The sequence below is a fragment of the Arthrobacter sp. N1 genome (assembly GCF_048288285.1).
Lineage (GTDB): Bacteria > Actinomycetota > Actinomycetes > Actinomycetales > Micrococcaceae > Arthrobacter_D.
Map to the genome: position 1 here is coordinate 1,252,020 of NZ_CP102608.1, position 230,686 is coordinate 1,482,705.

At 69.4% G+C, this 230,686-nt stretch carries 174 protein-coding genes, 2 tRNA genes, 6 rRNA genes, 4 pseudogenes and 2 riboswitches (2 of these 188 only partly in view); of the genes and pseudogenes, 132 read left to right on the forward strand and 54 right to left on the reverse strand.

Annotated elements, in window-relative coordinates; translation table 11 throughout:
• The 5 genes from argF to NVV32_RS05710 form a co-directional block, all read left to right on the forward strand.
• Positions 1–830 carry the 3' portion of an ornithine carbamoyltransferase gene (gene argF, locus NVV32_RS05690; protein WP_422391663.1) on the forward strand. It extends 118 nt beyond the left edge of the window, so only the last 830 of its 948 coding nucleotides appear in the window; the start codon falls outside the window, past its left edge; it ends in the stop codon at positions 828–830.
• 2 nt (positions 831–832) lie between these two features.
• Positions 833–1,366 carry an arginine repressor gene (locus NVV32_RS05695; protein WP_235498989.1) on the forward strand — a complete coding sequence of 178 codons (534 nt, stop codon included), beginning with the start codon at positions 833–835 and terminating at the stop codon, positions 1,364–1,366.
• 104 nt (positions 1,367–1,470) lie between these two features.
• Positions 1,471–2,673, forward strand: coding sequence for an argininosuccinate synthase (locus NVV32_RS05700; protein WP_191932010.1), 1,203 nt, complete (start codon positions 1,471–1,473; stop codon positions 2,671–2,673).
• Positions 2,673–4,187, forward strand: coding sequence for an argininosuccinate lyase (gene argH / locus NVV32_RS05705; RefSeq protein ID WP_422391664.1), 1,515 nt, complete (start codon positions 2,673–2,675; stop codon positions 4,185–4,187). Before NVV32_RS05700 ends, argH begins: the two co-directional genes overlap by 1 nt.
• Positions 4,188–4,312: 125 nt before the next feature.
• The gene (locus NVV32_RS05710) at positions 4,313–6,208 is read left to right on the forward strand and encodes an ABC transporter ATP-binding protein (protein ID WP_422391665.1); all 1,896 of its coding nucleotides are present in this window, start codon (positions 4,313–4,315) and stop codon (positions 6,206–6,208) included.
• Between the two features lie 170 nt (positions 6,209–6,378).
• On the opposite strand, the gene NVV32_RS05715 is transcribed toward NVV32_RS05710, so the two are convergent.
• Together NVV32_RS05715 and NVV32_RS05720 are read right to left on the reverse strand one after the other, a co-directional pair.
• Positions 6,379–6,972 (reverse strand): methylated-DNA--[protein]-cysteine S-methyltransferase, encoded by a 594-nt coding sequence (locus NVV32_RS05715; protein WP_422391666.1) that lies wholly within the window; start codon positions 6,970–6,972, stop codon positions 6,379–6,381.
• Positions 6,969–8,549 carry an Ada metal-binding domain-containing protein gene (locus tag NVV32_RS05720; RefSeq protein ID WP_422392009.1) on the reverse strand — a complete coding sequence of 527 codons (1,581 nt, stop codon included), beginning with the start codon at positions 8,547–8,549 and terminating at the stop codon, positions 6,969–6,971. The genes NVV32_RS05715 and NVV32_RS05720 overlap by 4 nt, the downstream gene beginning before the upstream one ends.
• A 97-nt stretch (positions 8,550–8,646) precedes the next feature.
• Here NVV32_RS05720 and NVV32_RS05725 point away from each other — a divergent pair, with 97 nt between their 5' ends.
• From NVV32_RS05725 to NVV32_RS05785, 13 genes are all read left to right on the forward strand, one after another.
• Entirely contained in the window at positions 8,647–9,288 is a 642-nt protein-coding gene (locus tag NVV32_RS05725) for a DNA-3-methyladenine glycosylase (protein WP_422392010.1), read from the forward strand.
• 71 nt (positions 9,289–9,359) lie between these two features.
• Positions 9,360–9,899 carry an adenine phosphoribosyltransferase gene (locus tag NVV32_RS05730; protein ID WP_422392011.1) on the forward strand — a complete coding sequence of 180 codons (540 nt, stop codon included), beginning with the start codon at positions 9,360–9,362 and terminating at the stop codon, positions 9,897–9,899.
• 38 nt (positions 9,900–9,937) lie between these two features.
• A complete protein-coding gene (locus NVV32_RS05735; RefSeq protein ID WP_422391667.1) occupies positions 9,938–12,190 on the forward strand; it encodes a HelD family protein in 2,253 nt (750 codons plus the stop codon).
• Positions 12,191–12,202: 12 nt separating this feature from the next.
• Positions 12,203–13,525 (forward strand): tyrosine--tRNA ligase, encoded by a 1,323-nt coding sequence (gene tyrS, locus NVV32_RS05740; RefSeq protein WP_422391668.1) that lies wholly within the window; start codon positions 12,203–12,205, stop codon positions 13,523–13,525.
• A 1,312-nt stretch (positions 13,526–14,837) separates the two neighbouring features.
• Positions 14,838–16,372, forward strand: a 16S ribosomal RNA gene (locus tag NVV32_RS05745).
• 656 nt (positions 16,373–17,028) lie between these two features.
• Positions 17,029–20,185: ribosomal RNA gene (locus tag NVV32_RS05750) — 23S ribosomal RNA — on the forward strand.
• Positions 20,186–20,454: 269 nt separating this feature from the next.
• Positions 20,455–20,571, forward strand: a 5S ribosomal RNA gene (gene rrf / locus NVV32_RS05755).
• The 16S, 23S and 5S rRNA genes sit together here, the layout of an rRNA operon.
• 589 nt (positions 20,572–21,160) lie before the next feature.
• Positions 21,161–21,382, forward strand: coding sequence for a thiocillin family RiPP (locus NVV32_RS05760; RefSeq protein ID WP_422391669.1), 222 nt, complete (start codon positions 21,161–21,163; stop codon positions 21,380–21,382).
• 1,958 nt (positions 21,383–23,340) lie between these two features.
• Positions 23,341–24,875, forward strand: a 16S ribosomal RNA gene (locus NVV32_RS05765).
• Between the two features lie 657 nt (positions 24,876–25,532).
• Positions 25,533–28,690: ribosomal RNA gene (locus tag NVV32_RS05770) — 23S ribosomal RNA — on the forward strand.
• A gap of 269 nt (positions 28,691–28,959) precedes the next feature.
• Positions 28,960–29,076: ribosomal RNA gene (rrf, locus tag NVV32_RS05775) — 5S ribosomal RNA — on the forward strand.
• A gap of 1,466 nt (positions 29,077–30,542) precedes the next feature.
• Positions 30,543–32,108: a hypothetical protein gene (locus NVV32_RS05780; RefSeq protein WP_422391670.1), complete on the forward strand. Its 1,566-nt coding sequence runs from the start codon at positions 30,543–30,545 to the stop codon at positions 32,106–32,108.
• Complete coding sequence (locus tag NVV32_RS05785; protein WP_055773586.1) at positions 32,101–33,090, forward strand: HAD-IIA family hydrolase; 990 nt, start codon at positions 32,101–32,103, stop codon at positions 33,088–33,090. The genes NVV32_RS05780 and NVV32_RS05785 overlap by 8 nt, the downstream gene beginning before the upstream one ends.
• On the opposite strand, the gene NVV32_RS05790 is transcribed toward NVV32_RS05785, so the two are convergent.
• Entirely contained in the window at positions 33,087–33,374 is a 288-nt protein-coding gene (locus tag NVV32_RS05790) for a hypothetical protein (RefSeq protein ID WP_422391671.1), read from the reverse strand. The two genes, NVV32_RS05785 and NVV32_RS05790, sit on opposite strands and share 4 nt — an antisense overlap.
• Here NVV32_RS05790 and NVV32_RS05795 point away from each other — a divergent pair.
• From NVV32_RS05795 to NVV32_RS05825, 7 genes are read left to right on the forward strand one after another with little or no spacing between them, the layout of a single operon-like run.
• Positions 33,373–34,224, forward strand: coding sequence for a TlyA family RNA methyltransferase (locus NVV32_RS05795; protein ID WP_082471661.1), 852 nt, complete (start codon positions 33,373–33,375; stop codon positions 34,222–34,224). The two genes, NVV32_RS05790 and NVV32_RS05795, sit on opposite strands and share 2 nt — an antisense overlap.
• Positions 34,217–35,143, forward strand: a complete 927-nt coding sequence (locus NVV32_RS05800; RefSeq protein ID WP_055773583.1) for an NAD kinase — start codon at positions 34,217–34,219, stop codon at positions 35,141–35,143. Before NVV32_RS05795 ends, NVV32_RS05800 begins: the two co-directional genes overlap by 8 nt.
• The gene (gene recN, locus NVV32_RS05805) at positions 35,140–36,867 is read left to right on the forward strand and encodes a DNA repair protein RecN (protein ID WP_422391672.1); all 1,728 of its coding nucleotides are present in this window, start codon (positions 35,140–35,142) and stop codon (positions 36,865–36,867) included. The genes NVV32_RS05800 and recN overlap by 4 nt, the downstream gene beginning before the upstream one ends.
• Positions 36,864–38,564 carry a CTP synthase gene (locus NVV32_RS05810; RefSeq protein ID WP_422391673.1) on the forward strand — a complete coding sequence of 567 codons (1,701 nt, stop codon included), beginning with the start codon at positions 36,864–36,866 and terminating at the stop codon, positions 38,562–38,564. Before recN ends, NVV32_RS05810 begins: the two co-directional genes overlap by 4 nt.
• A gap of 2 nt (positions 38,565–38,566) precedes the next feature.
• Complete coding sequence (locus tag NVV32_RS05815) at positions 38,567–39,253, forward strand: NUDIX domain-containing protein (RefSeq protein ID WP_422391674.1); 687 nt, start codon at positions 38,567–38,569, stop codon at positions 39,251–39,253.
• Positions 39,254–39,258: 5 nt separating this feature from the next.
• Positions 39,259–40,221, forward strand: coding sequence for a site-specific tyrosine recombinase XerD (gene xerD / locus NVV32_RS05820; RefSeq protein WP_055773595.1), 963 nt, complete (start codon positions 39,259–39,261; stop codon positions 40,219–40,221).
• Positions 40,214–40,822 (forward strand): 8-oxo-dGTP diphosphatase, encoded by a 609-nt coding sequence (locus NVV32_RS05825; RefSeq protein WP_422391675.1) that lies wholly within the window; start codon positions 40,214–40,216, stop codon positions 40,820–40,822. The genes xerD and NVV32_RS05825 overlap by 8 nt, the downstream gene beginning before the upstream one ends.
• Before the next feature lie 147 nt (positions 40,823–40,969).
• Here NVV32_RS05825 and NVV32_RS05830 read toward each other — a convergent pair whose 3' ends face one another.
• The 4 genes from NVV32_RS05830 to NVV32_RS05845 are packed head-to-tail and all read right to left on the reverse strand — an operon-like array spanning position 40,970 to position 45,272.
• Positions 40,970–42,109: a bifunctional 2-methylcitrate synthase/citrate synthase gene (locus tag NVV32_RS05830; protein ID WP_422391676.1), complete on the reverse strand. Its 1,140-nt coding sequence runs from the start codon at positions 42,107–42,109 to the stop codon at positions 40,970–40,972.
• Complete coding sequence (prpB, locus tag NVV32_RS05835) at positions 42,106–43,062, reverse strand: methylisocitrate lyase (RefSeq protein ID WP_422391677.1); 957 nt, start codon at positions 43,060–43,062, stop codon at positions 42,106–42,108. Before prpB ends, NVV32_RS05830 begins: the two co-directional genes overlap by 4 nt.
• A 10-nt stretch (positions 43,063–43,072) precedes the next feature.
• Positions 43,073–44,593: an MmgE/PrpD family protein gene (locus NVV32_RS05840; RefSeq protein ID WP_422391678.1), complete on the reverse strand. Its 1,521-nt coding sequence runs from the start codon at positions 44,591–44,593 to the stop codon at positions 43,073–43,075.
• Positions 44,586–45,272: a GntR family transcriptional regulator gene (locus NVV32_RS05845; protein ID WP_055773593.1), complete on the reverse strand. Its 687-nt coding sequence runs from the start codon at positions 45,270–45,272 to the stop codon at positions 44,586–44,588. The genes NVV32_RS05840 and NVV32_RS05845 overlap by 8 nt, the downstream gene beginning before the upstream one ends.
• A 189-nt stretch (positions 45,273–45,461) precedes the next feature.
• Here NVV32_RS05845 and NVV32_RS05850 point away from each other — a divergent pair, with 189 nt between their 5' ends.
• On the forward strand, positions 45,462–47,456 hold the full coding sequence (locus NVV32_RS05850) for an AMP-binding protein (RefSeq protein ID WP_422391679.1): 1,995 nt from the start codon (positions 45,462–45,464) through the stop codon (positions 47,454–47,456).
• Between the two features lie 44 nt (positions 47,457–47,500).
• Here the strand turns inward: NVV32_RS05850 and NVV32_RS05855 are convergent, their stop codons facing one another.
• Positions 47,501–48,223: a response regulator gene (locus tag NVV32_RS05855; RefSeq protein ID WP_055773570.1), complete on the reverse strand. Its 723-nt coding sequence runs from the start codon at positions 48,221–48,223 to the stop codon at positions 47,501–47,503.
• Positions 48,220–50,058: an ATP-binding protein gene (locus tag NVV32_RS05860; protein ID WP_422391680.1), complete on the reverse strand. Its 1,839-nt coding sequence runs from the start codon at positions 50,056–50,058 to the stop codon at positions 48,220–48,222. The genes NVV32_RS05855 and NVV32_RS05860 overlap by 4 nt, the downstream gene beginning before the upstream one ends.
• A 223-nt stretch (positions 50,059–50,281) precedes the next feature.
• On the opposite strand from NVV32_RS05860, the gene NVV32_RS05865 reads away from it, so the two are divergent.
• The 14 genes from NVV32_RS05865 (at position 50,282) to NVV32_RS05930 (ending at position 62,918) form a co-directional block, all read left to right on the forward strand.
• Positions 50,282–51,685: a cation:dicarboxylate symporter family transporter gene (locus NVV32_RS05865; protein ID WP_055773568.1), complete on the forward strand. Its 1,404-nt coding sequence runs from the start codon at positions 50,282–50,284 to the stop codon at positions 51,683–51,685.
• A gap of 361 nt (positions 51,686–52,046) precedes the next feature.
• The gene (locus NVV32_RS05870) at positions 52,047–52,931 is read left to right on the forward strand and encodes a ParA family protein (protein WP_055773566.1); all 885 of its coding nucleotides are present in this window, start codon (positions 52,047–52,049) and stop codon (positions 52,929–52,931) included.
• Positions 52,932–52,975: 44 nt separating this feature from the next.
• Complete coding sequence (locus NVV32_RS05875) at positions 52,976–53,914, forward strand: segregation and condensation protein A (RefSeq protein ID WP_422391681.1); 939 nt, start codon at positions 52,976–52,978, stop codon at positions 53,912–53,914.
• Complete coding sequence (gene scpB, locus NVV32_RS05880) at positions 53,907–54,548, forward strand: SMC-Scp complex subunit ScpB (protein ID WP_422391682.1); 642 nt, start codon at positions 53,907–53,909, stop codon at positions 54,546–54,548. Before NVV32_RS05875 ends, scpB begins: the two co-directional genes overlap by 8 nt.
• A gap of 97 nt (positions 54,549–54,645) precedes the next feature.
• The gene (locus tag NVV32_RS05885) at positions 54,646–56,046 is read left to right on the forward strand and encodes a pseudouridine synthase (RefSeq protein WP_422391683.1); all 1,401 of its coding nucleotides are present in this window, start codon (positions 54,646–54,648) and stop codon (positions 56,044–56,046) included.
• A gap of 3 nt (positions 56,047–56,049) precedes the next feature.
• On the forward strand, positions 56,050–57,171 hold the full coding sequence (locus NVV32_RS05890) for a prephenate dehydrogenase (RefSeq protein ID WP_422391684.1): 1,122 nt from the start codon (positions 56,050–56,052) through the stop codon (positions 57,169–57,171).
• A 113-nt stretch (positions 57,172–57,284) separates the two neighbouring features.
• A complete protein-coding gene (cmk, locus tag NVV32_RS05895; protein WP_055773590.1) occupies positions 57,285–57,935 on the forward strand; it encodes a (d)CMP kinase in 651 nt (216 codons plus the stop codon).
• A 79-nt stretch (positions 57,936–58,014) separates the two neighbouring features.
• Positions 58,015–59,571, forward strand: a complete 1,557-nt coding sequence (gene der, locus NVV32_RS05900) for a ribosome biogenesis GTPase Der (RefSeq protein WP_055773560.1) — start codon at positions 58,015–58,017, stop codon at positions 59,569–59,571.
• Between the two features lie 87 nt (positions 59,572–59,658).
• A tRNA-Pro gene (locus tag NVV32_RS05905) sits at positions 59,659–59,732 on the forward strand.
• A 199-nt stretch (positions 59,733–59,931) separates the two neighbouring features.
• The gene (gene gcvH, locus NVV32_RS05910; RefSeq protein ID WP_055773558.1) at positions 59,932–60,318 is read left to right on the forward strand and encodes a glycine cleavage system protein GcvH; all 387 of its coding nucleotides are present in this window, start codon (positions 59,932–59,934) and stop codon (positions 60,316–60,318) included.
• A 122-nt stretch (positions 60,319–60,440) separates the two neighbouring features.
• On the forward strand, positions 60,441–60,887 hold the full coding sequence (locus NVV32_RS05915) for an FHA domain-containing protein (RefSeq protein WP_235499063.1): 447 nt from the start codon (positions 60,441–60,443) through the stop codon (positions 60,885–60,887).
• 8 nt (positions 60,888–60,895) lie between these two features.
• Entirely contained in the window at positions 60,896–61,636 is a 741-nt protein-coding gene (locus tag NVV32_RS05920; protein ID WP_422391685.1) for a MerR family transcriptional regulator, read from the forward strand.
• 11 nt (positions 61,637–61,647) lie between these two features.
• A complete protein-coding gene (locus NVV32_RS05925; RefSeq protein ID WP_422391686.1) occupies positions 61,648–62,151 on the forward strand; it encodes a bifunctional nuclease family protein in 504 nt (167 codons plus the stop codon).
• Positions 62,152–62,330: 179 nt separating this feature from the next.
• Positions 62,331–62,918 carry a MerR family transcriptional regulator gene (locus tag NVV32_RS05930; protein ID WP_055773550.1) on the forward strand — a complete coding sequence of 196 codons (588 nt, stop codon included), beginning with the start codon at positions 62,331–62,333 and terminating at the stop codon, positions 62,916–62,918.
• 80 nt (positions 62,919–62,998) lie between these two features.
• Here the strand turns inward: NVV32_RS05930 and NVV32_RS05935 are convergent, their stop codons facing one another.
• Entirely contained in the window at positions 62,999–63,823 is an 825-nt protein-coding gene (locus NVV32_RS05935) for a ParA family protein (RefSeq protein WP_422391687.1), read from the reverse strand.
• 221 nt (positions 63,824–64,044) lie between these two features.
• Between NVV32_RS05935 and NVV32_RS05940 the strand changes: the two genes are divergently transcribed.
• From NVV32_RS05940 to NVV32_RS05950, 3 genes are all read left to right on the forward strand, one after another.
• A complete protein-coding gene (locus NVV32_RS05940; RefSeq protein WP_422391688.1) occupies positions 64,045–67,539 on the forward strand; it encodes a pyruvate carboxylase in 3,495 nt (1,164 codons plus the stop codon).
• A gap of 141 nt (positions 67,540–67,680) precedes the next feature.
• The gene (locus NVV32_RS05945) at positions 67,681–69,420 is read left to right on the forward strand and encodes a hypothetical protein (RefSeq protein WP_422391689.1); all 1,740 of its coding nucleotides are present in this window, start codon (positions 67,681–67,683) and stop codon (positions 69,418–69,420) included.
• Between the two features lie 19 nt (positions 69,421–69,439).
• Positions 69,440–70,840, forward strand: a complete 1,401-nt coding sequence (locus tag NVV32_RS05950; RefSeq protein ID WP_422391690.1) for a mycothione reductase — start codon at positions 69,440–69,442, stop codon at positions 70,838–70,840.
• Positions 70,841–70,891: 51 nt separating this feature from the next.
• Here the strand turns inward: NVV32_RS05950 and NVV32_RS05955 are convergent, their stop codons facing one another.
• Positions 70,892–72,700, reverse strand: a complete 1,809-nt coding sequence (locus tag NVV32_RS05955; RefSeq protein ID WP_422391691.1) for an AMP-dependent synthetase/ligase — start codon at positions 72,698–72,700, stop codon at positions 70,892–70,894.
• A 132-nt stretch (positions 72,701–72,832) separates the two neighbouring features.
• Between NVV32_RS05955 and NVV32_RS05960 the strand changes: the two genes are divergently transcribed.
• Positions 72,833–73,930, forward strand: a complete 1,098-nt coding sequence (locus NVV32_RS05960) for an ROK family glucokinase (RefSeq protein ID WP_422391692.1) — start codon at positions 72,833–72,835, stop codon at positions 73,928–73,930.
• A 58-nt stretch (positions 73,931–73,988) separates the two neighbouring features.
• Here the strand turns inward: NVV32_RS05960 and NVV32_RS05965 are convergent, their stop codons facing one another.
• Positions 73,989–74,555, reverse strand: coding sequence for a hypothetical protein (locus tag NVV32_RS05965; RefSeq protein WP_422391693.1), 567 nt, complete (start codon positions 74,553–74,555; stop codon positions 73,989–73,991).
• A gap of 285 nt (positions 74,556–74,840) precedes the next feature.
• Between NVV32_RS05965 and NVV32_RS05970 the strand changes: the two genes are divergently transcribed.
• Positions 74,841–75,704: a lysophospholipid acyltransferase family protein gene (locus NVV32_RS05970; RefSeq protein WP_055773539.1), complete on the forward strand. Its 864-nt coding sequence runs from the start codon at positions 74,841–74,843 to the stop codon at positions 75,702–75,704.
• A gap of 96 nt (positions 75,705–75,800) precedes the next feature.
• On the forward strand, positions 75,801–77,183 hold the full coding sequence (locus tag NVV32_RS05975; protein WP_055773537.1) for a class II 3-deoxy-7-phosphoheptulonate synthase: 1,383 nt from the start codon (positions 75,801–75,803) through the stop codon (positions 77,181–77,183).
• Between the two features lie 71 nt (positions 77,184–77,254).
• On the opposite strand, the gene NVV32_RS05980 is transcribed toward NVV32_RS05975, so the two are convergent.
• A complete protein-coding gene (locus NVV32_RS05980; RefSeq protein WP_422391694.1) occupies positions 77,255–79,588 on the reverse strand; it encodes a protein kinase domain-containing protein in 2,334 nt (777 codons plus the stop codon).
• A 101-nt stretch (positions 79,589–79,689) separates the two neighbouring features.
• Positions 79,690–81,294, reverse strand: a complete 1,605-nt coding sequence (locus NVV32_RS05985; RefSeq protein WP_422391695.1) for a LysM peptidoglycan-binding domain-containing protein — start codon at positions 81,292–81,294, stop codon at positions 79,690–79,692.
• A gap of 306 nt (positions 81,295–81,600) precedes the next feature.
• On the opposite strand from NVV32_RS05985, the gene NVV32_RS05990 reads away from it, so the two are divergent.
• Entirely contained in the window at positions 81,601–81,954 is a 354-nt protein-coding gene (locus tag NVV32_RS05990; RefSeq protein ID WP_055772391.1) for an Rv2175c family DNA-binding protein, read from the forward strand.
• Positions 81,955–81,994: 40 nt separating this feature from the next.
• Here the strand turns inward: NVV32_RS05990 and NVV32_RS05995 are convergent, their stop codons facing one another.
• Positions 81,995–83,119 carry a polyprenyl synthetase family protein gene (locus NVV32_RS05995; RefSeq protein WP_422391696.1) on the reverse strand — a complete coding sequence of 375 codons (1,125 nt, stop codon included), beginning with the start codon at positions 83,117–83,119 and terminating at the stop codon, positions 81,995–81,997.
• 131 nt (positions 83,120–83,250) lie between these two features.
• On the opposite strand from NVV32_RS05995, the gene dinB reads away from it, so the two are divergent.
• The 23 genes and pseudogenes from dinB (at position 83,251) to dnaE (ending at position 111,234) form a co-directional block, all read left to right on the forward strand.
• Complete coding sequence (dinB, locus tag NVV32_RS06000; protein WP_422391697.1) at positions 83,251–84,720, forward strand: DNA polymerase IV; 1,470 nt, start codon at positions 83,251–83,253, stop codon at positions 84,718–84,720.
• 230 nt (positions 84,721–84,950) lie between these two features.
• Entirely contained in the window at positions 84,951–85,328 is a 378-nt protein-coding gene (locus NVV32_RS06005) for a DUF3040 domain-containing protein (RefSeq protein WP_055772293.1), read from the forward strand.
• Between the two features lie 403 nt (positions 85,329–85,731).
• Positions 85,732–86,163, forward strand: coding sequence for a division/cell wall cluster transcriptional repressor MraZ (gene mraZ, locus NVV32_RS06010; protein WP_055772290.1), 432 nt, complete (start codon positions 85,732–85,734; stop codon positions 86,161–86,163).
• A 253-nt stretch (positions 86,164–86,416) separates the two neighbouring features.
• Entirely contained in the window at positions 86,417–87,418 is a 1,002-nt protein-coding gene (rsmH, locus tag NVV32_RS06015; RefSeq protein WP_422391698.1) for a 16S rRNA (cytosine(1402)-N(4))-methyltransferase RsmH, read from the forward strand.
• Positions 87,415–88,101 carry a hypothetical protein gene (locus tag NVV32_RS06020; RefSeq protein WP_055772285.1) on the forward strand — a complete coding sequence of 229 codons (687 nt, stop codon included), beginning with the start codon at positions 87,415–87,417 and terminating at the stop codon, positions 88,099–88,101. The genes rsmH and NVV32_RS06020 overlap by 4 nt, the downstream gene beginning before the upstream one ends.
• Before the next feature lie 66 nt (positions 88,102–88,167).
• A complete protein-coding gene (locus NVV32_RS06025; protein ID WP_422391699.1) occupies positions 88,168–89,970 on the forward strand; it encodes a peptidoglycan D,D-transpeptidase FtsI family protein in 1,803 nt (600 codons plus the stop codon).
• A gap of 57 nt (positions 89,971–90,027) precedes the next feature.
• Positions 90,028–91,614: a UDP-N-acetylmuramoyl-L-alanyl-D-glutamate--2,6-diaminopimelate ligase gene (locus tag NVV32_RS06030; RefSeq protein WP_422391700.1), complete on the forward strand. Its 1,587-nt coding sequence runs from the start codon at positions 90,028–90,030 to the stop codon at positions 91,612–91,614.
• A gap of 6 nt (positions 91,615–91,620) precedes the next feature.
• Complete coding sequence (locus tag NVV32_RS06035; RefSeq protein WP_422391701.1) at positions 91,621–93,156, forward strand: UDP-N-acetylmuramoyl-tripeptide--D-alanyl-D-alanine ligase; 1,536 nt, start codon at positions 91,621–91,623, stop codon at positions 93,154–93,156.
• A complete protein-coding gene (mraY, locus tag NVV32_RS06040) occupies positions 93,153–94,253 on the forward strand; it encodes a phospho-N-acetylmuramoyl-pentapeptide-transferase (RefSeq protein WP_055772278.1) in 1,101 nt (366 codons plus the stop codon). Before NVV32_RS06035 ends, mraY begins: the two co-directional genes overlap by 4 nt.
• Positions 94,250–95,824 (forward strand): UDP-N-acetylmuramoyl-L-alanine--D-glutamate ligase, encoded by a 1,575-nt coding sequence (gene murD, locus NVV32_RS06045; protein WP_422391702.1) that lies wholly within the window; start codon positions 94,250–94,252, stop codon positions 95,822–95,824. Before mraY ends, murD begins: the two co-directional genes overlap by 4 nt.
• Positions 95,825–97,300 carry a putative lipid II flippase FtsW gene (ftsW, locus tag NVV32_RS06050; protein ID WP_422391703.1) on the forward strand — a complete coding sequence of 492 codons (1,476 nt, stop codon included), beginning with the start codon at positions 95,825–95,827 and terminating at the stop codon, positions 97,298–97,300.
• On the forward strand, positions 97,297–98,418 hold the full coding sequence (gene murG, locus NVV32_RS06055; RefSeq protein WP_422391704.1) for an undecaprenyldiphospho-muramoylpentapeptide beta-N-acetylglucosaminyltransferase: 1,122 nt from the start codon (positions 97,297–97,299) through the stop codon (positions 98,416–98,418). Before ftsW ends, murG begins: the two co-directional genes overlap by 4 nt.
• Before the next feature lie 257 nt (positions 98,419–98,675).
• On the forward strand, positions 98,676–100,040 hold the full coding sequence (gene murC / locus NVV32_RS06060) for a UDP-N-acetylmuramate--L-alanine ligase (RefSeq protein ID WP_422392012.1): 1,365 nt from the start codon (positions 98,676–98,678) through the stop codon (positions 100,038–100,040).
• Positions 100,041–100,108: 68 nt separating this feature from the next.
• On the forward strand, positions 100,109–100,867 hold the full coding sequence (locus NVV32_RS06065) for a cell division protein FtsQ/DivIB (RefSeq protein WP_055772269.1): 759 nt from the start codon (positions 100,109–100,111) through the stop codon (positions 100,865–100,867).
• Between the two features lie 238 nt (positions 100,868–101,105).
• Positions 101,106–102,305, forward strand: a complete 1,200-nt coding sequence (gene ftsZ / locus NVV32_RS06070) for a cell division protein FtsZ (RefSeq protein WP_422391705.1) — start codon at positions 101,106–101,108, stop codon at positions 102,303–102,305.
• Positions 102,306–102,308: 3 nt separating this feature from the next.
• Positions 102,309–103,067, forward strand: a complete 759-nt coding sequence (locus NVV32_RS06075) for a polyphenol oxidase family protein (RefSeq protein ID WP_082471560.1) — start codon at positions 102,309–102,311, stop codon at positions 103,065–103,067.
• Positions 103,064–103,825 (forward strand): YggS family pyridoxal phosphate-dependent enzyme, encoded by a 762-nt coding sequence (locus tag NVV32_RS06080; RefSeq protein WP_422391706.1) that lies wholly within the window; start codon positions 103,064–103,066, stop codon positions 103,823–103,825. Before NVV32_RS06075 ends, NVV32_RS06080 begins: the two co-directional genes overlap by 4 nt.
• Positions 103,826–103,919: 94 nt before the next feature.
• The gene (locus tag NVV32_RS06085) at positions 103,920–104,441 is read left to right on the forward strand and encodes a cell division protein SepF (RefSeq protein WP_055772257.1); all 522 of its coding nucleotides are present in this window, start codon (positions 103,920–103,922) and stop codon (positions 104,439–104,441) included.
• 60 nt (positions 104,442–104,501) lie between these two features.
• A complete protein-coding gene (locus NVV32_RS06090; protein WP_055772253.1) occupies positions 104,502–104,792 on the forward strand; it encodes a YggT family protein in 291 nt (96 codons plus the stop codon).
• A gap of 146 nt (positions 104,793–104,938) precedes the next feature.
• A complete protein-coding gene (locus tag NVV32_RS06095) occupies positions 104,939–105,610 on the forward strand; it encodes a DivIVA domain-containing protein (RefSeq protein ID WP_422391707.1) in 672 nt (223 codons plus the stop codon).
• Positions 105,611–105,878: 268 nt separating this feature from the next.
• A pseudogene (gene lspA / locus NVV32_RS06100) lies at positions 105,879–106,340 on the forward strand (signal peptidase II); the annotation flags it as partial.
• Positions 106,341–106,590: 250 nt separating this feature from the next.
• On the forward strand, positions 106,591–107,526 hold the full coding sequence (locus NVV32_RS06105; protein WP_055772248.1) for an RluA family pseudouridine synthase: 936 nt from the start codon (positions 106,591–106,593) through the stop codon (positions 107,524–107,526).
• Between the two features lie 222 nt (positions 107,527–107,748).
• Positions 107,749–111,234: a DNA polymerase III subunit alpha gene (dnaE, locus tag NVV32_RS06110; protein ID WP_422392013.1), complete on the forward strand. Its 3,486-nt coding sequence runs from the start codon at positions 107,749–107,751 to the stop codon at positions 111,232–111,234.
• Positions 111,235–111,246: 12 nt separating this feature from the next.
• On the opposite strand, the gene NVV32_RS06115 is transcribed toward dnaE, so the two are convergent.
• Positions 111,247–111,747 (reverse strand): flavin reductase family protein, encoded by a 501-nt coding sequence (locus NVV32_RS06115; RefSeq protein WP_055772380.1) that lies wholly within the window; start codon positions 111,745–111,747, stop codon positions 111,247–111,249.
• 161 nt (positions 111,748–111,908) lie between these two features.
• Here NVV32_RS06115 and NVV32_RS06120 point away from each other — a divergent pair, with 161 nt between their 5' ends.
• The 3 genes from NVV32_RS06120 (at position 111,909) to nrdR (ending at position 114,497) form a co-directional block, all read left to right on the forward strand.
• A complete protein-coding gene (locus NVV32_RS06120; protein ID WP_055772242.1) occupies positions 111,909–112,436 on the forward strand; it encodes a hypothetical protein in 528 nt (175 codons plus the stop codon).
• Between the two features lie 50 nt (positions 112,437–112,486).
• The gene (hisD, locus tag NVV32_RS06125; RefSeq protein WP_422391708.1) at positions 112,487–113,887 is read left to right on the forward strand and encodes a histidinol dehydrogenase; all 1,401 of its coding nucleotides are present in this window, start codon (positions 112,487–112,489) and stop codon (positions 113,885–113,887) included.
• A 112-nt stretch (positions 113,888–113,999) separates the two neighbouring features.
• Positions 114,000–114,497: a transcriptional regulator NrdR gene (gene nrdR, locus NVV32_RS06130; protein ID WP_055772236.1), complete on the forward strand. Its 498-nt coding sequence runs from the start codon at positions 114,000–114,002 to the stop codon at positions 114,495–114,497.
• 185 nt (positions 114,498–114,682) lie between these two features.
• Here nrdR and ppgK read toward each other — a convergent pair whose 3' ends face one another.
• Positions 114,683–115,495 carry a polyphosphate--glucose phosphotransferase gene (ppgK, locus tag NVV32_RS06135; protein WP_055772233.1) on the reverse strand — a complete coding sequence of 271 codons (813 nt, stop codon included), beginning with the start codon at positions 115,493–115,495 and terminating at the stop codon, positions 114,683–114,685.
• Between the two features lie 78 nt (positions 115,496–115,573).
• The gene (map, locus tag NVV32_RS06140; RefSeq protein WP_422391709.1) at positions 115,574–116,452 is read right to left on the reverse strand and encodes a type I methionyl aminopeptidase; all 879 of its coding nucleotides are present in this window, start codon (positions 116,450–116,452) and stop codon (positions 115,574–115,576) included.
• A gap of 140 nt (positions 116,453–116,592) precedes the next feature.
• On the opposite strand from map, the gene NVV32_RS06145 reads away from it, so the two are divergent.
• Positions 116,593–116,754 (forward strand): SPOR domain-containing protein, encoded by a 162-nt coding sequence (locus tag NVV32_RS06145; RefSeq protein WP_422391710.1) that lies wholly within the window; start codon positions 116,593–116,595, stop codon positions 116,752–116,754.
• Between the two features lie 15 nt (positions 116,755–116,769).
• Here NVV32_RS06145 and panB read toward each other — a convergent pair whose 3' ends face one another.
• Positions 116,770–117,660 carry a 3-methyl-2-oxobutanoate hydroxymethyltransferase gene (panB, locus tag NVV32_RS06150; protein WP_422391711.1) on the reverse strand — a complete coding sequence of 297 codons (891 nt, stop codon included), beginning with the start codon at positions 117,658–117,660 and terminating at the stop codon, positions 116,770–116,772.
• A gap of 252 nt (positions 117,661–117,912) precedes the next feature.
• Here panB and glnA (NVV32_RS06155) point away from each other — a divergent pair, with 252 nt between their 5' ends.
• Positions 117,913–119,253 carry a type I glutamate--ammonia ligase gene (gene glnA / locus NVV32_RS06155; protein ID WP_055772377.1) on the forward strand — a complete coding sequence of 447 codons (1,341 nt, stop codon included), beginning with the start codon at positions 117,913–117,915 and terminating at the stop codon, positions 119,251–119,253.
• A 38-nt stretch (positions 119,254–119,291) separates the two neighbouring features.
• Complete coding sequence (locus tag NVV32_RS06160) at positions 119,292–122,303, forward strand: bifunctional [glutamine synthetase] adenylyltransferase/[glutamine synthetase]-adenylyl-L-tyrosine phosphorylase (protein WP_422391712.1); 3,012 nt, start codon at positions 119,292–119,294, stop codon at positions 122,301–122,303.
• A gap of 78 nt (positions 122,304–122,381) precedes the next feature.
• Here the strand turns inward: NVV32_RS06160 and glnA (NVV32_RS06165) are convergent, their stop codons facing one another.
• Positions 122,382–123,806, reverse strand: a complete 1,425-nt coding sequence (glnA, locus tag NVV32_RS06165; protein WP_422391713.1) for a type I glutamate--ammonia ligase — start codon at positions 123,804–123,806, stop codon at positions 122,382–122,384.
• Between the two features lie 254 nt (positions 123,807–124,060).
• Here glnA (NVV32_RS06165) and NVV32_RS06170 point away from each other — a divergent pair, with 254 nt between their 5' ends.
• A complete protein-coding gene (locus NVV32_RS06170) occupies positions 124,061–124,498 on the forward strand; it encodes an RDD family protein (protein WP_422391714.1) in 438 nt (145 codons plus the stop codon).
• Between the two features lie 148 nt (positions 124,499–124,646).
• Here the strand turns inward: NVV32_RS06170 and NVV32_RS06175 are convergent, their stop codons facing one another.
• From NVV32_RS06175 to NVV32_RS06190, 4 genes are all read right to left on the reverse strand, one after another.
• Complete coding sequence (locus NVV32_RS06175; protein WP_422391715.1) at positions 124,647–125,399, reverse strand: DUF4191 domain-containing protein; 753 nt, start codon at positions 125,397–125,399, stop codon at positions 124,647–124,649.
• Positions 125,400–125,469: 70 nt separating this feature from the next.
• Entirely contained in the window at positions 125,470–126,471 is a 1,002-nt protein-coding gene (gene lipA / locus NVV32_RS06180) for a lipoyl synthase (protein ID WP_055772215.1), read from the reverse strand.
• A complete protein-coding gene (lipB, locus tag NVV32_RS06185; protein WP_422391716.1) occupies positions 126,468–127,232 on the reverse strand; it encodes a lipoyl(octanoyl) transferase LipB in 765 nt (254 codons plus the stop codon). Before lipB ends, lipA begins: the two co-directional genes overlap by 4 nt.
• 56 nt (positions 127,233–127,288) lie before the next feature.
• Positions 127,289–127,636, reverse strand: a complete 348-nt coding sequence (locus NVV32_RS06190) for a hypothetical protein (RefSeq protein WP_055772212.1) — start codon at positions 127,634–127,636, stop codon at positions 127,289–127,291.
• 137 nt (positions 127,637–127,773) lie between these two features.
• Between NVV32_RS06190 and NVV32_RS06195 the strand changes: the two genes are divergently transcribed.
• Positions 127,774–130,188: a serine/threonine protein kinase gene (locus NVV32_RS06195; protein WP_422391717.1), complete on the forward strand. Its 2,415-nt coding sequence runs from the start codon at positions 127,774–127,776 to the stop codon at positions 130,186–130,188.
• Positions 130,189–130,197: 9 nt separating this feature from the next.
• On the opposite strand, the gene NVV32_RS06200 is transcribed toward NVV32_RS06195, so the two are convergent.
• The 5 genes from NVV32_RS06200 to NVV32_RS06220 form a co-directional block, all read right to left on the reverse strand.
• Positions 130,198–131,100: a TIGR01777 family oxidoreductase gene (locus NVV32_RS06200; RefSeq protein ID WP_422391718.1), complete on the reverse strand. Its 903-nt coding sequence runs from the start codon at positions 131,098–131,100 to the stop codon at positions 130,198–130,200.
• A gap of 289 nt (positions 131,101–131,389) precedes the next feature.
• The gene (locus NVV32_RS06205; RefSeq protein ID WP_055772203.1) at positions 131,390–131,821 is read right to left on the reverse strand and encodes an OsmC family protein; all 432 of its coding nucleotides are present in this window, start codon (positions 131,819–131,821) and stop codon (positions 131,390–131,392) included.
• Positions 131,822–132,027: 206 nt separating this feature from the next.
• The gene (gene sucB, locus NVV32_RS06210) at positions 132,028–133,875 is read right to left on the reverse strand and encodes a 2-oxoglutarate dehydrogenase, E2 component, dihydrolipoamide succinyltransferase (protein WP_422391719.1); all 1,848 of its coding nucleotides are present in this window, start codon (positions 133,873–133,875) and stop codon (positions 132,028–132,030) included.
• 159 nt (positions 133,876–134,034) lie between these two features.
• On the reverse strand, positions 134,035–135,417 hold the full coding sequence (gene lpdA / locus NVV32_RS06215; protein ID WP_055772197.1) for a dihydrolipoyl dehydrogenase: 1,383 nt from the start codon (positions 135,415–135,417) through the stop codon (positions 134,035–134,037).
• Between the two features lie 224 nt (positions 135,418–135,641).
• Complete coding sequence (locus tag NVV32_RS06220; RefSeq protein WP_422391720.1) at positions 135,642–137,189, reverse strand: leucyl aminopeptidase; 1,548 nt, start codon at positions 137,187–137,189, stop codon at positions 135,642–135,644.
• A 203-nt stretch (positions 137,190–137,392) separates the two neighbouring features.
• On the opposite strand from NVV32_RS06220, the pseudogene NVV32_RS06225 reads away from it, so the two are divergent.
• The 4 genes and pseudogenes from NVV32_RS06225 to NVV32_RS06240 form a co-directional block, all read left to right on the forward strand.
• Positions 137,393–138,343 (forward strand): annotated as a pseudogene (locus NVV32_RS06225) (proteasome assembly chaperone family protein); the annotation flags it as partial.
• Positions 138,344–138,747: 404 nt separating this feature from the next.
• Positions 138,748–140,088 (forward strand): MFS transporter, encoded by a 1,341-nt coding sequence (locus NVV32_RS06230; RefSeq protein WP_422391721.1) that lies wholly within the window; start codon positions 138,748–138,750, stop codon positions 140,086–140,088.
• An 82-nt stretch (positions 140,089–140,170) separates the two neighbouring features.
• Positions 140,171–141,553, forward strand: a complete 1,383-nt coding sequence (locus NVV32_RS06235) for a DUF4192 domain-containing protein (RefSeq protein ID WP_422391722.1) — start codon at positions 140,171–140,173, stop codon at positions 141,551–141,553.
• A gap of 310 nt (positions 141,554–141,863) precedes the next feature.
• Positions 141,864–143,075, forward strand: coding sequence for an RNA polymerase sigma factor (locus NVV32_RS06240; protein WP_055772189.1), 1,212 nt, complete (start codon positions 141,864–141,866; stop codon positions 143,073–143,075).
• Between the two features lie 286 nt (positions 143,076–143,361).
• Here the strand turns inward: NVV32_RS06240 and NVV32_RS06245 are convergent, their stop codons facing one another.
• Entirely contained in the window at positions 143,362–143,583 is a 222-nt protein-coding gene (locus NVV32_RS06245) for a DUF7455 domain-containing protein (protein ID WP_055772186.1), read from the reverse strand.
• Positions 143,584–143,836: 253 nt separating this feature from the next.
• Between NVV32_RS06245 and NVV32_RS06250 the strand changes: the two genes are divergently transcribed.
• Positions 143,837–145,945, forward strand: a complete 2,109-nt coding sequence (locus NVV32_RS06250; RefSeq protein WP_055772183.1) for a DNA gyrase/topoisomerase IV subunit B — start codon at positions 143,837–143,839, stop codon at positions 145,943–145,945.
• 37 nt (positions 145,946–145,982) lie between these two features.
• Here the strand turns inward: NVV32_RS06250 and NVV32_RS06255 are convergent, their stop codons facing one another.
• Positions 145,983–146,975, reverse strand: coding sequence for a M56 family metallopeptidase (locus NVV32_RS06255; RefSeq protein WP_422391723.1), 993 nt, complete (start codon positions 146,973–146,975; stop codon positions 145,983–145,985).
• A gap of 7 nt (positions 146,976–146,982) precedes the next feature.
• On the reverse strand, positions 146,983–147,351 hold the full coding sequence (locus tag NVV32_RS06260; RefSeq protein WP_055772177.1) for a BlaI/MecI/CopY family transcriptional regulator: 369 nt from the start codon (positions 147,349–147,351) through the stop codon (positions 146,983–146,985).
• 222 nt (positions 147,352–147,573) lie between these two features.
• Here NVV32_RS06260 and NVV32_RS06265 point away from each other — a divergent pair, with 222 nt between their 5' ends.
• From NVV32_RS06265 to NVV32_RS06280, 4 genes are all read left to right on the forward strand, one after another.
• A complete protein-coding gene (locus tag NVV32_RS06265; RefSeq protein WP_422391724.1) occupies positions 147,574–149,148 on the forward strand; it encodes a cytochrome ubiquinol oxidase subunit I in 1,575 nt (524 codons plus the stop codon).
• A gap of 75 nt (positions 149,149–149,223) precedes the next feature.
• Positions 149,224–150,246 (forward strand): cytochrome d ubiquinol oxidase subunit II, encoded by a 1,023-nt coding sequence (gene cydB / locus NVV32_RS06270; RefSeq protein ID WP_422391725.1) that lies wholly within the window; start codon positions 149,224–149,226, stop codon positions 150,244–150,246.
• 20 nt (positions 150,247–150,266) lie between these two features.
• Positions 150,267–154,031 carry a thiol reductant ABC exporter subunit CydD gene (gene cydD, locus NVV32_RS06275; protein WP_422391726.1) on the forward strand — a complete coding sequence of 1,255 codons (3,765 nt, stop codon included), beginning with the start codon at positions 150,267–150,269 and terminating at the stop codon, positions 154,029–154,031.
• Between the two features lie 180 nt (positions 154,032–154,211).
• Complete coding sequence (locus NVV32_RS06280) at positions 154,212–155,261, forward strand: GNAT family N-acetyltransferase (protein ID WP_422391727.1); 1,050 nt, start codon at positions 154,212–154,214, stop codon at positions 155,259–155,261.
• Positions 155,262–155,333: 72 nt separating this feature from the next.
• On the opposite strand, the gene NVV32_RS06285 is transcribed toward NVV32_RS06280, so the two are convergent.
• Complete coding sequence (locus NVV32_RS06285) at positions 155,334–157,949, reverse strand: DNA gyrase/topoisomerase IV subunit A (RefSeq protein WP_422391728.1); 2,616 nt, start codon at positions 157,947–157,949, stop codon at positions 155,334–155,336.
• Positions 157,950–158,074: 125 nt separating this feature from the next.
• Between NVV32_RS06285 and NVV32_RS06290 the strand changes: the two genes are divergently transcribed.
• From NVV32_RS06290 to NVV32_RS06305, 4 genes are read left to right on the forward strand one after another with little or no spacing between them, the layout of a single operon-like run.
• Positions 158,075–160,930: a GNAT family N-acetyltransferase gene (locus tag NVV32_RS06290; protein WP_422391729.1), complete on the forward strand. Its 2,856-nt coding sequence runs from the start codon at positions 158,075–158,077 to the stop codon at positions 160,928–160,930.
• 47 nt (positions 160,931–160,977) lie between these two features.
• Complete coding sequence (locus NVV32_RS06295; RefSeq protein ID WP_157365917.1) at positions 160,978–161,655, forward strand: DUF5998 family protein; 678 nt, start codon at positions 160,978–160,980, stop codon at positions 161,653–161,655.
• Between the two features lie 6 nt (positions 161,656–161,661).
• Positions 161,662–162,864 carry an alkaline phosphatase family protein gene (locus tag NVV32_RS06300; protein ID WP_422391730.1) on the forward strand — a complete coding sequence of 401 codons (1,203 nt, stop codon included), beginning with the start codon at positions 161,662–161,664 and terminating at the stop codon, positions 162,862–162,864.
• The gene (locus NVV32_RS06305) at positions 162,857–163,678 is read left to right on the forward strand and encodes a thymidine kinase (RefSeq protein ID WP_422391731.1); all 822 of its coding nucleotides are present in this window, start codon (positions 162,857–162,859) and stop codon (positions 163,676–163,678) included. Before NVV32_RS06300 ends, NVV32_RS06305 begins: the two co-directional genes overlap by 8 nt.
• Positions 163,679–163,748: 70 nt before the next feature.
• Here NVV32_RS06305 and sepH read toward each other — a convergent pair whose 3' ends face one another.
• Positions 163,749–165,071, reverse strand: coding sequence for a septation protein SepH (gene sepH, locus NVV32_RS06310; protein ID WP_422391732.1), 1,323 nt, complete (start codon positions 165,069–165,071; stop codon positions 163,749–163,751).
• A 213-nt stretch (positions 165,072–165,284) separates the two neighbouring features.
• On the opposite strand from sepH, the gene NVV32_RS06315 reads away from it, so the two are divergent.
• Positions 165,285–165,602, forward strand: a complete 318-nt coding sequence (locus tag NVV32_RS06315; RefSeq protein ID WP_422391733.1) for a DUF4193 family protein — start codon at positions 165,285–165,287, stop codon at positions 165,600–165,602.
• Positions 165,603–165,616: 14 nt separating this feature from the next.
• On the opposite strand, the gene NVV32_RS06320 is transcribed toward NVV32_RS06315, so the two are convergent.
• Positions 165,617–166,093, reverse strand: a complete 477-nt coding sequence (locus NVV32_RS06320) for a DUF3093 domain-containing protein (RefSeq protein ID WP_422391734.1) — start codon at positions 166,091–166,093, stop codon at positions 165,617–165,619.
• A 243-nt stretch (positions 166,094–166,336) separates the two neighbouring features.
• On the opposite strand from NVV32_RS06320, the gene dut reads away from it, so the two are divergent.
• The 4 genes from dut to NVV32_RS06340 all read left to right on the forward strand — a co-directional run bounded on the left by dut (position 166,337) and on the right by NVV32_RS06340 (position 169,142).
• Positions 166,337–166,831: a dUTP diphosphatase gene (dut, locus tag NVV32_RS06325; RefSeq protein ID WP_422391735.1), complete on the forward strand. Its 495-nt coding sequence runs from the start codon at positions 166,337–166,339 to the stop codon at positions 166,829–166,831.
• Between the two features lie 150 nt (positions 166,832–166,981).
• On the forward strand, positions 166,982–167,884 hold the full coding sequence (locus NVV32_RS06330) for a DUF3710 domain-containing protein (protein ID WP_422391736.1): 903 nt from the start codon (positions 166,982–166,984) through the stop codon (positions 167,882–167,884).
• A gap of 5 nt (positions 167,885–167,889) precedes the next feature.
• A complete protein-coding gene (locus tag NVV32_RS06335) occupies positions 167,890–168,294 on the forward strand; it encodes a hypothetical protein (RefSeq protein WP_422391737.1) in 405 nt (134 codons plus the stop codon).
• A 23-nt stretch (positions 168,295–168,317) separates the two neighbouring features.
• Entirely contained in the window at positions 168,318–169,142 is an 825-nt protein-coding gene (locus NVV32_RS06340; protein ID WP_422391738.1) for a DUF3159 domain-containing protein, read from the forward strand.
• Here NVV32_RS06340 and NVV32_RS06345 read toward each other — a convergent pair.
• Positions 169,139–169,825 (reverse strand): potassium channel family protein, encoded by a 687-nt coding sequence (locus tag NVV32_RS06345; protein WP_422391739.1) that lies wholly within the window; start codon positions 169,823–169,825, stop codon positions 169,139–169,141. The two genes, NVV32_RS06340 and NVV32_RS06345, sit on opposite strands and share 4 nt — an antisense overlap.
• Positions 169,822–170,493 carry a potassium channel family protein gene (locus tag NVV32_RS06350; RefSeq protein WP_422391740.1) on the reverse strand — a complete coding sequence of 224 codons (672 nt, stop codon included), beginning with the start codon at positions 170,491–170,493 and terminating at the stop codon, positions 169,822–169,824. The genes NVV32_RS06345 and NVV32_RS06350 overlap by 4 nt, the downstream gene beginning before the upstream one ends.
• 113 nt (positions 170,494–170,606) lie before the next feature.
• Here NVV32_RS06350 and NVV32_RS06355 point away from each other — a divergent pair, with 113 nt between their 5' ends.
• The 16 genes from NVV32_RS06355 (at position 170,607) to NVV32_RS06430 (ending at position 190,929) form a co-directional block, all read left to right on the forward strand.
• Positions 170,607–172,583, forward strand: coding sequence for an APC family permease (locus tag NVV32_RS06355; protein ID WP_422391741.1), 1,977 nt, complete (start codon positions 170,607–170,609; stop codon positions 172,581–172,583).
• A 9-nt stretch (positions 172,584–172,592) separates the two neighbouring features.
• On the forward strand, positions 172,593–173,945 hold the full coding sequence (locus tag NVV32_RS06360) for a class I SAM-dependent RNA methyltransferase (protein ID WP_422391742.1): 1,353 nt from the start codon (positions 172,593–172,595) through the stop codon (positions 173,943–173,945).
• Between the two features lie 130 nt (positions 173,946–174,075).
• A complete protein-coding gene (gene dxs / locus NVV32_RS06365) occupies positions 174,076–176,049 on the forward strand; it encodes a 1-deoxy-D-xylulose-5-phosphate synthase (protein ID WP_422391743.1) in 1,974 nt (657 codons plus the stop codon).
• A gap of 413 nt (positions 176,050–176,462) precedes the next feature.
• Positions 176,463–180,002, forward strand: a complete 3,540-nt coding sequence (locus tag NVV32_RS06370) for an Rne/Rng family ribonuclease (RefSeq protein WP_422391744.1) — start codon at positions 176,463–176,465, stop codon at positions 180,000–180,002.
• Between the two features lie 176 nt (positions 180,003–180,178).
• Positions 180,179–180,292: riboswitch (TPP riboswitch) on the forward strand.
• Positions 180,284–181,864, forward strand: a complete 1,581-nt coding sequence (gene thiD, locus NVV32_RS06375) for a bifunctional hydroxymethylpyrimidine kinase/phosphomethylpyrimidine kinase (RefSeq protein WP_422391745.1) — start codon at positions 180,284–180,286, stop codon at positions 181,862–181,864. It overlaps the preceding riboswitch by 9 nt.
• Positions 181,865–182,076: 212 nt before the next feature.
• Positions 182,077–182,385, forward strand: a complete 309-nt coding sequence (gene rplU / locus NVV32_RS06380) for a 50S ribosomal protein L21 (protein WP_043444935.1) — start codon at positions 182,077–182,079, stop codon at positions 182,383–182,385.
• 55 nt (positions 182,386–182,440) lie between these two features.
• Complete coding sequence (gene rpmA / locus NVV32_RS06385; RefSeq protein WP_028280075.1) at positions 182,441–182,701, forward strand: 50S ribosomal protein L27; 261 nt, start codon at positions 182,441–182,443, stop codon at positions 182,699–182,701.
• Between the two features lie 126 nt (positions 182,702–182,827).
• Positions 182,828–184,411, forward strand: coding sequence for a GTPase ObgE (gene obgE / locus NVV32_RS06390; RefSeq protein ID WP_422391746.1), 1,584 nt, complete (start codon positions 182,828–182,830; stop codon positions 184,409–184,411).
• Positions 184,412–184,415: 4 nt separating this feature from the next.
• A complete protein-coding gene (gene proB, locus NVV32_RS06395; protein WP_055772128.1) occupies positions 184,416–185,579 on the forward strand; it encodes a glutamate 5-kinase in 1,164 nt (387 codons plus the stop codon).
• Between the two features lie 107 nt (positions 185,580–185,686).
• The gene (locus tag NVV32_RS06400; RefSeq protein ID WP_422391747.1) at positions 185,687–187,084 is read left to right on the forward strand and encodes a glutamate-5-semialdehyde dehydrogenase; all 1,398 of its coding nucleotides are present in this window, start codon (positions 185,687–185,689) and stop codon (positions 187,082–187,084) included.
• Positions 187,085–187,191: 107 nt separating this feature from the next.
• Positions 187,192–187,428, forward strand: coding sequence for a hypothetical protein (locus NVV32_RS06405; protein ID WP_055772123.1), 237 nt, complete (start codon positions 187,192–187,194; stop codon positions 187,426–187,428).
• Positions 187,429–187,519: 91 nt separating this feature from the next.
• A complete protein-coding gene (gene nadD / locus NVV32_RS06410) occupies positions 187,520–188,179 on the forward strand; it encodes a nicotinate-nucleotide adenylyltransferase (protein WP_422391748.1) in 660 nt (219 codons plus the stop codon).
• 82 nt (positions 188,180–188,261) lie between these two features.
• Complete coding sequence (locus tag NVV32_RS06415) at positions 188,262–189,644, forward strand: hypothetical protein (RefSeq protein WP_422391749.1); 1,383 nt, start codon at positions 188,262–188,264, stop codon at positions 189,642–189,644.
• A gap of 27 nt (positions 189,645–189,671) precedes the next feature.
• Positions 189,672–190,082 carry a ribosome silencing factor gene (gene rsfS, locus NVV32_RS06420; RefSeq protein WP_055772117.1) on the forward strand — a complete coding sequence of 137 codons (411 nt, stop codon included), beginning with the start codon at positions 189,672–189,674 and terminating at the stop codon, positions 190,080–190,082.
• Positions 190,079–190,759 (forward strand): histidine phosphatase family protein, encoded by a 681-nt coding sequence (locus tag NVV32_RS06425; protein ID WP_055772114.1) that lies wholly within the window; start codon positions 190,079–190,081, stop codon positions 190,757–190,759. The genes rsfS and NVV32_RS06425 overlap by 4 nt, the downstream gene beginning before the upstream one ends.
• A gap of 97 nt (positions 190,760–190,856) precedes the next feature.
• Positions 190,857–190,929: transfer RNA gene (locus tag NVV32_RS06430), tRNA-Ala, on the forward strand.
• 232 nt (positions 190,930–191,161) lie between these two features.
• Here the strand turns inward: NVV32_RS06430 and NVV32_RS06435 are convergent.
• From NVV32_RS06435 to NVV32_RS06450, 4 genes are all read right to left on the reverse strand, one after another.
• A complete protein-coding gene (locus NVV32_RS06435; RefSeq protein WP_422391750.1) occupies positions 191,162–192,016 on the reverse strand; it encodes an HNH endonuclease in 855 nt (284 codons plus the stop codon).
• A 92-nt stretch (positions 192,017–192,108) separates the two neighbouring features.
• Complete coding sequence (locus NVV32_RS06440; protein WP_422391751.1) at positions 192,109–193,920, reverse strand: hypothetical protein; 1,812 nt, start codon at positions 193,918–193,920, stop codon at positions 192,109–192,111.
• A gap of 139 nt (positions 193,921–194,059) precedes the next feature.
• Complete coding sequence (locus NVV32_RS06445; RefSeq protein WP_422391752.1) at positions 194,060–194,407, reverse strand: hypothetical protein; 348 nt, start codon at positions 194,405–194,407, stop codon at positions 194,060–194,062.
• 228 nt (positions 194,408–194,635) lie between these two features.
• Positions 194,636–194,989 (reverse strand): hypothetical protein, encoded by a 354-nt coding sequence (locus tag NVV32_RS06450; RefSeq protein WP_422391753.1) that lies wholly within the window; start codon positions 194,987–194,989, stop codon positions 194,636–194,638.
• A 159-nt stretch (positions 194,990–195,148) separates the two neighbouring features.
• Here NVV32_RS06450 and NVV32_RS06455 point away from each other — a divergent pair, with 159 nt between their 5' ends.
• The 3 genes from NVV32_RS06455 (at position 195,149) to metE (ending at position 199,881) form a co-directional block, all read left to right on the forward strand.
• A complete protein-coding gene (locus NVV32_RS06455; protein WP_422391754.1) occupies positions 195,149–196,333 on the forward strand; it encodes an App1 family protein in 1,185 nt (394 codons plus the stop codon).
• A gap of 238 nt (positions 196,334–196,571) precedes the next feature.
• Positions 196,572–197,474, forward strand: a complete 903-nt coding sequence (locus NVV32_RS06460) for a methylenetetrahydrofolate reductase (RefSeq protein ID WP_055771925.1) — start codon at positions 196,572–196,574, stop codon at positions 197,472–197,474.
• A gap of 85 nt (positions 197,475–197,559) precedes the next feature.
• Positions 197,560–199,881 carry a 5-methyltetrahydropteroyltriglutamate--homocysteine S-methyltransferase gene (gene metE, locus NVV32_RS06465; protein ID WP_422391755.1) on the forward strand — a complete coding sequence of 774 codons (2,322 nt, stop codon included), beginning with the start codon at positions 197,560–197,562 and terminating at the stop codon, positions 199,879–199,881.
• Here metE and NVV32_RS06470 read toward each other — a convergent pair.
• The 3 genes from NVV32_RS06470 to NVV32_RS06480 all read right to left on the reverse strand — a co-directional run bounded on the left by NVV32_RS06470 (position 199,878) and on the right by NVV32_RS06480 (position 202,735).
• Positions 199,878–200,501, reverse strand: coding sequence for a DUF1349 domain-containing protein (locus tag NVV32_RS06470; protein WP_422391756.1), 624 nt, complete (start codon positions 200,499–200,501; stop codon positions 199,878–199,880). The genes metE and NVV32_RS06470 overlap by 4 nt on opposite strands.
• A 154-nt stretch (positions 200,502–200,655) precedes the next feature.
• The gene (locus NVV32_RS06475; protein WP_422391757.1) at positions 200,656–201,699 is read right to left on the reverse strand and encodes an SDR family oxidoreductase; all 1,044 of its coding nucleotides are present in this window, start codon (positions 201,697–201,699) and stop codon (positions 200,656–200,658) included.
• Positions 201,700–201,781: 82 nt separating this feature from the next.
• Entirely contained in the window at positions 201,782–202,735 is a 954-nt protein-coding gene (locus tag NVV32_RS06480) for a LysR family transcriptional regulator (protein WP_055771916.1), read from the reverse strand.
• 220 nt (positions 202,736–202,955) lie between these two features.
• On the opposite strand from NVV32_RS06480, the gene NVV32_RS06485 reads away from it, so the two are divergent.
• The 8 genes from NVV32_RS06485 (at position 202,956) to nrdF (ending at position 212,172) form a co-directional block, all read left to right on the forward strand.
• Complete coding sequence (locus NVV32_RS06485) at positions 202,956–204,332, forward strand: NAD(P)/FAD-dependent oxidoreductase (protein WP_055771913.1); 1,377 nt, start codon at positions 202,956–202,958, stop codon at positions 204,330–204,332.
• Positions 204,329–205,054, forward strand: a complete 726-nt coding sequence (locus tag NVV32_RS06490; RefSeq protein WP_422391758.1) for a DUF1365 domain-containing protein — start codon at positions 204,329–204,331, stop codon at positions 205,052–205,054. The genes NVV32_RS06485 and NVV32_RS06490 overlap by 4 nt, the downstream gene beginning before the upstream one ends.
• A complete protein-coding gene (locus tag NVV32_RS06495) occupies positions 205,051–206,331 on the forward strand; it encodes a class I SAM-dependent methyltransferase (protein ID WP_422391759.1) in 1,281 nt (426 codons plus the stop codon). Before NVV32_RS06490 ends, NVV32_RS06495 begins: the two co-directional genes overlap by 4 nt.
• A gap of 132 nt (positions 206,332–206,463) precedes the next feature.
• Positions 206,464–207,726, forward strand: a complete 1,263-nt coding sequence (locus NVV32_RS06500; RefSeq protein WP_422392014.1) for a class I SAM-dependent methyltransferase — start codon at positions 206,464–206,466, stop codon at positions 207,724–207,726.
• A 472-nt stretch (positions 207,727–208,198) separates the two neighbouring features.
• Complete coding sequence (nrdH, locus tag NVV32_RS06505; RefSeq protein ID WP_087026260.1) at positions 208,199–208,444, forward strand: glutaredoxin-like protein NrdH; 246 nt, start codon at positions 208,199–208,201, stop codon at positions 208,442–208,444.
• A gap of 38 nt (positions 208,445–208,482) precedes the next feature.
• Positions 208,483–208,956: a class Ib ribonucleoside-diphosphate reductase assembly flavoprotein NrdI gene (nrdI, locus tag NVV32_RS06510; protein ID WP_152814744.1), complete on the forward strand. Its 474-nt coding sequence runs from the start codon at positions 208,483–208,485 to the stop codon at positions 208,954–208,956.
• A complete protein-coding gene (gene nrdE / locus NVV32_RS06515) occupies positions 208,953–211,112 on the forward strand; it encodes a class 1b ribonucleoside-diphosphate reductase subunit alpha (protein WP_055771897.1) in 2,160 nt (719 codons plus the stop codon). The genes nrdI and nrdE overlap by 4 nt, the downstream gene beginning before the upstream one ends.
• Positions 211,113–211,197: 85 nt before the next feature.
• A complete protein-coding gene (nrdF, locus tag NVV32_RS06520; protein WP_055771894.1) occupies positions 211,198–212,172 on the forward strand; it encodes a class 1b ribonucleoside-diphosphate reductase subunit beta in 975 nt (324 codons plus the stop codon).
• Positions 212,173–212,253: 81 nt separating this feature from the next.
• Here nrdF and NVV32_RS06525 read toward each other — a convergent pair whose 3' ends face one another.
• Both NVV32_RS06525 and NVV32_RS06530 read right to left on the reverse strand, forming a co-directional pair.
• Positions 212,254–213,294, reverse strand: a complete 1,041-nt coding sequence (locus tag NVV32_RS06525; RefSeq protein WP_422391760.1) for an AAA family ATPase — start codon at positions 213,292–213,294, stop codon at positions 212,254–212,256.
• A gap of 249 nt (positions 213,295–213,543) precedes the next feature.
• Positions 213,544–214,962, reverse strand: a pseudogene (locus NVV32_RS06530) (DUF222 domain-containing protein).
• 340 nt (positions 214,963–215,302) lie between these two features.
• Here NVV32_RS06530 and NVV32_RS06535 point away from each other — a divergent pair.
• On the forward strand, positions 215,303–215,872 hold the full coding sequence (locus tag NVV32_RS06535; RefSeq protein ID WP_422391761.1) for a hypothetical protein: 570 nt from the start codon (positions 215,303–215,305) through the stop codon (positions 215,870–215,872).
• On the opposite strand, the gene NVV32_RS06540 is transcribed toward NVV32_RS06535, so the two are convergent.
• The gene (locus NVV32_RS06540; RefSeq protein WP_422391762.1) at positions 215,865–216,797 is read right to left on the reverse strand and encodes a ribonuclease Z; all 933 of its coding nucleotides are present in this window, start codon (positions 216,795–216,797) and stop codon (positions 215,865–215,867) included. The two genes, NVV32_RS06535 and NVV32_RS06540, sit on opposite strands and share 8 nt — an antisense overlap.
• A gap of 143 nt (positions 216,798–216,940) precedes the next feature.
• Here NVV32_RS06540 and NVV32_RS06545 point away from each other — a divergent pair, with 143 nt between their 5' ends.
• Positions 216,941–217,822, forward strand: coding sequence for a CPBP family intramembrane glutamic endopeptidase (locus NVV32_RS06545; protein ID WP_422391763.1), 882 nt, complete (start codon positions 216,941–216,943; stop codon positions 217,820–217,822).
• 125 nt (positions 217,823–217,947) lie between these two features.
• Positions 217,948–218,445, forward strand: a pseudogene (locus NVV32_RS06550) (DNA alkylation repair protein); the annotation flags it as partial.
• Here the strand turns inward: NVV32_RS06550 and NVV32_RS06555 are convergent.
• From NVV32_RS06555 to NVV32_RS06575, 5 genes are all read right to left on the reverse strand, one after another.
• The gene (locus NVV32_RS06555) at positions 218,442–219,203 is read right to left on the reverse strand and encodes a glycosyltransferase (protein ID WP_422391764.1); all 762 of its coding nucleotides are present in this window, start codon (positions 219,201–219,203) and stop codon (positions 218,442–218,444) included. The pseudogene NVV32_RS06550 and the gene NVV32_RS06555 overlap by 4 nt on opposite strands.
• A gap of 55 nt (positions 219,204–219,258) precedes the next feature.
• Positions 219,259–220,161 carry a neutral zinc metallopeptidase gene (locus tag NVV32_RS06560; RefSeq protein WP_422391765.1) on the reverse strand — a complete coding sequence of 301 codons (903 nt, stop codon included), beginning with the start codon at positions 220,159–220,161 and terminating at the stop codon, positions 219,259–219,261.
• Between the two features lie 59 nt (positions 220,162–220,220).
• The gene (locus NVV32_RS06565) at positions 220,221–221,198 is read right to left on the reverse strand and encodes an SGNH/GDSL hydrolase family protein (protein ID WP_055771876.1); all 978 of its coding nucleotides are present in this window, start codon (positions 221,196–221,198) and stop codon (positions 220,221–220,223) included.
• A gap of 128 nt (positions 221,199–221,326) precedes the next feature.
• Positions 221,327–222,220 carry a pentapeptide repeat-containing protein gene (locus tag NVV32_RS06570; protein WP_082471546.1) on the reverse strand — a complete coding sequence of 298 codons (894 nt, stop codon included), beginning with the start codon at positions 222,218–222,220 and terminating at the stop codon, positions 221,327–221,329.
• A gap of 110 nt (positions 222,221–222,330) precedes the next feature.
• On the reverse strand, positions 222,331–223,941 hold the full coding sequence (locus NVV32_RS06575; protein WP_082471545.1) for an MDR family MFS transporter: 1,611 nt from the start codon (positions 223,939–223,941) through the stop codon (positions 222,331–222,333).
• Between the two features lie 306 nt (positions 223,942–224,247).
• Here NVV32_RS06575 and NVV32_RS06580 point away from each other — a divergent pair, with 306 nt between their 5' ends.
• From NVV32_RS06580 to NVV32_RS06605, 6 genes are all read left to right on the forward strand, one after another.
• Positions 224,248–225,024: a thioesterase family protein gene (locus NVV32_RS06580; protein ID WP_422391766.1), complete on the forward strand. Its 777-nt coding sequence runs from the start codon at positions 224,248–224,250 to the stop codon at positions 225,022–225,024.
• Between the two features lie 124 nt (positions 225,025–225,148).
• Positions 225,149–225,433, forward strand: a complete 285-nt coding sequence (locus tag NVV32_RS06585; protein ID WP_055771870.1) for a DUF427 domain-containing protein — start codon at positions 225,149–225,151, stop codon at positions 225,431–225,433.
• Positions 225,434–225,552: 119 nt separating this feature from the next.
• On the forward strand, positions 225,553–226,584 hold the full coding sequence (locus NVV32_RS06590; protein WP_422391767.1) for an aldo/keto reductase: 1,032 nt from the start codon (positions 225,553–225,555) through the stop codon (positions 226,582–226,584).
• Between the two features lie 38 nt (positions 226,585–226,622).
• Positions 226,623–226,721: riboswitch (TPP riboswitch) on the forward strand.
• 42 nt (positions 226,722–226,763) lie between these two features.
• Positions 226,764–227,609 (forward strand): hydroxyethylthiazole kinase, encoded by an 846-nt coding sequence (gene thiM, locus NVV32_RS06595; RefSeq protein WP_055771865.1) that lies wholly within the window; start codon positions 226,764–226,766, stop codon positions 227,607–227,609.
• Positions 227,609–228,295: a thiamine phosphate synthase gene (gene thiE / locus NVV32_RS06600; RefSeq protein WP_055771862.1), complete on the forward strand. Its 687-nt coding sequence runs from the start codon at positions 227,609–227,611 to the stop codon at positions 228,293–228,295. Before thiM ends, thiE begins: the two co-directional genes overlap by 1 nt.
• A gap of 269 nt (positions 228,296–228,564) precedes the next feature.
• Positions 228,565–229,194, forward strand: a complete 630-nt coding sequence (locus tag NVV32_RS06605) for a lipoate--protein ligase family protein (RefSeq protein ID WP_414826632.1) — start codon at positions 228,565–228,567, stop codon at positions 229,192–229,194.
• A gap of 86 nt (positions 229,195–229,280) precedes the next feature.
• Here NVV32_RS06605 and NVV32_RS06610 read toward each other — a convergent pair whose 3' ends face one another.
• Both NVV32_RS06610 and NVV32_RS06615 read right to left on the reverse strand, forming a co-directional pair.
• Positions 229,281–229,910, reverse strand: a complete 630-nt coding sequence (locus NVV32_RS06610; protein ID WP_055771859.1) for an MBL fold metallo-hydrolase — start codon at positions 229,908–229,910, stop codon at positions 229,281–229,283.
• Positions 229,910–230,686, reverse strand: partial view of an S-(hydroxymethyl)mycothiol dehydrogenase gene (locus tag NVV32_RS06615; protein WP_055771856.1) — the 3' portion only. Its footprint extends 309 nt past the window's final position; only the last 777 of its 1,086 coding nucleotides appear in the window; the start codon falls outside the window, past its right edge; its stop codon occupies positions 229,910–229,912. The genes NVV32_RS06610 and NVV32_RS06615 overlap by 1 nt, the downstream gene beginning before the upstream one ends.

Below are 230,686 nucleotides of genomic sequence, written 5' to 3' on the forward strand. Positions count from 1 at the left end.
GTGCGGGCCGGAAGACGGTCGCCGTCATCTTCGACAAGACGTCCACGCGTACCCGGGTGTCCTTCGCCTCCGGCATCGCCGACCTCGGCGGCGTCCCCCTCATCATCGGTGCGGGGGACTCCCAGCTCGGGCACAAGGAATCGATCACCGACACGGCGAAGGTCCTGGAACGGATGGTCGCGACCATCGTCTGGCGCACCTACGCGCAGTCCGGGCTCGAGGAGATGGCGGCCGCCTCCAGCGTCCCGGTCATCAACGCCCTGTCCGACGACTACCACCCGTGCCAGCTCCTCGCCGACCTGCTCACCATCCGCGAGCACAAGGGGAAGCTGACGGGGCTGACCATGACCTACCTCGGGGACGGCGCCAACAACATGGCGAACTCCTATCTCCTCGCCGGCGCCACGGCAGGGATGCACGTGCGCATCGCGGGGCCGGAGGGCTACCTTCCTGCGGCCGCTGTCGTCGCGGCCGCCGAGGAGCGGGCGCGTGAGACAGGCGGGTCCGTCCTCGTCACCACCGACGCCGCCGCCGCGCTCGCCGGGGCCGACGTCGTCGCGACCGACACCTGGGTGTCCATGGGCCAGGAGGACGAGAAGGCCGCCCGGCAGGAGCTGTTCCGGGCCTACGCCGTCGACGCCGCCGCGATGGCGCAGGCCGCGCCCGACGCCGTCGTGCTCCACTGCCTCCCCGCCTACCGCGGCTACGAGATCGCGGCGGACGTCATCGACGGCCCGCAGTCGCTCGTCTGGGACGAGGCGGAGAACCGGCTGCACGCGCAGAAGGCGCTCATGACCTGGCTCGTCGCCCGCTCGGCGGCCACACCGTGACCGTGCAGCGCGACTCCGCCCGGCCCGTCACGAAGACGGCCCGGCACGCCCGGATCACCGACCTGCTGACCGCGCACCCCGTCCGCTCCCAGGCCGAACTGGCCACGCTCCTCGCGGCCGACGGCGTCCAGGTGAACCAGGGCACGCTGTCGCGGGACCTCGTGGAACTCGGCGTGGTCCGGGTGCGCGGGGCCGACGGCGCCCTCGTGTACGCGGTGCCGGTCGAGGGTGGCGGGCGGCACGTCCAGAGCGGGGTCTCGCAGGAGATCCTCGACGCGCGGCTCGCGAAGCTGTGCAACGAACTGCTCGTGACGGCGGAGGCGAGCGGCAACATCGTGATCCTGCGGACGCCGCCGGGAGCCGCGAACTTCCTGGCCCTGGCGATCGACCACTCCGTCATCCCGTCCATCCTCGGCACCATCGCGGGCGATGACACCGTCATGCTCGTCAGCCGGGAGGTCGACGGCGGGGCCGCCGTCGCCGAACGCTTCCTGAACCTCGCGCAGGAGCCGCAGGGCAGCGCCGAGACCGCCTGACCCCGCCCCACCGATCACCCGCCGCTACGCTGGCAGCAGCGGCACAGACCACCCACACCAGGATCTTCCGGGCCCCGCCCGGACAACCGAAGGAGCACATCCCCGTGACCGAACGCATCGTCCTCGCCTACTCGGGCGGACTCGACACCTCCGTCGCCATCGGCTGGATCGCCGAAGCCACCGGAGCCGAGGTGATCGCCGTGGCGGTCGACGTCGGACAGGGCGGCGAGTCCCTCGAGACCATCCGCCAGCGCGCGCTCGGCTGCGGCGCCGTCGAGGCCTACGTGGCGGACGCCCGCGACGAGTTCGCGACCGAGTACTGCATGCCCGCGCTCAAGGCGAACGCCCTGTACATGGACGCGTATCCGCTGGTCTCCGCGGTGTCCCGTCCGGTCATCGTCAAGCACCTCGTGGCAGCCGCGCGGAAGTTCGGCGCCACCACCGTCTCCCACGGCTGCACCGGCAAGGGTAACGACCAGGTGCGCTTCGAGGTCGGCATCCAGACCCTCGGTCCGGACCTGAAGTGCATCGCCCCCGTACGTGACCTCGCACTCACCCGCGACAAGGCCATCGCCTTCGCCGAGGAGAAGGGCCTGCCCATCGAGACCACCAAGAAGAACCCCTTCTCGATCGACCAGAACGTCTGGGGCCGCGCCGTCGAGACCGGCTTCCTCGAGGACATCTGGAACGGCCCCACGAAGGACGTCTACGACTACACCGAGTCGCCCGAGTTCCCGCCCGCCGCGGACGAGGTCGTCATCTCCTTCAAGGAGGGCATCCCGGTGGCGATCGACGGCAACACCGTCACCCCGCTGCAGGCCATCGAGGAACTCAACCGCCGTGCGGGCGCCCAGGGCGTGGGGCGCATCGACATCGTCGAGGACCGCCTGGTCGGCATCAAGAGCCGCGAGATCTACGAGGCCCCCGGCGCCATGGCGCTCATCGCGGCCCACCGCGAACTGGAGAACGTCACCATCGAGCGCGAGCAGGCCCGCTTCAAGAAGACCGTGGGCCAGCGCTGGACCGAGCTGGTCTACGACGGCCAGTGGTTCTCGCCGCTGACGCGCTCGCTGAACGCGTTCATCGACGACACCCAGAAGTACGTGACGGGAGACATCCGCATGGACCTGCACGGTGGCCGCGCCACCGTGACGGGGCGCCGCTCCGACGTCGGCCTGTACGACTTCAACCTGGCCACCTACGACTCGGGGGACACTTTCGACCAGTCGATGGCCCGCGGCTTCATCGAACTCTTCGGGATGTCGTCCAAGGTGGCGTCGCGCCGGGACCAGCAGGCAGGCGCCTGATGGCGCCAGCGCGCGACGGCGGGACCGCCGGACCGCGGGGGCAGCGGGCGGAGCCACGAGCGCCGGGGTCCCCGGCCGAGCGAAGCGGGCGTGCGGGGCGTTCGGGAACGAACGAGGGTTCGCTGTGGGGCGGCCGGTTCGCCGGCGGTCCCGCCGACGCCCTCGCCGCGCTGAGCAAGTCGACGCACTTCGACTGGCGCCTGGCCACGTACGACATCGAGGGCTCCCGCGCCCATGCCCGCGTGCTGCACCGTGCCGGACTGCTCGACGACGTGGAGCTCGCCGGGATGCTCGATGCCCTCGACCGGCTCGACGCCGACGTCCGCTCGGGCGCCTACGTCCCGGCGGAGAGCGACGAGGACGTGCACGGCTCCCTGGAGCGCGGCCTGATCGAGCGTGCCGGTCCGGCGCTCGGTGGAAAGCTGCGTGCGGGGCGCTCGCGGAACGACCAGGTGGCGACGCTCGGCCGGATGTACCTGCGTGACCACGCCCGGATCATCGCGGGGGGCGTGCTCGCGACCATCACGGCGCTCGTCGACCAGGCGGAGGCGAATCTTGAGGCGCCCATGCCCGGACGCACCCACCTCCAGCACGCCCAGCCCGTCCTGCTCAGCCACCACCTGCTGGCCCACGCGTGGGCGCTGCTGCGCGACGTGCAGCGGCTCGCCGACTGGGACCGCCGCGCCGGTGTCTCGCCCTACGGGTCCGGGGCTCTCGCGGGATCCTCGCTGGGGCTCGACCCCGAAGCAGTGGCCGCCGACCTCGGGTTCTTCTCCGCCACGCACAACTCGATCGACGGCACCGCGTCGCGCGACGTCTACGCGGAATTCGCGTGGGTGTCGGCGATGGTCGGCGTCGACCTGTCGCGGGTGAGCGAGGAGATCATCATCTGGGCCACGAAGGAGTTCTCCTTCGTCACGCTCGACGACGCCTTCTCCACGGGGTCGTCGATCATGCCGCAGAAGAAGAACCCCGACGTCGCCGAACTGGCGCGCGGCAAGGCCGGACGCCTCATCGGGGACCTCACGGGTCTCCTGGCCACACTGAAGGGCATGCCCCTCGCCTACAACCGGGACCTGCAGGAGGACAAGGAGCCGGTGTTCGACGCCATCGACACCCTCGAGGTCCTGCTGCCCGCCGTCTCCGGGATGATCGCGACGCTCGTGTTCAACACCGAGCGCATGGCCTCCCTCGCACCGCAGGGGTTCGCGCTGGCGACGGACATCGCCGAGTGGCTGGTCCGCCAGGGGGTGCCGTTCCGCGAGGCGCACGAACTGTCCGGTGCGGCGGTGCGCGTGGCCGAGCAGCGCGGCGTCGAACTGTGGGATCTGACGGACGAGGAGTTCGCGGGGATCTCGGACCACCTCACCCCTGCGGTCCGCGAGGTGCTGACCGTCGAGGGATCGCTGGCCAGCCGCGACGTCCAGGGCGGAACCGCGCCGGCCGCGGTCCGGCGCCAGCTGACGGCGCTGAAGGCCGAGCTCGAGGACGTGCAGCCCTACGCTGCCGGGTGACAGCCCGGCTCCGGTGTGTGCCCCGCGGGGGACACACCGGAACCGGCCATCCCTCTGACCCGCGTCCTCCTACGCCCGTCGCGAAGTGCTTTGACTCGCCCGGCCGTCCGGCGCACTGTGTGGCTATGAACACCACCACCCAGCGCGCCACCCTCCGGGAGTTCTTCCCCTACCTGCGGGGCCACGTCCGTGTCCTCGTCCTGGTCGCCGTCGTCTCCCTCGTCTCGACCGGCCTCTCGATCGCCCAGCCGCTGATGGTGCAGCAGCTCGTGAATGCCGTCTCGGCGAGCGAGCCGGCCACGGTGTTCGTCTGGTTCCTCGTGGCCATCACGCTGGGCGGAGCGGTCTTCGGAGCGGCACAGTCCTACCTGCTGCAGCGGACCGCGGAGTCGGTGGTGCTGGGTGTGCGGCGCTCGCTCGTCGGTCAGCTCCTGGCACTGCCCATCCGGGAATTCGACCGGCGGCGCGTCGGCGACCTCATCTCCCGCGTCGGATCCGACACCACGCTGATGCGCAGCGTCATCACGTCCGGTCTCTTCGAGATCGTGTCCTCGATCCTCATGTTCTGCGCCGCCGTGGTCCTGATGGTGCTCATCGACCCGCTGCTCTTCGGTATCACCCTGACCGCCGTGCTGCTCGGCGCCGGCGGCGTCCTGTTCCTCGGGCGCCTGATCCGCACGCGCAGCCGCGCGGTGCAGGACGCCGTCGGCTCGATGACCGCCGCCGTCGAGCGCGGACTGTCCGGCATCCGCACCATCAAGGCCTCGGTCGCCGAGGAGCGCGAGGCCGCGGTCATCGACGTCGAGGCGACGAAGGCCTTCCGCGCCGGCATCGCCATGGCCCGCCTGCAGGCCGCCGTGCAGCCCATCATGTCCATCTGCATCCAGGGCGCCTTCATCGTGGTCCTCGCGGTCGGCGGCATCCGGGTTGCCGCGGGAGAGCTGCTGCTCGGGGACCTCATCGCCTTCATCCTGTACCTGTTCCTGCTCGTCATGCCCATCGGTTCGGCCATGGGCGCCTTCGTGCAGATCCAGTCGGGACTCGCGGCGCTCGACCGCATCCAGGAGATCGCCCGGCTCGAGCCCGAGCGTGCGGATGAGCAGTACCTGACCCAGGATTCAGCTGTCGGCGGTTCTGCTGCTGTCGGTTCTGCTGTCGTCGGGTCCACCGGTGCGCGGGCCGGTGGCACCATCGAGCTGCGCGACGTCAGCTTCCGCTATGCGGCGACCGAGGACGACGCCGCCGGCCCCTCCGCGAGCGGCAGTGCCGGCGGTGCGCCCGGTGCGGCGACGACCGGCGGCGCCGATCGGAGCGAGCTGCACGACGACGCCCAGCTCGTCCTCGACGGCGTGAGCTTCACGGTCCCTGCCGGGAGCCGGACCGCCCTCGTGGGCCCCTCGGGCGCCGGCAAGTCCACCGTGCTCGCCCTGCTCGAGCGGTTCTACGAGCCGGACGGTGGAGGCATCAGCCTCGACGGCGTCCCCATCCGCGACCTCGAGCGCTCCGAGCTGCGGGCGCGCATCGGCCTCGTGGAGCAGGAAGCTCCCGTACTCAGCGGCACGCTGGCGGACAACCTGCGTCTCGCAGCCCCGGACGCACCGGACACCGAGCTGCGCCGGGTGCTCGCCGCCGTCGGACTGGATGCGCTCGGTGACCGGTCCGAGGACGGGCTCGACCTGAACCTCGGCGAGGACGGCATCAGGCTATCCGGCGGCCAGCGCCAGCGTCTCGCCTGGGCACGGACGATCCTGGCGGATCGGCCCGTCCTCCTGATGGACGAGCCGACGTCGGCCGTGGACTCGCGGACGGAGCAGCTGCTGCAGCAGACGCTGGGGGAGGCCTCACGGGACCGCACGGTCGTCGTCGTCGCGCACCGCCTGTCCACGGTCGCGGATTTCGACCAGATCGTCGTGCTGGACCAGGGGCGGGTCTCCGCGGTGGGCACCCACGAGGAGCTGCTGGCGACGAGCGAGCTGTACCGGGACATGGCGGCCCGGCAGCGCCTCGTCGCCCACGCCTGACAGTGAGGCCTGACGCCTGACGCCCACGCCCGACGGTGACGCCTGACGGAATCGCTCAGGACCCGAGCCCGGGCCCACGGCCCGACGCCGTAGCCCACGCGCCGGTGCCCCCGCGCGGCGAGGTCCGCCGGGCACACCGGCTCGCCGGAGCATTCGCGGCGTGGCGGTGATCAGGGGAGCGGAAGCCGTCCCGCCTCGCGGTCGAGCAGCCGCTGCTTCACGGCGAGGCCCCACCGGAATCCACCGAGGGTGCCATCCGTCCGGATGACGCGGTGGCAGGGGACGAAGAGGGCCGCCGCGTTCTTCGCGCAGGCGCCCGCGGCGGCGCGGATGGCTGCCACGTTGCCGGCGCGCTCGGCGTACTGCAGATAGGTCACGGGCGCGCCCGGTTCCACCGTCCGCAGCACGTCCCAGGCGTGCACGCGGAACGGACCGGAGGCCTGACGCACCCGCACGGAGGTGATCGCTGCGAAGTCGCCGTCGTAGTACCGTGCCACCGCCTCGAGGATCGGGGCCGGCGCCGAGGCGGCCGGATCGAAGGCGGTGGCCCTGATCGTGGGATGGATCTGGCCCACGAGGTCCTCCGCGGTGTCCGTCCACCCCGAGGAGAGCACCGCGCCCTCGGCCTCGATGACGGTGAAGGCGCCGTCGGGGGTGTCGATGGTGGTCGTCGTCGTTCCCTGCAGCCGGAGGATGCCGGACGTCGGCGTCGGAGTGGGGGTTGTGCCCGTCGCGGTGGGTGCTGCAGGGGAGAGGGTGCTCATGGGGAGATCGTCCGTTCGGTGGGTGCCAACAGGGTACGTGGTGCAGCTGACGAGGTGCGGGGCGCCGCCGCTGCCCGGCCACGAGGTTCGGCAGCGACACGCCAGAGGTGGAGCGTCGCGTAGGAACGCCAGGGCCTGATCCCCAGCATCGCCTCCTCGAGGTGCGTGTCCGATCCCGCGGATGTCGCGTGCGACGCGAGGACCCGCGACCAGCCCGTGCGGAAGGCGGCGTCGTCGTGCAGATGGACGTCCGGGTCGCCCAGCACGCGCATCCCGACATAGTCCGCCGTCCAGGGCCCCACGCCGTCGAGTGCCAGGAGGTCCCTGCGGAGGTCTGCCGGATCGGAGCCCACGCCGAAGGACAGTGCTCCTGTCGCGAGCTTCACGACCGCGGCACGCAGGGCGTCGTTCCGGCGGCGTGGTCCCCGCAGCAGGGGTCCGGGGCGGTCCGCAAGGTCCTGGGCGGAGGGGAAGTACCGTGTCAGGGTCGTTCCCGGCGCGTGCACGGGCCGACCCGCCTCAGCGAGGCGCCCCAGGGCCGTCGTCGCTGCAGCGACCGTGACCTGCTGACCCGCGATCGCCCGGACCAGCGTCTCGTGGGGAGCCAGGGAGCCGGGCAGGCGCAGTCCCGGCGCCGCTGCGGCGAGGGAAGCGAAGGATCGGCTCCCTGCCAGCGCCGTGTCGATCGCCACAGGATCGGCGTCGAGGTCGAAGAGCCGCCGGATGCGCGCCAGGAGGGCGGGAAGGTCACCGAGACCGGTCACCGAGACCGTCACGGGGAGCAGGGCCCGGCCGTCCGTGCGGCACTCGACCCGTGCGGCACGGAACCAGGCCGGTCCGGTGGGGAGCCTCAGGAGCCGCTCGTAGGTGGATCCCGTCCCGAGCTCGACGCCGACCACGGCCCGCGCGGCGAGGAAGCGGAAGATGCCGTCGTCGTACGGCAGGCGGACCGGCAGTGCGAGGGACAGCCGGACCGGACCCCGGCCCGGCCCGTGTGGAGGCGGCACCTCGACCGGGAGTCCACGCGCGGCGTCGCGGAGTTGCCGGGGGGTGAGGTCGAAGACCTGCTGCACGGTGTCGTTGAACTGGCGGATGCTGCCGAAACCGGAGGCGAAGGCGACGTCGGCGAAACGGAGCGCGGACGAGGTGAGGAGCGTTCGGGCTGTCTGGGCGCGGTGTGCCCGGGCGAGGGCGAGGGCTCCGGCCCCGAGCTCCGCCGTCAGGATCCGGTTGAGATGCCGTGTGGAGTAGCCGAGGTGGGCCGCCAGGCCGGATACGCCGGTGCGGTCCACTTCCCCGTCCATGATCAGGCGCATGGCACGGGCCGCTGCGTCATTCCGCAGGTTCCATCCCGGATCGCCGGGAACCGCTTCGGGGAGGCATCGCTTGCAGGCGCGGTACCCGGCGTCGTGGGCAGCCGCCGAGGTGCGGTAGAACGTCACGTTCGCGGGCTTCGGCGTCCGGGCGGGACAGGACGGACGGCAGTAGATGCCCGTGCTCGAGACAGCAGTGACGAACTGCCCGTCGAAGCGCGCATCGCGGGCATCGATCGCCCGGTACTGCTGCCAGAAGTCCATACCCGCCATCCTGACAGTCGTCACGGTCAGGAACTAGCGGGATTCGGACATGGCGGCGGCGTTCGGGATGCGGGGACTTTGCTACGGTCGATGCGTGATCGAGGAGAGCGGCACCGGCCCGGCGACGCGGGCGGAACTTGCCCGCAGTGCGCTGGACGTCGCACCCAGGCTCCTGGGCTCCCGCCTCACCCACCAGTCGGAGGAGGGCGCCGTCACCGTCCGGATCACCGAGGTGGAGGCGTACCTGGGGGACGCCGATCCCGGTTCGCATGCCTTCCGCGGGATGACCGCCCGGAACGCGACCATGTTCGGACCTGCCGGCCACCTCTACGTGTACTTCACCTACGGAATGCACTACTGCGCCAACATCGTGTGCGGCACGGAGGGCTGGGCCACCGGACTCCTGCTGCGCGGGGGCGAGATCGAGGAGGGTATCGACCTCGCCCGCGAACGGCGATCCCGCCCCGCGTCGGATCTCGACCTCGCACGCGGGCCGGCACGCCTCGCCCAGGCCCTGGGACTGGACCGCCGGTTCGACGGCGCCGACGCGCTCGCGGAGCCGTTCAGCCTGGACCTGTCGCAGGAGCGTGCGGACAGGTTCGAGCGCGGCCCACGCGTCGGTGTCAGCGGCGTCGCGGGGACCGAGGAGTATCCCTGGCGATTCTGGCTGCCGGACGAGCCGACGGTCTCCCGGTACCGCCCGGGCAAGCCGCGCGCAGCCCGTAAGGTTGATCCGTGACGATCAGCGGAGCCGGGACCGGCGGAACCAGTGCACCCGGACCGGCAGCGGACCCCGGCAGCACGCACCTCCTGGACCGTGCGGTGGCGGCCATCGACCGCCTCACCGTCGTCGTCCCCGACTTCCCGTCTCCGGGCATCCTGTTCCGCGACCTCACTCCCGTGTTCGCGGACGCGGCGGGCTTCCGCGAAGTCGTCGATGCGATCGCCGCGTCCTTCGCCGGGACCTTCGACGCCGTCGCCGGGGTCGAGGCGCGCGGTTTCCTGCTGGCGGCCGCCGTCGGGTACGCGACGGGGACCGGCGTCGTCACCATCCGGAAGGCGGGCAAGCTGCCGCGAGCGGTGCACCGGGAGTCCTACGACCTCGAATACGGCCAGGCAGCGTTGGAGATCCACCAATCGGATCTTCCTGCAGGGTCCCGCGTGCTCGTGCTCGACGACGTCCTCGCCACGGGCGGAACGCTCGTCGCGGCGTGCACGTTGCTCGACAAGGCGGGAGCAACCGTCGTCGGCTGCGGAGTGGTCCTCGAACTCGGCGGCCTCGGCGGGCGCGAGAAGCTCGCCGGACGGACCGTTCACGCACTGGAGATCGTGGCGCCCGCCCCGCGCTAGACTTGACGGTCCGCCTGTGTGATGGAAGGAAGTTCCCGATGCCCGAGACGCCCCAGGTGAGAGTCGAACTCGACGCGGAGCGCGACTACGTCGATGGCCTGTACCGCCGGCTCGATCATCTCCGGGCGGAGAAGGCCCAGCAGCTCGCCGACGTGCGGCGCACCCAGGCGGCCGGCTCCCACCAGAACCGCTCGGAGCGAGACGCCTTCGCCACCATGTACGAGGACCGTCTCGCCCAGCTGAACGCCGTCGACGACCGCCTCGTGTTCGGCCGCCTGGACCTCGACAGCGGGGACAAGCGCTACATCGGCCGCATCGGCCTGTCCGACGACGACCTCCGGCAGCTCATGGTCGACTGGCGTGCACCCGAAGCGGGGACGTTCTACCAGGCCACGGCCTTCGAGCGGATGGGCGTCCGGCGTCGTCGGCACCTCATCCTCTCGCGGCGCGACGTCGTCGCGATCGAGGACGACGTCCTGGATGCGGACCTCCTCGGCGACGACGACTCGCTGCAGGGGGAGGGAGCCCTGCTCGCCGCCCTGAATTCCCGCCGCACAGGCCAGATGTCGGACATCGTGGGCACCATCCAGGCGGAGCAGGACCGCATCATCCGCGCCCCCCTGCCGGGCGTGACCGTGGTGCAGGGCGGGCCTGGTACCGGCAAGACCGCCGTCGCGCTCCACCGTGCCGCCTATCTCCTCTACACGCACCGCGAGCGGCTGAAGTCCGCCGGCGTCCTGCTGGTCGGACCCACCGACGCCTTCATGAAGTACATCGAGCGGGTCCTTCCGTCCCTCGGTGAGACCGGGGTCGTGATGGCCGGCATCGGCACCCTCATGCCGGGTGTCCACACCGTCCAGGAGACGAGCGAGGAGGCAGCAGCCATCAAGGGCCGCCTCGACATGGCCGCGGTGATCCGCAGCGCCGTCGCGAACCGCGAGCGGGTGCCCGCCGAGAACAAGCGCCTCAACGTCGAGGGGACCATGCTGACCCTCACCCCCCGGCAGGTGGGCCGTGCGCGTGAGCGTGCCCGTGCGACCGGGAAGCCGCACAACGAGGCCCGCGTGACCTTCGTGAAGATCCTGCTCCGGGAGCTCACCGAGCAGCTGCTGGACAAGCTCGAGGAGTCCTCGGGCGGCGGCAACAACGCGGACCGCTCCTACCTCGCGGAGGATGTCCGCAGTTCCAGGGATGTCCGGATCGCCCTGAACCTCGCGTGGATGCCGCTCACGCCGCAGAAGCTCGTGTCGGAACTCTTCGCGCGGCCGGAACTGCTGCGCGCCGCGGCGCCAGGGTTGACCGACGCCGAGCGGGCCGCCCTGGCGAGGCCCGTCGATGCTCCCTGGACCGAGGCAGACGTCCCGCTGCTCGACGAGGCCGCCGAACTGCTGGGGGATCTCGATGCCTCCGCCGGCCGCGACACCGCCGCCCGGGAGCAGGAGCAGAAGCGCGACCTCGCCAACGCCGAGCGTGCCCTCGAGAACGTCAACGCCTCCCTCGAGGACTCCGGCGTGGACGGGGTCCTGACGGCGGAGGACCTCGCGCAGCACAACGCGGTGTCCGCGACGCGCCTGTCCGCCGCGGATCGCGCCTCCACCGACCGCACCTGGGCGTACGGGCACATCGTCGTCGACGAGGCACAGGAGCTGTCCCCGATGCAGTGGCGCCTGCTCATGCGCCGATGCCCGCTGAAGTCCTTCACGATCGTCGGTGACATCGCCCAGACCAGCTCCGCCGCCGGTTCGCGTTCCTGGCAGCAGGCGCTCGAACCGTTCGTCGGGGAGCGGTGGCAGCTGGAGGAGCTCACGGTCAACTACCGGACCCCCTCCCAGATCGCCGAAGCCGCCGTGCGGATGGCCAACGCCGCCGGACTGGTGGTCTCGGCGCCGAAGGCCGTGCGTGAGGGCAGGTTCCCCCCGGTGCTCGACACGGTTCCCGAGGTGCTGCCCGCACTGGTGCGGGCCATGCCCGAGGAGCTCGCGGCGATCGACGGCGGCCTCCTGGCGGTCATCGCCCCCGAGGCCCTGGTACCCGGCGTCCGCGCTGCGCTCGCTCCCGGCTACGCGGATCGGGTGGGGACCGGCGCGGGTGGGCCCGGCCAGGACATCGTGGTCATCAGTCCCCGCGAATCGAAGGGCCTGGAGTTCGACGGCGTGGTCATCCTCGAGCCGCAGGAGATGCTCGACTCCGCCGGCGCGAGGGTGGGGGACCTGTACGTCGCGATGACGAGGCCCACGCAGCGCCTGCGCGTCATCTCCTCCGGCCGAATTCCCGCTGGTATGGCCGACTGATAATTTGGTGGGGTGTCCCAGCAAACAGATCCCCCGGTCAGTGGCCTCGCAGGCCAGCGCAACGATCCGTCCTTCGACGGCGTGTACGACGAGCTCGTCTGGCGGGGCCTGATCCATGTCTCCACGGACGAAGGCGAACTGAGGGAGTTGCTGGCCGGTCCGCCCATCACGTTCTACTGCGGGTTCGATCCCACGGCGCCCAGCCTGCACCTGGGCAATCTCGTCCAGTTGCTCACGATGCGCCGTCTGCAGCTGGCGGGGCACCGTCCCCTGGGCCTGGTCGGGGGATCCACGGGCCTCGTCGGTGACCCCCGGCCGACGGCGGAACGGACGATGAACACCAAGGAGACCGTCTCCGAGTGGGTCGGCTACCTTCAGGGGCAGGTGCAGCGCTTCCTCGACTTCGAGGGTGACAACGCCGCGCGGATGGTCAACAACCTCGACTGGACCGGGCCGATGTCCGTCATCGATTTCCTCCGCGACGTCGGGAAGTACTTCCGCGTCGGCACCATGATCAAGAAGGAGACGGTCGCCAAGCGACTGAACTCCGACGAGGGCATCAGCTACAGCGAGTTCAGCTACCAGATCCTGCAGGGCATGGACTACCTCCAGCTCTTCCGCGACTACGACTGCGTGCTGCAGACGGGTGGATCGGACCAGTGGGGCAATCTGACGAGCGGCACCGAGCTGGTCCGCAAGGTCGAGGGGAGAGGCGTGCATGCGATCGGCACGCCACTGATCACGAACTCGGACGGCACCAAGTTCGGGAAGAGCGAGGGGAACGCCATCTGGCTGGATCCCACGATGACCAGCCCGTACGCCATGTTCCAGTTCTGGCTGAACACCTCCGACGCCGATGTCGCGGAGCGGATCAGGATCTTCACGTTCCGCTCGCGTGCCGAGATCGAGGAGCTGGAGCGCGCGACGGCGGAGCGGCCGCATGCCCGGGAGGCGCAGCGGGCGCTGGCCTACGATGTCACGTCGCTGGTGCACGGCGTCGAGGCCACCGACAAGGTCATCGCGGCCTCGGCAGCCCTGTTCGGTCAGGGCGACCTCGCGTCGCTCGACCTCCCCACCCTGCAGGCCGCGACAGCCGAGCTCGAGTCGGTCACGGTCGGACGCGACGGCCTCGGCATCATCGAACTCCTCGTCGCCTCCGGGCTGTCGGCCAGCAATTCCGCTGCGCGCCGCACGGTCGCGGAGGGCGGCGCGTACGTCAACAACCAGAAGATCTCGGATGTGGATCATGTGGTGGGGGAGGAGTACCTACTCCACGGGCGCTACCTGCTCCTGCGCCGGGGCAAGCGCAACCTGGCGATGGTCGACGCGGGCTGACGCCCCACCGGTCAGGATGATCTGGTCGCGTCCGGCCGGACCCGCCGCACGTGGCACCGGCCGGCGGCGACGAGTAGGGCCGGCACCTCCCCGTGGGGAGGGTGCCGGCCTTCTTCGTCCGTGACGCCCAGCTTGTCCTCGCACTGTCCGCCGTCGTGTCGTCGGGTAGGTCGGGTAGGTCGGGCTCGTCTGGTTCGTCGGACTCATCTGGTTCGTCGGGTTCGTCTGGTTCGTCGGGTTCGTCGGGTTCGTCGGGTTCGTCGGGTTCGTCGGGTTCGTCTGGTTCGTCGGGTTCGTCGGGTTCGTCCGTTCGTCGGGCTTGCTGGGCTTGCCGGGTTCGTCGTGCTTGTCATGGCTGCGCTGTGTGGGCCGTACTGCCCGTCGTTGCAGCAGGGCGCTTTCGCGACCCTGCTCCGGCGACCCAGCTCGATGCCCACCTCCCCTTGCAGAGTAGATACCGGCTCCGACGAGGTGGCTCGGTGCTTGCGTGCTTGCGTGCTTCGGCACCGGCGGGCCGGCGCGAGCTGCGGCGAGTCAGCTCCCTGCTCACCTATCCCGACCGAGACTGCCCAGATCCGTGCCCGCCCGACGTGGCACTGCGCGGGCCGATGCGAGTCAGCTCCCTGCCCACGTATCCCGACCGAGACTGCTCAGGTCTGTGCCCGCCTGACGTGGCTCTGCGTGGGCCGATGCGGGCGAGGACGAGCCGGCTCCGCGCCAACCAGCACGTGCTCCGGTGGGACTGTGCGGTCTGCTGAAGCAGTCCGCACAGGGTCGGCCCGGTTGCCCTGCACCGGGTGGTTGTTTCGGGGCCTGGGGTTTGGGGGTGTGGGTGGATTTGGTGGTGGGGGTGGGGTGGTCGTATAGTTATGGAGTTGCCCCGGTGTGGGTGACGACCCCCCTTACAGAGTTGAAGTTGTTCCGGCGTGTGCTGTGCATGGCGTTGGGATGGGCTTCTTGTTTGTTGTCGGTTGTGTGGGTTTGTTCTGGTTGTGGTGCTGGTTCCTGGAGTGTTCTGGGGGTTGGTGGCGGGACTGGGGATGGATTTGCAGGATCGGGTTGGTGTGGGTAAGCTTGAAAAGTTGCTTCGGAGCGATAATGCAGCGGTTTGGTTGTGTTTGGTGCCGGTAGCTCCTGTTGTTTGAGAACTCAATAGTGTGCCAAGTTTGTTGATACCGATTGTTTTTTGATTGGTTGAATTTGCTGGTTGTCGCGCATTCCGTGTGTGGTGGCTGGTTTTTTTGGCTGGTTTCGAATTTTGTGCAGCGTGGTTCCTCGTTTTCCCGGGGTTCCGTGTTGTGTCTGTGAATCATTTACGGAGAGTTTGATCCTGGCTCAGGATGAACGCTGGCGGCGTGCTTAACACATGCAAGTCGAACGATGAACCTCACTTGTGGGGGGATTAGTGGCGAACGGGTGAGTAACACGTGAGTAACCTGCCCTTGACTCTGGGATAAGCCTGGGAAACCGGGTCTAATACTGGATACGACCTTCTGGCGCATGCCATGTTGGTGGAAAGCTTTTGTGGTTTTGGATGGACTCGCGGCCTATCAGCTTGTTGGTGGGGTAATGGCCTACCAAGGCGACGACGGGTAGCCGGCCTGAGAGGGTGACCGGCCACACTGGGACTGAGACACGGCCCAGACTCCTACGGGAGGCAGCAGTGGGGAATATTGCACAATGGGCGCAAGCCTGATGCAGCGACGCCGCGTGAGGGATGAAGGCCTTCGGGTTGTAAACCTCTTTCAGTAGGGAAGAAGCTGGCCTTTCGGGGTTGGTGACGGTACCTGCAGAAGAAGCGCCGGCTAACTACGTGCCAGCAGCCGCGGTAATACGTAGGGCGCAAGCGTTATCCGGAATTATTGGGCGTAAAGAGCTCGTAGGCGGTTTGTCGCGTCTGCCGTGAAAGTCCGGGGCTTAACTCCGGATCTGCGGTGGGTACGGGCAGACTAGAGTGCAGTAGGGGAGACTGGAATTCCTGGTGTAGCGGTGAAATGCGCAGATATCAGGAGGAACACCGATGGCGAAGGCAGGTCTCTGGGCTGTAACTGACGCTGAGGAGCGAAAGCATGGGGAGCGAACAGGATTAGATACCCTGGTAGTCCATGCCGTAAACGTTGGGCACTAGGTGTGGGGGACATTCCACGTTTTCCGCGCCGTAGCTAACGCATTAAGTGCCCCGCCTGGGGAGTACGGCCGCAAGGCTAAAACTCAAAGGAATTGACGGGGGCCCGCACAAGCGGCGGAGCATGCGGATTAATTCGATGCAACGCGAAGAACCTTACCAAGGCTTGACATGAACCGGAATGATGCAGAGATGTGTCAGCCACTTGTGGCCGGTTTACAGGTGGTGCATGGTTGTCGTCAGCTCGTGTCGTGAGATGTTGGGTTAAGTCCCGCAACGAGCGCAACCCTCGTTCCATGTTGCCAGCGGGTTATGCCGGGGACTCATGGGAGACTGCCGGGGTCAACTCGGAGGAAGGTGGGGACGACGTCAAATCATCATGCCCCTTATGTCTTGGGCTTCACGCATGCTACAATGGCCGGTACAAAGGGTTGCGATACTGTGAGGTGGAGCTAATCCCAAAAAGCCGGTCTCAGTTCGGATTGAGGTCTGCAACTCGACCTCATGAAGTTGGAGTCGCTAGTAATCGCAGATCAGCAACGTCGCGGTGAATACGTTCCCGGGCCTTGTACACACCGCCCGTCAAGTCACGAAAGTTGGTAACACCCGAAGCCGGTGGCCTAACCCCTTGTGGGAGGGAGCCGTCGAAGGTGGGACCGGCGATTGGGACTAAGTCGTAACAAGGTAGCCGTACCGGAAGGTGCGGCTGGATCACCTCCTTTCTAAGGAGCGCCTCGAATGTCCGTCCTCGTCCTGTGTGGTGGGGGTGGTGTTCGCAGGAGTCAGCCCATAGCGCGGGCGTTTGTTCCGCGGTGGGTGCTCATGGGTGGAATATCAACGGATAGGTGCCTGGTGGTGCCTGCTTAGCTGGTGAGTACGGATTGGTTCGTTCATGGTCTTGTTCTGGGGTTTCGGCTTCGGGGTGGGGTTCGTGGGTGTTCTGGTTGTGGAAAGCTCAGGTTGGTGGGTGGTATCGGGTTGATCGTTTGGCACACTGTTGGGTCCTGAGATAACAGGGCTCTTATCTGTCGTGGTGTTGTGTCCTTTGGTGGGCGTGGCCTTGGTGGTGGTTGTCTGTATGCGCTTCGGTGTGTGTGGGTGGCTGGTTGCTGGGGGTGTGTCTGGTGGGGGGTGTGGTGCCGGCGGGTGGGGGTTTGGTTGTTTCTGGTTTTCCTGCGCATGCCGTGCTTGTCCCTTGGTTGGGGTGGGTGTGGGTGTGTTGGGGTTGTTGGTTGAGAACTGCATAGTGGACGCGAGCATCTTAAAAGAAGCAATTTCTAAGATAAATCTGGTTTCGAGTGGATGCGTGGTCTTTCCTTTTGGGGGAGGGTGCGTGTGTGTTCGGGCCTGGTTTTCTCGATATGTTTTTGATCTTAGTGGTCAAGTTTTTAAAGGGCACACGGTGGATGCCTTGGCATCAGGAGCCGAAGAAGGACGTGGGAATCTGCGATAAGCCTGGGGGAGTTGATAACCGAACTTTGATCCCAGGATGTCCGAATGGGGAACCCCGCCCGGCGCGCGAGTGACCGGGTGACCCGTATCTGAACACATAGGGTACGTGGAGGGAACGTGGGGAAGTGAAACATCTCAGTACCCACAGGAAGAGAAAACAATAGTGATTCCGTTAGTAGTGGCGAGCGAACGCGGAACAGGCTAAACCAGTGGTGTGTGATAGCCGGCGGGCGTTGCATCACTGGGGTTGTGGGACTTTCCGTTCCAGTTCTGCCGGACTGGTGAAATGAGTGCATGCGTATAGGTGAACGGGTTTGAAAGCCCGGCCGGAGAGGGTGTTAGTCCCGTAACCGTAATGCGTGATGCCGTTTGGAGAGGATCCCAAGTAGCACGGGGCCCGAGAAATCCCGTGCGAATCTGCCAGGACCACCTGGTAAGCCTAAATACTCCCTGATGACCGATAGCGGACCAGTACCGTGAGGGAAAGGTGAAAAGTACCCCGGGAGGGGAGTGAAATAGTACCTGAAACCGTGTGCCTACAAACCGTCGGAGCAGACTTGTTTCTGTGACGGCGTGCCTTTTGAAGAATGAGCCTGCGAGTTAGTGTTACGTCGCGAGGTTAACCCGTGTGGGGAAGCCGTAGCGAAAGCGAGTCTGAATAGGGCGACCAGAGTGGCGTGATCTAGACCCGAAGCGAAGTGATCTACCCATGGCCAGGTTGAAGCGACGGTAAGACGTCGTGGAGGACCGAACCCACTTCAGTTGAAAATGGAGGGGATGAGCTGTGGGTAGGGGTGAAAGGCCAATCAAACTTCGTGATAGCTGGTTCTCCCCGAAATGCATTTAGGTGCAGCGTTGCGTGTTTCTTATCGGAGGTAGAGCTACTGGATGGCTAATGGGCCCTACAAGGTTACTGACGTCAGCCAAACTCCGAATGCCGGTAAGTGAGAGCGCAGCAGTGAGACTGTGGGGGATAAGCTTCATAGTCGAGAGGGAAACAGCCCAGACCACCAACTAAGGCCCCTAAGCGTGTGCTAAGTGGGAAAGGATGTGGAGTTGCCCAGACAACCAGGAGGTTGGCTTAGAAGCAGCCACCCTTGAAAGAGTGCGTAATAGCTCACTGGTCAAGTGATTCCGCGCCGACAATGTAGCGGGGCTCAAGTACACCGCCGAAGTTGTGGCATTCACATATATCCCAAGCCGGAGACTTGTTCTCTTGGTTCAAGGGTGTGGATGGGTAGGGGAGCGTCGTGTGGGCAGTGAAGTCGCGGTGTAAACCAGCGGTGGAGCCTACACGAGTGAGAATGCAGGCATGAGTAGCGAAAGACGGGTGAGAAACCCGTCCGCCGAATGATCAAGGGTTCCAGGGTCAAGCTAATCTGCCCTGGGTAAGTCGGGACCTAAGGCGAGGCCGACAGGCGTAGTCGATGGACAACGGGTTGATATTCCCGTACCGGCGAAGAACCGCCAATACTGATCGAGGGATACTAACCGCCAGAAGCATGACCGCCCACCCTTGTGGTGACGTGGTTTTTTGTGGATCGCGGGACCTGATCTCGGGAGGTAAGCGTATTAACAGGTGTGACGCAGGAAGGTAGCCGAGCCGGGCGATGGTAGTCCCGGTCTAAGGATGTAGGGCGAACCATAGGCAAATCCGTGGTTCTGGTTTAGATACCGTGCTTGAGATCTGATGGGACCCCCGTATGGGGGAATTCGGTGATCCTATGCTGCCTAGAAAAGCATCGGCGCGAGGTTCTAGCCGCCCGTACCCCAAACCGACACAGGTGATCAGGTAGAGAATACTAAGGCGATCGAGAGAATTATGGTTAAGGAACTCGGCAAAATGCCCCCGTAACTTCGGGAGAAGGGGGGCCCCAACTGTGATGGTGACTAGCTCACCGGAGCGGATCAGGGCCGCAGAGACCAGGGGGAAGCGACTGTTTACTAAAAACACAGGTCCGTGCGAAGTCGCAAGACGATGTATACGGACTGACTCCTGCCCGGTGCTGGAAGGTTAAGAGGACCGGTTAGTTTCACGCTTGCGTGGGACGAAGCTGGGAATTTAAAGCCCCAGTAAACGGCGGTGGTAACTATAACCATCCTAAGGTAGCGAAATTCCTTGTCGGGTAAGTTCCGACCTGCACGAATGGAGTAACGACTTCCCCGCTGTCTCAACCATAAACTCGGCGAAATTGCAGTACGAGTAAAGATGCTCGTTACGCGCAGCAGGACGGAAAGACCCCGAGACCTTCACTATAGTTTGGTATTGGTGTTCGGTGTGGCTTGTGTAGGATAGGTGGGAGACTGTGAAGCGTGGACGCCAGTTCACGTGGAGTCATCGTTGAAATACCACTCTGGTCACTCTGGATATCTAACTTCGGCCCGTAATCCGGGTCAGGGACAGTGCCTGATGGGTAGTTTAACTGGGGCGGTTGCCTCCTAAAAAGTAACGGAGGCGCCCAAAGGTTCCCTCAGCCTGGTTGGCAATCAGGTGGCGAGTGTAAGTGCACAAGGGAGCTTGACTGTGAGAGAGACATCTCGAGCAGGGACGAAAGTCGGGACTAGTGATCCGGCGGCACATTGTGGAATGGCCGTCGCTCAACGGATAAAAGGTACCTCGGGGATAACAGGCTGATCTTGCCCAAGAGTCCATATCGACGGCATGGTTTGGCACCTCGATGTCGGCTCGTCGCATCCTGGGGCTGGAGTAGGTCCCAAGGGTTGGGCTGTTCGCCCATTAAAGCGGTACGCGAGCTGGGTTTAGAACGTCGTGAGACAGTTCGGTCCCTATCCGCTGCGCGCGCAGGAAATTTGAGAAGGGCTGTCCTTAGTACGAGAGGACCGGGACGGACGAACCTCTGGTGTGTCAGTTGTACTGCCAAGTGCACCGCTGATTAGCTACGTTCGGATGGGATAACCGCTGAAAGCATCTAAGCGGGAAGCCTGCTTCAAGATGAGATTTCCATACACCTAGAGTGTGAGAGGCCCCCAGCCAGACCACTGGGTTGATAGGCCGGATGTGGAAGCAGGGACTACAGACCTGTGAAGCTGACCGGTACTAATAAGCCGATAACTTACACCACACACCCACCCCGCACCCCGTGATCAGCAATGATCACAGGATGACCAAGGGGGTGAGTGAAGATCAAACATGCTACGCGTCCACTATGCGGTTCCCAACCAACAACAGGAACCACCACCACAACTCCATACAGCACAGTTGTCACAGTTGTAACCACAGACTTACCACCACCAACACCACCCGGACCACACCACCCCACACCCCTCACGGGCACCAAAGGGGGTGACACGGACCCCGGACAGGACACTGGACGGACACGGTAAACAAAGTTACGGCGGTCATAGCGTGGGGGAAACGCCCGGTCCCATTCCGAACCCGGAAGCTAAGACCCACAGCGCCGATGGTACTGCACCCGAGAGAGTGTGGGAGAGTAGGACACCGCCGGACAACACTTCACAGGCTGAGGCCCCACACCACCAGGTGCGGGGCCTCACCCCATTAACCCCACACCCCCACGGCAAACACCCCCGGGCGAATTCGAACACTCAGCACCGAGGCCAGGCCAGGTTCGAAGGCCCACGGCCGGCCAGCAGCCCGAGCGAACCCGAACACGTAGCACCGAGGCCAGGCCACCCCCGGGCGTACCCGAAGACCTGCCGCCCGCCAGCACGCCAGTGCCCCGAGGGCACCCGGCCAGGCCCAAAGGCCCACGGCCGGCCGGCATCGCCCCGCACACAATGGCCGGCCAGCAGCGAAGACCCACGGCTGGCACAGACCCGGCCCGATGTGCCAACAAGGATGACAGGCCCACCACTTGGTCCGCGGGCCCGCACCATCGCTCGGCTGGCAGGAAGCCGACCCCACCGTCGGCGGACGAGGCTGGCAGCCTCGCTGCCCGGCCGGTTGGCACGATCACCTGCAATCAGGTGACCACCACGCCGACCTGACATTGCCCAGCACATTGACCGGAACTGCCGCTGGCCACACCGGCGAGTAGCCGGCGGACTGTCGACTTGCGCCGGCGACACATAGCCCCGTGCTCGAGGACTTGCGTGTCAACCGAACCAGAGCCGGTACAGCCGGTACAGCCGGTACAGCCGGTACAGCCGGTACAGCCAGCTCAGCCAGCTCAGCCAGCTCAGCCAGCACAGCCGGCCATCCGGCACCGGCCTGTCATTCGCGGGTCAGACCTGCGGGCGACTCAGTCAACAGCGCAGCACCTTGGCAGCAACGGGGACTTACCGGCGTGCATGCGTGACCCTGTTCAGCAGCCCAGAGTAGGGGGCACCGATGGCTGGCCGGTGTTGCTCTGCGAGCCAAACATGAGAGCTCGGGTTCTTTGGCCGCCGTCGAGATGCGCCGGATGGCGGACCCTGGAGCACCTGCAGGCATCGGTGTCGATCCGGCTGGTGAATCTGGCCCACGTCGGCAGGTGCGGTGTCGTGATCGTGATGAGGCGCCGTGGTCTTGGACAAGTGACCATTGCTCGACCGATAGAGTGCCGCTGAGTAGGAGCCGTTGGGCACGGCGATCGCACGGCACGCGATGAATTCGAAGCCGCTCTCACCGCCGGCCCAGGTCAGGACGTCGCGGTTCCACCAAAGGCTCGACAACTTGACCACCGGTCCGAATCTCGTCCCCGAAGCCGACACCAGTGTGTGACTGTGCGCGTGGGTTCTGTCTCATAGGCGGCTCGCAAGAGGGGACACCAAATTAAGGTCATGGCTGGCACCGGTAGGAGCCACAGTTCAGAGCCCCGCCAGGGCTCGGTATTGTGGTCGGAACACCGTGTGCAGCTGAGTAGTCAGTGACCAGTGACCAGTACCTTCTCTCCAATCCTCTTCTCCTTGTCAGCGTCCTCCCGTCACTTGTCTCCTCAGGGGCGCAGCCTCTATCCCGTGGTGTATGCCTTCAATTTGGGCGCGGTGCCGGAAAGCACGCCCCGGTGCTGGTACTGCTCTTCGCCAGCGGCTGGATTTCAGTCGTACTCGATCGTTTGCCACAGCGATGGCACCAGTCCCTGGTCCAGAGCATCACAGTCAGGCGATGGGGCCTTGGTTAGAGCTGTGGAAGGCGCGTCCTGGGGGAGGAGTCTCCGTATATGGCAGAGATGGGAAGACTCTGATGGGTCATCGATCGCGACGCTGGTTGTCACTCGCCTGCGGGCGAGCGACCCGGACGCAGGTCCAGCCCAGTTAGATGGGTGCTGTCCGCGCCAGATGGGTCGCAGTGCCCTTGTTGGGTAGGCGCCGACTGCTTGATGAAGCCAAGCGCCCTGCTCGAGGTCGGACATCAAGATTGTGCGTGCATCGTGGGGTACTACTTTCGGACAACACTTGTGGCGTACCCGCCGTCCCGGAGTAGGGCAGCACTCTGCCGGCAGGGATGCTTGCTGATTCGGGCAGCACAGGGTGCGGGCGAGTCCGGCTCGTGGTCGTAGCGTCCTGGAGCTCGGCTGTCAGCTATTCCTCGTCCGCCGGTACGGCGTGGCAGGCAGGTAGGAGAGAAAGTCGCTCGTGTCACCGCTGACGATCGACCTCTCATTCGGTACCAGTCGTCCCACGGTCGTCATTCGTCGGGCTGACCGGAGACGCGTACCTCGAACGGGGCGTCCCCGGCGGAGCGCGGCGGGGGTTGGAATTGGAGGGGCTGCCGGACCCGTGCATACAACGATCGATCGTGGCCGGCTCGCGGAGGCGAGATCATCGGTCCCCGGGTGTTGGGGGTTGGGGTGTGGGTGGATTTGGTGGTGGGGGTGGGGTGGTCGTATAGTTATGGAGTTGCCCCGGTGTGGGTGACGACCCCCCTTACAGAGTTGAAGTTGTTCCGGCGTGTGCTGTGCATGGCGTTGGGATGGGCTTCTTGTTTGTTGCCGGTTGTGTGGGTTTGTTCTGGTTGTGGTGCTGGTTCCTGGAGTGTTCTGGGGGTTGGTGGCGGGACTGGGGATGGATTTGCAGGATCGGGTTGGTGTGGGTAAGCTTGAAAAGTTGCTTCGGAGCGATAATGCAGCGGTTTGGTTGTGTTTGGTGCCGGTAGCTCCTGTTGTTTGAGAACTCAATAGTGTGCCAAGTTTGTTGATACCGATTGTTTTTGATTGGTTGAATTTGCTGGTTGTCGCGCATTCCGTGTGTGGTGGCTGGTTTTTTTGGCTGGTTTCGAATTTTGTGCAGCGTGGTTCCTCGTTTTCCCGGGGTTCCGTGTTGTGTCTGTGAATCATTTACGGAGAGTTTGATCCTGGCTCAGGATGAACGCTGGCGGCGTGCTTAACACATGCAAGTCGAACGATGAACCTCACTTGTGGGGGGATTAGTGGCGAACGGGTGAGTAACACGTGAGTAACCTGCCCTTGACTCTGGGATAAGCCTGGGAAACCGGGTCTAATACTGGATACGACCTTCTGGCGCATGCCATGTTGGTGGAAAGCTTTTGTGGTTTTGGATGGACTCGCGGCCTATCAGCTTGTTGGTGGGGTAATGGCCTACCAAGGCGACGACGGGTAGCCGGCCTGAGAGGGTGACCGGCCACACTGGGACTGAGACACGGCCCAGACTCCTACGGGAGGCGCGCAGTGGGGAATATTGCACAATGGGCGCAAGCCTGATGCGCCGACGCCGCGTGAGGGATGAAGGCCTTCGGGTTGTAAACCTCTTTCAGTAGGGAAGAAGCTGGCCTTTCGGGGTTGGTGACGGTACCTGCAGAAGAAGCGCCGGCTAACTACGTGCCAGCAGCCGCGGTAATACGTAGGGCGCAAGCGTTATCCGGAATTATTGGGCGTAAAGAGCTCGTAGGCGGTTTGTCGCGTCTGCCGTGAAAGTCCGGGGCTTAACTCCGGATCTGCGGTGGGTACGGGCAGACTAGAGTGCAGTAGGGGAGACTGGAATTCCTGGTGTAGCGGTGAAATGCGCAGATATCAGGAGGAACACCGATGGCGAAGGCAGGTCTCTGGGCTGTAACTGACGCTGAGGAGCGAAAGCATGGGGAGCGAACAGGATTAGATACCCTGGTAGTCCATGCCGTAAACGTTGGGCACTAGGTGTGGGGGACATTCCACGTTTTCCGCGCCGTAGCTAACGCATTAAGTGCCCCGCCTGGGGAGTACGGCCGCAAGGCTAAAACTCAAAGGAATTGACGGGGGCCCGCACAAGCGGCGGAGCATGCGGATTAATTCGATGCAACGCGAAGAACCTTACCAAGGCTTGACATGAACCGGAATGATGCAGAGATGTGTCAGCCACTTGTGGCCGGTTTACAGGTGGTGCATGGTTGTCGTCAGCTCGTGTCGTGAGATGTTGGGTTAAGTCCCGCAACGAGCGCAACCCTCGTTCCATGTTGCCAGCGGGTTATGCCGGGGACTCATGGGAGACTGCCGGGGTCAACTCGGAGGAAGGTGGGGACGACGTCAAATCATCATGCCCCTTATGTCTTGGGCTTCACGCATGCTACAATGGCCGGTACAAAGGGTTGCGATACTGTGAGGTGGAGCTAATCCCAAAAAGCCGGTCTCAGTTCGGATTGAGGTCTGCAACTCGACCTCATGAAGTTGGAGTCGCTAGTAATCGCAGATCAGCAACGCGCGGTGAATACGTTCCCGGGCCTTGTACACACCGCCCGTCAAGTCACGAAAGTTGGTAACACCCGAAGCCGGTGGCCTAACCCCTTGTGGGAGGGAGCCGTCGAAGGTGGGACCGGCGATTGGGACTAAGTCGTAACAAGGTAGCCGTACCGGAAGGTGCGGCTGGATCACCTCCTTTCTAAGGAGCGCCTCGAATGTCCGTCCTCGTCCTGTGTGGTGGGGGTGGTGTTCGCAGGAGTCAGCCCATAGCGCGGGCGTTTGTTCCGCGGTGGGTGCTCATGGGTGGAATATCAACGGATAGGTGCCTGGTGGTGCCTGCTTAGCTGGTGAGTACGGATTGGTTCGTTCATGGTCTTGTTCTGGGGTTTCGGCTTCGGGGTGGGGTTCGTGGGTGTTCTGGTTGTGGAAAGCTCAGGTTGGTGGGTGGTATCGGGTTGATCGTTTGGCACACTGTTGGGTCCTGAGATAACAGGGCTCTTATCTGTCGTGGTGTTGTGTCCTTTGGTGGGCGTGGCCTTGGTGGTGGTTGTCTGTATGCGCTTCGGTGTGTGTGGGTGGCTGGTTGCTGGGGGTGTGTCTGGTGGGGGGTGTGGTGCCGGCGGGTGGGGGTTTGGTTGTTTCTGGTTTTCCTGCGCATGCCGTGCTTGTCCCTTGGTTGGGGTGGGTGTGGGTGTGTTGGGGTTGTTGGTTGAGAACTGCATAGTGGACGCGAGCATCTTAAAAAGAAGCAATTTCTAAGATAAATCTGGTTTCGAGTGGATGCGTGGTCTTTCCTTTTGGGGGAGGGTGCGTGTGTGTTCGGGCCTGGTTTTCTCGATATGTTTTTGATCTTAGTGGTCAAGTTTTTAAGGGCACACGGTGGATGCCTTGGCATCAGGAGCCGAAGAAGGACGTGGGAATCTGCGATAAGCCTGGGGGAGTTGATAACCGAACTTTGATCCCAGGATGTCCGAATGGGGAAACCCCGCCCGGCGCGCGAGTGACCGGGTGACCCGTATCTGAACACATAGGGTACGTGGAGGGAACGTGGGGAAGTGAAACATCTCAGTACCCACAGGAAGAGAAAACAATAGTGATTCCGTTAGTAGTGGCGAGCGAACGCGGAACAGGCTAAACCAGTGGTGTGTGATAGCCGGCGGGCGTTGCATCACTGGGGTTGTGGGACTTTCCGTTCCAGTTCTGCCGGACTGGTGAAATGAGTGCATGCGTATAGGTGAACGGGTTTGAAAGCCCGGCCGGAGAGGGTGTTAGTCCCGTAACCGTAATGCGTGATGCCGTTTGGAGAGGATCCCAAGTAGCACGGGGCCCGAGAAATCCCGTGCGAATCTGCCAGGACCACCTGGTAAGCCTAAATACTCCCTGATGACCGATAGCGGACCAGTACCGTGAGGGAAAGGTGAAAAGTACCCCGGGAGGGGAGTGAAATAGTACCTGAAACCGTGTGCCTACAAACCGTCGGAGCAGACTTGTTTCTGTGACGGCGTGCCTTTTGAAGAATGAGCCTGCGAGTTAGTGTTACGTCGCGAGGTTAACCCGTGTGGGGAAGCCGTAGCGAAAGCGAGTCTGAATAGGGCGACCAGAGTGGCGTGATCTAGACCCGAAGCGAAGTGATCTACCCATGGCCAGGTTGAAGCGACGGTAAGACGTCGTGGAGGACCGAACCCACTTCAGTTGAAAATGGAGGGGATGAGCTGTGGGTAGGGGTGAAAGGCCAATCAAACTTCGTGATAGCTGGTTCTCCCCGAAATGCATTTAGGTGCGCTGTTGCGTGTTTCTTATCGGAGGTAGAGCTACTGGATGGCTAATGGGCCCTACAAGGTTACTGACGTCAGCCAAACTCCGAATGCCGGTAAGTGAGAGCGCGCAGTGAGACTGTGGGGGATAAGCTTCATAGTCGAGAGGGAAACAGCCCAGACCACCAACTAAGGCCCCTAAGCGTGTGCTAAGTGGGAAAGGATGTGGAGTTGCCCAGACAACCAGGAGGTTGGCTTAGAAGCGCCCACCCTTGAAAGAGTGCGTAATAGCTCACTGGTCAAGTGATTCCGCGCCGACAATGTAGCGGGGCTCAAGTACACCGCCGAAGTTGTGGCATTCACATATATCCCAAGCCGGAGACTTGTTCTCTTGGTTCAAGGGTGTGGATGGGTAGGGGAGCGTCGTGTGGGCAGTGAAGTCGCGGTGTAAACCAGCGGTGGAGCCTACACGAGTGAGAATGCAGGCATGAGTAGCGAAAGACGGGTGAGAAACCCGTCCGCCGAATGATCAAGGGTTCCAGGGTCAAGCTAATCTGCCCTGGGTAAGTCGGGACCTAAGGCGAGGCCGACAGGCGTAGTCGATGGACAACGGGTTGATATTCCCGTACCGGCGAAGAACCGCCAATACTGATCGAGGGATACTAACCGCCAGAAGCATGACCGCCCACCCTTGTGGTGACGTGGTTTTTTGTGGATCGCGGGACCTGATCTCGGGAGGTAAGCGTATTAACAGGTGTGACGCAGGAAGGTAGCCGAGCCGGGCGATGGTAGTCCCGGTCTAAGGATGTAGGGCGAACCATAGGCAAATCCGTGGTTCTGGTTTAGATACCGTGCTTGAGATCTGATGGGACCCCCGTATGGGGGATTCGGTGATCCTATCTTTTTTGCCTAGAAAAGCATCGGCGCGAGGTTCTAGCCGCCCGTACCCCAAACCGACACAGGTGATCAGGTAGAGAATACTAAGGCGATCGAGAGAATTATGGTTAAGGAACTCGGCAAAATGCCCCCGTAACTTCGGGAGAAGGGGGCCCCAACTGTGATGGTGACTAGCTCACCGGAGCGGATCAGGGCCGCAGAGACCAGGGGGAAGCGACTGTTTACTAAAAACACAGGTCCGTGCGAAGTCGCAAGACGATGTATACGGACTGACTCCTGCCCGGTGCTGGAAGGTTAAGAGGACCGGTTAGTTTCACGCTTGCGTGGGACGAAGCTGGGAATTTAAGCCCCAGTAAACGGCGGTGGTAACTATAACCATCCTAAGGTAGCGAAATTCCTTGTCGGGTAAGTTCCGACCTGCACGAATGGAGTAACGACTTCCCCGCTGTCTCAACCATAAACTCGGCGAAATTGCAGTACGAGTAAAGATGCTCGTTACGCGCAGCAGGACGGAAAGACCCCGAGACCTTCACTATAGTTTGGTATTGGTGTTCGGTGTGGCTTGTGTAGGATAGGTGGGAGACTGTGAAGCGTGGACGCCAGTTCACGTGGAGTCATCGTTGAAATACCACTCTGGTCACTCTGGATATCTAACTTCGGCCCGTAATCCGGGTCAGGGACAGTGCCTGATGGGTAGTTTAACTGGGGCGGTTGCCTCCTAAAAAGTAACGGAGGCGCCCAAAGGTTCCCTCAGCCTGGTTGGCAATCAGGTGGCGAGTGTAAGTGCACAAGGGAGCTTGACTGTGAGAGAGACATCTCGAGCAGGGACGAAAGTCGGGACTAGTGATCCGGCGGCACATTGTGGAATGGCCGTCGCTCAACGGATAAAAGGTACCTCGGGGATAACAGGCTGATCTTGCCCAAGAGTCCATATCGACGGCATGGTTTGGCACCTCGATGTCGGCTCGTCGCATCCTGGGGCTGGAGTAGGTCCCAAGGGTTGGGCTGTTCGCCCATTAAAGCGGTACGCGAGCTGGGTTTAGAACGTCGTGAGACAGTTCGGTCCCTATCCAGCCGCGCGCGCAGGAAATTTGAGAAGGGCTGTCCTTAGTACGAGAGGACCGGGACGGACGAACCTCTGGTGTGTCAGTTGTACTGCCAAGTGCACCGCTGATTAGCTACGTTCGGATGGGATAACCGCTGAAAGCATCTAAGCGGGAAGCCTGCTTCAAGATGAGATTTCCATACACCTAGAGTGTGAGAGGCCCCCAGCCAGACCACTGGGTTGATAGGCCGGATGTGGAAGCAGGGACTACAGACCTGTGAAGCTGACCGGTACTAATAAGCCGATAACTTACACCACACACCCACCCCGCACCCCGTGATCAGCAATGATCACAGGATGACCAAGGGGGTGAGTGAAGATCAAACATGCTACGCGTCCACTATGCGGTTCCCAACCAACAACAGGAACCACCACCACAACTCCATACAGCACAGTTGTCACAGTTGTAACCACAGACTTACCACCACCAACACCACCCGGACCACACCACCCCACACCCCTCACGGGCACCAAAGGGGGTGACACGGACCCCGGGCAGGACACTGGACGGACACGGTAAACAAAGTTACGGCGGTCATAGCGTGGGGGAAACGCCCGGTCCCATTCCGAACCCGGAAGCTAAGACCCACAGCGCCGATGGTACTGCACCCGAGAGAGTGTGGGAGAGTAGGACACCGCCGGACAACACTTCACAGGCTGAGGCCCCACACCACCAGGTGCGGGGCCTCACCCCATTAACCCCACACCCCCACACCCCCAACACCCAGCAGCCCGGCACCAGCCCGGCCAGCGCCCCACGGGCACCGGCTACGCCGCCGCAGCCGGCATCGCCCCGCACACAACGGCCGGCCAGCAGCGAAGACCCACGGCTGGCAAGCAGGCAGGGAGGCAAGTGAGCCGCACGGCAAACAACCGATGAGTGGTGAAGCGTGGCTTCGTGGTTCCATAGATAGGCAAGACCTACAGCAAAATAGAGATTCGCCGACGGTACACCGCCGGCACCTGATGAGAGGACCGCGCTGCCATGACTGAGCAGGAGCACACCGCTGGACACGATGCGGAGGCCCGCGGAGCGGACAGTCGAGACGGCGATCGTCAGGAAGGATCCACTCAGCGGGGACGCCACTCCTGGGGTTCCAAAGCGGGCAGGCAGTCGAGCCCTGGCAGGGCGCCTGCAACCGGTCGGTCCGCTGGCGATGAAGGGTCGGCCCCTGCTTCGCCGTCCGCCCGGTCCGACGACCGCGCACATTCAGCCCTGGACAACCCCCGCCGTGAAGCGACCGATGTCGACGGCGGGGAAGGACGCACGCTGTCCGTCGACCGCTCCGATCGGAGCCGCCCCTCACAGGCGTCGCGCCGCCCGGACCGTCCCGCGGACCGTCCCATGGACGCTCCGCCGCTGGGTGGGTCAGGCGACCGAGGCAATGGCGCACAGGGCGAGTCCCGTAGGCCCGCCTGGAAGAGTCAGTCGGACGCCCGGAACGCGAACCGTCGCGACAGCGGCTCCGCAGGTGGCGATCGTGATGATCGACCGAGGGGTGGTTCAGGCGATGGTCGGGCAAGGGCGCCGTACGGCGGGTCCGGCCAGGACAGGCGGCCGGGCTCACGAGACGGAGCGTCGGAGAGTCGGCGTACCGATCGCTTCACGAGTGGATCGGGTCAGGACCGGCGGTCGGATCAGGGAGACACCGGCGGGCGGGGTGCGCACTTGCGTGGCGCCGCGTCGCGCGGGGGCTCGGCCTCCGGTTCGGCTGCTGATCGGCAGGGCACGTACGGCAGCCGTGGCGGCACATCTTCGGGGAAGCCGTCGAACGGCGCGGAGCGTCCTTGGCAGTCGCGGACATCGCCCGCGGGCGATTCCTCCGGCAGGGCTCGTCGACCCTCCCAGGATGGCGGCAGTACCTTCCGTCGGCCCTCTGACAGGCAGGACCGCGGGTCTGCCGGCTATGGACGCAGCGACGACCGGACCGGCCGCAGAGCGGACGACGCCGCGGCGGCTCCGCGTACCCACAATGCCCGTGATCTGCGCAGCGCCAACAGGCCCGACAGGGAGCGTTCGCCCGAGATCGACGAGGACGTCAAGGGTGATGAGCTCGATCGTGTCACCCGCGCCCAGATTCGGAACCTCGAGGAGCGGAGCGCGCTCTGGGTGTCCAAGCACCTCGTGATGGCCGGACGGCTCCTCGATCTCGACCCTGAGCTGGCGTTCCAGCACGCTTTGGCAGCCAGCCGCCGAGGCGGGCGCCTTGCCGCGGTGCGCGAGGCCGTGGGCCTGACGGCATACGCGGCGGGACATTACGGCGAGGCGCTGCGCGAGTTCAGGACCTTCCGTCGCATCAGCGGTTCGAACGTGCACCTGCCGGTCATGGCCGACTGTGAGCGCGGGTTGGGGCGACCCGACCGGGCGCTCGACCTCGCGCGCTCGGAGGAAGCGGAATCCCTGGATGCAGCGGGCAAGGCAGAACTCGCGATGGTCGTGTCCGGCGCACGCTCCGATCTCGATCAGCTCGACGCTGCCGTCGCGGCCCTCGAGATCCCGCAGCTCGACCTGCACCGCGCGTTCGCTTTCAGTCCTCGTCTGTTCCGTGCGTACGCCGATGCTCTCGACGCCGTCGGACGGACGGGCGAGTCGGAGAAATGGCGCCGCCAGGCCCGTGTGGCCGAGAAGGCCCTGGGACTCGAGGATGACCTTGAACCGGACATCATCGACCTCGGTGAGGACGACGAGCCCACCCCTGACCGAGTCCCCAAGGTGGCGGAGGTACTCGCCGGTCCGGCTCGGAACGCTCACGGTTCGACGAACGACGAGGTGGGCCAGGCGCCCAACCAGCAGTTCGGAGGGGACACCGACGAGGGTGCGGGACCGTCGGCACGGAACGAGTCGACCGCCGCGCGGCAGGACGGCGACCAGGACGACGACGTGACGGACGGTCTTCTCGAACACCCGGACGAGGAGTTGGACACGGATCCCACCGAGATGCCGGACGGTGCCGCCGGACGTACGACACAGGACCCAGCCGCCACCACGGCGGCGGTGGACCAGGGCCTCGTGGGCGACGTCTCGCTCGATCTGGAGGCAGACCTCGCAGAACCGGGAACCGGCCGCACCATCGGAAGCGCATCGTCCGAGGAGCCTGTCCTGGAGAACAGCTCGCAGGAGACAACGCGGAACCAGGAGGCAGCGCAGGTCCAGGAGTCAGGGGATGACCCGGAGCCGGCAGAGATTCAGGAGCCAGCGGACCGCAGGGCGATGCCGGAGGAAGCAGCCGGCGACAGTCCCGGGAAGACAGGAGGGACGGACCTGGACGAGGTGCAGGGCGCGGACGACGTCGTTCCTGCAGCGGACGCGGTTCCCGCCGGCGAATCGGCACCACGGGTCGAACCGCTCCAGACCGAGATGCTGTTCAGCATGGACGCACTGGGCGGAACCCGGATCGAGCCGTCTACCGACGACGCCGACACCGCTTCGTCGGCCGGGACTCCCGCCGTCCGGTTCTCGGCCGGTGAGGCGCCGGACAGTTCGCTGAGCGACAGCTCCTCGGGAGCCACTGCACCGCAGGACTCAGAAGATGCAGCAACGGGCGCCGCAGTGCAGGACGGGCCGGCGCAGGACGCGCAAGACGTCCCGCCGGTGGCCGAAGCCCCGGCGACCAGTGCCAAAGCCAGGCGGACGCCGAAGACGACGGCGAAAACGGAGGACGCAGCGGATGAGTGAGCGGTTGATCGATGGTTTCGACGGGGTGCTGTCCGATCTCGACGGCGTCGTCTATGCGGGGCCCAACGCCATTCCCGGGGCCATCGAAGCGCTGGATCGGCTCGCGGGGGAGGGCAAGAGCCTCGCCTATGTCACCAACAACGCCTCCCGGTCCTCCGCGCAGGTTGCCCAGCACCTGCGCGAGATCGGTGCACCCGCAACCGCGGAGCAGGTCTTCGGCTCGGCACAGGCCGGCGCCGAGCTTCTCGCCGCGCAGGTCCCGCCGGGGTCGGCTGTGCTCGTCGTCGGCAGTCAGACGCTCGCGGACGCCGTGCGGGCGCAGGGGCTCTCCGTCGTCGGCTCCGCCGACGACGGGCCGGCCGCCGTCATCCAGGGATTCTCCCCGACCCTCGGCTGGAAGGACCTCGCCGAAGCAGCGTACGCGGTGACCGCGGGTGCCACCTGGGTGGCGACGAACACCGATATGTCGATCCCGCAGGAGCGGGGGATCGCGCCCGGCAACGGCACGCTCGTCGCCGCCGTCGCCGCGGCGACCGGCAAGCAGCCGCTCGTCGCAGGAAAGCCGGGCGCCGCCCTTTTCGAGACGGCCGCCCGGCATTCGGGGGTCGATCGTGCCCTCGTGGTCGGTGACCGCCTCGACACCGACATCCTCGGTGGGAACCGTGCCGGCATGGCCACGGCGCTCGTCCTGACCGGCGTCGACACCGTGCGGACGGCGCTCGGTGCGACGGTGGAGGAGCGCCCCACGTACCTTATCGCCTCGCTCGCCGACCTGTACGAGGAGTATCCCGCGGTCGCGCAGGACGGGGACATCTACTCGTGCGGGAGGTCCACGGCTCGCGTGGTCGGCGGTTCGGTCAGCATCAGTGGCAGCGAGGACGACGTCGACAGCTGGCGTGCCGCGTGCGCAGCCTGGTGGGCCGCCCACCCGGCTCACGACCCCGAGCAGCCTCCGGCGGTCGATGTCGTCGCTGCCCGCTAGGGTGGGGGACGGTTCGCCGGCGGACCGCTGCAGGACAGATGGATGAAGGACGAGTGGGAGCAGAACAGGAGGAGCCCGTGCACCATGACGGCGCCGACGCGCAGGCGGAGACCGGCTCCAGCACGTCGTCGACGGGGGATCTGCTGGTCGACGACGTACTGGGCTCCCTCGACCGGTTGGCAGAACTTCCCGTCGACGATCATGCCGCCGTCCTCCTCGAGGTCCACGATCGGCTCGGCGGCGTCCTCGCGCCCGAGCAGGCCCTCCGCCCGGGCGGAGTCCATGGCGCGCCTTGACCAGGAACTCGTGGTCCGCGGTCTCGCCCGCTCGCGGTCCCATGCAGCGCAACTCATCGCCGCCGGACGGATCACGCGGAACGGCGCCCTCGCGGCCAAGTCCTCCGTCTCCACCGGTCCGGCGGACGTCCTGCTCGTCCAGGGCGACGGCGACGACTTCGTCAGTCGGGCGGGGACGAAGCTCGACGGCGCCCTGCGGGCCTTCCCGGACGTGCTGGTCGAGGGTCGGCGCTGCCTCGACGCGGGGGCCTCGACAGGAGGATTCACCGACGTCCTCCTGAGGCGCGAGGCACGCGAGGTGGCGGCGGTCGACGTCGGACACGGCCAGCTCGTGCAGCATCTGCGCGACGACCCGCGCGTCCAGGTGTTCGAGGGCATGAATGTGCGTCACCTGCTTCCCGGTGACATCGGTGGCCCGGTACAGCTCACGGTCGCCGACCTGTCCTTCATCTCCCTGCGCCTGGTCATGGCGGCCCTCGCGGGTGCCACGGAGACAGGCGGAGACCTGCTGCTCATGGTCAAACCGCAGTTCGAGGTGGGCCGCGGGGGGCTGAACCGGCTCGGGGTGGTGACGGAGCCCGCCGCCCGCCGTCGCGCGGTGGCCGGAGTGCTCCGCAGCGCGCTCGGGTGCGGGCTCGACGTGGGCGGGGTGGCGCTGAGCCGTCTGCCCGGGCAGGACGGCAACCTGGAGTACTTCGTGTGGACAAAGGTGCCCCACGAGGGTTTGATGCCTAGGATCGAGGGGGAACTGGACCGGCTGACCGAACAGGCCCTCCCCGGCGGCGATCTGTTCGGACCACCCGACCGTTCCACCGATCAGACGGAGCTCGATGAGTAGACGAATCCTGGTGCTCGCGCATACCGGCCGCAGGAACGCGATGATCGCGGCGCAGGAGGCGTGCACACGCCTCCACAACCTGGGCCTGCAGCCGGTCATGCGTCCCGAGGAACTCGCCGACATCCAGCGCGAGTACGGCGAGCTCGCTGCGCCCGCCCAAGTGCTCGGTGACGACGTGGCCTTCGGCGACGTCGAGCTCGTGATGGTCCTCGGCGGGGACGGCACCATCCTGCGCGCGGCGGAGCTCGTCCGCGAAGCCGACATACCCCTGCTCGGGGTCAATCTCGGGCACGTCGGCTTCCTCGCCGAGAGCGAGCGTGCCGACCTCGAGGAGACCGTCCGCTGGGTCGCCGAACGCAGCTACACGGTCGAGGAGCGCACCACCATCGAGGTGCTGGTCTGGCACGGGGACACCCTGCTCGGCACGAACTGGGCGTTGAACGAGGCCGCCGTGGAGAAGGCGAACCGCGAACGCATGATCGAGGTCGTCATGGAGGTCGACGGGCGCCCGGTCAGCTCCTTCGGCTGCGACGGCGTCGTCCTTGCCACGCCCACGGGCTCCACGGCCTACGCGTTCTCCGCGAGCGGACCGATCGTGTGGCCGGAGGTCGAGGCGCTCCTGATGGTACCCATCAGCGCGCACGCCCTGTTCGCCAAGCCGCTCGTCGTCGCTCCCACCTCGGTGCTCGCCGTCGAACTGCTCGCCCGCACCGACGCCACCGGCATCCTCTGGTGCGACGGGCGGCGGAGCATCGACCTGCCGCCCGGCGCCCGGGTCGAGGTCCGGCGCTCCGAGCATCCCGTACGGCTCGCCCGAACACGGCACACACCCTTCTCGGAGCGGCTCGTGCGCAAGTTCGAGCTCCCCATCCAGGGCTGGCGCGGCCCGATCAGGCATCAGGACGGCGGGACGCCATGATCGAGGAGATGCGGATCCGCGACCTCGGCGTCATCACCGATGCCACCCTGAACCTCGGGCCCGGCCTGACCGTCGTGACCGGCGAGACCGGTGCGGGCAAGACCATGGTGATCACGGCCCTCGGGTTGCTGCGGGGCGCGAGATCCGACGCCGGCGCCGTCCGGCTGGGGGCAGCGTCCGCCTCCGCCGAGGCCGTCCTCCGGCTGGATCCAGCGAGCGGTGCCGCACGGCGGGCTGCCGAGGCAGGTGCTGCCCTCGAGGAGTACGACGGCGCCGCTGAACTGATCCTCGCGCGGACGGTGACGAGTGAGGGGCGCAGCCGAGCCTATGTCGGGGGCCGCGCGGCACCCGTGGGTGTCCTCGCAGAGCTGGGCGACCAGCTCGTCGTCGTCCACGGACAGTCCGACCAGTTGCGGCTGAAGAGCGCTCCGGCCCAGCGCCAGGCCCTCGACAAGTTCGGAGGCAGGCCGGTCGAGGACGCGATCCGTGACTACACGGCGACCTTCGGCCAGTGGCGGGACGCCCTCGCCGAACGCGACCGGCTGCGCAGCGAGGCCCGTGAGCGGTTGCGTGAAGCCGAAGGTCTCGAGGCAGCCCTGACGGAGATCGGCGACGCCGACCCGCAGCCGGGGGAGGACGCTGCCCTGAAGGCCGAGTCGATGCGGCTCGGCAACCTGGAGGAGCTGCGGACAGCTGCGCTGGTGGCCCATCAGGCGCTCGTCTCCGAGGACATCGGGGCGAGCGCCGATGCCGTGTCGCTGGTCGACGAGGCCAAGCGCCAGCTCGAGGCGGTCGCGGAGCACGACGCCGATCTCGGGAAGCTGGCGGAGCGGCTCGCCGAGGTCGGGTACCTGCTGGCGGACATCTCCGCCGAACTCGCCGGCTACGGGACGTCCCTCGACGGGGAGGGCGCCGGCAGGCTCGAGGAGGTGGAGTCGCGCCGGGCCGCCCTCTCGGTCCTGGTGCGGAAGTACGCACCGACGATCGACGAGGTGCTGGCGTGGCAGGAGGATGCCGTGAAGCGGCTCCTGGAGCTCGGCAGCGACTCCTCCCGCGTGGAGGAGCTCGATGACGAGATCGAGGACCTCGACCGCCGCGTCCACGACCTGGGCGAGGCACTGTCCGTGCTGCGGCGGACCGCTGCCGAGGATCTCGCCCACCGGGTCAGCGATGAGCTGACGGCCCTCGCGATGCCGGATGCGCAGCTGATCATCGACGTCACAGCGGCGGAGTCACTGACGATCCATGGTGCCGATGACATCTCCTTCATGCTCCAGCCCCATCCCGGATCGGCACCGCGGGCCCTCGGCAAGGGCGCCTCGGGCGGTGAGCTCTCACGCGTGATGCTGGCGATCGAGGTCGTCCTGGCCGCCGTCGATCCGGTGCCGACCTTCGTGTTCGACGAGGTGGACGCCGGTGTCGGCGGCAAGGCCGCCGTCGAGATCGGGCGTCGCCTCGCGATGCTGGCGGAGCACGTGCAGGTCATCGTGGTGACGCACCTGCCCCAGGTCGCGGCCTTCGCGGCGCGTCATATCCGCGTCACGAAGAACGTGTCCCGCGACGGCGAGGGGGGCGGCGTGACGGCCAGCGACGTCGAGGTGCTGCCCGACGACGAGCGGGTCCGCGAGCTGGCGAGGATGCTCGCCGGCCAGGAGGACTCGGCCTCCGCTCGGGCCCATGCCGAGGAACTCCTGGCCGATGCGGCCCGGACCGTCGCTCGGTGATAGCCTTGAACTCCGTGGCGCAGCAAACAAACTCCCGGTTCCTCAAGTCCGCAACGACCAAGCACATCTTCGTGACCGGCGGCGTGGCCTCCTCACTCGGCAAGGGACTGACGGCATCCAGCCTGGGTCACCTCCTCCGGGCGCGCGGCCTCTCCGTGACGATGCAGAAGCTTGATCCCTACCTCAATGTCGATCCCGGCACGATGAACCCCTTCCAGCACGGCGAGGTGTTCGTCACGGACGACGGCGCCGAGACGGATCTGGACATCGGTCACTACGAGCGGTTCCTCGACGAGAACCTCGACGGCTCGGCGAACGTGACGACGGGTCAGGTCTACTCGACGGTCATCGCGAAGGAGCGCCGGGGCGAGTACCTCGGTGACACCGTGCAGGTCATCCCGCACATCACCGACGAGATCAAGCGCCGCATGCGCCTGCCGGCCGAGGGTGCTCCCGGCAAGAAGGCCCCGGACGTGATCATCACGGAGATCGGCGGCACGGTCGGCGACATCGAATCGCAGCCTTTCCTCGAGTCCGCCCGACAGGTCCGGCAGGACGTCGGACGGAACAACGTCTTCTTCCTGCACGTGTCCCTGGTCCCGTACATCGGGCCGTCCCAGGAGCTGAAGACCAAGCCGACGCAGCACTCCGTGGCGATGCTGCGCTCCATCGGTATCCAGCCCGATGCCATCGTGATCCGCTCCGACCGCGAGGTCCCGGCGGCGATGCGCGAGAAGATCGGCCGCATGTGCGACGTCGACATCGACGCCGTCGTGAACGCGGCCGACGCCCCCAGCATCTACGACATCCCGAAGACCCTGCACGCGCAGGGGCTCGACGCGTACATCGTCCAGGCGCTCGGCCTGAAGTTCAAGGACGTCAACTGGACCAAGTGGAACAAGCTCCTCGAGGCCGTGCACAACCCCAAGCACCACGTCGAGGTGGCGCTCGTGGGCAAGTACATCGACCTCCCGGACGCCTACCTGTCCGTCACCGAGGCCCTGCGTGCGGGCGGTTTCGCGAACAAGGCGAAGGTGACCATCAAGTGGGTCCCGTCCGACGAGTGCCAGACCCCGGAGGGAGCCAGCAAGGCGCTCGACGGCGTCGACGCGGTCTGCATCCCCGGCGGGTTCGGCATCCGGGGCCTCGAGGGCAAACTCGGAGCGCTGACCTATGCCCGCGAGAACAGAATCCCGACCCTCGGCCTGTGCCTCGGGCTGCAGTGCATGGTCATCGAGTACGCGCGGAACGTCGTCGGGCTGGAGGGTGCCTCCTCGAGCGAGTTCGAACCCGATACCACGTACCCGGTCATCGCCACCATGGCGGAGCAGCTCGAGATCGTCGCCGGTGAAGGGGACATGGGTGGCACGATGCGCCTGGGTCGCTGGGAGGCCAAGCTGCAGGAGGGCTCCGTCATCGCCGGCACCTACGGGAAGACCACGGTCTTCGAGCGGCACCGGCACCGCTACGAGGTGAACAACGAGTACCGCGAACAGATCGCCGAGGCGGGCCTCGTGTTCTCGGGGACGACGACGGACGGAAAGCTCGTCGAGTTCGCCGAGCTGCCCAAGGACGTCCACCCGTACTACGTCTCCACCCAGGCCCACCCGGAGCTGAGCTCGCGGCCCACGCGTCCGCACCCCCTCTTCGCCGGCCTCGTGAAGGCGGCGCTCGAGCGCCGCGGCGCGAAGGTCTGACCGTGCAGGTGTCCGGGGACGACCGTGCGACCTTCAGCGACGAGCAGAGCCCCCGCCGGCTGATCGACGCGTCGACGGTCTACGAAGGGCGTGTGTGGGACGTCGTCAGCGAGCAGTTCAGCCTCACGGCGGACGGCGAGGCGATCACACGCGACTTCATCCGCCACCCCGGGGCCGTCGCCGTCCTGGTCCTGAACGACGACGGCCAGGTGCTGCTGATCCGTCAGTACCGGCACCCGGTGCGCATGGCGCTCTGGGAGATCCCGGCCGGCCTGCTCGACGAGGAGGGCGAGGACTTCGTGGACGCGGCGGCGCGTGAACTCGCCGAGGAGGCGGACCTCACCGCCCGCCAGTGGCATGTCCTGGTGGACCTCTTCCTGTCCCCGGGCTCGTCCTCCGAGGCGCTGCGCATCTACCTGGCCCGCGGGATCGGTGACGTGCCCGAGGCCGATCGTCACACGCGCACGCACGAGGAGGCGGAGATCGAACTCCGGTGGATGGATCTCGACGACGCCGTCAGCGCGGCCCTCGAGGGTCGGATCCACAGTCCGTCCGCCGTCGCGGCAGTTCTCGCGGCCCGCGTGGCACGGGAGAACGGGTTCATCGATCTGCGCCCGGCCATGACGCCGTGGCCGGAACACCCGAGCCAGCACTCCACGTGGCCGCGCGGCGCCGTGCTCGAGATCTGACCACCATGGCGGACCAGGCACCTGTCGACGAGGACGGGCCGCTGTCGACGCTGCTCCGGGACTACCTGCAGCACATGTCCGTGGAGCGGGGCCTGTCCGTCAACACGCTCGCGGCGTATCGCCGGGACCTCCGCCGCTATGCCGCGTTCCTCCGGACCAGGGACGTCGGTGATGCTACCGCCGTGACGCGGCACGACGTATCGGCCTTCGCCCAGGCTGTCGTCTCCGGCGACGACGGCTTCGCGGCACTCAGTCCACGGTCGGCGGCACGGACGATCGTCGCCGTCCGCGGGTTGCACCGGTTCTGGGCGCTCGAGGGTATCACCGAGGGAGATCCGGCCCGGGACGTCCACCCGCCGATGGCGGGGCAGCGGCTCCCGAAAGCCATCCCGGTGGCGGAGGTCGTCAGGATCCTCGAGTCCGTGGACACCTCGACCTCCACCGGTCAGCGGGACCGGGCGCTGCTGGAGTTCCTGTATTCCACCGGAGCCCGGATCAGCGAGGCCGTGGGGCTGGACGTCGACGATGTCTCCGTCAGCGACGCGCAGGACCTCCCGGCCGTCGTCCGGCTGACCGGCAAGGGCTCGAAGGAACGACTGGTCCCGGTCGGGTCCTACGCGGCTCGGGCGGTGGACGGCTACCTCGTCCGCGGCAGGCCCCTGCTCGCCTCGAAGGGCACGGGAAGTCCTGCCCTCTTCCTCAACATGCGCGGGGGGCGCCTGAGCCGCCAGAGCGCCTGGAGCATCCTGAAAGCGGCCACCGAACGCGCGGGTGTGACCCGCGACGTCTCCCCGCACACACTGCGCCACTCGTTCGCGACGCATCTGCTCGAGGGGGGCGCGGACGTCCGGGTGGTGCAGGAGCTGCTCGGTCACGCCTCCGTCACCACCACGCAGGTGTACACCCTGGTCACGGCCGATACGCTGCGCGAGGTGTACGCCGCGGCGCACCCGAGGGCCCGTGCCTGACGTCGACGCCCCGGACGACGATCCGGCGGCCGGCGTGCCCTCGTCCGGCGCTGTGATGCCAGACGGGAGGCTGCCTGGCCCCACCGCGTCCGGAGTGTCCCGCGAGTGGTCGACGATCGACGGCGCAGCCTACAGGCGTGTCGTCCTGTGCTTCCTGTTCCGCCCGTCGTCCACGGGTCGGGAGGTGCTGCTCGGCCTCAAGCGGACCGGTTTCGGGACGGGGAGGGTCGTGGCGCTCGGCGGCAAGGTCGACGGCGACGAGTCCGACCTCGACGCCGCGGTCCGCGAGGTCGAGGAGGAGAGCGGGATCGCCCTGCGGCCGTCGGACCTGCGGTATGCGGGCCGGATCAGCTGGTCCTTCCCTGCCCGGCCGGACTGGAACATGCAGTCCGCACTCTTCACGGCCGAGGCCGGACACAGCGTGCCCGCCCCGTGCGAGGAGATCGAGCCGCGCTGGTATCCGGTCGACGCGATCCCTTGGGCCGCCATGTGGAAGGACGCGCCGCATTGGCTTCCGGAGCTCCTGGCCGGAACCCGCGTCGAGGCGCACATCGAGATGGCGGCGGACAACGATGGGGTCGCGCGGGCGACGATCAGCTGACGCGACCCTCCACGGCGACGGGTCGGCTGACGCGACCTTCAGCGGGTGTCGAGCGCCCGGCCGGACCCTCCGCCGGCGCGACCCCGCGCCTGCCGAGCCTGACGGGCGGGCGCCGGCCCGTCGCCAGCCCGGCGACGGCCCCCGCGGTCAGCCGACGTGCCGCTCCTCGGGACCGTTGTACAGGCTGAGCGGCCGGATGAGCGAGTTCGAGGCCACCTGCTCCATGACGTGTGCAGTCCAGCCGGTGATGCGGGCCGCGATGAAGAGCGGGGTGAACATCTCCGTGTCGAAACCCATGAGGTGGTAGGTGGGCCCGGCTGGGTAGTCGAGGTTCGGCTTGATGCCCTTGGCTTCGTCCATCGCCGTCTCCAGCCCCGAGTAGAGGCCGAGGATCTCGCTGCGTCCGTAGTACTCGATCATCGCGTCGAGGGCGGACTTCATGGTCGGCACGCGGGAATCGCCGCTCTTGTAGACGCGGTGCCCGAAGCCCATCACCTTCTTCTTCGATGCGAGGGCGTCCTCCATCCATGCCTTGGCCCGGACGGCGGCGTCCTCGGCGCTCTCGTCCTCGCGGATGCCGATCTCCTCGAAGGTGTGCATGACGGCCTCGTTGGCTCCGCCGTGCAGGGCTCCCTTCAGGGCGCCGATCGCCCCGGTGACCGCGGAGTGCAGGTCCGCGAGGGTGGACGTGATGACCCGCGCGGTGAAGGTCGAGGCATTGAAGGAGTGTTCGGCGTAGAGCACCATCGAGACGTCGAAGGCGTGGACCACCTCCGTGGGTGCCTCCTCCCCGAACGTCATCCAGAGGAAGTTCGCCGAGTAGCCGAGGTCGTCGCGCGGCTCCACGAGCGCCTGTCCGCGCCGGCGCCGCTGGTCATAGGCGACGACGGCGGGGAAGGCCGCGAACAGCGTGGCGGCCTTCTCCATGTTCGCGTCGACCGAGTTGTCGCCGGCCAGGGGGTGGCTCGCCCCCATGACGGACACGGCGGTGCGTGCCACGTCCATCGGGTGCGCGGTCGCAGGAAGCAGGTCGATGGCGGCGATGACCTGCTCGGGCAGGGCGCGGTGGGCACGCTCGAAGGCGTCGAACTCCTGCCGTTGCGCGGCGTCCGGCAGCTCGCCGTTCCAGAGGAGATAGGCCACGTCCTCCATGTCCCGGTGGCCGGCCAGCTCCTGGACGGGGTAGCCCCGGTAGAGCAGGGAGTTGGATTCGGGATTCACCTTCGAGATCGCGGTGTGGTCGACGACCACTCCGGCAAGGCCCTTGTGGATCTCTGGTTCTGTCACGATTGCTCCTCCTGTGCATCGGATCCTGCGGGTGCGGGCGGGGCGGCGGATCTGCTGCCCGGTACCTCGAAGTCGAAGATGGACGAGTCGAACCGGTTGTAGCCCTCGTAGTCCACGAGGTCGTACAGCCGGCTGCGCGTCTGCATCCCCTCCACGGCGGGTTGCTGGGTGCCGTGGAGTCGGATCGTGTCCAGCGTACGCTCGGCGGCGCCCATCGCACTGCGCAGGAGTGTGACCGGGTAGATCACCATGCTCACCCCGACGTCCTGGAGCTGCTCCGCCGTGAAGAGATCGCTCTTCCCGAACTCCGTCATGTTCGCGAGGATCGGTACGTCCACGGCATCCCGGATGGCACGGAACTCGTCCAGGGTCCGCATCGCCTCCGGGAAGATCGCGTCCGCGCCGGCCTCGACCAGTGCACGGGACCGGTCCTGTGCCGCCCTGAGGCTGTCCGTGCCTCGGATGTCGGTCCGCGCCATGATGAGGAAGTCGGGGTCGCGGCGTGCGTCGGCGGCGGCCCGGATGCGCTTGACCGCGGTGTCGAGGTCGACGACGTTCTTGCCGTCGAGGTGACCGCACCGCTTGGGGTTGAACTGGTCCTCGATGTGGCAACCGGCCAGGCCTGCGTTCTCGAGTTCCTGTACGCTGCGGGCCACGTTCATGGGCTCGCCGAAGCCGGTGTCTGCGTCGACCAGGCAGGGCAGGTCCGTCATCCGGGCGATCTGTCCGGCCCGCTGCGCCACCTCGGTCAGCGTGGTGAGGCCGATGTCGGGGAGCCCGAGATCGGCGGCGATCACGGCGCCCGAGATGTAGACGCCGTCGAACCCCCTGTCGCCGATCAGCCGGGCCGAGAGGGGATTGAAGGCACCCGGGAACTGCTGGAGGCGGCCCGAGGCCAGCCCGTCGCGGAGGGCGCGTCGTTTCTGGGGCGCGGTGACGCTCGAATACAGCATCCCGGCCCTCCTACAGGAGTCCCTGCGGCATCGCGACCGCATCGAGGTGGCCTGGACGGGCGACGACGTTGAGTTGCCCGAGCGATCCTGCGGGCAGGTCCGGGAGCTGCTCGACGGCCGCGAGGAAGCGCTCGAGTTCCGCGTCCTCGACGATGCCCGCGGCGAGCATGCGCAGCTTCGCGATGTAGTCGGCACGGGCGAAGGGGCGGGCGCCGAGGGGATGCGCATCGGCGACGGCGATCTCGTCCGTGATGACCGTCCCGTCGGTCAGGGTGATCTCGACGCCGCCGCCGAAGGCTTTCTCGGCGATGTCGAGCGAGTGGTAGCGCCGCGTCCACTCCGGGTCCTCGACCGTGGTGACCTTGTGCCAGAGGGCCACTGTGTCGGGGCGGGCGGCGCGTTCGGGCGCGTATGAGTCCTCGTGGTGCCAGCGGCCGTCCTGCAGCGCCACGGTGAAGATGTAGGGGATGGAGTGGTCGAGAGTCTCACGCGAGGCGGTGGGCTCGTACTTCTGCGGGTCGTTGGCGCCGGACCCGATGACGTAGTGCGTGTGGTGGGAGGTGTGGATGACGACGGCCGCGACGTTGTCCGGGTCGGCCACCTCGGGGTGGGCACTGTGGAGGCGCCGTGCGAGGTCGATCCAGGCCTGCGCCTGGTACTCCGCCGAGTGCTCCTTGGTGTAGGTGTCGAGGATGGCCCGCTTCGCCTCGCCCCGGGTGGGGAGCGGCACCTCGTAGGCGGCGGTCGGGCCGTCGAGGAGCCAGGCGATCACGCCGTCCTCGCCCTCGTAGATGGGTGTGGGGGAGGTCTGTCCGCGCATCGCCCGGTCGACCGACTCGACGGCCATCTTGCCGGCGAAGGCCGGAGCGTGCGCCTTCCAGGTGGAGATCTCGCCCTTGCGGGACTGGCGGGTGGCTGTCGTCGTGTGCAGGGCCTGGCCGACGGCGTGGAAGATCACGTCGGCCTCGAGGCCGAGCAGGGTGCCGATGCCTGCTGCAGCAGAAGGGCCGAGGTGTGCCACGTGGTCGATCTTGTGCTCGTGCAGGCAGATCGCCTTCACGAGGTCCACCTGGATCTCGTAGCCCGTGGCGATCGCCCGGAGCAGGTCCCGGCCCGAGGCGCCGGCGTGCTGCGCCGTGGCGAGGATCGGCGGGATGTTGTCCCCGGGGTGGGAGTAGTCGGCGGCGAGGAAGGTGTCGTGGTAGTCGAGTTCACGCACGGCCACCCCGTTGGCCCAGGCGGCCCACTCCGCGGACACGGGCTCCGTGACGCCGAAGACGGCTGCGCCGCTGCCGTGGGCGGACACGGGATGACTGAGGGCCTGCGCACGCGCGGCGAGGACCGGCGCCCGGTTCAGGGAGGCGATGGCGACGGAGGCGTTGTCGATGATGCGGTTGATGACCATGTCCGCGACGTCGTCGGTGACCTCGACGGGGTCGGTGGCCACCTCGGCGATCTTCCAGGCGAGCTGGCCGGTCTTCGGGAGGTTCTCCTCGCTGCGGTGGACGCGGACGGGGTGCGATTCAACCATGGTGTACCTTTCGTGGATCTCGGAACGGGGTGGGAGGCGACGCCGGGGCGACGGGCGGATCGAGGAGGTGCTGCAGGCTGGTGTGGAGGTGGACGCGCATGGCGGCCTCGGCGAGGTCGGCGTTCCCGGCCGCGACGGCGAGAGCGATCTGCTCGTGTTCGCGGGCGGAGGCGAGCAGCCGCGCCGGATGGTCACGGGCGAGCCGCCGGACTCGGGCGAGGTGCGTCCGGATGGACTTCTGCGCCTGGTACAGGTAGGAGTTGGCGGCTGCTTCATCGATCGCCCGGTCGAGCCGGGCCGTGAGCGCGTAGTAGTCCTCGTGCCCGCCACCGTGCTCGAGGCTCTGCCCGGCGGAGCGGAACTCCGTGGCCAGGGCATCGAACACCGCCGCCGACCCCCGCACGGCTGCAAGGCGCACGGCCGCACATTCCAGCGGTAGCCGGACGTCGAAGAGATCGGCCACCGCGTCGAGCGAGATGGCGGAGACCACGACGCCGCGCCCGGCATGCGGCGTGGCCAGTCCTTCGGCGACGAGCCGCGAGAGGGCTTCGCGCAGTGGCGTCCGGGAGACGCCGAGGCGTGCGGACTGCTCGACCTCGGCCAGCACGTCGCCGGGAGCGAGCCGCCACTCGAGGATGTCCGAGCGGAGGAAGGCGTAGGCGCGGTCACTCGCTCTCACACCGACCTCCGCCTGTTCGTCGTCGCCGGGGCGCAGCCCGGCCTTTCGCTTGAATGTATACACGGAGCCCCCCAGAAGCAAGGGTCGCGAGCCCAGGTTCAGGACCGCGGGCGTGTCGTGTATACAGGAGCCGCTGAAGCAGCTCAGGGCCCGTGATACTCTCCTCTCCACGCGCAAGGGAGGGCGAGCATGGCTGCAGCAGGGATGGACACCGGAGGCGGTACCCCGGGGAACGAGTACACGGCGCTGCACGCCGAAAGCCTCGCCGATCCCGAGCGGTTCTGGCTCGCTGCCGCGGAAGCGGTCGACTGGTCGGCCGCACCCACCTCGGCACTCGACACCACGTCCGCGCCCCTCTACCGGTGGTTCCCCTCCGCCACGCTCAACACGAGTCACAACGCCCTCGATCGCCACGTCGACGCGGGACACGGCACGCGGACGGCACTCGTGTACGACTCCGCGATGCTGGGTCTGCGCCGCAGCTACACCTACGCCGAGCTGCGGGACGAGGTGGCGGTCTTCGCGGGCGTCCTCGCCGGGCTCGGCGTCGGCAAGGGTGACCGCGTCCTCGTGTACCTGCCGATGGTCCCCGAAGCCGTCATCGCCATGCTGGCGACGGCGCGCCTCGGGGCGGTGCACTCGGTGGTGTTCGGGGGATTCGCCCCCGCCGAACTCGCCGCGCGCATCCGGGACGCCGGACCAGCGGCGGTGGTCACCGCGACGGGCGGCTTCGAGCCGGGTCGCCGCGTCGAGTATCTGCCGGCCGTCCGGGAGGCACTCGCGCTCGCCGGCAGCGGGGGGACGCCCGTGGTCGTGAAGCATCGTGATGGCTTCGACAACAGGGCCGGGACGGATCCGGATGACGTGTCCGGAGACGGCCGTTCCTCCTCGACCGGCTCCTCGACCGCCGGTGGTGACGCGCCGTGGGTCGATTGGGACGACGCCGTCGGGCGGGCCGAGCCGGTCGCTCCCGTCGACGTGGCGGCGACCGATCCGCTCTACATCCTCTACACCTCCGGCACCACCGGCTCCCCGAAGGGCGTGGTGCGGGACAACGGCGGGCACGCCGTCGCGCTGGCCTGGTCCATGCGGAACATCTACGGCATCGGCCCGGGCGACGTCATCGTGACGGCGTCGGACGTCGGCTGGGTCGTGGGGCACTCCTACATCGTCTACGGGCCGCTCCTGGCGGGCGCGACGACGGTGCTCTACGAGGGCAAGCCGGTGGGGACGCCCGACGCGGGTGCCTTCGGCAGGCTCATCGAGGAGCACCGAGCAAAGGTGCTCTTCACCGCGCCGACCGCCCTGCGCGCGATCCGCCGGGCCGATCCCGAGGGCTCGGCGCTCCGCGGCCACGACCTGTCCTCCCTCGATTCGCTCTTCTCCGCCGGTGAACGCCTCGACACCGGGACTTCCGCCTGGATCGGTGGCGTCCTCGGTGTCCCGGTCGTGGACAACTGGTGGCAGACGGAGACCGGCTGGCCCATCTGTGCCAATCCGCGGGGGTTCGGTGGCGTCCCGCTGAAGCCGGGGTCGCCGTCGCTGCCGTCGCCCGGCTTCGACGTGGCCGTCCTGGACGAGAGCGGTGCGCCCCTTCCCGCGGGGCTCGAGGGCAGCATCGCCCTGCGCCTCCCGCTCCCGCCGGGCACCCTGACGACCCTCTGGGGCAGCGATCAGCGGTACCGCGAGTCCTACCTCGAGGCGTTCGACGGCTACTACTCCAGCGGGGATTCCGGCTACCTGGACGAGGACGGCTACGTGTTCGTCATGGGACGCACCGACGACGTCATCAACGTGGCCGGGCACAGGCTCTCCACCGGCGCCATCGAGCAGGTCATCGCGCAGCACCCCGCCGTCGCCGAGTGCGCGGTCCTCGGACTCCACGATCCGCTGAAAGGCCAGCGCGCCAGCGGCTACGTGGTCCTGAAGGCAGGCTCGACCATCGACGCCGAGACGCTCGAAGCGGACCTCGTACACCTGGTGCGCACGACCATCGGACCCGTTGCGGACTTCCGTTCGGCCGTGGTCGTCGATGCGCTGCCGAAGACGCGCTCGGGCAAGATCCTGCGCAAGACCATGCGCCAGATGGCCGCAGGGGAGCAGTACGCCGTCCCGTCCACGATCGAGGATCCTGCCGTGCTCGATGCGCTGGCCCCGCTGCTGCGGCCGACGTCCGCGGACTGACGGTCGCCCGGGCAGCCCGACCCGGTGGGGGAGCGGGACGGGCGTCAGCGCCCGGTGGTGGTCCGCGCCCAGCTGTACTCGAACTCAGGGCGTCCCCGCGTGCCGTAGCGCGGTGTCCTCAGGACGGACCGCTGATCGGCGAGGTGTTCGAGGTAGCGCCGCGCGGTCACCCGTGACATCGACAGCGCCTCCGAGACCTCGATGGCGGTGGTCGGGGCGGACTGCTCCTTCAGATGGGCCGACACGGCGCGCAACGTCTCACCGGAGAGTCCCTTGGGGAGCGCCGCGGACGCGACGGTGCGCAGTGAGGCGAAGGCCTGGTCCACCTCGGCCTGCGTGGTCGCCGTCGCCTGGTCGACGAGGCTCTGCCGGAACTCTTGGTAGGCACCCAGCTTCTCGCTGAACGCCGAGTAGGTGAACGGCTTGATGAGGTACTGGACGATCCCCGACGAAATGGCCGAGCGGACCACGTGCAGGTCGCGCACCGCAGTGATGGCGATGATGTCGATCGGGAGGCCCAGCCCGCGCACCCTGCGGATGATGTCGAGCCCGTGGACGTCCGGCAGGTTCATGTCGAGCAGCATGAGGTCGACGGGCGCGCCGGCCTGCCCCGCGGTGTCGCCCACGAGCTGCAGGAAGGCGGCGAGCTCCGCGCCGCTCCGGGCGACCCCGGCGAGCTCGAAACCGTCGAGGCGGCGCACGTACTCCGCGTGCGCGTCCGCGGCCACGGGATCGTCCTCGACGACGAGGACCCGGATGGCGGTCATGCCCGACCGCCACCGGACGCGGGGCGCGCGCCGGTACCGTCGGGTGCGGCCTCGAAGGCTCGTGAGGTGCTCAGCGGGCGAGCAGCGGCACCCGAGGGAGCCGAGGGACCTGTGGGAACCGGTCCGTCCGCCGGTTCGGCGGGTGCAGGGTAGGGGAGCCGGATCGTGAAGCGGGCACCGCCGTCGTCCGTGTCCGTCACCTCCACCACCCCGCCGAAGCGCCGGACGGCCTGGCGGACGAGCGCGAGGCCGATCCCGCGCCCGGCCCCCTGTACCCCCTGGCCGACGACCCCCGTCCGGCTGTGCATCCGGCCGGAGGTCACCCCACCCGTCCTGCCCCTCTGCGGGCCGCCGTCGTGCTTGGTGCTGTAGCCGAAATCGAAGATCTTCGCCTTCTCGGAATCGGGCAGGCCGTGACCGCTGTCCTCCACGACGATCTCGAGGTACGGCGCGGTCCCCTCCGGCGCGAGACGTGTCACGGAGAGGAGCACGCGTGGTTCCTCGGAGGCCGCAGCCTCGTCGAAGGCGTTGTCCAGCAGGTTGCCGATGATCGTGACGAGGTCCACGGGATTGAGGGCACCGGCCTGTGCGTCATGGCCGATCTCCGAGATCAGCTCGATGCCGCGCTCGTTCGCCTGAGCCGCCTTGCCGACCAGCAGCGCCGCGATGAACGGCTCGTCGACCGCCCGGACCACCTCGTCCGTGAGCCGCTGCGACTGCTGCAGGTCCCTCGTCGCGAAATCGAGCACGTCCGCACTCCTGCCGAGTTCCACGAGCGACACGATGGTGTGCAGGCGATTGGCGTGCTCGTGGGTCTGCGAGCGCAGGGCGTCGGTCAGCGTGCGCATCGTCTCGACTTGCCCGGTCAGTGCCTCGATCTCCGTGTGGTCCCGCAGGGTGGTCACCGTGCCCAGAACGGTCGGATGGTGTGAGGCGCGCCCCGCGGGAGCCGGTGGTACGGCGGGTTCCTGGTTCACCACGAGAACCCGGCTGTCGGTCAGGTGCACCTCGTCGTTCGCCCTCCGCCCCGACGCCAGGAGCTCGCGGAGCGACGGCGGCACGGCGAGGTGCGACGCCGGCACCGGCTCCTGCGTGCCGTCGAGCCCCAGCAGCCGCGCAGCCTGGTCGTTGTAGAGGACCAGTCGGCCCTCGGCATCGGTCAGCAGGAGGCCCTCCCGGACCGAGTGGAGGACGGAGTCGTAGAACACGAAGGTGCGCGACAGTTCCGCCGGTCCCATGCCCAGCGTCGCGTCGCTCAGGCGTCGGCTGAGGAGGAAGGAAGCGAGGGCGCCGACCGCGAGCGCACCGAGCGCGATCGACGCGACGAGCGGCAGCTGGGCGTTCCGGGCGATCGCCGCGCGGTCCACCGTGATACCGGCCGCGACCATGGCCCGGACGGTCCCGTCGCCGCCCACGATCGGCACGATCGACCGGATCGACGGCCCCAGGGTGCCGGCGTACGTCTCCGTGTGGGTCCCGCCGGCGAGGGCCTCCGCCACCGACCCGATGTACGGCTTGCCGATCTGGTCGGGGTTGCGGTGGGTGTAGCGGGTCCGGTCCGTCGCCATGATGGTGATGAAGTCCACGCCGAGCCGGTCCATGACGCCCACGGCGTAGGGCTGGAGGACGGACGAGGGATCCGGGCCCTCCACGGCCTCGAGGACGGCAGGATCCAGCGCGATCGTCGTGGAGACGGCGACCATGCGCTCGGCCGCCGCGTCGTCCACGCCCTGCGCCGCATCGACGTACAGGATCACGGACAGCGACGCGGACAGCACCAGGATGAAGACGAGCTGAACGAGGAAGTACTGCCGTGCGAGGCTCCATCGACTCACGCGGGGATCCAGCTCCTTCGGGGTTCGTGGGGCACCGGGCGGGTACCGGCGCACGCGGGTCCATGACCAGTATGAACTCAATCGTGATGCGCATCACGCGCGGTGCGATGATCAGGAGGAAGCACCCAACACTACGCTCCCCGGTAGGACCCCGCAGCCGAAGAACGACCTCCGGCGGCCGGCGCCGCCGGGCGGCCGGACACCCAGGGAGAACACCATGGCTATGGCGCCATCGCGGTCCGACAACGGACCCGCCAAGACCCGCAAACGGGTCGACAAGACCCATTTCCTCTACATCGCCGTGATCGCGGCGGTGATTCTCGGCGCGATCCTCGGCCTGGCGGCCCCGGAGTTCGCCAAGTCGCTCAAACCGCTCGGAACGGGCTTCATCAACCTGATCAAGATGATGATCGCACCGATCATCTTCTGCACGATCGTGCTCGGGGTCGGGTCCATCGCGAAGGCCGCGACGGTCGGCAAGGTGGGCGGGCTCGCACTCGGGTACTTCATGGTCATGTCGACCTTCGCCCTGGCGATCGGCCTCGTGGTCGGCAACCTCATCCAGCCCGGCGAGGGACTCGACATCTCGTCGTCGACCTATGAGCTGCCGGCGACTGCCGAGGGTGCACCCGAGGGGACGGTCGGCTTCCTGCTCAGCATCATCCCCACCACCCTGCTCTCCGCACTGACGGGTCCGAGCATCCTGCAGACCCTGTTCGTGGCGCTGCTCGTCGGGTTCGCCCTCCAGAAGATGGGCTCCGCCGGCAAGCCGGTCCTCCGCGGCATCGGCCACATCCAGGCACTCGTCTTCCGGATCCTCATCATGATCATGTGGCTCGCACCCATCGGTGCGTTCGGTGCCATCGCCGCCGTAGTCGGCGAGACCGGCGTCCAGGCCATCGTCAGCATGGCGACGCTCATGATCGCCTTCTACATCACCTGCGCCCTGTTCATCGTCGTCATCCTCGGCGGCCTGCTGAAGATGGTCACCGGGGTGAACATCTTCAAGCTCATGAAGTACCTGGGCCGTGAGTACCTGCTCATCTTCAGCACCTCGTCCTCCGAAGCGGCGCTTCCCCGCCTCATCGCCAAGATGGAGCACCTCGGGGTCTCCAAGCCCGTCGTCGGCGTCACCGTCCCCACGGGCTACTCCTTCAACCTGGACGGCACCGCGATCTACCTGACCATGGCGGCGCTCTTCGTCGCCGAGGCCCTCGGCAAGCCCCTGGCCCTCGGCGAGCAGATCTCGCTCCTGGTGTTCATGATCATCGCCTCCAAGGGAGCGGCCGGGGTCACCGGAGCGGGCCTCGCGACCCTCGCCGGTGGCCTGCAGTCGCACCGCCCGGACCTGGTGGACGGCGTCGGCCTGATCGTCGGGATCGACCGCTTCATGTCCGAGGCCCGCGCGCTCACCAACTTCACCGGGAACGCCGTGGCGACGGTCCTCATCGGGACCTGGACCAAGGAGATCGACCGGGCCCGCGTGGATGACGTGCTCGACGGTCGCGAGCCCTTCGACGAGAGCACGATGACCACGGACCACCGCTTCGACAACGACGAGAACGACGTCGAGGATGGCGCCGAGGCCCACACGGAGGCCGCCGTCCGCGGGACCACCGCTCGCTGACAGCGCGCCACCACGGGCCGTCCGCCCGACCACCCGACGACGGCGGTGCCCTGGAGCTCATCCAGGGCACCGCCGTCGTCGTTCCCGCGGGGAGCGGTGCATGATCCGGGTGCATCCGGGCCCCGTCCCGGGCGTCCGGTGTCCCGCTCGTCCTCCCACCGAGGACCCCCTGAGTGGTCGTCCCGGACGCGGCGGGGAAAGGAACGTTCGACCTCAGGTTGAGGATCAAGGCTCGTCACCCCGGGACCCCCACCTCCGCGGTGCCCCTCCCGGGCGTTGTACGGTTGACCAAGAGAAACGCCGCCCGGCCCCCCTTCCCGGCCGGCGTGCACCGGATTCGATGGAAGCGTGGATAAACAACGTGAGTACTGAACAGGGTTCCACTCTGCCCGGCGCAGCGGACACGGAGCTCGGTCCGACCGGCCGGCCCGTGACGGAGTTCCCTGAACCCCCCGTCCTCGAGTCCCACGGCCCGGCGCGGGTCATCGCGATGGTCAACCAGAAGGGCGGCGTCGGCAAGACGACGTCGACCATCAACCTCGGCGCGGCGCTCGCGGAAGCCGGCCGCAAGGTCCTGCTCGTCGACTTCGACCCGCAGGGCGCGCTCTCCGCAGGCCTCGGCACGAACCCGCACGAGCTGGACGTGACGGTTTACAACGTGCTGATGGACCGCAAGGTGACCATCCACGACGCCATCCAGCACACCGCGATCGAGAACATTGATCTCCTGCCGGCCAACATCGACCTCTCCGCCGCAGAAGTGCAGCTCGTGAACGAGGTGGCACGCGAGCAGGTGCTCGACCGCGCCCTGCGGAAGGTCGCGGACGACTACGACGTCATCCTCATCGACTGCCAGCCCTCGCTCGGCCTCCTGACCGTCAACGCGCTCACTGCGGCGCACGGCGTCATCATCCCGCTCATCTGCGAGTTCTTCGCCCTGCGCGCGGTGGCCCTGCTGGTCGAGACCATCGAGAAGGTCCAGGACCGGCTGAACCCGCGCCTGCAGATCGACGGGGTACTGGCCACCATGTACGACGCCAGGACGCTCCACAGCCGCGAGGTCATCGCCCGGCTGGTCGAGGCCTTCGGCGACAAGGTCTTCGAGACCGTGATCAAAAGGACCATCAAGTTCGCCGACGCGACCGTCGCAGCGGAGCCGATCACGTCCTACGCCGCCAACCACTCCGGCGCGGATGCCTACCGGCGGCTCGCGAAGGAGCTCATCAGCAGGGGCGGAGCACCCTAGTGCCGGCGCGCACCGGGTCCGCCCGGGCCCGGTAGGTGACCGGGATGGCACGCGCGCAGGCGGCCACCGCTCCGACGACGGCGGCTCCTGCCGCCGTGTTCGCGGTGCAGCTGACGAATTTCAGCGGACCCTTCGATCTGCTGCTGAACCTCATCTCGCGACGTGAGCTCGACATCACCGAGATTGCCCTCGCCCAGGTGACGGACGAATTCATCGCGCACATCCGCCGCATCCAGGCGGCCGAGGGCGAGTGGAAACTCGACGAGGCGAGCGAGTTCCTCGTGGTCGCAGCGACCCTGCTGGACCTCAAGGCGGCGCGGCTGCTGCCCTCCGGCGCGGTCGAGGACGAGGAGGACATCGCCCTGCTCGAGGCCCGCGATCTCCTGTTCGCCCGGCTGCTGCAGTACAGGGCCTTCAAGGAAGTGGCCCGTCACCTCGCGCAGCGGCTCGAGGAGGAGGACGCGAGGCATCCTCGCGACGTCCCCCTCGAACCGCACCTCACCCGGCTGCTGCCCGAGCTCATCTGGAAGCACACGCCCGCGGACTTCGCCGCCCTGGCCGCGAAGGTCCTCGCCCCACGGCAGGAGCTGCCGTCCGAGGTCGGGATCGAGCACCTGCACGCCCCGGCCGTCAGCGTCCGGGACCAGGCGGTCATCCTGCAGGATCTCCTCCTGACGAGGGGTCCGCTGTCCTTCCGGCAGCTCACCGAGGACGCCGGTTCACGGTTGGTGCTGGTGGTGCGCTTCCTCGCGCTCCTCGAACTCTTCCGCGACGGGGCGATCTCCTTCGACCAGGCAGCCCCGCTCGCCGAACTGCTGGTGCGGTGGAGTGCCGAGGACGGGCACTGGTCGGCGGAAGCGCTGACGAGCGACTTCGAGGCGGAAGGGTCCGAGGCGGAGGGGAACGCGGAGGGGAACAGCGACGCACCCGACGGTGGGCAGGTCCCGCGGTCCGCGGGGGAACGGGAGGCGCAGGATGACTGAGCCGGGACCCCCCGCAGGGGATGAACCCGTGCCCGACGTCGATGTCCTGCCCGGCGGGATCCGGGGCGCCGTCGAGGCGATCCTCATGGTCGCGGACCGTCCCGTGACCGACGAACAGGTGGCCGCGGTCCTCGGGCGGCCGACCGCCGAGGTGCACGGGGTCCTCGTGGACCTGCAGCGGGAGTACGACGGCTATACTGGATCAGGCCTCCAGAGCACCGAACCATCTGAACCGCGCGGTTTCGAACTCAGGAACATCGCCGGCGGGTGGCGGATCTTCTCCCGGACGCACTTCGCGTCCGTTGTCGCCGACTTCGTTCTCGATGGCCAGACTGCCCGGCTCTCACAGGCAGCACTCGAGACACTGGCGGTCATCGCGTACCGCCAACCCGTCTCCCGTGCCCGGGTGTCCGCCATCCGGGGCGTTAACGTCGATTCCGTGGTCCGTACGCTGCTGCAGCGGGGGCTGGTCGTCGAGCAGGAGACCGATCCCGAGACCGGAGCGGTCCTCTATGGGACCACCATCCTCTTTCTGGAAAGATTGGGACTCGCCAGCGTCGACGAACTGCCGCGGATCGCCCCCCACCTTCCGGGCCTCGAGAGCCTGGGGGAGTACGACGAGACGACGTACTGAGGTGCATCGGCCGGCATCGATCAGCGGTGATCAGGAGCGGGACGGACGGACCGCCCCGAGCAGTGACGAACAGAGCAGTACCTACACGAAGGACGACATGACACAGCAGCCAGGATCCGATTCCGGACGTAACGCGCCGCGCCGCGGCGGGTCCGCCGGTCGACCCGCCGACGCTGACCGTGCACGGACGTCCCCGTCCCGCGGCGAGCGCACCGGCCGCCCGAACACGGGCGGCCCAGGCGAGGGTCGCTCCTTCCCGTCCCGTGACGATCGCGGTGGTCGGGCCGGCGAGGGCCGCCCGAGCCGCTCCGCCGAGGGTCGGCCGGCGCGGTCCGGCCAGGGCCGCCCCGGCACAGGTCGCACCGGCGAGAGCCGCTCCTTCCCGTCCCGTGACGATCGCGGTGGTCGCACCGGCGAGAGCCGCTCCTTCCCGTCCCGTGACGATCGCGGTGGTCGCACCGGCGAGGGCCGCCCGAGCCGCTCCGCCGAGGGCAGGCCGCAGAGCGGCGAGCGGCGCGAGTCCGCCGACGGTCGAGCGCGTTCGGCCGCAGGCCGTCCCTCGGCCGGCACGCCGTCGGGCCGCTTCGCAGCGAAGCCAGGCAGCCGCGCCGGCAAGCCGGGACGTCCGGGCCAGGCAGGCCCGCGCCAGAAGCTGGCGGGCGCCAAGGCCTTCGGCAAGGAGCGTTTCGGCCAGAACCTCGGCCCCGTTCGGCAGGCCAGGCCGAAGCACTCGGGCCGACCCGCGGATGAGATCGACGTGCACAACCCCGAGGGCGTGCGCCTGCAGAAGGTGATGGCCCTCGCCGGCGTCGCGTCCCGCCGCGTCTGCGAGGAGATGATCCTCGACGGCCGGGTGGAGGTCGACGGCACGATCGTCACCGAACTCGGTGTGCGGGTGGATCCCGAACAGGTCGCCATCCACGTGGACGGCATCCGCCTGCAGCTCAACGAGCACCTGAAGTACTACGTCTTCAACAAGCCCCGCGGCGTCGTGTCCACCATGGAGGACCCCGAGGGCCGCCGCTGCATCAGCGACTTCCTCAAGAACAAGGACAAGAGCGAGCGGCTCTTCCACGTGGGCCGCCTGGACGCCGAGACCGAGGGCCTGCTGCTGCTCACCAACGACGGTGAGCTCACCAACCGCCTCACGCACCCGTCCTACGAAGTACCCAAGACTTATCTCGTCCAGGTCCGCGGCCCCATGGCCCAGGGCATCGGAGCCCAGATGAAGGAGGGGATCGAGCTCGAGGACGGCGTGGCGACGGTGGACTCCTTCAAGCTCGTCGACTCCACCCCCGGCCACATCCTCGTCGAGGTGGTCCTGCATTCGGGACGCAACCGTGTCGTCCGCCGGCTCTTCGACGCCGTCGGACACCCCGTGGAGCGCCTCGTCCGCACCCAGGTGGGTCCCATCCGCGTCGGTGACCAGCGCCAGGGCAGCATCCGCGTGCTCGGCCGCCAGGAGGTCGGACACCTCCTGGCTTCGGTGGGCCTCTAGTCGATGACCATCCGCACGGACCAGGGGACGCACCTCGCCGGTCCCGTCCTCATCGTTGGGGCGGGTCTGCTCGGCGCGAGCATCGGGCTCGGCCTCCGGGCGCGCGGGCTCGACGTCGTGCTGTCCGACAGCTCGCCGTCCACCGAGGCGGTGGCGCGGGACATCGGGGCCGGCAGGCTCCACTCCGAGCTCGACGGAGAATCGTTCGAGCCGGAACTCGTGGTCGTCGCCACGCCCCCTGACGTCACGGCCCGGGTCGTCGCGGACGCCCTCGTGGCGCACCCCGCCGCCGTCGTGCTGGACATCAGCAGCGTCAAGGAGTCCATCCTGCGGGAGCTCGAGGGCATGCCCGACGCCGCCGGCCACCTCCCGCGTTACGTCGGGACCCACCCGATGGCGGGCCGTGAGAAGTCGGGGCCCGTGGCGGCCCGCGCGGAGCTCTTCTCCGGTGCCCCGTGGGTGCTGTGCGCCCACGCGACGAGCAGGCCGGACGCGGTGCTCCGGGCCGAGTCACTCGCCGTCGACCTCGGCGCGGTCCCCACGCGGATGTCCGCCGGGGAGCACGACGGTGCCGTCGCCCTGATCTCGCACCTCCCGCAGGTCGTGTCCTCCCTGGTCGCGAGCCGGCTGCAGGACTCGCCCGTGCAGGCGCTGGCCCTCGCCGGGAACGGGCTCCGCGATGTCACCCGCATCGCCGCGAGTGATCCGCGCCTGTGGGTGCAGATCCTCTCGGCCAACGCCGGCCGCCTCGTGGACATCCTGTACGGCGTCCGGGAGGACCTCGACCGCCTCATCTCGACGCTCGAGGACCCGACTGCCGGGGGAGCGCGGCTCGACATGGCGCAACTCATGACGGAGGGCAACGCCGGCCAGGCGCGTGTCCCGGGCAAGCACGGCACCCCACCGAATTCGTTCGCGCGGCTGACCGTGCTGGTCGACGACGTTCCCGGGCAGATCGCGAAGCTCCTGACGGAGATCGGCCACACCGGCATCAACGTCGAGGACTTCCGCCTCGAACATTCACCCGGGCGGCAGGTGGGACTCGCGGAGCTCTCGGTCCTGCCCGGCAAGCGGCAAGAACTGACGGAGTCCCTGACCCAGCGGGGCTGGAAGGTAGTGCAGTGATCACCACATCGGCATCAGCAGCATCGGCAGCACCCGCGGCAGGGGATCCGGAGGCGACGGCGGAGCGGGACGCGAGCCCCCATTCGGGGTTCCGCCTCGGGAAGTCGCTCGTCGTGGCGATCGACGGACCCTCCGGTTCCGGGAAATCGAGCGTCAGCCGGGAGGTGGCGCGCCGCCTCCGCGCGGCGTACCTGGACACGGGCGCCATGTACCGCGCGGTGACGCTGCACTGCATCGCCACCGGCGTCGACCTGCAGGACGGCGTGGCCGTGGAGGCCGCCGCCCGCGGCATCGAGCTGTTCATCAGCACGAGTCCCGATCGGGAGTCGGTGACCATCGCCGGTGACGACGTCACGGCCGCGATCCGCGAGCCGGGGGTCTCCTCGGCCGTCAGCGCCGTCGCCACGACCATGGGTGCGCGCGCCGAACTGATCCGCAGGCAGCGTGCGCTGATCGCCGGAGCCGGACACCGCATCGTCGCCGAGGGACGCGACATCACCACCGTCGTCGCCCCCGATGCCGAGGTCCGCATCCTCCTCACCGCGAGCGAGGAGGCCCGCCTGCGGCGCCGTGGCGACCAGCTCGGCGGGACGCAGACGGACGCGCAGCTGAAGCAGCAGGTCATCGACCGTGACGCCAGGGACTCCACGGTCGTCAACTTCCGGCAGGCCGCCGACGGCGTGGTCACGCTCGACTCCTCCGACCTCGACTTCGAGCAGACCGTCGCCGCCGTGCTCGACGTCGTCCGCACCATCGCGCACTGAGCGCGCCTCAAGACTCCGGGCTCGCGCCCACCAGGATCGCCGTCGGGAGACGGCGTACACCAACCGAAGGAAACCAACGATGAGCGAGAACCTTTCGCCGAACGCGACCGGCCACGGGGCCGGGGCCGACGAGGACTACGAGCCGACCGGCGAGGACCAGGTCAGCGAGCTGCTCGAGACCCTCGACGACGCCGAGGCCGAGCAGCGTGCCGCCTCGCTGCGCGCGGGCCTCGAGGACTACGAACTCGACGACGAGGACGCCGCCCTCCTGGCCCGGCAGGACGAGGACTACGACGACGAGGCAGAGGGGCGGCTCAACCCGGTCCTCGCGATCGTCGGCCGCCCCAATGTCGGGAAGTCCACCCTCGTCAACCGCATCCTCGGACGCCGCGAGGCCGTCGTCGAGGACACGCCGGGCGTCACGCGTGACCGCGTGTCCTACCCGGCGCAGTGGACGGGCCACAACTTCACGCTCGTGGACACGGGCGGTTGGGAGCAGGACGCCAAGGGCATCAACGCCCGCGTGGCCGACCAGGCGGAGATCGCCGTCGACATGGCCGACGCCGTGCTGCTCGTGGTCGACGCCACCGTCGGAGCCACGGCGACGGACGAGGCCGTGGTCCGTATGCTGCGCCGCAAGAAGAAGCCCGTCATCCTCGTGGCCAACAAGGTGGACGACATCCAGAACGAGGCCGACGCCTCCGTGCTGTGGGGCCTCGGCTTCGGGCAGCCCTGGCCGGTCTCCGCGCTGCACGGCCGCGGCACCGCCGACATGCTGGACAAGGTCGTCGAGATCCTGCCGGAGTTCTCCGAGCACGGCGGGATCGAGCGGTCCGGAGGCCCCCGACGCGTGGCGCTGATCGGCCGCCCGAACGTGGGCAAGTCCTCGCTCCTGAACAAGCTCGCGGGTTCCGACCGCGTCGTCGTGGACCCCCTGGCGGGCACCACCCGCGATCCCGTGGACGAGATGATCGAACTCGGCGGCCGCACCTGGCGCTTCGTGGACACCGCCGGGATCCGGCGCCGTGTGCACATGCAGCAGGGCGCAGACTTCTACGCCTCCCTGCGCACGCAGTCCGCGCTCGAGAAGGCGGAGGTCGCCGTCGTGCTCCTCGCCGTCGACGAGATCCTCAGCGAGCAGGATGTCCGCATCCTCAACATGGCCATCGAATCGGGCCGCTCGATCGTGCTGGCCTTCAACAAGTGGGACCTGCTCGACGACGAACGCCGCCGGTACCTGGAACGCGAGATCGAGCAGGATCTCGCGCACGTGGACTGGGCTCCGCGGGTCAACATCTCCGCCCTCACCGGTTGGCACAAGGACCGGCTGGTCCCGGCCCTCGACGTCGCCCTCGAGTCGTGGGACCGGCGCATCCCGACCGGACGCCTCAACGCGTTCCTCGGCGAACTCGTCGCCGCGCACCCGCACCCCGTCCGCGGGGGCAAGCAGCCGCGCATCCTCTTCGGCACCCAGGCCTCGAGCCGGCCGCCGAAGTTCGTCCTCTTCACCACGGGGTTCCTGGACCCCGGCTACCGGCGTTTCATCACCCGCCGGCTGCGGGAGACGTTCGGTTTCGAGGGAACCCCCATCGAGGTCAGCATGCGCGTCCGGGAGAAGCGCAGCCGCAAGCGCTGACCCCCGGACGGCGCCGTCCGATGTGCCGATCCACCCGGGGAATGCTGTAGTGTTGTCTGAGTGGTTTGGCCCGCTGGACGGGCTGATCGGGATGTGGCGCAGCTTGGTAGCGCACTTGACTGGGGGTCAAGGGGTCGCAGGTTCAAATCCTGTCATCCCGACACTGCAGAGCCCGTCTCCACCGGTTGTGATGACCGGAGGAGGCGGGCTTTTCGCATGCCCGCGGGGGCGGTCCACGGGCGGTCCACAGGGCGTGAGAGGTGCGTCACGGGGCCCGGTGGATATGCCTATACTCGACCAGTACCCGTAGCGGACGGCGCCCGGCGCCGCCGATGAAGACCGCGCGTCCGAAAGGCAACCATGAGCAACATTCCCGATGGCCTGTACTACACCGCGGAGCACGAGTGGGTCAGTGAGCCGGCAGCCGACGGCACGGTTCGTGTGGGTATCACCGACTTCGCACAGGACGCCCTCGGCGACGTCGTCTACGTCCAGATGCCCGAGGCCGGCACGGCCGTCACGGGCGCCGAGGTCATCGGCGAGGTCGAGTCCACCAAGAGCGTCAGCGACATCTATGCCCCGATCACGGGGGAGATCGTCTCGCGCAACGAGGCGCTCGACGACGATCCCTCGCTCATCAACACCGATCCCTACGGTGAGGGCTGGCTCCTGGAGATCAAGGTCTCCGACAGCTCCGCGGTGACGGGCCTGCTGAGTTCAGCCGATTACTCCCAGCAGGTAGGCTAGATCCACCCCCGCGAGGGCGGCAGGACAGGGCAGCAGGGCAGGACGGACTGTTGCACGCAGTAGGGGAGGAACCACCGATGATGCCGAATGACGATCCAGCCGTGAATGGAGAAGAGCCGAACATGACGTCTCCGGAGACAACCACGATCGGTCTGCCCCCGCAGGCCGTGACGACGGAGCTCGAACGGCATCTCACCCGTGAGGAACAGGCTTCGGTCGCAGCGCTTCCCTCGGGTTCCGCACTCCTGATCGCCCATTCCGGACCGAATGCGGGTGCCCGCTTCCTGCTGGACGAGGACATCACGAAGGCCGGTCGTCACCCCAATGCCGACATCTTCCTGGACGACGTGACGGTGTCCCGGCAGCACGCTGAATTCCGGCGGACGGACAGCGGCTTCATGGTCGTCGACACCGGGAGCCTCAACGGGACCTACGTGAACAACGACCGCGTCGACAGCGTCGCCCTCCGCAACGGCAACGAGGTACAGATCGGCAAGTTCCGGCTGACGTTCTATGCTGCCCGTGCCGTCACGGCCCAGGCAGCGCAGCAGACGACAGCGCAGGCCTAGTCCGCTCCATGCCTTCCCAACCCGCCCGCCGGTCCGCCGGCGTCGCTCCAGGTACCTCGGGCGTCCTCACGATCGGCGAGGTGCTCCGCGAGCTCTCCGGCGAATTCCCCCAGGTCACGGCTTCGAAGATCAGGTTCCTCGAGGAGAAGGGCCTGATCACCCCGCAGCGCACCCGCGCCGGGTACCGCAAGTACACGGGGCACGATGTCGATCGCCTTCGGTTCGTCCTCGCCCTGCAGCGCGACCAGTACCTGCCGCTCAAGGTCATCAAGGACTACGTCGACGCGATCGACCGGGGTGAACGCCCCGAGTCGCTGCCGGGCGGCATGACGCTCGCGCCGCGCATCGTCTCCGAGCAGCTGTCACGGGAACTCAGCGCCCACGCCCGTCGGCTCACGGCCGAGACGCTCGCGGCCGAGGCCGGTGCCCCCCGGCGGCTCGTGGACGACCTCGTGAGCTTCGGTCTCATCTCTGCCGTCGACAACCGCTTCGACGAGTACGCCCTCAAGATCACGACGGCCTGCGTCCAGCTCGAGCTGCACGGCATCGAGCCCCGCCATCTCCGTCCCTTCCGGGCGGCCGCAGACCGCGAGCTGGGCCTCGTCGAGCGTGTCGTCGCTCCCGTCGCCTCGCGCAAGGACGTTGCGTCGAAGGCCCGTGCGGCCGAGACGGCACGGGAGATCAGCGAGCTCTGTCTCGGGCTGCACAGCGCCCTCGTGAACAGCCACATAGCCCGGATGGACAGTTAGGCGGCCACCCCGTGATCGAAGTAGAAGTCGTGGGAGTGCGGATCGAGTTGCCCTCGAACCAGCCCCTGGTCCTCCTCCGCGAGTCGTCGGGGGAACGGCACCTGCCCATCTGGATCGGCGCCCCGGAAGCCAGCGCCATCGCCTTCGTCCAGCAGGGGATCGTGCCGCCCCGGCCGATGACGCACGACCTGCTGGTCGACGTCGTCGCCGCCGCCGGCAAGGTGATCACCGAGGTGCGCATCACCTCGGTGGAGGACACCGTGTACCACGCCCAACTCGTCTTCAGTGATGGTGTGACGGTCGGTTCGCGCGCCTCGGATGCGTTGGCGGTGGCGCTGCGTGTGCCGTGCCCCATCTTCTGTGCCGACGAGGTCCTGGCGGTTGCCGGCGTGGGGATCGCCGACGCCGAAGCGGAGGACGGCGCGGACGGCGACACCGGGGAGACGGCGGAGAAGGAGGTCCTCCAGTTCAGGGAGTTCCTCGCCGATGTGGAGCCCGAGGATTTCGAGCGCTGAGGACGGCCTCCGACACGCCCATGCTTGTGGGGCTCGGTCTTTGACCTCAGCCCTCCCGCGATCTAACGTCGGAGCATACAGTTCCCATTGCGTGTGTGGTGGACTCGGGGCACACTTGGTGCACATCCTGAGGTTCCGTCCAGAGCATCTTCCCCGGGAACACTACGAGGAGGCAGCACGTGAGTCCGAAGGGTGACGCCGGCAAGGCAGCCAGCCCGGCAGGCGCTGGCGTCCCAGCAAGCGCCCAGGGCTTACTGTTCACGGAAGACCTCCCCGTCCTCGATGAAGATGCCGGGTATCGCGGTCCCACGGCCTGCAAGGCTGCGGGCATCACCTACCGCCAGCTCGACTATTGGGCGCGGACCGGCCTCGTCGAACCCGCCGTCCGCGGTGCCTCCGGGTCCGGCACGCAGCGGCTGTACGGCTTCCGGGACATCCTCGTGCTCAAGGTCGTCAAGCGGCTGCTCGACACCGGTGTCTCCCTGCAGCAGATCCGCACGGCCGTCGAGCACCTGCGCGAGCGCGGGGTCGAGGACCTCGCGCAGATCACCCTGATGAGCGACGGCGCGAGTGTGTACGAGTGCACCTCCGCCGACGAGGTGATCGACCTGGTGCAGGGCGGACAGGGTGTCTTCGGCATCGCCGTCGGCCGGGTCTGGCGTGAGGTCGAGGGAAGCCTCGCCGCGCTTCCGAGCGAGCATGCGCTGGAGCAGGAATTCCCGGGCGACGAGCTGAGCAAGCGCCGCGCCACCCGCAAGATCAGCTAGCTCCCCGCAGGAGTCGGGCGGGGTCGAACCGCATCCCCTCCAGCAACGCGGCGGTCGATCCCGGCAAGGCTCCGGAGCCGTCAACGGCGCCCGCTGCGGCTCCTCATCCTCCCGGTATCCAGAACGCCCCTGAGCAGCTCGTCGAAGTAGCCCGACGCCTGGCGGGCGGAATCGCCCGGCCAGTGGTGCACCGCGTGGGCAGCACCCTGGATCTGCTGCCAGTCGGCCTGATCGGGGATGGTCGGCGTCAGGAGGAGGTCACCGAACATCTGCCTCATCTCGGCAAGGCGGAACGCGTGCTCGTTGGAGGTGGCGCGGACCTTGTTCGCGACGATCCCGGCGGTGGTGAGGCCGGGGGCGAACTCGCGCCGGAACAGCTCGAGGGCGCGCATGGTCCGCTCGGTGCCGGCGACGGAGAAGAGGGCGGGCTCGGCCACCAGGACCACCTTGTTGCTCGCCGTCCAGGCGATGCGGGTGAGACCGTTGAGGGACGGCGGGCAGTCGATCAGCACGAGGCTGTACCCCGTGATCCTCGAGAGGAGCGTGGCCAGGCGTCGCTGGTCCCGCCGCCCGAGGTCCGGCCTGTCGTAGATGCCGGAGTACGCAGAGCCCATGGCGACGTCAAGGACCGAGGGGGACGACCCGGACCGCCCGGCCGCCGTCGCGACCCAGCCGGCCGGGACGGTGTTCGCTCCGAGGTCCGCGCGCCGGGCGTTCTTGAGCAGCCGCCCGATGTCCGTCCGGCCCAAGGGTCTGACGCCGAGACCGGTGGTCGCGTCAGCGTGGGGATCGAGGTCGATGACGAGGGTGGGGATCCCTGCTGCCAGTGCGGCGGACGCCAGCCCCAGGGTGACCGACGTCTTGCCCACGCCGCCTTTGAGGCTGCTGATACTGACTACCTGCACGTGGTGAACCCATACCTGTCTCTGGCCGCCGCCGGGGCATGCGGCTGTCCTTGACGCCCCGGTCAATCATAGGCGGAACCGCTCATCCGCCCTGATCTGCGCCCGTCCGGCGGCCGTGCGGAGGGCACGTCCGCGGCTGGGACGTCCGCTGGACCAGGCTGTGCCGGCGGGTAGGATCATGCCAGCGTGATGGACCCGACCGGCGATGATGCAGGAGTGCGATGTTCTCGAAGATTCTGGTGGCCAACCGCGGCGAGATCGCGATCCGGGCGTTCCGTGCCGGGCACGAGGTGGGCGCGAAGACCGTCGCCGTGTTCCCCCATGAGGACCGCACCTCGATCCACCGGCAGAAGGCCGATGAGGCGTACCTGATCGGCGAGGAGGGGCACCCTGTCCGGGCGTACCTGGACATCGCCGAGATCATCCGCGTCGCGACGGAGGCCGGGTGCGACGCCATCTACCCGGGCTACGGATTCCTCTCCGAGAACCCGGGGCTCGCGCGGGCCGCGGCCGAGGCAGGGATCACCTTCGTGGGGCCTCCCGCCGACGTCCTGGAGCTCGCCGGGAACAAGGTGAAGGCGCTGGACGCCGCCCGTAGCGCCGGCATCCCGGTCCTCGCCTCCTCCCGGCCGAGTGCGGACGTCGACGAGCTGATCGCCGCTGCCGAGGAGATCGGTTTCCCGGTCTTCGCGAAGGCCGTGGCGGGCGGCGGCGGCCGCGGGATGCGCAGGGTCGACACCCGGGAGGCACTGCCCGAGGCGCTGGAAGCGGCCATGAGGGAGGCGGAGTCCGCGTTCGGCGATCCGACGATGTTCCTGGAGCAGGCGGTCCTGCGTCCGCGGCACATCGAGGTGCAGATCCTCGCGGACGCACAGGGCAACGTCATGCACCTCTTCGAACGCGACTGTTCCCTGCAGCGTCGACACCAGAAGGTCATCGAGATCGCCCCCGCACCGAACCTCGACGAGGGCATCCGGCAGGCGCTCCACCGGGACGCCGTGAAGTTCGCGACGGCGCTCGGCTACGTGAACGCGGGGACCGTCGAGTTCCTGGTGGACACGGTCGGGGAGCGGGCAGGGCAGCACGTGTTCATCGAGATGAACCCGCGCATCCAGGTGGAGCACACCGTCACGGAGGAGGTCACCGACGTCGACCTCGTGCAGTCCCAGCTGCGGATCGCCGCGGGGGAGACCCTCGCCGATCTCGGCCTGAGCCAGGACACCGTGACCCTGCGCGGAGCCGCCCTGCAATCCCGGATCACCACGGAGGACCCGGCGAACGGGTTCCGTCCCGATGTCGGACGGATCTCGGCGTACCGGTCCGCCGGTGGAGCGGGCGTGCGGCTCGACGGCGGCACGGTCTATGCCGGCGCCGAGATCAGCCCGCACTTCGACTCGATGCTGGTCAAGCTCACCTGCCGTGGCCGCGACTACCCGTCCGCCGTCACGCGGGCCCGGCGGGCGCTGGCCGAGTTCCGGGTGCGGGGCGTCTCCACGAACATCAGCTTCCTGCAGGCGGTCCTCGACGATCCGGATTTCATCGCCGGGAACGTGGCGACCTCCTTCATCGACGAGCGTCCCGAACTGCTGACCGCCCGCGTCCCCGCGGACCGCGGCACGAAGCTCCTGACCTGGCTCGCCGACGTCACCGTCAACCAGCCCAACGGGCCGCGGCCGGCCCACCTGGACCCGCGCGAGAAGCTGCCGGCCCTCCCGGCCGCGTCGTCCGACCCCGGAGCGGCTCCTGCGGGATCCGACCGGGAACCTGCGGGCGCAGTGCCGGGCGCGGGATCCGCCCGTGCGGGCGAGAAGGATCCGGAAGCCCCGGCGGGTAGCCGTCAGCGGTTGCTGGAGCTGGGACCGGAGGGCTTCGCCCGGGCGTTGCGCGACCAGACGGCAGTGGCGGTCACGGACACCACCTTCCGCGATGCGCACCAGTCCCTGCTCGCCACGCGGGTCCGGACGAGGGACCTGGCGGCGGCCGGAGCGAGCGTGTCGCACCTGACGCCGGAGCTGCTGTCCGTCGAGGCGTGGGGCGGCGCGACGTACGATGTCGCGCTCCGCTTCCTCGGTGAGGACCCGTGGGAGCGGTTGGACGTCCTACGCCGCGAGGTGCCCAACATCTGCCTGCAGATGCTGCTGCGTGGACGCAACACCGTCGGCTACACGCCCTACCCCGAGGCGGTGACCATGGCCTTCGTCCAGGAGGCCGCGGCCTCCGGCATCGACATCTTCCGGATCTTCGACGCGCTCAACGACGTCTCGCAGATGGAACCGGCCATCCGGGCGGTGAGGGAGACGGGGACCGCGGTCGCCGAGGTGGCGCTGTGCTACACCTCCGACATGCTGGATCCCGACGAGAAGCTGTACACGCTGGAGTACTACCTCGACCTCGCCCAGCGCATGGTCGACGCCGGGGCGCACATCCTGGCGATCAAGGACATGGCGGGACTGCTCCGTCCGGCCGCGGCGGCGAAGCTGGTCGCCGCCCTGCGGGACCGCTTCGACCTGCCCGTCCACCTGCACACACATGACACCGCGGGCGGGCAACTCGCCACGCTGCTCGCCGCCGTGGAGGCGGGGGTCGACGCCGTCGACGTCGCCAGCGCGGCCCTGGCGGGGACGACCAGCCAGCCGTCCGCCTCCGCCCTCGTCGCCGCCCTCGCGCACACACCGCGGGACACCGGGCTGGATCTCGGGAACGTGTGCGCGTTAGAGCCCTACTGGGAAGCCGTCCGGCGCATGTACGCGCCGTTCGAATCCGGGCTGCCCGGTCCCACGGGCCGGGTCTACCGCCACGAGATCCCGGGTGGTCAGCTCTCCAACCTCAAGCAGCAGGCCATCGCGCTCGGACTGGGGGAGCGCTTCGAGGCCATCGAGGACATGTACACCGCCGCGGACCGTATCCTCGGCAGACTCGTGAAGGTCACCCCGTCCTCCAAGGTGGTCGGGGATCTCGCGCTGGCCCTGGTCGGGAGGAACGCGGACCCCGCCGAGTTCGAAGAGAACCCGCAGTCCTTCGACATCCCGGATTCCGTGATCGGTTTCCTGAACGGTGAACTCGGCACCCCGCCCGGAGGCTGGCCGGAACCCTTCCGGACCAAGGCGCTGGAAGGGCGCGAACTCAAGCCCCGCGACGTGCAGCTCAGCTCCGAGGACGAGGCGAAGCTCGCGGGCAGCTCGATGGAGCGACGTACCGCCCTGAACACGCTGCTGTTCGCCGGGCCGACCAAGGACTTCCGGTCCATCCGCGACACGTACGGCGACGTCTCGCTCCTCGGTACGGCCGACTACCTCTACGGCCTGCAGCCCGCCACCGAGCACGTGATCGAACTCGAGAAGGGCGTGCGGCTCATCGCGACCCTCGAAGCCGTGTCCGAGCCCGACGAGAGGGGCATGCGCACCGTCATGTGCACGCTCAACGGGCAGATGCGGCCGGTGAGCGTGCGTGACCGCAGCGTCGAGAGCGATGTGAAGGCGGCGGAGAAGGCTGACGTCGGCACACCCGGCCAGATCGCCGCACCGTTCGCCGGATCCGTCACGGTCACGCGGGCGGAGGGCGACACCGTCGCCGCCGGTGACACGGTCGCCACCATCGAGGCGATGAAGATGGAGGCCAGCATCACCACCCCGATCGGCGGCACGGTGCAGCGCGTCGCCTCCACGGGCGGACCGGCCCAGGGCGGGGACCTGCTGCTCGTCGTCACGCCCGGCTGACGCGCCCGCGGGGTGGTCCGACCGGACCGCCCCGCACCTCGGCGGACAGGACGGTCAGGCTAGAGTGGAGCGCTGGGAACATCCGAACGGTCCCGCTCGCGCAGGCGGGCGGGCCGGCCGCCCGACGATCTGTGAGGAACCATGGCACGCGAATCGACCGATCCCTCCACGCCCGGCGCCGATGCGAGCGCACCCCTCCCGGCCGCCGTCCGCCCGGACATGACGCAGGGCGTGCCGATCGTCCCCGGCGTTCCCCTGCTGCCCGACGGCGGTCCCACCGACGCTGCCCCGCCTGCGGTCGATTCCCCCGGGAGCCCGGTTCCCGCCACAGCAGGCGTGGGCCCGGATCCTGCCGATGCCGGTCCTGACGCAGTGTCTGCTGCCGGGAACGCCGATGAGCCCGCCGATACCGGAGCCGCGGACATCGGAGCAGCCGGTACGGATCGGGTGGCTGCTGATCCAGGCGACACCGACCCAGCCGGTACCGAACCGGCCGGTACGGACCCCGCCGGTACCGACCCAGCCGGTGCTGCGCCCGACGACGCCCGTGCCGTGGGTGTCGTGCCCGCCGACCCGGGCCCCGTCGGTCCCGCGGGCGCGGGTGGACCGGGGACCACCGGCCCGGTCCCGGCCACCGTGACCGCCCTTGCAGGAGAGGCAGCGACGGCCCCGAACGGGGTCCACCTCAACGCCTTCGCCGTCCCCGTCTCGACCGTCCCCCCATCGACGCTGCAGGGTCCGACGTTGAGCGTGCCCGCCCCCCTTCCCGCCGACGCCCTCACCACGTTCGGTCTCGTCACCGGAGGTGCAGCGGTGCCCACGACGACCGACGGATGGACGCCGTCCGGCACCCGATCGCCGAGAACGACCTCGACCGCGCGGGACGACCTGCCGCCGGCGCCAGGGCCGACGGCGGCCGCTGCCGAACGGACGAGCCGCCGTGAGAAGGACCTCGGTCCGGAGCCGGCATCAGCCCTGACGGCGGACCGACTCCTCGTGGGACCGGACCGGCCGCCGGTCTCGGGCTGGCGGCGCTGGCTCTACAGCGCCACGTTCGGACGCATCAATGTCGGCGACTCCGACGCCGTGCGCTCGCAGCGTGCGCTGGAGCACCGCATCTCCGCACGGCTGGGCGGACGGACACGCTATGTCCCGGTCCTGTCCCGCAAGGGCGGCGTCGGCAAGACCACGGTCACCACCCTCCTCGGGATGGCCCTGGCCGACATCCGGGAGGATCGCATCATCGCCATGGACGCCAACCCGGACCGTGGGACACTGTCCGACCGTTCGCCGGGGCGGGCGGACCACACGGCGCGGCAGCTCGTCCAGAACCGGTACACCATCGATTCGTTCGCGCAGCTCGCGGGCTATGTGACGCGTGACGGCTCCCGGCTCCACGTGCTCGCGTCGGACACCGATCCGGCAGTGGCCCAGGCGTTCGACGACTCCGACTACCGTGCCGTCACGGATCTGCTCAGCCGCTACTACTCGATCGTCCTGACCGACTCCGGTACCGGCATGGTGCACTCCGTGATGAAGGGGACGCTCGAGAAGGCCGACTCGGTGGTGCTGGTCTCCGGGGGCAGTGTCGACGAGGCGAGGCTCGCCTCGGAGACCCTCAGCTGGTTGGAGGCGCACGGTCGGCAGGACCTCGTGAAGAAGGCGATCGTCGTGATCAACCTTTCGTCCGGCAACGGGACGCAGGTGGACGTGGGTCAGATCGAGCAGCATTTCCGGTCGCGGGTGAGCACCGTGGTGCGTATCCCGTACGATCGCCACCTGGCGGAGGGTTCGCGGGTCGACCTGTCCCGGCTGAACCCGGCCACGCGGCGGGCGGTGACGGAGCTCGCGGCCCTCGTGGTCGACCAGCTCGCCGCGTGAGCGCGGCTAGACTGCGCAGGTGACCCACTACGACCTCGCGATCATCGGCTCCGGTTCAGGCAACACCCTCATCTCGCCGGAATGGGACGATCGGAGCGTCGTGCTCGTGGACGGGGGCAAGTTCGGCGGCACCTGCCTCAACGTCGGGTGCATCCCCACCAAGATGTTCGTCTATCCCGCAGAGCTGGCCTCGGCGCCGACGGTGTCCTCGCGGCTCGGGGTCGACCTCCGGTTCGAGGGCGTCCGGTGGACCGACATCCGGGACCGGATCTTCACCCGGATCGACGCCATCTCGCGGGGCGGTCGCACCTATCGGGCGGAGGAGCTCGAGAACGTGACGCTCATCGAGGAGTACGTGCGGCTCACGGGGGAGAAGTCCTTCGAGACGGCCTCCGGGGAGGTCGTCACGGCGGATCAGCTGGTGATTGCGACCGGATCACGCGCCGTCATCCCGGACATCCCCGGCATCACCCTCCCGCAGGTCCACACCTCGGACACCGTCATGCGCATCGATGAGCTGCCCGGACGGCTGCTGATCATCGGTGGCGGCTACATCGCAGCGGAGTTCGCCCACGTGTTCTCCTCCTTCGGCACGGAGGTGACCATCGCCGTGCGCTCCGGCGGGATGCTGCGGCATCTCGACGAGACGGTCGCCGACGCCTTCACGCAGCAGGCGGCCCAGCAGTGGGACCTCCGCCTCGGCACCGCCGTCACCGCGCTGACGGCCTCCGCCGGCGGCGTGACCGCATCGCTGGAGGGCCCCGACGGTCCGGTCGAGGTCGAGGTCGACGTCGTCCTGGTCGCGGTGGGGCGCACACCGAACACGGACACGCTCGGCGCAGCGGACGCCGGACTGGACCTGCACGACGACGGCCGTCTCGCCGTCGACGCCCAGCAGCGGGTGCTCCGCGATGGTGCACCCGTGGAGGGACTCTGGTCCCTGGGCGACGTCAGCAGCGAGTACCAGCTCAAGCACGTGGCGAACCACGAGGCGAGGATCGTCGCCCACAATCTGCTGAACCCCGGGGACCTCCGGTCGAGCGACCATCGCTTCGTGCCGGCCGCGGTGTTCTCCCACCCCCAAGCCGCGTCCGTGGGCATGACCGAGGAAGAGGCTCTCGTCCATGCGGACGCGACCGGCGCCACCGTCGTCACGGCAGTGCAGCACTACGGCTCGACCGCATACGGCTGGGCCATGGAGGACACCACCGGCTTCGCGAAGGTCATCGCGGACCGGTCCACGGGCAGGATCCTCGGGGCGCACGTCCTGGGTCACGAGGCGTCCATGATCATCCAGCCCGTCGTCCAGGCCATGTCCTTCGGTCTCGACGCCCACACCATGGCCAAGGGCCAGTACTGGATCCACCCGGCCCTCACCGAGGTCATCGAGAACGCGCTGCTCAACCTGAAGACGGACTGATCCGACCCTCCTCCCCGGACCGACCGTCCGGCCCGCGGGGGAGGAGCCGGCTCAGACCCGGGCCGAGGAGTAGATGGACTCGACGACGGCCGAGTAGTCCTTCAGCACCTGGTTCCGCTTGATCTTCAGCGACGGCGTCAGGTGCCCGGTGGTCTCCGTGAAGTCCGTCGGGACGATCCGGAAGACCTTGACGGCCTCCGCCCGGGAGACGGTGGTGTTGGCGGTGTCGACGAGTTCCTGGATCTCCGCGAGGACCTTCGGGTGCTCCGCCGCTTCCGCGATGGTGGTCGTGGCCGGGAGCTGGTGCCGCTCGAGCCACCCGGGAAGGGCTTCCTCGTCGAGGGTGATCAGCGCGGAGATGAAGGGGCGCTGGTCGCCCACCACGACGCACTGCGAGACGAGGGCATTGGAGCGGATGGCGTCCTCGAGGACCGCCGGGATCACGTTCTTGCCGCTGGCGGTCACGATGATCTCCTTCTTGCGGCCGGTGATGCGCAGGAACCCGTCGTCGTCGAGCTCACCGATGTCCCCGGTGCGGAACCAGCCGTCGGCGAAGGTGTCCTCGGTCAGGTCGGGACGGTTGAAGTACCCCTTCATCACGCAGACGCCCCGGGTGAGGATCTCGCCGTCGTCGGCGATCTTGACGGCGTTGCCGGGCAGCGGTGCGCCGACGGTGCCGATCTTGATCTTCTTGGGGGTGTTCACGGTGATGGGGGCCGTGGTCTCCGTCAGGCCGTAGCCTTCCAGGACCATTAGTCCGATGCCGTGGAAGAAGTGGCCGAGGCGGTCTCCGAGCGGTGCGCCGCCCGAGACCGCGTGCTGGACCCGCCCGCCCATGGCGGTGCGGATCTTGCCGTAGAGCAGCCGGTCGAAGACCGCGTGCTTGACCTTGAGGCTCAGGGGGATCCGGCCTGCCTGCTCGGCCTTCGACCAGGCGATGGCGACGTCGGCTCCGGCATGGAAGATCTTGCCCTTGCCGCCGTCCTCCGCCTTCAGCATCGAGTTGTTGTAGACCTTCTCGAAGACGCGCGGCACGGCGAGGATGAAGGTCGGCTTGTAGCTCTGGAGGTCCGGCAGCAGATTCTTGACGTCCGGTGTGTGCGCCACGGTGGCGCCGGCCGCGACGCACAGGACGGAGATGAAACGGGCGAACACGTGGGCGAGGGGCAGGAACATGATGGTCTGACCACCTTCACGTGCCACCTCGGGGAGGGCCGCAGCAGCGTTCTCCGACAGCTCCACGAAGTTCCCGTGGGTCAGCTCGCAGCCCTTGGGCTTCCCGGTGGTGCCCGAGGTGTAGATGATGGTCGCGACGTCGTCGAGTCCGGCGTAGGCGCGGCGGTCCGCCAGCATGGCGTCGTCGGTCCCGGCCCCCGCGCTGCGGAGCGTGTCGAGGCCGTTGCCGTCGAACGGCCAGACATGCTGCAGGGAGGTGATGCCCTCCAGTGCCACGGCCTCGCGCACCACCTGCTCATGGCGCGCAGCCTCGACGAAGGCCCCGACCGCGCCGGAATCGCTGAGGATCCAGGCCACCTGGGCGGGGGAGGAGGTCTCGTAGACCGGCACGGAGACGGCCCCGGCGAACCAGATCGCGAAGTCGGCCAGGGACCACTCGTACCGCGTGCGGGCCATGATGGCGACCCGGTCGCCGGGCTGGATACCGGAGGCGATCAGTCCCTTCGCGATGTCCTCGACCTGCCGGCGGAACTCCGTCGCGGGGATGTCCTCCCACTCACCGGAGGGCCGCTTGACCGCGAACAGTGCCGGATCGGACGGCTTGGCCGCCTGCCGGATGACGAGATCCGCGATGTTGGACCGGCGGGGAACGTCCACGAGGACGGGAACGCTGATGTCGCGCACGATAGCTCCTTTGGTATCACCTTGATCGTGGGTCGCCTCAGCCTATCGGTTCCCCTGCTGCACGGACCGTCCAGTAGTGTACAGATCGGTAACGGCGGCGCGTCGGCGCGGTCCGCGACGAGGAAGGACCGCATGGCGATCACGCCCGAGCCGACCACCCCGAGGGTCCGCCGGCCCCGCGGCGAGGCCCCGGCCGGGTGGCGGACGAACGGCCCCCTGGCGCAGCGCGCAGCACGGTCCTCCTTCCCCAACCCGGCACGGCGTGGACTCTCCGTCGGAGTGGACATCGGCGGGACGAAGGTCGCCGCAGGGGTGGTGGACGTGCACGGCCGCATCCTCGCCGAGGCCCGTAGGGCGACCCCGGGACAGGATCCCCGTGCGGTCGAAGCCGTCATCTCCGACCTGGTGCGCGAACTCTCCGGCGACTACCGCATCCGTTCCGTCGGCATCGGCGCCGCGGGGTGGATGGACCTGACCAACAGCACCGTCCTGTTCAGCCCCCACCTCGCGTGGCGCAACGAGCCGCTGCGGCGCAACCTCGAGAAGCTGCTGCGCCGACGCGTGACGGTGGTGAACGACGCCGATGCCGCAGCCTGGGCCGAGTGGCGTTTCGGGGCCGGCCGCGGCGAGAGCCGCCTGGTCTGCGTCACGCTCGGGACCGGCATCGGTGGCGCGATGATCTTGGGTGGGCGCGTGGAGCGTGGGCGCCACGGCGTCGCCGGGGAGTTCGGGCACCAGATCATCGTGCCGCAGGGCCATCGCTGCGAGTGCGGCAATCGCGGGTGCTGGGAGCAGTACGCCTCGGGCAACGCACTGGGCCGCGAGGCGAGGGAGCTCGCTGCAGCGAACTCCCCGGTCGCACGGGCCATCCTCGATGCGGCCGGCGCGGACGCGGGGAACGGCTCGGCCATCACCGGGGCCCTCGTCACCCGCCTGGCGATGCAGGGGGACCCGGCGTCGCGCGAACTCGTCGACGACGTCGGCCAGTGGCTGGGGCTCGGCCTCGCCAACCTCGCGGCCGCCCTGGATCCCGGGACCTTCGTGATCGGCGGCGGGCTCAGTGATGCGGGCGAGCTGCTCCTCGATCCCGCGCGTCGCGCCTTCGGTCGGAACCTGACCGGTCGGGGCTTCCGGCCCGCGGCGAGGATCGAGCGTGCCGCGCTGGGCCCCCAGGCGGGGCTGATCGGTGCCGCGGACCTGTCACGCCTGCTGTCCCGGAGCGCGACCTGACCTCCGCCGCCCGTGGCTGCCCGACCGGGCGGGGAACGGATTCAGAGGACGGACGCCGTCAGACCTCGGCGCCGTCATCCCCGATGTCCCGGTGTTTCGGCAGCTTCGTCACGAGGTAGCCCGCACCGGCGAGGAACAGGGCCAGCACGGCCAGTGTCGCGGCCAGGGGAGCATCCTGCCAGAACATGGCGAACAGGAGCAGCAGGACGGGCCCGCCGGCGGCTCCCACCCAGGCGAGAACGGTGAGGGGGTCGCCCGAGCCCAGGGGTGGCGGCTCGTCCGGGGTGAAACCGTCGTCCTCCTCCGGCTCCTCGGGGGCGACGTAGTCGCGTGGTCCTGCCGAGGCGAACGGCTGGTTGCGGAAGATGGCATCGGCCCGCTCGCGGTCCGTCAGGCCGTCCGGCTCGCCGCCGCCCCGCCCCGCAGGAGCGGCGCCGGCCGCATCGGTCCTGTGGACACCGCGACCGTCCGGGCGCGCTCCCGGTGCCCCGGCGGGCGGTTCCTGGGTACGGGGTGACGCCTCGGTGGCCAGGGGATCGGAGGCGGTGCCCTCCAGCCGCGCGACGAGATCCTGCCACACGGCGTCGTCGGTGGATTCGTTCGGTTCCTGACCTCGGGGGCCCATACTCTGCTACCTGCTGTCGCGTGCTGCGCCTGGGCCCGAGACGTCGGGCCGGCATCCTGCTGATGGGAGGGCGTGCTCGTCCCATCGTGGACACCACGCGGCGCTACGTCAACCGGCCGTCAGCGTGTCGGCAGTGCTCGACGCCGGGCGGGACCGGGTGCAGGGGTGGCGCCCCGCCCGGAAAGGACGGGCGTCCGCCGGGTCGGCCCCCTTAGAGTAGGCTTCCACAGGAAAAAGCGGGTGGCACGCCACATGCCGCACCGTCCATGCAGGGAGGCTGGCAGCGTGTTCTATTGGGTCATGAAACGGATCATCGTCGGTCCGATCCTGAACCTCCTCTTCCGGCCCTGGGTCAAGGGACTCGACAACATCCCGTCCACCGGACCCGCCGTGATCGTCAGCAACCACCTGTCCTTCTCCGACTCGATCTTCCTGCCGATCGTGGTACCCCGGCCCGTCGTGTTCCTCGCCAAATCGGAGTACTTCACCGGCAAGGGCATCAAGGGCAGACTCACCGCCCTCTTCTTCCGCCTCTCCAACCAGCTGCCCATGGACCGTTCCGGCGGCGCGGCGTCGTCGTCGTCGCTGACCGCAGGCATGGACATCCTCAACGACGGAGGCATCCTCGGCATCTACCCCGAGGGGACCCGCAGCCCCGACGGTCGCCTCTACCGCGGCAAGACCGGCGTCGCGAAGCTCGTGCTGGCCACCGGCGTACCGGTCATCCCGGTGGCGATGATCGGGACGGACAAGGTCCAGCCCATCGGCCGACGCATCCCGAACATCAGGCGCGTCGGAGTCATCATCGGGGAGCCCCTGGATTTCAGCCGCTACGGGGGACTCGAGGACGACCGCTTCGTCCAGCGCTCGGTGACGGACGAGATCATGTACGAACTCATGCGCCTCTCCGGCCAGGAGTACGTGGACGCCTATGCCAGCACCGTGAAGGAACGCCTCGCCGCGGAGAAGGCAGCCGGCCGTAAGACGCCGAAGCCCGGTGCGGACACGCGGAAGGCCGCCGTCCGGATCTCTCCCGACGCTCCCGCTCCCGGCGCCGTCACGGAGATCGGCAGGGCCGCGGGGAAACAGGCCGGAGCGGGCGAGACCGGTGCGTCCGAGGGTCACGAGTCCAGGCCGCAGGCAGGCTAGGCGCACTCCGCTCGAGGGCTCCCCTGTGTGACCTGTCGCGACGCGGCGATGACGGGCCGAATCGGGGGCCCGACGGCCAGCACGTAGAATCCCGGTGTGACCGATTCACTAGCTCCCGCCCTCCCGCGTACCGCGGAACCCACCCCGTCCACCACCGATGGCCTCGATGCCTGGCGCTCGATGGCCGCCGTGCAGCAGCCGTCGTGGCAGGACGCCGGGGTCTATTCGGCGTCGGTGAAGGAGCTCTCGAGCCTGCCGCCCCTGGTGTTCGCGGGCGAGGTGGATGTGCTGCGCGAGCGGCTCGCCGCTGCGGCACAGGGCAAGGCCTTCCTCCTCCAGGGCGGTGACTGCGCCGAGACCTTCGACGGTGCGACCGCCGACAAGATCAGCGCCCGGGTGCGCACCATCCTGCAGATGGCCGTCGTCCTCACCTACGGAGCGTCCCTGCCCGTCATCAAGATGGGCCGCATGGCGGGCCAGTTCGCCAAACCCCGCTCGTCGAACGACGAGACGCGCGACGGCGTGACCCTTCCCGCCTACCGCGGCGACATGGTCAACGGGTACGACTTCACGCCTGAGAGCCGCGGCCACGATGCCTCCCGCATGGTGAAGGCCTACCACACGTCCGCCTCGACGCTGAATCTCATCCGCGCCTTCACCCAGGGCGGGTTCGCGGACCTCCGCCTGGTGCACCACTGGAACAAGGGGTTCATGGCCAACCCCGCGCACTCCCGCTACGAGTCGCTGGCCCGCGAGATCGACCGGGCGGTGCGCTTCATGGACGCCTGTGGCACTGATTTCGAGGCGCTGAAGCGCGTCGAGTTCTTCGCGAGCCACGAGGCCCTGCTCCTCGACTACGAGCGGGCGCTCACACGCATCGATTCGCGCACCTCCCTGCCGTACGACACCTCGGCGCACTTCCTGTGGATCGGGGAGCGGACCCGCGACATCGACGGCGCCCACGTCGATTTCCTCTCGCGGGTGCGGAACCCCATCGGCGTCAAGCTCGGCCCGTCCACCTCGGCGGACGACGCCCTCGCCCTCATCGACAAGCTCGATCCGAACCGTGAACCGGGCCGCCTGACCTTCATCACCCGCATGGGGGCGTCGAACATCCGCGAGAAGCTGCCCTCCCTCGTCGAACGTGTCACGGCGTCCGGTGCGCAGGTGCTCTGGGTCACCGACCCCATGCACGGCAACACCGTCACCTCACCGAACGGGTACAAGACCCGCAACTTCGACGACGTCATCGACGAGGTCCGGGGTTTCTTCGAGGTGCACAACGCCCTGGGCACCTTCCCGGGTGGACTGCACGTGGAGATGACGGGCGACGACGTCGCCGAGTGCCTCGGGGGTGCCGATCCGATCGACCAGGAAGCCTTTCTGGAGCGCTACGAGTCGGTCTGCGACCCTCGCCTGAACCACATGCAGTCCCTGGAGATGGCCTTCCTCGTGGCAGGAGCGCTCTCCAAGAGCTGAGGACCGGCACCGGCTGGTCTCACCGCCCGCCGGCCTGCGGGCGGCCACCCGGGGGGGGCCGCCTGCAGATCTCAGGTGACGGTGATGCGGACGGTCGTCCCCTCGGGCTGCTCACCTGTCGGGCTCTGCCCTGCGACGAGTCCGAGGACCGAGCCACCGAAGGTGTAGTCGACCTCCACCACGAAGCCCGCCTCCTCGAGTGCGGCGACGGCCCGGTCCTCGGACAGCGAGAAGACGTTGGGCACCCTCACCAGGCGCGGTCCCCGGGAGAGGGTCAGCGTCACGGTCGTCCCGCGCTGCACCTCGGTACCGGTCGGGCTCTGGACCACGACCGCTCCGCGCGGCACCGTGCGGCTGAACTCCTCGACCTCGGCCACCGCCGGTACGAGGCCGGCCTGCTCGAGGGCTGCGGAGGCTTCCGCCGCCGTGAGTCCGGTGACCTCCGGAACGGCGACGGGCGCCGGACCGCGCGACACCACGAGGTCCACCGTGGAATTGCGGCGCCGCTCCGCGCCCGCATCCGGTGTCTGCCGGAGGACGTTCCCGGCGGGAACGGTCTCGCTGTACTCCTGCTCCAGCCCTCCCACGGCCAGACCCGCTGCACCGAGACGCGCCGCGGCGTCGACCTCGGCGCGTCCGAGGAGGTCGGGGACGGCGAACAGCTCCGGGCCCTTGGACACCATCAACTCGACACGCTCGAAGCGCCTGACCTCGGAGGTGGCGGCCGGGTCCGTGGCGACCACCAGCCCTTCGAGGACCTGCTCGTCGAACACCTCCTCGGTGGCGATGGTGGACAGGCCCTGGTCCGCGAGCGCCGCCCGGGCCTCCTCGAGGGGCGTGTTGCTGACGTCGGGCAGGGAGACGAGTCCGGCCGGTCCGGCGCCGAAGAACCAGCCCGCGGTGGCCACGAGGCCGGCGAGGAGGACGAGCAGGACGACGAGCGCGCGGACCCAGCGTCGACCCGCTGTGCCGTGCAGCGACTGCTGCGGGCGCTGGGCCTCGCGGGACTGCCGGCGTTTCGAGAGGGGACGGGCGGTGCTGCCCGCCGAGCGCGCGGGGTCGGCGGTGGGACCCGCAGCGGCGTCGGACGACGGGCGTCCCGCGGCGGCCGGGGCGGGCTCCTGACGGGACGACGCGGGTGCGGCGGTCGGCATGGCACCGATCACCCGCGTGGCGTTCCGGTCCGTGCCGATCACGCTCGTCCGGTTGGCGTCGTCGAGGGTGCGGAAGACCTCCGTCGCGCCGGCCGGAGCAGGAAAGGGATGCAGCGCACCGGTCGAGGGTCGTGGCAGTGCCTCGGTGTGGTCCCCGCGCCCGCCCGTCGGCTCCGTACCGATGCGGGCCGTCCGATCGGCCTGCCGCTCCCCCTGCCACGGACCGGTCCGTCCGTCCCGCAGGATTTCCGTGTCGGATACAGCATCGGATGACGACCGCGCGGCGGTGCCGTCGTCGCGCCGGGCGTCCGGCAGGCGGGGGACGACGGCGGCGGTGAGGCTCTCCTGCACCGCAGCAGCGCCCGCCGTCCCGACCGGGACGAAGTCGAGCTCCTCGTCGGTGAGGACGGTCCGGATGTGCCGGAGTTCACCGAGCAGCGCCGCGCCGTCGACCGGACGGTCCTCGGGATCCCGGGAGGTGCACCACTGGACGAGTTCGTCGATGTCCTCGGGAAGGCCCGGGAGGAGGACGGAGGGCGCGGGGACGTCCGACTGCGCGTGCTGGATCGCGACCTGGATCGGCGTCTCGCCCGTGAAGGGCTGCCTGCCGGTCAGCAGCTCGTAGAGCATGACGCCCGTGGAGTAGATGTCGCTCTGCGCCTCCGCCGGCCGGCCGAGCACCAGTTCGGGGGAGAGATATGCGACCGTCCCGACGAGGGTCGCGGTGCCGGTGGTCGCCGAGACCGCACGGGCGAGACCGAAGTCGGCGATCTTCACCTGCCCGCTGTCCGAGAGCAGCACGTTCTCCGGCTTGACGTCGCGGTGGATGAGCCCGGCGTCGTGCGCCGCGGCAAGGCCCTCGACGACGGAGTCGAGCAGCACCAGAGCATGCCTGGGGGTGAGGCGGCCTTGTTCGCGCAGGACCTCGCGCAGTGTGCGTCCCTGGACGAACTCCATGACGAGGTAGGCGATGGCCTGCCCCTCCACCTCGTCCACGCCCTGGTCGAGCACGCCGACGACGTGCGGGTGCGAGAGTCTGGCGGCGGACTTCGCCTCCTGCTCGAACCGGTCGATGAAGCCGGGCTCGTCGGCGAGGTGCGGATAGAGGACCTTCAGGGCCACGCGCCGGTCCAGCCTCCGGTCGGTGGCCAGGTACACGGTCGACATCCCGCCGCGGGCCAGGCGGGATTCGACGACGTACCGTCCGTCGACCGTCGCGCCCTCGAGCGGGTCCCTCCGTTGCTGGTGCACCCTCCGATACTAGGCGGGGACGACGGGAGGGGGCGGGACCACCACGCGATCCCACCCCCTCCCGTCCGTGGTCACGGTCCCGGAGGACGGACCTCCGCGGCCTACCGGAAGTTCTTCTGGTGGGCCTTGATGGCGGCGACGTACTGCTTGGTGTCCTGGAACATCCCGCGGGTCTGCACGGAGTACGCACCCTGGTAGTAGGAGGCGATGGCGATGTCGAGGGAAGGACTGGTCCGCACGAGCGACCGGATGATCGCAACACCCGCCGTCGCATTGTCGTACGGGTCCAGCAGGTTCAGCTTGCGCCCCACGAGGTCGCTCGCCCACTGCCCCGAGGAGGGGATGACCTGCATGGTGCCGATCGCGTTCGCGGGGGAGACGGACCGCTGGTTGAAGCCGGACTCCTGGTAGGCGAAGGCGAGCGCCAGGCTGGGGTCCACCCCCATGGAACGGGCGGTGTCGGCGACGATCTTCTGCATCTCGGCCTGAGACGGTGCCGGCAGGGAGTTCAGGAGGGCCTTGTTCGCATTGGCGTCCGCGACGACGCGGTCCGGGTACGTGTAGCCGAGGAAACTCGACGGCACGAGGTCGGAGGGTGCCGGAGCGGGCGCGGGAGCCGGTGCTGCGCCCTTGCCCGGGATCGTGAGTTTCTGGCCCGGGTAGATGATCGTGGTCATGCTCATCTTGTTGGCGGCCAGCAGGGCCTGCAGGGAGACACCGTGTCGGGAGGCGATGGCGCCGAGTGTGTCCCCGCCCTTCACGGTGTAGGACCCGGCCTGCGGCGCGGGGGCCGGAGCCGGTGCTGGCGCCGGTGCGGGCTTAACCGGTGCTGGAGCAGGTGCTGCGCCCTTGCCCGGGATCGTGAGTTTCTGGCCCGGGTAGATGATCGTGGTCATGCTCATCTTGTTGGCGGCCAGCAGGGCCTGCAGGGAGACACCGTGTCGGGAGGCGATGGCGCCGAGTGTGTCCCCGCCCTTCACGGTGTAGGACCCGGCCTGCGGCGCGGGGGCCGGAGCCGGCGCGGGAGCAGGTGCGGGCTTACCCGGCGCGGGAGCAGGTGCTGCCCCCTTCCCGCCGATCGTCAGTTTCTGGCCCGGGTAGATGATCGAGGTCATCGAGAGCTTGTTGTCCGTGAGGAGGCTCTGGAGGCTGACCCCGGCACGCGAGGCGATGGCGCCGAGGGTATCGCCGGGCTTCACCACGTAGGTCGAACCGGTGGTCTTCACCGCCGGGGCAGCGGGAGCGGAGGGTGTGGGCTTCTCCGCCCCGGCCTTACCGCCGAGCGTGATCTTCTGGCCCGGGTAGATGATGGTCCGCGCGTTCATCCGGTTCAGGGTGAGGAGGCTGTCCGTGGACAGCCCGTGACGCTTGGCGATCGCTCCGATGGTGTCGCCCGGCTTGACGGTGTATTCGGCGGGAACGGGCTGGGCGGCGATCGCGATCCTCTGCGCGGGTACCTGTACCGCCACCAGTGCGGCGGGCACGAGCGTGCGCGAGGGCAGGGAGACCGCAGGGGTGCCGAGGTGACGCATGGCAGGCGCGACCTGGGCAGGAGCCGCCGTCGCCGGTTGGGCGAGGGCGACCGAAGAGAGAATCACCGCGGGGAGGGCGGCGGTGGTCACGGCGACATTCAGGCCGCGCGCGCTGACGCCGGTGGCCTTCCTGCGGGTGCCGTTCAGCGGTGCGTTCGATCGCTGGGCAGTCATGTTTCGTTCCTCGTCTGTTGGCGGCTGAGTCCGCGCGGACGCACGCGCCCGTGGTGATTCTTCCTGATCGGGCGCGCGCAGTGCTGGTGATGCTGATGTGTCACCTGTGGTTACTGTTACTTCTGTGACCCATGTGAACTTACACGATGAGGGCAGTAGCACAAGAGGCATGAAGATCCCGTGAAGCTGTTGTCCGGCGTGTCGCAGGAGATCCGCATCGTGTCGCGTCCCTGCGGACCAGCCGGCGCCCTGTGCCGCAGGTCGTCCGAGTGGAGCCGGAATGCGTCGGCATGGCACCCTTGGACGGTGAATGAACTCCAACAGCTCGTCCCAGCCTGGCTGAATCTCCCCGAGGTGGCGCAGGCGCTCGACCTCCCCATCACCCGCGTGCATTCGCTCATCAGTGAGCGGGCGCTGGTCAGCGTCCGTATCGGTGAGCGAAACATCCGCAGCGTGCCCGCGGAATTCCTCGTGGACGGGGCGATCCTCGACAGCCTCAAGGGCACCGTCGTCGTCCTGGCGGACTCCGGCTACGGGGACGAGGACATCATCCGATGGCTCTACACGGAGGACGAGTCGCTTCCGGGTCGGCCGATCGATGCGCTGCGCGAGGGACGGAAGACGGAGATCCGCCGTCGGGCGCAGGCCGCTGCCTGGTAGGCCGATCCACCGCCGGGTGGGTCACGCACCCGGCCGCGCGTCAGGCAGTGCGAGTGACGGCGGCTTCGGCGAGGAGGCGCAGGGCCTCGAGCGACGTCGTATCGACATCGAGCTGGGCGAGGGCCCGGAAGGCCTCGGCTGATCGCTCCTCGATCAGGGTCTCGGTCTGGGCCAGCGCACCGCTCGCCACGATCAGCCCGCGGAGCGTGTGCACCGCGTCGTCGTCGAGCTCCGTGTCGCCGAGCATCGCGTTGATCCTCGCCCGGACGTCGCTGCCGCTCTCGCCGAGAGTGCGCGCGATCAGGAAGGTGCGCTTCCCCTCGCGCAGATCGTCGCCCGCCGGCTTACCGGTCACTCCCGGATCCCCGAACACACCGAGGACGTCGTCCCGGAGCTGGAAGGCCTCGCCCAGGGGGAGCGCAAAGGCAGAGAAGTCCGAGAGCAGCGCCTCATCGGCTCCGGCCAGTGCTCCGCCGAGCATGAGGGGCCGTTCCATCGAGTACTTCGCCGACTTGAAGCGCAGGATGTTGAGGGCACGGAGTTCGGCCTGCTCGGGCGTCTGGTCGGGCCCCACCGCCTCCTCGAGCAGGTCCAGGTACTGGCCGGCCATGACCTCGGTGCGCATGCGGTTGAAGATGGTGCGGGCAGCCTCACCCGCCTCGGCGGAGCAGGACGCCGTGAAGAGCTCCTCGCTGAACGCGAGGCACAGGTCCCCGGCCAGGATGGCTGCGGACACGCCGAAGCGCTCGGGGTCGAGATGCCAGCCCGCCTCCGTGTGGCGCGCGGAGAACTGCCGGTGCACGCTCGGCCCTCCGCGCCGGGTATCCGAGCGATCGATGATGTCGTCATGGATCAGGGCAGCGGCCTGGAAGAACTCCAGTGCCGTCCCGGCCGTCACCGGAGCCGCATCTCCGGGCGCGCCTCCCGCCGCGCGCCATCCCCAATAGCAGAGCAGGGCGCGCATCCGCTTACCGCCCCGGGTGAGTGTCGCGATGCTCGAGATGAGGGGCAGTGATTCCTCGGAGATGGCCGTCAGGACGTCCGCCTGGTCAGCCAGGAACTCGTCGATGGTCCTGGTGAGCGCGGACCGGAACAGGTCCTGCTCCGCCGTGATGACGTCAGGAGCGGGGCCGCCCGGATCAGGGGTGGCAGGTGCGGACAGCATGGATCTCCCGGGCGGTTCGACTGGGTCAGGTCCTCACACTCTATCGGGCGGCTCTGCCCCGGCCCGGCGGTACGGACGGGCCGTCGGATCCGCCGGGCCCGGCTGTCGGTGGCACTGCGTACGATGTGGGCGTGGTCAGGGATGAGGGTCGGACGCCGATCGAGCATGCGGAGTGCCGCATCCTGCACATCGACATGGATGCCTTCTTCGTCTCCGTCGAGCTGCTGGACCACCCTCATCTCCACGGCGTACCGGTAGTCGTGGGATCACCGTCCGGCCGGTCCGTCGTCCTGTCCGCGTCCTACGAGGCCCGCGCTTTGGGGGTGCGCTCGGCGATGCCGATGTCGGTCGCCATGCGCCAGTGCCCCACTGCGGTGATCCTCCCGCCGCACCATCGTCGGTACTCGGAGATCTCCGGACAGGTCATGCGGATCTTCCGGTCGGTGACGCCGCACGTGGAGCAGCTCAGCGTCGACGAGGCATTCCTCGACGTGGCCGGGTCCATGCGCCGGCTGGGCGGTCCGCGCGAGATCGGTGAGCAGGTGCGCGAGGAGATCAGTTCCACCCTCGGTATCACCGCGAGCGTCGGTGCCGCGACGACGAAGTTCGTGGCCAAGATCGCCTCCACGAGGGCGAAGCCGGATGGCCTCCTGCTGATCCCGGGTGACCGGACCGTCGCGTACCTGCACACGCTTCCCGTCTCCGCGCTCTGGGGGGTCGGCGCCAAGACACAGGAAGTCCTGGGCCGCATCGGCATCCGCACGGTGGAGGACGTGGCGCACACGCCGGTCACCACCCTGCGGCGCCTGCTCGGAAGCTCCGGCGAGCACGTGCACAACCTCGCCTGGGGGAGGGACCCGCGGCGCGTCGTCGTGGCCCGGCCCGAGAAGAGCATCGGAGCGGAGGAGACGTTCTCCAGGGACATCGACGACTCCGACGTCCTACGGCGGGAACTGCTGCGGCTGGCGCACCGCACGGCGACCCGGCTCCGCGCCTCGGGCAATCGGGCCGGTGGGGTGGCACTCAAACTGAGGTACGCCGACTTCTCCACCCTGACGCGGTCGAAGAAGTTCGATGAACCGGTCGACAGTGCCAACGCGCTGTACACGGCGGCGACGGCCCTGCTCGCCGCCCTCGGTGATCGGCCCATGGCCGTGCGGCTCATCGGCCTGCGTGCCGAATCGCTCGAGAGTGGCGGAGACGGCTCCACGCAGCTGACGATCGACCGGCGCGACGACAACTGGCGCCTCGCCGAGCGGGTGCTCGACGACGTGAACAGGAGATTCGGTGACGCCGGCGTCGTCCCGGCCGGGCTGCTCGCTTCCCGACGTGCGGACGAGCCCCGTAGGGGACGGGCGGGCGGGCCGCCGCCCGCCGCAGGTGACGCTGGTGCAGGTACCGCGGCGGGTGTGGGTGCTGGCGGAGGTGCTGGCGGAGGTGCTGGCGGACGCGCCGCTGGGCGGACTGGTGGAAGCGCGCTGGGCCGGGGCGGCGCGGTGCCGGAGGCGGAGTCCGGCAGGCGGGCCGGACACGACCAGGGGCCGGGCGCTGGCGGGTCCTCCCGGGGAGCCCCGCGGACCCACCGCGATCCGCGTGCCTGAGCGGTATACGGGGTCAGTATGCCTTCATGGAACCCCCCTCGGATTCCGCATTGTGACTTTGCGGGCACCACGTAGCAAACTAGTCTTGAAGCAGGTAGTCCAGCTGCCGTTCAGCGCGCTTTTGCAGCCTCCGGAGCCCGTGGTCATCGACCCCTCCACCGGGAACCTGGTGAGCGTGCGGGACGTTGGGTGGGTGGAGGAACGTTGGTACCCATATCAAGGAGGCGGTCATGGCACTCTCGGAACACGAGCAGAGGTTGCTTGATCAGCTTGAACAGCAGTTGCACGCCGACGATCCCAAGTTCGCGCACTCGATGGCGTCGGACACCCGCAAGTCGATGTCGACCAGGCGCCTGGTCATCGGTGCGCTCATCACGATCGCAGGCATCCTGGTCCTGCTCGCGGGCATCGTCAACCAGAACATCCTCATCGGAGTGGCCGGCTTCCTCGTCATGGGGGGCGGCGTCTACTTCGCGACGACCAAGTCGAAGCAGCTGGACCAGGGCCAGCCCGCGGGTAGGCCGACGAAGGCTCCGACCGGCGGGAAGAGCGGGTTCATGACGAGTCTGGAAGACAAGTGGGACGAGCGGAAGCGCGACCAGAGCTGATTCCCTGCCGGGCCACCGATGGTGACCCCGATACAGCCTCACTGCACCGGCGTGACCGGGCAGCCACGAACTGACGAGGACCCGCTACGGCGGGTCCTCGCTCGTTAACCGGTCATCCCCAGGCGTTCCACTGCCGCATGCACTGCTCTGCGCCGGGTCGGTGCCCCATGCCGACCGCCTCATACCGGCCGCCCCCTCCATCGCCCCCTCCACTTCGCTCCCCAGCGAGGCAGATAGCACCCGGCCGCGTGATCGCGGGGCGGACGGACGACGTCGGCGGAGCAATCCCGGGCGCGCCGCGCCCCGGATGCATTGACGGTGGAGAGTTGTGGAGTAAAGTGGGGAACATAAGAGCAAGGCAGCATCGAGCTGGGCTTGGCGGACTCAGAACAGGCGGTCAGGGATGTTCCTCGGAACTCATACCCCCCGTCTGGACGAGAAAGGCAGGCTCATCCTCCCGGCGAAGTTCCGCGACGAACTGAGCGAGGGGCTGGTCCTGACCCGGGGCCAGGAACGGTGCATCTATGTGTTCAGTGCGAGTGAGTTCGAGAGGGTTCACGAGCAGATGCGGGCCGCACCCATCTCGTCACGCCAGGCGAGGGACTACAACCGTATCTTCCTGTCGGGAGCCTCGGACGAGGTGCCCGACAAGCAGGGCAGGATCACCATCCCACCGGCCCTGCGGACGTATGCAGGGCTCGACCGCGACCTCGCGGTCATCGGAGCAGGAAGCCGCGCCGAGATCTGGGCGGCGGATGCCTGGGACTCGTACCTGACGGAGAAGGAGACCGCCTTCTCCGAGACGGACGAGGACGCTTTCCCGGGAATCATCTGATCCACGGCGCAGGACAGGCAGAACCAGCAGTACTAGCAGTACCAGCAGTACCAGCAGCACCCGACGCGAACGGATTCACCTCTTGGATGAGATCTCCAGCCGCCGGAGCAGGTACGACTCCTGGCTTCACTTCCCCGAAGCCAGGCGGAGACCGTCCGGCCGGATGGGGGTCTGATCCCAGAGATGGACCATCGCCCCACGCCTGCAGGGACACCGACATCACGAACGACGAACTGCAGGAGGGAGAGCGCGCATGGGGGAGAACCGGCCGACGGGCGAGCGACACGTCCCCGTCCTCCGGGACCGCTGCGTCTCCCTCCTTGCTCCCGCGGTCGAGGCAGCAGCAACAGCCGGACGCCGGCCGGTGGTCGTCGATGCGACCCTCGGCATGGGCGGCCATTCCGAGAGCATGCTCGAGCGCTTCCCCTCCGCGCACCTCGTCGGGATCGACCGCGACACCGAGGCGCTGGGCCTCGCCGGGGAACGCCTGACGCGCTTCTCCGACCGCACCGACCTGGTCCACGCCGTCTACGACGATCTGCCCGAGGTGCTCGAGGACCTCGGGATCGGGGGAGTGGACGGCGTCCTGTTCGATCTCGGCGTCTCCTCCCTGCAGCTCGATGAGCGTGACCGTGGCTTCGCCTACTCCTACGACGCCCCCCTCGACATGCGCATGGACACGACCACGGGCATCACGGCCGCGGAGGTCGTCAACACCTACGCCGAGGCGGATCTGCTGCGTATCATCCGGACCTGGGGCGAGGAGAAGTTCGCGGGTCGCATCGCGACGGCGATCGTCCAGGCCCGCACCGCGCGTCCGTTCGGCACCACGGCGGAGCTCGTCGAGGTCATCCGTGGGGTCGTCCCGGCCTCGGCGGCACGGACCGGGGGACATCCTGCCAAGCGGACGTTCCAGGCCCTGCGCATCGAGGTCAACGAGGAGCTGTCCGTCCTCGAGCGCGCCGTACCGGCCGCCGTCGCCTCGATCCATACGGGGGGTCGGGTGGTCGCGATGTCATACCACTCCCTCGAGGACAGGATCGTGAAGAGCTCCTTCGCGGCCGGCACGAAGTCCTCCGCGCCCCTCGGGTTCCCGGTCGAGCTCGAGGAACACAAGGCCTACCTCCGGTCCCTGACGCGTGGCACGGAAGCGCCCACGCCGGCGGAGATCGAGGAGAATCCCAGGGCGGCCTCGGCCAAACTGCGCGCTGTAGAACGAATCAAAGCCGGACCCGTCGACAGGACCAACGGATGAGCCAGACCCTGACTGTTGAGAAGCGGCACAGCGCCGCGGCCTTCGCCGGCAACGGAGCACTCGCCGTCGCGCCGCGCCGGCCGGCCGGTCTCTCCGACGGAGCGCCGGCGAGTGCGCGGCCGGAGGCCACGCAGAAAGTGCGGACGCCGCTCTCCGTGGTACCGGCGAGGCCCTCCCGCCGTCGCGTGCCGTTCGCCGTCTTCAGTCTCCTCGTCCTCGCCGGAGCCCTGGCCGCAGTCCTCATGCTCAACATCTCCGTGTCGGGGACGCAGTACGAGCTCGTGCAGCTGCGCAGCCAGCAGGTGGCACTCAGCCAGCAGAACGAGGCGCTCGTCCTCGAGATCGAGAACAAGGAGGCGCCGCAGAACCTCGCCGCCGCCGCGACGAAACTCGGCATGGTGTCCTCCCCGACGTTCGGGACCATTGAGCTAGATTCGAAGAAGGTGACGGGGACTCCGGAACCTGCGAAGGAAGGCCCGAAGCCCGAGGTCCTGATCGCCGCCCCGGACCTCGTCACCGAGCAGCCCGCTCCCGTAGTTGTCGAGGCGCCGGTAGCGGCCGATCCGGCACCCGCGGGCGCCGGTGCAGCGGACGAGGCGGCGGATGCGGCCGCGGACTCCGCGGCCGGCAGCACGGCCTCGGGGACCATCCCCGGTCCGGAGCAGGCCGCGTCCGACCGCTGACACGCGGGTCCTCCGCCGTCACCCGCTCCGCACGAACCGCCTGCACTGATCGACAAGGATTCCTCCGTGACCCCTGCACGCACCGGCAGCCCTGACAGCCTCCGACTGGTCCTCGGCTCGACCCGGCTCCGCGTGGGGCTTGCCTTCGTCCTCGTCCTCCTCATGGTGCTCGGTGTACGGCTCTTCCAGTTGCAGGGGCTCGATCTCGGCGGGATGGCCCAGGTGGGCCTGTCCAAGCGCCTGACGAACACCACTGTCGCCCCCGTCCGCGGCTCCATCGTCGACATGAACGGCAAGTACTTCGCCCGGAGTGTCGAGCGTTACGACATCGTCGTTGACCAGGGCCTCAGCGCCGTCGACGGATTCGACCGGACGGTCCAGGATCCCGACGACCCGGACAGCACCATCCGGGTCGACGTACCGATCGAGCAGGGGCTCGAGGAGCTCTCGGCGGTCCTCGGGATCGATGTGGAGACACTCCGGGGTTCGGTCCTGGGGGACAAGACCTTCAACTACGTCGCGAAGTCCGTCACGCCGGAGGTGAAGAACCAGGCGCTCGAGATCGGCATCCCCGGCGTCTACGCCGACAAGACGAGCGTCCGTACCTATCCGGCAGGATCGGTCGCCGGATCGGTCATCGGCTTCGTGTCCGACGACGGCACCCCGCAGGAAGGTCTCGAGTACTCGCTGAACGACCAACTCACGGGCACGGCGGGGAAGAGGACCTTCGAGATCGGCGGGGACGGTATCCGTATCCCCTACGCGACCAATGAGGACGTGCCCGCGGTGGACGGACAGAGTGTCCGCCTCACGATCGACCAGGATCTCCAGTGGTTCGCGCAGCAGACCATCGCGTCCCAGGTCAAGGACTACGACGCCGAGTGGGGCAACATCGTGGTCGTCGAGACCGGCACCGGCGCCATCCGTGCCATGGCGGAATCCACCACGCCCGATCCGAACGATCCCACGGCCACCCCTGCCGAGCAGCGGAGGCCGAACTCGGTCAGCGCCTCCTTCGAACCGGGGTCGACGACGAAGGTCATCACGCTCGCCGGCGCGCTCGAGGAAGGGCTGATCGAGCCGACGTCGAAGTTCACCCTCGACAACCGGTACACGGTGGGGGACCAGACGTTCAAGGACGCCTGGGAGCACGGCACCGAGAAGCGCACGGCCGCCGGCATCCTCGCGAAGTCGATGAACACGGGGACCGTGCAGATCGGCGAGAAGCTGACCAAGCAGGAGCGGTACGACTGGCTGAAGAAGTTCGGGATCGGCGAACCGCTCGGCACCGGCCTGAACGAGGAGAACCAGGGGCTTCTCAGCACGCCGGACAACTGGGACGATCGCCAGCAGTACACGGTGCTCTTCGGGCAGGGGCTCACGCAGACCGCGCTGCACACCGCGATGGTCTACCAGACGATCGCCAACGACGGCGTCCGGCTGAAGCCCCGCCTGATCGACGCCTACATCGACCCGGACGGCACGGAGCACCTGGTGCCGCAGGCCGAGGGGACCGAGGTGGTCTCGGAGAAGACGGCCGCAGAGATGCGGAAGATGCTCGAGACCGTCACCGAGGAGGGGTCCGGGAAGTCCGGCGAGCTCGAGCAGTACCGCGTGGGCGCCAAGACCGGCACGGCGGAGGCGCCGGGAGCCACCGGCGGGTACGACGGCTACACTCTGTCCTACGCCGGGATCGCCCCGATCGAGGACCCGAAGTACGTCGTCGTCATCACGCTCCAGCGCCCCCAGGGTGACCTGTACTACCTGATCCCCGGGGAGTCCTTCCAGAAGGTCATGCAGCAGGCCCTCAATTCCGACAACGTCCCGGCCTCGACGACGAAGCCGGACATCTACCCGGTCGAATACTGACCCGGAGGCCACAGCACCGTGCATTCCACCACTCCGCAGGGACGCGCCGCTTCCCTGATGCGTCCGCATGAGCCGCGGCCGATCGGCCTGGCAGCGGCCCTCGCTGCAGCCGGCCTGCCGGTCGGTCCCGGGACCGGGCACCTGCCCACCGTCTCGGGCCTCACCCTCGATTCCCGCGCCGTCCTGCCCGGCGACGTCTACGCCGCCTTGCCCGGCGCCGCCCGCCACGGCGCCGGTTTCGCCGACCAGGCAGTGCTGGCGGGTGCCGTCGCGGTCCTGACGGACGACGTCGGCCGGGAGCTGCTGGGCGACGGCGTCGCCGTGCCCGTCGTCGTCGTCCCCGACCCCCGGCGCGTCATCGGACCGCTGTCGCGCGTGATCTTCGGGGGCGGTGCCGCGGACGACGGTGGGGCGCCGACGCTGTACGGCGTCACGGGGACGAACGGGAAGACCACCACCACCTACTTCGTCAACGCCCTCCTGGAGGCACTCGGCCATTCGACCGGACTGATCGGCACGATCGAGATCCGGGCCGGCGGCGACGCCATCCCGAGCGCGCTCACCACGCCCGAGTCCCCGCAGGTGCACTCGCTCCTCGCCCTCATGCGGGAGCGTGGCATCGATGCGGCCTCGATGGAGGTCTCCTCGCACGCCCTGGAGTTCGGGCGTGTGGACGGCGTCCTCTTCGACGTCGCCGGGTTCACCAACCTGACGCAGGACCATCTGGACTTGCACGGCACGATGGAGGAGTACTTCGCCGTCAAGGCCGCCCTCTTCACGGCGGAGCGGTGCCGGACGGCGGTCGTCCTCGTCGACGACGCGTGGGGCCGGCGCCTCGCGAGGACCGCGGACGTGCCCCTCCTCACCGTGTGTACGGACGGCGGCGACGGGTCCGGGCCGGCGGCGGACGCCGACTGGACGGTCACCGACATCGAACGGAGCGGCCTCGGCCACGCCTTCGCCCTGGAGTCGCGTGACGGGCGCCGCCTGCGCGTCCGCAGCGGGCTCCCCGGGACCTTCAACATCTCCAACGCGGCCCTCGCGGCCGTCATGGTGCTGGCGTCCGGGGTGTCCGAGCACGACCTGCAGCACGCACTCGATGCCCACGACCCCTTCACCACCGAGGTACCCGGCCGCATGCAGCTCATCGCCGAGGAGCCGGCGTCGATCGTGGACTTCGCGCACAATCCCGACGCGCTCGAGCGGACGCTCGCCTCGGTGCGCCGCCCCGGGGGCCGGGTCATCGCGGTCTTCGGCGCCACGGGACAGCGCGACGAATCGAAGCGGCCCGTCATGGGCGCCGTGGGCGCGCGACTCTCGGACGTCCTCATCATCACGGACGACGATCCGCACGACGAGGACGAGGCCGTCATCCGCCGCGCCGTCCGGTCCGGCGCGGACGCAGCCGTCGCGGAGGAGGGTCTCGACTGCGAGGTCCTCGAGGTCTTCCCCCGTGCCGACGCCATCGACCGCGCCGTCGCCCTGGCCACGGCGGGGGACACCGTGATCATCGCCGGCCGCGGCCACGAGGTGTGGCAGGAAGTGAAGGGCATCAACCTGTCCCTCGACGACCGCGTCGAGCTGCGTTCCGCGTTGACAAGGCACGGATTCTCTGGGCTTTCCGCCGCCGGGATAGAGTCCTGAACCGTCATGATTGAATTCAGCGCAGCCGAGATCGCGGCACTCACGGGCGGGGTCCTGGTCGGTATCGACCAGCACGGGCCTGCCATCACCGTCACCTCCGCCGCCACCGATTCCCGCGAGTGCACGCCCGGTTCGCTCTTCGTGGCCAAGCCCGGGGAGGAGTCCGACGGCCACCTGTTCGTCGGAGCAGCCTTCGATCGCGGCGCCGTGCTGACCCTCGCCGAGCGGGAGGTCGCGGCGGCCGACGGCGCACCGTTCCCCTCCGTCGTCGTCCCCGACGCCGTCCTGGCCATGGGAGCCCTCACCGCCGAGTCGGTGCGGCGCCTCCGCACGGCCGGGGACATCACCGTCATCGGGATCACGGGTTCCGCCGGGAAGACGACCACCAAGGACCTGCTCGCGGGGATCCTCGCGACCATGGGCCCCACCGTGGCGCCCCGCGGCTCCTACAACGGGGAAGTGGGTGTTCCCCTCACCGTCTTCGAGGCGGACCTGGACACGCGTTTCCTCGTGATCGAGATGGGTGCCACGAAGCCGGGCCACATCGCCTACCTCGCGTCCCTCGTGCAGCCGGACATCGGCGTGGTCCTCGGCGTCGGGTCGGCCCACGCGGGCGAGTTCGGCGGCGTTGAGAACATCGCGAAGGCCAAGGGCGAGCTCTTCGAGGCGCTCACCGCCCAGGGCACCGCCATCATCAACGCGGACGACGAGCGCGTCCTCGCGATGCAGACCCGGACGCCTGCCCGGCGCGCCTTCTTCACCTCCTCCGACGACTTCGCGTCGGACGGCAGCACGGTGGTCCGTGCGAGGAACAGCACCACGACTCCGGAGGGCAACCCCTCCTTCACGCTGCAGTTCCCCGACGGGAGCGAGCACGACGTCGTGTCCCCGCTGCTCGGCCTGCACCACACGACCAACCTCCTGGCCGCGGCGGCGGTCGCGTTCGCCGTCGGGTGTGCGCCCGAGGCCATCGCCTCGAGCCTCCGGACGCAGGCGGCCGCCAGCCGCTGGCGTATGGAGCGCACGGAGCGCACCGACGGCGTCACCGTGATCAACGACGCCTACAACGCGAATCCGGAGTCCATGCGCGCCGCCCTCCGCACCCTCGCCGAACTCGGCGGCGGGCGCAGGCGCACCTGGGCCGTCCTCGGCGAGATGCTCGAACTGGGGGACCGCTCCATCGAGGAGCACGACCTCCTCGGGCGGGTGGTCGTCCGGCTGAACATCTCGAAGCTCATCTGCGTGGGACCGAACACCAGGGCCCTCTTTAACGGGGCGGTGCTCGAAGGCTCGTGGGGGAGCGAGGCCGTCCATGTCGACGACGCCGACGCGGCCGAGCGCATGCTGGCGGCGGAACTCGAGCCCCGCGACATCGTCCTCTTCAAGTCCTCCAACGGCGCAGGCCTCCGATTCCTCGGCGACCGGATCGCGCACGCCGTGGCCGACGCCTCGGTCTCGGCCGGTCCGGCGGCCACCGACGAGCGCGACGCCGCCGGGGCGACCGCCGACGCAAACCCCTTCGGAAAGGCCGACCAGCAGTGATCGCACTCCTCATCGGCTCGGCCTCCGCGCTGTTCTTCGCCTTCGTCGGCACCCCCCTCTTCATCAGGCTCCTGGTGCGGAAGGGCTACGGCCAGTTCATCCGCGACGACGGTCCGACGGCGCACCACACCAAGCGCGGCACCCCGACCATGGGTGGCGCGGTGATCGTCGGCTCCGTCCTGCTGGCCTATTTCCTGACGCACCTGATCATGATGGCGACCGGGTCGCCCGTCGGCGGCCCGAGCGCCTCGGGCCTGCTGCTGCTGTTCCTCGCCGCAGGCATGGGGCTCGTCGGATTCGCCGACGACTACATCAAGATCTCGAAGCAGCGCAGCCTGGGCCTCAGTGCCCCGGCGAAGATCATCGGCCAGTCGGCGGTCGGCATCGTCTTCGGCGTCCTGGCCCTCGGGTTCCCCAACGAGCAGGGCCGCACGCCGGCGTCCACCGCGATCTCCTTCATCCGCGACCTGCCGATCGACCTGGCCTTCGCGGGGACGGTCGTGGGGGCGATCCTCTTCGTCATCTGGTCCAACCTCATCATCACGGGTGCCAGCAACGGCGTTAACCTGGCGGACGGCCTCGACGGCCTGGCCGCAGGGGCATCGATCCTCGTCTTCGGCGCCTACATGCTGATCGGGATCTGGCAGAGCAACCAGAGCTGCGGTTCGCCCGGGGCGGGAAGCGTCTGCTACGAGGTCCGGGACCCCCTGGACCTCGCCCTGATCGCCGGCGCCATGTGCGGTGCGCTCGTCGGGTTCCTGTGGTGGAACACCTCGCCTGCGAAGATCTTCATGGGGGACACCGGGTCACTGGCCATCGGCGGTGCGATCGCCGGGTTCGCCATCCTCTCGCGGACCGAGCTGCTCCTGGTGATCCTGGCCGGTCTCTTCGTGATGATCACCCTGTCGGTCATCATCCAGGTGGGTTACTTCAAGCTCTCCGGTGGCAAGCGGGTCTTCAAGATGGCACCCCTGCAGCACCACTTCGAACTCAAGGGCTGGGCCGAGGTCACCGTCGTGGTCCGCTTCTGGATCCTGGCCGGACTCTTCGTGGCCGTGGCACTCGGGATCTTCTACGCGGAATGGGTCGTGGGATGAGCGGGGCCGAGGGAACCACCGGGCGCGTGCTGGAGACCGATCGCGTCAGGGACCTGACCACCTGGGACGCCGACTGGGCGGGCCTGCGCGTCGTCGTCGCCGGGATCGGGGCATCCGGCTTCTCGGCGGCGGACACCCTGATCGAGCTCGGCGCGGCCGTCGTCGTCGTGGATGCCGGTGCGACCGCCGGCAACGAGGCGAAGGCCGACACCCTGCGCATCGTCGGAGCGCGCGAGGTGCTCCTCGGCGCCGAGCACGCGGAGGCGCTCCCCCTCGTCGATGGCGAGCAGGCCGAGCTCGTGGTGACCTCGCCCGGATGGCGGCCCACGCGGCCCCTCCTCGCCGGGGCCGCTGCCGCGGGCATCCCTGTCTGGGGGGACGTCGAACTCGCCTGGCGTGTCCGGATCCGGGAGGGACGGCCGACGGCGGACTGGCTGACGATCACCGGGACCAACGGCAAGACGACGACGGTCGGCCTGACCGAGGCCATGCTCCTCGCCGGCGGGAAGCGGGCGGTCGCGGCCGGCAACGTGGGCACGCCGATCCTCGACGTCATCCGTGACCCGCAGGGCTTCGACGTCCTCGCCGTCGAGCTCTCCAGCTTCCAGCTCCACTGGGCCCACTCGATCTCGCCGCTCGCGAGCGTCTGCCTCAATATCGCCGAGGACCACGTGGACTGGCACGGCAGCTACGAGGCCTACCTCGCTGCCAAGGCCTCCGTCTACGAGCGCACGCGTGTCGCCTGCGTGTACAACGCGGAGCAGCGGGAGACGGAGGCGATGGTCGAGGAGGCCGACGTCGTCGAAGGATGCCGCGCCGTGGGCTTCACAACCGGCACGCCCTCCATCAGCATGATGGGCGTCGTCGAGGACCTCCTCGTCGACCGCGCCTTCATCGAGCAGCGCAAGGACTCCGCAGCCGAGCTGGCGTCCGTGTCGGAGCTGGGGGAGGTGGTCCCGCGCCACCTCGTCGCCAACGCACTCGCCGCTGCCGCCCTGGTCCGCGCCGCCGGACTGCCGGCTGCCGCGGTCCGCGACGGCATCCGGGCGTACCAGCCCGGGGAGCACCGCATCCAGGTCGTCGCCAACGAGGGCGGCGTGCTCTGGATCAATGATTCGAAGGCGACCAATCCGCACGCCGCCTCCGCCTCACTGGCGTCCTTCCAGTCGGTCGTGTGGATCGCGGGCGGGCTGTCCAAGGGCGTCTCCTACGACGATCTCGTGACCCGGCATGCGCGGCGGCTGCGCGCCGTCGTCCTCGTGGGACAGGATCCGGCGCCCCTGCAGGCTGCCCTCGCCCGACACGCACCCGATGTTCCGGTGTCCCTCCATCCGAGCCTTCACACTGGACACGGGCACGACGGCGGATCGAGCGATCCGGTCACCGGCGACGCCCTCATGCAGTGGGTCGTCTCCGAAGCAGCGGGGATGGCCCGTGACGGTGACACGGTGCTCCTTGCGCCGGCCGCCGCATCGATGGACCAGTTCTCCTCCTACGCGCACCGGGGGGCCGCCTTCATGGCGGCCGTCCGTGCACGTGGCGATCAGGGGACAACCGCGAAGGAGTCGTAGATGGTGACCACGCCAACCCGTGGAGGCGGACGCAAGCCCTCCGCCCGGGCGGCCCGGCCCACGGACTCGGGACGACCGGGCACGTCGAACGCTCCGACGGGCGCCGCATCCGGTAGCGCACCGGCCGGTCAGCGCGGCACGCGGGGCGGAGCGTCATCCGGCAGCAGGTCCGGGACGGGTGCCCGCGCGAAGGCAGGGGCCTCCCTCGGGAGGGCCGCGGCGGCGACCCCGGAGAACGCCACCGAGGCGGACCAGGGCCGCGGGGTCCGCGCGCGGCTCCGTCGCGGCTGGCGATTCCTCGAGGGCTCCGACCGGGCGCCCTCCGGCTCGAGCTACTACCTGATCCTCGGCTCGGCCCTCGCGCTGACCGCCATCGGCCTGCTCATGGTGCTCTCGGCGTCATCGGTCGAGGCGATCTCCGACGGCAAGGATTCGTTCGACCTCTTCCTCAAGCAGGCGGTCTGGGCGAGCGCCGGGCTCGTCCTGATGCTCGTGCTGTCCCGGCTCGGTCCCCGCGCCTACAAGGCGCTGGCCTGGCCGAGCCTCGCCATCGCCGTCGTGCTGCTCGTGCTGGTGCTCGTCATCGGCGTCGAGATCAACGGCAACAAGAACTGGATCCAGATCGGCAGCCAGACCTTCCAGCCGTCCGAGCCGACCAAGCTGGCCCTCGCGCTCTGGTTCGCCGCCGTCCTCGAGCGCAAGAAGGCCCTCATCCGGGACTGGAAGCACGCGATGATCCCGGCCATCCCGTTCGGTGGACTGCCGATCGGACTCGTCCTGATCGGTGGTGACCTCGGCACCGGCCTCGTCCTCATGATGATCGCCGGAGCCGCCCTGTTCTTCGCCGGTGCTCCGCTGAAGCTCTTCACCCTCGCCGGTCTCGCCGCCCTCGCCGGATCCCTGCTGATGGTCGCCACCAGTTCCAACCGTGGCGGGCGCATCAGCGCGTGGCTGCGGCTGAACTGCGACGACGGCGCCGACCTGTGCCTCCAGTCGGACAACGGGCTCTTCGCCATGGCCTCGGGCGGCTGGTTCGGCGTCGGGATCGGGCAGAGCCGGCAGAAGTGGAACTGGATCCCGGAGGCCCACAACGACTTCATCTTCGCCATCATCGGCGAGGAGTTCGGGCTGCTGGGGACGCTCGTCATCATCCTGCTCTTCGGGATCCTCGCCGTCGCCACCATCCGCGTGGCGCTGCGCTACACCGACCCGTTCGTGCGGATCCTCATGGGGTCGATCCTCGTGTGGCTGATCGGGCAGGCCTTCGTCAACATCGGCATGGTCACCGGCCTGCTGCCCGTCATCGGCGTGCCGCTGCCCTTCATCTCCTACGGCGGCTCGGCGCTCACCTTCACGCTCGCCGCCGTCGGGGTGCTGCTGTCCTTCGCCCGCAAGACCCCGCATCCACCGAACCCCGTCCCGGCGGGCAGCAGTCCCGCCGTATCCACCGCCGGAAGAAGCCACACACCTTCATGACACACCCCTCCACGCCCGGGCGCACGCTGTCCGTGGTCCTCGCCGGCGGTGGCACCGCCGGGCACATCAGCCCCCTGCTGGCCATCGCCGGCGCGATCGTCGACCAGCGGCCGGGCACCCGCATCACCGCCGTGGGGACCGAGGCCGGCATGGAGACGCGGCTCGTCCCGGCGGCCGGCTACACGCTCCGGACCATCGACCGCGTCCCCTTGCCGCGGCGTCCGTCCATCGACCTGGTCAAGCTGCCGGCCCGCCTGCTGCGGGCCGTGCGGCAGGCGCGCGCCATCGTCGCGGAGGCCGGGGCCGACGTCGTCGTCGGGGTGGGCGGATACGTGTCCACGCCCGTCTACCTCGCCGCCTGGTCGCGGCGCGTCCCCGTGGTCATCCACGAGGCGAATGCCCGGCCCGGTATCGCCAACCGGGTGGGCGCCCGGATCGCTGCCACGGTCGCTGTCGCCTTCGAGGGGACGGGGCTGACCGACGCCGTGCTGGTCGGCATGCCGATGCGGCGCAGCATCGCCGACCTGGACCGCACAGCGGAACGGGGGACCGCCCGCGCCTCGCTCGGTCTCGATGCGGACCGGCCCACCCTCATCGTCACCGGCGGTTCCTCGGGAGCCGCGAGCGTCAACCGTGCGGTCGCCGGGGCTGTCCCGGACCTCGTCGCGGCCGGCGTGCAGGTCCTCCACATCACGGGCCGCGGCAAGGCGGTCCTCGGCGACGACGGTGCGCCGATGACGCTCGAGGGCTACCACCAGGTCGAGTTCGTCGACGGGATGGAGCGCGTGTACGCGGCCGCGGACCTCCTCGTCGCGCGTGCCGGGGCCGCGACGGTCAGCGAGGTCAGCGCTGTCGGCGTGCCGGCCGTCCTGGTGCCCCTTCCGCACGGCAACGGCGAGCAGCGGCTCAATGCGGCGGGGCTGGTCGCGGCCGGCGGGGCCCTGCTCGTCGAGGATGCCGACCTCGGCCCGGACTGGATCCGGCGGAAGGCCCTCCCGCTCCTGGCGGATCCCGCGCGGCTCGCCGCGATGTCGGCTGCCTCCCGCGCCCAGGGTGTCCGCGACGGTGACCGGCGGATGGCCGGACTCGTCCTCGCCGCAGCGGAGGACGGACGATGACGCCCGATCCGCACCGGCCGGGAGCGACGGCGGGACGGCACGGCAGCCCTGACAGCATTCCGCCCGCGGGCGGCACCTCGGAAGGATCCGGCATCAGCACGGACGAGACCACGGCATCGACGGGACAGACGGCACCGACGGCGACATCGCCCGGGGACGCAGGACAGGGCGGCGACCCCGCGCCGGCCGTGGCCGCTCCCCGGCACGCAGGGGGACTGCAGGAGCCCGTGCACTTCATCGGGATCGGGGGCGCCGGCATGTCCGCCGTCGCCCGCGTGCTCCTCGGCCAGGGGGTTCGCGTGTCCGGTTCGGATGCCGCCGAGTCGAAGGGCCTGCGCGCCCTCGCCGCGCTCGGCGCCGTCGTCCACGCGGGCCACGAGGCGGCGGCGGTTCCGGACCGGGGGACCGTGGTGGTGTCCTCGGCGATCCGCGCGAGCAACCCGGAGCTCCAGGAGGCGCGCCGGCGGGGACTTCCCGTCATCCACCGTTCCGAGGCACTCGCGGCGGCGATGACCGGCCGGCGTGTCGTGGCGGTGGCCGGCACGCACGGCAAGACGACGACGACGGCCATGATCACGGTGCTCCTCCGGCAGGCCGGGCTTGCACCCTCCTTCGCCATCGGGGGCGACGTCGCGGCCCTGGGCGTGAATGCCGAGTGGGCCGGCGGGGACGTCTTCGTGGCGGAAGCCGACGAGTCGGACGGCTCGTTCCTGAACTACGACCCGAGTGTCGCGGTCGTGACCAACGCCGAGGCCGACCATCTCGACCACTACGGCACGGCCGAGGCGGTCCACGAGGCGTTCCGCCGGTTCGCGGGGAGGGTGTCCGAGGACGGACTGCTCGTCGCCTGCGCCGACGACCCGGGGTCGGCAGCGCTGGCCGCAGCCGTCCCGACCACGCGACGCGTGCGCACCTACGGCTACACCGGGACGGCGGACATCAGGATCAGCGACACGAGGGCGCTCGGCAGCACGACGAACAGCATCCTCTCCTTCGCCGTGGACGGCCTCGACGCGCAGCAGGAGCTCCAGCTCGGCGTGCCGGGCCGGCACAACATCCTCAACGCCGCGGCGGCCTTCACGGTGGCCCTGGAGCTGGGCGTCGACCCGGCTGTCGCCGCTGCCGGGCTGTCCCTCTTCTCCGGTGCCGCCCGCCGCTTCGAGGCCCGTGGCGAGGGCGACGGCGTCCGGGTGTTCGACGACTACGCGCACCACCCCACGGAGGTGCACGCGGCCCTCACCGCGGCCCGCACCGTCGCGGGGGAGCGGCGGGTGCACGTCCTGTTCCAGCCGCACCTCTTCTCCCGGACCCGCGAGTTCGCCGCCGGTTTCGCCGACGCCCTCTCGCTGGCCGACACGACGACGGTCCTGCCCGTCTACGCCGCGCGCGAGGACCCGGTGGACGACGTCGGCGGCTGGACCATCACGGAGCGCATGACCGGGGCGGAGGCCGCCTACGTCGCGGATCCGGAGGAGGCGCTCCGGACCGTCGTGGGCCGGGCGGCGGAGGGCGACCTCGTGCTCACCATCGGGGCGGGGGACGTGACGCAGTACGGCGTGCGGCTCGTCAGCCTGCTGCGGGACCGGGCTGCTGCGGCGGGAACCGGTGGGGTGTCCGGATGAAGCCGCGCAGGCCCACGGTGGCGAGGGTCACCACGCCCTCCGGCGGCAGTCCGTCCGGCCGGGGGAAGGTGTCCTTGCTCGAGAAGCCCGACGGCGCGCTTCCGGTGGGGAAGGTGCTCGACTTCCCCGCCCCGCGCCGCTCGCACCGGCTGCGCAACGTCATCCTGGCGGTCACGGCGGCCGCCCTCGTCCTCGGCGGGGTCGTCGCCTACGTCGTGTTCTCGCCGGCCCTCGCGCTCAGGACCGTCGTGGTGGAGGGCAACACGCTGGTGTCGACGGAGGAGATCCACGCCGCGCTCGCCCCGCTCTCGGGGACCTCGCTGACGCAGATCTCACCAGACCGAGTGAGGGGGATGCTCGAGGACAAGGCGCCGATCGAGGACGTCAGGATCGCGGCCGAGCCGCCGTCCACCCTGGTCGTGACGGTGCAGGAGCGGATCCCCGTCGCGGTCCTGCAGAACGGCGCGGACGTGGTACTCATCGACGCCGAGGGCCGCCAGCTCGCACGCGTGGCCGATCGTGCCCAGGTGAAGCTCCCGCTGATCGACGGCGGGACGAACGCCGTCAACTCCGAGGTGTTCTCCTCGATCACCGCAGTCCTCGCCGAACTCCCGGTGTCGGTGCTCTCGCGACTGAACAGCGCCTCCGCGGCCAGCGTCGACTCCATCAGGCTCTCCCTGACGGGGGACCAGCGCATCTTCTGGGGCAGCTCCGAACGCAGCGCGGAGAAGGCCGAGGTGCTGGAGGCCATGCTGGCGATGCCTGCGAGCGATCCGCCCGTGAAGGAGTTCGACGTGAGCACCCCGGACCGGCCGGTCACCCGCTGAGGGGTCCGGTGAGTCCGGGAGCGGACTGCACGGACGGCTGCTCCGGACACGGCGACACGCCCGACACGCTGAGGCCGGTGGTTGCAACGCGTTGCGCATGCACTAGCGTCGTCCATAGAAGTTACTTGACATAACGTTAACTCTCAACCTGAACGTTAACGTTGTCTTGGGTGAAGGTTGAAGCCGGATCAACGGCAGCCCCCGTACAGCACACAGATTCGAACAAGGGACACAGGACGTGGCAGCACCTCAGAATTACTTGGCCGTCATCAAGGTCGTCGGCATCGGCGGCGGCGGCGTCAACGCCGTCAACCGGATGATCGAGGTCGGGCTCCGCGGCGTGGAGTTCATCGCCATCAACACGGATGCCCAGGCGCTGCTGATGAGCGACGCGGACGTCAAGCTCGACGTCGGACGAGAACTGACGCGTGGGCTCGGCGCCGGAGCGGATCCCGAGGTGGGCCGCCGGGCCGCCGAGGACCACTCCGAGGAGATCGAGGAGGTCCTCCGCGGGGCCGACATGGTGTTCGTCACCGCGGGCGAGGGTGGCGGGACCGGAACCGGCGGAGCGCCGGTCGTCGCGCGCATCGCGCGCTCGCTCGGCGCCCTGACCATCGGCGTGGTCACGCGCCCCTTCACCTTCGAGGGCCGGCGTCGCTCGAACCAGGCCGAGAGCGGCATCGACACCCTCCGCGAGGAGGTCGACACCCTGATCGTCATCCCGAACGATCGCCTGCTCTCCATCAGCGACCGCAACGTGTCGATGCTCGACGCGTTCCGCTCCGCGGATCAGGTGCTCCTCTCGGGTGTCCAGGGCATCACCGACCTCATCACCACCCCGGGCCTGATCAACCTCGACTTCGCGGACGTGAAGTCCGTGATGCAGGGTGCCGGTTCGGCACTCATGGGCATCGGCTCCGCCCGTGGCGAGGACCGTGCCGTCAAGGCCGCGGAGCTCGCCATCGCGTCACCGCTGCTCGAGGCGTCGATCGACGGCGCACACGGCGTGCTGCTCTCCATCCAGGGTGGATCGGACCTCGGCCTGTTCGAGATCAACGAGGCCGCACGCCTCGTCCAGGAGGTCGCCCACCCCGAGGCGAACATCATCTTCGGTGCCGTGATCGACGACGCCCTCGGCGACGAGGCGCGCGTGACCGTCATCGCCGCCGGCTTCGACCAGGTGGACGCCACCTCCCAGCCTGCTCCCGCCTCCGTGCCGTCCTCACGGCCGGCATCGGCGCCGAGCGTCGGCGGTGATGCGCAGCGCACGTCCGGTGCAGCGACCGCGGGCCTCGGTGCCTGGTCGCAGCAGCGCGCCCAGAGCGTGCAGGCAGTCCCGGCCGACTCCGGTTTCGACGTCGACCTCCCGGCGATCGTCGAGCCCGATCTCTCCGCAGGCCGTTCCGACGACCTCGACGTCCCCGACTTCCTCAAGTAGTCCGTGGACAGAACCGTCGATCCCGGCCGGACCTCCCCGTTCCACTGGAACGAGGAGGTCCGGCCGGGGTTACGGGTGGCCTTCACCGCGGTGGGGGCCGGGAATCTCGCGCTGCATGTCGGTGACGACCCCGATGCCGTCCGGCAGAGCCGGCGCCGCCTCGAGGCTGCGCTGGGGGTCCGCCCCGACACGCTGCGCTTCATGAGCCAGACGCACTCCGACCGGGTGGCGCTGCTCGGGGCGTCGGACAGTGCCGAGCGCGTGCCGCCGGACGCGGACGCCATGGTCTCGGCGACGGGCTCCGAGCCCCTCGCGGTCCTCGTGGCCGACTGCGTCCCGATCGTCCTGGCGGACGCGGACCCCGACGACGGCGGCACCGGCGCTACCGCCGTCGTCCATGCGGGCCGCGCAGGCGTCGCGAACGGCATCGTCGTGAAGGCGGTCGAGGAGCTGCGGCGCCGTGGCGCCGCGACGATCACCGCCTGGATCGGCCCGTCGGTCTGCGGATCCTGCTACGAGGTGCCCGACGCCATGATGACCGAGCTCGCGCGGGAGATCCCCGTGGCTGCGTCCCGTACCCCCGCGGGGACGGCAGCGCTGGATCTTCCCGCCGCGGTCCGGCACCAGCTCGCCCAGGGAGGCGTCACCGTCGAGGAGCTGCGGGGTGCCGCGCCGTCGTGTACACAGGAGAACACGGCGCTGTTCTCGCACCGGCGTGAGCCGGGGGCCGGTCGTCTCGCCGGGCTGGTCTGGCGCCCATGACCGGCGACGGACAGGACGGGGACCGCGGATCCGCCCGCGCCCAGGACCTCGAGCAGCGTCTCGCCGCCGTTCGCGCGAGGATCGGAGCTGCCTCCGCGGCAGTCCGGCGCGAGGAGCCGCGCCTGATCGTCGTCACCAAGTACTTCCCCGCCTCCGATGTGCGGATCCTCGCCGGGCTCGGCGTCACCGACGTCGGTGAGAACCGGGACCAGGAGGCGGCCGCCAAGGCGGAGGAGCTCGAGGCGCTCCCGCTCACCTGGCACTTCATCGGACAGCTGCAGACCAACAAGGCCAGGTCAGTCGTCCGCTATGCCCACAGTGTCCACTCGGTGGACCGGGCCACCCTCGTCACGGCCCTCGGCAAGGCCGTCCGGGGAGAGCAGGAGCGCCGTGCGGAGGCGGGGGTCGCGCCGCGGCCGGACCTCGAGTGCTTCCTGCAGTTCACGCTCGAGCCGGACGCCGCACCGGGCGGCAGGGGAGGAGCGCTGCCGGCCGACGCGCACGCGCTGGCGGAGGTCGTCACCGCAGCCGACGGCCTCCGCCTGGCGGGCGTCATGGCCGTCGCCCCGCTGGGCGCGTCGGCGCCCGAGGCCTTCACCCGCCTGCTGGAGATCTCGGCGTCGGTCCGTGCCGTCGACCCTGCGGCGACCGCCGTCTCCGCGGGCATGAGCGGTGATCTCGAGGACGCCGTCGCCGCCGGAGCGACACACCTGAGGATTGGTTCTGATGTCCTCGGTCCGCGTCCGGCCGTGGGGTAGCGTTCGAGCTAGAACGGCGGAATATCAGGCGTCCGGGCCCTGTGCGACGGGCCCCCGGAGCCGCACCTCATCCACTCTCATGACAGGAGCCACCATGGCCGGCGCACTGCGCAAGACGATGATCTACCTTGGGCTCGCCGATGGTGACGAGCACTACGAGCCCGAAACGAAGAATGCGCAGAGCAGGAACGAGGACTACACAGTGGACTACGACCGCGACGAACGACGCCTCGAGCCGGCTCCGGCCGTGAGCCGCGTGGCCCCGGCGGAGGAGTACCGTGCTCCCGTGACCCCGATCAAGCGGGCGCCCTCCTCACGCGAGGACTCCGCCGCCCTGCGGCAGATCACCACGATCCACCCCCGGTCCTACAACGATGCCAAACTCATCGGCGAGAGTTTCCGCGACGGTATCCCGGTCATCATGAACGTGACGGACATGGGGGAGTCCGACGCCAAGCGCCTCGTCGACTTCTCCGCAGGGCTGGTCTTCGGCCTCCACGGCAGCATCGAACGGGTCACCAATAAGGTGTTCCTGCTGTCGCCGTCGTATATTGAAGTCCTCGGCGAGGATCTGAAGGCAAGCGAAGCACAGACCAGCTTCTTCAACCAGAGCTGAGCCCCGCGGCCGTGACGGTCGCACGAGACCCATCACGGCCCGAAGGACTGGAACAGCCCTGTGAGTTTGGTATTCGCCCTGATCTACCTGGTACTGATGCTGTTCCAGCTCGCCCTGATCCTGCGGATCGTCTACGACGCCGTGCAGGGCTTCGCGCGGGACTGGCGTCCCCAGAAACTGGCACTCGTGCTCGCCACCGGCGTGTACTCGGTCACCGATCCGCCCATCAAGGCGCTGCGCCGACTCATCCCGCCGCTTCGACTCGGTGGCGTGCAGCTCGACCTCGCGTTCCTGGTGCTCTTCATCCTCGTCCTGATCCTGATGTCCGTGTCCAGGAGCCTCGCCGCATAGCGTCGAGTCCGTTTCGTGATGGACTTCCCGACCGGATACGCTGGTCCACAGTTCGACGCGAGCCCCGCCGGTCGCGTCCGCAATCCGGTACCGCAGCACTGTCCGCCTCTTCGGCGGGCCGGCATCTACCAGTATGAGGTGACCCCATGGCCCTGACGCCAGATGACGTTGTCAACAAGAGGTTCCAGCCCACCAAGTTCCGTGAGGGCTACGACCAGGACGAGGTCGACGACTTCCTCGACGAGATCGTCGTCGAACTCCGCCGCCTGAACCAGGAGAACGAGGACCTCCGCCGCAAGCTCGCTGACGGTTCGTCGGACACCCCGCAGGCCACGACCGTGCCGGCCCCCGTCGCCGCGAGCTCGCACACCGAGGACGCCGGAGCCGAGGGCACGACGCCGGACAGTGTCCCCGCCGAGGTCGCCGCGGACGTCGAGGAGCCGAACCCCGCTCCAGCACCGGCGGCGCCCGCCGCCGCAGCACCCGCCGCCTCGACCGCCAGCGCGGAGTCCGCCGCTGGCGTCCTCGCCATGGCGCAGCGCCTGCACGACGAGTACGTGAACGCCGGCGTGGAGCAGCGTGACAAGATCATCGCCGAGGCCCAGATCGAAGCCAACGGCCTCGTCAACGATGCGCAGGAGAAGAGCCGCAAGACGCTCGGGGATCTCGAGGAGCAGAAGACGGTGCTCGAGCGCAAGGTCGAGCAGCTGCGCGGCTTCGAGCGCGACTACCGTGCACGCCTCAAGGCCTACATCGAGGGCCAGCTGCGCGATCTCGACTCCCGCGGCTCGCTGGCGTCCGACGCTCCGGCCTCCTAGCAGGACCGTCGGCCCGATCGCGGGCCGCCGGGTGAAGGGCCGGTGACCGGGGCATGGACCCCGGGAGCCGGCCCTTCGCCGTCCGGGCCGCCGTCCCAGGTGGCCGTCGTCGCACCTAACCCCTGGATGGACCGTGAACGAGCACCAGCCGACCGACCCCGCTGCCGAGACGACACCCTCCGGGGAGCGCGGCACGGCAGGCCAGCACGGGGCCGCGCAGGGCGCCGACTCCCGCCACGCCCGGCAGGCCCCGTGGCGCTACGGCGTCGTGATGCTGCTGTGCACGCTGGTGGCGTACACGCTCGATCAGCTCACCAAGTGGTGGGTCGTGTCGACGATGAGCGAGGGCCAGGTGACGCCCGTGATCCCGCCGGTCCTCTCCTGGCGCTTCATCCGCAATCCCGGCGCGGCGTTCTCGATCGGCACCGACTACACCTGGGTGTTCACCATCATCATGGTGGTCGTCGCGACGGCCATCGTCCTGCAGGTCCGCAAGGTCGCCTCGTGGGGCTGGTCGGTGGCCCTGGGGCTGGTCCTCGGCGGCGCCCTCGGCAACCTGACCGACCGGCTCTTCCGTGAACCGTCCTTCGGGCAGGGGCACGTCGTCGACTTCATCGCCCTGCCGAACTTCGCCATCTTCAACATCGCGGATTCCGCCGTGGTCAGCGGCGTAGTGCTGATCTGCCTCCTGACGCTGCGCGGTATCGGCATGGACGGTCGCCGCACCTCCGACGACGCCCCGGATGCCCCGGATGCCCCGGACGTGTCGGACACTCCGGCCGACGCGGCGACCGCCGGATCGGCGCCCGCGACAGATCCGGGCACGACGCCGGGCACGAGGTCAGGGTCGACCCCGGGCACCACGTCAGGTCCGACGCCGGAGCAGGCGACCCCGGGTGCGAAGCGGGCCCCGGAGACGACGTCGGGCACGACGACGACCGGCACCAGCCCACAGGACACCGACGACGACGGCGCTGGCCGTGGCCGCTGAGCACCGCGACGTCGTCGTGCCGGCCGACGAGGCCGGCGCCCGCGCCGACGCCGCCCTGTCCCGGCTCCTCGACGTCTCCCGATCCGCCGTCGCGCAGTGGTCCGCCGACGGTCGGATCCTGCGCGGAGGGGTGCGGCTTGCGAAGTCGGACCGCGTGCACGAGGGTGACGTCGTGGCAGTCGATCTCCCTGATCCGGACGATCGCCACCGGATCATCCCCGAAGCCGTGGACGGCATGGGGATCCTGCTCGACGACGAGGATTTCGTGGTCGTCGACAAGCCCGTCGGCGTGGCCGCGCATCCATCGCCGGGATGGGTGGGGCCGACGGTCGTCGGGGCACTGGCGGCTGCCGGGTACCGCATCTCGACCTCGGGCGCACCCGAACGCGTCGGGATCGTCCACCGGCTCGACGTCGGGACCTCCGGCGCCATGGTCGTCGCCAAGACGGAGCCCGCCTACACCGCCCTGAAGCGCGCCTTCAAGGAGCGCACCGTGGAGAAGGTCTACCACGCCGTGGTCCAGGGCCTGCCGGAGCCGCTCAAGGGCACGATCGACGCGCCCATCGGCCGGCACCCGCACCACGAGTGGCGCTTCGCGGTGATGGAGGACGGACGGGACTCGGTGACGCACTACGACGTGCTCGAGGCGTTCGGCAGGGCGAGCCTCGTCGAGGTGCATCTCGAGACCGGGCGGACGCACCAGATCCGCGTGCACTTCTCGGCCCTGCGGCATCCCTGCGCGGGAGACCTGACCTACGGCGCGGACCCGCGCCTGGCTGCCGAGCTGGGCCTCACCCGCCAGTGGCTGCACGCACACCGGCTCGGCTTCGCGCACCCGAGGACCGGGGAGCCGGTCCTCGTCACGAGCCCCTATCCCGTGGACCTGGCCTACGCCCTGACGGCACTGCAGGACGGCCTGGTCTGACACACCGGGACGGCGCGGTGTGACACGCCGTCGAGTTCTGCCCCGACGCGCCGGAACGGCCCGGTGCGGCACGCCGGGACGGCTTCGCGTGACACGCCGGGAGGACCTCGCGCGATGCTGCCGGAGGCGGTCCGGACCCCCGTCCGCCACTAGACTCGGACGGTGGCTACTCCTGCATCGACCGATTCGTTCGTCCATCTCCACAACCACACCGAGTACTCGATGCTCGACGGCGCGGCCCGCCTGACGGACCTCTTCAGCCATACCGAGGAACTCGGGATGAAGGCCCTCGCGACCACCGACCACGGCTTCGTGTTCGGGGCCTTCGACTTCTGGAGCAAGGCCAACAGCGCCGGCATCAAGCCGATCATCGGCGTCGAGGCGTACCTGACGCCGGGGACCGCACGCAACGACCGCACGCGCGTCCAGTGGGGCGGCGGCGGGCGCGACGACGTCTCCGGTGCCGGTGCGTACACCCACATGACCCTGTGGTCCGAGACCACCGAGGGCATGCACAACCTGTTCAGGATGTCCTCGCTGGCCTCCCTCGAGGGTTATCTCTACAAGCCCCGCATGGACCGCGACCTCCTGCAGACGTACGGCAAGGGCTTGATCGCGACCACCGGCTGCCCGTCCGGCGAGGTGCAGACCAAGCTCCGGCTCGGCCTCTACGACGAGGCGCGGCAGGCGGCGTCGGACTTCCGGGACATCTTCGGTGCGGAGAACTACTTCTGCGAGCTGATGGACCACGGCCTCGACATCGAGCGGAACGTGAAGGCCGACCTCATCCGGCTCGCCAAGGATCTCGGCCTGCCGCTCGTCGCCACCAACGACCTCCACTACACGCACGCCGAGGACTCCAAGGCCCACGCCGCGCTGCTCTGCGTCCAGTCCGGCTCCACCCTGGCCGATCCGAAGCGGTTCAAGTTCGACGCGGACGAGTTCTACCTGAAGTCGCCCGCCGAGATGCGCGCCATCTTCCGGGACTACCCGGAGGCGTGCGACAACACCCTGCTGATCGCCGAGCGGTGCGAGGTCGAGTTCAACACCAAGGCGAACTACATGCCGCGGTTCCCCGTCCCGGACGGGGAGAACGAACAGTCCTGGTTCGTCAAGGAGGTCGAGACAGGCCTGCAGTTCCGCTACCCGGCAGGCGTGCCCGACGACGTCCGGAAGCAGGCCGAGTTCGAGGTCGGCGTCATCACCCAGATGGGCTTCCCCGGCTACTTCCTCGTCGTCGCCGATTTCATCAACTGGGCCAAGAACAACGGCATCAGGGTGGGCCCGGGCCGTGGCTCGGGTGCCGGGTCGATGGTCGCCTACGCGATGCGCATCACCGATCTGGACCCGCTCAAGCACGGCCTCATCTTCGAGCGGTTCCTCAACCCGGAACGCGTCTCCATGCCCGACTTCGACGTCGACTTCGATGATCGTCGCCGGTCCGAGGTGATCCGGTACGTCACCGAGAAGTACGGCGACGAGCGCGTGGCCATGATCGTCACCTACGGCACCATCAAGGCCAAGCAGGCGCTGAAGGACTCCTCCCGGGTCATGGGGTATCCCTTCTCCACGGGGGAGCGCCTCACCAAGGCCATGCCGCCGGACGTCATGGGCAAGGGCCTCGCCCTGGCGGACGTCCACAACAAGGGCGCGAAGCGCTACTCGGAAGCCGAGGAGCTCCGCGAGCTGCTGAAGACCGACGCCGACTCCGAGAAGGTCTTCGAGACCGCCCTCGGGCTCGAGGGACTCAAGCGCCAGTGGGGCGTGCACGCCGCCGGTGTCATCATGTCCTCGGACCCCCTGATCGACATCATCCCGATCATGCGCCGTGAGCAGGACGGCCAGATCATAACGCAGTTCGACTACCCCACGTGCGAGGGTCTCGGGCTGATCAAGATGGACTTCCTCGGCCTGAGGAACCTGACGATCATCACGGACGCCGTGGAGAACATCAAGGCCAACAAGGATACCGATCTGGTCCTCGAGGACCTGGAGCTCGACGACAAGGACTCCTACGAGCTCCTGGCGCGAGGCGACACCCTGGGCGTCTTCCAGCTCGACGGTGGTCCCATGCGGTCACTGCTGAAGCTCATGCGTCCCGACAACTTCGAGGACATCTCGGCGGTGCTGGCGCTCTACCGGCCGGGCCCCATGGGCGTGAACTCGCACACGAACTACGCGCTGCGGAAGAACGGGCTGCAGGAGATCGAGCCCATCCACCCCGAGCTCGAGGGTCCGCTCGAGGAGATCCTCGGCGGCACCTACGGCCTGATCGTGTACCAGGAGCAGGTGATGAGCGCCGCGCAGAAGCTGGCGAACTTCACGCTCGGCCAGGCGGACATGCTCCGCCGCGCGATGGGCAAGAAGAAGAAGTCCGAGCTGGACAAGCAGCAGGCCGACTTCTTCGCGGGGATGAAGGCCAACGGCTACTCCCAGGCGGCCATGGACAAGCTGTGGACCGTCCTCGAGTCCTTCTCCGACTACGCGTTCAACAAGGCGCACACCGCGGCCTACGGGCTCGTGTCCTACTGGACGGCCTACCTGAAGGCGCACTACCCGGCCGAGTACATGGCCGCCCTCCTGACAAGCGTCGGCGACGACAAGGACAAGCTCGCCATCTACCTGAACGAGTGCCGGCGCATGGGGATCACGGTGCTGCCGCCCGACGTCAACGAGTCGAGCGTCAACTTCACCCCGGTCGGCAAGGACATCCGCTTCGGCATGGGGGCCATCCGCAACGTCGGCGCGAACGTCGTGGGAGCCATGGTGGGCGCGCGGGAGGAGAAGGGCACCTTCTCCTCGTTCAGCGACTTCCTGCAGAAGGTCCCCGCCGTCGTCTGCAACAAGCGGACCATCGAGTCGCTCATCAAGGCGGGCGCCTTCGACTCGCTGAAGCATCCGCGCCGGGCGCTGGCGATGATCCACGAGGAGGCCGTCGACTCCGTGATCGTCCTCAAGCGCAACGAGGCGGCGAACCAGTTCGACCTCTTCAGCGCGTTCGACGACGACGGCGGCGGGCTGGGCGCGGGCGGACTGTCCGTGGAGGTGCCGAACCTGCCCGAGTGGGACAAGAAGGACAAGCTGTCCTTCGAACGGGACATGCTCGGGCTCTACGTCTCGGACCATCCGCTCCAGGGGCTCGAGGGCATCCTGAGCAACCATGCGGACTCCTCGATCCCCTCGATCATCAGCGAGGAGGGCCCGGCCGACGGTGCGATCGTGACGATCGCCGGCATGATCACGTCCCTGCAGCGCAGGATCGCCAAGAACAGCGGCAACGCCTACGCGCGCGCCGAGGTGGAGGACCTCGCCGGATCCATGGAGGTCATGTTCTTCGGCCAGGTCTACGGGCCGATCTCGGGTGTCCTCGCGGAGGACCTGATCGTCGTCGTGCGCGGGCGCCTGCAGCGCAGGGACGACGGCGCCGTCATGCTGAACGCACAGGAGCTCTCCGTTCCTGACCTCAGCGAGGGCCACTCGGGGCCCGTGGTCATCTCGATGCTGCAGCACAAGGCCACCGAGACGGCGGTGACGGCCCTCGGTGACGTCCTGCGGACGCACCCGGGGACCAGTGAGGTCCTGATCCGGCTGAACGGTTCACGCAAGGTGGAGGTCATGAAGCTCGGGGTCGACCTCAGGGTGAATCCGACCCCGGGCCTGTTCGGCGACCTCAAGGTCCTGTTCGGACCGGCCTGCCTCGATGCCTGAGCCGCATCCGCATCAGATGACGTAGTCGGTGGCCGTCGGGGTCCCGTAGCTGCCGCCGTGGTAGAGCAGGGGGGCGCCGTCGGCGCCGATGCTGCCAGCGACCACCTCGGCGACCACCACGGCGTTGTTCTCGAACGAGAGCCGCATGCTGATGCGGCCCACGAGCCACCCGGCCACGTCCCTGAGGATGGGGACCCCCTCGGGTCCGGGCTCCCAGTGGTCGCCGGTGAACCGGTCCTTCGTGCGCGCGAACCGGTTCGCCAGGCCCTCGTTCTCGGTGCTGAGCATGTGCACGCCCACGAAGTTCGTGTTGGCGACCGCGGGCCACGAGGAGGACGTCCGTGCCATGTTGAACGAGAACCGTGGCGGCTCGGCCGAGAGCGACGCGACGGAGGTGGCGGTGAAGCCGAACGGTACGCCGTCGTACGTGGCGGTGATGATGGCCACTCCGGCGGCGTGCCGGCGGAACACCTCCCGGAAGGACTCGGCGTGGGGTTCGGCGACGGCGGGCAGGCCCGCCGCTGTACTCGGGTTGGTCACGTGGTTCCTCCGGGGTTCGACGGCGGGGACGGCACGGGTGCTGATGGTCCCGCCGCGGAGGCGGGTACGTCGCGCTGCCACCACCACCCTAGGCGCGGTCCCCGGCGGCGGGAGGGTTTGTTAATGTAGAAGTCATGCGCGCCAGCCAGGGACCGGATACGGGTTCGAGCAGTTACCCTCCTCCCGTCTACGCGGTCGCCGAGGACCGGCGGTCGGTACCGCCCGCGGGAGTGTTCTGGTGGCTCGGTTCGACGATCCTGCTCGGAGCGGTCCTCGGCGCGGCCTGGTGGCTGCTCGCTCCGACGGGGCGCCTCTTCGGTGATCCCGAGGACGCCCAGCAGTGGGTGCTGCGCGATCTGACCCTTGCGGGACTGCAACTCCTGGCCGGCATCGCCGTCGGGACCGTCGTCGCCGTCCGGCTCCGGTTGCCGGGCGTGGTCGCGCGGATCCTCGCTGCCGTCGGCGGCTCCGTCCTCGGGTCGCTGCTGGCCCTCGGCGTGGGGGAGGGACTGGCGCTGATGCTGGGACCCCACGGCCGGGAGGATCTCCCCGGGTCCGCCTTCATGCTGCACTCCTACGGAGCGCTGGCGCTCTGGCCGGCCGTCGCCGCCGTCATCATCTTCGTGACGGCGCTGATCGGGCTCGCGCGCCGGAAGGCCTGACCACCGGCTCCGCCGCGCCGCGCCGCCACCGCTCCCGATAGACTTCACGGGTGACTTCCGCGCCCAGCACCCCGACCACCGTCGCCTTCCGCACCATCGATCTCCGCGGCCGGGCGCTCAGCCCGGGGGAGCTGAAGAACGCCATGCCACGGGCCGCCGCCAACGCCTCATCCTCCGAGAGTGCCGTCCAGGCCATCATCGACGACGTGCGCGCCCGGGGTCTCGAGGCGCTGCGCGACTTCGCGCTCCGCTTCGACGGCGTCGAGCAGGACCACCCGCGCGTGCCCGCCCACGTGATCGAGGCGGCCGTCGCAGGCCTCGACGACGACGTCAGGCTCGCCCTGCAGGAAGCCATCCGCCGCGCACGGATCTTCGCGAAGGCCCAGGTGCCCGCGGACGTGGAGGTCGCGATCGCGCCCGGCGCGACCCTCAGGTCCCGGTGGGTCCCCGTCGACCGCGTCGGTCTGTATGTCCCCGGTGGCCTCGCGGCGTATCCGTCCTCCGTGGTGATGAACGTCGTGCCGGCCCAGGCCGCCGGCGTCGGCTCGATCGCCCTCGCCTCGCCGCCGCAGAAGGAGTTCGGCGGCTGGCCGCACCCCGTCATCCTCGCAGCGGCGTCCATGCTCGGCGTCACCGAGGTGTACGCCATGGGAGGGGCCCAGGCCGTCGCGGCCCTGGCCTACGGGGTTTCCGGAGTACCCGGCCTCCCCGACGGGTCGGACGCGAGCGTGGCCGGCTCCGGGGCGATCGACCCCGTGAACGTCATCACCGGCCCCGGCAACGTCTTCGTCGCGACGGCCAAGCGCCTCGTCCTCGGCGCGGTGGGCATCGATTCCGAGGCCGGTACCACCGAGATCGCCATCCTGGCGGACGCGGGTGCGGATGCCGGCCTCGTGGCCGCGGACCTGGTGAGCCAGGCCGAGCACGACCCCCAGGCGGCATCGGTCCTCGTGACGGACTCGGAGGACCTGGCGACGGCGGTGGTCGAGGCCCTGCAGGTGCGGGCCGCTGCCACCCGGCACGCCGATCGGGTGAGGGCCGCCCTCTCGGGGCAGCAGTCCGGCGTGATCCTGGTCGACGACGTCGAGCACGGCATCGCGGTCTGCGACGCCTACGCGGCGGAGCACCTCGAGATCCAGACCACGGACGCCGCGCGGGTCGCCGACCGGATCCGGAACGCCGGTGCCATCTTCGTCGGTGCCTACAGCCCCGTGAGCCTCGGCGACTACTGCGCCGGTTCCAATCACGTCCTGCCGACCAGTGGCACGGCGTCCTTCGCGTCCGGGCTCAACGTCACCACGTTCCTGAAGGTCGTGCAGATCGTCCACTACGACAGGGACGCGCTCCGCGAGGTGTCGGCGTCCATCCTGTCCCTCGCCGAGGCCGAGAACCTGCCGGCGCACGGCGAGGCCGTCTCGGCGCGCTTCCCGGCGGCGGATGGGGCGGTCTAGAACCCTGCCCACGGTGCAGCTGCCACTACATGTGGTAATGACACGGTTGTAGTTTCCCCACATCTAGTCCTAGACTGATCCGGTCGAGCGTCGACGAGAGGAAAGGGGAGCCGTGTACTGTCCGTACTGCCGCAACCCGGACTCCCGCGTCGTCGACAGCCGACTGGCCGACGACGGGTCGGCGATCCGCAGGCGTCGCCAGTGCCCGCAGTGCGGCCGCCGCTTCAGCACGGTCGAGACCACGAGCCTCAGCGTGATCAAGCGTTCCGGCGCCGGCGAGCCCTTCAGCCGCTCGAAGATCATCAACGGCGTCCGGAAGGCGTGCCAGGGCAGGCCCGTGACGGAGGACGATCTCGCCCTGCTCGCCCAGGAGGTCGAAGAGAGCGTCCGCGCCAGCGGCGTGGCGGAGATCGACGCCCATGAGGTGGGGCTCGCCATCCTCGAACCGCTGCGCAAGCTGGATCAGATCGCCTACCTGCGCTTCGCCAGCGTCTATCAGGGCTTCGAGTCCCTCGAGGACTTCGAGGAGGCCATCGGTACCCTCCGCCAGCAGGCGAAGGACAACGCGCGCGTCCCCTCGGGAGCGCAGAGGCCGTTGACGGCGCAGTAGCGCCCATCAGACCCCGGTGGTGGCTGCGGAGGGGAAGCCGACGCCACCACCGGTTCCACGTCCGGTTCCGCCCCTCCAGGCGGCGGACGCACAGGAGCCCGGTACGGATCACGTCCGTACCGGGCTCCTGTGCTGTCGGGCAGGGTCCTCCATGCCGTTCCTGCCCGCGCAGGCAGGAACGGGGCTCAGGCCTTCGGCGTGAAGAGCAGTGCCGCCTGGAGGGCGCCGCCCACGATCCCTGCGTGGTTCTTCAGCTGTGCGGGGATGATCGGGGTCCGGAGCTCGAGCGAGGGCAGGTACTCGCTGCTGCGCTTGGAGATCCCGCCGCCGACGATGAACAGCTCGGGGGAGAAGAGGAACTCGACGTGCGAGAAATAGCGCTGGAGCCGCACCGCGTACTCGTCCCAGTCGATGCCGTCCCGCTCGCGGGCGACGGCGGACGCCTTCGTCTCGGCGTCGTGGCCGTCGATCTCCAGGTGACCGAGTTCCGCGTTCGGCACGAGCTTGCCGTCGAAGATGAAGGCCGAGCCGATGCCGGTGCCGAGCGTGATCACCAGGACCGTGCCCATCTTGCCCTTGCCCGCACCGTACCGGACCTCCGCGAGTCCGGCCGCGTCGGCGTCGTTGATGACGTGCACGTCGCGTCCGAGGACCCTCGTGAAGAGGGCGTCGACGTCGGTGTCGACCCAGCTCTTGTCGACGTTCGCGGCGGAGCGGGCCACGCCGTGCTGGATGATCGCCGGGAAGGTCACGCCGACCGGGACCTCCGCCGCCGGTCCCTCGGGGCGCGAGGACAGCTCCGTGACGATCTGCGCGACGACGTCGGCGACGGCTTCGGGAGTGGAGGGCTTGGGTGTCGGGATACGGTACCGCTCGCCGACGATCACGCCCTTCTCGAGGTCGACGATGCCGCCCTTGATCCCGGTCCCGCCGATGTCGACGCCGATGACGGTCGCGGGGAGCTTCTTCGACTTCTTCTTCTCGATGTCCTTGGCCATGATTCTCCGTTGAGGTGGTTCGGCGCGAGCCGGAGGGGTGGGGTACAGCGTGCAAGCAGGACCAGCGGTGCGGCTGCGCTAGGGCAGGGTGAGGATCTCCGCACCGCGGTCGGTGACAACGAGCGTGTGCTCAAACTGCGCTGTCCTCTTCCGGTCCTTCGTGACCACGGTCCAGTCGTCCGCCCACATGGTCCAGTCGATGGTCCCGAGGGTGAGCATCGGCTCGATGGTGAAGACCATGCCGGGCTCGATGACGCGGTTGTAGGCGGGAGCGGCGTCGTAGTGCGGGATGATCAGGCCCGTGTGGAACGCTTCTCCGACGCCGTGCCCGGTGAAGTCACGGACAACACCATAACCGAAGCGCTTCGCGTAGGACTGGATGGTCCGGCCGATGACGTTGATCTCGCGCCCGGGAGCGACGGCCCGGATGGCCCGCGCGAGCGACTCCCGGGTGCGCTCCACCAGGAGGCGCGACTCCTCGTCGACGTCCCCGATGCAGAACGTGTGGTTGGTGTCCCCGTGGACGCCGTCCTTGTAGGCGGTGATGTCGATGTTGAGGATGTCCCCGTCCCGGAGCTCCGTGGAGTCGGGGATGCCGTGGCAGATGACCTCGTTCAGCGAGGAGCACAGGGACTTCGGGAACCCCCGGTAGCCGAGCGTCGACGGATAGGCACCGTGGTCGAGGATGAATTCGTGCCCGATCCGATCGAGGAAGTCGGTGGTGACGCCGGGCTTCGCATGCCTGCCGACCTCGACGATCGCCTGGGCGGCGATCCTGCCGGCCGTACGGATCTTCTCGACGACCTCGGCGGTCTTCACCTCGGAACCGGTGAACGGGGCAGGTGCTGCCCGGCCCACGTATTCGGGCCGTGCGATGCCCGGCGGGACGGGGCGCTGCGGCGAGACCGTACCGGGCGTCAGGGTCCCGAGGGGAGCGGTGACGGAAGACTGGGGCATACCCTTGATCCTATAGCGGGCCCGTCGGGACGGCCGCCCGGACAGGTGGTGCGGCACGGTCACTGGGCATCCCGGCGCCGGGGCCGCGACGCCGCACACCGATCCGGACCAGCGATGGCCGGGGAGAGCAGGAGGTCGACATGACGGAGTACTGGTTCAACGTCCGCACCCGCGAGGTGGAGGAGGACCGGCAGTCGGACTGGTCCCAGCTCATCGGGCCCTACGCGACGCGCGCCGAGGCCGAGAAGGCGCTCGAGAAGGTGCAGCAGCGCAACGACGCCTGGGACCGGGACGACGAGTAGTCCGGGAGGCCGCGCCTAGAAGGTGTGCTCGGGCCCGGGAAACGTCCCCGAGCGCACGTCGTCCGCGTAGGAGCGGGCCGCATCGGCCAGGACGCGGCGCATGTCGGCGTACTGCCTGACGAATCTCGCCTGCCGCCCGCCGCGGAGTCCGGCCATGTCCTGCCACACCAGCACCTGGCCGGTGGTCCCCGGTCCGGCCCCGATGCCGATCGTCGGGACCCGCACCGCGGCGTCCACGGCGTCGGCGGTGGCGGCGGGCACCATCTCCATCAGCACGCAGAAGGCACCCGCCTCGGCGAGGGCGACGGCGTCGTCCACGATCCGCTGCGAGGCGTCGCCCCGGCCCTGAACGCGGTACCCGCCGAGCGCGTGCTCGCTCTGCGGGGTGAAACCGATGTGCGCCATGACGGGGATGCCGGCGCGCACCAGAGCCCGGACGGTCCCGGCGTAGTCGGCGCCGCCCTCCATCTTCACGGCGTGCACGAGCCCCTCCTTGAGCAGCCGTACCGAGGATTCGACGGCCTGCTGCGGGGAGACCTCGTAGCTGCCGAAGGGCAGGTCCGCGACGACGAGTGCGCGCCGGGCGGCCCGGCTCACGGCGCGGCTGAAGAGGATCATCTCGTCCAGGGTGATGGGCAGGGTCGTGGCGTGTCCGAGCACGTTGTTGGCCGCTGAGTCGCCGACGAGGAGGACCTCGATGCCGGCCTCGTCGAACACCTGGGCGGCGTACTGGTCGTACGCCGTGAGCATCGCGAAACGCGTGCCCTGCTCCTTGGCCTGCTGCAGGTGGTGGATCCGGACCCTGCCGGGCGCCTTCGGCCCGCCGGCGGGACCAGCAGGCGCAGCAGGTGCAGGCACGGCAGCAACGCCTTCTCCGTAGGGTGCTGGCAGTTCGGCGGATGTCATGCCACGAGACTAGCGGACCCCTGCCGCCGCTCCCCTCCGCCCATCCGCCGGTGGAAACCCCGTGTTAATACCGGCGCGCCACACTGGGCAGGGCCGCACCTGATCTGTGCGACCGTGTCAGTAGAGTATTCACGGTGGTCCGCGCACCGGCGTCCCGGTCTCCGCACGGGCCGCACGCGCACGACGCCGGACAGGGACAGCCCGCCGCCCATCGGGGCGGCCCGGGCAACGAGGCAAGGAATGAGGGTGGTCATGGACCGGCAGCAGGAGTTCGTACTGCGCACCATCGAGGAGCGCGACGTGCGCTATGTGCGCCTCTGGTTCACCGACGTCGTCGGTTCGCTGAAGTCCGTCGCCCTCGCCCCGGCCGAAGTGGAGGGCGCCTTCGAGGAGGGCCTCGGCTTCGACGGCTCGTCGATCGAGGGCCTGGCCCGGGTCTACGAGTCCGACATGCTGGCGCAGCCGGATCCCTCGACGTTCCAGATCCTGCCCTGGCGCGGCGACAAGGAGCAGACGTCGCGCATGTTCTGCGACATCCTGACACCCGACGGGCAGCCCTCCACCGCCGATCCCCGCGGGGTACTGAAGAAGACCCTGGCCAAGGCGGCCGACATGGGCTTCACCTGCTACACGCATCCGGAGATCGAGTTCTACCTGCTGAAGTCCGCTGAGGTCGGTGCGGACGGCCAGCCCGTCCCCGTCGATCAGGCCGGCTACTTCGACCACGTACCGGGCGGCGTCGCCCAGGACTTCCGCCGCACCGCCGTCGCGATGCTCGAGTCCGTGGGGATCTCCGTGGAGTTCAGCCACCACGAGGCGGGGCCGGGCCAGAACGAGATCGACCTGCGCTACGCGGACGCGCTGCAGACCGCCGACAACATCATGACGTTCCGCACGATCATCAAGGAGGTCGCGCTCACATCCGGCAGCTACGCGACCTTCATGCCGAAGCCCTTCTCGGAGCACCCGGGCTCGGGCATGCACACGCACTTCTCGCTGTTCGAGGGTGACACCAACGCGTTCTACGAGGCGGGCGCGGAGTTCCAGCTGTCGCAGACCGCACGCCACTTCATCGCGGGCATCCTCCGGCACGCGCCCGAGTTCACCGCCGTCACCAACCAGTTCGTGAACTCGTACAAGCGCCTGTGGGGAGGCGGGGAGGCCCCGAGCCACCTCGCCTGGGGCCACAACAACCGCTCGGCGCTGGTCCGCGTGCCCCTGTACAAGCCGAACAAGGGGCAGTCCGCCCGCATCGAGTACCGGGGCATCGACTCCGCCAGCAACCCCTACCTGGCCTACTCCGTGCTGCTCGGCGCCGGGCTGAAAGGCATCGAGGAAGGCTACGAGCTGCCGCCCGCGGCCGAGGACGACGTCTGGAGCCTCACCGCGGCCGAGCGGCGCGCGATGGGCCACGACCCCCTGCCGGCCAGCCTGCACGATGCCATCCGTGTCATGGAGGACTCGGAGCTGGTGGCCGACATCCTGGGCGAGCAGGTCTTCGAGAACTTCCTGCGCAACAAGCGCGCGGAGTGGCACGACTACCGCATCCAGGTCACGCCCTACGAGCTGCGACGGAACCTCAACATCCTCTAGGTGCCGACGGGCCGTCGCTGCGTGGCTAGTGTTGCCTCATGAGCCTCAACCGCAAGCTGATCAGTCACGGGTTCGCGGACCTCGAGAAGAGCCGGCGGTTCCTCGACGCGCCGGAGCTGCAGGGGCTCAACGACGACGCCCTGTTCGCGGGCCTCGCGGTCGCCGCGAATCCGGATCTCGCACTCCAGTCCTTCGTCCGCCTCCTGGCTGCGCGCCGGACCCCGGTCGAGGCGACCTTCGCCGACGAGGGCAGGCGGTCGGCACTGTTCCGGCTGCTCGGAGCCTCCGAGGCACTCGGCGAGTTCCTCATGCGCCATCCCGAGCACCTCGATGTCGTCGTGCCCGGTCCGGCCACGCCCCGCGTCGTGGAGGCCTCGGACCTCCGGACAGTCCTCCTCCGGGCGGTCCAGGCGGACCCGGGGGAGGACAACCCGGTCGCAGGGGTCACCGGGGTGGACGCCCACCGTGCACTCAGGATCGCCTACCGGCGGCAGCTGACCGACCTCGCCGTCCGCGATCTCGGCCACTGCGCGCCGGTCGACTACCTGCCCGTCGTCGCGCGTGAACTGGCCGATCTCGCCGCTGCGGCGCTCGAGGCGTCGCTGGCCGTCGCCCGGGCCGAGCTCGAGGAGGTCTACGGGTCCGATGTCGTCCGGCGCGTACGCCTCGCCGTCATCGCCATGGGCAAGTGCGGTGCCCGTGAACTGAACTACATCTCCGACGTCGACGTCGTCTACGTGGTGGAGGGCGACGACCTCGACGACACGACACTGACCCGGATCGGGACCGGTCTGGCCTCCGGCATGTCCCGCGGTGTCTACTCGCCCGGCCCGGAACCGGCGCTGTGGGAGGTCGACGCGAACCTCCGTCCGGAGGGCAAGGACGGCCAGCTCGTCCGCACCCTCGAGTCCCACGTGTCCTACTACCGTCGATGGGCGAAGACCTGGGAGTTCCAGGCGCTGCTGAAGGCGCGCGCGGTGGCGGGCGATCTCGAGCTCGGCCGCCGCTACGAGGAGGCGATCGCGCCCTTCGTGTGGGCGTCCTCGCAGCGCGAGGGCTTCGTCGAGGCCGTGCGTGCCATGCGGCGCCGGGTGACCGACAACATCCCGCGGGAGGAGGAGGCCCGCCAGCTCAAGCTCGGCCCGGGCGGACTGCGCGACGTCGAGTTCACGGTGCAGCTCCTGCAACTGGTGCACGGCCGGCTCGACGATTCGCTCCGCGTCCGGGACACGGTCTCGGCGATCGCCGCGCTCAGCGCCGCCGGCTACATCGGGCGGTCCGATGCGCTGGACCTCGACGACGCCTACCGGTACCTGCGCGTGCTCGAGCACCGGATCCAGCTGGTCCAGATGCGCCGCACCCACCTGATGCCGGAGGACGAGACAGCGCTGCGCTCCCTCGCCCGGTCGTCGGAGGGGTGCATGGTGACGGTCCGGCCCAGCGCCCAGAGCCTGCACGAGAAGTGGCAGCGGACGCGGCGGCTCGTGAAGCGGCTGCACGAAGCCATCTTCTACCGGCCGCTGCTCAACAACGCGGCCACGCTCCGGCCGGAGGACGTCCAGCTGACGGCCGAGGCGGCACAGGCGCGCCTGGCCGCGCTCGGGTACCAGGATCCGCGCGGCGCCATGCGGCACATCGAAGCGCTCACGGGCGGCCTGCGCCGGCGGGCGATGCTGCAGAAGCAGTTGCTGCCCATCCTCCTGGCCTGGTTCGCCGACGGCGTCGATCCCGACGCCGGGCTCCTCGGCTTCCGGCGGCTCAGCGAATCGCTCGGTGAGAGCCACTGGTATCTGGGGATGCTGCGCGACTCCAACGCCGCCGCCGAGCGGCTCTGTGCCGTCCTGTCGAGCAGCAGGTTCATCACGGACCTCCTCGAGGTGTCGCCGGAGTCCACCCAGTGGCTCGGCTCGGACAGCGCGCTGGTACCCGACACCTTCGAGGCGCAGTGGCAGGAGATCCAGTCCAAGATGTCCCGGCATCCGGAGCCGGGCGAGGCGATCCGGCTGATCCGGCTGATCCGGCGGCGTGAGCTCCTGCGCATCGCCATCGCCGACAGCTCCAGCCTCCTCACCCAGGCGCAGGTCGGGGAGGCCCTGGCCGATACCGATCGCGCCGCCGTCCTCGGCGCGCTGCACGTCGCCGAGAAGGAGCTCACGGCCCGCGGTGAACCGCGGCTCACCGACGTCGTCGTCATCGCTATGGGACGGCAGGGCGGCAGGGAGATCACCTACGGGTCCGATGCGGACGTCATCTACGTCCACCGACCCCTCGAGGGCGCGGACGCGGCAGCCGCGCAGCGGCAGGCCGAGGGGATCGTGGCCCGGCTGGCCGCCCTCCTCACGCAGCCGTGCAAACCTCCCGTGCTGGCCGAGCGCGTGCTGGAGATCGACACGGCGCTCCGCCCCGAGGGCAAGCAGGGCGCGATGGTGCGGTCCATCGACAGCTACCGCGAGTACTACCGCCGGTGGTCGCTCGTGTGGGAGGCGCAGGCCCTGCTGCGGGCGAGGCCGCTCGCCGGCGACGACGGACTCGCTGCCGAGTTCGTGGCCCTCATCGACCCCGTGCGCTACCCGCAGGACCTCGGCGAGACGGAGGTGCGGGAGATCCGGCGCGTGAAGGCCCGGGTGGAGGCGGAGCGGCTCCCGCGCGGGGCCGACCCGTCGCGGCACCTCAAGCTGGGCAGGGGAGCCCTCAGCGACGTCGAATGGCTCGTGCAGCTGCTGCAGCTGCAGCACGCACACGCGGTACCGGGCCTGCGCGTGCAGTCCACCCTCGCAGCCCTGGACGTCATCGCAGCGGAAGGACTCCTGCCCGCTGACGACGTCGACACCCTCCGTGCCGGCTGGAACCTCGCCACGCGCATCCGCGCGGCAAACGTCATCTGGAGCGGCCGCGGCTCAGACCTCCTCCCGTCCCCGCGCCGCGACCTCGAGGCGGTGGCGCGCTGGTGCGGGTACGGTCCGGGCAGCGGCTCGGACCTCGAGGAGGACTACCTGCGGATGACACGGCGCAGCCGGGCCATCTTCGAGCGGCACTTCTACGGGTACTGAGCAGCACTGCCCGGACACGACGACGGCGGCTCCCGTCCGGGAGCCGCCGTCGCGGTCGATCAGGTGGTGCGGCGCGGATCAGACGCCGTAGTAGAGCTCGAACTCGTAGGGGTTCGGGCGGAGCGAGAGCGGCTTGATCTCCATCTCGCGCTTGTAGTCGATCCAGGTGTCGATCAGGTCCTGCGTGAAGACGTCTCCGGCCTGGAGGAACTCGTTGTCGGCCTCGAGGGCCAGCAGTGCCTCCTCGAGGGACCCCGGCGCCTTCTGGATGTCCTTGGCCTCCTCGGCAGGGAGCTCGTAGAGGTCCTTGTCGATCGGCTCGGCCGGCTCGATGCGGTTCTTGATGCCGTCGAGGCCGGCCATGAGCTGCGCGGCGAAGGCGAGGTACGGGTTCGACGAGGGGTCCGGCGCGCGGAACTCGATGCGCTTGGCCTTCGGGTTCGAGCCCGTGATGGGGATGCGGATGCCGGCGGAGCGGTTGCCCTGCGAGTACACCATGTTGACCGGGGCCTCGAAGCCCTTCACGAGGCGGCGGTAGGAGTTGACCGTCGGGTTGGTGAAGGCGAGGACGGCGGAGGCATGCTTGAGCAGGCCGCCGATGTACCAGCGGGCCGTGTCCGAGAGCCCGGCGTAGCCGCGCTCGTCGTAGAACAGGGGCTGGCCGTCAGCCCACAGCGACTGGTGGCAGTGCATGCCGGAGCCGTTGTCGCCGAAGATGGGCTTCGGCATGAAGGTTGCCGACTTGCCCCACGCGTTGGAGACGTTCTTGACGATGTACTTGAACTTCTGCAGGTCGTCGGCTGCATGTGTCATGGTCGTGAACTTGTAGTTGATCTCGGCCTGCCCGGCACCGCCCACCTCATGGTGCGAGCGCTCGACCTCGAGGCCTGCCTTGTCCAGTTCCACGCAGATGGCGTCGCGGAGGTCGGCCTGCTTGTCGACGGGGGAGACGGGGAAGTACCCGCCCTTGAAGGGGGTCTTGTTGCCCAGGTTTCCACCGACCTCATCGCGCCCGGAGTTCCACGGTGCCTCGATGGAGTCGACCTTGTAGAAGCTGCCCTGGGGGGAGGACTCGTACTGCACGTTGTCGAAGATGAAGAACTCGGCCTCGGGTGCGAAGAACGCCGTATCCGCGATACCGGTGGAGGACAGGTACGCCTCGGCGCGCTCGGCCACGCTGCGGGGGTCGCGGTGGTAGGGGTCACCCGTGCGGGGGTTCACGATCGAGAAGTTCAGGGCGAGTGTCTTCTCGGTCCGGAACGGATCGACGAATGCTGTCGTCACGTCCGGGATGAGCTGCATGTCCGATTCCGCGATGCCCTGGAAACCACGGATGGAGGAGCCGTCGAAGAGCTGACCGTGGATGAAGAAGTCAGCATCGACCGACTTGGCGGGGACGTTGAAGTGCTGCTGCACCCCCGGAAGATCGGTGAAACGGACATCGACGAACTTGATGTCTTCATCGGCGATGAACTTGAGGACCTCGTCCGCATTCTTAAACATCGATTCATGCTCCTAACGCATGGCTGGGGTGGAATCCGGCGCCAGCGCGTGTCCCTGCACCGCACGGGAAGTCACGGGCTCTGGCAGGATGGAACGCTGCCGCCGACTCGTCACAACTGTAGGAGCGGGCAGTTTCTCGCTGGTATCGCTCGTGTTTCCGGGACGTTACGTGACAGGAACTGCGCTCCCCACCCTAGCGTCTCCGGTGCGGCAGGAGCATAATACGCCCCGCGCGGGACCGGTACGCTGGGGACGTGGTGAACAGACGAGACCTCGGTTCGTGGATGGAGGGACCCTCGCCCTCCGGCAATCAGCAGTGGCCAGGGCAGCGCCTCGGGCGACCCGAATCCGGCCCGGGCTCCATCGCGCGGTTCGCCCCGCGGGCAGCGGCGCTCCTGATCGACTGGGTGCTCTGTTCCCTCCTGTCGGCTGCGTTCTTCGGCTACGACGGGTTCGCCACGCTGTACATCTTCCTGGTCGAGCAGGTCCTCCTGGTCGGGTTCTTCGGCTACAGCATCGGGCACCGGATCCTGCGGATGCAGGTGCAGACACTGGACGGGCAGCCGGCCGGGTATCTGACGGCACTGATCCGCAGCGTCCTGCTGTGCCTCGTCATCCCGGCACTGATCATCGACGTCGACCAGCGCGGCCTGCACGATCGCGCCCGTGCCACGGGTCTCTTCCGGATTTGATCCATTGCGTCACCTCGGGCATCCGGCGCAGCCCGGGCGCAAAGCCGGATGTCGGTGCCGTGCCCGGCCCCCGATGCCCTGCGTGCGGCACAGGAAAAGCCCCTCCCGTTTCCGGGAGGGGCTTCCTCTGTCGTGAGGCGCGGGGTGCTCAGCGGCCGCGCATGGCCTTACGGTCCGGGCGAGCCTTGAAGGGGTCCACGCCCTTGGGGATGGGAAGCTTCGTGCCGAGGGCCGTCAGTCGCTTGTCCACGGCGTAGACCTCCTGCTTGGTCAGCGTCTTCTTCAGTTTCTGGACGGCCGTGGGGACCTTCGAGAGCGGCACCTGGCGGTCATCCCGCCCTGTCTCGATGACATGGACCGGGACGTTGGGGATGATGCGGGCCATTTTCCGCTTCTCCCCGTCCACGAGCTGCTTCACTCGCGTCGAAGGACCTTCGGACACGAGGATCACTCCGGGCCGGCCGATGACACGGAAGACGGCATCCTGCGTGCGGGGATTCACCGCGACCGGCTGCTCCTGCAGGATCCAGCCTCTCCGGAGCACGCTGAGAGCCGCCCCTGCCGCCCCCGGGCGTCCTTCGATCTGCGAGAAAGCCGCCCTCTCGGCCCGCCTGGAGAGGATGAAGATCGCGGCGAGGAACGCCAGCGGCACCGCGATGATCATCAGCGTGATGACGTTGTTGATGAGCAGGCCGACGAGGAGGCCGACGGCGATGATGCCGATGAAGGCCAGCAGCATGAACCAGACGACGCTCGGGTCGTTGCGGCGGGTCATCGCGAAGACCTCGCGGATCTGCTTCATCCGCCCGGGCTTCTTCGGCCCCTTGTCCGCCTTCGGCTTGCGGGAGAACAGACGGCGCTTGGGCGTAGGTGAGCCTGAGGGATCGATCGCGTGTGACATAGTCCCTCGATTCTACGGGATGGGCGGCGCGCTCACCCCGACGCGCACGGACACGGGCACGGATCGGGTGTCACCCGGCGAGGAGAGAGGATGCTTCCTGCATCGCCGAGCCCGAATCGTCGAGGTGCGCGAGCTCGGCAGGGAGCTCGAGTCCCTTCCTGCGCATGGCACGCGCCCAGAGGCGGCCTGCCCGATAGGACGAACGGACGAGGGGTCCGCTCATCACCCCGAGGAAACCGATCTCCTCGGCCTCCTCGCTCAGCTCGACGAACTCACCGGGCTTCACCCAGCGGTCGACGGGCAGGTGGCGCTCGCTCGGTCGGAGATACTGCGTGATGGTGATGAGATCGCAGCCGGCGTCGTGCAGGTCACGCAGGGCTTCCGAGATCTCCTCGCGCGTCTCGCCCATGCCGAGGATGAGATTCGACTTCGTGACCATGCCGCGGTCCCGGCCCTGCGTGATGACGTCCAGCGAGCGCTCGTACCGGAAGGCCGGCCGGATGCGCTTGAAGATGCGGGGTACTGTCTCGACGTTGTGGGCGAAGACCTCCGGCGCCGCGTCGCAGATGGCGGCGATGTGCTCGGGCTTGCCGGAGAAGTCGGGAATGAGGATCTCCACACCTGTGCCGGGGTTCATGCTGTGGATCTGGCGGATGGTCTCCGCATAGAGCCATACGCCCTCGTCCGCGAGATCGTCACGGGCAACCCCGGTCACCGTCGCGTAGCGCAGGTTCATCGACCGCACGGACTGCGCCACCTTGAAGGGCTCGCTGCGATCCAGCGGCTGCGGCTTGCCCGTGTCGATCTGGCAGAAGTCGCAGCGCCGCGTGCACTCGGACCCTCCGATGAGGAAGGTCGCCTCGCGGTCCTCCCAGCACTCGAAGATGTTCGGGCACCCGGCCTCCTCGCAGACGGTGTGCAGCCCTTCCTTCTTCACCAGGTTCTTCATGGCGACGAACTCGGGGCCGATGTTCACCTTGGCCTTGATCCAGTCCGGCTTGCGTTCTACCGGCGTCTCGGCGTTACGCGCCTCGATGCGCAGCATGCGACGGCCCTCGGGTGCAAGGCTCACAGTGAAGCTCCTTCTGGCTGGGTGTGACGGGCACGACCGATCGTGTCGGGGCCCGCTGTGTCTGCCGTCCCGGCGATCACGCCGGGGGTCGATTCGGATGGCTCGATGGCATCGTCGCCTACGAGCACCGCCTCATTCTTGCGCAGTTCGGCCTCGATGAGTGAAACGACGTCCGAGGGCTCGACGGGCCGTCCGCATTCCGCCGAGATCGAGGTGACCCCGGCGTCATTGATGCCACAGGGGACGATCTGCTGGAAGGGAGCGAGATCGTTGCTGCAGTTGACGGCGAAGCCGTGCATCGTCACGCGATCCTTGACCCGGATGCCGATCGCCGCGATCTTCCGGGCGGGCATCGTAGCGGACGCCGGCAGCCAGACGCCGGATCGGCCGGCGATCCGGACACCCTCGATGCCGAAGTGGGCGAGGGCGGAGATGATGACCTGCTCGAGGACGTCGACATAGTCGGCGATCCTCGCTGGATCACGCAACGCGAGGATGGGATAGCCGACGAGCTGACCCGGCCCGTGCCACGTGAGCTTGCCGCCGCGATCGACGGGGATGACAGGGGTTCCGTCGAAGGGCCGCTCGTGATCCTCGGTCCGTTTCCCGGCGGTGTAGACGGGGGTGTGTTCGAGCAGCAGTACGGTACTGGGTGCAGCGCCGGCGACGACGTCCGCGTGCAGCGCCTTCTGGATCTCCCAGCCCTGCGTGTACTCGATGTAGTCGGGAGCGAGGCCGACGCGCGACAGGACGAGAGTCATGACGCAAGCCTAGTCCTGTGCGGTGACACGAGTGCCGGGGTTCGAACGGCACAGCATCATTCCGGGACGGAGAAGGTCAACGCCAGGCGCGCCAGCCGCCATTCGTGCCCGGCGCTCCGCACCTCGAAATGCAGGAGGGGCCCGGCGGGGTTCGTCTGTGCGCCGAAGCGCCAGAAGTGCGCCGTCAACTCCCGCACGGGTGACGATCCGACGGCATCCGGGCCGAGGACCGGCAGTGCGCGCCAGGTCGTCCAGTGACGGGTGACTCCGATGACCCACCACTCCGAACCACGCCAGAGGATCCGTTCCGGTCGCTTCTCGCCATCGACCTGCGAGAAGTGCAGGACGAGGGGGTCGTCGAGCGCTCTCCAGGTCATCCCGCTCTCGGTGGTGCTGTTCCGCATGACGTCCCTGTCCCGATCGCCGGATGAACGTTAAAAATAGAACACATGTTCTATTCGGGCAAGCTCCGCAGATGGGCGAGGCCGGGAAGGCTGTGGATAACCTCCGGAACGACGCCGTGATCGCCTAGAACAGATGGATGGATGACCCCACCTCCTGCCCTCCCTCCCCGGACCCGGATGCCGACGGTACCGCCCGGTTGCGCCAGGACGACCCGTGGCCGCACGACGAGCCCGCGCGTCCCGTGGTGGCGGGACTGTCGGTAGGACGCCTGCTCGGGCGGGGAGGCGCCTCCGTGGTGTGGCAGGTCACCGACGCCGCCGGCCTGAGCTTCGCCCTCAAGGTGCCGATGACGCCGTCGGATGTGGGTGAGCCGTCCCGCACGAGCCCCTGTCCGGAGGACGCCGGCGCGGCCGTGGAGGCTGGAGGAGGCCGGCGCGGCGAACGCCCGAACCGACGGGCGCGAGCTGGAAGCGGCGGATCGGCCGGCCTCCCACCCCGTTCTCTCGTGGGCGATGCCGCCGCGCCGAGCGCGTCGTCGTCCCCCGCCCGGCGCGGACGTCGCTCTGCCGGGACATCGCCCTCGATGTCCGCTGTGCGGAGGGCGCCGGCACCCGCGGAGCTGCCCACTTCAGTGTCAGAAGAGCCGACCAAGCTTTTCGGACGTGCGACGGAGGCGCCGTCGGCCCGGCGGATGGCGGGGACACCTCCGGGGGCGGACGGGCTCGCGCGTGAGCTCGCCCTGCTGCAGCGCTTCACCCACGACCACCTCCTGCGCGTGCACCGGATCGTCCCGACGGACCAGGGCCCGGCCCTGCTGGCCGAGCTTGCGGCAGGGGGATCGATCCTCGCCCTGGTGGCGGGCCGGGGTCCGCTGCCCATCCCCGAGGTCGTGACGTCGCTGGTCCCCATCGCGCACGTCCTGCAGTACCTGCACGACGCCGGTGCTGTGCACGGCGACGTGACACCGGGGAACATCCTCTTCAGCCACGAGGGGAAACCTGTCCTCGCTGATCTCGGGACGGGTCAGCTGCTCGGAACGGATGCGTCGATGTCCCGGGGGACGCCCGGTTTCATCGATCCCTCGGGTGGTGGCGGGTTCGACCCGGGAGCCGACGTCTTCGCCCTGGCTGCGGTGTCCTGGTTCGCCATGACCGGACGCATCCCCGGCCCCACGGAGCAGCGACCTCCGCTCTCGCTGATGGTGCCCGAGGTCCCGGCGCCGCTCATGCACCTCATCGAGGACGGCCTGAGCACTGATCGCCGACGCCGCCCGACCGCCGAGCAGTTCGCCCGGACCCTCCTCTCGAGTGCGGCGGCCCGACCGGTCGATCTGGTGCCCGCCGTGCACCCCAGTGTCCTTCCCGAACTCCTGACCCGCCGTGCGTCCGTCCCGTCGGACAGAAAGCCGACGGGCTGGCGGCGCCTGGTGGCGGTCCTGCGCCCGGCGTGGGGACGTGGGGCTCCGCAGGCAGGTGCACGGCGCGCGCCCGGAGAGCAGCGGATCGCCGGGCCCGGCACTCCGCGTCCTGGAGCCGGCAGGGCACCGATCAGGGCCCTGCGTGCCCGAGCAGGGGGGCGCGCCGCCGTGGCGGTCCGCCCCGGTTCCCTGATCGCCCCGGGCGTGGCCTCAGGCGCACGCGGTGGTGCGGCGCTGGTCGGCAGGCCCGCCACCGGCTCCCTCGGCTCCCTCCGGTCGCGTCCACGCGATGGGCGGGACGGGATCCTGCGCGGCCGTGCCGCCCTGGTGGCGGGAGTCCTCGCCCTGGCCCTGCTGGTTGCCGGGCTGGCACTGACCGTGAGCGGTCCGCTGCGTCCGGGCGTTCTGTCCGCGCCTGCAACGGTGACGGCGGACACGCCGGGATGGGGCGGCGGCGAGGCGCGGACGAAGGATGGTCCGGAGGCCGGCGGGTCGGGGCGGAGTCCGGGGACGGGGGCGACGCGGGAGGACGGAGGCGCCCCGGGGACCGGCTCCGATCAGGGGCGGGAGGAGGGCGCGGATGAGGAGGAGATCGACGACCAGGTGGGGGAGGGCGATCCGGGTCGCGGGGCCCTGGAAGCGGCCGATCCGCGGGTGCCCGGCCTCGACGGTCCCGCCGGCGAGGACCCGCTGATCGCGCTCGGTGATCTCGCGCATCTGCGGGCGGAGGCCTTCGCGACCGCGGACCCGTCCCTGTTGTCGAGGATCGATGTGGAGGGATCTCCGGCGATGACGGCAGATCGCGAGGCGGTGGAGTCGTTGGCGACGTCCGGAATCACGTTCCCGGGCCTGACGATCAGCATCAGGGAGCCCCGGGCCCTCACCGGTGACGAGCAAGCAGCCATGACGGCGCTCGCGGACTCGCCGGCGGTCGGCGATGCTCCGTCGGGCACGACCGTGTCCCTGGTTCGGGCCACCGCGGCGCTGTCCTCCTACACCGAGGAACGAACCGTCCCGGCCGACGAACGCGGATCACCGTCGCTGATGGCGGCCGGCCGTCAGGACATGATCTTCGTCCTGTGGAACTCGGGCGGGGGCTGGCGGATCCACTCCACGATCGAGCCCCCTGCCTGAAGGATCCCGCTACTGCTTCGATCCGACGTTCCGACGGACCCAGGCGGCGAGCGCCTCCGGGGTCGGTTCGTCGAACGAGAAGCCCGACGCCGTGAGGGCACGCGGCTGCATCCGGGTACTCACGAGGAGGAGCTCATAGCCGAGTTGTCCGATGGCCGCTTTGAGGATGAAGGCGGGGGCCCGCAGCCACACCGGTCGGTGGAAAGCCTTCCCCAGCTGCAGCGCGATGGTGTCGAGGGTCGCGGGCGTCGGGGCGCTCAGGTTGACGGGCCCCGACAGGTCAGCCGTGAGGAGGAACTCGATGGCACGGATCTCGTCATTCAAGCTGATCCAGGGCCACCACTGGCGGCCGGACCCGAGCGAGGTCCCGATGAACGCCCGGATCGGGATCAGGAGGTTGGGCAGCGCGCCCCCCTCCGTGGCCATGACGATGCCGGTGCGGGGGAGGACCACCCGCACGGAGGAGGGAACGGCGAGTGCCTCCGACTCCCACCGACGGCAGATGTCCGCGAGCAGCGTCTCGCCCGAGGAGGCCTCCTCCGTCAGCACGTCGTCACCGCGGTCGCCGTAGTAACCGGACGCCGACTGGCTGATGAAGACCTCCGGCGGGTGGGCCGCCTGCCGCATCGCCCGCACCAGGGTCCTCGTGGGCATGATCCGGGAGGAGTACAGGGTCTCCTTGTAGCTCCGCGTCCACAGACCGCCGGCAATTCCCGCCCCGGACAGGTTGATCACGGCGTCGGCCTGCTCCACGGCAGCGACGTCCAGTTCACCCCGTGCAGGGTCCCAGCGAACCTCCTCGGCCCCCTTGGGAGCGCGCCGCACGAGGCGTGTCACCTCGTGGTTCTTCTCGAGCTGACGGACGAGGGCTGTGCCGATGGTCCCGGACGCGCCGGCGAGAAGGATACGCATGCTCCCATCGAACCACTTGTGCGCGACGAAAGGTATCGGGCCCCCGCGCTGATGCGGTGACGCCGCAACGCGGCGCACGGTGTCGTGCACCGCGAACGCACTGGCGTCCCGGCGTGGCGGGGCGTCACCGGCCTCACCGACCGCCGACGTCGCGCAGGTCGTGCCACGGCGGACGAATCGACTCCGAGCATGCGGAAGGCCTCCGAACGAATCCGGAGGCCTCCTCGTGCGGCCCGTGAGCGGATCTGTGAGCGGTCCTGGACCCGATGCGGGGCCGGACCGCCCGGGGTCAGCTGTGCAGTGTCGCCGTCAGGGAGATGTCCTTCACTCCGGCCAGCGCCTGGGACACGGGGCAGCCTTCCTTCGCGGCCTGCGCGACACGCTGGAAGTCCTCCTCGGAGAGATCCGGGACGGTGGCGTCGAGCGTGAGGCGGATCGCGGTGATCCCGGTGCCGGGCTGGAAGTCGACCTCGGCCTTGGTCTCGACGCGGTCGGGCGTCTTACCCTCCTCGCCGAGCGCGTGGCTGAAGGCCATGGAGAAGCAGGCGGAGTGTGCGGCGGCAATGAGCTCCTCGGGGCTGGTCTTGCCCTCCGACTGCTCTGCACGGGCCTTCCAGGTCACGTCGTAGGTTCCGAGGCCGGAGGAATCCAGTGTGACCTGCCCCGAGCCCGAGGGCAGATCCCCGCTCCAGATGGTGTGGGCTGTGCGAACGGTAGCCATGGTTCTCCTTGCTGTCCGTCCGGACGCGGAGGTCGCGTCCGGTACTTCCCTCCCATCCTAGGAGCAGATCCGCGTCCTGCCCCGCCCCACCGGCGCCGGGCTGCGGGCTGCACCGGAGATGACGGCGGACGGGTACGCCGGGACGACGGAAGCCGCCTCCCCAGGGGGAAGCGGCTTCCGTGCGGACGCGACGGCCCGGGTTGCTGCTAGAGGCCGAGATCGGCCCCGAAGGCGCCGCCTTCCAGGCGAGCCTTGAGCGTCTGCAGGAAGCGTCCCGCATCCGCGCCGTCGACCAGGCGGTGGTCGTAGGTCAGGCTCAGGTACATCATCGACCGGATGGCGATGGTGTCGTCGCCGTCCGCACCCGTCATCACCACGGGGCGCTTGACGATGATGCCCGTGCCGAGGATGCCGACCTGCGGCTGGTTGATGATCGGCGTGTCGAACAGAGCACCGGCGGAGCCGATGTTCGTGATCGTGAACGTGCCGCCGGAGAGCTCGTCGGGACCGATCTGGCCGTTGCGGGTCCGGGATCCGACATCGGCGATCTTCTTGGCGAGACCACCGAGGTTGAGGTTCCCGGCGTCCTTGATGACGGGGACGAGCAGGCCCTTCTCGGTGTCGACCGCGATCGCCAGGTGCTCGGCGTCGTGGTAGGTCACTTCCTTCTTTTCCTCGTCGAAGGAGGCGTTCAGCTTCGGGTGCTGCTTCAGCGCCTCGGTGACGGCCTTCGAGATGAAGGGGAGGAACGTGAGCTTCGCGCCGTTCTGCGCGAGGAAGGTGTCCTTCGACGCGGTCCGCAGCTTGGCGATCCGGGTCATGTCGACCTCGATCACCTGGGTCAGCTGCGCCGAGACCTCGAGGGACTCCCGCATGCGCTTGGCGATGGTCTGGCGGATGCGCGGGGCCTTCTCCACGGTGCCGCGCAGCTTCGAGGGCTCGACGGCTGGCGCCGCGGGCTTCGACGGCGCTGCGCCTCCAGCGGGAGCGGCGGGCGCCGGCGCGGCCTGATGAGCGGGCTCCGCCTGCGCCGCCTTCCGGGCCTCGGCGGCGTCGAGGACGTCCTGCTTACGGATGCGCCCTCCCACCCCGGTGCCCTTGACCGTGGACAGGTCGACGTCGTTCTGGTTCGCGAGGCGTCGCACGAGCGGGGTCACGTACGCGGACGCATCCGAACCGCTGGAGTCGGACGCCGTCCCGGCAGGCTTGTCCCCGGACTTCTCGGCGGGCTTCTCCACCGGCTTCTCAGCAGCGGCGGGCTGCGGAGCCGATGCGCCGCTCGCGTCGTCGTCGGGCTCCGACGTACCGGAGGCCCGCTCGGCCTCGTGGTGCGAGCCGGGCTTCTCCGTGGGGGCGTCCTCGCGCTCCTCGGCGGGCGCGGCCACGAGCGGCTCACCCGACGCGGCCTCGACCTTCTGGGGGGCGGAGGCCCCGGCACCGATGACGGCGAGGACCGCGCCGACCTCGGCGGTCTCGTCCTCGTTGACGCGGATCTCCTGCAGGGTGCCGGCCACGGGCGAGGGGATCTCCGTGTCGACCTTGTCCGTCGAGACTTCGAGGAGGGGCTCGTCGACCTCGACCTCGTCGCCGATGGCCTTCAGCCAGCGGGTGACGGTGCCCTCGGTGACGCTCTCGCCCAGGGCGGGAAGGGTGACCTCGGTGCCTTCGCCCGATCCGGCGTCATCGCTCCCTGCGCCGGTCCCACCGTCGGAGGACGAGGCCTCCGCCTGCGGTGCCTCCGATGTATCGGGCTGCGAGGCCTCGGCCGGTGCGGAGTCCTCGGCCGGAGCGGCATCGCCGGAATCGCTGCTGCCCGATCCGTCGCCGATCCGGACGAGCGGTGCGCCGACCTCGGCGGTCTCGTCCTCGGCCACCAGGATTTCCTCGATGACGCCGGCGATGGGCGACGGGATCTCGGTGTCGACCTTGTCGGTGGAGACTTCGAGGAGCGGCTCGTCCACCTCGACACGGTCACCGACCTGCTTGAGCCAGCGGGTGACGGTGCCTTCGGTGACGCTTTCACCGAGAGCGGGCAAGTTCACGGATTCAGACATAATGCGCCCGTTTCTCCTTCGTAGATCGTTCCTGACAGCTGATCGACGAGCGGGGCCCGCTCAGCTGGACGTGCGTGAGATTCCTGGTTCCGAGCTTAGTCCACGCCTCCGGGGCGTGGACCAGGCTCGTGGGACCGTGTGACGGCTCCCGGACGGGCGTCAGCCGTGCAGCGGCTTGCCCGCCAGCGCGAGGTGCGCCTCGCCGAGCGCCTCGTTCTGCGTGGGGTGTGCGTGGATCAGCGGGGCGACGTCCTCCGGGTAGGCCTCCCAGTTGACGATCAGCTGTGCCTCGCCGATCTGCTCGCCCATGCGGCTGCCGAGCATGTGGACACCGACGATGGGGCCGTCCTTCTCCCGGACGAGCTTGACGATGCCGCCGGTGCCGATGATCGAGCTCTTGCCGTTGCCGGCGAGGTTGTACTCGTGGGTCAGCACGTTCTCGTCACCGAACTTCTCGCGGGCGGCCTTCTCGGTGTAGCCGACCGAGGCGATCTCCGGATCACTGTAGGTGACCTTGGGGATGTTGAGATCGGCGACGACGACGGGCTTCAGGCCCGCGATCTCCTCCGCCACGAAGATGCCCTGCTGGAAGCCGCGGTGGGCCAGCTGCAGGCCGGGGACGATGTCGCCGATCGCGTAGATGGTGCCGACACCGGTGTGGAGGCGCTCGTTGGTGATGACGAAGCCGCGGTCCATCGTGAGGCCCGCCTCCTCGTAGCCGAGGTTCTGCGTGACCGGTCCGCGGCCGACGGCGACGAGCATGAGGTCCGCTTCGAAGGTCTTGCCGTCCTCGAGCGAGACGACGACGCCGTCGTCGTTCTGCTCGACCGACTTGAAGCGGGTACCGGTGTTGAACTTGATGCCGCGCTTCTTGAAGGCGCGCTCGAAGTTCTTGACGATCGACGCGTCCTCGTTGGGCACGAGCGAGGGCAGCGCCTCGACGATCGTGACGTCGACGCCGAAGGACTTCCACACGGAGGCGAACTCGCAGCCGATGACGCCGCCGCCGAGGATGATGACCGACTTCGGCACGAAGTCCATCGTCAGGGCCTGGTCAGAGGTGATGACCTTGCCGCCGATCTCGAGGCCGGGGAGGCTGCGGGAGAAGGACCCGGTGGCGAGGATGATGTGCTTTCCGGTGTAGACGGTGCCGTCGACGTCGATGGTGTTCTCCGACGCCAGCTTGCCCGATCCTTCGATCACGGTGATGCCCTTGGACTTGATGAGTCCCTGCAGGCCGCGGTACTTACCGGCGATGATGCCGTCCTTGTAGGCGTTGACCGCGTTCATGTCGATGGACTCGAACGTCGCCTTCACGCCGTACTTCTCGGCGTCGCGGGCGCCGTCGGCGATCTCCGCGGAGTGGAGGAGGGCCTTGGTGGGGATGCAGCCGTTGTGCAGGCAGGTGCCCCCGAGCTTGCCCTTCTCGATGAGCCCCACCGTGAAGCCCAGCTGCACGGCACGGAGTGCGGCGGCGTATCCGCCACTTCCTCCGCCGAGTACCAGGATGTCGAATTCTTGCGCAGTTGCCGATGCGGCCACTTGAACGCTCCCTCGCGTGGTCTGGGACGCGCCCTGCGCGTCGGTTGGTGGATCGTTTGCTCATGCGGTCGCGATGCGGTCGCTGATCGTTCGTGTGCTTTGTTTTTCACCCTATCCCCACGGTGCATCCGGCTTCTACTCGAAGTCGGCGCCGGACGCACCGTGGGGTCGTGATGTGCGCTTTCTCACGCGCCGGAGGGGCCGTCCGCCGGACGGACCCCCGGTCAGACCGTGCGGGCGAGGGTGTCCTCGACGTAGGCGAGGAGCGTACGGACGCCGACGCCGGTGCCCGCCTTGGGCGTGTAGCCGTAGGGCGCACCCTCGTTGAAGGCGGGACCCGCGATGTCGAGGTGCGCCCAGGGGATCTTCTCGCCGTCGACCTGGCCGACGAACTCCCGCAGGAACACGGCTGCGGTCATCATGCCGCCGTTCCGCTCGCCGATGTTCGCGATGTCGGCGACCTGGGACTCGAGGCTCGGCCGCAGCTCCTCGGGGAGCGGCATCGGCCAGAACTGCTCGCCCGCGCGGTCTGCTGCGGCCTTGACGGCGTCACGTACGCCGTCGTCGCCCATGACGCCCGAGACCCGCGTGCCCAGGGCGATCATCTGCGCACCCGTGAGCGTGGCGATGTCGATGATCGCATCAGGTGCCTCCTCGCTCGCGGCGGCGAGGCCGTCGGCCATCACGAGCCGGCCCTCGGCGTCGGTGTTGAGGACCTCGACGGTGCGCCCGCCGTAGATGGACAGGACGTCCTCGGGGCGCTGCGCGGTACCCGAGGGCATGTTCTCGGCGAGGCAGAGCCAGGCCGTGACCTTGGCGGGAAGGCCCAGTTCGGCGACGGCCAGGAGGGTGCTGAGGACGACGGCGGCACCGGCCATGTCGAGCTTCATGGTCTGCATGCCCGCAGCGGGCTTCAGCGAGAGTCCACCGGAGTCGAAGGTGATGCCCTTGCCCACGAGGGCCAGGTGCACGGCGGACCTGGCGGGGGAGTACTCGACCTTCACCATGCGCGGGGGACGCGACGAACCCTTGCCGACGCCCAGGATCCCGCCGTAGCCGTCCCGCTCGAGGCGCTTCTCGTCCATGACCGTGACCTTGATCGGCAGACCCCGCGTCAGATCCTTGGCCGCCTGTGCGAAGGTCTCCGGGTACAGGTGGCTGGGCGGCTGGTTGACGAGGGAGCGCGTGGTGTTGACGTTCTTCCCGAGGATGGTGGCCCGCCGGAGGGCGGGAGCCAGCTGAGCGTCGTCGGCCACGGCCGTGTGGACGACGACGTTGCGCACGGCCGCTCGGTCGGTCGCCGGGGCGATCGTCCCGTCGGCCTTCATGCCCGACTTGTGGCCCTCGTAGCTGTAGGCGCCGAAGGCGGCGCCTTCCGCGACGGCTGTCGCCGCAGCCACCGTCGTGGCGGGGAGTGCGATGACCACGGTGTCGAGCCCGGTGAGCTGGCGGACGGCGGCTCCCGCCGCGCGGCGCAGGGTCTCGGCGGGTACCTCGGCGTCCGCGGACACCGGACCGACGCCGGACAGGACGAGCGAGTCCGCGCTGGTCTCCGGGAGGCCGGGGAGCCTGCGCACCTCGTCCGCCGCCCCGGTGATCCCGAGCACCTGCAGGGAGTCACCGAGGGCGCGCGCAGCCTTGGCGGGAAGAGGGTTCTCGAGCAGGACCGGTCCGTCCGTCCCCTTGGCGACCGCGATCACGAGCGCGTCGCTCGGGATCTTCTTGATGTCCTTCGCGGAAGCCGTCAGGTGTAGTTCGCTCGTCTTGATCACGGAATCTGTCTCCTCGTGTCCGGATGGGTTGTCCAGATGCTGCATGCTGCGTGGTTCCGGTATCTGGTGGTCCGGGAACCGTCCTGACGATCGTAGTCTCTGTGCCGCGGGTGCCCCGCAGCCGTTCGCAGGACGCATACCGCGCGATCCGCATCCGCCGCTTGCCGCCCGGCCCCGCGGTCCCCATCCTCCCGCTCCCCGGAATGAAGCCGGTCCGGGTGGCGTTGACGCCTGCAGGACCACGGAGCAAGGAGAGAGCCATGCTGGATCCAGGAACCCTCTACAACATCAACACCGACGTCTTCGACGACCCCGCGACCAAGGGCCTCCCGCTGCTCATGAGCCTCACCGGCTTCATGGACGCCGGCCAGGTGGTTTCCCAGGTCAGCGAGGAGCTGATGGAGGTGCTGGAGCACGAGCCCGTCGCCGAGTTCGATGCCGACCAGCTCATCGACTACCGCGGGCGGCGTCCGAGGATCACCTTCGTCGAGGACCACCTGACGGACTACCGGCCGCATCGCCTCGGCCTCCACCGCCTGTACGACGGCCTCGGCGAGCCGTTCCTCCTGTTGACCGGACTCGAGCCCGACCTGCAGTGGGAGCGTTTCTCGAGCGCCGTCGTCGGGCTGGTGAAGGACCTCGAGGTCTCGATCGTCTCCTGGGTGCACGCCATCCCCATGCCCGTCCCGCACACGCGCCCCCTCGGCGTGACCGTGCACGGCAACCGTCCCGACCTCATCGACGGCATGAGCGCGTGGCGGCCGACGGCGGAGTTCCAGGCGTCGATCGGGCACGTCCTCGAGCTGCGGCTCATCGAGGCCGGGAACGACGTCGTCGGGCACGTCATCCACGTCCCGCACTACCTCGCCGAGGCGGAGTACCCGCCCGCTGCCGTCGCCGGACTCGAGTACCTCGGCGCGTCGGCGCGGCTCGTCCTGCCGACGGACAGGCTGCGCGAGACGGGCCGCGACGTCGAGCGGCAGATCGCCCGGCAGGTGGGGAACTCCACCGAGGTGCAGTCCGTGGTCACGTCCCTCGAGCAGCGGTACGACGAGTACGCCGACGGGGCGGCCCGCCGGTCGCTGCTCGTCAAGGAGAACAGCGAACTGGCGAGCGCCGACGAACTCGGTGCCGCCGTCGAGGCCTATCTCGCCAGCCCCCAGGCGGAGGAGGAGTCGACGCTGCTGTGGGACACGGAGTTCCTGGGGAGGACGCCCATCGACTACGGCTCGCACGGCAGCGCCCCGGATGGAGCAGTATCGGACGGTTCCGGTGCTGCGGGCGGGTCCGCCGCCGACGGGTCCGGGATCGGGGCTCCGGGGTCGACGGACGACGACGGTCCGTCCGGCACCCGGCCGCCCTCATGAGCCGCCGCACGCGTCCCCGCGCCTCGATCCGGCGACCGGATTCCGCCTGATCCCCGCGGCCGGAACCCTGTCGGACAGACCGGCCCCGCGCCGCCGATGCCCATCCGCCGACCAGGCGGGTGGGCATCGTCATAGGCGGCAGAGCCGCAGGACGGCGGTCGCGCACGGGACGTCACGGGATAATGGGTAGCGTGATCTTCTCGAGAGCCGGACTGGTGTGGGCGGCGGGCGTGCTGGCGTACCTGGTGGCCGTGACGCAGCGCACCACGTTCGGGGTGGCAGGGCTCGAAGCTACGGACCGGTTCGGCGCGACGGCGTCCCAGCTGTCCGTCTTCACCGTGGTGCAGCTGCTCGTCTACGCCGGCCTGCAGGTGCCCGTGGGTGTCCTGGTGGACCGGTGGGGGCCGCGCACGCTGATCGTGGCCGGTGGCGTGCTGATGGCGCTCGGCCAGGCCCAGCTGGCCTTCGCGGACTCGGTCGGCGCCGGCATCATCGGACGGTTGTTCGTCGGCGCCGGTGACGCGACGACGTTCATCAGTGTCCTGCGACTCCTCCCCGCCTGGTTCGAGCCACGGCGTATCCCGGTGCTCACCCAGTGGACCGGGATCATCGGGCAGCTCGGGCAGGTGGTGTCCGTCATCCCGTTCGTCGCCCTCCTGTCGGGCGTCGGCTGGCAGCCCGCGTTCCTGTCCGCTGCCGCGCTGTCGGTCGTCGCCGTCGTGCTGTCCGTCAGTGTGATCCGCGATTCCCCCGTCGCGGGCAGCGAACGACGATCCCAGACCCTCCGGGAGACCGGGACGTCGCTCGCCGAGGCCTGGAAGCAGCCGGGGACCCGGCTGGGACTGTGGTCCCACTTCACCATCCAGTTCCCCGGGACCGTCTTCGTGCTCATGTGGGGCTACCCGTACCTCGTCCGTGCGGAGAAGGTCGGTGAAGGCGCCGCGTCCGCGCTCATGACGTTGTTCGTGGCCGTGGGTATCGCCTGCGGGCCGCTCCTCGGGCGCTACGTGGGCCGCCACCCGCTCCGCCGCTCCACCATGGTGCTCTCCATAGCCGGCCTGATGGCGGCTGCCTGGCTCGCCGTCCTGCTCTATCCCGGGCCCGCACCCCTGCCTCTGCTGACCCTCCTGGTGGTGGCGCTCGCCGTCGGCGGACCCGGATCGATGATCGCCTTCGACTTCGCGCGCACCTTCAACCCCGCGGCCCGCATGGGCACTGCGACCGGGATCGTCAACATCGGCGGCTTCATGGCGTCGCTCCTGACGATGTTCGTGATCGGGATCGTGCTCGACCTCCTCCTCGCGGGTGGGTACTCACGCGGCGACCTCTACGCCCTGACCTCCTTCCGCCTCGCGATGGCCGTCCAGCTCGTGGTGCTGGCCACCGGTGCGACGGCGGTGGTCATCGCTCGCGGGAGGGTGCGACGGCGGATGGCCGAGCAGGGCGTCGTGGTCCCGCCCCTGCGGGACGCGCTCGCCCGGGAGCGGCGGCTGCGCCGCGCGCGGAAGGCCGCGCGGAGGCAGGACGGCTAGGTCCGTCGGCGGGCCCGACCCGTTGTCCACATACCAGCGCATCCTCGCCCGTCGCGGCGGATACGCCACGAGGCTGGACCGCATGTCCTCCTCCACGAGCCCCGCAGCGGGCAGCCCCGCGTCCCCGGCCTATGCCGTCACCTCGCCCGCCGACATCCTGTCCTACGTACCCCATGCCCTCGGATTCATGCCCGAGGAGAGCCTCGTCGTCCTGACCACCTCGGAGCGGCGACTCGGCGCCACGCTCCGGGTCGACCTCCCGTGCTCCGGCACGGACCGGCTGACCTTCGCCGAGGGTGTCCTGTCCTTCCTCGAGGGCGACACGGAGGCGGACGGCACGCTGGTCCTCGTGTATGCGGGCCAGGAGTGGCAGCGGCTCACCGCCCCGCCGGCGTCCGACACGGTGCGCGCCCTCGAGGCCGTGCTCGGAGCTGCCGGTCTGCCCGTCCGCGCGGGCTGGCACGTGTCCCACGAGGCGTGGCGGGACTACTTCTGCCGCGACGAGGAGTGCTGCCCCTGGCCGGGCCGGCCGCTCGACACCGTGACCGACAGTGCTCTCAACGCGGAACTCGTCTACGGCGGCAGCGCCTTCGACGCGTCCGCTCCCGCCGCGGTGGAGCGGGCCACACCGTTTCTCCGGTCGGGGTCCGCGGGAACGGACGGGGCCCGTCCGGACATCGAGGAGGCCCGGGCCCGCGCCGGCGTCCGGTGTGCAGGCCGATGGGCGGACGAGGGCCGGTTCCGGGCGACGTCAGCGGTGTGGGATGCCGTGCTCGAGGGCACTCCCGGGATCGACGTCGCCGCCGACGCGGGCCTCGCAGGCTTCCTGCTCGCCACCGTCGAGTCGAGGACGGTGCGCGACTTCCTCCTGGTCAGCGCGTGCCTGGGGTCCGCCGCAGCCCTGCAGGGCGTCGCGGCCTCCGGCCTGCTCCGACCGTCGCGGAGCCCGGGGGCGATGGCCCCTGCGGCGTCCCCTCGCGACGCCGGTCCGGCGCAGGTGCCGGAGCGCGTCGACCTTCCCGAGGCGCTCCGGGCGGCGCTGGATCACGGAGCGACGTCCTCGGCATCCGTGTCGGTCGGGCAGGAGGAGGATCCCGGCTCCCTCGGCCATCTCCTCGACGAGGCAGCCCGGCTGTACGGCGATCTCCTCGCCGGGCGCTACGCGGGGACCATCCAGTGGGCACGCGTCGATGCGATGAGCCATGTGCTCGGTCGCCTCGCTCGGGTCGGCGAGGGGGAGTCGAGGGCCGCCGCGCTGACGATGGCCGGCTGGTTCGACTACGCGCGGGGCAGGGGATCACGGGCAGCCGTCTACCTGGACGCCGCCGAGCAGGCGGTGCCGGGGTATCGTCTCGCCCGCCTGCTCCACGAACTCCTCCGGCGCGGTGGGATGCCCGCCTGGGCCAGGACCCGAAGGACGGCATGGACGGTGACGGCCGGGCAGGGTCGTGGGACCGCTGCGTGACGGGCACTCACGGGGGTAACGGGTGCATCCTGCCGCGCCCGTGGGTACCGACGGAAATTTCCGGCGCGACGGTCGGTCGTGAGACAATGAAATTTGAGACCCGGTTGGGTCCGTGCACCAGAACTCCACCGAGCATGCCCGTCCGTGCAAGGCCGCAAGGCACACGCCGTCAGGGAATAGCCCGGTCGGCGGGACCGTTCTCCAGGGAACGGACTCCGTCGGTATCGTCTGGGATCAGCGCGGACTTGACAGGGTCATAGTGGTGTTGTCCGTCTGATGACATCACACACCGCCGTATGAAAGGTCCCCTGTGCCGGTCAAGAAGACAGCAGCTCCGGCGTCGACAGACGCTGGTACCACCACTACCAAGCGACGGGTAGCGGCCAAGAAGCCCGCCACGAAGGCTGCTTCCTCCGCTGCGGCGGCGAAGGCCTCCGCCGCGCAGGGTTCGGTGGACACGCTCGAGCCGACGGATCCGGCCATCGAGGTCGCCGTCGACACTGACTCCGAGGACGCCAAGCCCGAGGCGGCCGAGGTCGGCACCACCACCGGTTTCGTCTACTCCGATGCGGACGACGACGACGCCCCCGCGCAGCAGGTCGTGTCGGCCGGCGCGACGGCCGACCCCGTCAAGGACTACCTCAAGCAGATCGGCAAGGTCGCGCTGCTCAACGCCGAGCAGGAAGTCGACCTCGCGCTGCGTATCGAGGCCGGCCTGTTCGCCGAGGAGAAGATCGCCGCCGATCCGGACATGGATCCGAAGCTGAAGCGCGAGCTCGAGTTCGTGATCCATGACGGCAAGCGCGCCAAGAACCACCTCCTCGAGGCGAACCTCCGCCTGGTCGTCTCGCTGGCCAAGCGCTACACCGGCCGTGGCATGCTCTTCCTCGACCTCATCCAGGAGGGCAACCTCGGCCTCATCCGCGCCGTCGAGAAGTTCGACTACACCAAGGGCTTCAAGTTCTCGACCTACGCCACCTGGTGGATCCGCCAGGCCATCACGCGGGCCATGGCGGACCAGGCCCGCACCATCCGTATCCCCGTCCACATGGTCGAGGTCATCAACAAGCTGGCTCGTGTCCAGCGACAGATGCTGCAGGACCTCGGCCGCGAGCCCACTCCGGAGGAGCTGGCCCTCGAACTCGACATGACGCCGGAGAAGGTCGTCGAGGTACAGAAGTACGGCCGCGAGCCCATCTCGCTGCACACGCCGCTCGGCGAGGACGGCGACTCCGAGTTCGGCGACCTGATCGAGGATTCCGAGGCCGTCGTGCCCGCGGATGCCGTCAGCTTCACCCTCCTGCAGGAGCAGCTGCACTCCGTCCTCGACACCCTGTCCGAGCGTGAGGCCGGCGTCGTCGCCATGCGCTTCGGCCTGACCGACGGGCAGCCGAAGACGCTGGACGAGATCGGCAAGGTCTACGGCGTGACCCGCGAGCGGATCCGCCAGATCGAATCCAAGACGATGTCCAAGCTGCGCCACCCCTCGCGCTCCCAGGTGCTGCGCGACTACCTCGACTGATCAGCGACGCCGGCATCGCCGGTCCTGCTCGGTCGACACAGGGCCCCTCCCTCGGGAGGGGCCCTGTGTCGTTCGAGCACGGCACCGGGCGTCCCGTCGGCTCCCGTGCCGTCACGCCTGCAACGCGCAGCAGCTCGCCCTGCGGAGGTGATGGCTGGGCCCGCACGCCAGGTGGCTCGTCCAGAAGCAGGAAAGGCCCCCTCCGATGGAGGGGGCCTTTCCTTGTCAGCTCCCTGTACACGGGGGGAGCCGGTGTCGTACGTCGGATGGGGCGGGATGATCCCGGTCAGTCGGCCGCGACGACGGGCTTCTCATGAAGCCGCTGGGTCTCGTCCTGCCACTCGGATGTGAGCGGCTTCAGGTTTGCTTCGACTGCACGCGCGTGGTGGCCGCAGAACAGAAGCTCTCCACCGGAGGACTGAAGGACCGCCCGCACGTAGGCCTGGGCGCCGCATCGGTCACAGCGGTCCAGGGCAGTGAGTTCGCGAGTTGCTACTGCAGTGGTCATGAATGCCTCCTCATGTGGATCGTGTACTCATATAACCACTATTCGTCGCAGCCTCTTCGCAGGCTGGGCCTCCTTTCGCTCCGGGCGTACCGGGGGTATGGGAGGCAGTCGCCGAGCCCCGGAACCAGGCCCCGATCGCGCCCTTCCGGCCGGTGTCGGTCACCCGTAATAAACTGACGGAGAGCCATCCCCACCATCACCCTCCTGACTCCTGTCCTGGATCGTGCCGTCCCGCCAAGGAGACCCCCGCACCGTGACACCTCCCACTTCGGACTACACAGCCCGGCACCTCTCGGTGCTCGAGGGACTCGAAGCAGTCCGCAAGCGCCCCGGCATGTACATCGGGTCGACGGACTCGCGGGGCCTCATGCACTGCCTCTGGGAGATCATCGACAACTCGGTTGACGAAGCCCTGGCCGGGCACGGACAGAGCATCACCGTCATCCTGCACGCCGACGGGTCCGTCGAGATCCACGACGACGGGCGTGGTATCCCGGTGGACATCGAACCCAAGACCGGTCTGACCGGGGTCGAGGTCGTCTTCACGAAACTCCATGCCGGAGGCAAGTTCGGTGGCGGCTCCTACACCGCCTCCGGCGGGTTGCACGGTGTCGGGGCCAGTGTGGTCAATGCCCTCTCCTCGAGGCTGGACGCCTTCGTGGACCGCGGCGGCAAGACGTACACCATGTCCTTCCGCCGCGGTGAACCCGGCACCTTCAAGGACGCGAGGACGCCGTCGCCCACATCCGCCTTCGAGCCGTTCCTCGACGGATCGCGCCTCGACGTGGTCGGGACGGCGAAACGGGGTGTCACCGGGACGCGCATCAGGTACTGGGCGGACCGCCAGATCTTCACCGCCGATGCGACCTTCTCCTACGAGGAGCTCCAGACGCGGGCACGACAGACGTCCTTCCTGGTCCCGGGACTCCGCATCGTGCTGCGCGACGAGCGGAGGATGCCGGGTACGCCCGGTGAGTCCGGGCCGGTGGAAGAGGTCTTCCAGCACGACGGCGGCATCTCGGAGTACGCCGAGTTCCTGGCCCTCGATGCCGCCGTAACGGACGTCTGGCGGATCCAGGGGTCGGGTCGGTTCAAGGAGTCGGTCCCCGTCCTCGACGAGCGGGGACACAGCAGGATGGCCGAGGTCGAGCGCGACTGCGACGTCGACATCGCCCTGCGCTGGGGCATCGGCTACGAGACCACCGTGCGCAGCTACGTCAACATCATCGCGACGCCGAAGGGCGGGACGCACCAGAGCGGCTTCGAAGGGGCCCTCCTGAAGACGTTCCGCAAGGTCATCGGGGACAACGCCCGCAAGCTGAAGGCCGGCAGCGACAAGATCGAGAAGGACGACGTCTTCGCGGGGCTCACCGCCGTGCTCACCGTGCGGCTCGCCGAGCCCCAGTTCGAGGGCCAGACGAAGGAGATCCTCGGCACGTCGGCGGTGAAGGCCATCGTGACGAAGGTCGTCGAGAAGGAGCTGCAGGCGCGGCTGACCTCCTCGGCGCGCAACGACAAGACGCAGTCCACGCTCCTCCTCGAGAAGGTCGTGGCGGAGATGAAGTCGCGCATCTCGGCGCGTGTCCACAAGGAGACCCAGCGCCGGAAGAACGCCCTGGAGACCTCGACCATGCCCGCGAAGCTCGCCGATTGCCGCATCGACGACCAGGAGCGTTCCGAGCTGTTCATCGTCGAGGGGGACAGCGCTCTCGGGACGGCCAAGAACGCACGGTCCTCCGACTACCAGGCGCTGCTTCCCATCCGGGGCAAGATCCTGAACGTGCAGAAGGCCTCGGTCGGCGACATGCTGTCGAACGCCGAGTGTGCTGCCCTTATCCAGGTCATCGGCGCCGGGTCCGGACGGAGCTTCCAGCTCGATGCCCGGAGGTACGGCAAGGTCATCCTGATGACGGACGCCGACGTCGACGGCGCGCACATCCGCACGCTCCTGCTCACGCTGTTCTTCCGCTACATGCGGCCGCTGGTGGAGGACGGGCGTGTGTATGCCGCGGTCCCGCCCCTGCACCGGGTCGAGGTGATCAACGGCGGGTCGAAGGCGAACGAGATGATCTACACGTACTCGGAGGCGGAACTCAACCGCCTGCTCGCCGCGATGGAGAAGCAGGGCAAGCGCTACAAGTCGCCCATCCAGCGGTACAAGGGATTGGGGGAGATGGACGCCGACCAGCTGGCCGAGACCACCATGGATCCGCGGCACCGGACGCTGCGCCGTGTGCGGATCCAGGAGGCGGAGTCCGCCGAGCGCGTGTTCAACCTCCTCATGGGGAGCGATGTCGCTCCGCGGAAGGACTTCATCGTGGCCGGAGCGTCATCGCTCGACCGGGACCGCATCGACGCCTGAGACGTCTCTTCAGGAGACGCGAAGCCGCGGTCACGTCTCAGCCGAGCAGTTCCGGTGCCACCAGCAGGACGGGCGGGACCACGAGCAGCAGGCCGGCCGTCGAGAGGGCCAGACCCTGCTGGAATCTGCTCAGTGGTGGAAGCGGTGTGAGCAGCCGGCTCAGGCGGTGCGCGGTGGACCGCGTGTCGGCCGTCCCGCCGGTCACCTCGGCACCTGCACTCGTGTCGCGTCCGGGGTCGTCGGCAAGGGGGTCGTCGAGGACGTCCTCCGTCCGGGGGAGCGCCCCCGAGCCGACGATGGCGATCGCCCGCACGAGGGTGGGCTCGTCCACGTGGCGCAGAGCCTCGTCGTCGGCGAGCATCTCGATGAGCTCACTCACGGCCCGCTGGGCGAGCCGTGACGTCGGAAGCCAGGGGAGCGCGGAGCGCCAGGCCGCGAACGCCCACAGCAGCAGGTGGTGGCGCTGGTGCAGGTGGGCGCTCTCGTGCGTCAGCACGGCGTCGAGTTCGGCGCGGGTCAGCAGGTCCATGAGGCCGTCGGACATGACGGTGACCGACCGGGCGCCACCGGGCAGGCAGTAGGCGACCGGAGCGGGATGGTTGATCACGAGCGTTGCGGGCTGATCCGCCGCAGGCGAACTCAGCAGGTTCAGCATGTCGCGGTGCCGGCGGCGCTGGCGCCGGATGCGCATGAAGGTCAGGACCAGGGTGCTGACCAGATGGGCGAACAGCAGGGTCGCCGCGCTGATGGCGAAGACGTGGACGACACCGAGTGTCTCAGCGGATTCGTCGTCGATCAGGATGTCGAGGAAACCCACGGAGGCGGAGACGAGGTTGTCCCCCAGGGGTTCGAGACCCCAGACGAGCATCGCCCCGATCATCGACAGGCCACCCGCCAGTGCTATCGACTGCCAGAGCACCATCGCCGTGAACGGCGCCCGGGCCGGCCAGGACGCACGTGACAGCGCGATCGGCGCAGGCCACGCGAGGATGATCGCGAGAGCCGCCAGGAGATAGGAGGCCCAGAACATCGGAGGGTCAGCTGCCGCCGAGCAGCTTGCGGAGGGTCTGCGCCTCGGTCTCCGAGACGCTGCCGATGAAGCGGGCGAGCACGGCCTCGCGGTCGGGGGCCGTCACGAGGACCTCGTGCATCAGCTCTGCCGTGTGGTCCTCGCGGCTGGTCACCGACCTGTACCGATGAGGGCGGCTGTCGCGCTCCCGCTCCACCAGGCCCTTCTTCTCGAGCCGGGACAGGACCGTCAGCACCGTCGTCACGGCCAGTTCACGTCCCACTTCTCCCGACGGTGCCTCGGCGATGGCGTCCCGCAGTTCATTGGCGGTGGCCGCCTCCGGCGTCGCCCACAGCAGATCCATCACCGTGCGTTCGAGGTCTCCGAGCGTTGCCATGTTCTTCCTTCAGTCATTCCGCGATCCCGGCCCGCCTCGGACGGGGATCCGCTCCCGGCAGGGAGCGATGAAGCGTGGTGCATCTAACGTACAGCGTCGAGCCGCACATTTCTACTCCACGTAGAAGTGCAGTCGGATTCGTTCTACACTGTGTAGAAGAACTTTTCTACACGCCGTAGAAGTCCCGTCCGGAGCGACGGTGGGCACAGCTGAGAGGGCCTCATGGAAGCCTTGGAGATCGCCAGGTGGCAATTCGGGATCACGACCGTCTACCACTTCGTCATGGTGCCCCTGACGATCGGTCTCGGGCTCCTGGTGGCGATGATGCAGACCATGTGGCATCGCACCGGCCATGAGCAGTATCTGCGCATGACCAAGTTCTGGGGAAAGCTCTTCCTCATCAACTTCATCGTCGGGGTGGCCACGGGACTCGTGCAGGAGTTCCAGTTCGGCATGGCGTGGAGTGAGTACAGTCGTTTCGTCGGTGACGTCTTCGGCGCCCCGCTGGCCATGGAGGCGCTGCTCGCCTTCTTCGTCGAGTCCACCTTCCTGGGCCTCTGGATCTTCGGCTGGGGCCGCCTGCCGAAGCGGCTGCACCTCATGTCGCTCTGGGCGGCGGTCCTCGCCTCGGTGTTCTCCGCCTACTTCATCCTGGTGGCGAACTCCTGGATGCAGCACCCCGTGGGCGTCGAGATGGTCGACGGCAGGCCGGTGATGACGGACGCGTGGGCCGTCTTCACCAACAACACGGCGCTCGTCGCCTTCCCCCACACGCTCTTCGGATGCCTCGCCGTCGCCGGGGCATTCCTCCTCGGCATCAGCTGGTACCACCTGTGGAAGCGTCGCAACGACGGGATCGACGCCGTCGGTGCGGACGGCAGGGTCGTCGTCGGCGCACGGACGGGGTCCCGGGACGCCGTCGACCACGCCGTGTGGCTGCGCTCGGCGCGCGCCGGGGCCGTCGTCGCGATGATCGCGTTCGCGGGTACCGGGATCACCGGCGACCTCCAGGGCAAGCTGATGTTCGACCAGCAGCCCATGAAAATGGCCGCGGCCGAGGCTGCCTGCCACGACGGCACCGGATTCTCCATCCTGTCCGTCGGCAACCTCGGGGCGCAGAGCTGCGACGACATCACCGCCGTGATCGAGGTCCCGGGGGTGCTCTCCTTCCTCGCCAACGGCGACTTCACCACCGAGGTCAAGGGTGTGAACACCCTCCTCCCGGAGTACCAGGAGAAGTACGGCACGAATCTGCCCGACGACCCCCGGTACGGCGACCTCGCCGGCACCGAGATCGACTACCTGCCCGTCATGGAGGTCACCTACTGGGGCTTCCGCATCATGATCGGCTTCGGTGCGATCGCGGCCGCTGCAGCCGCGGCCGCCCTGTGGGTCCTCCGCAGGGGCACCGTCCCGCAGTCGCGCTGGCTCATGCGCCTGGCGGTGTTCGGCATCCTCGCGCCCTTCGGCGCGAACATCGCGGGCTGGGTGTTCACCGAGATGGGTCGCCAGCCCTTCGTCGTCGCCCCCAACCCGGATCCGACCGGCGTCGACGGAGTCTTCATGTTCACCGCGGCAGCCGTGTCACCCGGAGTGTCCCTCGCCGAACTCGTCACCTCCCTCGTCCTGTTCACGGCCGTCTACGCCGTGCTCCTCGTCGTCGAGGTGAGGCTCCTCGTGACCTACGTCCGGGGTGGCACCGCATCCGCCATGCCCGAACTCGCCCACACCGATGACGACGAAGACCCGCGGAGCGGCAGGAAGGACGACGGCGATGTCCTCGCGTTCGCGTACTGACCGGCCCTTCGATCCTCGCGGGACCGCCATCCGCGCCCGCGCACCCCACCCGTCCGCACCCCGAAAGGCACCACGATGACCGAGGCCCTGCCCACCGTGTGGTTCGTCCTCATCGCCCTGCTCTGGGCCGGCTACCTCTTCCTCGAGGGTTTCGACCTCGGCGTCGGCATGCTCATGAAGCTCATGGCGCGCAGCGACACCCAGCGGCGCGTCCTGCTCAACACCGTGGGGCCGGTCTGGGACGGCAACGAGGTCTGGCTCGTGACCGCCGTCGGTGCAACCTTCGCCGCGTTCCCCCTCTGGTACGCCTCCCTCCTGTCCGCGCTCTATCTGCCGTTCATGCTCGTGCTCCTCGGACTGATCTTCCGGGCCGTGGCCTTCGAGTGGAGGGGCAAGCGTGACAGCGACGCCTGGCGCAACCGGTGGGACTGGGCCATCGCCCTCGGCTCCTTCACCGCGGCGGCAGGCATCGGGGCGGCCCTCGCCCTGACCACCACGGGACTGCCGCTCGACGCGAACGGCGACCGGGTCGGCGGGGCGTTCGCCTGGGCCACGCCACCGGCACTCCTCGGAGCGGTCGCCGTCGTGCTCTTCTGCCTCGTGCACGCGGCGGCGTTCGTGGCACTCAAGACCGAGGGTGGCGTCCGCCGCCAGGCTGATCGCCTCTTCCGGCGGCTGCTGCCGGTCGCCATGATCCCGTTCGTCGGGTGGGCGCTCCTCGTCCAGGCCGACGACGGCACCGTGGTCACCTGGTCCGCCGTCGTCCTCGGCGTGGTCGCCTTCCTGGCCTCCTACAGGTCCGCCGCGACCGGGCGGGACGGCCGGGCCTTCGCCGCCCTCGGCATCGGGATGCTCGTCCTCGTTGGGTCCATCTTCGGCGCCGCTTTCCCTGTGGTCCTGCCGTCCACGATCGACACCGCGTTCGACCTCACGGTGGAGAATGCCTCGTCCTCGCCCTACACGCTCGGCCTGATGAGCATTGTCGCCTGCATCGGATTGCCGCTTGTCCTGGCGTACCAGGCCTGGACCTACTGGGTGTTCCGCCGGCGTGTCTCCGAGGAGAGCATCCCCGCGGCCCACGCCGTCCACGCCCTGTGAGCGGAGCCATCAGGACCGGGATGCGCGACTCCACGCCCACCGCGGACGCCCCCGCCGGTGACCTGTCGCAGGCGCCCGCTGCGTCGGCGCCTGCCCCGCGGAGGTCCCCCATCGCCTCCTTGAGGGCGGGCGGACCGGCCGGTGCGGCCGGATCGACGACGGCGGTCTATCTCCTCGGTGTCCTCGCCGCAGCACGCGCGCTCGGCCTGGTCCTCATGGCGCAGGCACTCGCTGTCGGCATCGCCTCCGTCGCCGCAGGCGATCTCGAGGTGGGGGCCATCCTCGTCCAGGGCGTCGCGGGCGCGATCCTCCGGACGGTGGCGGCCTGGGGGCAGGACGCCACCGCCGCCCGGCTGGCCCTCGGCGTCCGCGAGCGGCTCCGTGAGGCGGCGCTGCTGCGCGTGCTCGACGACGGGGGGACCACCCGGGCGGCCCACGGCGGCACCGGCCAGGGTTCCCTCGCCGTGCTGCTCACACGCGGCCTCGACGGACTCGACGCGTACTACACGCAGTACCTGCCGTCGCTCATCACCTGCACCGTCGTGCCACTCCTCGTCGGCGCGCGGATCCTCGCCGCGGACTGGGTGAGCGCACTCATCGTCGTCCTCACCGTCCCTCTCGTGCCGGTGTTCATGGTGCTCATCGGCCTGCACACGCAGGAGCGGACGCAGCAGGCAGCCACGGCGCTCGGACGGCTCTCCGACCATCTCTTGGAACTGGCCCGGGGGCTGCCGGTGCTCGTGGGCCTCGGCCGCGCGGGCGAGCAGACCAGGGCGCTGCGCGAGATCGCCGCAGATTATTCATCGCGCACCATGACGACCCTCCGGACCGTCTTCCTGTCCTCGCTGGCCCTCGAACTGATCAGCACCATCTCGGTCGCCGTCGTCGCCGTCTTCGCCGGTGTGCGCCTCATCCACGGGGACCTCGGACTCGAAACCGCCCTGATCGCCCTGATCCTCGCGCCCGAGTGCTACGGGCCGCTGCGCGACGTCGGAGCCGCGCACCACGCGAGCGAGGACGGCGAGGAGAGCGGCGAGCGCGTGCGCGCCGTCATCGACGCCCCGCCGCCGTCGACGGCCGGTGCGGCTTTGGTCCGATCGGCGGTGGCGGACCCGGTGACCGCCAGGCTGGAGGACGTGACGGTCCGGTACGACGGCGTCGTCCCGCCCGTCGTGTCGGGCGTGTCCTTCCGGCTCGACCGGGGAACGGTCACCGCACTCAGGGGACCGAGCGGGACCGGCAAGTCGACGCTCATGCGCACTCTTGCCGGCGGGGCGGCGCTGCCGGCAGGGCTGCACCTGGAGGGGACGATCACAACACCGGCGGACGGCGCGGTGGCGTGGGTCCCGCAGCATCCGGAGCTGATCGCCCCGACGGTGCGCGCCGAACTCGCGCTGTACGGACGGACGGAGGAGGACGATCCCGCGATCACCGAGGTGCTCGCAGGCGTGGGCGCGGCGGACCTCGTCGACCGTCGGACGGGCGAGCTCAGTCCCGGCGAGCTACGGCGCGTCGCCGTCGCCCGGGCTCTCCTGCGCGCGCAGGACCCCGCAGTCGGGCTGCTCCTCCTCGACGAGCCGACAGCGCACGTCGACGAAGGATCCTCCGCAGCCATCCGCGCCGCGATCGCGCTGCGTCGGCCGGGGCTGACGGTCCTCCTGATCGCGCACGACGACGCCACCGCGGCCATCGCCGACACGCAGGTCCATCTGGGAGCAGCGGCCGGCACCCGGGCCACCACGAGCGCGTCGGCCGTGGGTCTGCCGATCACGGGCACGCGTGTCGCTCCCGCGTCTCGGGCCACGGCGGTCGCATCGTCGCCTACAGGGTCCGCCCCGTCCTTCGGCAGCTCGACCGGCAGCCCGACCGACAGCCCGACCGATGTCGCGACGGATACCCTGACCAGCAGCTCGACCGGCGTCCCGACCGGCGCATCGGCGCCGGCCGCTGTACGCGCTTCGTCCCGCACGACGGGACGGACAGCGGAGCGCACGACGGGACGGATGACGGGACGGGCGGCGGAGCGCACGACGGGACGGATGACCGGACGGACGGCGGAGGATCCGTCTGCGGACCCGTCCACCAGCGTCCCGGGGACGCGACCGTCCGTCTCCGGGTGGCTGCATTCGACGCGTCACGCGCTGGTCCTCGTGAAGCCGTGGGACCGGCGCTTCGTCGCCGCGACACTCCTCGGTCTCGGATCCGCCGTGTTCGCGGTCGCCCTGACCGCGCTCAGCGGCTGGTTGATCGTCCGCGCATCGGAACAGCCGCCCATCCTCTACCTGCTCACGGCGATCGTCGGCGTGCGGTTCTTCGGCATCGGCCGGTCGCTCCTGCGCTACGAAGAGCGGCTCTGGCTCCACCGGGCGGTCTTCCACCGGGCGGACGAGACGCGGCTCCGCCTCTGGACAGGCCTCCTCCGCGCAGGGCAGTCCTGGCGGACACTGGCTCGCGGATCCGGCGCGATCGAGCAGCTCGTCGGCGACGTCGACGAGCTGAAGGACCTCTCCGCACGGGCGCTGTCACCCTTCCTCACCGCTGTCCTCACCGGCGCGGCGGCCCTGGTGACGACTGCCGTCCTGCACCCCGCCTCCCTGGGCTGGCAGGTCCTCGCCGTGGGCGGCGCCGTCGTCGTCGCGCCCGTGGTCGCGGTCCTCAGGGAACGGGCGGCGGGTGCTGCGGCAGTGCAGCTGAGGGCGGATGCCCTCGGACGGGTAGCGCGGCTGCTGCGGGCCGCACCTGATCTCCGCGTCAACGGTGTCCACGGTCCCGCCCTGGTGGCGACACATCGGACGGAGGCGCTGCTCGCCCGCGCGGCGCATCGTTCCGCAGCGGCAGCCGGGGTGTCCACCGCGGTGGTGGTCGCCGCGTGCTCAGCCGCAGCTCTGGGCATCCTCGTCACGGCGGAGGGGCTGCCGGCCGATGTCACGGCCGTCCTCGTCCTCATGCAACTCGCCCTGATCGAGCCGTTCGCGGCCGGTACATCGGCCGTCCGGCACTGGGGTCCGCTCGCCGCCGTGGTGGGGAGGCTCCGGCCGTCGCTGGACGCTGCGCCGACGGCGGGACGCGACGACGCCCGGCCCAACCTGCAGGATCCCGTCACCGCCTCGGCGCTCGCCCTCGAGGACGCCTCGATCGGGTACGTGCCCGGGGAGCCCGTGGTCACCGGCGTGGACCTCACGCTCGTCCCGGGTCGGTGGACGGGTCTCACCGGCCCTTCGGGGAGCGGCAAGTCGACCGTCCTCGGCGCGCTCCTCGGCTTCCTGCCGCTGGATACGGGGCGACTCCTCGTCGATGGCCGGTCCGCCCGGCCGTCGACGAGGCCGCGGGTCGCCTGGTGTCCGCAGGAGAGCCACCTGTTCACCTCCACCCTGCGGGCGAACCTCCAGCTCGCCCGGAGGCCCGGGGATCCCGCCACGGAGGAGGAGCTCCGCGCGGTGGTCCGGGCGGTGGGCCTGGCGGAGCTGGTGGACGGACTCGAAGACGGTCTCGATGCCCAGGTGGGCTCCGGCGGGTCGCGCCTCTCGGGCGGGCAGCGCCAGCGGCTCGCCGTTGCACGTGCCCTGCTCACGCGGTCCCGCGTCGTGCTCCTCGACGAGCCGACCGCGCATCTGGACCGTGACGGTGCCCGCGCGCTGCTCACCGACCTGCGCGGTGGCCTGCCGCACACCGCCGTACTCCTCGTGACGCACGATCCCGCCGAGGCGGCGACCTGCGACGAGGTCCTGCTCCTCGGCGCGGCGCGCAGGCAGGCGGAGGCCGCGGTACCCCGCATCCGCCCGTAGTCGTGTCCCGATGGGACCTACGGCCCCGCCCGGCCCGCCCGGCCCGTCCGGCCCGTCCGGCCCGTCCGCACTGGACCGGGCCTGCGTGTGCCGGGGCCCGGGACCCCGCCGCGCCCGGAAACCGCCCGGAGGCGGACGGACCTCCAGCGGGGCCGGTTGACCCTGCAATACGCTGGCATCATGACGCGCGAGACTTCATCACCGGACATCGGTCCCACCTCCGACCGCGGGGAGGACGTCCTCCCGCTGCCCGCTGTGCTGCAGTGGCGGCCGCTGGCCTACGCGGACATCGACCGCTGGCTGGCGCTCGTCAGGCGGATCGCCGTCGAGGACCAGCCGGACTGGGTGGAACAGCGTGCCGATCTCGAGCAGGCCCTCCGGGCGTCGAAGAACGACCCGCGGCGGGACACCCTCGCCGGTCTCGACGACGACGGCGTCCTCCGCGCGTTCGGCCGGGTGTCGATGAACGCCGGCTCGTCACTCGTCCACGGCGCGGGCGGCGTTGATCCGGCCTGGCGCCGGCGGGGGATCGGCGGAGCGGTCCTCGCGTGGCAGGCACGGCGTGCAGCGGAACGAGTGCGGGACACCGGCCGGACCGACGGCATCTTCCGCAACTATGTCGAGGAGCGGAACCCCTCGCACCTGGCGCTGATGACGGCGAGCGGGAGCACGATCGTCCGGTACTTCACCGAGATGACGCGCCCGCTGGACCAACCCATCCCCGATCTGCCGTTCCCCGCCGAGCTGGAGTTGGTGACGTTCGCGGACGGCGCGGACCGCAACATCGCGGAACGGGTGCGCCTCGCCCACAACGACGCCTTCCAGGACCACTGGGGGAGTGAGCCCCGGGACCAGGAGTCATGGCAGTTCACGGTCAGTCATCCGGAGTTCCGCGACGACTGGAGTCTCGGCTTGGTGGACCCCCGCACCGGGGAGGTGGTGGCCTATCAGCTGGCGAGCTTCGACCCGGATTCGCCGGAGCTGCTCGGTCATTCCGAGGGCTACACCGATCTGCTGGGCGTGCGGCGGAAGTGGCGGGGACGGGGACTCGCCCCGGCCCTTCTCGCCGAGGCGATGCGGCGCTACCGTGCGGCGGGCATGGACAATGCCGGCCTCGGTGTCGACACGGAGAACCCGTCCGGTGCGCTCGGCCTGTACGAGCGCATGGGATTCGTCCCCACGCAGCGCTCCATCGTCTTCGATCTGCCCCTCGACCCAGCGATCGACTGACCCTTCCCGCGCGACCACGGGACGCCACGCCGCGCCAGGAGGGCGGGCGGCCACCAGCCCGGCCGGGAGGGGCTAGAGCAGGGTGCCCTGCGCGTCGTCGGGTGTCCCACCGGCCGAGCCGTCGACCGCCCTGACCGTACCCGGAGCATCATCGTTCGCGGGCTGCGTCTTCCCGACCGGAGCCTCCGCTCCCGATCTCCCGGGCTCGAGGAGTCCCTTCAGCGCCGGGCCGACCGCGTCGATCTGCTGCGTGAGGGGCACGCCGGATCCGTCCCGGCGTCCGTGCTCGGTCGGCAGGGCCCGCGCCACGCCGTTCGTGGAGGCGGCCCTCGCCGGACCGTGACCGGCCCAGGCCAGGGAGAGCGATTCCTCGCCGCGAAGGAAACGGTGGGCGCGCACTCCCGCGGTCGCGCGTCCCTTGACCGGGTACTCGGCGAACTCGGTGACCTTGGCCGAGCCGGCCGAGGTCCCCGGCAGTGCATCTCCCGCAGCCGTGACCGTCACGACGACGGCCTGGCCGTCGCCGGCCGCGACGGCGCCGAAGTGCAGCACGGTGTCCCCGGCCCCCAGCTTGATGCCTGCCATCCCGCCGGCGGTCCTGCCCTGCGGCCGCACGGCCGACGCCGGGAAGCGCAGGAGCTGGGCCGTGCGGGTGACGAAGACGAGATCGTCCTGGTCCGCGGCGGTCGCGACACCCACGACGGCGTCCTTCGGCTTCAGCGAGATGACCTCCCAGTCGTCCCTGTTCAGCGGATAGTCCGGCTGCACGCGCTTCACCACGCCCTGCGCCGTGCCGAGAGCCACCACGCCGTTGAGCGGAGCGAGTCCTATCAGGCGCTCCCCGCGCTCGAGGGTGATGAACTCCGTCGACGGCACGCCGCCCGCGAGATTCGGCACTCCGGCGGTGGGCGGGAGGGCCGGCATGTCCATCACCTGCAGGCGGATCATGCGACCCGCCGACGTCACCGCACCTACCTCGCCGCGGGCCGTGGACGGCAGCACGGAACGGAAGGCGTCGTGCTTGATGCGCTGGCCGTCGGCAAGAGGCTCCCGGTCCGACGTCCGGGCGAGCTGACCCGAGGCCGAGAGCAGGACCCAGCAGGGGTCGTCGGCGATCTCGAGCGGCATGACGGCCTTCGCCCCCTTGCCCGCGGGAGCGGGCAGGCTGGACCCCTTGAGCGGGGCGGCCGCCTCGGACTCGAGGAGGACCGTGCGGCGTGGTGTCGCGAACTGCTCGGACAGTGCCGCGAGCTCGTCGGAGACGAGGGTCCGCAGGCGCTCCTCCGACCCGAGGATCGCCTCCAGCTCGGCGATCTCGAGACGCAACTGCTCCTGCTCCTTCTCGAGCTCGATGCGCGAGTAGCGGGTGAGCTGGCGCAGGCGCAGTTCGAGGATGTAGTTGGCCTGGATCTCGGTGAGATCGTAGATGGCCATCAGGCGCTCGCGCGCGGCGGAGGACTCGTCGGACGAACGGATGATCTGGATGACCTCGTCGATGTCCACGATGGCGACGAGCAGGCCCTCGACGAGGTGCAGGCGGTCGCGCTTGCGCTGCAGCCGGTAGGAGGTGCGACGGCGGACCACGAGGATGCGGTGCGCTACATAGACCTGCAGGAGCTCCACGAGCCCCAGGGTGCGGGGCTGTCCGTCGACGAGCGCCACGTTGTTGATGCCGAAGGAATCCTCCATGGGCGTGAACCGGTACAGCTGCGCGAGGACGGCATTCGGATTGAACCCGTTCTTGAGCTCGATCACGAGCCGCAGCCCGTGCTTCCGGTCGGTGAGGTCGACGATGTCCGAGATGCCCTGCAGCTTCTTGGCGGTCACGGCGTCCTTGATGCGCTCGATCACCTTCTCCGGGCCGACGGTGTAGGGCAGCTCGGTCACCACGAGGCCTGTCCGCCGCGCGGAGAGCTGCTCCACCTTGACCGTCGCCCGGGTCTTGAACGAGCCGCGGCCCGTCGCGTAGGCGTCGCGCACGCCGTCGAGCCCGACGATCTTCCCGCCGCTCGGGAGGTCCGGGCCGGGGATGAACCGCATGAGGTCCTCGAGCGGTGCGTCGGGGTTCGCGATCAGGTGACGTGCGGCGGCGACGACCTCGCCGAGGTTGTGCGGCGGCATATTCGTCGCCATGCCCACCGCGATCCCGCTCGCACCGTTGACGAGGAGGTTGGGGAAGGCCGCCGGGAGCACCTCGGGCTGTTCGAGCGAGTTGTCGTAGTTGGGGATGAAGTCGACGACGTCCTCGTCGAGGTGGTTCGTCATGGTCAGCGCCGCTGCTGCGAGACGGGCTTCCGTGTAGCGCGCGGCCGCCGGTCCGTCGTCGAGCGACCCGAAGTTGCCGTGCCCGTCGATGAGGGGCAGCCGCAGGGAGAAGTCCTGGGCCATGCGGACCATGGCGTCGTAGATGGCGCTGTCACCGTGCGGGTGGAGCTTCCCCATGACCTCGCCCACCACGCGGGCGGATTTCACATGGCCGCGGTCGGGACGCAGCCCCATGTCGGACATCATGTAGAGGATGCGCCGCTGCACGGGCTTGAGCCCGTCGCGAGCGTCCGGCAGGGCACGCGAATAGATGACCGAGTACGCGTACTCGAGGAAGGACTCCTCCATCTCGGCTTCGACGTCGACGTCGATGATCTTCTCGGTGAAATCCTCCGGCGGAGCGGGGGTCTGGCGCCTGGCCATGTGCGGCTGTTCCTCAGTGTTTCGGGGGGTGATGACGGGGTGCTGTGCCTGCGTCCACCCCGCGGCGCGGCTCCGGTGACGGCCGGGCCTGCGACACCGCAGGGGATGCCGACTACCCTGAGTCTATGGTGGCGGACGGACAATACCCGGAATATTGGGAGGCTGATGTCATCCTGCGCGACGGCGGCACGGCGCACCTGCGGCCCATCTCGCCGACGGACGCCGATGCGGTCCAGGCCTTCCACGTACGCCAGTCCCAGGCATCGATCTACCTCCGCTTCTTCACCTACAAGGCGAAGCTGAGCGCCAAGGAGCTGACGCGCTTCACCGAGGTGGACCACCGCGACCGCGTGGCGTTCGTCATCACGCGGGGTGCGGACATCATCGGGATCGGCCGGTACGACCGCCTCGACGATCCCCTCGAGGCGGAGGTGGCCTTCAACGTCTCGGACCACCACCAGGGCCGCGGCGTGGGGTCGATCCTCCTCGAGCACCTCGCGGTGGCCGCTCGCGAGAACGGGATCCGGCGGTTCTCCGCCGAGGTGCTTCCCGAGAACCGGAAGATGATCACGGTCTTCGCCGAGGCGGGCTACGAGGTGGAGCGCCACTTCGACGACGGCGTGGTGATGCTCAGCTTCGACATCGACCCCACGCGGAAGTCGCAGGCCGTGATGGAGGCGAGGGAGCACCGCGCGGAGGCGCGGAGCATGGCCGAGCTCCTGACGCCGTCGTCGGTCGCCGTCATCGGCGCGAGCCGTGAGTGGGGGACGGTGGGCCACGCGCTGCTGGAGCACCTCGTGGACGGCGGATTCACGGGCCGCATCCACGCGGTCAATCCCGAGGCCTTCGAGCTCGGCGGCATGATCTCGTACGCCTCCCTCGCCGAGGTGCCCGAGCAGGTCGACCTCGCGGTGATTGCCGTGCCCCACGAGGAGGTCGACGCCGTCGTGGACGACTGCGCGCGTGCCGGCGTGAAGGGCCTCCTGGTGGTGACCGCGGGCTACGCCGACGACGCCGGTGAGGGCATGGTGCGGCAGCGCGCCCTCGTACACAGGGCGCGGGCCCACGGCATGCGGGTCGTGGGACCGGCGTCCCTCGGCCTGGTGAACACCGATCCACTGGTGCGCCTCAACGCGTCGATGGCACCCGACCTGCCGGAGCGGGGGGCCCTCTCCCTCTTCAGCCAGTCGGCGGGACTCGGGGTCCTCCTCTACGCCAGTGCGCACCGCCGCGGCCTCGGCGTCTCCTCCGTCATCTCGGCGGGCAACCGCGCCGACGTGTCCGGCAACGACGCCATGCAGTTCTGGGAGGACGATCCCTCCACCCGTGCTGTGGGGCTCTACTTCGAGTCCATCGGCAACCCGAGGAAGTTCTCGAGGATCGCCCGGAGGCTCGCCCGCACCAAACCCGTGATCGTGGCGAAGTCCGACGTCACCGGCCTCCAGCTCCCGCCCGGGCACGCCGTGCGGACCAGCCAGGCGCCGCCGGGAGCGCTCGACTCGATGCTCCGGCAGTCCGGCGTGATGCGCGTCGAGACCACGGAACAGCTGATGGACATCGCGCAGATCGTCGCGAGCCAGCCGCTGCCCGGGGGTGGCGGGATCGCCGTGTTCAGCAACTCCTCCGCGCTCGGCAAGGTCGTGGCGGACGGCGTCGTGTCGCAGGGCATGACGGTCGCCCGCCTCTACACCGACCTGCAGCTCGACGCCGGGCAGTCCGTCGCCCTGCCTGCCCTCGCCGCGGCGGTGGACGGTGCCCTCGCCGATCCGGCCGTCCACGCGGCGGTCGTGACGACCCTGCCGGCGCGCGGGCTCACTGCCGAGTCCGTCGCCGCCTGCCTGCAGCGGTGCGCGGAGTCCGCGGGCAAGCCGGTCGTCGCCTCCTTCACCGGCATCCTCGACGCCGCCCTGCAGCTCGACGGGCTCGTCACCGCCGCGTCGGCGGGCGGCGTGAGCCCGGCTCCGCTGGACGCCACGCCGGAGGGCGGGGGGAAGGGTGGCGTGCAGGCGGAAGCAGCGCACGACGGGTCCGTACCCGCGGGACCGTCGGGAGCGCCTGCGGGACCTGTCACGACGGCGGCCGACGGACAGGCCGCGACGCCGCTGGCGCTCCCGCTGCAGCGCGGACTGCCCTGCTTCACGAGTCCCGGTGCGGCCCTCGCCGCCCTCGGCGCCGTCGTCCGGTACGCGCGATGGCGTGCACGGGACCACGGCGAGTTCCTCGACCCGGAGGGGGTCGACGTCGACGCCGCGGCCGCTGTCCTCGCGACGGCGCGGAGGCGCGTCGCCGACGTCGAGCTGTCGCGCCTCACCGGCGAGGAGTGCGTCGCGCTGATGGCCGCCTACGGCATCCGCCTGCTGCCCTCTGCGCGGTTCACCACGGCCGAGGAGGCAGTCGCCGAGGCGACACGCCTGGGCTGGCCCGTCGCCCTGAAGACGATGGACGAACACCTGCGGCACCGCCTCGACCTCGGTGGGGTGCGCCTGAGCATCGACGATGCCGCCTCGCTCCGGCGCAACATCGCCCAGATGGAACGTGTCCTGGCCCCGTTCGGGAGCTTCGGCATGGAGGTGCAGTCCATGGCGCCGGCGGGCCAGGCCTGCAGTATCCGCGCCATCGAGGATCCCCTCATGGGACCGGTGGTGTCCTTCGGTCTCGCGGGCGACGCCGTCAACCTCCTCGACGATTGGGCGCACGCCGTCCCTCCGCTCAGCACGGTGGACGCCGCCGACCTGGTGCGTTCTCCCCGCGCGAGCCGCAAGCTGTTCGGGTACCAGGGCCTGCCGCCGGCCGACGTCCCCGCGATCGAGGACCTGCTGGCGCGGGTCGCGCTGCTGAAGGACAACCATCCCGAGATCGCCCGGCTCGACCTCAACCCGGTGCTCGTCGCGACGTCCGGGCTGACCGTCCTGAGCGCCGCGATCGACGTCGGGAACCCGCAGCGGCGGACCGACAGCGCGCGCCGCGCCATGCGGGACTGACGCCACCGGGTTAGGCGCTGGGCGGCCCGGTGGGGGAAACTGGGAGCATGACCCCATCGCCCTCCGCCACGTGGCGCGACCTCGATGCGTCCCTCGAGCGGGCTGGTTTCTACCCCCGACTCGTGGCCGACGTGGTGCACGATGCCCTCGACGGGCGTGAACCCCTGTCCCACGTCGCGCATCTCGAGACCCACTTCGAACGGACCGAGGTGCACCGGCACATCACGGTGCTCGTGCTGACCGAGGACATGCTGGTCATCACGCACGTGGACGACCAGCAGCTCGACGACGCCGGCGAACAGGTCACGGCGCAGATCTCCACGGAGTCGGTGCCCGTCAGCCAGATCCGCTCGGTGGTCCTGAGCTACCTCTACGCGCAGCCCCAGGACTACAAACCCAGCGACCAGACGCGCGAGGTGACCCTCGCCATCGCCTGGTCGGGCGCCCAGCGGCTCGACATCGGTCCGGCGAGCTGCGGGGACCCCCAGTGCGACGCCGACCACGGCTTCACGGGGACGGTGGCCCAGGAGGACATCGTGCTGCGCGTCAGCGCCGAGGCGGACGGCGCGCAGGCGGTCCAGAACGCGAAGGCGTTCGCCCGCGCCCTGCGCAAGGTCAACACGGCGAGCCCCGTGGGTGGCGGGTACTTCGCCGGCCCGGACGTGGCGCCGCGTCGCCAGCCGGGCTTCGCAGGCCGGTTCACGCGGGCCCACCACCAGCGGTAGCGGCCGATGCCCCGACAGCACAGGGAGCCCCTCCCGGCTCCGCCCGCCTACGGCGTGTCCACCGTCTCCGAGGTGATGACGAGTGCGGCCGCCGCGCTCGGCGTCGACGGCTTCACCAACGCCCTCGCCCTGCCTGCCGCGCGCCGGATCGCGGTGGTCATGGTCGACGGACTCGGGATGACCCTGCTGCGCAGATATGCCGCGCACGCCCCGTTCCTCCGCGAGGGCCTCGGGACTGCGAGGACCCTGTCCTCCGCGTTCCCCTCGACCACCGCGGCGTCCCTCGCCGGCCTCGGTACGGGCCTCGCCCCGGGCCAGCACGGCATGGTCGGCTACGACGTCCTGGACCCCGACCAGGGCAGGGTGGTGAACATGCTGGGCCGCTGGGATCCCGGTGTCGATCCGCAGGCCTGGCAACCGCACCGCACCGTCTTCGAGCGCGTCGCCGAACACCTCCCGATGGTGACGGTGAGCCAGCCCCGCTTCGCCGACTCGCCCATGACGCGCGCGGCGCTGCGCGGGGGGCGTTTCGTGGGGGCGAACACGATCCACGCGCGCATCGATGCGGCCGCGACGGAGCTCGCCGCCGCCCCGCGGGCGCTCGTCTACTTCTACGTCAACGACCTCGACAAGGCCGGCCATCGGTACGGGGTCGACTCGCCGCAGTGGATCACCGCGCTCGAGGACCTCGACGCCGCCCTGAAGCTGCTCGCACGCCGCGTCCCGTCGGACACGCTGCTGCTGCTGACCGCCGACCACGGGATGGTGGATGTCGCGCGCTCGCAGCGGATCGACTACTCCGAGCGCCCGGACCTGCTCGACGGCGTCGCCCACACGGGTGGGGAGGCGCGGATGCTGCACCTGTACCTCGAGCCGGCACTCGGCGCTCCTGAGCGTGAACTCCTCGCGGAGCGCTGGCAGGAGGCGTTCGGCAACCGGGCCTGGATCATGACCCGCCAGGAAGCGGTGGCGCACGGGTACTTCGGCACGGTGAGCGACGTCGTCCTGCCGAGGATCGGGGACCTGCTCGTGCTCGCACGGGAGGGGATCGCCCTCGTGGACGGGCGGCGGTCGCAGCCCGCGGCGTTCGAGATGGTGGGCCAGCACGGCTCGCTCACCAGGGCGGAGCGCGAGATCCCGCTCCTGACCCTCGCAGCACCGGTGGGCGACGGGCGCCGTGGGCGGACGACGGGCACGGGGCATGGCTGAGCTGCTGTTCTTCTCGGGCACCATGGACTGCGGGAAATCGACCCTCGCACTGCAGATGGACCACAACCACAAGGCCCGCGGCCGGCGCGGAGTGCTGTTCAGCTCCCACGACCGTGCGGGGGAGTCGATGATCTCGAGCCGGCTCGGCCTGCAGGTACCCGCCGTCGAGGTCTTCCCGGACACGGACTTCTGGGCGGATCTGACCGCGCGCCAGACCATGGGTGCGCGGATCGACTACGTGATCTGCGACGAGGCGCAGTTCTACTCCATCGAGCAGATCGACCAGCTCGCGCGCGTCGTCGACGAGATGGGCATCGACGTCTTCGGCTTCGGCATCACCTCGGACTTCCGGACCCGCCTCTTCCCGGGGTCGCAGCGGCTCATCGAGCTGGCGGACCGCGTGCAGGTCCTGCAGGTCGAGGCCCTGTGCTGGTGCGGGAAGCGGGCCACGCACAACGCCCGCACCCTCGACGGCGTCATGGTGGTCGAGGGGGACCAGATGGTCGTGGGGGACGTGGACCAGTCCGACGGCGGCGGTCCCGTCCCGCAGCCCACCGATGCGGCCGGGCCGGCATCCGGTGCAGGGGAGGACGTGTCCGGCGGACCGGCGTCCACGACGGGACCTGCGCCCCGTGGAGCGACGGTCGGCTACGAGACGCTGTGCCGGCGGCACCACATGCGACAGCAGACCTCACGCACGTCGCCCTCGCTGTACGTCAACCAGGTGCCCCTGCCGTTCGAGCAGGGCCCGACGGCGGGACCGGATGCGGGCAAGGACCGGACGCTCTCCGGCCAGGCATCGGTGCAGGCCTGACCCGACGCCGTGCAGTGCTCGTCCGGGCGGATCCGCCCGTCGTGCGTGCAGAGGCGGTGTCCGGCTGGTGCTAGTCGCCCTTGCGGCCGAACACGATGTCGTCCCAGCTCGGGACACTCGACCGCTTCGGCTTGGCCTTCCGCTCGGGTGCGGGCCCGGTGCCGTCCGCTGCGTCCTTCTGGCTGCTCCTCCCGGCCTCCCGACCCGCCTGCTGACCCGGGTCCTGGGCGCTTTGTGCGGGGCGCGCCGAGGCGTCGTCGGACGGGGGTTTCGGGGGAGCGGGCGGCTGCAGCCGGCGCGAGGGCTGCGCGAAGATGCTGATCTCGCGTGTCTCGGTACTGACCCCGTCGTAGAGGCGCGGCGTCCCGTCCTCGTGATACGCCGTCGCGTCGTCGGACTCGCCCAGGCCATCCCCTCCGGCCCTCGGCGCGAGTGACAGACCGGGGATCAGGGTGTCGCGTTCCTGCGCGGGGTTCTCGGACGGGTCGTCGACGGGACCGTCGGGCGCCTCACCGTCGCGCGGGTGTGCTGCGGGGATGCTGCCGCGGGTGAGGAGTTCGGCGAGGGCGTCGTCGCCGTCCTCGTCCATGCCGAGGCGCTGGCCCCGGCGCGAGCGCAGCACGTCGAGCAGGCCGTCCTGGTCCGTCTCTACCGACCCCGGTGCTTCCTCCTCCTTCTCCGCCTCGAAGTCGAACACGCGATCGGCGACGGCGCTCAGGCGGCGCGAGGGCAGGGGACCGTCGAGCGGCTCGAGCTCACTGAGCACCTGCGCCCACCGGTTGCCGTTCGCCACGGTCTTCCGCGTCGGGTTGTACGTCCAGTGCGCCGGGGGGTGCTCGCCGAGATCGACCGCGAAGTCCTCGGGCAGGTCGAAGGAGGCCTCGACGTGCCAGGAGCCGTCCTGCAGGCGCCAGGAATCCCATTCGAGAGACCCCGGATCGATCCCGTAGCTCTGGACGCGGTAGGACACCATGTCACCGAGCAGCGCGGGAGCATCGCCGAAGGCGGAGCGGTAGCCGTCGTGGCTGGGGAGGGGCGAGGCCACCTCCACGCGCTGGGCGAGGTAGGCGACGTAGTCCCGCTCGGCACGCACGGGGCCTTCGTAGCGTCGGACGTGCGCCAGGTCGAGATCGGACTCGGCGACGACCTGCTCCGCCGTCGCCCCGGCGCGGATCCGTGCCTGGATGTCACGGGGCGTGAGATGCACGGGCGCCTTGGCCGCCTTCTGGCGTGGGGGCTGCCGGAGGTCCTGCGCCGGGGCGGAGGCAGGCGTGGCCGTCTCCTCCGACCCACCCGTGCTCGCAGTGCGCAGTGCGTCGTCGATGGGCAGTCTGAAGGACGTACCCGTCTCACCGCTCAGGAGCAGATGTCCGCCATCCTCATGGACACCCACCAGGCGTAACTCCTGCATCAATTCCTCCAGCCGAGAATAATCACTAGGTGAAACTTTGCCATTGAATGGCGGCCATTCCTACTACGCGGTAAGGCGTGGCGGGGCGCACGGCGATGAACGGGCACAAATCCGGGGGTCCCGGCGTTGTTGCTGCCGAGGGGACACAGCCGGGGAAGGACCCGACCGATGGAGCGTGGGAGAACAGGTATGCCGATGGATGACGAGACGCCGCGCACGACGACGGCGAACGACGGCGGGACCGGGGGCGCGGGTGCCGTAGCACAGCTGCTCGTCGCCCACACGGGAGACCGGCGAAGAGTGGGTGAGGTGCTGATCGACGAGGACGAGCTGGCGGCCGCCGACGCCTTCGACCTGCCGGGTGCGGATCTCTCGAGCGAGGAGATCTCGGTCCAGATCCTCGCGGCCCAGGCCGACGAGTTCACCTGTGCCTCGTGCTTCCTGGTGCGCCACCGGTCGCAGATCGCCGCCGACCGCGGAGGCCGGCTGTACTGCGTGGACTGCGAGGGCTGACCGGGGACGTGGCATCAGCCCTCGAGGGCGGCCACCAGGCGCTCCGGTGTGCGCGAGGAGGCGAGCCAGTAGGGCGTCCGGTCCTCAGGATCGACGACCTCCACCCTGACCACCGGTGAGATCCACCCGCGGATGCACAGATAGGCGAGCCCGTTCAGGCCACGGCCGCGCTGGTACGTGGCGTCGTCGCCCGTGAACCCTTCCGCGGTCCCGAGGTACCGGCGTTCGATCGTGGCCCGCCCCACCGTCAGCGTGGTCGGGGTGACCGTGATACGTGGGGTGGACGTGAAGAGCAGGGTGAAGACGATGACGGCGACGACGGCGGCCGCCCCGAACCCGACCTCCATCGAGATCGGCGCGAACATGACGATCGTGGCCGACGAGAATCCCGCCGCGATGAGCCAGATCCACGGCGACGGCCAGAGCCGCTCCTCGTACAGGACTGCCTGGTCTGGTGTGTTGCGGGGGGCTTCCCCTGGCGCGCTGGACATGACACCAGCATTCCACTTCTGGGCGGCGACCTCATCCCGACGGTCGGTGAGGCGTGCGGCCCCACTCCCGGGCCATGCCGAGGACTGTCAGGTGGGGCTCCGGCAAAGGCGCTACAGTGGGGTGCTGGTCACCGGGAGAGGTGCTCGACGGAGCCGCGCACGCACCTTCACCTCCGTGCCGGCCGCGTCCTCGCCAGCCGGCCCGCCAGCACAGGTTCATCAAGTACATCAAGGGGTACACCGATGAGTACGCAGCAGGGCCTTCCGGTCCGCATCCGGTTGCTCGACGACGGCCTCGAGCCACCGTCGTACGCCACCGAGGGGGATGCCGGAGCGGACCTCAGGACCGCCGTCGACGTCGTCATCGCCCCCGGCGAGCGTGTGCTCGTCCCGACGGGGGTCGCGATGGCGCTCCCCGACGGCTATGCCGGGCTGGTCCATCCCCGGTCGGGGCTGGCCGTCCGCCACGGCCTCACGATCGTCAATGCGCCGGGGACCATCGACGCGGGCTACCGTGGCGAGATCAAGGTCTGCCTCCTCAACGCGGACCGGACCGAGTCCGTGCGCCTCACCCGCGGCGACCGGATCGCGCAGCTGGTCATCCAGCGCGTGGAGCGGGCGGTGTTCGAGATCGTGGACGAGCTCCCGGGCAGCGTGCGTGGAACCGGTGGCTTCGGCTCGACCGGCGGCTTCGGCACCATCGACGCGGAACCCGCCGTCCGTCCCGCGGTCGGCTGACCGGGCGGCTGACCGGGCGCGGAGCACGCGCCCCCGGGACCCGGGCGGGGACGCCCGGCAGCAGCGATCATCACGTACAGCCACAGATACCGACAGATACCGACAGATTTCTCCGACAGACAGACCATGGCATCAGGAAAGGGACCCGGAATGGCTTTTGGGCGCCTCAGGAAGAAGAAGCAGGACGACGCGACCGGCGAAGCGGCGGAGACGACGGGCGACGCCGTGCCGGCGACGCCGCAGGACAGCGCCCCAGGGACGACCGCAGCCGCTGCCGGGTCCGACGACGCGGCAGGTCTCCCCTCCTCGGACGAGGAGTCGACGAACGGGTCGCCGGCAGGGGGCGAGGGCGTGGCCGGTGATGCCGCAGCGCCTGCTGCTCCCACCGCATCTGCCGTCCCCGCCGGGCACGTCTCCAGCGCGGACTACGACCGGACCGTTCTCGGGCCGTTCGACGTCTCCGAGCAGAACACCGACAGCGGCTACATCGATCTCGGCGCCTTGAGGATCAAGGCCGCCGAAGGACTGCAGCTGCGCCTCGAGGTCGAGGAACGCAGCAAGCGCGTCATCGCCGTGACCCTGGACCTCAGTGGTTCGACCCTGCAGCTGCAGGCTTTCGCGGCGCCGAAGACCGAGGGCCTGTGGGACGAGATCCGCGAGCAGATCGGCGTCTCGGTCGGGTCCCAGGGCGGAACGGTCGAGGAGCGCCCAGGGCGGCTGGGCACCGAACTCCTGGCCCGGCTGCCCGCGCAGCTGCCCGACGGTCAGGCCGGCTACCGCGTGGCGCGCTTCGCGGGCATCAACGGACCGCGGTGGTTCCTGCGGGGTGTCTTCGGGGGACCGGCGGCGCTGGAGCAGAATGCGGCCGCCCCGATCGAGAGCCTCTTCCGCGACGTGGTCGTGGTGCGTGGTGACCATCCGCTGCCGCCACGCGAACTGCTGCAGCTCAAGCTGCCGAAGGACGCCGCCGCAGCACCGACTCCCGCTCCCGAGTCCCGGCGGCCGGACCTCAATCCGCTCGAGCGCGGCCCCGAGATCACCGAGACCCGCTAGCTCCGGTGCCCGCCACGACCTCCCTTCCCGGGCCCGCCGATCCCTCCGGGCCCGCGGATCGGTCGGCGCACGGCACGTTCCACCACGCTCAGCGCCCGGGCCCCGCGGCGGTCTCCCCGGCGCCGTCGTCGTCCGCCCTGCCGACGCGGGGCAGGATCAAGGCGCACGGGGTGATCGAGCGGATCACGATCGCTCCGGTGACGGCGTCTCCGTCGTTCCGGGCGCTCGCCCGCATCGAGTGGAACGGAGCCCGGGAGTCGGTGCTGATCGTGTGGATGGGCCAGCGCCGCGTGCCGGGCGTCGAGGCAGGCGTGACGCTGCGCTTCGAGGGCATGCTGAGCCGCGTCGCCGGCACGCCCACGGTCTACAACCCCCGCTACGAGCTCTTCGGGCGTCCCGAGGAGTACTGAGGAGTACGAATGAGTGTCCACGCATGAGCACCCCGGAGCAGTCCCCGGAGCACGGTCCCGAGCAGCATCCGGAGCACAGCCCGCAGCAGCATCCGGAGGGCACCGCAGCTGGGGCCGATCAGCGCCCGGCAGGCCTGACGGCGGCGGACCTGGCGACGCAGTACGCCGCGACGTCGGGCGTGCGCCGGAGCGACGACGGGCAGATCGATGTCCTCTCCTCGATCGGCGGGGTGCAGGGACTTGCCGAGAGCATCGCGCCCGGGCTCGTGTTCACGCTCGTCTTCACGTTCGCGCGGGACCTCATGGTGTCCCTCGTCGCCGCCCTCGCGGTCGCCGCGGTCTTCACCGTGATCCGCCTGGTGTCGAGGAAGCCCGTCACGCAGGCCCTCGCCGGCCTGGTCGGTGTCGCGTTCTGCGCCTTCGTGGCGCTGAGGACGGGGAACGCCGAGGACTTCTTCCTCCCGGGGTTCTTCATCAACGGCGCCTACATCGTGGCGATGGCCGCGTCCGTGCTGTTCCGCTGGCCCTTCGCCGGGCTCCTCTTCGGATTCATCCGCAACGAGGGCATCGAGTGGCGGAAGGATCCGCTGCGCGTCCGCGCCTACTCCCTCGCCACGTGGATCATCGTTGCGGTCCTCGCCCTGCGCCTCGTGGTGCAGGTCCCCCTCTACCTCGTCGAGAACGTCGCCGCACTCGGCTCGACGCGCGTGGCCATGGGGCTGCCGCTCTACGCCCTCGGCCTGTGGCTCGCGTGGGTCGTCTCGCGTCCCGCGTCCGCCACGCCTGCTGCGGCGGACGCCTCCGGGCAGGGACCCACGGCGGACCCTGCGGGGCCCGGGCGCAGCTAGCGCTCCTCCTCCGGGTCGTCGTCGTTCCGCGCCGAGAGCGCGGTCCTCAGTTCGTCCTCCGCCGCGATCGCCGCGAGGAAGAACATCTCGTCGCCGCCCTCGACGACGTCGTCGGGGCTCGGCGTGATGGGGGAGTCGTCGCGCAGGACGGCCACCACCGCGCATTCCGCGGGCAGGCTGATGCTGCCGATCGTCCCGCCGACCAGCGGCGAGTCCTGGGGGACCGTGAACTCGACGATCGAGGACATGCCGGTCTGCAGGGTCAGCAGGCGCACGAGGTCGCCGATCTCCACGGCTTCCTCCACGAGAGCCGTCATGAGGCGGGGCGTGTTGACGGCCACGTCGACGCCCCACGAGTCGTCGAACATCCAGTCGTTCTTGGGGTTGTTGACCCGGCCGACGGTCCGGCCCACGCCGAACTCGCTCTTGGCGAGCAGTGAGACCACGAGGTTCACCTTGTCGTCGCCGGTCGCGGAGACGACGACGTCGGCCTCGTCCAGCCGCGCGTCCTTCAGGGTGGTGAGCTCGCAGGCGTCGCCGATCAGCCACTTGGCCCCCTTCAGCCCGCTCCGCCCGATCACCTCGGGCTTCTCATCGATCAGGAGGATCTCGTGCTTGTTGCCGAGCAGTTCCCGGGCGATGGAGGAGCCGACGCTCCCCGCCCCGGCGATGACGACCCTCATGACTCCTCCTTCGGTGCGGCCGCGAGGATCCGTCCGATCTCGTCCGTCGCGGTCGTCCTCATCATGGCGTGCAGGATGTCGCCCTGCTGGTAGCTCGTCTCCGGTGTCGGCAGGATGCCCTCGCCGAAGCGCGTGATGTACGCGATGCGCACACCGCTCGCGATCTCGATGCCGCGCAGGGGCCGCCCGAGCCAGGCGTCGCTCAGGGCCAGTTCGGCGAGGATCAGGCGCCCGGACGTCTCGCGGAAGTCGCCGTTGATGGTCTGCTCCGGGAGGATCCGCCGGAGTACCTGGTCCGCGCTCCAGCGGACGGCCGCCACGGTGGGGATCCCGAGGCGCTGGTAGATCTCCGCGCGGCCGGGATCGTAGATGCGGGCGACGACGTGGGGGACGTGGAAGGTCTCGCGGGCCACGCGCGTGGCGAGGATGTTCGAGTTGTCGCCGCTCGAGACCGCGGCGAAGGCATAGGCGTCGTCGATCTCGGCGTACTTCAGGGTGTCCCGGTCGAAGCCGACCCCGGTGACCTTGCGGCCGCCGAAGGAGGAGCGGAGGCGGCGGAACGCACGGTCGTCCTGGTCGATGATGGCCACCGAGTGCCCGGATTCGTCGAGGGTGTGGGCGAGGCTGACACCCACCCTGCCGCACCCCATGATCACAAAATGAGCCACCGAGGGCACCCCTGATTCCTGGTCTGTTCGTCGTGGAGATCCTGCTGATCCGTGCTGTACCAGCCCCAAGCCTAGTGGCTGCCCACCCGCGCGGACGCGCTAGTCTGTGGGCTGTGCTGACTTTTCTCGAGGCCGTCAAGCGGGTGCTGGTGGGTAAGCCGTTCGCCAGCGACAGGCTGAGGAACCGAAGCCTCCCCAAGCGCCTCGCCATGCCCGTCTTCTCCGCGAGCGCCCTCTCCTCCGTGGCCTACGCGCCGGACGAGATCCTGTTGACGCTCGCCCTGGCCGGGGTCGCCTCGGTCGCCATCTCACCCTGGGTCGGACTCGCCGTGATCGCGGTCCTCCTCGTCGTCGTCGCGTCCTACCGGCAGGCCGTGCACGCCTACCCCTCCGGTGGCGGCGACTACGAGATCGCGAAGCGGAACATCGGTCCCCGCGCGGGCACCACGGTGGCCTCCGCGCTCATGATCGACTACCTGCTGACCGTCGCTGTCTCGGTGTCAGCGGCCGCGCAGTACGTCGTGTCCCTCGCCCCGGCGCTGGAGGGCGCCCGGACCACGCTCGCCGTCCTCGGCGTCGCGGTCCTCGTCCTGCTCAACCTGCGGGGCATCACGCGCGGCGTCCGCGCCCGGGCCGTGCTGACCTACGCGTTCCTCGCCGGGATCGCCGCACTCTGCGTCACCGGCATCGTCCAGGCCGCGACGGGTACCCTGGCGCAGGCTCCGAGCGCCCGCTTCGAGATCGTCCCGGATGCGGCCCTCGACGCCGGCCTGGTCGGGCTCGCCGGGGCCCTGCTGATCCTCCGCGCGTTCTCCGCGGGCGCCGCCGCCCTGACCGGGCTCGAGGGCCCGGGCTCCAATGTGCCGCGCTTCGAGGCGCCGCAGGCTCGCAACGCCGCGACGACGCTCGTCATCCTCGGGATCGTGTCGGCCGCGATGCTCGCCGGTGTCATCTACCTCGCCAATGCGGCGCGCGTCCACGTGGTCCAGGACCCGTCCCGGCAACTGCTGCTCGACGGCGGGCCCGTCCCCGAGGACTACATCCAGGCGCCGGTGGTGAGCCAGCTCGCGCGCACCGTCTTCGACGCCGGTTCGCCCGCCTTCTACCTCGTGGTCGCGGCGACGGCGCTGATCCTGATGCTCGCGGGTCATGCGGCCTTCAACGCCTTCCCCGTCCTCGCGTCGATCCTGGCCACGGACGGGTACCTCCCGCGGCAGCTCCGCACGCGCGGTGACCGGCTGACCTTCAGCAACGGGATCCTCGCGCTCGGCCTCGGCGCCGTGGTGCTCATCCTCGTGTTCCGCGCCGACGTCACGGCCCTGGTGCAGCTGTACATCGTCGGGGTGTTCGTCTCCTTCACGGGCGGCCAGCTCGGACTCATCCGCCACTGGAACAGGACATTGCGGAGCACCGTCGGGGCGCAGAACCGCTGGGCCATCCACAAGTCCCGGGCCATCAACAGCCTGGGCTTTGCGCTCACCGCGGCGGTGCTCGTCGTGGTCCTCGTGACCAAGTTCGAGTACGGGGCCTGGATCGCCGTGCTCGCGATGGCCATCCTCTTCGCGGTGATGCGCAGCATCAAGAAGCACTACGACGCCGTGGCCGCCGAACTCGCGATCGACGACGCCGTCCGGCTGCGTGCGCTCCCGTCACGCGTCCACGCGGTGATCCTGGTCTCCCATCTACGGAAACCCGTCCTGCGCGCTCTGGCTTTCGCGCGGGCGTCGCGACCCTCCCGCCTGGACGCGGTCACGGTCGATGTCGACCCCGAGCAGACCCGGCGGACCCTCGCGGACTGGGAGAAGTACGAGATCCCGGTCCCGATCACGGTCCTGGCCTCGCCCTACCGCGACACCATCACACCGATCCTCGACTACATCAGGACCATGCGCCGCGATTCCCCGCGCGACCTGATCGTGGTCTACATCCCGGAGTACGTCGTGGGAAAGTGGTGGGAGCAACTGGTCCACAACCAGACCGCCCTGCGGATCAAGGCGCGCCTGCATTTCGTGCCCGGCGTGATGGTCGCCAGCGTGCCCTGGCAGCTGGCGTCCTCCGACGCGGCGCAGATCTACCAGGACCTCAAGTAGGAAGACACCATGACCGACGCAGTACCAGCCGCCGCCGCCCCGTCGACGGGGGAGCAGGCCGGTCCGCCCACCGCGGAGCTGACCATCGGACGCCCCGCGCACGGCGGGCACTTCGTCGCACGGCACGAGGGCCGCGTGGTCTTCGTCCGGCACGCGCTGCCCGGTGAGCGCGTGCGGGTCCGCTTCACCGACACGTCCGACGACGCCAGCTTCTGGCGGGCCGACGTCGTCGAGGTCCTCGAGGCCTCGCCCCATCGCGTGGACCATGTGTGGCCCGTCGCGGATGCCCTGCGCGCCGCCGCCCGCGGGCGCTCGGCGGTGGGCGGCGCGGAATTCGGACACATCGACCTGGCGGAGCAGCGGCGGCTCAAGGCCGCCGTCGTCGAGGAGCAGCTCTCGCGGCTCGCGGGGACCGACCGCGCCGTCGTCGTGGAGCCGGCGCCCGGGGAGTCGGAGGACGGCCTGGGCTGGCGGACGCGTGCGGCCTTCGCGGTCGACGCCGCGGGCCGGCTCGCGATGCATCTCCACCGCTCGCACGAGGTCCTGCCCGTCCAGGAGATGCCCCTCGCCGTCGGGCCGGTCAACGCGCTGCGCCTGTGGACCCTCGATCTCAGCGGGATCGAGCGCGTCGATGTCGCCGTCCCCTCCGGCGGCGGGGAGCCTCTGGTGCTGCTCGTCCCCGCAGCGGGCACCACACCGAAGCGCGTCGGCACCGTCGCCGCATCGATCGACGGCGCGTCCGTCGGGGTCCTCGATCCGGGATCCGGCCAGGTGGAACGGCTGAAGGGCCGCACCTGGCTGCAGGAATCGGTGCTCGGTACCGACTACCGGGTCACCGGCGCCGGGTTCTGGCAGATCCACCGCGGTGCGCCGGAAGCCCTCGTGTCGGCGGTGCTGGACGGACTCGTCCCCTCGCCCGGCGAGCGCGTCGCCGACCTCTATGCGGGCGCCGGCCTCTTCACCGTCCCGATGGCGCGCGCCGTCGGACCGGACGGTGCGGTCCTCTCGGTCGAAGGATCGGCGGGCACCAGCCGGGACGCGCGCCGCAACCTCCACGGACAGGGCCACGTGTCGATCGTCCAGGGCAGGGTCGACGCCGTCCTCGGACGCTGGACGGACCGGCTCGACATCGTCCTGCTCGACCCGCCGCGTGCGGGTGCGGGGAAGAAGGTGGTGCGGCAGATCGCCGCCGCCCGTCCGCGGGCCGTCGGGTACGTCTCGTGCGACCCCGCGTCCTTCGCGCGCGACCTCGGCTACTTCCACGCGGCAGGCTGGACGCTGGACAGCCTTCGCGTCGTCGACCTGTACCCGCACACCCACCACCTGGAGTCCTTCGCCCGTCTGCTGCCGCCTGCCGCCTGACGGTTCGGAAGGGACGCAAGCCCCGCGGGTGCCGCGCCGTCAATGGCACCCCTGGGGAAGCCCGAACGTTAGGGTTAAGGTCAATCACGGGTGGTCGACCGCCCGTGCCGAACGAAGCGAGGAGGCGCCGATGGGACTCTTGGAGACGATCAACGGCCCGCAGGACCTGAGCAAACTGACCGCCGTGCAGCTGACGGCCCTGGCGAAGGAGATCCGCAGCTTCCTGGTCAGCACCGTGTCCCGCACCGGGGGACACCTCGGTCCCAACCTCGGCGTCGTCGAGCTGACGCTCGGTATCCACCGCGTCTTCGACTCGCCGCGCGACAGCATCATCTTCGACACCGGCCACCAGTCATACGTGCACAAGCTCGTGACCGGGCGTCAGGATTTCAGCACCCTCCGCCAGCAGGGCGGCCTCTCCGGGTACCCCTCCCGCGCGGAGTCGGTGCACGACGTCGTCGAGAGCTCCCACGCCTCCTCCTCCCTCTCCTGGGCCGACGGCATCTCGCGCGCCCGCGCCCTCAATGGCGAAGGTGATCGCTACACCGTCGTGCTCGTCGGCGACGGCGCGCTCACCGGTGGCATGGCGTGGGAGGCCCTCAACAACATCGCCGCCGACAAGCGCCGGCGCGTGGTCATCGTGGTGAACGACAACGGCCGGTCCTACGCGCCCACCATCGGCGGAGTCGCCGACTATCTCGCCTCGCTGCGTCCCACGCTCGATTCCGTCCGCACCCACCGCGTCTACGAGCGCACGCTCGACTGGGTCAAGCTCCGCATGCAGAACGGGGGACCGGTCGGGGAGTTCAGCTACAAGAGCCTCCACGCCATGAAGAAGGGCATCAAGGACTGGTGGGCGCCCCAGGGCCTGTTCGAGGACCTCGGGATGAAGTACGTGGGCCCGGTGGACGGTCATGACCAGTCAGCCGTCGAGCAGGCGCTGCACCTCGCCAAGAACTACGAGGGGCCCGTGATCGTCCATGCGATCACCGAGAAGGGTCACGGCTACGCTCCTGCCCGCGCCCACGAGGCCGACCAGTTCCACGCCGTCGGCATCATCGACCCGGAGACGGGCGAACCCGTCGACGCCGCGGGCCAGCAGTCGTGGACCTCGGTGTTCGCGAACGAGATCGCGGACATCGCGGACGAGCGTCCGGACATCGTCGGCATCACCGGCGCCATGCTCATCCCCGTCGGCCTGCACCGCTTCGCCGCGCGGCACCCGGACCGCGTGTTCGATGTCGGCATCGCCGAGCAGCACGCCCTCACCAGTGCGGCCGGCATGGCCTTCGGCGGGCTCCACCCCGTCATCGCGCTCTACGCGACGTTCCTCAACCGGGCGTTCGATCAGCTGCTGATGGACGTGGCCCTCCACAGGGCCGGCGTCACTGTCGTCCTCGACCGCTCCGGCGTCACCGGGCCCGACGGCGCCAGCCACCACGGCATGTGGGACCTCGCCCTGCTGCAGGCAGTGCCCGGCCTGCACCTCGCCGCTCCGCGGGATGCCTCCCGCCTCCGTGAGGAGCTGCGCGAGGCCGTCGCGATCTCCGACGCGCCCAGTGTGGTCCGCTACTCCAAGGGGTCGGTCGGTGCGGAGGTCGAGGCGGTCGAGCGACTCGACGACGGCGTGGACGTGCTCTCGCGCCGGCCCGCGGGCTCACGCCACAACGACGTCCTGATCGTGAGCGTCGGGGCCATGAGTGAGCTCGCGCTCGACGTGTCGAACCGGCTCGGCGCCCAGGGCATCAGTTCCACCGTGATCGACCCGCGCTGGCTGCTCCCCGTCCGACGGTCGGTCATCGACCTCGCTGCCGAGCACCGCATCGTCATCGTCATCGAGGACGGCGTCCGCGCAGGCGGCGTGGGGTCGCGCATCCGCCAGGAGATGCGCTCGGCCGGGGTCGACACCGCGCTGAACGAGGTGGGTCTCCCGGTCGAGTTCCTCGACCACGGCTCGCGCAACCAGGTGCTGGAGCGCGTGGGGCTGACCGCGCAGCAGATCACGCACGACGTCGTCGCGCAGGTCCTCGGCACGAAGGTGCCGGTCGCGCGCCCGCTGGCCGAGGACACGGCCCCGGCGACGGGTCAGTTCCCCCAGCGCTGAGCTCGTCGGGCTCCGCGGGCGCGGCGCGGCCCCGCGAGCACGTCCGGCCCGGCGCAACGGTCCTTCCGGGGGGTGGTGTGAGACAATGACGAAGGCCGGAGAGGGAACCACATTCCCCCGCCGGTCCAGTGACAGGCTTCCGTTCCGCGAGCGATGCTTCTGCCCTCCCGAGTCCGCCCCACCGGCGGAAGGAGGCGGAATCCGCTGGGGGGACCCACCGTCCGCAAGGGCGGCTGAGGTGGAAAAGCGCCACTGGTCTCCGAGTGATTCCGCACCCGATTGACGGTGTGACCTCGGACGACATGACAACGACTTCCGGTCTGCCGCCGGGCGAAGGGCCCGCGGCCGGCCGACATACCACCCTGGTGGGTGCCGGAATGTGGCCGGCGCCGCAGGGGTTTGGAGCGAGACCCATGGATCAGTCAGAACTGCAGGGGAACGAACAGGACCGCACGGACGCGCCGGTGACCACTCCGGAGGTCGCGGCGGACACCGCCCCGCCGAAGGCCCCGAGGAAGCGCCGGGCGGCCAGCGCGCCGGAAGGCGCCCCACCTGCGCCGCCCGAGGGGGCCCCCGAGGCCGTCGCGGCCCCCGTGCGGAAGAGGGCGACCCGCGTCCGCAAGCCGGTCGTCGTCACCGACGAGACCGCTGCGCCGGCTGCCGCCCCTGCCGCGGGCGTCGCGGACCCTGCCGACGCATCCGTCGGGGCCGAGTCCGCTCTGCCCTCGGCGATCTCCACCGAGGCAGGGGCGCAGAACGGTGCAGCACCTGCACGCGCGCCCCGGACCCGCCGTCGTGCCGCGACAGCGGAGGCCGGACCGGCCCGTGCCGTCGAGCCCGCCGCGCCGACCACGATCGGGGCAGGCAGTGCCGCGGCCGCCGCTCCCCCCGAGTCCACCGAGTCGTCCGACAGCGCTGCGGCACCCGTCGACGCAACGGCGTCGGGCGCAACCGTGGGCGACGGAGACACCTCGTCCGGTGCCGAGGAGAAGCCCGCCCGCACCAGGCGGACCGCCACCCGCACCCGCAGCCGTCGCGCCTCCGAGCCCGTGGAAGCACCGACGACGGACACCGTCCCCGACGCCTCCGCCCCGACGGACGTCGTTGCGGCCGCGCCCGACAGTGCAGCGCCGGACACCGCCACCGAGACCGGAGCGACCCGCCCGGCGACACGGCGCACCTCCCGGAGGTCCGGCCGCGCCGCGACGCAGGGCGACGGGCAGGGCGACGGGCAGGTCGACGCAGCGGCACAGGCGGACGCACCCGCGACCGGAGTATCGTCCGAGCCTGCCGGGCAGCCGAGCAACCAGCCGGACGTCGCCGCCGGCGAGGATCCGGCCGACGTGACCGAGGAGGCAGCGGACAGCTCGACCCACCGCTTCGACCCGTTCGCCGTCCCCGAATCCCCGCTGTCCCTGCTGTTCCACGCGCCCGACCTCACCACCGTCACCGTGCCGTCCGTCAAGGTCGCGGCGCCCCGGGACGACGACTCCGAGGAGGACGACACCGAGGATGCCGGCCGTCGCTCGCGTCGTAGCCGCCGGACCAGGAACCGCACGCGCGGAGACGCTGCCGCGGATTCCGCGACCGGTGCCGCCGAGGACGGGTCCGACGCCGAGGGCTCCGACGATGCCCCGCAGGCGAACGGGCCGGATGCCTCCACCGCCGTCACCTCGCGTCGTCGTCGCCGCCGCCGCCGCGGTGACCAGGATCTCGAACTCACCGGTGGCGAGGACGACGACCCGCCCAACACCGTCACGCGCGTCCGCGCACCGCGCCAGTCCAGCGAACCCGTCTCGGACCGCGTCACGAGTGTGCGCGGCTCCACGCGCCTCGAAGCCAAGAAGCAGCGCCGCCGCGAGTCGCGTGACACGGGCCGACGCCGCCAGGTGATCACCGAGGCGGAGTTCCTCGCGCGCCGTGAGTCGGTGGACCGGCAGATGATCGTGCGCCAGAGCGACGACCGCATCCAGATCGGCGTGCTCGAGGACGGCATCCTGGCGGAGCACTTCGTGTCCCGCACCCAGCAGGACTCCCTGATCGGCAACGTGTACGTCGGCAAGGTCCAGAACGTGCTCCCCAGCATGGAGGCGGCCTTCGTCGACATCGGGCGCGGCCGCAACGCCGTCCTGTACGCCGGCGAGGTGAACTGGGACGCCGCCGGCCTCGACGGGCAGCCGCGCCGGATCGAGCTCGCCCTGAAGTCCGGCGACCCGGTGCTCGTCCAGGTCACGAAGGACCCGGTGGGCCACAAGGGCGCCCGCCTGACCAGCCAGATCTCGCTGCCCGGCCGCTACCTGGTCTACGTGCCCGGCGGCTCCATGACGGGCATCTCGCGCAAGCTCCCCGACGTCGAGCGCAACCGCCTGAAGCGCATCCTGAAGGACCGCCTGCCGGAGAACGCGGGCGTGATCGTCCGCACGGCGGCCGAGGGTGCCAGCGAGGAAGAGCTGACGCACGACATCAACAGGCTCCGCGCGCAGTGGGAGGAGATCGAGCGCAAGTCCGGCTCGACAAAGACCCTCGCGCCGGAGCTCCTGTACGGCGAGCCCGACCTCACCATCAAGGTGGTCCGCGACGTCTTCAACGAGGACTTCTCGAAGCTCGTCGTCTCCGGTGAGGACGCCTGGGACACCATCGAGGCCTACGTCATGTACGTGGCGCCCGATCTGGTGGGCCGGCTGGAGAAGTGGACGGGCGAGGAGGACATCTTCGCGGCGTCGCGCATCGACGAGCAGATCGCCAAGGCCCTCGAGCGGAAGGTGTTCCTGCCCTCGGGCGGATCACTGGTGATCGACCGGACGGAGGCCATGACGGTGGTCGACGTCAACACGGGGAAGTTCACCGGCAGCGGCGGCAACCTGGAGGAGACCGTCACCAAGAACAACCTCGAGGCCGCCGAGGAGGTCGTGCGGCAGCTGCGCCTGCGCGACATCGGCGGGATCATCGTCATCGACTTCATCGACATGGTGCTCGAGGCGAACCGCGACCTCGTGCTCCGGCGCCTCGTGGAGTGCCTCGGGCGCGACAGGACCAAGCACCAGGTCGCGGAGGTCACCTCGCTCGGCCTCGTCCAGATGACGCGCAAGCGCATGGGGACCGGGCTGCTGGAGGTCTTCGGCGAGGACTGCGAGCACTGTGCTGGTCGCGGCGTCGTCACGCACATGGAGCCCGTCGAGCACCGCCGGGCTCTGCCTGCACCCGAGCAGCAGCAGTCGCGGCAGGACAAGATGTCCCGCAGCGAGCGCAAGCGGAACCGCGGCGGACGTGGCGGCCAGCAGGACGACCTCGTGACGCCGCCTGCCGCGCCCGTCGCGGACAGTCCCGACCGCGCGGCGAAGGCCGAGGCGGCCCGAGCGGCACTCGCGAGTATCGCAGCGGCAACGCACCACGCCCATGAGGAATCCGCGGCACACGGTGATCGGGGTGCACACACCGACGTCGCGGCCGCCGACGCGGACATCCAGGTCACCGAGGCCGTGCTGACGATCAACGGCGAGACGGTGACCCTGCCGCGGGCCACCCATCGGCGTCGTCCTGCCGCGGAGGAGACGGCGGACGCCCCGGCGACCCGCCTGACCCTCGACAGCCTGAGCGAGGCCTTCGGACGCACGGCGGTATCGGGCGAGGCGCGGCAGGCTGCCCCGCAGCGCGCGCCCGGACCGGAGGCGGATGCCGCAGTGGCGCCGTCGTCCGCTCCCGCCGGGACCACCCGGGTGGCCCCGGCCGCGGCGGAGGAGGCTCCTGCCGTCCGGTCACGGCCCCGCCGCCGTGTCGCCCGCAGCGCGCAGGGTGCTGCGGACACCACCATCGAGACGCAGGGCGCCGAAGCCGCAGCCGAACCGTCGGGCACGCGACATGTCGCTCGAGCCCACCCTCCGGTGCGGACGCCCGCGACCGGTGCCGCAGAGCCGTTGATCTTCGGCGTCGGGGTACCCGCCTCGGAGCTGTAGCAGCAGGCGCTGCAGGACGGAAGAGGACCGGGGTCCAGGGGACTCCGGTCCTCTTCCGCGTCCAGGGAGGTCCGATCCGGGAGCGACGGCGGATCGCCTGCACCAAGGGCACGACGCTCGACGTCCGGCCCCTGCCGCCGGCCAGGGACGTGGTGCCCTGGAGCTGCGCTAGGCTGACCGGTGACACGGGGTGCCCTGCCGGATGCAGGGCTGAGATCACACCCGTCGAACCTGATCTAGCGGACGCACGGCGTCCGGGGCCTAGCGGAGGGATGTCAGCCATGGAACCTCACCGAGCAGCGACGAGCCCGGACACGGTCATCCCGAACGTCCTGAGCATCGCCGGATCCGACCCGAGCGGGGGAGCCGGGATCCAGGCGGACGTCAAGAGCATCAGTGCCAACGGCGGGTACGCCCTCGCGGTGGTGACGGCGCTGACCGCCCAGAACACCATGGGTGTCACAGGCGTGCACACCCCGCCCGTGGAGTTCCTGCGCCGGCAGCTCGATACAGTGTCCGACGACATCCTCCTCGATGCCGTGAAGATCGGGATGCTGGGGAGCGAGGAGGTCGCGGACTGCGTCGCCGGCTGGCTCGACGGCGTCCGGCCCGCCGCCGTCGTCCTCGATCCCGTCATGGTGGCGACGAGTGGAGCGCGCCTGCTCCACGACGACGCCGTACGGGCCGTTCTCCGTCTGGCCGCCCGCGCGTCCCTGGTCACCCCGAACATCCCGGAGCTCGCCGTCCTCATCGGTGTGGAACCTGCAGGATCCTGGCAGGAGGCGCTACGGCAGGGGCGGGAGCTCGCCGGACGCGTGGGGACGGCCGTCCTCGTCAAGGGCGGGCACCTGCCGGGGCCGCGCTGCCCCGATGCCCTGATCCTGCCGGGCGAGGGAGCCGGACGCCCCGGTGACGCCCTCGTGTTCGACGGACGCCGTGTGGGCACGGACAACACGCACGGGACCGGCTGCTCGCTCTCGTCCGCCATCGCCACGCGGTACGCGGTGACCGGGGACTGGTCCGCCGCCGTCCGTGAAGCGAAGGCGTGGCTCGAAGCAGCCCTCGGCGCCTCGGCATCCCTGCGGGTCGGGCATGGCGCGGGGCCCGTGCACCATTTCCATGCGCTGCCGGATCCGCGCCACCGGCAGCCGTTCACCGACCTCGCCTGGCGGGACACCGCCGGCCTGCGGCGCGAGATCCTGCAGGTCCCGTTCGTCGTCGGGCTGACCGACGGCAGCCTGCCCGCGGCGGACTTCGCGCGGTACCTGAGGGAGGACGCCCTCTATCTCCGCGAGTACGCGGGCGTGCTGGCCCGTACCGCCTCACTGGCACCGACCGAGGCCGAGCAGCTGTTCTGGCTCCGGTGCGCCGCCTCGTGCCTCGAGACGGAGGCGGAGCTGCACCGGTCATGGCTCGGGACGGAGCCCGGACCGCGCGGCGCGGACCTGCCCGGCCCCGTCACACGTGCCTATTGCGACCATCTCGTGGCGACGACGGCCCGTGGCTCCTACGCCGAGCTGGTCGCCGCGGTGCTGCCCTGTTTCTGGCTCTATGCCGCGGTGGGGGACTACGTCCGGGACCAGGTGCGGCAGGACGGCGGCGCGGCAGAGGCGGCCCACCCCTATGGCGCCTGGATCGCGACGTACGCCGACCCCGTCTTCGTCGAGGCCACCGCGGAGGCCAAGCTGATCGCCGACCGAGCCCACCGCGCCGCCTCGCCGGGCGAGCGGGATGCGATGCTCCTGGCGTTCCGCTGGTCCGCCACCTACGAGCGCGACTTCTTCGACGCGCACCGCGGACCATCCGCGGACGCCGCGCCGACCGAGCACGCTGATTTGCGGGAAGGCGTCGTCCTGCCGTAATCTTGACCCTCGGTGCATCCGCCTGTTAACGGCGTGTCCGCCGGAACCCGGAGGGGCACGGCCCCGCAGGAATCCGGTCGGGCTCCGGCAGCCCCAGGGCAGCAGCGTCGACGACGCACAGAGCGGGCCCGGTGCGGCGCAGCAGTTCGTGCTCGAGGCGCACCCGAGTTTTTTCATCAGAAGTCAGATTGTCGAGAGAAGTGAGTTCCCAAGTGGTGTACGCGATTGTCCGCGCAGGCGGCCGCCAAGAAAAGGTTTCTGTAGGAGACCTCGTTACCCTTGACCGCGTCACCGGTCAGGCCGGAAGCACGTTCAAGCTTCCCGCCCTCCTTCTGGTCGACGGCGCCAAGATCACCTCGGCAGCGGAGGACCTCGCGAAGGTCTCCGTGACTGCCGAGATCGTCGAGAATCTCCGTGGACCGAAGATCGTCATCCAGAAGTTCAAGAACAAGACCGGCTACAAGAAGCGCCAGGGTCACCGTTCGGAACTGACCCGCGTCAAAATCACAGGTATCGCGTAGTCCTTCGGACTACCGATCGGTCACCTAGACACTTCAGCGAAGGCAGGCACACACCATGGCACATAAGAAGGGCGCAAGCTCCACTCGTAACGGCCGCGACTCGAACGCGCAGTACCTCGGCGTCAAGCGCTTCGGTGGCCAGGTCGTCAAGGCCGGCGAGATCATCGTTCGCCAGCGCGGCACCCACTTCCACCCCGGTGCCAACGTAGGCCGCGGCGGCGACGACACCCTCTTCGCACTCGAGGCAGGTGCCGTCGAGTTCGGTACCCGTCGCGGACGCAAGGTCGTCAACATCGTAGGGGCCGCAGCAGAGTAATCTGCGCCGCGGACGTGCACCGACCGTGCACCAGCATTCGGGTGGGGTGAGCCGCTTCGGCTCGCCCCACCTTCTTTTAAGCCGATCAGACTCGGCACAGTGAAGTACTTGTAGAAGGAGACCCACGTGGCGAGCTTCGTAGACCGCGTCGTCCTGCACGTATCCGGTGGCACCGGTGGCCACGGCTGCGTGTCCGTCCACCGGGAGAAGTTCAAGCCCCTGGGTGGACCCGACGGCGGCAACGGCGGCGACGGCGGGAACGTGATCCTTCGCGTGGACCACCAGACGACGACCCTCCTCGACTACCACCACGCCCCCCACCGCCACGCCACCAACGGCGGCAACGGCATGGGCGACTGGCGCGGCGGCAAGAGCGGAGAGACCCTGATCCTCTCCGTCCCCGACGGCACGGTCGTGAAGACCAAGGACGGTGAGGTCCTCGCCGACCTCGTGGGCGAGGGTACCGAGTTCGTCGCCGCTGCCGGCGGCCAGGGCGGCCTCGGCAACGCCGCGCTCTCCTCCCAGAAGCGGAAGGCGCCCGGCTTCGCCCTCCTCGGTATCCCGGGCGACGAGCGCGACGTCGTGCTGGAACTGAAGTCCATCGCGGACATCGCCCTCGTCGGTTTCCCGTCGGCGGGCAAGTCCAGCCTGATCGCCGCGATGTCGGCCGCCCGGCCCAAGATCGCGGACTACCCGTTCACGACGCTCGTCCCGAACCTCGGCGTCGTCGAGGCGGGCTCCACGCGCTTCACCATCGCGGACGTCCCCGGACTCATCGAGGGTGCGAGCGAGGGCAAGGGGCTCGGACACCACTTCCTGCGCCACGTCGAGCGCTGCGCGGCCCTCGTGCACGTCCTCGACTGCGCCGCGCTGGAGACGGACCGCGACCCCCTCAACGACCTCGCCATCATCGAGCGCGAGCTCGAGAAGTACGCCGTGGACATGAGCTTCGCGGGCCCCGCCGGCGACGTCGTGCCCCTCAACGAGCGGCCCCGCCTGATCGCGCTCAACAAGGTGGACGTCCCCGACGGCAAGGACATGGCCGGTTTCGTCCGGCCCGAACTCGAATCCCGTGGCTACCGTGTGTTCGAGGTCTCCGCATCGAGCCACGAGGGCCTGCGCCAGCTGGGCTTCGCCATGGCGGAGATCGTCGAGGCGGCCCGCAAGGCCGTCGCCACGGCTCCGCCCGTGGTGGCGCCCCCCGTGCTGCGCCCCCGCGGCGTCAATGCCGCCTCCTTCCGCATCCGCAACGAGGAGAAGGACGCGCTGCCGCTGTTCCGCGTGCTGGGCGAGAAGCCCGAGCGCTGGGTCAAGCAGACCGATTTCACCAACGACGAGGCCGTGGGCTTCCTCGCCGACCGCCTCGCCAAGCTCGGCGTGGAGGAGCAGCTGTTCAAGTCGGGCGCGAAGCCCGGCGACACGGTGGTCATCGGCGAGGGCGACGGCGTCGTCTTCGACTGGGAGCCGACCATGATGGGCGGCGCCGAACTGCTGGCGGGTCCCCGCGGCAGCGATCTCCGACTGGCGGAGTACATCCGGCCCACGCGCGAGCAGAAGCGCGAGGAGTACCAGGAACGCAAGGACGCCAAGGCTGCGGCGCGCGCCGAGCTCGAAGCCGATCGCAAAGCCGGCATCTGGACCGAGTCGGTGCAGAACCGCAAGCAGTCCGCCCCTGCCCAGCAGGAGGCCGACGCCGAGTCCCCGAGCTAGGACCGTGGCGCTGGACCAGTCCGGGCCGCGGCCCGCCGCCGATCGGGCAGGGCTCGCATCGGCACGCCGCATCGTCGTCAAGGTGGGGTCGTCCTCGCTCACGTCGGTGACGGGCGGCATCTCCGGCGAGGCCCTGACAGGCCTCGCCGACGTGCTGGCCGAGCGGCGGGAACGGGGGACCGAGGTGATCCTCGTGTCCTCCGGTGCCATTGCGGCGGGCCTCGCCCCGCTGGGCCTGGCCCGACGCCCGGCCCAGCTCTCCACCCAGCAGGCCGCTGCCAGCGTGGGGCAGGGTCTGCTCATGGCACGGTACTCGCAGGCCTTCGGCACGCACGGGATCACCGTGAGCCAGATCCTGCTCACCGCTGACGACCTGATCCGGCGCTCCCACTACGCGAACGCCCACCGGGCCATGGAGCGCCTCCTCAATTTCGGGGTGGTACCGATCGTCAACGAGAACGACACCGTCGCCAGTCACGAGATCCGGTTCGGCGACAACGATCGCCTCGCCGCGCTCGTGGCACACCTCGTCAAGGCGGAGGCACTCGTGCTCCTGTCCGATGTCGACGCCCTCTACGACGGCCCGCCCAGCGCGGGGGCCCGGCGTATCCCCCTCGTCGCCTCACCGCTGGACCTCGAGGGGGTCACCATCGGCAGGACCGGCAAGGCCGGCGTCGGGACGGGCGGCATGGTCACGAAGGTCGAGGCCGCCACGATCGCCGCGTCGTCCGGCATCCCCGCGCTCGTCACGTCCACCACGAACGCGGCAGCCGCCCTGCGGGGGGACGACGTCGGCACGTGGTTCACGGCCACCGGCAAGCGCCAACCGATCCGGCTCCTCTGGCTCGCCCACCTGGCGCGGGTGGTCGGAACGCTCGTCCTCGACGACGGTGCGGTCCGCGCTGTCGGCGAGCGGCGCCGGTCCCTGCTCCCGGCCGGGGTGGTCGACGTCTCGGGCGCCTTCGAGGCCGGAGATCCGGTGCAGCTGGTCGCCGGGGACGGGACCGTCGTGGCCCGCGGTCTCGTCAACTACAGCTCGTCCGAGCTGCCACGCATGCTCGGCCGGTCCACCCACGACCTCGCCGAGGAGCTCGGCGCGGAGTACGAACGCTCGGTCGTCCACGTCAACGATCTCGTGGTCCTCCGGCAGGGACCGGCAGCGTCCTGAGCGAGCCGCGGCAGGGCGGCGGTGTGGCCTTCACCGCCCCTGCTGAGGGCTGCGTCACGAAGCGGAGACCCGCGGGCCCGGACGGAGCAGCTCGCTAGACTGTCCGCATGACCGAGCTCCAGGACGCCCGCACCACGCAGAACGACGACGACGCCGAGCGATCGCCGTCGACCCATCCGTCCGCGTCGTCCGCGTCGTCCGCGTCGTCCGCGTCGCCCGCGTCGTCCGGCTCGTCGCTGTCACCGGACGAGCTGACCGAGGCCGTCCACTCCATCACCGACCGGGCCCGCGCCGCCTCGCGCGTCCTGGGCCGCGCCACCAGGGCTCGCAAGGACCGCGCGCTGCTGGCCATCGCCGAGGCGATCGTGGCGCGCCGCGACGTCGTCCTCGCAGCGAACCGGGCCGACGTCGAACGCGGCCGTGCGGCCGGAACCTCCGACTATCTCCTCGACCGCCTGACCCTGGACCCCGTGCGGATCGACGGGCTGTCCGCCGCCCTCGCGCAGCTGGCAGCCCTCCCGGACCCCGTCGGCACCGCGGTGCGTGCGGAGACCCTGCCCAACGGACTGCGGATGCGGCAGGTCCGTGTACCCCTCGGAGTCGTCGCGGCGATCTACGAGGCGCGTCCCAACGTCACGGTCGACATCGCCGGGCTGGCGCTCAAGAGCGGCAACGCCGTCGTCCTCCGCGGCGGCAGCGCGGCCCAGGCGACCAACGCCGCGCTGATCGGCATCATCCGCGACACGCTCGAGGACCACGGGCTGCCCGACGACGCCGTCCTCACCATCGACGAATACGGCAGGGCCGGTGCCCAGGTCCTCATGGCCGCGCGCGGTCGGATCGACGTCCTCATCCCACGCGGTGGCCGTGACCTCATCCAGTCCGTCGTGACGACGGCGCGCGTGCCGGTCATCGAGACCGGTGAGGGCAACGTCCACATCCTGCTCGACGCGTCCGCGGACGAGGAGATGGCCGTCGACCTCCTGCTCAACGCCAAGACCCAGCGCCCCAGTGTGTGCAACACAGTCGAGACGCTCCTCGTCCACAGCCGGTCGGCGGCTGCACCGGGCGTGCTTGCCGCGCTCATCCGCGCCGGTGTCACCCTGCACGTGGACGATCGGGCCCGGTCGCTGCTGCCAGAGGGGGTCGACGCCCCCGCAGCGACCGATGACGACTGGGGCCGCGAGTACATGCAACTCGACCTCGCGGTGCGGACCGTCGATTCCGTCGACGAGGCCCTCACGCACATCCGACGGTGGAGCACGGGACACAGCGAAGCCATCATCACCAACGACCTCGCGGCGTCCGAGGAGTTCGTCGCCGGCGTCGACTCCGCAGCGGTCCTGGTGAACGCCTCGACCCGTTTCGTCGACGGCGGGGAACTGGGACTGGGTGCGGAGGTCGGGATCTCCACGCAGAAGATGCACGCTCGCGGGCCCATGGGCCTCAGCGAGCTCACGACGACCAAGTGGATCGTCCAGGGCGAGGGCCAGATCCGGCGCTGAAGGCCGTGGCCGAGGGGAGGCCCCGGGGGCCGAGCGCGTACCATGGGACGTAATGCCCGCGCCGGACCGAATGGTCCGACAGTTCATGACCCGACAGAGGACACACGATGCTCTACTCCCTCGGCAGCGCACTGCTGGCGACCGAAGCCATGGAACACCACACCGAACTCCCGATGCCCGCCATCGCGTACGGACTGATCGCCATGGGCATCCTCCTGACCCTCATGATCGTTACGGTGTCCTTCTCCAACGTGCGCAACCGGCACGAGGCCGTCGAGGAGCACCTCGATCCCCACAAGCAGCACGCCAACAACCACGACCACGGTGAAGCGGGCCGGCACTAGCCGTACCGGTCCCGTGGACAGCAACCGGAGGGACGTCATGGGCGGGCCCCGGCAGCGACATCGTGACGGTTCACCCTGGCGCCTCGGCGTCATGGGTGGAACCTTCGATCCGATCCATCACGGGCACCTCGTGGCTGCCAGCGAGGTGGCCTCGGTCTTCGATCTCGACGAGGTCGTCTTCGTCCCCACCGGACAGCCGTGGCAGAAGGCGGACAAGGACGTCACGGCGGCCGAGCACCGATACCTGATGACGGTTGTCGCCACGGCGTCGAACCCTAGCTTCACGGTGAGCCGCGTCGACATCGAGCGGCCCGGACCGACGTTCACGATCGACACGCTGCGGGACCTCAAGGTCCAGCGGCCCGATGCGCAGCTCTTCTTCATCACGGGCGCGGATGCGATGTCGCAGATCCTCACCTGGAAGAACGCCGAGGAACTGTGGTCCCTGGCCCACTTCATCGGTGTGACACGGCCCGGGCACGAACTCAACGGCGGGGGACGCGACGTCAGCCTGCTGGAGGTACCGGCGATGGCCATCTCCAGCACGGACTGCCGTCGGCGCGTCGGCGAGGACAAGCCCGTCTGGTATCTCGTGCCCGACGGCGTGGTGCAGTACATCGCGAAGCACCGCCTCTACCGCAGGGTCGGCGACCTCGAGGAAGTCATGTCGGCGGAGATCGACGAAGACGTCTTCCCGTCCGAGGGAAGGCACGCGGGCGATCACAGCTCCGCACAACGACCCACCGGGTGAATCAGCAACGAGCAGGATGATGGACGACGCACGGGTCTCCGGGTCTCACGAAGCGGACCGTGCCGAGTCAGGGGAGTCGGTCATGGCAGGAAGCGACGCGTCGGCGTCACGGGACGATCCGGTCGATGGTTCGGTGGTGGACACCGGCGCGGCAGGGACCATTGCCGGAACCGGAGCAGAAACCATCGACGAAGCCGAAGCAGGAGGCAGGTCCGGGACCGCGACGGACGGGGGAGCTCCTGCGCGGCAGCTGCCGCGCAGGAGCAGGAGAGCGGCCGGTACACCGGTGGACGCCGTTCCCGCGGGGCGCCAGGAGCGCGATGCGCGGGCCCGCGCCCGCGACCGGGAAGCGATGCTGGCCAGGCGTGCATTCATGGAGGGCGCGACGGCAGGGACGGAGGACGGCGCGAGGGTCGAGACGCCCACCCGTCGTCAGCTGAGGCTGCAGCTCGCGCAGGGGCGGGCCGTCGATCCCACGGGGCACCCTCAGGCCGACGATGTCCCCACCGACACCGACGATGACGGCGCGGCCGACGCGGTGAATCCGTCGCACGCCGTCGAGGCACCTCCGGTGCTCGCCGGTTCCGGCTCTCCGGCCGCCGAGGAGAACGGCACAGCGGACTCCTCCGCCGTCCGACCCTCCTCCGAGCCCCTGCCGCCACGCGCAGGTTCGACCACCGCAGGGTCCACGCGTGATCGGTTACCCGGCGGCCGCAGGGACCGACGTCGACAGACCGACACGGGCAGGATGGCGCAAGCGGCGCTGCCGGCTCCCGGCGACACCGGCGACACCGGCGACACCGGCGACACCGGCGACACCGGCGACACCGGCCAGCATGAGGCCGGCGCGGCCGAAGGATCTGCCGGGACGCCGATCGAGAACGACCCGGCGACCCGCGAAGCGCTCCTCGAGGACGCGCGGCGGCATGCCGTCCTCCTGCAGGGCGAGAAGGATCCGTTCACGGTCGACCTGGAGGTCCTGGCGCAGCAGAAGGCGCTGGCCGAGCGGGCCGCCGTCCTCAACGCGCGTGCCAGGCGGGTCAGGGAACTGGCAGAGCAGATGCAGCCGCGCACACCCGTCCCGAATGACCCGGCGGCGGCCCACAACCTGTCGATCGTCGCGCCGCCCGAGTACATCCAGGTGCCCGGTGGCAGCAAGGCCATCCTCCGGGCGCCCGCGACGTCGCACATCCCGATCGTGCTGCCGAAGCCCGGGCGGGAAGCAACGGTCGTGCCGGCCCGGTCCGGGGAGACGGATCCGCGCGTGGCATCCGACCCTGCCGGGGAGCCGAAGTCCGGGCCCGTCGAGGCACGCAGCGCCTTCGGACTGGAACCCCTCGATGCGATGACGGCGGGGCTCGGGCGGATGCGCCGCGTACGCTACCTGCAGTACTCGTTGCTCGGGATGGGCGCAGCCGCACTTTCAACCGGGATAATGATGACAGTCAGCTCCCTCAATGGGTAAGAATGCTGGCCACACACAAGGAGATCAGTGAGCGCAACCGAACAGTCCATCAGCATCGCCCGCACCGCGGCGCACGCGGCAGCGGACAAGATCGCCCAGGACATCGTCGCCATCGACGTCAGTGACCGCCTCGCCATCACGGACGTCTTCGTGATCGCCTCCGCTCCGAGCGAGCGCCAGGTCAACGCGATCGTCGACGGCATCGAGGAGGAACTCTCGAAGCAGGGACTCAAGCCCGTTCGTCGCGAGGGTCGCAGCGAGGGCCGCTGGGTGCTGCTCGACTACGCGCAGGTCGTCGTTCACGTGCAGCACGAGGAGGACCGCGTGTTCTACGCGCTCGACCGGCTGTGGAAGGACTGCCCGTCCGTGGACCTGGAGCTCGAAGGTACGCTCCAGAGCTCGCCGCAGGCGGCAGTGTCCGGCGACGTCGCGGAGTGACGCGGCACGTACACGCTGACCCCGGGGCTCGTCGCGTCATCTTCTGGAGGCACGGGCGGACGGAGTGGAACCATGCGGGACGGTTCCAGGGCCAGGAGGACATCGACCTCGATGCCACGGGCCGCGAGCAGGCACTGCGGGCTTCCGAGGTGCTCGAGACCCGCCATCCGGCAGCCATCATCTCGTCGGACCTGCGTCGCGCGGCGGATACCGCTGCCGCGCTGGCGGAGCGGACCGGCCTGACCGTGAGTTATGACGAGCGGCTGCGCGAGACGGATGCCGGCCGGTGGCAGGGGTTGTCCTTCGCCGAGATCGACGAGCAGTTCGCCGAGGACAACGCTGCCTGGCGCGGTGGTGACCCGACCGTCCGCGCGGGTGGTGCGGAGAACCGCATCGAGGTCGGACGGAGGATGCTTGCGGTGGTGACCGAGGCCGTCGGACGCATCGCACCGGCCGGCACGCTCGTCGTCGTCAGTCATGGGGGAGCGATCAGGGCTGCGCTGGCAGCGCTGATGGGGCTGCCGCCCGAACGGTGGGGGGCCTTGGCGGGCCTGTCCAACTGCCACTGGTCCGAGGTGCACGAAGTCGTAGACCGGGGCGATGCGCTGTTCTCCTGGCAACTCACGGAGCACAACGTGGGTCTGGGCTCCCTTCCGGCCGAGCCCATCGAGGGTTGACCTCGGTGCCCCAGCCGATTTGGCGCTGCCGCCAGAATTCATTACACTGGACAAGTTGCTTCGGCGGTGTGAAAGCCTTCTGAAGCGGCGTGAGTACGGGGCTATGGCGCAGCTGGTAGCGCACCTGCATGGCATGCAGGGGGTCAGGGGTTCGAATCCCCTTAGCTCCACGACGAACCGCTGGAACTCGAGGGTAATCCCTTGAGTCCGGCGGTTTTTTGTTGCCCGCGACGAATGTCGCCGCGCGCCCGACGGCGACCCCCTCGATCAGATGATCGCTGCCGGCGCAGCCGCCACGAATCGGCGATCGACGCCTGATGCCGAATGAGCGGTGCCCGCTGGCGGTGTGTCCGCAGGGCCGCCAGCAAGGGCGTGGTCCCGGCTGAGGGGCCACCGCCTGAGCTACGTCCCAGGGGTCCCGTCCGCCCGCAGCAGTCGTTCAGCGGCGGCCTCTGCGGCGAGCTGCTCATCGGTCACGATCTCGCCGCGCAGGTGGCCTCCGCTGCGAAGCATCGTCCGGAGTTCCTCCACGCCATAGGACACCGGCCATCGGCTGTGGGCGACAACGTGGCAGTTCGGGCACAGGGGCACCAGGTCCGCTGTCGGGTCCACGTCATACCGGTCCGTCAGATGCGCCAGGGGAGTGGTGTGGTGGAGTGCGACGAGGTCCCGCCCGTGCTCCCCGTACGTCGACTCCATGTCGAGCCCACAGGCATGACAGGCCGAGCCCCGATGGGCGAGGGCAGTGCGCCGCAGGTCGTCGTCGTACTCGGAACGATTCACGATCAGGCGGCGGGTGAGGTGCGGCGGCAGGACACCCGGCGGCGGATGCACTGCCCCCTGGGCCGGGACGACCGACGCAGCCCACAGGCTCCTCAGGCCTGCAGCCTGCCGGTCGTCCAACAGTCCGGACGCGGCCGCCGATGTGAGAAAGCCCTGCACCGTGTTCTCGAGGAGTGACGAAGGAATCTGGTCGCCGTGTTGCACCAGGAGATCGAAGTCGACGTCGATACCCTGTCCATCGGACGTCCCCGGAGAAACGCCTGCGACGACGCCGTGACCCGCGATGCCCTGCATAGCGGGTCCTCCGTGCGCGATCAGCAGCCAGACGTCCGCCCCGACGGGAGCGACCGGAGGCCCTGGCAGCGGCCAGTGCCGCCGGATGATGCCCGTGCGCCGGACCGTCTCCGCATCAGCGGCGTAGATCCCCGGCCACTGCGGACCCGTCGTGCTCCACGCAATGATCAAGGCCACCATGGTGCCGAGTCTGCCACGATCGGCGAGGTAGACGGCGACAGGAGAAGCCGAATGCTCGGCCTCTCCTGTCGCTCAGGGGTTTCGTCTACTGCTCAGTGCGCCCAGAGCCAGGGAGCGGCCGTGCCGTTGCCGTGCTGGATGCGCGGGGGCGTGACGATGCGGTTGGTGTTCGGGCCCGTGTAGTTCGTCGGTGTGAGAACGAGCATCTTCTTGCCTTTGCCGATCGGTCCCGACGTCGTCGGGTTGATCCACTCGTCGTTGGTGGCGCCGATGATGGTCAGCGCGCCGTCCCCACGGGAGGACATGAAATTCACGTGACGACGTGTCTTGGAGCTGTGCATGACCGGTTCGTGGTGAACGGTACCGAAACTCTCCTCGTGATTGATGCCGATGACGTTGCGGATGGACTGCAGATTCCAGGTCTCCGAGTTGTTCGACTGCCAGAAGGTCGGCATGCCGAAGCGGGAGTCGTGCGTGAAGGCATTCCACAGCTTGCCCCGATCGTGGCTGTTGTACCCGATCGGTGACGCGCCGACCTGCGCGCCCCGGACCCTCGATGCGAACCGGTCGCCGCTCCACTGGTAGGCGTCGACCTCGATGTCCCGGGTGATGGAGTCGCTTCCCCGCCACCAGTTGAGGCCGAACGTCTCGCCCGGAGGCGACCCCGCGTTACCGTCGATGCCGGTAATCAGGAGGTTCTCGACGGTCGTGCCCGGCTTCGACATGCCGACCATGATGCCGTTGAACAGATGACCCTGTGGCGTCCCCTGAAGCCAGAAGTTGGACAGGACCTGCGGGACGAGTCCCTCGTTCATGCGGAGCACGTAGAGCTGATTCGTCTGACCGGTGCCCTGCGCAGGAACAGTGCCGCCGAAGGTCGAGGTGTTGGGTTTGATGCGCAGGATGGTGTCCCGGCCCTCCCCGATGACTCCCTTGACCTGCTTCGGCACGCGGATGGCAACCGAGGCGTCCCGGAAGTTGCTGACCTCGAAGACACCGGCAGGCAGCTTGAGGATCTTCCCCGAGAGTTCCGGTTTGGCCAGGACGCTGTTGATGTCGTCTCCTGGTCGCGCGATGCTGCTCCACAGCACCCAGTCGGCAGGCACGGTGACGGACGGCACAGTCGGAACGGGAACAGGAGTCGGAGCAGGAGCCGGCGGCGGCGACACAGCGGTCGGCGCCGGAGTCGGAGCAACTGTCGGAGCAACTGTCGGGGCGGCGGTGGGAGCCGGGCTGGGGGCGGTGGTGGGAGCCGAACTGGGGGCGGTGGTGGGAGCCGGAGCAGGAGCCGGGGCTGTTGTCGTGACCGGGGCTACCCAGAAGCGGGCGCCCTCGTCCGCCCAACCGGCGCTCCGCAGCGTCCGACCGTCTGCCGCGGAGACACTGAATCGGTGTTTGCCTGCGCGGTGGTAGCGGCGAACTTCCACACCGCACGTAACGGGCGTGAGCGAAGCGTAGAACGCCACCTTCTGGTGCTTGTACCCCAACCGCGACTGCACGGTGTCGTACTCGTCGATTCCCGCGACATCGGGAAGGAGCAAGTAGTCGCCGTTGAGGAACAGCCGGTGGATCGGCACAAGTCCTGCCGCGGCGGTGCTGGAGGCCCGGAAGACCAGACCCTTGAGCTCGGTGAAGCCCGAGGACCGTGAGTCGACGGCCTCGGTGGCGGACGTGGTGAGGAGGGAGGCCGTCGTCGTCGGGTTGATGCTCTGGTAGACCGACTGTCTCATGGGCGTGCAGGGCGTGGTCGCTGCCGCTGCGGGCGAGATACCCTGCAGCGCAGCCAGCGGGGCGGCGGCCGTCAGGAGCAGCGCGAGGGCCACCCGGCGACGCGGCGCCGTGCCGTGAACAGCCGAAGGAACGGGAGAGAGGGCCCGGAGGAAGGGGCCTCGGAGAAAGGGCATGTGGAACCTCGATTAACAGGTGTGCCCCCAGCGGGCACGCTCAGATCATCGCAGTCGTGCTGTCAAGCCCTTTCTACCTGCGCCAAACTTGCAGGAACACTGCGCGCTCCTCGGGAGTGCGCAGGCGGGAACGCAAGATTCAACGCCGCAGCAGCCATCGGACGGCGTCGTCTCGTTCGGTGAAGAACCTGATGGTCATCGGCGAGCGGACGGTGAAGGCCGTGAGGACGAGGTCGACGGCGTCGGAACCGAGGATGGCGACGCGTGCGGGGTGGTGGTAGGAGAGGATGGCCTCACGGGCATCCCAGGTCACTTCCCTGAGTGCCGAGACCTCGACGAGCAACGGCAGGGTGGAGCGGCCCGAGGAAACGATCGCCCGACCCGCCTGCGCGACGTCGGCGAGGTGCACGACTATCCGGGGTGCGCAGCGGACGTGCAGCAGGAGGGGCAGGGCCGAGACCGACACCCGGGACGTGCGCTGGGTCATGACTCGTGAATCCATCGAAAGAGACCGCCTCATACGGGCCTACGACGGCATTCCACAGATGCCCGGGCCGATACTGAGCCGCGTCTGCGCGGCGGGCCGCGCAGAGGGCGCCGACCAGCACGCATTCGAAGCCGTCACGGGAACGGATGGGTTGGCCGGCGACCAAGCCACGTGCTCGCTCGAGGCGCGGTCGGCCGGCGGTCGGACGGCGCGAGGGTCAGGCCTTCATCAGAGGGCCCAGGGCCGCCGATCCCGCCACAGCCCCAGTTCGTCCATGCCGTCGATCAGTGTCCGGACGCCGGGAGCCAGCACAGGGCTGTCCTGCTCGACGGCGACCAGCGGTCCGTAGTGACGCAGTTCGGCCATCTCATTGGCGAAGTGCAGAGCGCGCGCGTCCTGGGCGGTCAGGGTGCCGCCGCCGGCCGCTACCGCTTCGAGGGTCTCCTGCGCGGCGCCGAACGCGATGGCATGCGCCAGGTCCGCCGCGGAGCCCGCGAAGTCGTCGCGGGCGGCCGTGTCCCAGCCCCGCAGGAGAGGCTCCTCCTCGACGCGGAGAGCGGTCGATTCCCATTCCCGTGCCATGCATCCCCCGATGATCGTGTGCCGAGCCGAGGTCCCAGCGTCGCAGCCGAGCCCCTCCGCTACAACCCGCGTACTCCTCCCGGGTGAAGTCGTTAGCCGGTCGTGACCTCGGCGAGTGCCCCCTCGTCGGCCGGTGCGGGTCGTGCCAGACTGGGAGGCATGTGTCCTCCTTCAGACCGTCCCCAGGATCCCGCCAACGCGTCGGCGGCTCCCGCACCGTCACCCGGCGCCGACCGGGACGCCGTGCCGCCGGAACCGGCGACGGACCGTCACCTGGCGTTGCGCCTCGACGATGCCTGGCTGCGCTTCCAGACCCGTCTCGCTGTCCGACGCGGCCGGGTGCACACGGTGATCCCCTACACCGGCTACGGCTCGACGGCGTGGGTCCGGGTTCTCGCCCGCGTGGTCCTCGCTGATCCGCGGGACACCGGCGGCGGCTCGGAGTCCGGCCCGCTGAAGCCACTGCAGGAGGGGATGCGCGGCTGGCGCAACTTCACCAGCGCACCCGTCGCCCACGCCGTCGTGCACGTGACCGTCGGTGACGCGGTGCACGACGTCGTGGCCGACCGCGGTGGTGTGGTCGATGCCCGCATACCGGTGTCCCTGGACGCCGGATGGCACACCATCACCGTGCAGTCCGGGCAGTCGCGCACCGTCGAGGCGCCCGTCCGTATCGTCGCGGACGGTACCCGGTTCGGGGTCGTGTCCGACATCGACGACACGGTCATGGTCACTGCCCTGCCGCGCCCGTTCCTCGCCGCGTGGAACACCTTCGTGCTCGACGAGCACGCGCGCACTCCTACTCCCGGAATGGCCGTCCTGTACGAGAGGATCGTCCGGACCATCCCCTCCGCCCCCGTCCTGTACCTCTCGACCGGTGCATGGAACGTCGCGCCCACCCTGTCCCGCTTCCTCTCCCGCAACCTCTACCCGGCGGGACCGAAGCTGCTCACCGACTGGGGACCCACCCGCGACCGCTGGTTCCGGAGCGGCCAGGACCACAAGCGCACCTCCCTCGAGCGGCTCGCCGAGGAGTTCCCGGGCGTCAAATGGCTGCTGGTGGGCGACGACGGCCAGCACGACGAGGCCATCTACTCGGAGTTCGCCCGGCGCCATCCGGAGAACGTGCGCGCCATCGCGATCCGGCAGCTCTCCGCCGGAGAGGCGGTCCTGGCCGGCGGCCGCTCGAAGTCGGGCATGCGGGACACCCCGGGCATCACCTGGATCTACGCTGCGGACGGCGCGGGCATGTCGGCCCGCCTCGAGGAACTCGGCATCATCCGCAGCGAGGTCCGGTCCGCTGACGTCCCGGAGGAGACCGACGTCCCCGGGACCACCGACTGACGCCCTCGGTGTGGCCGCGTCATGAACAGCCGCACACTTGATGGTCCCGATCATGTGTCGTAGCGTGTGGTCCAGCTACTGAGGTAGCGGGTCAGCGACTTCCGCGAGGAAGTGTGGGTGCCTCCATGTGGGCCTGACATTCGTACGCAGTACCGCCGGTGTCCGCGCCGGTCGTTCCCCTGCACACCATCGTTCCCGGCGCGCACGGCGCAGCTGCGGGCACGTACGAAGAGGACCCATGCCGCCACCTACCTATCCCGCCCTGTCCTACGAGCTGTATCCACCCAGGAATCCCGCCGCCGAGGAGTCCCTGTGGACGTCCATCCGCCGGCTGGAGGACACGCGCCCGGACTTCGTGTCCGTCACGTACGGCGCAGCCGGCAGCAACCGCGAGACGGCCATCCACCTGCTGCGGCGCCTGCTCACCGAGACGACGCTGAGACCCCTGGCGCACCTCACCTGCGTGGGCACGAGCCGGACCGAGCTCACGCAGATCATCGAGCGACTGATCGGTGGCGGGGTGCGGGGGATCCTCGCCCTGCGGGGCGATGCCCCCGAGGGTTTCGAGCCGGCTGCGGGCGACGTCGAGCACGCGGACGACCTCGTCCGCCTGATCCGCGAGGTGGAGGGCAGGCGCACCGCTCAGCTGGCCGCCGGCAGGGTCTCGGTCGGGGTCGCCGCCTATGCCACCCGCCACCCCGACTCGCCCAGCGTGGAGCAGGACATCGAGGTCCTCCTCGCCAAGGAGGAGGCCGGTGCCGACTTCGCCATCACGCAGGTCTTCTTCACGCCGTCGGACTACACCCGGCTCGTGACACGGGCACGGCGGGCGGGCGTCACCATCCCGATCATCCCGGGTGTCATGCCCCTCACCAGTACACGGCGTCTGAAGAAGCTCGCCGGGCTCGCGGGAGTGGACGTCGACGAGACCCTGTGGGCGAAGCTCGACGGCGCACGCACCGATGAGGAGCGACGGCGGGTCGGGGTCACCGCGACGGTGGGCCTCGCGAGGGCTGCGCTGGACGACGGCGCCCCGGGCATCCATCTGTACACGTTCAACGAGCATGCCGCCGCGCTGGATGTCCTGGACGCGCTCGACCTCGAACGCCCGCCCGAAGCAGGCCTCGCCGCCTCGCTGTGACACGTCCGACCGGTCCGGCTCGATCGATGGCCGCGCCCTGACGCACGACAGCCCTACCATCCACGACAGCCGTCAGGAGATCGACATGCCCGCACTCTTCCCGCACAGCACCATCATCGGATACCCCCGGATCGGCCCGCGCCGGGAACTCAAGAAGGCCCTGGAGGCGTACTGGGCCGGTCGCAGCGACGCCCCGACCCTCGAACGGGAGGCCAGGAGGCTGCGCGAGACCACCTACGCGCGCCTCACCGGCCTCGGGCTGAACCCGCACGACGCCTCCATCCCCGCGTCCTTCTCGATGTACGACCAGGTGCTGGACACCGCAGTGCTCCTGGGTGCGATCCCCGAACGGTTCCCCGACCTCGCCGCGGACCGCGGCCCCCTCGGGATCGACGACTACTTCACGCTCGCACGCGGTGACGAGCAGAGGTCGCCGCTCGAGATGACGAAGTGGTTCGACACCAACTACCACTATCTCGTCCCCGAGATCGGGCCGCGGACGCCGTTCGCGCTGGACCCGGATACCCTGCTGCGCCAGGTCGCAGAGGCAGCCGACTCCGGGTACCGCGTCCGGCCCACGCTGATCGGACCCGTCACGTTCCTCCTGCTGAGCAAGGCGGCCGAGGGAGCGGGTGGCGGCTTCGATCCGCTGGACCGGCTCGACGACGTCCTGCCGCTCTACGCGGATCTCCTGGGTCGGCTCGAGGAGCGCGGTGTGCGGTGGATCCAGTTCGACGAGCCTGCGCTCGTGACGGACACGCCACTGCCCGACGCCGTGGTGGACGACGCCGTCCGACGTGCCTACGGGCACCTGTCGGGGGTGGCCGGGCGGCCTGCGATCTTCCTGACGACGCCCTACGGGGGCGTGGGGGAGCGTCTCCGGGCCATCGCCGCGACGGGTGTCGAGGCGGTCCACCTCGACCTGGTCAGGGGAGCCGTCCCCGCTCCCGCGGAGCTGGCGCTGCTGAAGGGCAAGACCCTCGTGGCCGGGATCATCGACGGCCACAACGTCTGGAAGGCGGACCTCGGCGGGGCCGCCGCCGTGCTCGACCGCCTGAGGGCGGATGGGGTGTCCCTGTCCGTCGCGACGTCCACGTCCCTGCAGCACGTGCCGCATGACACCGGGGTCGAGCAGTCGCTCCCCGACGAGCGCCGTTCGTGGTTGTCCTTCGCGGACCAGAAGGTCGAGGAGGTGGTGATCCTCGCAGGGCATGTCGCGCATCCGGGCTCGGCGGATCGCGCGATCGCCGCTGCGGCGAAGGTCCTCGCGGGTCGGCGTTCGGCTCCCGGCGTCGAGGTTCCCGCGGTCCGCGAGCGTGCGGCGGGGCTCTCGCCGTCGGACTTCGACCGCGGTGGTTTCGAGGAGCGGCGGTCCGCCCAGCAGGCGGCCCTGGACCTGCCGCTCCTCCCCACGACGACGATCGGTTCCTTTCCGCAGACCACGGAGGTGAGATCCGCACGTGCGCGGGCTGCCCGCGGCGACCTCTCCGCAGCGGGCTACGAGGCTGCGCTGCAGGACGAGATCCGCCGCGTCATCGCCCTGCAGGAGGAGCTCGGGTTCGACGTCCTGGTGCACGGTGAACCCGAGCGCAACGACATGGTGCAGTACTTCGCCGAGAACCTCGACGGGTTCGACGTGACGCAGCACGGCTGGGTGCAGTCCTACGGGTCGCGGTGCACGCGCCCGTCACTGCTCTGGGGCGATGTCAGCAGGCCCGCACCCATCACGGTGCCGTGGACGTCCTTCGCTCAGTCGCTGACGGGCAAGCCGGTCAAGGGCATGCTGACCGGTCCGGTGACCATCCTGGCCTGGTCCTTCGTCCGCAACGATCAACCGCTGGCCGACACCGCCTTCCAGGTGGCACTCGCCCTCCGCGACGAGGTGCTGGACCTCGAGCGGTCGGGGACGCGCATCATCCAGGTCGACGAACCGGCCCTGCGCGAGCTGCTCCCGCTCCGCCGTGCCGACCAGCCCGCCTACCTCGACTGGTCGGTGCGGGCCTTCAATCTCGCGACGGCGGCGGCGGCTCCCGCCACGCAGATCCACACGCACCTGTGCTACTCGGAGTTCGGTGCGGTCATCACCGCGATCGACGGCCTGGACGCGGACGTCACCTCGATCGAGGCAGCCCGCTCCCGCATGGAGGTGGTGCACGATCTCGAGGAGCACGGCTTCCCTCGCGGTGTGGGCCCCGGGGTCTACGACATCCATTCCCCGCGTGTCCCGCCGGCGGAGGAGATCCGGCTGCTCCTGGAGCGGGCAGTGCGCCACGTCCCCGCGGCACGGCTGTGGGTGAATCCCGACTGCGGGCTGAAGACCCGGGGCTACCGGGAGACCGAGCAGTCGCTCCGGAACCTGGTCGCTGCCGCGGGGGCCGTCCGTGCCGCCGTGGAGGTGCGCGGCTAGGAGCCGTCCCTGACCTCGAGGAGCGTGGTCCGGCTGAACCGGATGTCGGTGAAGGTCGCCCAGGTGCCCGACCCTGCGGGGGACTGCGCCACGAACCCGACCTGGAGCGTTTCGGCGGCGCTCCGTCCGACGGAGAAGTAGCGGACCAGCGACCAGCGGTCGCCGTCGTGGGACGCATGGAGGGCGAAGGTGCCGCCCATCCGGCTGATGCGGAGGTGGGTGCCCGACCCGTCGATCGGCCAACTGTCGCAATCGTCGGAGGCTCCGTCGCGCGTCACGACCGAGACCACCCTGGTGATCCCGGCGGGATCACGCTCGGCGCACACCTTGAACCACGTGTCGTCGTCGAACCAGCCCAGCAGCACGCCGGAGTCGAAGTCGGCGACGAAACCCGCGGCCACATGGGCCTGCAGCTGGAAGTCGCCGTCCACGGGAGCCGTCCATCGCTCCGCATCGGGGCGGGGGCCCTCGACGCCCCGCGGGTCCAGGAACAGATCGGCGCCCGCCCCCGCGGTCAGGCGCACCACCGTGCCGGTCACGTCCGGATCGCGGGGAGCGGCGCCGCCGTGCGGCTCGAGAGGGAAGGGAAGGCCGGGACAGCTCAGGGATCGGGAGGTCACGCTCGATCCTCGCACGGGCAGGTGCGGCTGCCGTCGCGCCCTCGGGCGGCGTGAAGCTCCTGGCGTTCGGGCGATCGAGCATCCGATCGACGTACGGGCCGTCCTCCTGTCCAGGGAAGACGCACGGCGTGCAGGACGCCGGACGGCTCTCCCGTCAGTCGGCGCCCAGCAGATCCCGCACCAGGGTCGCAGCCCTGCCCGCCACGACGGGGACCCCGGTCTTCAGCGGTTCGGCGAGGACGAGGGCGCCGAGTGCTGCGCCGAGGAGCGCACTGCCCGCGACGGTTCGCTGCACGGTCCGTCGTCGCCCGCTCCACCCGCCGCTCACACGGGCGTTCACCGGGTCGGGGGAAGGTCCGTAGAGATTCCCGGTGGAGTCCTCGGCCGATTCCTTCTTCGACAGGTGCGTGTTCTCGACCTGGTGTGCCATGAGCTTCTCCAGGCGCCCCGGCGCGAGCCGGTGCTGTCGGACCATGGATCGGCCGATCCGCCCGACGGCGACCTCGCGGGTGGGGGAGTCGACGACGCCCAGGATGGCCTTCGCCACCCGGTCGGCCGTGTACACGGGCGGCATGGCGACCGCTCGCCGCCCCGTGTAGTTCGCCGCGTGGTCGAAGAAGGGGGTGTCGACGGTCGGTGGCAGCACCGTGCACACGTGGATCCGCTTCTTCCGGTCGAGGGTCAGTTCGGCACGGAGGCTGACCCCGAGGGCGCGGACGGCGGCCTTGGAGACGGAGTAGGCGGAGGTGTAGGGCTGGGGGACCTCGCCGACGATCGAGGCGACGTTCACGAGCACCCCTGCCCCCTGATCCTGCATGCGCTCGAGGGCGGCGCGCGCTCCGTGGACGTACCCCATCAGGTTGACGTCGATCACCCGCTGGAAGTCCCGCATCGGGACGTCGAGGAAGGGGGAGAAGAAGGATACCGCCGCATTGTTGACCCAGACGTCGATGCGGCCGAACTCCTCCACGGCGCGGCCGGCCAACTCCTGTACGGCGTCGTACTCGGAGGTGTCCGTCGGGACGGCGACGGCCCGTGAGCCGAGGGCGATGCATTCGGTGACGAGGGATTCGAGCGCCTCGACGCGCCTGCTCGCGAGGACGAGGTCCACGTGCCTGCGGGCGAAGCGCAGTGCCGTCGCGCGTCCGATCCCGCTCGCAGCTCCCGTGATGACCACGACACTGTTCCTGATGCGCATGCTCGCTCCTCCGATGCCCTGGGGGTTCCTCCCGCGGGTCTCTCGAACCTACGGACGGCTCCGAGGGACCCGCAACGGGGAATCAGTGGGCGGTGGGGGATGCGAGCACGTGCGGGGTGTGCTTGGGGCCGATGCTCCGGGTGTGCAGGATCTCGGCGAGGTGATCCATGAACAGGCGGACGCGGGCGTCGTCCGCGTCTCCCGTCCGGAGGGCGAAGATGCTCCGCGCCAGCCGGATCTCCGGGACGTCGAGGGTCACGATCCCCTCGGGTCGGCTCACCATCGCGAGGTCGGGGACCAGGGCGGCGCCGAGGCCCGCGGCCGTGAGTTCGAGGGTCGCGTTGAAGTCGTCGCAGTAGGCGGCGATACGAGGGTGGAGGTTGCAGCTCGCGAAGAGACGCTCGATGACGGTCGCGTCGGCGGTGCCCGGGTGGTGCATGATCCACGGCATGTCGGCCAGCTGGTCGGCGGTGATGCGGGCGCCGCTGCGGATCCCCCAGGTCGCGGGCAGGATGACGCGGAAGTCGTCGTCGCCGATCCACTGACGGCTGAGCGTCGACGGCCAGGCGAGCCCGGCCTGCCCCACCTGGTAGACGAGGGCCAGGTCGAGATCGCCGCCGGTGCGCAGGCCCTGGATGGTGTGGGCGGGCTCGCCGACGAAGACGCGGAGGGATACGCCGAGCCGCTGCCACTCCGGCATACCGAGGAGTCGGGGCAGCGCGAACGTCGCAAGGCTCGGGAAGATCCCCAGCCGCAGCTCGTGGGCGGGACCGGCTCCGGCGCGCGCCGTGGAGGCGAGGAGGGCGTCGATGTCGGTGAGCACCTTCGCGGCGTGGCGGGACACGGCGAGGGCCGCGTCGGTCGGGATGGCACTGCGGGCTGTGCGGGTGAAGAGGGTGGCCCCGGTATCGCGCTCCAGGGCGGACATCTGCTGGGAGACGGCCGACGCCGTGTACCCCAGGCTGGTGGCCGCGCCGCTGAAGGACCCGTGGCGGATCACCTCGAGCAGTGTGCGCAGGTGGATCGGATTGACCATTTAGCACGTCCTCCCTGGCTGGTCCATGATTCCCCCGACCGGAAGAAGTGGTTGCACCAATCCCGAATCTGTGTTGCTCCGAACTTCTCCCGAATCAACTGTGCGACAGGTCTCTGGAGTCCGATCCACCGGTGTCCCGGCGGGGTGTGGCGGCTTGCGGCGAGTCCGTGGGAACCTGCGGATGCTCCGCCGTACAGCCACACGACCGGCAGGAGAAGACATGTCCGACGACGAGACGGGTTCCGTCGAGCTTACCCGCGGCGGGCAGCCGGCCGGCCGCCGGGTCGCCGTGATCGGCAGCGGTGTCTCGGGCCTCACGGCCGCCTGGATCCTCCGGAACGGCAACGCGGTCACCCTCTTCGAGGCCGACGACCGCCCGGGCGGTCACGCGCACACTCACGAGGTCGATCTCGCGGACGGCACGACGACGGGCGTCGATACCGGGTTCATCGTCCACAACGACCGAACCTACCCCACCCTGGTCCGGCTCTTCGAGGAACTCGGCGTGCCTACCCAGGACTCGGACATGAGCATGTCCATCCGCTGTGACGGCTGCGGCCTGGAGTACGCGGGGGCCAAGGGCCGGCGCGGGGTGTTCGCCCAGCCCGGTGTGCTGCTCCGCGGCCGGTATCTCCGCATGCTCGCCGAGATCCTGCGGTTCCAGCGGTCGGCACGGGCGCTCCTGCGCCACAGTGACGATGCCTCGGCGGGCACCGCCGGCGAGGGGGAGCCCACGCTCGGCGACTTCCTCGACCGGGGCCGCTTCAGCGCCTATTTCACCTCCCACTTCATGACGCCCGTGGTATCGGCCGTCTGGTCCTGCGATCCGACCACGGCCCTGGCCTACCCGGCCCGGTACCTGTTCTCCTTCATGGACCACCACGGCATGCTGACCATCAAGGGCTCTCCCCAGTGGCGCACCGTCACAGGAGGCTCCAACGAGTACGTGCGGCGCATCGTCGACGTCCTCGACGACGTGCGGCTGTCCAGTCCTGTGACCGCCGTGAGGAAGACCGACGACGGCGTCCTCGTCACGACCGCCGGTGCGAGCGAGCTGTTCGACGCCGTCGTCATCGCCACGCATCCGAACCAGGCCCTGGCGATGCTCGAGGAGCCGAGCGGCGACGCCGCCGAGGTCCTCGGCACCATGCCCTACTCCGTGAACACCACGCAGTTCCACACCGACGAGTCGGTGCTGCCCCGCGTGCACGGCGCCCGCGCCTCCTGGAACTACCGCCTGCCCTCGTGCGATGCCACGCCGGACCGCGTTCTCGTGTCCTACGACATGACAAGGCTCCAGCGCCTCGAGGGGCGCACCAACCACCGCTTCATCGTCAGCCTGGGGGAGGGTGAGCTGATCGATCCGTCGACCGTGCTGAAGACGATGGTCTACGAGCACCCCCAGTACACGCCGCAGTCCCTCGCGTCCCAAGCGCGGCTGGCGGAGCTCGGTGACGACCGGATCGCCTTCGCCGGCGCGTACCACGGCTGGGGATTCCACGAGGACGGAGCCCTGTCCGGCCGCCGCGCCGCGGAGAGCATCGGCGGGTCGTGGGACGGGAACCCCGCCACGGAACTCGCCGACGTACGGGCATGAGCGCCTTCCTCTACCCGACGACGATCCGCCACGTCCGGCGGACGCCGCTGCGCAACGACTTCACCTACCGCAGCTACAGCTGGCTCGTGGACCTCGACGACCTCCCCGTCCTGCCCCGCTGGCTCGCCCCGTTCGCCCGGTTCCTCCCCGAGGACCATCTCGGCTCGCCCGGGCGCAGCATCCGCGAGAACGTGGCAGCCTTCCTGCGCTCGCAGGGCAGGAACGACGACGGCGGACGCGTCACGATGCTCTCGAGCGGCCGGGTGCTCGGGCACGTCTTCAATCCGCTGTCGCTGTTCTGGTGCCATGACCGCTCCGGCGCCCTCACCGCCGTCGTCGCCGAGGTGCACAACACCTACGGGGAGCGCCACTGCTATCTGCTCGACGTCGATGCGCACGGCACGGCCCACACCCCGAAGGCGTTCTACGTGTCGCCGTTCAACCCCGTGGAGGGGTACTACGAGATGCGCGTGCCCGAGCCCGCCGAGAGACTCGGCGTCGCGATCGTGCTGCATCGCGAGGAGCAGGCACCCTTCACCGCCACCATGACCGGACACCGCCTGCCCGCGACCCCCGCGAACGTGGTCCGGATGGCGCTCGCGGTCCCCCTGGCACCCCTCCGCGTCGTCGTCCAGATCCGCTGGCAGGGGATTAGACTCTGGCTGCGGCGGCTGCCCGTCAGTCCCAGGCCGCTCCATGAACACCAGGAGGCAGTTCGATGAGCACCACAGTTGTTCCCTCGCAGGCGGACGTCGATCCGGCCGCCTGGCCGGGCATCGCCGGCGTCCCCGGCGGGACGAGGGGCAAGGTCCGGGCCACCATCGCCGAGAAGATCTTCTCGGCGGCCGTCAACACCCTCGAACTCCGGGTCATCCACGATGACGGCACCATCCTGGGCGCGCCCGGCGGCGGCCCACGGCCGGAGATGCGCATCCACCGGCCCGCCGACTTCTACGCCCGGCTCGGCGACAGCGGCCTGATCGGTCTCGGTGAGTCCTACATGGCCAGGGACTGGACGGCGTCGGACCTCACCGAGGTGATCCAGGTCTTCGCGGCGCGTGCCGCGCACCTGGTGCCCGTGCCGCTGCAGAAGCTCCGCGGGCTCTCCCTGCCCAAGCCCCCCCGGCGCGAGCGGAACAGCACGGCCAACACGCGCTCGAATATTTCGCGGCATTACGATCTCTCCAACGAACTCTTCGCCCTGTTCCTCGACCCGACCATGTCCTACTCGAGTGCCCTCTTCGATGCCACCGGCAAGGATCTCCTGCACGTGGAGTGGGACGAACTCGCCTCCGCGCAGCAGCGGAAGGTCGACCGCCTGCTCGACCAGGCGAACGTGGGCCAGGGCACGCGGGTCCTCGAGATCGGTACCGGCTGGGGGGAGCTCGCGCTCCGGGCCGCCGCCCGCGGAGCCACGGTGGTGTCGGTGACGCTGTCCAGCGAGCAGAAGGAGCTCGCGGAGCAGCGCATCAGCGCCGCCGGCTTCGCGGACCGCGTCGAGGTGCAGCTGAAGGACTACCGGCTGGTCGAGGGCCAGTACGACGCCGTGGTGTCGGTCGAGATGATCGAGGCCGTGGGCTACGAGTTCTGGGCCGTGTACTTCCAGACGATCGACCGCGTCCTCGCCCCGGGCGGCCGCGTGGCCATCCAGGCCATCACGCTCCCGCACGAGCGGATGATGGCGACGCGGCGGTCCTACACCTGGATCCACAAGTACATCTTCCCCGGGGGATTCATCCCCTCGGTCCGCGCCATCGAGGACGTCACCGACCGCTACACCAGCCTGCGGGTGCGCGAGCGCCTCTCCATGGGCGACCACTATGCGCAGACGCTCCGCCTGTGGGAGGAGCGTTTCCTCGCGCGGCACGACGACGTGGCGGCCCTCGGCTTCGACGAGACGTTCGAGCGCATGTGGCAGTTCTATCTCTGCTACTCGCGGGCGGGTTTCCAGGCCGGCTACCTGGACGTCCAGCAGCTCATCTTCGACCGGCGGCCCTGACGGGCCCCCGCTCGTCCCGAGCTTCCCGCTCTTCTCGTTGTTCCCTGCGGCCCGAACCGGCCCGAACCGGCCCATACCGTCCCCATCCGTCCCACCAAGGAGTATCGCGTGACTGACCTCGAGCAGGGCACCATGTCCACCGGCCGATCGGGCAGCGGGACGGAGGGGATCGCGCAGAAGCTCGCCGGGATCCTCGCACCGATCGTCGGTGGGGAGCTCCCCGTCCGGCTCGTCGCCTGGGACGGCAGCGCTGCGGGCGGCGAGGACCAGCCCGAGGTCCGCCTGAACAGCGTCAACGCGTTGCGCCGCATCCTCTGGAGTCCGGGCGAGCTCGGCGTGTCCCAGGCCTACGTCACCGGCGAGCTCGACGTCCCCGGATCCCTCGGGCAGGCGCTCACCCACCTGTGGACCGTGATCGGGCAGCGCGGACTCTCGATGCCGCGGCTGACCCCGCAGCTCGTCCTGCAGCTGACGAAGGTGGCTCGCGAGGTCGGGGCCTTCGGTCCGCCCCTGCCGGCGCCGGCATCCCAGGCGAAGATCAAGGGCCGCCTGCACAGCCTGCTGCGGGACCGCGCGGCCATCAGCCACCACTACGACCTCTCCAACGACTTCTACGGCCTCATCCTCGACGACCACATGGCCTACTCCTGCGGCTACTGGCTCTCCGACGATCCCGACTACTCCCTCGAGGACGCCCAGCGCGACAAGCTGGACCTCGTCTGCCGCAAGGTGGGCCTCGACCGGAAGCCGGGGCTGCGGTTCCTCGACGTCGGGTGCGGCTGGGGGTCCCTGAGCCTGTACGCCGCCGAGCACTTCGGCGCCAGGGTCACCGGCGTCACCATCTCGAAGGAGCAGAAGGCGTTCATCGACCAGCGCATCGCGGAGCGGGGACTCGGCGACCGCGTCGAGATCCGGCTCCAGGACTACCGCGACGTGTGTGACGGACCCTACGACGCCGTCGCCTCCCTCGAGATGGGGGAGCACGTGGGCGAGGAGAACTACGGGACCTATACGTCCACCCTGTTCCGGAACGTCGCCCCCGGCGGGAAGGTCCTCATCCAGCAGATGTCGCGGCACGGCAAGCACCCGGGTGGAGGGCCCTTCATCGAGTCCTTCATCGCCCCGGACATGCACATGCGGCCCGTGGGGGACACCGTCAACCTGATCGAGGGCGCCGGCTTCGAGATCCGCGGAGTGCAGGCGCTCCGCGAACACTACGTGCGGACCATCGATGCCTGGGAGGACCGCTTCGAGGCCAACTGGGACCGCGCCGTCGCGATGATGGGCGAGGAGGTCGCCCGGGTCTGGCGTCTCTACATGGTCGGCGCGTCCATGACGTTCCGGGACGGCCGCATGGGCGTGGACCAGATCCTCGCGGAGCGCCCGCTCCGGTAGGTCTGCCCCGGCCGCCCTCACAGCGGTCCCACGGCCGGTACCGCTTCTCCCCGGAAGCGGCGCCGGCCGTCGTCGTCTGCAGGTCGAGGCCGGCCGCCGCCGGGTTCGGCAGGACGTCCGCGACACGCCGCGGAATGACGACACGGGGTTTTCTCTGCCTGTGTGGAACTCCTCCACAGCGTGTGGACCGAGGCCCTGCCAGGGTGCCGGAATCGCTCGTTTCCGGGCTTTCCGACAGCCTCGATCTGTGGACATCGTGTGGACTACTCGGACCGGTAATGACATACTTGTAATACATCATCTAGGGGTCCACCCGAGCGGTGCGCACTAGATGTAGTATCGAACTACAGAAACAACCGCTGGACGGGCATGGGCCCGGAAGCGCGGAAATCCCCGGATTTCTTCCCCTGTCCGGGGCCGCGCTCCACCCATGACACAGCACCACAGCAGTAGACGAAAAGGGGACTAGGACATGACGGTCACGGTTTACACGAAGCCGGCTTGCGTACAGTGCAACGCCACGTACCGCGCTCTGGACAAGAAGGGCATCACCTACCAGAGCGTCGACATCTCGCAGGACCCCGCCGCCCTCGAGCGCGTGCGCTCCATGGGCTACATGCAGGCTCCCGTGGTCATCACGGACAACGACCACTGGTCCGGGTTCCGCCCCGACAAGATCAGCGCGATCGCCGACTCGGCCGTCAGCTCGGTGGCCTGAGCGATCCCCTCGGGGATCCGCAGGCCGGGCATCGGGCGATGAGCATCCTCACCGTGGATGATCGTTCCCCCGCCGCCGATCCGGCAGCAGCCGGCGTGGCTGAGGGGGCGGTCACCGATGCCGCACTGATCTACTTCTCGTCGGTCTCCGACAACACCCACCGCTTCGTGGAGAAGCTGGGCGTCCGGGCCGCCCGCATGCCGGTGCTCACCAGGGAGCCGACCCTGCAGGCGACCAGGCCGTACGTCCTGGTCCTACCGACCTACGGCGGGATCACCGGCAAGGGCGCGGTGCCCCGCCAGGTCGTGAAGTTCCTGAACAACGAGCAGAACCGCAGCCTCCTCCGCGGGGTCATCGGGGCCGGTAACACAAATTTCGGTGAGACCTACTGCCTTGCCGCCGACATCGTCGCCGCCAAGTGCAACGTGCCGGTCCTCTACAGATTTGAAGTCATGGGAACGTCCGAGGACGTCGCCCGCGTAACCACAGGATTGGAAGAGTTTTGGACATGAGTGTTGCAGAGACGGAGACGGGCGCACCCGCAGCCGCAGTAGAGCGCTTCAAGGACATGGGCTATCACGAGCTCAACGCCATGCTCAACCTGTACGGACCGAGCGGGGAGATCCAGTTCGACGCCGACCGCGAGGCCGCGCACCAGTACTTCCTGCAGCATGTGAACAACAACACCGTGTTCTTCCACGACCTCGAGGAGAAGCTCGACTACCTCGTGAAGAACGAGTACTACGAGCGCGAGACGCTCCACCAGTACACGATGAACTTCATCCGCGACCTCTTCAAGCGTGCCTACGCCAAGAAGTTCCGCTTCGAGACCTTCCTCGGCGCCTTCAAGTACTACACCTCGTACACGCTGAAGACGTTCGACGGCAAGCGTTACCTCGAGCGCTACGAGGACCGCGTCTGCATGGTCGCCCTCCACCTGGCCCGCGGTAACGAGCAGCTTGCCCTGCAGATGGTCGACGAGATCATCGACGGCCGCTTCCAGCCCGCCACCCCCACCTTCCTCAACGCCGGCAAGCGCCAGCGCGGCGAGCTCGTCTCCTGTTTCCTCCTCCGCATCGAGGACAACATGGAGTCGATCGGCCGTTCCATCAACTCGGCCCTGCAGCTCTCCAAGCGCGGCGGCGGCGTCGCCTTCGCCCTGACGAACATCCGTGAGGTCGGCGCGCCGATCAAGCAGATCGAGAACCAGTCCTCCGGCGTCATCCCCGTGATGAAGCTCCTCGAGGACAGCTTCTCCTACGCCAACCAGCTCGGCGCCCGCCAGGGTGCCGGTGCCGTGTACCTGCACGCCCACCACCCGGACATCAACCGCTTCCTCGACACCAAGCGTGAGAACGCGGACGAGAAGATCCGCATCAAGACGTTGTCCCTCGGCGTCGTGGTCCCCGACATCACGTTCGAGCTCGCCAAGCGCGACGAGGACATGTACCTGTTCTCCCCGTACGATGTCGAGCGCGTCTACGGCATGCCGTTCTCCGACATCTCGGTCACCGAGAAGTACTACGAGATGGTGGACGACGCCCGCATCAAGAAGACCAAGATCAAGGCCCGCGAGTTCTTCCAGACGCTCGCGGAGATCCAGTTCGAGTCCGGCTACCCGTACATCATGTTCGAGGACACCGTGAACCGGGCGAACCCGATCGAGGGCAAGATCATCATGTCCAACCTGTGCTCCGAGATCCTCCAGGTCTCCGAGCCCACCACGTACAACGAGGACCTGTCCTACGACCAGGTGGGCAAGGACATCTCCTGCAACCTCGGCTCGCTGAACATCGCGAAGACCATGGACTCGCCCGACTTCGGCCGGACCATCGAGACCGCGATCCGCACCCTCTCGGCCGTCTCGGACATGAGCCACATCAGCTCGGTGCCCTCGATCGCCAAGGGCAACGACGCCTCGCACGCCATCGGCCTCGGCCAGATGAACCTGCACGGCTACCTCGCCCGGGAGCGGGTCCACTACGGCTCCGAGGAGGGCCTGGACTTCACCAACATCTACTTCTACTCCGTGGTGTACCACTGCATCCGGGCGTCGAACCTGATGTCCATCGAGACCGGCCGCCAGTTCGCGGGCTTCGAGCGCTCCACGTACGCCAGCGGGGAGTTCTTCGACAAGTACACCGATCAGGTGTGGGAGCCGGCGACGCCGCGCGTCCGTGAGCTGTTCGCCGACGTGCACATCCCCACGCAGGAGGACTGGCGCGCACTGAAGGCCTCGGTCATGGAGCACGGCATCTACAACCAGAACCTGCAGGCCGTCCCGCCGACCGGTTCCATCTCGTACATCAACAACTCGACCTCCTCCATCCACCCGGTGGCGTCGAAGATCGAGATCCGCAAGGAAGGCAAGCTGGGCCGCGTGTACTACCCGGCGCCGTACCTCACCAACGACAACCTGGAGTACTACCAGGATGCGTACGAGATCGGCTACGAGAAGATCATCGACACGTACGCCGCTGCAACGCAGCACGTGGACCAGGGCCTGTCCCTGACGCTGTTCTTCAAGGACACCGCGACCACGCGTGAGATCAACAAGTCGCAGATCTACGCCTGGCGCAAGGGCATCAAGACCGTCTACTACATCCGTCTCCGCCAGCTCGCGCTGGAAGGGACCGAGGTAGAGGGCTGCGTCTCCTGCATGCTCTAGCAGTTCTCGCCGGACCGGGCATCTCGCCCGGTCCGGCATCCCGTTCCACCAGGCACCACCCACACCCCCAGACAAGGAACACACCATGAGCGAGAAGCTGAAGCTCGTCGACCAGGTCCAGGCCATCAACTGGAACCGCATCCAGGATGACAAGGACGTCGAGGTCTGGAACCGCCTGGTGAACAACTTCTGGCTGCCCGAGAAGGTGCCGCTGTCCAACGACGTGCAGTCGTGGGCCACGCTGACGCCGGACGAGCAGCAGCTCACCATGCGCGTGTTCGCCGGTCTGACGCTGCTCGACACCGTGCAGGCCACGGTCGGCGCCGTCAGCCTCATCCCCGACGCGATCACGCCGCACGAGGAGGCCGTCCTCACGAACATCGCGTTCATGGAGTCGGTGCACGCCAAGAGCTACTCCTCGATCTTCTCCACCCTGGCCTCCACCAAGGAGATCGACGAGGCGTTCCGCTGGTCCACGGAGAACGTGAACCTGCAGAAGAAGGCCAGCATCGTAACGGAGTACTACCGCGGTGACGATCCCCTGAAGCGCAAGGTCGCCTCGACGCTGCTCGAGAGCTTCCTGTTCTACTCCGGCTTCTACCTGCCCATGTACTGGTCCTCCCGCGCCAAGCTCACGAACACGGCCGACCTGGTGCGCCTGATCATCCGTGACGAGGCCGTGCACGGCTACTACATCGGCTACAAGTTCCAGCGCGGGCTCGAGAGTGCGACGCCGGAGCGCCGCCAGGAGATCAAGGACTACGCGTTCGAGCTCCTCTTCGAGTTGTACGAGAACGAGGTCCAGTACACGCACGACCTGTACGACGGCGTGGGCCTGGCCGAGGACGTCAAGAAGTTCCTGCACTACAACGCCAACAAGGCCTTGATGAACCTCGGCTACGAGGCGATGTTCCCGTCGTCCGTCACCGACGTGAACCCTGCGATCCTCTCGGCGCTGTCACCGAATGCGGACGAGAACCACGACTTCTTCTCTGGCTCGGGTTCCTCGTACGTCATCGGCAAGGCCGTGAACACCGAGGACGAGGACTGGGACTTCTAGTCCTGCCGCATCATGAGCGGGCCCGGCCGGAAATCCTCCGTCCGGGCCCGTCTGCACATCCGCCGTCGGACGCTCTGACGACTAGGTCAGCCAGCTCCACCAGCGCGACGGTTCCGGTTCCGGGCGGGGGACTGATTCAGGCTCTGGTTCGCCTCCGAGCGCCTGGGCGGCCTCGACGAGATCCTCGGCGGTGAGGGTCATGACGGCGTCGCGGTCGAGCGCGTCGAAGTCCCGGCCCTCGTCGAGCGAGAGCCTGAGCGCCTGCCGGTTCAATGCCTGCTCGAACAGCGTGCGGGCGAAACGGGCGTTGCCAGAATCCTCCCCGACGTGCAGGCCCAGGAAGATGCGGCGCAGCATCTCGTCCGCGCCGTCGGAAAGGACGTACTCGTGCTGGGCCAGCATCTGATGGAAGATCGTCTGGAGCGCGTCCACTGAGTAGTCGGGAAACGTGATCTCCCGGGCGAAACGGGAGCGCAGCCCGGGGTTCGACAGGAGGAACGCCTCCATCAGCTGCGGGTAGCCCGCCACGATGATCACCAGTCGATGCCGGTGGTCCTCCATCCGCTTGAGCAGGACCTCGATGGCCTCCGGACCGAAGTCCATCCGGCCGTCGTCGGGCGTCAGTGCGTACGCCTCGTCGATGAAGAGCACCCCGTCGAGTGCCCGCCGGATCACCCGGTCCGTCTTGATGGCGGTCGCCCCGACATACTGCCCCACGAGGCCGGACCGGTCCACCTCCACGAGGTGCCCCTTCTGCAGCAGTCCGACAGCGCGGTACATCTCGGCGAGAAGCCGCGCGACCGTGGTCTTCCCGGTCCCCGGGTTGCCGAGGAAGACGAGATGCTGTGACGTCGCCACCTCGGGCAGTCCGTGCGCCTTCCGGCGTGCCTGCACCTGGAGGAGGGCGACAAGAGCGCGCACCTGCTCCTTGACCGTGTCCAGTCCCACGAGGGCGTCGAGTTCGGCCTGCACTTCGGCCAACGGGCGCGCCGGACCGGGGCGCGCTGCGAAGTACTCCCCGCGTAGATCCTCGACGCGCTCCGACCCCGAGGACTTGAGTTGATCCGTGAGGTGGCTCAACGTCTCGCGGAGGTCGTCGAGTGGATTGCGGCCAGCGGCCATGTCGTCCTCCTGCGCGGCTGACCGGCAGCCGCCAGCCGTCCCACCGGAAGGTCAGCCACCGCACCCGTCGAAGCCTGGTGGTGTCCCGCCAGTCCAACGGGATCATCACCACGCTACCGCACCGGAAGAGCGGGCACGGGCCCAATTCCAGGCTGCTTCAGCGACGCTCGTGGCGCCGGAGAGCGACGGCAGGGTCAGTGGTGAAGCCCCTGCCCGTCGTCACACTCCGGTGAGCGTCCGGGTGTCGCTTCAGCATCGCTGGTCATGCCGTAGAGCCTTGATCCGCCGTCGTGCCCTGCGCTGCTCGCTCTCAGAGAGTGCCTTCACCGGTTTACGAGCTACGGCACCCGGAGGTAGGGGAGCGGTGGAGCGGTAGGCATGACCGGTGGGTGTTTCGACGACCATGGTGTGGCGTCGCCCCGGGCGCGTCCGTACGCTCCACCCGGGACCCTTCTTTGTGTTTGCAGGCTTTGCAGAGTCCGGCACCGTTGACGAGGCTCGTCCGGCCACCCTCACCCCAGGGGAGTATGTGGTCGTAGTGGCGGACAGGGGCGTCGCAGTAGGGCGTGCGGCAGGTGATGTCGCGCGCCAGGAGGAAGCGGCGCTGGATAGGTGTGAGGAGGCGTGACCGTGCATCGCAGGCCAGGAGTTCACCGGCCCCGGGCGCCGTGGAGAGACGACGTATCCAGACGTGAAAACCGTCCCTCTTCGGAAGCCTGGTGGACCCGGGACCCTTTCACGATGCTCCAGCGGCCGCCCGTCATCCGGGTCCGGTGCCTTCCGCCCGCCGTCGCCCCCGGCAGCGACGAAGGAGCGGGCCCATGCAGCGGGTACGACGCCGTACCCTGCGAGCACGGCGGGCTCGCTGTCACCCTGGAGGAGCGTCCGATCCGTCATGACGAGCTGGATCTCGACACCTGAGACACCGCCGGGGACGCCGGTGATTCCTTCGACGAGGGTGTCGGCCATGAGCTGGCCCCGTGAACGGGCGTCGCCTGCCGCGCGCTCGGAATCCGCACGCCTGAAGAGGGCGGCATAGACCGATACCCCCTCGGCGACGGGGAGCAGCGCGGTCAGGTACGCCATGGTGTCGGGAGCCGGCCGCAGGCTCACGCACCGCTCCGCAGCAGCCCGACTTGCCCTGTCCGCCACGGATCGCGGGTCTCGACGGTAGGCGGCTGCACGAGCCGCGGCGATGATCGCCCGATCACCAGCGCCGTCGAAGGCTCCGCTCTCTGCTGCGAGCTCGTCATCGACGGCGCAGCGGTCGGACGCCGTCAGACACGCCGTCTCCCGTACGAGCAGGGTGGCGCGCCATTCGTTGAGCCGTCCGGCTTCCAGCGCGGCCGGTGTGCGGGGCATCTCGGTGACGAGAGCCCGCGCGAGTCCGAGCAGCCGCCCGCCGCGCGACGGAGATTCCCTGCGCGCCAGTGCTATCTGAGCCGCGACACCCCGGCCCCGGTCCGCCGCCGACACCCCGCCCAGGGCCTGAGCATGACGCTGGGCGAGATCGAAGGCGACCGTGATGCGGGCCTGAGCGGCGGAGATCGCGCACTTCAGCTCGTCCAACTCCCGCAACTGGTCAATCAACTCCGCGGACCGTGCTGAATGCTGCCTCTCTGCTGGGTTGGCTGGCTTGGCTGGCTTGGCTCCGTCGGTCCCGTTCAGGCGAGAGAAAGCAGCGTATCCAGGTGAGGCGGCTCCGGACCGAGGTGAATGGCTGCCAAACGGGGCCGCGGACGACGGCGACTGGTCCGCACGGTGCCGCGACCTGATCCGGGAGATCAGGCCCTGCAGATGGAGGCTCCAGCCAGCTGGATCCGGATGAGCAGGGACAGAGGCGGCGTCTGTCTCCGTCGAGGCCTGCGGCTCTTTGTCCATGCATCATCTTCTCGCCTGCCACCGACATCATGGCTCGGGCAGGCGTCCGTCCGACGCCGGATATGTGCTGCTGTCGGGGCCCCCGATCGTGCGGCTGTCGGCTGCTGACCACACGCGCACACGTCAGTTGGTCCGCGACACCTCCACCTTCAATGCGTACTTCCCGACGACGGCCAACGCGGGGCTCGAGGGCACCTTCGAGCCCGGCAAGATCGACAACAACTTCCACACCTTCGAGGCGGGGGGTGTGGACTGGCTGGTCCTGACGCTCGAACTCTGGCCCCGTGTCGAAGCCGTGCAGTGGGCCCGCGGTGTCGTCGCGGCCCATCCGAGGCACAACGTCATCATCAACACCCACGCCTACCTGACTGCGGACGGTTCGATCGCACAGAACAGCGACTACGGCGTCAGCTCACCGCAGTACCTGTACGACAACCTCGTGAAGGTGTATCCCAACATCAAGATGGTCTTCTCCGGGCATGTCGGCCAGGCTGCCGCCCGCGAGGACACCGGGGTGAACGGGAACAGGATCTTCTCCTACCTCGGCGCCTTCCACTCGAACGTCACCAATCCCGTCCGGATCCTCGAGATCGATACGCGTGCGGGAACCCTGAAGAGCGCCATCCACGCGCCGTCGCTGGGCGCCATCTGGACGCAGTACGACCGGTCGACGAGCGGCCTCGAGGTCATCAGGTAGCCGCCCGGCGCTCACCCGGCCGCAGGGATCCCTCGTCGGCCGCCCGATGACCCGGGATCGCGATGCGGTCCAGGTCCGACGCCGCGACCACAGTGGTGGCGGGCCCGGCCGTCCGCCGGGCGCCCGCGGCGAGCAGTCCGACGTCGTCGTACCTGGACGAGAAATGCGTCAGGACCAGTGACCCCGCCGCCCCGGACGAGGCGATGGAGCCTGCCTGCCCCGCCGTCAGGTGGAGGTACTCCTCGGCGAGCCGTGCGTCGTCGTCGCTGAAGGTGCTCTCCGTGACGAGGAGATCGGCGCCCTCCGCCAGCGCGAACGCGCCGTCGCAGACCGCCGTGTCCATGACGAAGGCGAACCGCCGCCCGGGACGGTGCACGCTAACGTCCTCGAGCCGCACGTCCCCGAAGCGGCCTTCGCGGGCCAGCCGTCCGATGTCGGGACCCCGGACCGCCGCGGCCTCGAGGCGTGCCGGGAGGAAGGTCCGTCCGTCCGGCTCGGTCACCCGGTAGCCGTAGGCCTCGATGCGATGGCGGAGCGGTTCGACGTCGATGCCGTCCGCGACCGGTCCGGCAGCCCCGTGCGGATGCAGGTGCAGATCGAGGCCCGGTGTCGCGAGGGAGACGAGCGCGCGGACAGTCCCGCCGCCCGACGCCGGGTAGTGCAGGTGCACGGGGTGCGCGACACCGTCGAGCACCATCCGGGAGAGGACTCCGGGCAGCCCGAAGCAGTGGTCGCCGTGCACGTGGGTGAGGCAGATCCTCGTGATCCTGGACGCGGACACCCCCGCATGGATCATCTGCCGTTGCGTGCCCTCGCCGGGATCGAAGAGGATGCCCTCGCGCTCCCATCGCAGGAAGTACCCGTTGTGGTTGCGGGTCCTGGTGGGTACCTGGGACGCCGTCCCGAGGATGACGAGCTCGCGCATGGTCCCAGTCTTGCACCGAGGAGGACTGCGGGCGCCGTGGTGCCGCGGTGGTGCAGCCTCCCTCGGTGGGGAGACAATGGCGGAGACGCAGCCCGGGTGGCACACCGCCGGGGGATGGATCTGAACGGCTGAAGGAGCGTGGTGTGGTGGAGCAGCAGTCCGGAGCGGCGGCCGTGGGCCTCCGCCGCGAGCGGCCGACGGCGAGGGCCGCCCGATCGTGGGCGGCGGGCTCGTGGCGGACGCCGTCGTGGGCGCTGCTTCCTGCAGGCCTCGTGTCCCTCGCAGGCTTCACCCTCCTGGTGCTGCATCAGCCGCTGATCGGCTACGGACTCCTGGTGCTCGCTCTCGCGGTGTCCGCTGTCGTCGACCGGGCGCTCTTCCGCGACCTCCTGCTCGTCGCCTTCAGCCTGACGGTCATGAGCCTGGTCCCGATCACCACGGACATCAGCGTGGACCACATGACCGTCATGGGAGCGGCGATGATCCTTGCCGTCGGGGTGCCCTACGCCGTGTCCCGCTTCATCTACCGGGACCATGCCATCACCTTCCCCGTCCGCACGGGCCAGCCCTGGACGCGCGCGGAGAAGTGGTATCTGCCCGCCGTCCTCGTGATCGGCTACGCGCTGCTCCCCGTGTACATGCTGGGTACCGGCGTCTACGCGAACTGGCCGGCCGCCGACGAGCCGGGCGAGGTGGCCCGCCTGTTCGTCGGGACCAACGGGCTCGGGGTCTGGGACGAGCTGTTCTTCATCTGCACGGTGTTCGCCCTCCTGCGGCGGCACCTCCCGATGGCCCAGGCCAACATCCTGCAGGCCGTCCTGTTCACGTCCTTCCTCTGGGAGCTCGGCTTCCACGCGTGGGCGCCGTTCTTCATCTTCCCGTTCGCCCTGCTGCAGGCCTTCATCTTCACGCGCACCCGCTCGCTCTCCTACATCATCTGCGTGCACCTGCTCTTCGACTTCGTCCTGTTCCTCGTCCTGATCCACGCCCACAACCGGGCCTGGATCGACATCTTCGTCTGGTGAGTGCCGAGCGGGTGGCAGAGGCCCTGGACTTCATCGACGAGTCCCTGTAGTACGAGAGCACGTGGGAGCGGGCGGAGGACCACGAGCGGCGCTTCGGCGCCGACCTCGAGTACTACGGCGCCTCGGTCGGTGCCGTCCGGGGCAGTATCCGTAACGCCGGACGGCGCTATCCCGGCCTGGACCATGACGACGTCACCGCCCTCGCGAGCGCGCTGTGGTCCACGCCGGTGTATGAGCGGCGGCTCGCCGCCGTCGTCCTCCTCCAGTCCGCGTCCGGACTGCTCCGCCACTCCGACCTCACCCGGATCGAGGGCTTCATCCGGTCCGCAGCGCTGCACGACCTCGTGGATGCACTCGCCGTCGACGTCGTCGGAAGCCTCCTGCAGCGACTAGCGGGGCAGGAAGCGGTGCGGGCGAGCGCCGTGGTGGCCCGCTGGGCCGGTGCCGACGAGCCCCTGCTGCGGCGCGCGGCCGTCCTCGCGCACCTGCCCGCCTACCGGTCGGGCAACGGCGACGACGACGCCTTCCGGCGGACCATCCGCTCCATCTCGGGCGTCCAGCGGAGCCGGGTTCCGGAGGTCGAGGAGGCGATCGCCCTGGTGCGATCCAGCGGTGCGCCCTAGCGGATGTCGATGGTGCGGATCAGTCGTCCACGCAGTGCCGGCACGAGGTGATGGACCCCCATGAGGCCCACGCCGTACCGGCGAACCCGCCGCATGGACGTGGCGACCCGCAGCCGTGGGTCGATGCGGACCGCCCTGTAGCCGAGGCGGCGCGCCACCCGGGCGGAGAAGTCGATGTCCTCGTCGCGGGTGTCGATCGCGGTCCGCCCGAAGCCGCCCGTGGCCAGGTAGGCAGAGGCCCGCACGGCCATGTTGTGCCCGGCCACGAAGCGCAGGAAGGCGACGTCGAGGTGGACTGCGGCCATCATGAGGCGCAGGAGCCTCAGCGCGCCGGGCATGAGGATGTCGTCGCCCCAGCGGTAGTGGCGATCCCGCAGTGGCACGCTCGTCCCGCCGAGCAGCTGGACCTCCGGGTGCTCGGCGAACGTGCGGCGGATGCGCGCCGCCCAGTCCTCGGCCGGTTCGCTGTCGCCGTCGGTGCGGGCGACCACGGTGTAGCCGTCGGCGATCGCGGTCCGGAAGCCGGTGTCGCAGGCCGCGCCCGTGCCCTTCTGACGTTCGGTGAGCAGAGTGAGGCCGGCGGACGGGTGTGCGGCGGCGAACTGCCGGACGCGCTGTGCGGTGTCATCGGTGGAGTTGTTGTCCACGACGTAGACGTGCAGGCCGTCGGGCTCGCGCTGCCCGAGCAGCGCCTCGAGCGTGTGCGTGATGCCGGGTTCGTTGAAGACGGGTACGACGACGGCGAGCCGGTCGGTCACGAGTGGTCCTTCGGGGGGTGCAGGGGATGGGTGGCGGACACGAGGGAGGGAGGACTCAGGGTCTGTCGAGGTCGGCGGCCGCGAAGGTGTCGCAGGACCGGAGGTCTCCGGTCTCGTACCCCTGCGAGAACCAGGCCTGGCGCTGGGCGCTGGAACCGTGGGTCCACCCCTCGGGATCGACCCGGCCCGTCGCGGCCTCCTGGATGCGATCATCGCCGACGGACGCGGCAGCGGACAGTGCGTCCTGGAGATCGGTCGTGGAGAACGGGAGCAGGAACGGCTGCCCGGACTCCGGGTCCTCCACCGTCGTGGCATGCGCAGCCCACATCCCGGCCAGGCAGTCGGCCTGCAGCTCGACACGGACGCCGCCGGATTCCTCGCCCTGCGGGTCCTGCCCGGCGGCGCCGAGCGTGCCGATGAGGTTCTGGACGTGGTGGCCGAACTCGTGGGCGACGACGTATTCCTGCGCCAGCGGGCCGCTCGATGCGCCGAACTGCGTGACCAGTTCGTCGAAGAACGCGGTGTCGTAGTAGGTCTGCTCGTCGACAGGGCAGTAGAAGGGTCCGACGGCGCTGGTCGCCGTGCCGCAGCCGGTGTCCGTGCGGTCGGTGAACAGGGCCACGCCGGGCTGGGTGTAGGCGACCCCGTACTGGTCCAGGTAGGGGAGCCAGAAGCTGTCGAGGCTCTCGGCCGTCGCCAGGATGCGGCAGTCGAGCCTTTCGTTCGCCTCGACCCCCGAGACGCACTCGCTGATGGCACCGCCACCGTCGTCGCCCGGTCCGGCCGTGCTGGTACCGTCCTGCAGCCCGAGCTGGTCCACGACACCCGGACCGAAGATGAGGGAGAGGATCAGGAGGAGCCCCCCACCCACGCCGCCGCCGACGGCGACGCCGCGGCCCCGTCCTCGCCGGTCACTGACCCGGGAGGGGTCCAGGTGGGTCCTGTCGTTGAAACTCATGGATCAACCATAAGCCGACTTAGCGTCCGGCGGTGTACGGAGGGTGACGCGCCGCACCACTAGGCGAGCGGCCGGCCGGCGCGCGGCCAGGTCCCTGGATCCACCCGGACCTCGGACACGCCGACCTTCAGCGTGTCGAGCTCGCGTTGGAGGATCGCCGCGGCCTTCCGGCTGCCCTCGGGGGTGAGGTGGACGGCGTCGGCCAGGTCGTCCTCGAGTTCGTGCGCCGTCAGCCAGTCGCCCACGGAGACGAAGGTGATGCCCCGCGCGGCGGCGAGATCCCCGAGGAGTGCGTCCACCTCTGCACGGCGACCACCGCCGTCTCGGGAGCTGCGGCTCAGGGTGCCGATCATGATGACGCGAGACCGGGGGTAGGTCCGTTCGAGCCCGAGGAGCAGGGCGTTGGCGCTGCCGAGGATGTCCCCGTCCGATGCGCGCCGCCCGGCATCGTTCCCGCCTCCCTGGACGACGACGAGCGCGGGGTCGCCGTGCGGCAGGACCCAGGTGTTGCTGGTCAGGGAGTCGTAGTAGTTCGGCGCGTCGATGCTCGGATTGGCGACGACGAATCCGGTACCTCCCGCGCCGAAGAAGCGGACCTCGTAGCCGAGGGCGCGCAGGGCGAGCTGGGGCCAGGAATCCTTGCCGGCCGCCTGCGAGTCACCGATGAGCACGGCCGTCCGGCGCACCGTCGGCACCACGACCTCTCGCCTGCCGGTCGTCGGGTTGGTCGCGGTGCTCCCGACCTGCAGGCCGGGGACCGACACCACGGTGGCCGGCAGCACCGTCGTCGGACCGGTCACGGCCGGGGTGTGCAGGACGTCTTCCGATCGTGGTCGAGGGATGTCCCAATGGGGCAGGACGATGGACTCCGTCGTGGTGCGGCTGGACTCCTGCGCGTCGGCGGGCGCTGCCGAGGCCGGCGCCACCCCGGGAACGAGTGTCAGCGAAGCGATCAGGGCGACCGCCCCGATCCGGAGGCGGTTCCTGTCGGCGCCCCAGGCCACGGGTACGGCCTCGCTCTCCGTGGTGCTGGTCATCGTGATCCGCTCTCCCCCTGGGTGCCTCCACCCGGCATCCCGGGGACCAGCCTATCGGGGTGGCACGACGGTCCGCGGCCGCCCGGCCAGGACACTCCGGAGCGTGCGCTCGCGCTCCGGAGGACCGCTCAGGCGAGCCAGTGCTGCGGCGCCGACAGCCGTCGAGGCAGTCGGGTGGCCCGGTCACCCAGCGCCGCCGCGACCTGCATCGGCGTGAGGAACAGGGCGCCGGAGAGATCCGCACCGTGCAGGCGCGTGTCACGCAGGTCCGCGCCGAGGAGGTCCACCCGGTCGAGATCCACGCCCGAGAGGTCCGCGGCGATGAGGTACGCGCCGCGGAGATCGGCTCCGCGGAGCATGCGGCCGGTGAGGTCCGCGCCGAGCAGATCGGCACCGGGGCCGAGACGGCGGGGGTGGCGCGAGCCGGCAGCGCTGCGCCGTACGGACACGCTGACGGCCGTCAGCGTGTCGCCGACCCGCCGACGGAGGGCGCCGAGGTCGAGGCCCGGGAGGCGGACCGCGTCCAGGCGCGCGAGGGCGGTGGTCTCCTCGGTGAGCGCGGCGATCGTGGTTCTCACATCGGACGGGACCTCCGGTGCGCCGGCGGCCAGGGCCAGCGCCTCATCGAGGTACCAGAGGATCTCGTGCAGGTCGCGGACCACGGGGAAAGCAGCGAACATCGGTGCGCGCACCTCCGGGTGGTCGGTCCAGCTGCGTCCGCCGAAGGTCAGCTGGGCAACCTGCTGGCCGGCCCCGAAGCAGTCGAAGACGGTGCAGCCCTTGTAGCCCGCATCGCGCAGCTTCCGGTGGATGGTGCAGGAGAAGTCGTCGGCGAGGTTGTGGCAGGCGCGGCCGATCGGCTTGTCGTGCGCGAAGTCGCTGGAGCGCTCGAAACCGAGCGCCGAGCAGCACAGCGCGAAGCAGCTGGAGCAGTCGGCGGTCAGGGGGACCTCCGGGTACCCGGTCAGGTGCAGGGGGACGGCGGGCACGGGGTCCTTCCGGATGCGGCTGGCGTCGGCCATCGATGCAAGCGTGGCGGAACCTCCACTGTGCCACAGGCAGGACGAGCCCCGCCGGAGTCCGGCGGGGCTCGTGCTGACGCGCCCGGCGCGCCGGTGTCAGTGCGCGGGTGTCAGTGCACGGGCGTCGGTGCGGCGCCGTCCTGCTGCGGCGCGCGGACGAAGAAGGAGGCGACGACGGCGAGGAGGAAGATGATCGCGCCGTACATGAACGCGGCCCTGATCCCGCCGGCCATGGCGGGGAGTTCCCCGACGCCCTCCGAGACCAGGGCAGTGGTCTGCAGGGTCATCACGGAGATGAACAGCGCGGTCCCGGCGGCACCGGCCAGCTGCTGGGCCGTGCCGAACACGGCGCTGCCGTGCGAGTACAGGTGCGGCTTGACGGACCCGAGGGCCGAGGTCAGCAGCGGCGTGAACATCAGGGCGAGGCCGATGCTGAGGAACACGTGCGCCACGAGCACCAGCTGCAAGGGTGTGGTCTCGGTGAGCCGTGTCATGGCCCAGAACACCACGCTGACGAGCAGGGCTCCCGGCACCAGGAGTACGCGGGGTCCGCGGCGGTCGTAGATCCGACCGACCACGGGGCCGAGCAGGCCCATGGCCAGCCCGCCCGGGAGCAGGAGGAGTCCGGACACCAGGGGGTCCATGCCCAGCACGGTCTGCACGTAGATGGGGATGAGGATGATCGTGCCGAACAGGGCCATCATGCTGACGGCGATCGCGACGATCGAGATGGTGAAGTTGCCGGAGGTGAATACCCGGAGGTCCAGCAGGGCCGCGTCCCTGCGCTGCAGGACGAGCTGACGCGTGATGAAGAGGGCCAGACCGGCGATGCCGGCGACGAGCGGGATCCACGCGGGGACGGCGCTGCCGGTCGATGCCTCGCCCAGCTGGCTCAACCCGTAGATGATGCCGCCGAAGGCGACGGCGGACAGGATGACGGAGGGCACGTCGATGGCCGACCGGCGGGGCTCCGTGACGTTCTGCATCTTGGCCGCGCCGATGGCGAGCGCGGCGAGGGAGATCGGGAGGACGAGCCAGAACATCCAGCGCCAGTCGAGCACGCTCAGGATCGCTCCGGAGATCGTGGGACCGAGGGCGGGAGCCACCGAGATGACGATCGAGATGTTGCCCATGATCTTGCCGCGGGAGGCGGGCGGGACCAGCGTCATGACGGTGGTCATGAGCAGGGGCATCATGATGGCGGTGCCGCTCGCCTGGACCACACGGCCGATCACCAGGACACCGAAGCCGGGCGCCATCGCGGCGATGAGGGTGCCGAGGCTGAACAGGCCCATGGCGGCCATGAAGACGGGGCGGGTGTCGAAGCGCTGCAGCAGGTAGCCGGTGATGGGGATGACCACGGCCATGGTGAGCATGAACGCGGTGCTGAGCCACTGCCCGGCACCGACCGTGATCCCGAGGTCCTCGACCAGCCGGGGGATCGCCACGCCCATGATCGTCTCGTTGAGGATCACGACGAACGCGGAGATGAGCAGGAGTGTGATGACGAGCTTGTCGCGGGGCGGGAGTGCAGCGCCGACGGGACCGGCGGTCCGGCGCGCATCGGACGGCGCATCGGACGGCGCATCGGACGGGGCACCGGCGCGCGTGTCGGGACGGGGTGGTGTCGCGGCACGGGCCGTCGCGGCCGCGGCCCCGACGCCGGGCACCTCGGGACTGGGTAGTGCGTCGGAGACGCTGGAGGATGGGCTCTGGGTCATCGTGATCCGCTCGGTTCGATCTGGTGCCGCCCGGCCGGGACGATCCATCCGGGGCCGGTATGCGCGTGTACAGGGGACCGTCCAGGTGAATGGTTGATCCGGTCAACTACCTGAACCCCTGGGTCCGGGAGTCTATTCCGCCCGCGGTCCGCCTGCCCGGGACGGTGGCTCCGGCCGTCGTCCGCGTCAGGCCCGGGCGGTCCGCTGCTCCACTAGCATAGGGCTGGTGCGGCGCGCCGGGCCAGAGTCGGGGATCGCCGGTCCCGGCCCGCACGATCCCGTGCCGACGACGAAGGAGAACTCCCTGTGGCCGATTCTTTCTACCGCGGACTCGGTGGCGGACGGTTCGTCTCCACGCTCAACGCGCAGGGGGCGTGGAACCCGGAGGAACAGCACATGGCTCCGATCTCCGGGCTGATGACGCAGTGCCTGCTCGAGTGCGCGCCGCGGGAGGGCATGCAGCTGAGCCGGATCGGCTTCGACATCCTCGGGATGATCCCGGCGGGCGACTTCGAGATCACCACCGCCGTCGTGCGTCCCGGGCGGACGATCGAGCTGCTCGAGGCCAGGATGGAGGCCGCAGGCAGGACCGCGATCGTCGCCCGGGCCTGGCGCCTGAGCGCACAGGACACCGGAGCCGTCGCCGCGGTGGAGGACCCGCGTATCCCCGGCCCCGACGCCGCTGGTCCCCATGAGGGCATGACCGCGTGGCCGGGCGGGTTCATCCGGTCGCTCGACGTACGCGTGGTGCCCGGCCACCGGCCGGGGCGCGGGCAGGTGTGGCTCCGGAACCCCTACGCCATGGTGGAGGGCGCAGCAGCGCCCGATGTGGTCCGCCTGGTCGGGATGATGGACGCAGCCAACGGCATCGCCTCGCGGGTGGCGCCCGGCGGGGACAGCTGGATGTTCCCCAACGTGGACCTGCAGGTCCATCTGTACCGGGAGCCCGCGGGGGAGTGGCTCGGCCTGGACACGCGGGTGACGTTCGGGCAGGACGGCGTCGGACTGACCTCGAGCGTGGTGCACGACCTCGACGGACCGTTCGGGCGGCTCGAGCAGATCCTCACCGTGCGGAAGCTCTGAGGGGCACCTGCCGGAATGACGGGGCGCCGGCCATGGTTGCACGAGGCACGGAAGCCTGCGGCGTGCTCCACGCCCGGGCGGTCACCGCGCCCACGCGCCCGTGGGACGTCGAGGAAGAGGAACCATGCCGAAAGCACTGTGGAACGATCAGGTCATCGCCGAGTCCGCGGACACCGTGATGGTCGAGGGGAACCACTACTTCCCGCCGAACTCCATCGCGGAGCAGTTCTTCGTCCCGACACGGACGCAGACGGTGTGCCCGTGGAAGGGGACCGCGAGCTACTTCAGCCTGGAGGTCGACGGCGAGCAGAACAAGGATGCCGCCTGGAGCTACCCGGAGCCGAAAGAAGCGGCGGAGAACATCCGCGGTTACTACGCTTTCTGGAAGGGCGTCACGGTCAGCGCGTGACCACGTGAGCGAAGGGCGCCGTCGTTCGACGGCGCCCTTCGCGCGTGCGGGCCGAAGCGGCCGGCACGGCACCACCCGAACGGACGACGGCGCCGCACGGCGCAGGATGAAGGAGCACCATGGAGAACCGGACACTCGGCAACAGCGGCACCTCGGTCTCGCACCTGGCCCTCGGAACGATGACCTTCGGCGCGGAATCGGACGAGGCGACGTCGCACGCCATCCTCTCGGACTACGCGGCGGCGGGCGGCAACCTGATCGACACCGCCGACGTCTACACCGCCGGGGCCTCCGAGGAGATCATCGGCCGCTGGATCGCGAAGAACCCGGCCGAGAGCGGACGCATGGTCCTCGCGTCGAAGGGCCGCTTCCCCATGGGCGATGACGCCAACGACCTGGGACTGTCCCGGCGTCACCTCCGCCAGGCGCTCGATGCCTCCCTCGCGCGCCTGGGCGTGGAGCACATCGACCTCTACCAGGTGCACTCGTGGGATCCGCTGACCCCGCTCGAGGAGACCCTCGGCTTCCTCGACCACGCCGTGGCGCAGGGCAAGATCAGCTACTACGGGTTCTCCAACTACACCGGCTGGCAGCTCACCAAGGCCGTGATGATCGCCCGGCAGCGCGGGTACTGCCTGCCGGTCACCCTGCAGCCGCAGTACTCGCTGCTGGTCCGCGAGATCGAGGCGGAGATCGTCCCCGCGGTGCTCGACGCCGGCATGGGCATGCTGCCCTGGTCCCCGCTGGGCGGCGGCTGGCTCACCGGCAAGTACAGCCGGGACACGGAGCCCACCGGGGAGACCCGGCTCGGCGAGAACCCGCAGCGCGGGATGGAGGCCTGGGAGAAGCGCAACGCGCAGGACCGCACGTGGCGCATCATCGACACCGTGACGGGCATCGCCGGCGAGCGTGGCGTGAACGCCTCCCACGTCGCCCTCGCCTGGGTGGCCGCGCAGGCCGGCGTCACCTCCGTGATCCTCGGCGCGCGCACCCGGGAGCAACTGGCCGACAACCTCGCCTCCGCCGACCTCGAGCTCACCGCGGCGGAACTCTCCCGGCTCGACGACGTCAGCGCCCCGACCTTCAGCGACTACCCCTATGGCGGCCCGGGCATCGAGCAGCGCAGCCGCGTGATCGGCGGGGGCCGCTGACCCGGTTGGCTCCGTCCGCCTGACGGGCTATCGTTTCGAGCAGTGACACGGGGTGTCCCTCCAAGGGAGGGGCTGAGAAGAGACCCGTCGAACCTGATCCAGCTCATACTGGCGAAGGGATGTCCTGCCGGGCCCTCGGCCCCGTGCGTCCTGCCGCCCCATCGCGAGAGGTCGCCACCGTGCACCAGGTCCAGGAGAACCCCACCCAGGCCGTCGGCCCCGTCACCGCCGAGGACTGTGCGCTGCTGCTCGCGGCCCTCCGCGACGCCGTGCCGCTCGTGCAGTGCATCACCAACGCCGTCGTCACGAACGTCACCGCCAACGTGCTCCTCGCCCTCGGAGCGGCTCCCGCCATGGTGGACATCCCGGGCGAGGCCCGGCAGTTCGCCCCCGTCGCCTCGGCTGTGCTCGTCAACCTCGGCACCCCCACCGGTTCCCAGCGCGAGGCGATGCTGGAGGCGGCGGACGCGGCGAACGGGGCAGGGACGCCCTGGGTCCTCGACCCCGTCGCGGTCGGCTTCCTCACCGTCCGCACGCAGACCGCCGCGGAGCTCGTCGCCCTCCGCCCCGGGATCATCCGGGGCAACGCCTCGGAGATCATCGCGCTCGCAGGTGCGGGCGCTGGCGGCCGCGGCGTCGACTCCCTCGACGAGCCGGCCGCCGCGCTCGACGCCGCGCGGCTCCTGGCCTCCCGCCACGGGTCGGTCGTCGCCGTGTCGGGCGCCGTGGACATGATCGTCGCGCCGTCGGGTGCCGTCGTCGGCGTGGCCAACGGGACGCCCCTCCTCACGCAGGTCACCGGGGGCGGGTGCGCGCTGGGGGCCGTCATGGCCGCCTTCGCCGCCCTCACCGAGGATCCGCTCCTCGCGGCGGTCGCCGCGACCGGCGCGTACACGATCGCCGCAGAACACGCCGCAGCCGTCGCGTCGGGGCCGGGCACCTTCGGGGCACAGTTCCTCGACGCGCTCTCGGCCATCACCCCGGACGACGTCCGGCGCAGGCTGACCCTGCAGGCAGGCTCCTGATGCCCGTCCAGGACGGGAGCGCCCGGCCGTCGCCGGCGTCGTACCTGCCCCTCTACCTCGTCACGGACACCGTGCTCTGCTCGCCACGGTCGGTGCCCGACGTCGTCGCCCTCGCCGTCGGGGGCGGGGTGACCTGCGTGCAGGTCCGGGACAAGCGAGCGGGCGTCCGCGATCTCCTGGACCTGCTGGTGGCCGTGGCCGCCGCGGTGGACGGCCGGGTGCCCGTGCTGGTCGACGACCGGGTGGACGTCTACCTCGCTGCCCTCGCCGGGGGTGCCCGGGTGCACGGCGTCCACGTGGGGCAGTCGGATCTTCCTGCCGGCGTGGTGCGGGCCATGGCCGGACCGGACGCCGTCGTCGGACTGAGCGCGGCGACGCCCGGGCAGTTCGAGGCGGTGTCGGAGCTCCCGGCGGGCACGGTCGACTACCTGGGTGTGGGCGCGGTGCATGCCACCAGCACCAAGCCCGATCACCCGGCGCCCCTCGGTGTCGACGGGTTCGCGGGCCTGGTGGCGGCTGCTCCACTGCCCTGCGTCGCGATCGGCGGCATCACGGCGGACGACGCGGCTCCGCTGCGCCGTGCCGGGGCCGCGGGGATCGCCGTCGTCTCCGCCCTGTGCACGGCCGCGGATCCGTCGGCGACCGCACGCGACCTGCTCGGGGCGTGGCAGGACGGAAGGAGCTGATCCCTGCGCGACCGGTCGGCGGGACGGGGTTCCCGGCCGGCGATCGGCGCTCGGTGCAGCAGGCACGACGTCGCCCGCGGTGGCCGGTCGCGGACCCCGCACCGGCCACCGGTGCCTACGATGAAGGGATGAGCACTTTGTGGAACGGCGCCGACGCGCTCGCCGTCGTCGTCGAGGGAGGTCCCGCCGATGCAGGCGACTCCCCGGTGGAGGACGCGGCCGTGGGGGGCGGGCCGCGCGCCGCTGCCGACCTCGATCGGGGCATCGCCATGCTGCGCGAGGTCGCCTCGGGGACCCGCCCGCCGACGCTGCGCCTCTACCGGCCCAGCCCTACCGTCGCCTTCGGCCAGCGGGACGCCCGCCTCCCCGGGTTCGCCGCCGCGGGCCGTGCCGCCGAGGACCGCGGATTCACGCCCCTCGTCCGGCGGGCGGGGGGCCGGGCCGCGGCCTACCATGGCGGATGCCTGGTGGTGGACCACCTCGAGCCGGCGGCCGACGGCGTCGCCGGTACGCGGGCGCGCTTCGCAGCCTTCGGCGCATTCTTCGCGGCGGTGCTCGCCCGCGTCGGCGTCGACGCGCACGTGGGGGAGGTCAAGGGCGAGTACTGCCCGGGGGAGTTCAGTGTGCACGGCCGCCGAGACGGCGTCCCCGCGGTCAAACTCGTGGGCACGGCCCAGCGTGTGATCTCCGGCGCCTGGCTGTTCTCGTCCGTCGTGGTGGTGGAGGACGCCACGCCGCTGCGTGCGGTCCTCTCGGACGTGTACGCGGCACTGGGCCTGGACTGGCTGCCCTCGACGGCGGGCGGGGCCGAGGACCTGGCTCCGGGACTCGCCGTCGACGACGTCGAGCAGGCGCTGCTCACGGCCTATGCCGCCGTCGTCCGCCTGGACCCCGCCTGACCGGCAGCTCGTCCGGAAACAGGGCGTCCCGCCCCTCCGGGAGGAGGGACGGGACGCCGGCGGACCGTGGTGCTGCAGCTCCGGGGTCAGTGCCCGCGCGCGATCCATTCCTCGAGGTGCGGGGCCTCGTCGCCGATCGTCGTGATGTCGCCGTGACCCGTGCGGGCGATCGTGTCCGCGGGCAGCGTCAGCAGGCGCGTCCGGATCGACTCGATGATCGTCGGGAAGTCGCTGAAGGACCGTCCGGTGGCACCGGGCCCGCCCTGGAAGAGCGTGTCGCCGGTGAAGACCGTGCCGGCCTCCTCGAGGTAGAAGCAGGTGGAGCCGGGGGAGTGGCCGGGCGTGTGCAGCGCGGTGAGGACGACGCCGGCGACCTCGATCCTGTCGCCGTCGCCGATCCACTGGTCCGGGCTCAGCTCCGGGAACACCATGTCCCACAGTTCGCGGTCGGCCTCGTGCAGGTGGATGGGTGCACGGACGGCGTCGAAGAGGTCCCCGACGGCGCGGATGTGGTCGTCATGCGCGTGGGTCAGGAGGATGGCCCGCACGGTGCGACCGTTCACCTGCTCCACGATCGCCGCGGCGTCGTGCGGCGCGTCGATGATGACGCACTCGTCGTCGTCACCGACGATCCAGACGTTGTTGTCGACGTCCCACGTGCCGCCGTCGAGCGAGAACGTGCCCGAGGTGACGAGGTGCTCGATCCGCGCGACCATCAGAGTTCCACCACCGAGCGCAGCACCGCACCGTCGTGCATCTTCTCGAAGGCCTCCTCGACCTGGTCGAGGGAGATGCGCTCGGTGACGAAGGCCTCGAGGTCGAGGGTGCCCTGCAGGTAGTGGTTCACGAGCATCGGGAAGTCGCGGCTGGGCAGGCAGTCCCCGTACCAGGAGGACTTCAGCGACCCGCCGCGGCCGAAGACGTCCAGCAGCGGGAGTTCGAGGGTCATCTCGGGCGTCGGCACGCCGACGAGCACCACGGTACCGGCGAGGTCGCGGGCGTAGAACGCCTGCTTGTACGTCTCGGGGCGCCCGACGGCATCGATCACGACGTCGGCACCGTTGCCCCCGGTGAGGGCGCGGACGGCTTCCACGGGGTCCTCGTCCTTCGAATTGACCGTGTGGGTGGCACCGAGGCCCTTGGCGAGCTCCAGCTTCCGGTCGTCGATGTCGACGGCGATGATCGTGGTGGCGCCGGCGAGCTTCGAACCGGCGACGGCGGCGATGCCCACCCCGCCGCAGCCGATCACGGCGACGGAATCGCCGAGGGACACATTGCCCGTGTTGATGGCCGCACCGATGCCCGCCATGATGCCGCAGCCCAGGAGGCCGACGGCGGCGGCGTCGGCCGCCGGGTCCACCTTGGTGCACTGCCCGGCTGCGACCAGCGTCTTCTCGGCGAATGCACCGATGCCCAGGGCGGCCGTGAGCTCGGTGCCGTCCTCGAGGGTCATCTTCTGGGTGGCGTTGTGCGTGTCGAAGCAGTATTGCGG

Bases quoted from the DNA above. Each gene is read 5' to 3' on its own strand.
- NVV32_RS06605 (WP_414826632.1), top strand. From the start codon at position 228,565: ATGCTGCGCGAGGTCGCCTCGGGGACCCGCCCGCCGACGCTGCGCCTC.
- thiD (WP_422391745.1), top strand. From the start codon at position 180,284: ATGGAACCTCACCGAGCAGCGACGAGCCCGGACACGGTCATCCCGAAC.
- NVV32_RS06190 (WP_055772212.1), bottom strand. From the start codon at position 127,636: ATGCGGAACAGCACCACCGAGAGCGGGATGACCTGGAGAGCGCTCGAC.
- NVV32_RS05800 (WP_055773583.1), top strand. From the start codon at position 34,217: ATGAGTAGACGAATCCTGGTGCTCGCGCATACCGGCCGCAGGAACGCG.
- dnaE (WP_422392013.1), top strand. From the start codon at position 107,749: ATGCTCGACGGCGCGGCCCGCCTGACGGACCTCTTCAGCCATACCGAG.
- NVV32_RS06495 (WP_422391759.1), top strand. From the start codon at position 205,051: ATGAGCACCACAGTTGTTCCCTCGCAGGCGGACGTCGATCCGGCCGCC.
- NVV32_RS06280 (WP_422391727.1), top strand. From the start codon at position 154,212: ATGACGCGCGAGACTTCATCACCGGACATCGGTCCCACCTCCGACCGC.
- NVV32_RS05945 (WP_422391689.1), top strand. From the start codon at position 67,681: ATGGCACGCGAATCGACCGATCCCTCCACGCCCGGCGCCGATGCGAGC.
- NVV32_RS05710 (WP_422391665.1), top strand. From the start codon at position 4,313: ATGAACACCACCACCCAGCGCGCCACCCTCCGGGAGTTCTTCCCCTAC.
- NVV32_RS05875 (WP_422391681.1), top strand. From the start codon at position 52,976: ATGGCACGCGCGCAGGCGGCCACCGCTCCGACGACGGCGGCTCCTGCC.
- murC (WP_422392012.1), top strand. From the start codon at position 98,676: ATGTCCGCCGTCGCCCGCGTGCTCCTCGGCCAGGGGGTTCGCGTGTCC.
- NVV32_RS06145 (WP_422391710.1), top strand. From the start codon at position 116,593: ATGACGGAGTACTGGTTCAACGTCCGCACCCGCGAGGTGGAGGAGGAC.
- NVV32_RS06035 (WP_422391701.1), top strand. From the start codon at position 91,621: ATGATTGAATTCAGCGCAGCCGAGATCGCGGCACTCACGGGCGGGGTC.
- NVV32_RS06080 (WP_422391706.1), top strand. From the start codon at position 103,064: ATGACCGGCGACGGACAGGACGGGGACCGCGGATCCGCCCGCGCCCAG.
- scpB (WP_422391682.1), top strand. From the start codon at position 53,907: ATGACTGAGCCGGGACCCCCCGCAGGGGATGAACCCGTGCCCGACGTC.
- NVV32_RS06245 (WP_055772186.1), bottom strand. From the start codon at position 143,583: ATGACCACTGCAGTAGCAACTCGCGAACTCACTGCCCTGGACCGCTGT.
- prpB (WP_422391677.1), bottom strand. From the start codon at position 43,062: ATGCTGTATTCGAGCGTCACCGCGCCCCAGAAACGACGCGCCCTCCGC.
- NVV32_RS05790 (WP_422391671.1), bottom strand. From the start codon at position 33,374: ATGGACTCCGCCCGGGCGGAGGGCCTGCTCGGGCGCGAGGACGCCGCC.
- NVV32_RS06290 (WP_422391729.1), top strand. From the start codon at position 158,075: ATGGTGGCGGACGGACAATACCCGGAATATTGGGAGGCTGATGTCATC.
- NVV32_RS06610 (WP_055771859.1), bottom strand. From the start codon at position 229,910: ATGGTCGCGCGGATCGAGCACCTCGTCACCTCGGGCACGTTCTCGCTC.
- recN (WP_422391672.1), top strand. From the start codon at position 35,140: ATGATCGAGGAGATGCGGATCCGCGACCTCGGCGTCATCACCGATGCC.
- NVV32_RS05785 (WP_055773586.1), top strand. From the start codon at position 32,101: ATGAGTGAGCGGTTGATCGATGGTTTCGACGGGGTGCTGTCCGATCTC.
- argH (WP_422391664.1), top strand. From the start codon at position 2,673: ATGGCGCCAGCGCGCGACGGCGGGACCGCCGGACCGCGGGGGCAGCGG.
- xerD (WP_055773595.1), top strand. From the start codon at position 39,259: ATGGCGGACCAGGCACCTGTCGACGAGGACGGGCCGCTGTCGACGCTG.
- NVV32_RS05995 (WP_422391696.1), bottom strand. From the start codon at position 83,119: ATGCTGTCCGCACCTGCCACCCCTGATCCGGGCGGCCCCGCTCCTGAC.
- NVV32_RS06160 (WP_422391712.1), top strand. From the start codon at position 119,292: ATGAGCCTCAACCGCAAGCTGATCAGTCACGGGTTCGCGGACCTCGAG.
- NVV32_RS05985 (WP_422391695.1), bottom strand. From the start codon at position 81,294: ATGACTGCCCAGCGATCGAACGCACCGCTGAACGGCACCCGCAGGAAG.
- NVV32_RS06500 (WP_422392014.1), top strand. From the start codon at position 206,464: ATGTCCACCGGCCGATCGGGCAGCGGGACGGAGGGGATCGCGCAGAAG.
- der (WP_055773560.1), top strand. From the start codon at position 58,015: ATGAGCGAGAACCTTTCGCCGAACGCGACCGGCCACGGGGCCGGGGCC.
- NVV32_RS06415 (WP_422391749.1), top strand. From the start codon at position 188,262: ATGGCAGGAAGCGACGCGTCGGCGTCACGGGACGATCCGGTCGATGGT.
- NVV32_RS06235 (WP_422391722.1), top strand. From the start codon at position 140,171: ATGTCCTCCTCCACGAGCCCCGCAGCGGGCAGCCCCGCGTCCCCGGCC.
- NVV32_RS06320 (WP_422391734.1), bottom strand. From the start codon at position 166,093: ATGTCCAGCGCGCCAGGGGAAGCCCCCCGCAACACACCAGACCAGGCA.
- NVV32_RS06175 (WP_422391715.1), bottom strand. From the start codon at position 125,399: ATGTCACACGCGATCGATCCCTCAGGCTCACCTACGCCCAAGCGCCGT.
- NVV32_RS05940 (WP_422391688.1), top strand. From the start codon at position 64,045: ATGTTCTCGAAGATTCTGGTGGCCAACCGCGGCGAGATCGCGATCCGG.
- rsmH (WP_422391698.1), top strand. From the start codon at position 86,417: ATGGGGGAGAACCGGCCGACGGGCGAGCGACACGTCCCCGTCCTCCGG.
- NVV32_RS06300 (WP_422391730.1), top strand. From the start codon at position 161,662: ATGCCCCGACAGCACAGGGAGCCCCTCCCGGCTCCGCCCGCCTACGGC.
- NVV32_RS06030 (WP_422391700.1), top strand. From the start codon at position 90,028: ATGCGTCCGCATGAGCCGCGGCCGATCGGCCTGGCAGCGGCCCTCGCT.
- NVV32_RS06575 (WP_082471545.1), bottom strand. From the start codon at position 223,941: ATGACCCAGAGCCCATCCTCCAGCGTCTCCGACGCACTACCCAGTCCC.
- NVV32_RS06590 (WP_422391767.1), top strand. From the start codon at position 225,553: ATGGAGAACCGGACACTCGGCAACAGCGGCACCTCGGTCTCGCACCTG.
- murG (WP_422391704.1), top strand. From the start codon at position 97,297: ATGACACACCCCTCCACGCCCGGGCGCACGCTGTCCGTGGTCCTCGCC.
- dxs (WP_422391743.1), top strand. From the start codon at position 174,076: ATGGGACTCTTGGAGACGATCAACGGCCCGCAGGACCTGAGCAAACTG.
- NVV32_RS06440 (WP_422391751.1), bottom strand. From the start codon at position 193,920: ATGCCCTTTCTCCGAGGCCCCTTCCTCCGGGCCCTCTCTCCCGTTCCT.
- nrdE (WP_055771897.1), top strand. From the start codon at position 208,953: ATGAGTGTTGCAGAGACGGAGACGGGCGCACCCGCAGCCGCAGTAGAG.
- NVV32_RS06305 (WP_422391731.1), top strand. From the start codon at position 162,857: ATGGCTGAGCTGCTGTTCTTCTCGGGCACCATGGACTGCGGGAAATCG.
- cydD (WP_422391726.1), top strand. From the start codon at position 150,267: ATGCGCGACTCCACGCCCACCGCGGACGCCCCCGCCGGTGACCTGTCG.
- dut (WP_422391735.1), top strand. From the start codon at position 166,337: ATGAGTACGCAGCAGGGCCTTCCGGTCCGCATCCGGTTGCTCGACGAC.
- NVV32_RS05965 (WP_422391693.1), bottom strand. From the start codon at position 74,555: ATGGGCCCCCGAGGTCAGGAACCGAACGAATCCACCGACGACGCCGTG.
- nrdI (WP_152814744.1), top strand. From the start codon at position 208,483: ATGAGCATCCTCACCGTGGATGATCGTTCCCCCGCCGCCGATCCGGCA.
- thiE (WP_055771862.1), top strand. From the start codon at position 227,609: ATGCCCGTCCAGGACGGGAGCGCCCGGCCGTCGCCGGCGTCGTACCTG.
- NVV32_RS06095 (WP_422391707.1), top strand. From the start codon at position 104,939: ATGGCCCTGACGCCAGATGACGTTGTCAACAAGAGGTTCCAGCCCACC.
- NVV32_RS06295 (WP_157365917.1), top strand. From the start codon at position 160,978: ATGACCCCATCGCCCTCCGCCACGTGGCGCGACCTCGATGCGTCCCTC.
- NVV32_RS06120 (WP_055772242.1), top strand. From the start codon at position 111,909: ATGCGCGCCAGCCAGGGACCGGATACGGGTTCGAGCAGTTACCCTCCT.
- NVV32_RS06315 (WP_422391733.1), top strand. From the start codon at position 165,285: ATGGATGACGAGACGCCGCGCACGACGACGGCGAACGACGGCGGGACC.
- NVV32_RS06360 (WP_422391742.1), top strand. From the start codon at position 172,593: ATGACCGACGCAGTACCAGCCGCCGCCGCCCCGTCGACGGGGGAGCAG.
- nrdH (WP_087026260.1), top strand. From the start codon at position 208,199: ATGACGGTCACGGTTTACACGAAGCCGGCTTGCGTACAGTGCAACGCC.
- NVV32_RS06340 (WP_422391738.1), top strand. From the start codon at position 168,318: ATGAGCACCCCGGAGCAGTCCCCGGAGCACGGTCCCGAGCAGCATCCG.
- metE (WP_422391755.1), top strand. From the start codon at position 197,560: ATGCCCGCACTCTTCCCGCACAGCACCATCATCGGATACCCCCGGATC.
- NVV32_RS06565 (WP_055771876.1), bottom strand. From the start codon at position 221,198: ATGACCAGCACCACGGAGAGCGAGGCCGTACCCGTGGCCTGGGGCGCC.
- NVV32_RS06255 (WP_422391723.1), bottom strand. From the start codon at position 146,975: ATGTTCTGGGCCTCCTATCTCCTGGCGGCTCTCGCGATCATCCTCGCG.
- NVV32_RS06460 (WP_055771925.1), top strand. From the start codon at position 196,572: ATGCCGCCACCTACCTATCCCGCCCTGTCCTACGAGCTGTATCCACCC.
- NVV32_RS06540 (WP_422391762.1), bottom strand. From the start codon at position 216,797: ATGCGCGAGCTCGTCATCCTCGGGACGGCGTCCCAGGTACCCACCAGG.
- NVV32_RS05865 (WP_055773568.1), top strand. From the start codon at position 50,282: ATGGCGCCATCGCGGTCCGACAACGGACCCGCCAAGACCCGCAAACGG.
- gcvH (WP_055773558.1), top strand. From the start codon at position 59,932: ATGAGCAACATTCCCGATGGCCTGTACTACACCGCGGAGCACGAGTGG.
- NVV32_RS06445 (WP_422391752.1), bottom strand. From the start codon at position 194,407: ATGACCCAGCGCACGTCCCGGGTGTCGGTCTCGGCCCTGCCCCTCCTG.
- nrdF (WP_055771894.1), top strand. From the start codon at position 211,198: ATGAGCGAGAAGCTGAAGCTCGTCGACCAGGTCCAGGCCATCAACTGG.
- NVV32_RS06345 (WP_422391739.1), bottom strand. From the start codon at position 169,825: ATGAGGGTCGTCATCGCCGGGGCGGGGAGCGTCGGCTCCTCCATCGCC.
- NVV32_RS06260 (WP_055772177.1), bottom strand. From the start codon at position 147,351: ATGGCAACGCTCGGAGACCTCGAACGCACGGTGATGGATCTGCTGTGG.
- NVV32_RS05850 (WP_422391679.1), top strand. From the start codon at position 45,462: ATGGCTGCAGCAGGGATGGACACCGGAGGCGGTACCCCGGGGAACGAG.
- ppgK (WP_055772233.1), bottom strand. From the start codon at position 115,495: ATGGCCAAGGACATCGAGAAGAAGAAGTCGAAGAAGCTCCCCGCGACC.
- NVV32_RS06370 (WP_422391744.1), top strand. From the start codon at position 176,463: ATGGATCAGTCAGAACTGCAGGGGAACGAACAGGACCGCACGGACGCG.
- NVV32_RS05960 (WP_422391692.1), top strand. From the start codon at position 72,833: ATGGCGATCACGCCCGAGCCGACCACCCCGAGGGTCCGCCGGCCCCGC.
- NVV32_RS06330 (WP_422391736.1), top strand. From the start codon at position 166,982: ATGGCTTTTGGGCGCCTCAGGAAGAAGAAGCAGGACGACGCGACCGGC.
- NVV32_RS06435 (WP_422391750.1), bottom strand. From the start codon at position 192,016: ATGGTGGCCTTGATCATTGCGTGGAGCACGACGGGTCCGCAGTGGCCG.
- cydB (WP_422391725.1), top strand. From the start codon at position 149,224: ATGACCGAGGCCCTGCCCACCGTGTGGTTCGTCCTCATCGCCCTGCTC.
- NVV32_RS06400 (WP_422391747.1), top strand. From the start codon at position 185,687: ATGACCGAGCTCCAGGACGCCCGCACCACGCAGAACGACGACGACGCC.
- NVV32_RS06265 (WP_422391724.1), top strand. From the start codon at position 147,574: ATGGAAGCCTTGGAGATCGCCAGGTGGCAATTCGGGATCACGACCGTC.
- NVV32_RS05795 (WP_082471661.1), top strand. From the start codon at position 33,373: ATGGCGCGCCTTGACCAGGAACTCGTGGTCCGCGGTCTCGCCCGCTCG.
- mraZ (WP_055772290.1), top strand. From the start codon at position 85,732: ATGTTCCTCGGAACTCATACCCCCCGTCTGGACGAGAAAGGCAGGCTC.
- NVV32_RS06585 (WP_055771870.1), top strand. From the start codon at position 225,149: ATGCCGAAAGCACTGTGGAACGATCAGGTCATCGCCGAGTCCGCGGAC.
- NVV32_RS05855 (WP_055773570.1), bottom strand. From the start codon at position 48,223: ATGACCGCCATCCGGGTCCTCGTCGTCGAGGACGATCCCGTGGCCGCG.
- NVV32_RS06485 (WP_055771913.1), top strand. From the start codon at position 202,956: ATGTCCGACGACGAGACGGGTTCCGTCGAGCTTACCCGCGGCGGGCAG.
- NVV32_RS06005 (WP_055772293.1), top strand. From the start codon at position 84,951: ATGGCACTCTCGGAACACGAGCAGAGGTTGCTTGATCAGCTTGAACAG.
- NVV32_RS05715 (WP_422391666.1), bottom strand. From the start codon at position 6,972: ATGAGCACCCTCTCCCCTGCAGCACCCACCGCGACGGGCACAACCCCC.
- NVV32_RS06490 (WP_422391758.1), top strand. From the start codon at position 204,329: ATGAGCGCCTTCCTCTACCCGACGACGATCCGCCACGTCCGGCGGACG.
- sucB (WP_422391719.1), bottom strand. From the start codon at position 133,875: ATGTCTGAATCCGTGAACTTGCCCGCTCTCGGTGAAAGCGTCACCGAA.
- murD (WP_422391702.1), top strand. From the start codon at position 94,250: ATGAGCGGGGCCGAGGGAACCACCGGGCGCGTGCTGGAGACCGATCGC.
- lipB (WP_422391716.1), bottom strand. From the start codon at position 127,232: ATGACTCTCGTCCTGTCGCGCGTCGGCCTCGCTCCCGACTACATCGAG.
- NVV32_RS06475 (WP_422391757.1), bottom strand. From the start codon at position 201,699: ATGCGCATCAGGAACAGTGTCGTGGTCATCACGGGAGCTGCGAGCGGG.
- glnA (WP_422391713.1), bottom strand. From the start codon at position 123,806: ATGTTTAAGAATGCGGACGAGGTCCTCAAGTTCATCGCCGATGAAGAC.
- NVV32_RS05885 (WP_422391683.1), top strand. From the start codon at position 54,646: ATGACACAGCAGCCAGGATCCGATTCCGGACGTAACGCGCCGCGCCGC.
- NVV32_RS06285 (WP_422391728.1), bottom strand. From the start codon at position 157,949: ATGGCCAGGCGCCAGACCCCCGCTCCGCCGGAGGATTTCACCGAGAAG.
- NVV32_RS06205 (WP_055772203.1), bottom strand. From the start codon at position 131,821: ATGGCTACCGTTCGCACAGCCCACACCATCTGGAGCGGGGATCTGCCC.
- NVV32_RS05720 (WP_422392009.1), bottom strand. From the start codon at position 8,549: ATGGACTTCTGGCAGCAGTACCGGGCGATCGATGCCCGCGATGCGCGC.
- NVV32_RS06480 (WP_055771916.1), bottom strand. From the start codon at position 202,735: ATGGTCAATCCGATCCACCTGCGCACACTGCTCGAGGTGATCCGCCAC.
- NVV32_RS05890 (WP_422391684.1), top strand. From the start codon at position 56,050: ATGACCATCCGCACGGACCAGGGGACGCACCTCGCCGGTCCCGTCCTC.
- NVV32_RS06570 (WP_082471546.1), bottom strand. From the start codon at position 222,220: ATGGCCGACGCCAGCCGCATCCGGAAGGACCCCGTGCCCGCCGTCCCC.
- NVV32_RS06525 (WP_422391760.1), bottom strand. From the start codon at position 213,294: ATGGCCGCTGGCCGCAATCCACTCGACGACCTCCGCGAGACGTTGAGC.
- NVV32_RS06450 (WP_422391753.1), bottom strand. From the start codon at position 194,989: ATGGCACGGGAATGGGAATCGACCGCTCTCCGCGTCGAGGAGGAGCCT.
- NVV32_RS06560 (WP_422391765.1), bottom strand. From the start codon at position 220,161: ATGAGTTTCAACGACAGGACCCACCTGGACCCCTCCCGGGTCAGTGAC.
- NVV32_RS06405 (WP_055772123.1), top strand. From the start codon at position 187,192: ATGCTCTACTCCCTCGGCAGCGCACTGCTGGCGACCGAAGCCATGGAA.
- NVV32_RS06200 (WP_422391718.1), bottom strand. From the start codon at position 131,100: ATGCGTATCCTTCTCGCCGGCGCGTCCGGGACCATCGGCACAGCCCTC.
- glnA (WP_055772377.1), top strand. From the start codon at position 117,913: ATGGACCGGCAGCAGGAGTTCGTACTGCGCACCATCGAGGAGCGCGAC.
- NVV32_RS05840 (WP_422391678.1), bottom strand. From the start codon at position 44,593: ATGGTTGAATCGCACCCCGTCCGCGTCCACCGCAGCGAGGAGAACCTC.
- nadD (WP_422391748.1), top strand. From the start codon at position 187,520: ATGGGTGGAACCTTCGATCCGATCCATCACGGGCACCTCGTGGCTGCC.
- NVV32_RS05735 (WP_422391667.1), top strand. From the start codon at position 9,938: ATGCCCGAGACGCCCCAGGTGAGAGTCGAACTCGACGCGGAGCGCGAC.
- NVV32_RS06085 (WP_055772257.1), top strand. From the start codon at position 103,920: ATGGCCGGCGCACTGCGCAAGACGATGATCTACCTTGGGCTCGCCGAT.
- rpmA (WP_028280075.1), top strand. From the start codon at position 182,441: ATGGCACATAAGAAGGGCGCAAGCTCCACTCGTAACGGCCGCGACTCG.
- NVV32_RS06455 (WP_422391754.1), top strand. From the start codon at position 195,149: ATGTGTCCTCCTTCAGACCGTCCCCAGGATCCCGCCAACGCGTCGGCG.
- map (WP_422391709.1), bottom strand. From the start codon at position 116,452: ATGCCCCAGTCTTCCGTCACCGCTCCCCTCGGGACCCTGACGCCCGGT.
- panB (WP_422391711.1), bottom strand. From the start codon at position 117,660: ATGACATCCGCCGAACTGCCAGCACCCTACGGAGAAGGCGTTGCTGCC.
- NVV32_RS05915 (WP_235499063.1), top strand. From the start codon at position 60,441: ATGACGTCTCCGGAGACAACCACGATCGGTCTGCCCCCGCAGGCCGTG.
- ftsW (WP_422391703.1), top strand. From the start codon at position 95,825: ATGGTGACCACGCCAACCCGTGGAGGCGGACGCAAGCCCTCCGCCCGG.
- NVV32_RS06195 (WP_422391717.1), top strand. From the start codon at position 127,774: ATGGATGACCCCACCTCCTGCCCTCCCTCCCCGGACCCGGATGCCGAC.
- NVV32_RS06020 (WP_055772285.1), top strand. From the start codon at position 87,415: ATGAGCCAGACCCTGACTGTTGAGAAGCGGCACAGCGCCGCGGCCTTC.
- NVV32_RS05920 (WP_422391685.1), top strand. From the start codon at position 60,896: ATGCCTTCCCAACCCGCCCGCCGGTCCGCCGGCGTCGCTCCAGGTACC.